This window comes from Deinococcus peraridilitoris DSM 19664, assembly GCF_000317835.1.
GTDB classification, from domain to species: Bacteria; Deinococcota; Deinococci; order Deinococcales; family Deinococcaceae; genus Deinococcus_A; species Deinococcus_A peraridilitoris.
This window is the reverse complement of record NC_019793.1, coordinates 865,001-1,093,617: the sequence shown is the minus strand read 5'-3', so window position 1 is coordinate 1,093,617 and position 228,617 is coordinate 865,001. Positions and strand designations below refer to the sequence as shown.

Genomic DNA, 228,617 nt, shown 5'->3' with positions numbered 1-228,617 from the left:
ATCAGCGCGAACGGCACGATGTTGAGCGCGGTGGGAATGAGCAGCGTGGCGACCACGATGCCGAACAGAAACTCCCGGCCCTTGAAGTCGTACATCGCAAACGCAAAACCGGCCAGCGAGCAGAAGAAGAGGGTGGTTCCGGTGGACATCACCGCGAGGTACAAACTGTTCCACAAGGCGCCCCAGAAGGGAACGCGTTCGAGCAGGTTGTTGTAGTTGGTCTCGAGGTTGCTGCCGAACCACAACGGCGGTGAGGCCGAGAAGATGGCAGAGCGGTCGTGCGTGGCGAACACGAACATGAAGTAGAAAGGAGCGAGGGTCAGCAGGGCTCCCAGTGCCAGCAGGAAGTACGCTCCGGCGCGCGAAAGGGGCCGGGATGAGCCGCGCGCGCGCGCAGTGCGCGTCTTGGGTGCGGTAAGGGCCATTCAGTCTCTCCCTGCCAGGCCGCTGCGGCCGAAAATGCGGTTGTTGATGAGCGTCAGGACCAGAATCACCACGAACAGCAGCCAGGCCATGGCGGCGGCCAGTCCGGCCTCGTTGTACTGCTGGTAGGTGCGCAGCATGTACATCACGGCCGTGGTGCCCATCTGGCCAGGGCCACCCGAGCCGTTGGTGAGGATAAAAGGCTCTTCGAAAAGTTGCAGGTTGCCGATCAAGGTGAGGGTGACGGCGAGGAAGATGGTGGGACGCAGGAGCGGCAGGGTGATATGCCAGAACTGTCTCAATTTGGTAGCGCCATCAACGGCAGCGGCTTCGTACAGGTCCTTGGGGATGGCCTGCAGACCGGCCAGGTACAGCACCACGTTCCAGCCCGTGAAACGCCACACGACGACCATGGCGATGGCCGGCTGAATGAACGCCCGTTCGCCGAGCCAGTTGATCTTCTCGGCCGGAAAAAGTCCGCCGATCAGGGGAAGGGTGTGCAGGGAGCTCAGCGCAGCGTTGACGGCGCCGTACTGCCAGCTGAACAGCGTGAAAAACGTCACCGAGATCGCCACGACCGAGGTGATGTACGGCAGAAAGTACACCGCGGTGAGGGGTCCCTTGATACGGCTCAGGCCGGTGTTGATGGCAAACGCCAGCGGAATGGCGATCAGGTGCTGTGGTATCCCCGACATCAGCGCCATCGACAAGGTGTGTTTGAGCGAACTCCAGAACGCCGGGTCAGTGAGGTTATCCGTGTAATTCTCAAGCCCGACGTATTCCATAGTGCCCAGCCCGGCCGAAGGCTGCCAGTACTGGAACGACAGGTAGAACATGAACACAATCGGGAACAGCCCGAAAATCAGAAACAGAATGAAAAATGGGCTGATGAAGATGTATGGCGCGTATTTTCGCTGAAAGTTGTTCCAGCGTGCGGCCGTGGACAGACGTTCACGAGGACGGGGCGCGTGAGCTTGCACGAGAACTCCTGAAACGCCCGAGGGGATTTCCCCTCGGGCGCAGTCGCTAAGGGTTAGCGGCGAGCGCGGCGCTCGATGAGGGTCTTGGCTTCGTTGAGGGCGCTGGCGCAGTCCTTGCTGCCGTCGAGCACCGAGCCCAGGGCAGTCAGCACGATCTCGTCGGCGACGGGATCGAGCTTGTTGACTTCCAGGGCCTTGATGTTGTTGGCCGCGGTGCGCCACAGGGTGCGGGCTTTCTGGTTGGCGAGGTACGGCACGCCTTCATTGAAGAGGGGAGCAGTGTTGGCGGCCTTGAGTGCTGGGAAGGCGCCGGTGGTCTTGAACGCCAGGATCTGCTGGTCCTTGTTGGTGGTGAGGTACTTGATGAACTCCCAGGCCATCTGCTTGTTCTTGCTCTGGGTGGGAATGGCGTAGAAGGAGCCGCCCCACGAGGCGAAGGTGTTGCCGGGCAGCTGCTGGACGTTCCATTTGCCGGCGAAGTCCTTGGCCAGCCAGTTCTGCATGTGGCCGGTCAGCCAGGCGCCGCTGAATTCGGTGGCGAGGTTGCCTTTCTGGAAGGCGGTGGTCCACTCGGGGCTGAAGGCACCCCCGGCGCGGGCGTCGAGCTTCGCGTCACGTACGCGCTTGGCATTGACGCACGCGTTCATGAAGCGGGGATTGTCGGAACCGACGAGCACCTTGCCGTCGGCGGCGAAGAAGAGGCCCTGACCGGCAGGAATGTTGGTGCGCATCATGATCTGCGCGACTTCGGTGGCGTCGGGAATCAGGAAGCTGCCGGGGTTGGCGGCGACGACCTTCTTGCCGTTTTCGATGTAGGCGTCCCAGCTCTTGTTCAGGTCAGTGGGCTTCACGCCGGCTTTCTGGAGCATGTCGGTGCGGAAGTACATGGTGCCGGGGCCGATGTCGGTGGGAATGGCCACGAGCTTGCCTTCGTGGGTGGCCTGCGGAAAGGTGAAAGCCTGAAACTGGCTCTTGAGGCTGTTGCCGTTGTAGGGAGCCTTGGCGAGGTCTTCGAGACCGCCGCCTTCCGCGAAGCGGGCCACGTAGCCGAAGTCGACTGCCACGACATCCTGCGCGCCACTGCCGGTCGCAAGAGCGGTCGTCAGCGCGGTGTGGTGGTCGGCGTACTGCAGCGCGGTGATCTTGATGTCAACGTTGGGGAACTTTTTCTGAAAACCGGGAATGGCGGCTTTCACCACGCTGTCAAGATCGGGGAAGGCGCCCACCGTGATGGTGGTGCGCTGCGCGAACGCGCTGGAGGCGAGGGCGAGGGTGGTCAGAACGAGGATTCCTTTTTTCATGGCTTTCTCCTTGGGAGACAGAAGTGGTTTGAAGTTGACAACGCTTTCAAAAAACAGGGCTCAGAGCGAACTCGGCGGTTGATGACCTCCCAGGCTAAGGCAATCCGGGCCGCAGCAACGCGGTGGATTCACGAAGGACGAGTTGAAGTTCGATGTGGGGTAAGCGGGGACGTTCACCGGCAAGCATACGAAGTACACTGCCCGCCACGGCTATACCCAGGTCGTAGGTAGGCTGTCGAACGGTGGTCAGCGGGGGGGTGCAGAACGTAGAGCTTGGAAGATCGTCGAAACCCACGAGGGAAATGTCATCTGGAACGCGCACGCCTTTGCGGTGAAGCGCCAGGCGTGCGCCGTAGGCCATCTGGTCGTTGGCGGCGAAAATGGCGCTGAAGACTTCGCGGCCCTCGAAAAGGCGGGTAGCAGCCATGAATCCCGACGACTCCAGAAAGTCGCCTTCCAGAATCAGTTCGGGAATGACGTTCAACCCGGCGTCGGTGAGGGCGGCCCTGTATCCGGCAAGCCGGTCGCACGCGTCACGGTGGGCGCTGGGCCCGGCGATGTGCGCGATTCGCCGATGACCGAATTCGATGAGGTGTTTGGTCAGCAGGTACGCGCCCCGCTCGTTGTTCAGCCGCAGACATTGCTCGGCGATCTCGGGAATCTGGCGCCCGAAGACCAGGAGGGGCAAAGTCGCCGAAACTTCCAGCAGCCGTTCGTCGGCGACCGCGCCGCCCAGTACGATCAGCGCGTCGACTTTGCGCCCCAGCAGCACGTCGATGGCCGCATTCTCCTCTTCGGGATGCCAGTGCCCGTCGGCAAAGATGGGCAGGTAGCCGCTGCCGGACAGGCCGTGTTCGATGCCTCGCAGCATGTCGCCATAAAAGGGGCTGGAAACGTCCTGTGTCACGACGCCGATGCTCATGGTGCGCCCACGCGCCAAGCCGCGGGCAAGCACGTTGGGCTTGTAATCCAGCTGCGCGACAGCCTGCTCCACCGCCGCCCGCTTGTTGGGGCTGACGTTGGCGCTGCCGTTCAGGATTCGAGACACGGTGCTGACCGAGACTCCCGAGGCAAGCGCCACCTGTTCGAGGGTGACGGTCGCTTTCATAATTGAATGCCTCATTTTACCTTGAATTTGAAAGCGCTGTCAAATGCGCCTGTGCCCAGTTTAAAAGAGGCACTGTTCAGGCGGTGCTGAGGCACGAAATGGAGGATGCGACTCATGAAAGCGATTCCAGCGTCCCGCCAGGTTGGGGAAGCCTTTATTCGTCGCTGTGGTAGGGTCACTACAGCGTACTTCGGGCAGTTTTCACAAAGATGAAAAAAGTAACGTTTGCAGGGACGAACACGTCATTCGTCCCTGGAGGTAAATCAGGATGGGTCGGGGCTACGGCATGGCCGCACGCACGCCTGCGGGAAACTCCTGAGCCACCCGTTCGAGCGTCTTGCGCGCGGTTGCCTGAAACATTTTTTCAAAGGCCGCGCCACCCCATTTTTCAGCCTGAGGCATCGAAATGTGCACGCGGAAACTCAGATGGTAATCCAGTTGCCCGCTTTGAACCTCGCCCAGCCCGCCCACTTCAGCCCAGGCCCGCCCTGACAACGGGCGGGGGGTCAGCAGCGCCCCTTGCGCGGTAGAAGTGACCTCGCTCTCGAAAGGAAGGACCAGATCCCCGAACATCGGGATGTTCACGGCCAGTTCTGAGCGCACGATCCCGCCGTCAAAGCGCAGGGCGCGCAGGAACGATACGGCACGCAGGCTGCGGCCCGGGTCACGCAGAAAGGACCGCGCCTCATCCTCGCTTCCCGGATACGGCAGCACGAAATGCTCTTGAGCCTCGAAAATCACGAAGGCTCCGGGGCGCCGCAGGGAACAGCCGAAACCCTCGCGGCGCCTTTTGTGAGCGGTGCCAGGCAAAAGGGTCGGTTGACCCTCGTTACCCGGGACGCATCGAGCAACAGCATTCGCGCCACTCAGTCGACCCACTCGATCATGATCGCTCCACGCTCCAGGGCGTCCTGAAGTTCACTGTCGCTGGCACTGCGCAGACGGGGAAGGTGCGCGAAGCGGGGCGTCGACGAGGCGTATCCCAGCCGGACCACCACGTCGTCACTGGCCTCGTGCTTGCCGACACGCCACACCAGATGCCCTCCCAGCTGTTCGAGCTGATCGCTCAGCGCGTGTTCGGGTACCCCGGAAAGTCCGGCAGCATCATCTGCCGCGGCGATCGACGGGTCCGGCAAGAGGGGCGAGAAGTCGTCCGTCATGCCTTTATTGTAAGCTGCGCGGCTTGCCGTGAACCAGCTGGCGGTGGTGAGGGCGACAGGCCCGACCGAAAAGGTGTTCCAGTTGCAAAGCTCTACCCCAGGCGCTGCACAAGGGCGAACTTGAGGTAGCGCGTCTCGGCCACGCCGAGCAGTTCCGGATGGTCCATGGCCTGGCCTCTCCTGGCGAGCACCCGCACCCGGACGCCCGCGTCGGCCGCCGCGTCCTGCAGCATGCCGTAGAATTCGCTCTCCGAGACATGAAACGAGCACGAGGTGGTACCCAGCACGCCGCCCACGTCGAGCAGGCGCAAAGCGCGCAAATTCAGCTCTTTGTAGGCGCGGTACGCGTTCGGCAGATCTTTTTTCAGCTTGGCCAGCGCGGGGGGATCAAGGCTGATCGCGCCGTAGACGCCGCCTTCGCGCTTCAGCTCGCGCAGACGGTCAAAGGCGTTGGCTTCGGAATACGTCACGTTCCCAAACCCGTTGAGCTCCATATTTTCACGCGCCCGCGCCAGGGCCGGCGCCGACGCGTCGATGAGCTCTACATGCTCGGCTTGTCCGGCAAGGTGCAGACCGAACGAGCCGTGATACGAAAAGACATCCAGGGCCTGTCCCCACGCGTACTGACCGAGCAGCAGGCGGTTTTCGCGCTGATCGAGAAACGCACCGGTCTTCTGCCCCCGGTACGGATCGACAAGATACTTCACCTCGCCCCGCGCCGACGGTTCATGCACCGTGAGTTTATCGGGCACCTCACCGTAGAGCGTGTACGTGCCGCTTTCCAGGCCTTCGAGCGTCCGCACGCGTCCCTCGTGACGTGCCAGGACGCCGCGAGGCTGCAGCCGACGGACCAGCGCGTCCACAATGACACCCAGATACGGCTCCAGCGCCGCCGTGCCGTTCTGTACGACCAGCACATCCCCATAGCGGTCCACCACCAGCCCCGGCAGGCCGTCGGCCTCGGCGTGCACCAGGCGATGGGCGTCTGCACTGAGCTTGAGGGAGCTGCGGTAGGCCAGCGCCGCGTCGAGACGCGCAGTGATCAGCTGTTCATCGGCACTTTCCTCACCCCGGGTGAGCAGCCGCACGCTGATCTCGCTTGCCGCGTTCACCAGCGCCCAGCCGAGTGTCCGCTCACGCACGTCAAGAACCGGATACAGGCCTGGCCGCTCGGGCAGCTCGACCGTGTCCGAGCGGTAGACCCAGACCTTACCTTCTCGCAGACGCTGCGCTCCACGCGACGAGACGACAGCGACCGGGCTGTTGCGGGTAGTCATGGTTTCAGGATAGAGGCCAGTGGTGTAACACGACTGTTATCGGCGGATGTTACGATTATCACACAGCACGATTACCGAAAGGAGGCTACATGCCACAGCGCGGCATTGAGTCATGACGGCATTATCTGCCCGAGGGCTGATCAAGGAATTTCGCGGCTTCCGCGCGACCAATCAAGTTGACCTGGACGTTCAGGAAGGTGAAATTCACGCCATCATCGGCCCGAACGGCGCCGGAAAAACCACCCTCTTCAACCTGCTCTCCGGACACCTGCATCCCAACGCGGGTGAGGTGCAGCTGTACGGTGAACGGATCTCGCAGCTTCCCCCCGAGGCCATCGTGCGCAAAGGGCTTTCGCGCTCATTTCAGATTTCCAGCGTGTTCGGCAGCCTTAGCGTTCTTGACAACCTGCTGGTCGCGCTGCAGTCACGTTCGAATCTGCCCGGGCAATTCTGGCGCTCGGACGAGGCTTTGCGTCAGTACGAAGGTCGCGCGCGCGAGCTGATCGACCTGGTGGACCTGACACCGCTGACCGACCGTCCGGCGGCCGACCTGTCACACGGCGAGAAACGCCACCTGGAAATTGCCCTGACCCTCACTCAGGATCCGCGGGTGCTCCTGCTTGACGAGCCCACCTCGGGAATGGGTTCTGAGGGCGTGGCGCGCGTGATCCGCTTGGTGCGGCAGGTCGCGCAGGGCCGCACGGTCGTGCTGGTCGAGCACAACATGAGCGTGGTCGCCGAACTGGCGCACCGCATCACCGTACTGCAGTACGGCAGCGTCCTCGCCAGCGGCAGCTACGATGAAGTCAGACGCAACCCCAAGGTCATCGAGGCCTACCTCGGCGAGGAGGTCGCGTGAGCGTCCCCCAGCAGGCGCCGGGTGCCGCCCCGCCGCGACCCGACCTGGGTGGCGAGATTCTCAGCGTCCGCAACCTCAACGCGTATTACGGCCAGAGTCACGTGCTGCACGATGTCAGCCTGAATGTCCGCGCAGGCGAGGTGGTGAGCCTGATCGGCCGCAACGGGGCCGGCAAGACCACCACCCTCAAGAGCATCATGGGCGTGCTGCGCTCACGCACCGGCAGTATCAGCTTCAATGGTCGCGAGTTGTCGCGCCTGCCCTCGCACCACATCGCGCGCCTGGGCATGGCCTGGGTGCCCGAGGAGCGTGCGATTCTGGCGACCCTCAGCGTGCGCGAGAACCTCGAACTTCCCCCGGCCCGCGCGGGCGGCTGGAGTATCGACAAGATCTACCAGCACTTTCCGATCCTGCGCGAGCGCGGTCATCACGCCGGCAGCAAGCTCTCGGGCGGCGAGCAGCAGATGCTGGCCATCGCGCGGGTGTTGCGCAGTGGCCCCAAACTGCTGCTGCTCGACGAGCCCTCGGAGGGGCTGGCGCCCGTGATCGTGCAGCAGATCGGGCGGATGCTCGAAACCCTCAAGGCTGAGGGAATGAGCATCGTCCTGGTCGAACAGAACCTGCGCTTTGCCACCCGCTTGGCCGACCGGCATTACGTGATCGTCAACGGCAGTGTCGTCGACGAGGTGGCCCGCCATGAAGTGGCAGCGCGTGAACAGGAGCTGCTGCACTACCTCAGTGTCTGATCGGCACCCTGATCGGTCTTCCGTCCTGTCATCTCGCCCCGTCCCCTTGTCCCGTTTCCTGGAGGAATACATGAAAAACAGCATCCTGACCCTGACCCTGGCCCTCGCTTCCGTAGCAGGCGCGCAACAACTCAGTGACGGCGCCATCCGTATCGGCGTCCTCAACGACCTTTCGGGCGTCTACTCCGAACTCTCCGGGCAAGGCTCGGTGCGCGCTGCCCAGATGGCCGCCGAGGACTTCATGAAGGCCAACCCGGCCTATGCGGGCAAGGTCACCGTGGTCGGCGTCGATCACCAGAACAAGGCCGACATTGCCAGCAACAAGGCTGCCGAGATGATCGACCGCCAGAAAGTCGATCTGCTGGTGGACCTGCCGACCTCCTCGGCCGCGCTGGCCGCCTCGGAAATTGCCCGGCAGAAAAAAGTCGTCACCATGGTCGTGACGGGCGCCACCACCGCGCTCACCAACGACAAGTGCAACAAGTACACCTTCCACTACGCCTACGACAACTACATGCTCGCCAACGGCACCGGCACCGCCGTCACCAAGCGCGGTGGGAACAGCTGGTACATGATCTACCCCAACTACGCCTTCGGACAGGATCTCAACAACCAGATGAGCGCGGCCGTGCAGGCCTCGGGTGGCAGGCTGGTCGCACCGAGCGACGCCACGCCCTTCCCGAACACCGACTTCTCGACCTATCTGCTCAAAGCGCAGAGCCTGAAGCCCAAGGTATTCGGCACCATGCAGGCCGGCGCTGACCTCGTGAACGTCGTCAAGCAGTACAACGAGTTCGGGCTGCGCCAGCAGGGCATCGGCCTGGGCATCGGTCTGCTCTTCGAAACCGACGTGGCCGCCCTCGGTCAGGATGCCTTCGCGGGCGCCATCGCCACGGTGCCGTGGTTCTGGAACCTCGACCAGCGCTCGCGCGACTGGGCGGCGAAGTTCGAGAAAGCCTTCAACAACAAGAAGCCCACCTGGGCCCAGGCAGGCGTGTACAGCGCCACCTCGCAGTACCTGAACGCCGTGGCGCGCGCCAAGACCGACAACAGCGACGCCGTGGTGAAGGCCCTCGAAAACTACCGCTTCAGCGACTTCTTCGCGCGCAGCGCGCATATTCGCCCGCAGGATCACCGGGTGGTGCTGGACGTCTATACGGTCGAGGTCAAGCCGAAGAGTGACAGCAAGGAAAACGGTGACCTGTTCAAGCTGGTATCGCGCATTCCCGCGGGCAAGGCCTTCATGCCCCTGAGCGAGTCCAAGTGCCAGATGAAGTAAATGTCAGGTGGAAAGGAAACGCGCAAAGCGCGCGTTTCCTTTCCAGGGGGCCCTCTTGAACACCCAGCTGCTCTTGATCCAGGTTTTCAACGGCCTCGTCAACGGGGCGTTCTTTGCGTTGCTGTCCCTCGGTCTGGCCGTGATCTTCGGGATGCTGCGCATCGTGAACTTCGCGCACGGCGCCCTGTACATGCTGGGGGCCTTTGTGGCCTTTGCGCTGGGGCAGGCCGCGGGCATCGGCTTCTGGTGGGCACTCCTGCTGGCGCCCCTGATCGTGGGCGCGATTGGCGTGGCGCTTGAACGGGGGCTGCTGCGGCGCCTGTACGGTCTTGACCACAGTTACAACCTGCTGCTCACCTTCGGCCTGACACTGCTGATCCAGGACGCCGTCAAGCAGATCATGCTGACACGCTACTCGGTGTCGAGCGCGCCCTACACCATTCCCGAGCAACTCGTGGGCGCGACCAACCTGGGCTTCGTGTTCTTTCCGACCTATCGCCTCTTTGTGATCGCGTTCGCGATCGTCATCTGTGCGCTGACCTGGTATGTCATCGAGCGCACCCGCGTTGGCGCGGTCATCCGCGCGGCCACTGAAAATCCCACTGTCACGCAGGCTTTCGGGATCGACGTGAGCAAATGGGTCACCATCGTGTTCGGTTTCGGCGTGGCACTCGCCGCGATTGCCGGAGTGCTGGCCGCGCCCATCTACAGCGTCGAGCCGTACATGGGTTCGGAGCTGATCATCGTGACCTTCGCAGTGGTGGTGATTGGCGGGATGGGCAGCATCGCGGGCTCGGTCATCACCGGCTTCGCGGTGGGCGTGCTGGTCGCGCTGGGCTCGGCCATCTATCCGCCGATCGCCAACACGCTGGTCTTCGTGCTGATGGCGCTGGTCTTGCTGGTGCGTCCCAACGGCCTCTTTGGCCTGCCGGAGGCGAGATGAGAACCTTGACGCTGCCGGGCGCGCGAACGCGCAACGGACAGGCCGCCTGGCTGCTGGGGCTGGGTGCGCTGCTGCTGGCATTGCCGCACCTGATGTACCCGGTGCTGGCCCTCGACATCCTGGCGTTCGGTCTCTTCGCGGTGGCCTTCGATCTGCTCTTCGGCTTCAGCGGCATGCTGTCTTTCGGCCACGCGGCCTTCTGGGGTGTGAGCGCGTATACCACCGGGTACCTGCTGGGCCACGGTCAGACGGTGCCAGTCGCGATGCTGGGCGGCACGCTGGCCGCGCTCCTGATTGCCGTGCCAATCGGATTTCTGTCTGTGCGCTCGATTGGCATCTATTTCTCGATGATCACGCTGGCCTTCGCGCAGATGATCTCCTTCCTGGCCCTGCAGTGGACCGACGTCACGGGTGGTGAGAACGGCCAGCAGGGCCTGGCACGCCCTGACCTGCTGGGGCTGGATTTCACCAACAGCGTGCACCGCTATTACTTCGCGCTGGCCATCTTCGTGATCGGCATGCTGATCGCGTACCGGACCGTACGCTCGCCTTTTGGGAAAACCCTGACAGCCGTACGGGACAACGAAACCCGCGCGCGCAGCGTCGGGTATTCGCCCGCGCGCTTCAAGTTCACCGCCTTCCTGATTTCGGCCGGGCTGTCCGGCCTGGCGGGCGCGATGTTCGTGTTCGGCCACGGGGTCGTCAGCCTGGAAGTCGTGAACTGGCGCACTTCCGGTGAGGTCGTCATCATGACGCTGCTGGGTGGTACGGGCACGCTGTTCGGCCCGGTGGTAGGAGCGGCCATCGTGCTGCTGCTGCGAGACGTACTGACCACGGCCAACGTGCCGGTGGGCATCGTGACGGGTCTGGTCTTCGTGATCGTGGTGCTGTTCTTCCGCCGTGGCGTGGTGGGCACACTGCAGCAGTGGTGGGCTCGCAGACGCGCGTAAACGGACGTCAAAAAACGAGCGGGAAGGTGACGCCTTCCCGCTCGTTTTCCTGGTTGCGGCCCATTCGGGAAATTCCGCTTGCTGGGCACCAGGCCTTCCCGAGCAAGCCTTCCCGGGCTGAGCACACGTCAGACCACCACGGCCGATTGCGTCGTTCTGCTTATCCTGAGGGCATGCGTTACGTTACCGAAGCCGAGGTCGCGCGTACCCTGACCCCTGCGCGGGCATTGGACGCGGCCCGTGAGGCCATGCTTGCCCTGGCGCACGGCACCGTCGAGATGCCCGAACGGCACGCCCTCGGCGCTGACGGCGGCGCTTACCTCGTGATGCCGGCCTCCTCGGCGGAAGCGGGCCTGGGCACCAAACTCGTGACCGTTCATGCCGGCAACGCCGCCCGTGGTCTGCCCACCATTCACTCGCTGTACGTGCTGCAAAGTGCCCAGACCGGCGAGACGCTCGCGGTGATCGAAGCCAGGACCCTCACCGAGCGCCGCACGGCAGCCACCTCCGCGCTGGCTGCCCGTCTGCTCGCGCCGCCGGATGCGCGGGTGCTGGGCGTTCTGGGCGCGGGCCCGCAGGCGTACGCGCAGGCCGAAGCGCACCTGCACGTGCATCCATACCGGCAGGTGCTCATCTGGAACCGCACTCCCGAGGGCGCGCGGACATTCGTCCGTACCTTGCGTGAAGCCGGCCACGATGCGCAGATGGTCCGGTCACCCACCGAGCTTGCTCACCGGGCCGACGTGCTGAGCGCTGCCACGCGCGCAGCCGAGCCCCTGATTCAGGGTGCCCGGCTGCGTGGCGCTCAGCACCTTGACCTGGTGGGCGCCTTTCGTCCCGACATGCGCGAGGCCGATGTTGCAGCGGTTCGCCGCGCCCTGGTGGTCGTCGATCAGGAGCGCGCGGCCCGCGCGGGCGCCGGTGACCTGCTGCAGGCCGAGTGTGAAGGCTGGCCGTGGCAGGTCGTGGAACTGCCACGGCTCGTGGCGGGAACGGCGAGTGTGGCCCGAAGCGGGGTCACGTTGTTCAAGTCGGTGGGGCTCGGCGCGCTTGATCTGTTCGCAGCCCGCGCAGTGCTGCGCGCGCTTGACCTGTGACGCCATGACTCTTCACAACTCTTCGCTGTCCTTGAGCCCGCGAATCTCCTCGATAAAGCGCTCCAGGCTGTCGAACTCGCGGTACACGCTGGCAAAGCGGATGTAGGCCACCTCGTCGAGCGGACGCAGGAAGTTCATGGCCCGCTTGCCGATGTCCTCGCTGGTGATCTCGGCCTTGCCGAAATCATCCTCGAAGCCGTACGCGAAGGCGCGCAGGGTGTCTTCACGCACCGGACGTTTCTCGGACGCGAGCAGCAGGCCGCGCAGCAGCTTGTCGGGATTGAAGGCTTCGCGCCGCGCGTCCCGTTTGAGGACCATCAGGGGTTCGAGCTGCGCGCGCTCGTAGGTCGTGAAGCGCCGGTTGCAGGCCAGGCATTCGCGTCGGCGGCGAATGGCGCTGCCCTCATCACTGGCGCGCGAATTGACGACCTTGCTGTCCGGTGCAGAGCAGTAAGGACACTTCATCGGTTGAGAAAATCCGCCGGACGGTCCTTCGGGACAGAGGGCATGGGTACGTCGATGACCGTGCCGCGAATGTGCTGCAGTTCGCGCGAAGCCAGGGCGATCACCGCTTCGGACAGCGGGCGATCGTGCTCTTCTCCGCCGGAAGCGCGCGAGGGGAGCAGGACGTTCAGGCGCAGATCTTCACGGTGGGCATGTTCGACGAGGCCGCGAATGGCACCGCGCTGTGGATGGGCGTGCAGACCGTTTTCGTCGAGGTGCGGGCCGATCAATGTGAGCCACGTCCCCGGCAGGCGTCGGCGCAGCACCTGCGTGATGCCCACGCTGGATTTCACGTTGCAGTTGAAGAGGTCCATCCATTCGCCCTCGCTGATCATCGGAAAGGCGCTGTGGGCGCGCTTGTCGGCGAGGTGAACCACGCCGTGCAGCGCCCCGAAGATTTCCAGCACGCGATCCTGGGCGCTCAACCAGTCCAGCGGTACGCCGACGTCCGCCTTGATGGGAATGGCAGTGCCGCCCTCGTATTCGATGTGCGAGGCGAGCTGCGCGAGGGTCTCGACATTCCCGCCGATCAGCACGACGCTGGCACCTGCGCGGGCAAGTGCCTGAGCCAAGGTGCGCCCGTACCCCTGGTCGGCCGAGGTCACGGCGATCACTTGAGCGTCGAGAGAAGAACTCACGTGCCCAGCATAGCGCAGCGTGTGAAGGGCGTTTCGGGCTGCCCGTTCAGATGGCGGTCTGCAGTGGTCTCAAGGCCTGCACTGGCAGGTCGCCCGCACGGTGGCCACGCTCGCAGCGCTGGCACCAGTAGGCCTGATCGCCGTCTCGCATTTCGTGCAGTTGCAGCAGGTCGCCGCAGTGCGGACAGACGTGCTCATAGCCGCGACCGCTGGCCGGAAAATCCTCACTAAATCGCGACTTCATATTCTGATGATAGCAGAACACCTCTTGCGTTGCACGTGCCACACGAAAACGCAGAACGTCCGCTCACGTTCTGCGTGGTCGCACGGTAATTTCAGGTCATCTTGGTGGGTATCCGAAGTTCAGGAAGACGTCACACCTTCGGACGCCGCGACCCGGCGGCGCTGACGCAACATGGCCGGTTCCTTGTCGAGGTCGAATACGAAATGCCGTGCCCGACGCTCCTTGAGCCACGCTTCAAGCGAAAGCAGCCGCGGACGGAAACGCACGTACTCGCGCAACTCCCGTATCGGAACGAAACGCGCTTCCTGAACTTCCTTGTCCGGGTCCTGCGGGCCGAGTTCACCCCCTGTTTCGCGGGCATGAAAAAAGAACTGCAGGTGATGTCCCCAGGTCTGTGCGTGAAATTCGAGTGTAAAGGCCAGCTCGCGAATCTCGACTTCCAGCCCGGTTTCTTCCAGCGCCTCGCGCCTCGCGCCCTCGGCAACCAGTTCGTGCGGATCGAGACCACCCTTGGGAAGGCTCCAGCGGCCCCGCTCGCGCACCAGCAGTACCGTATCGCCGCGCAGCACCACCACGCCGACGCCGATGCGCAAGGTGGGGGAGGCGACCTTGGGAACCTTGGGTGCCGCCTGTAGCGCGGTGCCTGTTCCCGACTTGTTGCCGCCACGCCGACGCCGGCGCCGGCGCTGCGGCGCGGCAATGGTGTCTGCGCTCATTACACGCCCTCCGGCGCGAGGTCGTTGAAGCGCACGTGCGCGCTGTGAAACTGCAGCTTGACGGTGCCGACCGGCCCGTTGCGCTGCTTGCCGATGATGATTTCGGCAATGCCCTGCTGGTCAGTTTCCTTGTTGTAGTACTCGTCGCGGTAAATGAACATCACAATGTCGGCGTCCTGTTCGATGGCGCCCGATTCACGCAGGTCCGACAGCATCGGTCGGTGGTTGGGGCGCTGCTCGACGGCACGTGACAGCTGCGAGAGCACGATGATCGGCACTTCGAGTTCGCGCGCCAGACCCTTGAGGCCACGCGAAATGGTACTGATTTCCTGCTGGCGGTTCTCGCCCCCGCCGCCCCCCTTGCTGCCACTCATCAGCTGCAGGTAGTCGATCACCACCAGGCCCAGGTTGCCGTGCTGTGCCTTGATGCGCCGGCACTTGCTGCGCAGGTCGTTGAGGGTCAGCTCGGGCTCATCGTCGATCACCATCGGCGCTTCGGCGAGGCGGCCCGCCGCCATCGCCAGACGCTCGAAGTCACGCTCGTTGAGCTGCCCCGAGCGGATGCGGTTCATGTCCACCTTGGCTTCGCTGCACAGCATGCGCAAGGCGAGCTGCACGGCGGGCATTTCGAGGCTGAAGACCACCACGGCCTTGTCCTTGCGCAGCGCGACGTTCTGGGCAATCGAGAGCGCAAAGGCCGTTTTTCCCATCGAAGGCCGGGCAGCCAGCACGTTGAGGCTGCCCTTCTGCAAACCGCTGATCTGTTCGTCGAGGTCGCGAAAGCCGCTGGCCACACCGTCGGGGATGCCCTTGTTGTTGTGCAGCAGCGTGATGTACTCGAAGGTTTCGTGGACGACGCTGCTCATTTCCTGAAAGTCGCCGGACTGCTTCTGCTCGGCCACATCGAAAATCAGCTTCTCGGACTTGTCGAGCAGGTCCTCCAGGGGAAGGCTGCCCTCGTAGGCCATCTGCATCACTTTGCCGCTGGCGCTGATGAGCTGGCGCAGGGTGTGCTTTTCCTGCACGATGCGGGCGTACGTCTCGACGTAGGCGCTGGTCGGCACGTGCTCGGACAGGCCGATCAGATAGCTCATGCCGCCGACCTCGTCGAGCTGCCCCTTGACGCGCAGCTCCTCGGTGAGGGTCACGAGATCGACCGGCTCGCCGCGCTCCTGCAAACTGCGCATGGCGGTGAAGATTTTGCGGTGCCCTTCACGGTAGAACATGTCGGCGCTGACCGTGTCACCAAGCTGCACGAAGGCGTCATTGTCGAGCAGAATCGAGCCGAGTACCGACACTTCGGCGTCATTGGAATTGGGTGGAACGCGGGTAACGACTTCCATACGAGGGCGCTAGATCCTCACGCCGCAGCATCCACTCAGGGCGAAAAGGCCAAAGACGTCGGCTGCGTGCGGGCGAAGGTCGAACCTCGCCGAAGCGCGAGGCCATTGAATGCCAGTTGGTCGTGCGAATTGCATCAGGAAACCTCGTGACGACCGCCTACAGGCGGTCGCCGGCATAACTTGCCGGGCAGGGCCCGGCCACAGGTCGGCGTCTTGATCAGGTGGCCGATCGCGTCATGCCATCATAAGACCGGCGGCCTTCCGGCGTCAAAGAGGCAGGCTGCCATGATGAGCGATGGGCTGCCTGGCCTGCACGTGCAGTCAACAGACCGGATCGAAGCGGGGCACGGTGGTTTTGCTCACCTCACCGAAGCGGGCATTCAGGAGAGGGCATTCAGGCTCCCGGCAAGGTGAAGAGAAAGGTGCTGCCCTTTCCCGGGCTGCTTTCGACCCACAGCCGTCCATCGTGGCGCGCCACGATCTTCTGGCACACGGCCAGCCCGACACCGGTTCCTTCGAACTGGCCACGTCCATGCAGACGCTGAAACATCTGAAAGATCCGCTCGAAGTACTGGTGCTCGATCCCGATGCCGTTGTCTCGCAGCGCAAAGCGCCACGCCATTCCATCCCGGCGTGCGGTCAGCCTGACCACGGGCGCCACGCCTTCGCGGCGGTACTTGAGGGCGTTCGAGACGAGGTTTTGCAGCAACTGGTCGAGCTGCTGCGCATCGGCCAGCACGGTGGGCAGATCCTCCCGGGTGACCTGTGCGCCGAGGGCTTCGGTCTCGGGGGCAAGCCTGCTCACCACCGCGTCGAAAATGAGGTTGGCGTTCACCTGCACGAAGGGCCGCTGCTCGCTGGTCACGCGCGAGTAGGTCAGCAGGTCGTCGAGCAGCCGCTTCATGTGCTCACCGTTCTCGGCGATCTGGCGCAGGTACATCTGGCCGCGCTCATCGACCTGAGCGCCGTAGCGGCGGGCAAGCACATCCGCAAAGCTCGTCACCGCACGAATGGGCGCCTGCAGGTCGTGCGAAGCGATATGCGCGAACTGTTCGAGCTCCGCGTTGCTGCGGCGCAGGGCCGCGAGGGTCTGCCGGCGCTCCGTGACGTCCTTGACCAGGCCGACCAGGCGCGTGACCTGTTCCTGATCGTCTCGCATGAAATAGCCTTCGTCCTCCACATCGCGAACGCTGCCGTCCTTGCGCACCAACCGAAACTCCAGCCGAAAAGCGTCTCCGGTCTCGACCACACGGGCGACCTCGCGTAAAAACGCCGCCCGGTCCTCAGGGTGAACGAGCCGCTCGGTCCAGTCTTGCAGATTTCCCGCGAGTTCTTCGGTGGTGTACCCGGTGATGCTCTCGGCGGCACCGCCGTACACGATCACATCGGTGGCCGGGTCCCAGTCGTACAGCAGGTGACCGGAGCCTCGCACGGCCACCTCATAACGCTGACGCCAGCGCTCCACCTCGCGGGTACGCTCGAGAAGCTGTTCGGCGCCCTTCACGCCTTCGGCGGCAATTCCCAGGTTGCGAACGACGGTTTCCAGCACCGCCCGGTCGATTGGCGCCCAGCGCCGCGTGTCGAACAGGGCCACCGCGAACACGCCCACGGGCACGCCACCGACCAGTACGGGCAAGGTGGCCGTGGTACCGACGTGCGCGACCAGGTCCTCCAGGTTGTCGGTCTTCGTGTCGTACTCGTCCTGGTAGAAGGCCTGCCGGGTGGTCCAGGGCGTGATCAGATTGCCTGCCGAAGCGTACGGCAGGCCGGCGTCCACGGCGGCCTGCAGCGCCGGATTGCGCAGGTCGCCGCTCTGCACGGTGAGGCGCCAGGTGTCGCCATGCAGCTCGAAGAACACCGCGTAGCCTTCGGGCAGCATCGACAGCACCACGTCCTGTGCAATGCGGACCAGCGTTTGCAGGTTGTTGGCCTGGCTCAAATCGCGCGTCAGCGAAGCGAACGCTTCCAGCGCACGGGTGCGCGCTTCGAGTTCGGCGTTCTGGGCGACGAGCCGCTCCGAGGTCGCCGCGCGTTCCAGGGCCAGGGTCAGGCTCTTGCCGACCGCCCGCAGCACTGCCTTGTCGCGCTGAGACCAGCGGCGCGAGAACTTCAGCCCGGCGGACAGCAAAGCGCGCACCTCACCGCTCACGATCAACGGATACAGTGCGGTCGCACCGTACACCTCGGAATGTTCGACCCCTCCCTGCTCGGGTTTCCAGCCGTCAATGAACGAAGGCTCGCGTGTTCGCAGCACCTCGGCGATCACGGGCAGGTCAGAAGGAAGCCCGGCCGTGACGATGGCCAGCAGTTCGGCGGGAATGTTGTCCGAGTATACCTTGGCCTTCCACAGGCCATTCTCGAGTTCGTAGTACGCCACGCTCGCGTCATGAAAGCGTGTGTCAAGCACGTTGATTGCCTCGCGGGCGAGCTCGAAGGGACCCGTGGAGCTGCCGACAACTTCCGTAAAGCGCACAAAGGCGTCCAGCGCGGCGACCTGCTGGTTCAGCCGGATGTCAGTGCTTTCCACGGAGTCGGGCATGACGACAGAATAACGTGCACTCGTTGAAACCGGGTCCCAAACAGTGGAAGTGCCAACCTCAGCCTCGCCTGCCGTCAGCAAGCCAACAGGAAGACTTTCGCCGCCTCAGGTAGGCGTCACGCCGGTCAGGTCACTGGTGCTGCTCTACCGGACGAGGACCGCCCGAACCTCCCGGGCGCTCTTCGAAGGTACGCACGAAGCGCTCATAGTGCCGCTCGATGGCGTCCCGGTCATACGGCGCCCAGGTGTTCTCCAGCGCTTCATCCCGCGCAAGCGTCGCGTGCAGGCGAAGAACGTCGCGCCGCGTCGGGTCCGTCAGACAGGCGCATGCCTGCGTGAGCACGTCGATCATGCGGATCATCACGGCCGGGTGGGTCTTGCCATACTGCCGGATCAGGTCGAACATCGTTCCCACCAGGCCCTGAAAGTCCGGTACGGGGATGAACAGTCTGACTTGACCGTCGCACTCATGTCGCCCGCCGGAAAGACCGCGGTCACGCAAAAAGCACAAGGCGTCCCCCAAATGATCGAGGACGGCCATGGCGGTGTACGGGTCGTTCAGCCCTGGAGAGAGCGCGCGGGAAGCGACCTCGACGAGCTTGCGAACGGCGTACTCGACGTCCTGGTTGGTGGTGCGGGCCCGCCCGATGGTCATTGCCGCCGTGATTTCCTTGGGTGGCCCCGCCGTGGCCAGGGCAACGGGCACGCCTTTTCGCACAAAATCGCCTGGCCGGACAAGCAAGCGAATCACGGTGTCGTGACGCTGTGCCAGGCGGACGAGCTGGCGCACGTCGGCACTCTGAAGGTACCCGCTGTGCGGCGCGACGATCCCCTCCGCGTTCACCAGGGGCGGCGGCTCGGCAGGCAGCTGGTCCTGGCATTCGCCTGGGATCGTTTGCTGCTCGAGGGTGCGGATCAGGTCGTCATGCACCAGACGAATGACATATCCCACGTTGATGCTGGTGGCAACGTGATGAATGAAGAAAATCAGCACACCGAGACTGATGAAGGTCAGCAGAAGTGCGAGCGTCACGCCGAGATGCGGAACGAAACCGGCCACTCCGGGAGCACTCTGCTCCTGAACGTAGCGCAGGATGATGAAGGTGTACCCGACGGTGGCAAGCAGCGCGCCCAGCGAGGCACTGTTGCGCCAGTCACGCGTGAAGCTCTCCATCAGACGTGGACCCATCTGGTTGGACGCGACGCTCAGGGCGGCGATGGTAATGCTGAAAACCGTGCTGGCCACCCCGAAGATCGACGCAGCAATGCCCCCGAGCAGCGCGCGAGCACTCTCGACGCTGCCCCGAAACAGCAAAAGCCAGTCGACGGTTCGGTATCCGAGGCGTTCATCGAGCGTGATGACACCTTCGGCAAGCAGGGCACTGAGCAGCACCATCAGGCTGGGCAGGAACCAGAAGCTGTGGAGCATGTCAATCAGGCGAGTACCAAGCCGGGAATACACCGTGACCTCCGTGAGCGCCCAAGGCGCGGCGCTCTGACGCTTCACCGCCGGGATGCCGCCTTACTCTTTCAGGCTTGTTGCTCTTCTTCAAGGCGCAGACGATCACGGCTCCTTCGGCAACGAGGGACTTGGCCGGATGGTTGGCCAGGGAGCCCGCCACGGGTGAGTGGCCGCGCTGCGGGGCACCGTGCGTGAGAACAGTCGGTTCGCGCAAACCCAGCGCGTGATTTGCCGTCGTCTCGAAAGCGATCACAAGGCACGTGAATGTGAAGGGCAACGCCGTGGGATTCAGCAGGCCACAAGGAAGTGACCCTCGATTCCGAGGGCCCTTCAACGGGATGTGGGCACGACCCTCTGGAGTGCCGGGCGGAAACGGCTGGCCTGCGAGAGCTGACGGTCATTGGCAAAAACGAAACGAAATGTCGCTCTTGCTGAAGAACTTGAAACCACCGCAGAGGGTGTAGCACCCGTGGGAAAAGTCGATGTGCAAACCTCGTTTAGGGATGGGCGAGGTTGTGGGCCAGGACGGCCAGCACGACCTTGAGGCGGAGTGAGGCCATCGTTTTGAGCTGGCCAACACGCAGATGCGCCTCGACCAGTTGCGAAAAGACCGTCTCGACACGTTTGCGCATCGGGCCGTGAATCTCGGGACGCCAGCCCGTGTCGTAGGTCGTGTTCTTCTTGGGTGGAAACACGAAGCCCAAGCAGCAATAGCCTTTGTCTCCAATGATCTTGGGCGTGCCAAAATCACCCCAACGCCGATTGAGTTCAAAGGCCACCGTGGTGTCGTGCAGGTTGGCGGGACGCAGCGCGTATTGCACGATCTGCCCGCTTGGCGTGATCCAAACGTGCAGCTTGAAGCCGTAAAACTCGCCTTGGGTCGCGTAACCCCAACGTGCCTCTGGAAAAGTGCAACGCGCCATGCGTTTTGGGCGGCACACCGGAAGCGGCGCCGAGTCAATCACGACTTGCTGTAAGCGCTGGTTGGGCGTGGCTACCGCCACCAGAGTGTCCAGCACTTTCTGCATCCGGGTGAAGGCTTGCGTACCGAAGGTCGGGCTACGCCCGGCCTGTCGGTAGCTGGGCAACCACGGACGCGTTTCACGCAACAACCCCCACCAAATTGAAGGATAAGCGTGCTTGTAGACGAGGCGGCTCAGGTGGAGCGCGACCAAGAGGGCGTCGCTGACCTTTTGATGCGGACGGTACTTGGTGTCGCCGAAGTGCTTCTTGGCCCAACGGTGCAGGCGCCGAATGACTTCCCGCTGGCCTAAACTGCGATGGGGTCGGTATCTGCACATACCGACCCCATTCTTGCTCTCCTGCATGCCCTCGGCACAAACCCATCCCTAAACGGGGTGTGCAAGTTGATTTGCTTATCCTGCAAGTGTTGAATTACTTGCCAAACGGCTGAATGCGACTCAGCACGTTGTGAAATTCGGGGACGTGTCCCACTTTCGGGGTGGTGGAAGACATGGCAAACATGTTGCCGCTGCTGTCGCTCCAACTGGTCGCGTGGTTCGCGCTGTTTGTCAGGTTGAAAGTCATGCTTGCTGCTGAGGGCGTGGCAGTAACATTCATTTTCATGTCGATGAGGTTCCAGCCAGTCGTGACGTTGACGTTCATGCCCATCTTGACCGTGGTGGCCATACCCTCGTATGTTCCTGTGCACGTGATGGAGCCTCCCAGGTAATTAGGGCGGTCCATGTAAAGCCACATGCTGCCTGTACCGTCCGCGACAAAGCGCGTGCTGGTGTTCTCCTTGATGGTTGCCGAGACCGAAACCACGTCTTTCACGTAGGTGCCGTTGTGGTACACCGCGAGTTGGGAGAAGCTATACCCCTGGGCGCTTTGGTCCTTGGAGGTGAAACCACCTGTGCAACCGCTTTCATTGATGACCGAGCTTTGTGAGGGAGCAAGATAGGGCGTGACGGCACTGCTGGACGGCAGTGCCATGGAGAACTGACCAGATGTCTCCATGGTGGCGGTGGCGCTGGGGCCACGAGTACGAACCGCTCCACCGCTTCGGTTCCAGTTCTGTACGGAACCGTCGATACTGCTGACGCTGACTGCTGGAGGCGTGGAGGGTCCTGAGGTTCCACCGCACGCTGAGAGGGTGAGAGCTACGGGGGCAAGCAACAGCACAGCAGCTTTTATTTTCATCGCTCACTCACCTTATTCGATTTTGTGACGGCGCGGAGCTTAAAGTAGCCGGATGCAGGAATGCTGCGAAACGGAAGGATTACGCGGTAAGTACGGGGCCCGATGACCACTACAGTCCCGTGTTGCATAAGGCTGTGCGAGGTCAGACCTTCTCAACCTCATGTCAAGCCGACGTCCGCTCGCCAGCTCACCCGTAATCACGCGAGTGGAAGACGCCTGCGCAGATGATGGGCATGATGTCCTCACCACGAGCCTGCGCTGCCGGCCTGATCTTCGATGACTCGAAAAGGGTGCTGCTCGTCCGGCAGGCTTATGGTTACCGCTTATGGGGCCTGCCGGGAGGGCCGTCGACGTCGGGGAGACACCCATTGTGGCGGCCGAACGGGAGGCACGCGAGGAGGTCGGTCTTGACGTCCAGGTGGAGGCGCTCGTCGGGATGTACCTCCTGAGGGGCGGTGGATGGCCGGACGTGCTCGTCCATGTGTTCCTCGTTCGCAGCGAACAGGGGACGCCGAGCGTGGTGAACTCCAACGAGGTTGAACGCGTCGAGTGGCGAACCCTGACGGAGCTCCCGTCGCCACTTCTGCCCGACGCTCGGGTGGCGCTGGAGGACTGGTCGTGTAGTAAGCGCGGCGTGGTGCGGACGGTGACGCGTCAGGTGGACTTTCCCGCCTGGGAAGCAGGCTGAGGTTCGGCGAGCTTCAAAAGTTCAGTGTGATTATCGAACGCTTTGACGTTAACGCCTCAGACGTCCGACAAGCCCAGCCCGATGTGGTGCTCGGTGACGTCCCTTGGTGATGCAGACTGGGTGCAGCATGACCGAACTCCACGACGCTCCAACGCCCGTCAGTCACCTGCGTGACCTGCGCTGCCTGGTGGGGTCACGGCCACTGTTCAGCGTGGGAGCCTGCGTGTGCCTGCTCGATCAGGCTGGACGATTGCTGCTGCAACGCCGCACTGACAACGGCCGCTGGGGCTTGATCGGCGGCAGCAGCGAGCTCGGTGAGACCGCCGTGGAGACGGCCGTGCGCGAAACCCACGAGGAAGTCGGCCTGTTGCTCTCGCAGGAAGCGTTTGAACTCCTGCACGTCCTGAGCGGCCCGGCCTTGTACCACCGTTACCCCAACGGGGATGAGGTGTACAACGTCGGCTCGGTGTTCCTGGCACATCTGCCCACCCCGGAGACCGTGCTTCATCCCGACCACGAAAGCGTGGAACTGCGCTTCTTCGCGCTGCACGACCTGCCGGAGGACCTGAGTGGCCCGGTGGAACTCGAAGCGCTCCGGGTGTTGCGCGCACACTTCGGTCTGCCTCCCTCGCCTGCACCGCAGGTTGCGCGGGCCGTTCCACCCGTAGGCCGCGGGTACCTGCTGGAACTGCGCCAGCTGGTGGGAACCCGGCCGCTCTTCTCGGTGGGCGCGGCCGTCGTCGCACGCGATGAACTCGGCCGGGTGCTGCTGCATCGCCGCAGCGACACCGGACGGTGGGGTTTGCCGGGGGTTCGAGCGAACTGGGTGAGACGTTCGAGCAGACCGCGCGGCGTGAACTGCTCGAAGAAACGGGTGCCCACGCGGATGAAGTGCAGTTCGTGAAGCTGCTAATGGGTCCTGAGTACCACTACCGCTACCCGCATGGCGACGAGATCTACCTGGTGTCGGCCTTGTGCGTCGCGCGCGTGCGTTCGGATGCGCCTTTCGCGCCGCTGGAGGGTGATGCGGGTCAGGGGGAGACGCTGGAGGTGCGCTTCTTCCCAGCGAGTGATGCACTGGAGCTGCTGTCTGATCGGGGGTTGGGGCGGGACGTGCGGAAGCTGCTGCAAGGGTGACCGTGCTGAAGAAGCGGACGTCGGCAGGAACGGCCAACGTCCACGCGGCGGGCGTTGCGGCAAGGTCGAAGTTGATTCACGGCACGCCGCGAAGGCGAGTCGGAACGTTCAGGTGGGCGTGACGGCCCGTCTGGTGACATCAGACCCGTCCATCCCCTTTACTAACGCATCAACGGTTCGGTAATGGTAAGCGGTCCATCCCGCCTGACGGGCCGCTTCGACATTCTCGGCGCGGTCATCCCAGAACACCACGTCATGCGCGTTCATGCCCAGCGTTCTCGTGACTCGCTCGAAGTACGCCGCGTCGGGTTTGCGCACACCGATTGTGGCACTGGAGAACTCTCCGTCCACGAAGGCCTCGAACTTCATGTCGTGCAGCAGGTACGCCACACGGTACCGCTCTTGGTTCGTGGCAAGGTACACCTGCCAGCCTCGCTCTCGCAGGGCCGCGACATGCTGTACGAGGTCGTGGTCGGTGTGACGCTCGTACTCGAACCACGCGCGCAGGAAGTCGTCCACGCCATTCGGAAAGCGCCACAGCAGGAAGGGAGGCAGGACGCGGCGCAGGTCCGCCTTGCCGACCAGGCAACGCGGGAAGACGACCCGGAAGAAGAAGTTCAACGACCACACCGGCACGCGGTAAGTTCGTGCGAGGTCCTGGGAGAACAGGCCGGATGGGTGGACGAGGACACCATCGACATCGAGGAGCAGGACCTTCATCGAGTCAGGCTACTTTGCGAGAAGGTCGCATCAAACGGCGACGAGGGAACGAGTGACGAGTGAGGTGGAAAATTCGCCTGACTCAGCAACTGGAGTGTGCCACGGTTTGTTTGCCGGACCAAGAGGGCTACTGCGCGCCTTGCAGAGAGGAAGGCTATTGCAATTCCGAGAAGAAGACCCTAGCGGGCAAGCTTGAGGAGCTTGACGAGGTCGGCAGGAGCATCGCCACGCGCCTGGCACATTTCGACGTAGGTTTCGAGGATGACGTCACCGGTACCGTCGAGGGCGCTTTTCGCGCTGGCGAGCTGGGTCATGATGTCCACGCAGTTCTTGTCGTCCTCGACCATCTTCTGGAGGCCACGGATCTGCCCTTCGAGGCGGCGCAGACGGTTGATGATCTTGGTCTTCTCGGCTTCTCGGTCAGTGATGGGGACAGGTGCGGTCATGCCCTAATATACCCCCTCCCCCTACTTGACGTATAGGGGGAGGGGGTATAGGGTTGAGGCATGTTCTTCAAACGCCTCTACGACCCCGACCTGGCTCAAGCGTCCTACATGATCGGCTGCCAGCAGAACGGCACCGCCATAGTCGTCGACCCTGTCCGCGACATCACGCGCTACCTGGACCTCGCCAAACAGGAGGGCCTCAAGGTCGTTGCCGTTACGGAAACACACATCCACGCCGACTACCTCAGCGGCAGTCGCGAACTCGCGACTCACACCGGCGCCAAGCTGTACCTCAGCGACGAAGGGGGCGGTGACTGGTCCTACGCCTTTGAGCACGAAAGCCTGCGTGACGGCAGCGAGATTCGCCTGGGCAACATCACCCTCAAAGCCGTTCATACGCCCGGCCACACGCCCGAGCACCTCAGCTTTCTCGTCACCGACGGTGCCCGCACCAGCGAACCCGTGATCTTTCTCACCGGTGACTTTGTGTTCGTCGGCGACCTCGGCCGCCCCGACCTGCTCGACGAAGCCGCCGGCGGCGTGGGCACCCGTTTCACCGGCGCGCAGCAGCTCTTCGACAGCCTCAAGACGAAATTCCTGACCCTGCCCGACTACGTGCAAGTCTGGCCCGGGCACGGCAGCGGCAGCGCCTGCGGAAAAGCCCTCGGCGCCGTGGAAAGCACCACCGTCGGCTACGAAAAGAACTTCGCCTGGTGGGCTGACCTCCTCGAAGAACATGACCTCGAAGGCTTCACCACTGCCCTGCTGGAAGGCCAGCCCGACGCGCCCCTCTACTACGGCCGCATGAAGCGCCAGAACCAAGCCGGCCCCGCGCTCCTGGGGAAAATGCGGTCGCTGGAGCCTCTCGGTGGTGAGCAACTCCAGCACGCCCTCGAACGCGGCGCGCGCCTGATCGACACCCGCCCGCGCAACGAGTACCAGGACGCCGCGGTGCCCGGCAGCATCCACCTGCCCGCCGGAAAGACGTTCGGGACCTGGGCTGGCTGGCTGCTCAATCCCGAGAAAGAGTACGTGCTGTTTGCACGGAACGCCGAGCAGGCCGAGCAACTCCGCCACGGCCTCTGGATGACCGGCATCGACAACGTCAGCGGTTTCATCAGCAGCTTCGAAGGACTGCTCCTCGAACCGCAAAGCGCCACGCCCGTGGGCGAACTCGGCGACCTTGGCGATACCTTCGTCCTCGACGTGCGCGCCAAGAGCGAGTACGCCGCGGGCCACATCGAAGGCGCCACCCAACTCCACGCCGGCCGCCTCACCCATGACCTTGACCGCATTCCCCGTGACCGTCCCGTGATCGTGCACTGTCAGGGTGGCGCCCGCAGCGCTGCCGCCGTGAGCGTCCTGCGCGCCGAGGGATTTCAGAACATCCTCGACCTCGAAGGTGGGTACGCGGCGTACGCGCAGCTGAACCAGGCCCGCTTGTGATGCTCGCGTGGTTCGGCGCGATCGCCATCGGTCTCAGCCTCGGCCTCCTCGGGTCAGGCGGCAGCATCCTCACCGTGCCCGTTCTGGTGTACCTCGTCGGTGAAGACAAGAAACTGGCGATTGCCGAGAGCCTCGCGATTGTCGGCTTGATTGCCGCGAGCGGCGCGGTTCCCTACGCCCTCAGGAAACTCGTGGACTGGCGCAGTGTCCTGGTGTTCGGAATTCCCGGGATGGTGGGCACGTTCATGGGTGCGTTCATCGGGGGCTTTATTCCCAGCGTCGTGCAGCTGCTGGTGTTCGCCGCGGTGATGCTGATCGCTTCGTGGATGATGTTCCGTCCCCCCAGGCTGGAAGAGGGGGACCACAAGCCGCGCAAGCTCTGGAAGATCGCCCTCGACGGCGTGGCCGTTGGCGTCCTCACCGGCCTCGTCGGGGTCGGCGGTGGCTTCCTGATCATTCCCGCACTGGTCTTGCTGGGTGGGCTGAGCATGCACCTCGCCGTCGGCACCAGCCTGCTGATCATCGCGATGAAGTCCACCGTGGGCTTCCTGGAGTACTGGCGCGGCCTCAGCGAGCAGGGAGTCAGCATGAACTGGGACATCATCGTGCTGTTCGGCGTGATCGGCATTCTCGGGAGTTTCCTTGGCGCTTTCGTCTCCAGGTTCTTCTCACAGCAGCTGCTGCGGCGATCTTTCGCGTCCTTTCTCGTCGTGATCGGCGCGTACATCCTGTACACCAACGTGCCCGGCGCCATCGGTGGGTCGCAGCAGGCGCACTCCAGCCAGGCGGGCCACGCTACCAACCGCCCCTGAGCCCCTCCTCAACAGACCGCCACCCGAGGGTGGACTTGTTATCAAGGAACCTGCCATGGAACAGATACAGATCCTCGAACTTCTCCGCAACCCCTGGCCGTGGTACGTGGCCGGGCCCCTCATCGGCCTGACCGTTCCGCTGCTGTTCCTGATCGGCAACAAAGGCTTGGGAATCAGCGCCAACCTCCGTCACGCCTGCGCGATCCTGCTGCCCGACCAAGCCAAGCCCGGTTTCTTCCGCTACAACTGGCACGCGGAAAAGTGGAATCTCGTGTTTGCCTTCGGACTGCTCCTCGGTGGCTTTCTCGCCGGCGTCGTATTCGCCGACCCTGAGCCGACGGAACTCTCGAACGCCGCCCTTCGCACCTTTCAGAGTCTCGGGGTTGACGTGCAGCCCGGCTTGGTGCCCCCCATGCTCGAACGCGTGACCGACCTGAGAACCTTCACGCTGCTCGCCATCAGCGGCCTGCTGGTGGGTTTCGGAACCCGTTACGGCGGTGGCTGCACTTCCGGGCACGCGATCACTGGCCTGTCCACCTTGCAGTTCCCTTCCCTCGTCGCCACCGTCAGCTTTTTCATCGGTGGAATTATCAGCGCGAATTTGCTGCTGCCCCTCTTCCTGAAATGATGCAGAACGCCCCTTCCATTTCCCAGCATCGCTCCTCGTCGTCTTTCGCCCTTGGTCTGCTCGCGTACCTGCTCGTCGGAGTCGCGTTCGGCTTCATCCTCGTGAAATCAGAAGCCGCCTCCTGGTACCGGATCCAGGAAATGTTCCGCTTCCAGTCGTTTCACATGTACGGCCTGATCGGCTCGGCCGTCGTGACCGGCATCGTCAGCACCTTTCTGCTGCGCCGCCTGCGCCGCACCTCCCTGGACGGTCAGGAAATCAAGATCACTCCGAAAGAGCGCAGCTACCCCCGCTACGTGCTGGGCGGCGTGACTTTCGGGGTTGGCTGGGGTCTCGCGGGCGTCTGCCCGGGGCCGGTCCTTGCACTGCTGGGGAGTGGTGTTTTCAGCATGCTGGTCGTACTGGTGTTCGCGCTGATCGGCACATGGCTTTACGGGGTGCTGCAAGCGCGCCTTCCGCACTGAGTTCCGGACCACTGCTGAAGCGGACGTTTAAAGCGGTTGCCAGCAGGACTGGTGGATTTTTGCCAATCCTCCCACCCTAAAGCGGTGGTCATGGACATTGAAGGATTTTTGTCAATGTCCATGACCTAGCGAAGCGAGCAACCGCTCTAAAACGCGCTGTCCAGTGCCCGCAGCGCGGCCTGCGCATCCTGAATGCCGGCCTGGGCCATGTCCGGGCGTCCGCCTCCCTTGCCTCCTCCTGCCTGCGCCAGCTTGCCGATCAGCTGGCCGGCGTGTGCGCCACGCTCCACGGCACTTTTGGTGGCCTTCACGACGAGGCCCTTGTCCGAGGCCACCACCACGAGGTCGGCCTTGCTCTGGTCGAGCAGGCTGTCCGCTGCCACGCGCAGTTCGTTGCCTTCCACGCCGCTCAGACGCAAACTGCTGACCTTGAAGCCACCCAGTTCGCGCACCTCCTGGGCGCTGCCCCCCTCCATCTGCGCCTGAGCGAGCTGCCGCTTGAGCGTGGTGACCTGGCTTTGCAACTCTTTGAGCTGCCCCTGCAGACCGTTGAGGCGCTCGGGAAGCTGCTGCGGGCTGGTATTCAGTCCGGCCGCCAGCGAACTGAGCGTCCTGAGCTGCTCGCGCACGTAGTCACTCGCCGCTTCGCCTGCCAGGGCCTCGATGCGCCGCACCCCTGCCGCGACGTTCTCGTCGCTGACCAGCACGAAGCTGCCGATTTCGCCCGTGCGTGTCACGTGCGCTCCGCCGCACAGTTCCTTGCTGGTCACCAGGGTGTCCGCAAAGGGCACCCCACCCTCGACGCTCACCACCCGCACGACGTCGCCGTACTTTTCGCCAAAGAGTGCCATGGCGCCCGCCGCGCGTGCCTGATCGATGGCCATGGAAGCGTAGGTGACCGGAAAATCGGCCTGAATCCAGCGGTTCACCAGGCGTTCTACCTCACGCAGCTCCTCAGCCGTGAGGGCCGCACCGTGGGAGAAGTCGAAGCGCAGACGGTCGGGCGCGACAAGTGACCCGGCCTGACGTACACCCGAGCCCAGCACCGCGCGCAGCGCAGCGTGCAGCAGGTGCGTGGCGGTGTGGTGGCGCTCGGTAGCCTGCCGGTCCGGAGCGACCACTCCGCGCACCCGTGCGCCCACGTGCAGCTCGCCTTCTTCCACGATCACGTCGTGCAGATGGAGTCCTTGTGGGGTCTTGCGGGTGTCGCGCACAAAGGCGCGTCCTGCCGAATTACCTTCTCCTTGCCACTCCAGCCAGCCCTGATCCCCGACCTCGCCACCACCCTCGGCGTAAAAGGGGGTGCGCGAGAGCACGACCTGCGCCTCGCTGCCGCCCGGAAGTTTCGAAAGGCTCTCGCCTCCCTGCACGACGGCCAGCACCTCTCCTTCGGTGACCAGCTCCTCGTAGCCTACGAACTCGGTCGCGCCGTGTTCACGCACCACGTTTTCCAGCACATCCTGCACCTCACCGAACAATTCGCTCTTGCCGTACCTGCTGGCGGCGCGGGCGCGTTCCTGCTGCTCTTCGAGGGCCTTGTCGAAACCGGCTTCGTCCACGCTGACGCCGTATTCCTCGGCGATTTCCCTGGTGAGGTCGAGGGGAAAGCCGTAAGTATCGGACATCATGAAGGCCTCGGCGCCGTTCAGGGTCTGGCCTTTTTCCAGCTTGCCGAGCATCGCGTCGAGGCGTTGCGTGCCGCTTTCGAGCGTTGCCAGGAAGCGCGCTTCCTCGGCTTTGATGGCACCCTGAACCTGCGCCTCGTTCTGCTTGAGTTCGGGATACGCTTCTCCCATCGCCGCGACGACAAGCGCAACCAGCGAGTGCAGGACCGGTTCACGAAACCCCAACAGGTAGGCGTGACGGCTGGCGCGGCGCAGCACCTTGCGCACCACGTAACCGCGGCCTGTATTGCTGAGGGTCACGCCATCGGCCAGACACATGCTGACCGAGCGCAGGTGTTCGGCAATCACGCGGTGTGACACGCTCGTCTCGCCCTGGTATGCCTGGCCCGAGAGCTCCGCGACCCGCTCGATGATCGGGCGGAAGGTGTCGGTGCCGTAAAAGTCCGGCACGTCCTGCAAAATGCTGGCGATACGCTCCAGGCCCATGCCGGTGTCGATGTTCTTGAAGGGCAGGTCGGCCAGCACCGGAGTGCCGTCGGGGCGCGGCTCCTGGCGGTCGTACTGGGGAAACACCAGGTTCCAGATTTCCAGAAAGCGCGCCGACTCGCGCGTCTGGGCGTAGTCTTCCCAGGAATCGCTGCCGAAGTCCGGTCCGCGGTCGTAGTAAATCTCGGAGCAGGGACCGCAGGGACCGTTGGGTCCCTTGAGGGGCGCGTCAGCAGGCCAGAAGTTCTCGTCGGCGTCAAAGCGCAGGATGCGCTCCTCGGGCAGCCCGACTTCCTGCGTCCACAGTTCGAAGGCTTCCTGGTCGTCCTTGTAGATGGTGACGTGCAGCTTGGTTTTGTCGAGGGCAAAGTACTGGGGCGCGGTGAGCAGCTCCCACGCCCAGGTGATCGCTTCGCGCTTGAAGTAATCTCCGAACGAGAAGTTCCCGAGCATTTCGAACAGGCTCAGGTGACGCCGGGTGCGTCCCACGTTCTCGATGTCCGTGACACGCAGGCTTTTCTGCGCGGTGGTGACGCGCTTGTGCTCGCCTTCATAACCGGGAAAGCGGGCGGCGGCGCCCAGGAACTGCGGTTTGAAGGGCTGCATGCCCGCCACCGTGAACAGGGTGGAGGGGTCGGGCGACAGGGTGCTGTGCGAAGGCAGGCGCAAGTGGCCCTTGCTTTCGAAGAACTGCAGGAACTTCTCGCGGATTTCCGCGGTGGAGGGAGTCGGGCGCGTCATTTCGAAAGTATACCGAGCGGGCGCAGGCCCGTTTGGCCAGCCTCACCGGGATGACGCGCCCGGCGCTCAGCTTCGGACGCTGTCCACCTGTACACCGTAGCGCAGCATGATGGTTTTGAGCCGCTGGGTGGCGTTCACTGCCTGGGTTCGGTCCTGTTGATCAAACGCGATGGTCACCCGCCCCGGCGCTTCGCCTTTGGGAGCCTGGGCCAGCACCTGCAGCGGTTTGGCGAACAGGGGGTCCTGCACGACGTCTCGCAACACCTTGAAAAAGGTGAGTTCGTCGACACCGTCAATTGCAAAGCGAATCCCCTGCTTGTCCATGCCCTCAGGCTAGCAACCGGGTGTGGGGCGCCGCCTTGACCGGGATTTCATCGCTTCTTGCCTCACCGTACACGAACGGGTCCGGTGGCCCGTCTCGAAGGCCGGTGGAGGTCTAGAGCCGCCCTTGCGTTTCGGCGTCATCCGACGCGTTCTCCCCGTAAGCTGGGGCATGCTCGTTTCCTCGCGGGTACAGGCCCTGCTGACGCGTGAGCGCCTGCTTCTTTCGGAACTGCTGGCCTTTCTTGAGACTCAGGGTGCGCCGCCCGAGGCACTCACGCACGTCCGCCAGACCATCACCAACCTCGATGAGAGTTTTCTGCTGGTGGTGGTCGGCGAATTCAACGCCGGCAAGTCCAGCTTTCTGAACGCCCTGCTGGGCAGCGCCGTGCTGCCCGAAGGGGTCACGCCCACCACCGACCGCATCTACGTGCTGACCCACGGTGAGCGCGGCGAGCCGGAAACGACGTCTGACCCCTTTGTGGTGCGCCTGCGCGTGCCGCTCGAGGCGCTGGAAGGCGTGGCCCTAGTGGATACGCCGGGCACCAACGCCATCATCCGCCAGCATCAGACCCTGACCGAGGGTTTTTTGCCGCGTGCCGACCTGGTGTTGTTTCTGACCTCGGCCGACCGGCCCTTCACGGAGTCCGAACGCCAGTTCCTGGACCTGGCGCGCCGTTGGGGACGCAGCGTCATCATGGTGGTGAACAAGGCCGACCTGCTCGAAACTCCTGAAACGCGCGAGCAGGTACGCCATTTTGTCGAGGCGGGCGCTCGTGGCGTGCTGGGCCTGGCGCCTCCGGTGTTTCTGGTGAGCGCGCGTGGTGAGCAGCGTGGCGGGGACGAGGGCTTCCGCGCTTTTCGTGCCGCCCTCAGCGCCCGCCTCAGCGAAACCGAGCGTACCCGCCTGAAGTTGGAAAGCCCACTGGCCGCGGCCCGCGAAATTCTGGGCGGTGAGGAGCGGCGTGCCCACGCGGCCCGCGAGACCCTGCGTCAGGACCTCGAAACGCTGCGTGACCTCGAACGCCAGCGTGAACGGCACCGTGAAACCATGCTGGGTGAGCTCGACGGACAGCTCAACCGTGTCACGCGTATTCTGAGCGAATTCGAGGCGCGCGCTGACAAGTTCATCGACGACCATCTGCGTATCTCGCGCTTTCGCGAGCTCATGAACACCCGCAAACTCGAAGAGCGTTTTCGTGAGGAGGCGGTGCGTGATCTGCCTGAAGCCATCGAGCGGCAGTTCGCCACCATGATCGACCGCTTTGTGGAAGCCAACCTGCACTTCTGGGAAGACGTGCAGTCCTTCCTGATTCGCCGCGCGCCCCAGCAGGAGGTGGCGCGCACGCGCTTCAGCTACGACCGTGCCGCCCTGCTCGAAGGCATCGCGGGCAGTGCCCAGCGCCACCTGGAAGACGTGACGCAGCAGCAGCTCGCGCGGGAACTCTCGCAGGGTGCCGAGGACGCCATGCGCGGCGTCCTCGGTGCGGGCGGCCTGGGTATCGGCATCGGGGCGGTCACCATGGCAGTGGCCAGCACGGCGTTCGTGGACTTCACAGGGGTGCTGGCCGGACTGGCCATCGGGGGCATCGGTCTGTTCGTGCTGCCCGCCAAACGGTTGCAGGCGCTGCGGCAACTGCGGACGCGCGTCGCGCAGATGCGCGAGGCACTCGAAGAAATCGTGCGCCGTGAATACGCCCGCGAGCAGGAGCGCGCCGACGCACGTCTCGCAGACGCCATGCGACCGTACACCCGTTTCACCGAGCTGGAAACGGCCCGGCTCGCCGGGGCCGAGGAGCGTTCCGTGGGTCTGCGCGCGCAGATCGAAGCGCTGAGCGGCGAAGTCAAGGCCCTGAGTGCGTGATCCTCGCCGTGTGGGAGATCGACCAAGACGGGTTGCGTGTCCCGTCACCCGTTCGGGAACAGGACGTGATGGAGTGCAGGTATGTCGCGCGCTTTTGTCAAAGATGCCAACGACGAACGCTGGCAGCCGCCAGAGCAGGCCGCCGAGTTCGCCGTGTATGTAGAAGAGGACCGGGGCCGCTTCACGCCGTCTCCCGTGCGCCGTGGAGACGACCTGATCGAGTTGCTGCGCTGGGCGTCGGCGCAGCCGCGTGGCTCGTATCAGGTCCGTGACCGCCTCGGTCGGCCCCTCGCCGATGTCTGAAGCGCGGCGTCTTGCAGTTCGGTGGCCCTGAGGAAACTCACGGACAGAATTCGAACACAGGACGGCCGGTCAGGAGCGCTCTGCCTTTTCCGGCAGCTTGCCGGTCATCCAGAAAGGAAAGACGCTGCCCGGCAAATCGGATTCGCACGGCCGCGCCGGTCTGCGCGTCGTGCGGGCACTCAGATCGCGCGTGCATGCCTCCGACATGGGCAGGGCGGCGGTCACGGTCCACGCGTAGCACTCCCGGTCCGGATAGGCGTCCAGCGCGAGGCGTAGTTCGCTCTCGTCGGCGGCCTCGAGCAAGCCGGCCAGCTCACCCGTGGCCGGCAGCTGCATCATGCAGCCCAGCCCGGCGTGCTGCTCGTGCCAGTCGTGCGTGCGCCGCAGCGAAATCAGCGGCAGCATCGGAACCTGCCTTGGCGTGGCCCTCACCAGAAATTTCATGCGGACCTCCTGAAAACTGCGATGCACGTGTGGCATGCAGAAAGCGGATGGTGCGGAGAAACGCGGCCCGTCTAGGAGACTGTGTCCGTCTAGGAGACTGTGCCTTGATTATGAATTTTCTTACACGGCGTGATTGTCAACTGGGCACGAAAAGCGCCCGCTTCCTGCGGGCGTTTTCCCTGAGAACTCTGGCGCGGAAGGTCAGCGGGCGACGGCTTCGACGTGTTCCAGCGCCCGCTCGAGGTCCTCGATCAAATCGGCGGGGTCCTCGATGCCGACTGACAGGCGGGCCAGGCCGGGCGTGACGCCTTGTCGGGCCAGGGTTTCTGCGCCCAGCAACTGATGGGTGGTGCTGGCCGGATGGCACGACAGACTTTCCACGTCGCCCAGCGAGACCGCCTGCACGAAGAGCTGCAAATGGTCGAGAAAGATCTTGGCCGAGTCATAGCCACCGCGCAGGTCGAAGCTGACCATGCCGCCGAACTGCGCCATCTGTCGCGCGGCGACTTCATGACCTTCATGGTCGGGGAGGCCAGGGTAGAACACGCGCCGGATGGCCGGATGCTGCGCGAAGTGCCGGGCGACCTGCAAAGCCCCTTCACAGTGGGCGTCCATGCGCAGCGGCAGGGTTTTCATGCCGCGCAGGAACAGGTAGGCTTCCTGCGGTCCGAGGCTGGCGCCAACGTGCCGCAGGCCCGTCACGCGAATTTCGGCCATCAGGTCGGCGTGTCCGGTGACGACGCCGCCAATGGCGTCGCCGTGACCGCCCAGGTACTTGGTGGCCGAGTGCAGGACCATATCCACCCCGTGCTCGGCGGGACGGGTCAGGTAAGGCGTCGAGAAGGTGTTGTCGGCGACTGCCAGGGCGCCGACCCTGTGGGCGAGGCGCGCCACCTCGCGCAGATCGCTGATGCGCAGGGTCGGATTGGTGGGCGTCTCGACATAGACCATCCTGACGCGCGGGGTCAAGCGGGCCTGCAGGTCCTGCAGGTTCTCCGCTTCCCAGACCGTCACCCCGAACTTGGCGAGGATGTGCCGAAAGAAGCCTTCGCTGCCGCCGTACAGTGGCCCCAGAAACGCGACCTCGTTGCCGGGCTCCAGCAGGGTGAGCGACAGCGCACTGAGGGCACCCATGCCGCTGGCAAAAGCGACCGCGTCCTCGGTTCCTTCCAGGCTGGCCAGCTTTTCCTCGAAGGCGCGGACGGTGGGGTTGCCGAGGCGGCTGTAGAAATACCCCTGCTCCTTGCCGGCAAAGAGGCGCTCGCCACGGTCGGCGTCGCCATATCCGAAGGTGGAGGTCTGGTAGATCGGTACAGCGTGGGCGCCCGTGCCCGGGTCCACCTCGTGACCGGCGTGCACCGCGCGCGTGCGAAAACGCGAATTGTCCATATCAGCAGTCTATACGAACAAACGTTTGCCCCGGTCTCGCCCTGCGCGAGCCTCGACAAGGTGAGCCCGGCCAAGGGCAGACAGTGCGGCAACCCGGGCTGCATGGTTGGGAATTGCCCGGACAGAGCAGGTAAGAATTCTGAAATACTCCAGCCTTTACGGTAGAAGCCGCTCTTGTCGACCAGCTGTGCGCCTCGGTGAGGATCTGGCAGACAACCGGCGGACCGAAAGGACCCTGACTTGACTTTTGACGCCACCCTGCAGGCCGAGGCCGACCGACGGGCCGAAGCCGCCGACCTCGTGCTGGGCCTCACCCGGCACGCCTTGACTGCTCCCGACCTGCCCTCGGCCGTGCAGCCGATCCTGCGCACCTTGCTGGCCCACACCGCCGCCGTCGGCGCCGCGTACTTTCAGCTGAGCGACACGACACTCAACTTTCACGCGCGGGTCGCCGACGGCGAGATGCCCGACAGCGAGATGATGCGGGCCGTCGCCGTACACGGTCTGCCGGACAAGACGCCACTTTTGCAGGCATTGCGCCACCAGCAGGCCCCGCTGTTCTTCGACGACACGACCCGTGCGCCTGAGGCAGCCGGATTCTTCGAGCTGGGTGTACTCAGTGTGGCCGCCGCTCCCGTGTGTGACGCACAGGGACGGCTGCTGGGTACCTTTCTGATGCACACTTTCGACCGGCACGAGTGGCGCGCTGCCGAAGCTGAGCTGTTTGCCACCATCGCCGGCACACTCGCCATCCTGACGGCGCGCCTCGCCGCCGAAGAGCAGCTGCAGGCTGCCCACGAAGCGGCGCTGCGGGCGCTCGGCCTGGCGCTCGAAACCCGCGACGGCGAGACTTACGGCCACATCGACCGGGTGACCGCGCTCGCGCTGCGTCTCGGAAACTCGATGGGTCTGTCGGCGGGCGAGCTGCAGTCGCTGCGCTGGGGCGCCTACCTGCATGACATCGGCAAGCTGGCCGTGCCCGACGCTGTGCTGCTCAAGCCCGGCAAGCTCGATGCGCAGGAATGGCAGGTAATGCGCTCGCACGTCGAGGAAGGCGAGCGCTTCGCGCGAACCCTGGGCTTCCTGCCGCAAGCTGCTCTCGGCGTCATTACCGCCCACCACGAACGCTGGGACGGTGGCGGGTATCCACACGGGCTGAGCGGCGAGAGCATCTCGCTTCCGGCACGCATCTTCGCGGTATGCGATGTGTACGACGCGCTCACCAGCAAACGACCCTACAAAGTGGCCTGGTCGCAGTCCGAAGCGCTGGCGGAAATCCGCGCGCAGGCGGGCCGGCAGTTCGAGCCCCAGGTCGTGCAGCACTTGCTGAGCATTCTGGAAGAGGAGACCCCGCTCACACCCTCGGCCTGACGGCGGTGTAATTGCGGAACGGTCGCCCGGGCGCGGCGGCGATAAACTGCCGGGCATGAAAGATGGCCGGGGGTGGAAAAGCAGCGAACGCCCACCCGCACCCCCAGCCTCGCCGGGCATGCGTGCACGTGACCTGCAGGAAACACTCCGGCTGGTCTGGCGTGCCAGCCCGCGGCACAGCTTCACCTTTGCGGCCACCAGCCTGCTCGCCTCCGGGTTACCGGCGGCCAACCTGTACATCAGCAAACTCCTCATCGACGAAGTCGCGCGGGCCGCCTCGGGCCGCGTGACCTTCGACTCCCTGCTGTCGCTGCTTGCGCTGCAGGTGGCCCTGGGCATCCTGGGAAGCGTGCTGTCCACGGTCCAGAATGCGGCGCGTGAGTTGCTGGGTGACGCTTTGCAGCACAACATCAGCCGCCGCATTCTCGATAAGGCTTCCGGGTTGAGTGTCGACCTTTTCGAGAACGCCGAAACCTACGACAAATTGCAGCAGGCCTACCGTGAGGTCGGCTCGCGGCCCCTGGGCGTCGCTACGCAGCTCGTGGGGCTGGCAGGCGCGGCCGTGACACTCACCTCGGTGGGCGCCCTGATGGCGCAGCTTGGGGCCTTCGTGTTGCCGCTGGTGCTGTTGGCGAGCCTGCCGGCCGTGTGGGTCTCGAGCCGTTTCGGCGTGGAAAATTACCGCATGCTGCGCTGGCAGACGCACGACGCGCGAGTGCAGAACTACCTGGGCAGCGTCCTGACCTCGGACACCCTGGTCAAGGAGGTGCGACTTTTTGGCTTCGAGCCCTACCTGCTGGGCCGCTGGCGTGACTACTACCTCGGGTTTCGCCGTCAGCTGGAGGACATCATTCGCCGGCGTTCGTTGTGGGGTTTCCTTGCTTCGTTCGTTTCTGCCCTGCTGATCGGCGTGGCAAGCGCGCTGATTCTCTGGCGCGCTTCGCGGGGACAGATCAGCGTGGGCGACTTCAGCCTGTTCGTGCTGGGCATCACGCAGGTGCAGGGACAGGTCGGCAACCTGTTGAGCGGAGTGACCGGGGTGTACCAGAACCTGCTCTACATGCGCAACCTCTATGAGTTTCTCGAATTGCCTGCCCGCGATCTGGACGCCGGGGAATCCTGGCAGGAGAAGGTGCACACCGTCGAATTCCAGGACGTGGGGTTTCGCTACCCGCTGACCGAGCGTGATGTGCTGACGGGTGTCAGCTTCACGGTGCGTCGTGGTGAGGCCCTTGCCCTGGTCGGTGAGAACGGCGCCGGCAAGACCACCATCGTCAAATTGCTGACGGGCCTGTTTCAGCCTACCTCGGGGCGAATTCTGCTCAACGGTCAGGACGCCGCGCGCTTCAGCCCGCGCAGCATCGAGCGTGAGATGAGCATCATCTTTCAGGATTTCGGGCAGTACCAGATGAGCGCACGCGAAAACGTGGCCCTGGCCGAAGTGGCGCGCCTGAACGACGCGCCGGGCGTGGAGCGCGCCGTGGAACGCGCGGGCGCCGCCTTCGTCGACACCTTGCCCAAAGGACTGGAGACCCCGCTGGGACGCCTGTTTCAGGGGGGGCGCCAGCTGTCGGGCGGGCAGTGGCAGCGCCTCGCCCTGGCGCGGCTGTATTTTCGTGACGCGAGCGTGCTGGTCTTCGACGAACCGACTGCGGCACTCGACGCCAAGGCCGAGTTCGAGACCATCGAGGCCCTGCGGGCCCAGACGCGTGACCGCATCACGCTGCTGATCTCGCACCGCTTCTCGACGGTGCGGCTGGCCGATCAGATCATCGTGCTGGACGGCGGGCGGATCGTGGAGGCCGGCAGTCACACGCAGCTGCTGGCCTTGGATGGCAAGTATGCGGACCTGTACCGGTTGCAGGCCCGTGGATATGCCGAGGAAGGCCGGTAACGTCAGCGGGGTCTGCGCGTCTTTCATGGCCTTTCGCTAGATTGTCCGCATGCTCTCTTACCGCATCGGATACGGCGAGGACGCGCACCGCCTGGAAATCGGCCGCCCCCTCATCCTGGGGGGTATCAACGTGCCGCAGGCGCCGCGCGGCGCGGCGGCGCACAGTGACGGGGACGCCCTGTTGCACGCGCTGGCCGACGCCCTGCTCTCCGGACTGGCTCTGGGAGACATCGGACAGTACTTTCCCGACACCGATCCGGCGTTTCAGGGTCTCGATAGCGCGCTGATCCTGCAGCGCGCGCTGGAACTGGTGCGCGCGCGCGGTTACGTTCCCGCCAATGTGGCCCTGGTGGTTACGCTCGACCGCCCCAAGTTGGGCGAACTGCGCGGTGAGATTGCCGGCAACGTGGCACGGTTGCTGCACCTGGCGCCAGGCGAGGTCGGCGTGTCCTTCAAGACCTCCGAGGATTTGGCCAGTGACCACGTTCAGGCGCGCGTGACGGTGCTGCTGCAGCGCCTATGAGCGAGAACCGTTCCCCACAGAGGCCGACGGCGCCGCTGCACGTGGTGCTGTTCGAACCCGAAAACGGCGGTAATGTCGGCAATGTCGCCCGAACTTGCGCCGTGCTGGGCGCGCAGCTCCACCTGATCCGCCCGTTTGGTTTCCGGCTGCACGATCCGCAGTTCCGCCGGGCAGGCATGGATTATCTGCGCAGCGTGGAGCTGCTGGAGTACGCCAGCTGGACCGTCTTTCAGGCTTCGCTGCCACCGGGCGCACGCCTGTTCGGTTTCTCGGCGCGCACCGAGCAGCGCTACACCGACGTGCACTACCAGCCGGGTGATTATCTGGTGTTCGGACCCGAATCTCGCGGTTTGCCTGACTGGCTGCGTGAAATGCTGCAGCTGGTCACCTTGCCGATGCCAGGAGCGGGCCGCAGCCTCAACCTGGCGGTCGCGGCAGGGATCGGGGCGTACGAAGCGATGCGTCACATCGAAGGATGGTGAGGCACGCGCAGCAAGCGTCCGTGAGCATTCCTTGATTTTGTGAGGAAAACTCAACGCTTTGGACACGCTTCACATGTAACGGTCGCGCTGCAGTCCTACTGTCGAAGCATGACCTTCCAGGGCGTGCCCCTCCAGGCTTATCCCACGCTCGAGCAGCTTGAGGCCCTCGAGCGTGCGCTGTGTTCCTTCGAGCGCCGTCACCGTGTGCGCGTTACGTTCTCGACCGTTAGCTCGCCTGTCCGTGAGGGTCAAGCCCGTGGGTTTCGCCTCGACGTCAGCGGCTGGTCCCTGGCACCCGACCACCGCTCGCTGGAAGAGCTGACCGACCTGCTGGAAGAGCACGGTGTAGCGACACTGGATCAAGCCCGCCGGGAGCCCGCCGGACGCGCCCGGGAAACTGCCCAAACGCATTCTGCCGCCACAGGCCGCGCCCGCTGGAAACTGTCACTGCCCCGCTTGTGGCGCGTGGGCGCGACAACCTGAAGGACCCTGCGCGACCAACCATAACGGTCACAGAACTTCGTCGAAGTCGGGCCGCCGGAGACGCTAGAACGTTTGTCCGTTCCATTGATGGAGAACAACACTCCATCAACTCCACTTCCATCCGCTCCAGCACAGGGTCTACTCGCTCCGCTCGGTCGCAGACATTGATAGGTTTTTAATCAATGTCTGCGACAACCGCTTTAAGCTGCTCTCTTATGCCTGCTGCTGTCACTGAGCCCTTGCGCGTAAAGCTCATGCTGGTCCGTCATGGTGAAGCCCACGCCGTGACGCTCGGCAGCTGGGCTCCGGAGAATCAGGAATTCACCCCCGCTGCACTTCGGCGTCAGGTGCTGCACCTGACGGGGATAGACACCATCTTGTTGCACGATGGCGGCCTGAGCCTTGGCATTCACGCGGGGCCGGTCGTAATGGAAAGTCTGGGTGCGTGGCCGTCCCTGCCCGGCTGGCAGCTGGACGAAGTGTGTGCGGTACCGAACGCCCGGCCCTGGCAGCGCGCTGGCTGGTTCGCCGAGGTTCGCGCATGGATGGACGCGGTACTGGCCCAGCACAACGAGACGCGGCTGGGCGAAGTGGAGCAGGTCAGCACCTACGACTTTGCGTGCGTGCTGCGTGCCGCAACAAGCGGCGGGGTGGTGTACTTCAAAGCCGTTTACCGGGGACGCGAGGCCGCAGTGACCCGTGAGGTGTTGCTCCGGTGGCCCGCCGGTCTGCCCGAGATTCTCGCGACGGATCCCGCCCGTGGCTGGCTGCTTTCCCGTGACGGCGGGCGACGCCTGCACGAGGAAGCCAACTTCGAGATATGGGTCGAGGCTGCCGAAGGGCTCGCGCGGGCGCACCGCATCCTTGACGCGCCCGCACTAGGCTGCCCGGTCGTTGCGTTGCAGGAGCTGCCTGTTCAAGCCGACGCCCTGTTCCGTGACGCCGAAGGGCTGCGTGACGCCGGCCTGAGTGCGGAGCAGGTGACACAACTCGTGCGCTTGCTTCCGCGCCTTGAGCAGGCGAGGCGGCGGCTGGCCGTTCTGAAGCTGGAACTGACCGCCTGCCATGGAGACGCGCATCCCATGAACGCCCTGTACGGCCCTCGGGGTGCGGTGTGGTTCGACTGGAACGAGGCCCACGTCGGTCACCCGCTGCTCGATGCGGGCTGGTTTCTGGCGTGGCTGATGCACCCCGCAAGACATACCTTGCCGGTCCGTCAGGCTTATCCGGACAGCGGACTTGCGTTGTGGCGGGCCTTTCTGCAGGCCAGCAGGATTCGTGGGGCCGAGTACCTGCTGGGTGACGCCGTGCTGCTGGCAGTGCTGATGCGCGCCTTGCGCTTTCATGAGCACGCCCGGGTCTTTGCCGGGACTGTGCCCGGCTGGCGCCCACAGGGCGTGTCCTACTTTCTTCGGTGGCTGCTGCGCGAAGCGTCCTGATTCCAGTCCGTGCTCCGACAAAAAACCCTGCCCGAAGGCAGGGTTTTTTGTTGCGTAGCGCTCAGCGCACGCGGCTGAGGTTGACGGTCAGGTTGCCGGCGTTGCGTACCTGCACGGTCTGCACGCTGGCACGGTGACCCGGAGCGATCACGGTGATCTCGTAGTCACCGCGTTCGAGGTTGACGGTCAGGTCGCGGTCACGGATGGTGCCGGCTTCGCGGCCGTCCACGAAGATCCGCGCGTTCTCGACGTTGCTCACGATGCGCAGTGGCACTTTTTCGGCCTGCAGGGCGGCGCTGACGTTGAGCGTGGCACCTGCGCGGACGGTGACGGTGGTGGTGTAGTCGGCGTAGCCGGGAGCACTGACACGCACGCGGTAGGTGCCGGGCGTGATGTTTGCGAAGGTACTGCCGGTCTGGCCGACTTCGCGGTCATTGAGGAACACGGTGCCCTGTACGTTCGAGGCCACATTCACGCCACCACGGGCGGGAGCCTGAGCCTGACCGGTGACGGTGCTGTAGAGCGCCACGTCCGTGGTCCAGGCGTTTTGCGGCACAGGATTCACGACGATCGAGAGCGCCCGGGCGAAGTTGTCCTGGCCGCGCACGGTCACCGTGGCAAAGCCCTGGTTCTGCTGGTCGGCGCGAAACTGGCTGATCTGGTCGAGATTCAGCTGGGTCTTGCTGGCGAGCGCCAGCACCTTGTTCAGGCCCGCCTGACCGCTGATGTCGAAGGTGAAATTGTCGCCCTGAGCGGGGAACTGCTTGGTGGTGCCGCCGCGCAGGAAATTCTGGCCGCTCTGGTAGCGGTTGGGCAGAATCTGATCGATGCTGCCGTCAGGGTTGACGTTGAACAGGTAAACGTAGGCGTCCTGATTGACGGTGGTGAAGAGCGTGATCTTTTCGCCCACACGGTAATCGGGGGTCTGGTTGCCCGAGGTGTCCTTGTTGGTCCAGACACGGACCGACAGTTCGGTGGGGGTGGGGTTCACGATGATGCTCTGCGGGCTGATGCGGGGTTGCGCGATGGCGCCGCTGACGAGCGCGAGGGCGCTCAGGGTAAGCAGGTTCTTCATATCGTCCTCCGAATGCAATCGTAGCTGCGCCTACATGACGGGCCATGAGGCCCCCAACAGAATTCCTTAAATGGGGGTCAGGGCGACATCAGCTTGCTGAACAGCGCGTCAGGTTGCTTTCGGAACGTTGCAAGGACTCAGCAGTAATGACGGTGATCGGCCAGCATACAGCGGTTCTGCACCACCTGAATGCCCGCCTTGATGAGGGCGTCGGCCACCTCGCGGTTCTCGATGCCCTGCTGCATCCACACGGTCTTTGGCAGCGGGCGCATGCTGAGAATGTCGTTGAGGTGTTCGCTTACCTTGTCCGAGCGGCGAAAGACCTCCACGACATCCACGTGTTCATGAATGTCGGCCAGCGTCGCGACAGCCTTGCAACCGAAGAAACTTTCGCCGCGCGCCGCCAGGGTAGGATTGACCGGAATGACGCTGTAACCCTGGCGGGACAGGTACTCGGGAACGTAGTGCGCGGGCTTCATGGGATCGCGGTGAAAGCCCACCACGGCCACGACCTTGCTCTCCTCCAGGACCTGCACGATTTCGGGAATGGTGGTCAATTCTTTCATGCCGTCCTCGACAGGGCAAAGGCTGCGCGCGCCGCGCTGAGCGTCGATTCGAGCTCACGCTCGCCGTGCGCGCCACTCACGAAGATGCTTTCGAACTGGCTGGGTGCCCAGTACACGCCGCGTTCCAGCAGTCCCCGGAACCAGGCGGCGAACGCCGCAGTGTCCGCCTGCGCCGCGTGGGCGAAGCGCGAAACCTCACCATCGCCAAAAAAGGCGGTGAGCATCGAGCCGATCTGGTTGACCTGCAGGGGCACACCTGCCTCGCCTGCAGCTGCCCGCAGACCGTCTGCAAGAGCGCTGGTGTAGGTTTCGAGGCGCACATAAAGGCCCTCATCGCGTTCCAGCTCACGCAGGGTGGCGAGGCCTGCCGCCATGGCGAGCGGGTTGCCACTGAGGGTGCCCGCCTGGTAGACGGGACCCTGCGGACTGACGAAGTCCATCAGCTCGGCGCGTCCGCCGTAGGCGCCGACCGGCAGACCGCCACCGATGATCTTGCCCCAGCAGGTCAGGTCGCTCTGCAGACCCAGCAGCCCACAGGCGCCACGCAGCGACAGCCGGAAGCCGGTCATGACCTCGTCGGCGATCAGCAGGGCGCCGTGCGATTTGACGCGGTGCAGCGCCGCGCGAAACTCGGGCGTGGGAATCAGCACGCCCGCGTTGCCGACCACCGGTTCAAAGATCACGGCAGCAATCTCGTGGCCGCGAAGCTGCATCAGGGCGTCGAGGCCCTCGGGGTCGTTGTACTCCACCACGAGGGTCAGGGCCGCGTAAGCGGCGGGCACGCCTGCCGAGGATGGTGCCCCGGCACCGAGGTGCTCGGCGTTGGTCAGCAGACCGCTGCCGGCCTCAACCAGCAGGCCGTCGGCATGTCCGTGGTAATTGCCGCGAAACTTGACGATCAGGTCGCGCCCGGTCACCCCACGTGCGAGACGCAAGGCGCTCATGGTGGCCTCGGTGCCGCTGGAGACGAAACGCACTTTCTCGGTCTTCGTCAGGCGGGTGACGAGTTCGGCCAGCTCGACTTCGCGCTCGTTGGGCGCGCCGAAGCTGGTGCCACCTGCCAGCGCTTCACTGATGGCTTCGCGTACGGCAGGGTGGTTGTGGCCCAGGATCATCGGCCCCCACGAGCCGATGTAGTCGATCAGGGCGTGGCCGTCCTTGTCGATCAGGTAGGCGCCCTCGGCGCGCTCGATGAAGCGGGGAGAACCGCCCACTGCCCTGAAGGCCCGCACCGGGGAATTGACGCCGCCTGGTATGACTTTCTTGGCGCGCTCGAACAGCGTATCGGAAATGGAAGTTTGCGGTAAGGACGTCACAGTACCGATTACCTTAAAACGTTTTACAGGCTCCAACAGCAAAGCGCCTCACCGGAGAGCGAACGCTAAGGCTCGGTGAACGGCTTCGTTTCGCGGAACAACGCGCCGTCGCCCGCTTTTCCCCGCCCGGACAGCGGTGACGCTGGCCCCGAGAAACGCGACGCTCACCAGGGCATAATGCCGGGTATATGCTGCACGGCCAAGTCAAAGTCATCACAGCCAACGAACCCGAGCTGTTCGAACAACGTCTGAACGCCTTTCTGGACAGCCTCAACGCCAACTCGGCCATCGTGAACATCCAGTACGTGGAGACGGTGCGCAACAACGACTTGTACCGCACCGCCTACGTGCACCACAAAAAGCTCGAAAGCGAGTGGTGAAAAGCAGCTTCTGACAACCGAACCGTGCAAAAACGTCTCACGGAAGGGCTGAGCACGCCACCAAGCCCGGCCCAACAAATTTCGTCAGACCTCGGTCACCTCGGTTTCAGCTTCCTCGTTTTCGCCGGTCGCGTCACCGGCAGGGGTCTTGCTCCGCTTGAGCGCACCTGACTCCTTGATTCGTCCCGAGAACAGCCGGGTCGCTTCCTGAAAGAGGGGATGTGCGCGAACCTGCACGTTCGCTTCGCGCATCTGGGCGGCCTTGCCTTGTGGTGGGCGCTCGGGTGCAGAGTCGCTCGACGGGGCCAGACCCGTTGACACGGGTGCGGGGGGCCCGGAAGCAGCGGGTGCCTCCGAGCCCAACTCGTCCCAGGCGGTTTCCACGGGAGCGATTGAAGGCGCCGGTCGCGCGACTGATGGTGGAGCGTCGTCCCAGACGGGTTCCTGCAGGGTCGGTTCGGGGTCGTAAATCTCGGTGGTTCGCCGCCCCGCTTCGGTGGGTTCGCTGCCCGCTTCCCATGGTGCCGGAGAGCTGCCCGGCATCGGTGCGCTGCGCGCCGTGGTCACTGCCGAGGTCGGGCGCCCACGAACGGGGGAGAAGTCAGGTACTTCCAGGGGGGGAGTGGTAGGCGCCATCCGCGTCGGGGAACGCACGGGCACCTCTGCGGGCGCAGCAATGACAGCCTGTTGCGCGGCCACGTGAACGGCCTCCTGTGCGGCGGCCCCCAAGGGCACCCCGACGGAATTTTCGGCAAGGGGGACTGCGCTCACGCTGCCCACGCTCGCCGCCGTGTGGCCTGCGTCACCCCGCGCCAACTTTTTTTTACTGCCCTCGGGGGTGACGAGTTCCACGTCAATTGGGCCGAAGGTGCGCTGCACCAGTGCGGCCAGGTCATCGAACTTATCGATGACCTGCTTGGCGTGAAACTTGTGCTTGTCTTCGTACACGATGACCAGCCCGCCGCTCACCGGATTGGCGCGCGCTACCTTCAGGAGGGCGCGCATCTTGATATCGGCATGACGCAGCACGTCCTGCCAGCTGCCCTCCGGTCGGGGCGCCGGGGAAGCCGGCGAGGCGGCCGGGGGCCGCGCGGTCCGGGCGGAGGGATTGAAATCCTGAATGTCGGCTGCGCCTCCGGTCGGGGCGCCGGAAACCACGGCAACGGGAGCCGGGGAGCGCGCGCCACTGCCGCGCAACGCGGCCAGTTCACGTTCCAGCTTGGTGAGCCGTGCAGTCACCTCACCTGCCAGGCTGGCGGGCGCATTCGGCACGCCGGTCGTGACGGCGGCCTGACCATCACCGGCCAGGAGGGCGTGCGTGAGCGCCAGTTCGAGCGACAGCAGGTCGGCACTTCGTGCAAAGCGCGCTTCCTGCTCGTCGAGCGCTGCTTGCAGACGCAGCAGGCGGGGTACCTCCGCACCCTGCAGCCGCACACCTGCGCCCAGGCCCAGTTCGGCGTGCAGCGCCTCGCGCAGGGCGGTCTTGAGGCCCTCGACGACCGTGCGGGCCGCGTAACCCTCTCGGTAGAGCACGCCCGCACCCGCCAGCAGCGGCTGCGCGTCACCCAGCACCAGCGCGCGCGCCATCTCGGCGACCCGCTGGGAGGATGGCAGGCCGAGAGCGGCCTCCACGGCAGGGCGAGTGACCGCTTCACCGGCGGCCAACATGCGTTCTAGCAGACTCTCGCCGTCGCGCATGGCGCCATCGGCCAGACGTCCGATCAGCTGCAGGGCGTCAGCGTCAGCCTGCACGCCTTCCCGCGCGCAGATGCCCGCAAGCTTACCGGCGATCTCGCCGTCTGACAGTCGCCGGAAGCGGTAGTGCTGACAGCGCGACAGGATGGTCGGCAGGATCTTTTCGGGTTCAGTGGTGGCCAGCACGAAGATCACGTGACTGGGTGGCTCCTCGAGCGTCTTGAGCAGCGCGTTGAAGGCCGCGCGCGACATCATGTGCGCCTCGTCGAGGATGTAGATCTTCTTGCCGCCGCGCATGGCCGAAAGCGAGACTTTTTCGCGCAGCTCGCGCACGTCGTCGACGCTGTTGTTGCTGGCCGCATCGATTTCCAGTACGTCGGGGTGGCTGCCACTGCGGACCGCCAGGCACGAGGCGCACTCCCCGCACGGCTTGGGGCCCGGCGCTTCGCAGTTGGCGCTCATGGCGATCAGGCGCGCGGTGGTGGTCTTGCCGACCCCACGCGGACCGCTGAACAGGTAGGCGTGGCCCACCCGCCCACGTTCCAGCGCGGCGCGCAGCACGTCCTTGACGTGCTCCTGCCCCACCACCTCGTCCCAGCGGATGGGGCGGGCACGCTGATAGATGGCGCTCAAAGCGCAGCACTCTCCCCGGAAAAAGTCACCCCTTCAGTGTAGAGGACCCTGGGACAGCCAAAGGAGATTTGCCTTGCCTGGACCCGGCGCGGTCTCCAGCGTGACACGCCGCGAGGCCGGTCGACGCGCCCTGGCGACCACGGGCAGGTTCCTCACGTCCGTACTCCCACAACACCCGCGTCACCCACGAACCGCGCTGGCGCACTGTAATTACGCAGCCGGTAGCCGACCTGTGCGGGAGCGCCTGCAGGCGCTCGGGGCGCGCGAATGTGGGCGTCAGTTCAGCCATAAGACCATGTGCTCCTCGTCCACGTATTCCTGGCCTACTTTAAGGGCCCGTTGTTCCAGCCCGTACGGAGCAAAGCCCAGGGAGCGGTACAGCGCGCGTGCAGGCTGCTGGGTCACGGAAACGGCCAGCTGCAGCTGCTCCACACCCTCACAAGCGTGGGCCCGGTCGATCAGCTCACGCATCAGGATCTTGCCCAGGCCACGCCCGCGCGCCGTTTCGGTGACGTACACGGCGACCACGCCGGCTTTGTGTCGCTCCTTGAGGCCGGCAAAGCGCACGAAGCCGGCGGTGCCCACCAGCTCCTGATTCACAAAGGCCCCGAGGGTGAAGTGTGTGGGCGTAAGCTGTAGCCGTGAAGCGACGCTCTGGAGCGTCTCCTGACGGTATTCCTCAGCCGAGCGGCCAAAGGCGCGCGGTGAGTGCAGCAGTCCCTCCAGGCGCAGCGCGTAGTAGCTCTCGGCGTCGGATTCGTTCAAAAGCCGGACCTGCGAATGTTCTTGCTGTGCCACGCGGCCTCCTGAATGCAGGCTAGTGTCCACGGCGGCGTGCGACAATACGCCCGATGACGCACGACACTTCTTCGGCCATTTCAGGGTCGGCCGTTTCAGGCCGGGCTGCGAAACACCAGGTCGCCCTGATCGCACACGACAAAAAGAAGCTCGACCTGGCACTGTTCGTATTGCAGCACCGCGAGGTCCTGGCGCACTACCACCTGGTGGCCACCGGAACCACCGGCGGCATTCTGCAGGACAAAACCGGCCTGAAAGTCGAGCGCGTGCTGTCCGGCCCCCTGGGAGGTGACCAGCAGATCGGCGCGCGCATCGCCGAGGAACGCATCAAGGCCGTGTTCTTTTTTCGTGATCCCCTGACCGCGCAGCCGCACGAACCCGACGTGAGCGCCCTGGTGCGGCTGTGCGACGTTCACGACGTGCCGCTGGCCACCAATCCCTCCAGTGCGTCGGCCCTGATGGTGTGGCTGTCCCAGCCGGAAGAGCAGGTCCGCCTCTGAACTCCGGTTCTCTCTCCCTTCAGTCCGAGGCGGAGCCGGAGACCCCGAGCCTGTGGGCGCTCTCTGCACGCGAGCTGCTGTCGCGCACGGCCAGCCACGCACCCACCCCGGGCGGAGGTTCGGTGGCGGCCATATCGGGCGCGCTGGGATTGGGTCTCGTCATCATGGCGCTGGAAGTCAGCCTGCGGCGCAAAAATGCCGATGCCGCCCTGCCCCGGGTGCTGGACAACGCCCGTGAATTGCTGACGCTGCTGGCACGGGACGCCGACGAGGATGTGGCGGTATTCGAGCAGTTCATGGCCGCGCTCGCCCTGCCCAAAAGCAGCGAGGCCGAGCAGCACCGTCGCGCCGCCCTGCGTGAGGCGGCGCTGGCCGCTTCGCGCTCGCCCCTGGCGGCAGCGGGGCGCCTCGTTACCGCCCTGGAACTCGCCGAGCAGAGTGCTCCCCTGGTGGCCCGCAGCATCGTCAGTGACGTGGGCGCGGGTGCGGCCCTGCTCGGAGGCGCCCTGCGCGCGACCCTGCTGAGCGTCGACATCAACCTGGGGCAGGTGGACGAAGACCAGCGCCGCGCGCTCGCCGGCGCCCGAGAGGCGCTCGCGGTGCGGGCGCAGGCGCTGGAACAGGTGGTGGCGCAGCGGGTACAGTCCAGGCTGACCTGAGGCACGCCTTCAGCGGGGCCGTTTGATGGTCTCGATGTTCGCGTCGCTCGTCAGCACCGTCACATAGGTGTCCCACAGGCGCCGGGCCGCCGACTCGTCTGCGGGCAGCTGCGAAAAGCGCAGGTAAGCCGCCTGACCATCGGGAAGCACGAAGGTGGGCGTGCCGAAGACCCCCAGCTGGGCCGCGTCGTTCAGATCGCGCGCCAGCGACTCGCGCAGGCTTGCTTCATCGGCGAGGTCGGTTTCGAAGCGCCCCGTGTCCAGCCCGGCCTGATTCGCGGCTTCCCGCGCGGTCTGGGGATCGTTCAGGTCGCGTCTGCCGTCGTGACGCAGGCGCAAGAGCTGCAGGGTGAACTGCAGCTCGGCCTCGTTTCCCTGAAGCCGCGCGGCCTGCGCCGCCAGAAACGAGCGCAGGCTGGCCTGCTGGCTGTCGGGGCCTTCGGTCAGCGGCTGCGCCGCGAGCTTCCACACGGGGTTCTTGCGGTCGGGATTCTGCGCGTGGTTGCCCTGCACGAGGCTGAAGTGCTTCAGCTGAGGGCGCACACCCAGCTGCGACACCAGTTCCAGGCCGCGCCAGGCGTAAGGGCAGAGAAAATCGAAGTACACGGAGGAGGGCTGCACCCGGGAAACTTAACACGCGGGCGGGACCTCCCCCTGTGCCCCGGGCCTCATTCGCGTGGCAAGATCACCGCATGGCCTGGGACCTGCCCGACGTGACCCTCAACCTGCGGGTGCTCGACCTGATCGGCATCTTTGCCTTCAGCCTCTCCGGCGCGCTGCTGGCGGTGCGCAAGCGCTTTGACCTGCTGGGCGTGGTCGTGTTGGGCTGCGTCACGGCCGTGGGAGGGGGCTCGATTCGCGACACCCTCACCGGCACGGTGCCGCCCGTGTACCTGCGTGACGAGACTTATCTGTGGGTGGCGATTCTGGGCGCCATGTCGGGGTTCCTCTTCGGTCCGCGCCTGGAGCGCTTCGACCGGACCCTCAGCGTCTTCGACACCCTGGGGCTGGCGCTCTTCGCGGTCTCCGGCGCGCTGGGAGGCATCACCCTGGGCTTCGGTCCGCTGGGCGTGGTGTTTGTGGGCGCGCTTTCCGGAGTGGGCGGCGGCGTCATTCGTGATGTGCTGGCCGGCGAGGTGCCGCAGGTGCTTTACCGCCGCGACCAGTTGTACGCGACTGCCGCGGCCTGCGGCGCCCTCACGGTGTACCTGCTGCACGGTCAGGTCAGCGATCTGCTGGGGCAGCTCCTCGGCGCCCTTGTCGTGATCGGCCTGCGCTGGTTGTCCAGGCGTGGACGTGTTCGTCTGCCCGTGCGCCGCCTGGGCGACGAGGGCAGCTGAGCGACCTCAGGTCAGGCTGTAGACCCGTGGGTTGGTGTGGCTCGCCTGCTGCTGACTGTCGCGAGGCTGGGCACTGACGAGGTCCCGCGTCAGCAGCAGGCCCAGCACCTTCGAGATGTCATGCCCACGGACGCCCAGCTGCTCTGAGAGTTCCTTCGCGCTCAGGGGCGCGTTCGTACGCAGCGCCTCGAGGATCCGGTGTTCGAGTTCGACTTCGTTCATGACCGCTCCCTCGGCCTGTGGGGGTGAGGATAGGCGGCTGGCGTCATGTCTGCTGAGGTCATGTCTGCATTGTGCCTCGCGTGCCCGGCACCCCGACTTGGTACTTTAAGAGGCATGTCACTTCTCGGCCAGAATGCTCCCGACTTCGCCCTGCCCTCGACCGAAGGGCGGGAAATCAGGCTTTCGGATTTCAAAGGTCAGCAGCACGTCGTGCTGGTGTTCTACCCGCTGGACTTCAGTCCGGTGTGCAGCATGCAGCTGCCCGAGTACAGCGGGCGCCAGGAGGATTTTGCAGCGCTTGACACGACGGTGCTGGGCGTCAACCGCGACAGCGTCTATACCCACAAAGCGTGGGCTGCGGAATACGGCATCGAGATCCCCCTGCTGGCCGACCTGAACCTCAAGGTGGCGCGCGAGTACGGCGTTGCCATCGACGAGCGCGCCATCAGCAAGCGCGCGGTCTTCCTGATTGACAAGGACGGCGTGGTGCGCTTCGAGGGCGTGGAGCCTTCCACCGGCGATTACAGCGTGCGCCCGGAGCAGGTGCTGGAGCAGATCAGGACACTTTGAGCCCTTTGAGAGGTTCAGCTGTCCCCATCAGCCAAAGAGAGGACGGGGAGCGCATCTCCCGTGCTTGTCGGCGGCAGACCGCTGAAGGCTGATCGTCACGACAACTCTCCCTTCAGGTCAGCGGAAGTTCGAGGGAGCAGTCGGCAAAGGCAACGCCGGCGCGCAGCCCAGGTCCTTGAGGTGAGCCATCGACTGCGCGCCGTAAAACAGCGCGGGGAATAGTGAGGATGCGGCCAGCCCGAATCCAAAGGCACTGCGCTGTGGGTGTTTTTCCCAGGAGGTCAGTCCCAGCGCCAGGCCGCCCGGTCCCAGCAGCAGTGGGCCGAGCAGGGCAAAGACCGTGTGCCCACCGCAACCGCTGCCCAGCACCAGCGACTCGATCAGGCGGATCAGCAGGTACACGCCGACTCCTGCGGCGTACCCCAGCAGAAAAGAACGCCCGTTGGGCCGGGAAAGGATTTTCACACCCTGAATTTACGCTGCCTGTGGCGGGACAAATGGGCCGAGCGGGCCTCAGCGCTCTTCGGTGGCCAGCTCCACCAGACGGGTGACCAGGTCGGCGTAGCTCCAGCCGGCCGCTTCCCACAGCTTGGGATACATGCTGGTGGTGGTGAAGCCCGGCATGGTGTTGACCTCGTTGAGGTACAGCTCGCCGCTTTCCTCGACGTAAAAGAAATCCACCCGCGCCAGGCCCGCGCAGTCCAGTGCCTGAAACGCCGTGATGGCCAGTTCCCGCACGCGCGCCGCCACTTCACGTGGCACATCTGCCGGGATGTGCATGCTGGCCTCACCCTCGGTGTACTTGGTGTGGTAGTCGTAGAACTCGGCGTCAAAGCGCAGTTCCCCGACGGGGGACGCCAGCGGCGTGTCGTTGCCCAGCACGCCCACCTCCAGCTCGCGCGGCTTGCCGCGGGTCATGGCCTCGAGAATCACCCGGCGGTCGAGCGAGAAGGCCAGATCCAGCGCGGAGGAGAGGTCACCCGCCGCGCGGACCTTGCTGATGCCGACACTCGACCCCAGGTTGGCGGGTTTCACGAAAAGCGGGAAGCCCAGGGCGGTGGCCCGCTCGATGACCCGCTGGGGCTCTTCGCGCCACTCCGGGCGCGTGGCCAGCTGGTAAGCCACCTGCGGTACCCCACAACTGGCCAGCACCGCCTTGGCCATGATCTTGTCCATGCAGACAGCGCTGCCCAGCACACCACTGCCGACAAAGGGGATGCCCGCCAGCGTCAGCAGGCCCTGCACGGTGCCGTCTTCACCCATCGGCCCGTGCAGCAGCGGGAACACGACGTCGTAGCCTTCGGCGCGCGCCGCTTCGTGCAGCATCAGCTCGCCGCCTTCTTCGGCCGCGCCGCTTTCCAGCGCCTGCTGGCTGGCGGAAGCGGGCAACCAGCGTCCCTGCTTGCTGATGACCACCGGTGTGACGGAAAAGCGGTCCTGAGGCAGGGCGCCGAGGACACTGCGTGCGCTGGAGAGGCTGACTTCATGTTCACCGGATTGCCCGCCGGCAAGCAGCAGAATGCGCTTCTTCACGGCGCCCAGCCTAACGCATCTGGCCGAAAACAATTCTCCATGAGAGTTTTCTATGAGCGTGTTTGCATATTCAATCTTAAGGTTGCTAGACTCTCGCGAGATACCTATACATCGAACGCCCGCAGCCATGCGAGCGCTTCAGGAGGAATATGAAGAAACTGGCTTTTCTTGCCCCGATGCTGCTGATCAGCGCTGCCCTTGCGGCGACGCCCAAGGACACCCTGGTGTACCAGAACTCGGCGGACATTCCCACCCTCGACCCGACGATGGTGTATGACACCGCCTCCGGTTCGATCACCGAGAACATCTACGAAACCCTGCTGACCTACAAGGGTGCCAGCCTGACCGAACTCGAGCCCCTGCTGGCCACGGGTTGGAAAGAAAGCAACGCGGGCAAGACCTACACCTTCGACCTGCGCAAGAACGTCAAGTTCCACAGCGGCAACACCATGACCTGCGACGACGCGGCCTACTCGATCCGCCGCAACCTGGTCGTCAACAGCCCCGAAAGCGGCAACTGGTTTATCAGCGAAGCCCTGCTGGGCACCGGCAGCAACGCCAACGACGACAAGACCATCACCTGGGACCGCATCGCCAAGGCCGTCAGCTGCAACAACGCAGGCCAGCTGGTCTTCAACCTGCCCAAAGTTGACCCGGCGTTCCTCGCCAAGATGGCCTACACCGGCCAGAGCATCGTCGACAAGGCCCATGCCATCAAGCAGGGCGAGTGGGACGGCACGGAGCGCACCTGGAAAGAGTGGGTCGGCAAGGACCTCAACGACTCGGGCCTCAGCAAGAACCCCAGCGGCACCGGCGCCTACCAGATCGTGCGCCGTGACGCCAACACCCTGCTGGCGCGCGCCTTCCCCGGCTACTGGGGTCAAAAGCCCGCCATCCAGAACGTCATCATCCAGAAAGTGCCCGAGCAGGCCGCCCGCTACGAAGCCATCAAGCGCGGCGACGCTGACATCATCGAGACGGGACCGCGCTCCACGCTGTCCCAGCTGCAGGGCCCCGGGATCACGATTCTCGACGATCTGCCCAACACCACCGCCACGGCGTTCTTCATGAACCAGAACGTCAAGGACCCCGGTTTGCTCGGCAGCGGCAAGCTCGACGGCCGCGGTATTCCCGCCAACTTCTTCAGCGACGTCAACGTGCGCCGTGCGTTCAGCTACGCCTTCGACTACGAGCGTTACATCAAGGAAGTGCAGCTCGGCAAGGGCATCCAGCGCACCATGCTGCTGCCCGACAGCTTCCCCGGCTACGCCAAGGACGTCAAGACCTACAAGTACGACGCCAAGCAGGCCGAGTCCTACTTCAAGCGCGCTTTTGGTGGTGACGTCTGGAAGAACGGCTTCACGCTGCGCATGAACTACCGCGCGGGCGCCGCTGCCTCGCAGACGGCCGCCGAACTGCTGAAGCGCAACATCGAAGCGATCAACCCCAAGTTCAAGGTCGAGATCGGCGCCAAGCAGTGGTCGACCATGCTCAACGACTCCAAGGCCGGCAAGGAAGCCATGATCATCATCGGCTGGGCTCCTGACTACGCCGATCCGGACAACTTCGTGCACACCTTCTACCACAGTGAGGGCTACTACTCGCCCCGCAGCGGCTTCAGTGACCGGAGCATCGACGCCTGGGTCAACCAGGCCCGCAACACGACCAACACCGCCAAGCGCAACCAGCTCTACAAGCTGGTCGCCAACCGCTCCTTCGCGGTCGCGCCGTTCATCTACATCCCGGCAGGCGTCAACTTTACGGTGTACCGCAGTGAGCTGAAGGGTGTGAGCAAGAACACTTACAACCCCATGACCAGCTTCTCAGCGACGGGCACTTTCTGGAAGGACCTCAGCAAGTAAATCCCGCAAGGTGCGGGCGGGCAGACACTCTAGGCTGCCCGCCCGTTCCCCTTGACGGGAGTTTTTTGCGAAAGTATCGACATATCCTATGACGACATTTATCCTTCGACGCTTGTTGCAACTTCCCTTCGTGATCCTGGCTGTCACGATTCTGATCGTTGGGGTCCTGCAACTCCTCACTCCTCAGGAACGGGCCAGTGCCTACGTCACCAATGAGCAGCAGGCACGCAACATCGACCGCATCATCAAGGCACGGGGGCTCGATCAGCCTTTTCACATTCAGTACGGCAAATGGCTTTCCGGCACGCTGCAAGGGGACCTGGGTTTTTCCAAAGCCTCGGCCAAACCAGTCTGGGACACCCTTAAGGAGCGCTTTCCAGCGACCCTGGAACTGGCCTTGTTTGCCGCCATTCCCATCGTGATGTTCGGCATCTGGCTGGGGACCATGGCCGCCCTGCACAAGGACAAACTGGTAGACCAGACGGTGCGCGTCCTGGCCATTTTGGGGTACAGCCTGCCAACCTTTGTGCTGGGCATCGTGCTGCTGGTAGTGTTTTATGGCTTTCTTGGCTGGTTCCCGGGTTCGGGCAACGTGGGCATCGTGCAGCTTTTTGAAATCGCCGACCCCGAGTTCAAGCGCTATACCGGCCTGCTGACCGTGGACGCCGCGCTCAATGGCCGCTGGGCGCTGCTGCTGGACGCCCTGCACCATATCGTGCTGCCTGCCCTGACGCTGATCATTGTCATTTCGGCCAGCATCGTGATGGTCATGCGGGCCAACCTGCTCGAGGCGCTCAACAGCGACTACGTACGCACGGCGCGTGCCAAGGGTCTGCACAGCCGCACCGTGCACCTCAAGCACGCCCGCCGCAACGCGCTGCTGCCCGTCGTGACGCTTTCGGGCTTCACCTTTCTGGGCCTGCTGACCGGCGCCATCTTTACCGAAACCATTTTCGGCTATCCGGGCATCGGGCAGTGGGTGGCCACGGCCGCCCAGCAATTCGACATCGCGGGCGTGCTGGGTTTCGCGCTGTTCTCGGCGGTGCTGGTGGTCATCGTCAGCACGGTCACCGATATTCTGTACGGCGTGATCGATCCGCGCGTGAGGTTCGACTGATGGCTGTCTCCAGTGCTCCTGCCGCGCAGACGGTGGCCCGCGAGGGTGGCTTCTGGCATTCGCGCCCCATCCGAAAGATGCGGCGCAATCCGCTGGCCATCACGGGCTTTTCCCTGGTGGTGCTGTTCATTCTGACGGCCATCCTGGCACCGCTCATCGCCACCCCCCGCGAAAACTGCCTGCGCGACCTTAACCTGACATCGTCGTCGGCAGTGCGCAATCCGGCTCAGGGCGCCTTCTGGCAGGCCATTCTGGCCCCACCGGCGTCGTGTTACCAGATTCCGCGCATCAGCTTTGATGACACGCCCAACCCGCCCGGCGAGCGTGCCGTGTTCGGCACCAGCCGTGGCTACGATATTTTCTACGGTCTGGTGTGGGGTGCCCGGACCGCCCTGCGGTTCGCGGTGATCATCGTTTCGATCAATTTGCTGATCGGCATCACCATCGGCGCCATCAGCGGCTTTTACGGTGGCTGGATCGACACCATCATTCAGCGCTTCATCGACGTGATCTTTTCGATTCCGCCGCTCATCATGACCATTGTGCTGATTACCGTGCTGCGCCCCAGTGTGCCAACGCTTATCCTGGCGCTGACCATCACCGGTTGGGCTGGGTACGCCCGCATCGTGCGTGGAGACATCCTGCGCACCCGCGAGTTGGAGTACGTGGACGCCGCGCGCTCCCTGGGTGCGCTCGACTGGCGCTTGATCGCCAAGCACGTCGTACCGAACTCGCTTACGTCCATTGTCGCCGTGGCCGTGCTTGACCTGGGCACCGTCCCCCTGTCCATCGCGGGCCTGTCCTTTCTGGGCCTGGGGCTGCCCGTGGGGTACTCGGACTGGGGTCAGCTGATGGCCTTCGCGCGAACCTGGATTCAGGGACCGGCCGGTCAGCCTTTTGCCTACTGGTACGTGACCTTCTTCCCGGCGATCACCATCATCTTGTTCAGTTTGGGCTGGAACCTGCTGGGCAGCGCGGCGCGTGACGCGTTCGATCCACGCAGCAAGTAGTTTCCGGGCGCCGGCCAGCCGGCCAACAGAAACGCGCAGAGGAGGAGCCCGAAGGCTCCTCCTCTCTCATGAGGCGGACTGTGCCGCTTGCGTGCTTTACGCCGGTTGTCATGAGAGCTGCCATGAGGCTCTCTTTAAGCACACATCCACCCCCGCTGTCAAGAGTGCAGAATAATGAGACATGAATCGCCAGCTCATTGCGCTTGCCGCGGCCCTTTCGGTGTCTCTCGCGGGAGCTGCCTCTCCGGCCCAGACACTCTTCGACTCTGTTTCACAACTTCTCCAGAACCGCTACGGCGGTCTGAGTACTGTCAACCGCACCGAACTGACCCAGCAATTTCAGCAGAAGCTCAACGAGGCCTGCGCCAAGGAAGGCGAGGCCTGCGCCTACAACACCGCCTACCCGGTCATCGAGGAGCAGATTCGCGCGCTGGGAGACCATCACACTTTTTTCAACCGTCCTGAAGCTTTTCAGGAATTCAAGGCCCGCTCCACGGGCGGCTCGCGTCTGCAGTACGGCATCAAGCTGCGCGACCTGAGCGGAGGTGACCAGGTCGTGACCGAGGTCGTGCCGGGCAGCGCTGCCTTTGGCGTGGGCCTCAAGCGTGGCGACCGTCTGGTGGGCATCGACGGCCAGAAGTACTCTTACGACCTCCTGCGCGAAAGCCGCACCAAGGGCGCGCCCATCCGGCTCGACGTTCGCCGGGGCGACGAGGCGCTGTCGGTGTCGGTCGCGGCCTCGGTCAGCACCACGCGTGACCTGCCACGCGCCGAATACCTGGGTGACGTGGCGGTCATCCGCATTCCGACCTTTATCGCCGGGGGCGGCGTAGCGCAAGGTGTACACGACCTGGTGAACGAGGCCAAACGGCGTGGTGTGCGCGGCATCGTGGTTGATTTGCGCGACAACGGCGGCGGTGATCTGCGCGAGTGTGACATGAGCATCTCGGCTTTTGTGCCGTCCTTTACCCGGGTTGCCAAGACTGCGCGAGGTGACAGCGCCACCACCGTCGCAGGCGGCACCTACCGCGAAGGCTTCGGTTCGTATCAGGCGGTGCGCGACCCGGCCTTCTGGGAGGGCCCGATGGCAGTGCTAGTCAGTAAGAGTTCGGCGTCGTGCAGCGAGTTCTTCGCGCGCGAGGTGCAGTACGCGCGGCGCGGTCAGGTCGTCGGTGAAGCGACGGCGGGCGTGGGCAACACCGCTACCCAGGTGTTCGAGCTGCCCGGCGAAGCGGCCATTCAGTTGACGACCGTGCACTACGTGAAGCCCGACGGCACACCTTATGGTGAGCGCATCACCCCGGATGTGGCCGGCGCCGATGACTTCGAGCTGCTGGCGCGCGGTCAGGACGTGCTGCTGCAAAAGGGCCTCGAAATCCTCAAGGCGAGCGTCGCCGGTACGCCGGTCAACTGAACGGGTCAGCGACAAGGAAGCGGGCGGTGTATCACCGCCCGCTTCCTTGTTTGGGTTCTGTCTTGCTCGCTTACTTGGCGTACTCCACTGCGCGTTGCTCGCGCACCACGGTCACCTGCACCTGGCCCGGATATTCCATGTCCTGCTCGATGCGTCCGGCAATTTCACGCGCGAGCAGGGTGGCCTGCGCGTCCGTGACCTTCTCGGGTTGCACGATCACGCGCACCTCGCGCCCGGCCTGAATGGCGTAGGCCTGCGACACGCCCGGGAAGCTCGTGGCGATGACCTCCAGCTGCTCCAGGCGCTTGATGTACGACTCGAGTTCCTCGCGGCGTGCGCCGGGGCGCGCCGCGCTGATGGCGTCGGCAGCCGCGACCAGCACACTGTACAGCGTCTCGCCGTTTTCCGGGTCGTGGTGATGGGCGATGGCGTCGGTGACCTCGGGGCCCTCACCGAAACGCCGTGCCAGGCTCACGCCGATGTCCACGTGCGTTCCCTCGATTTCGCGGTCAATGCTCTTGCCCACGTCGTGCAGCAGACCCGCACGGCGCGCCATGCTGACGTCGAGACCGAGTTCGGCGCCCAGGATGCCCGTCAGGTGCGCAACCTGCACGCTGTGCTTCAGCACGTTCTGCCCGTAGCTGGTGCGAAAGTACATGCGGCCCAGCAACTGCAGCAGGCCCGGCTTGAGGCCCACCACGCCCGCCTCGATGGCCGCGTCCTCACCCTGGCTGTGAATAAAGGCCTTCATGTCGTCCTGGGCCTTGTGGACCATCTCCTCGATGCGCGTCGGGTGGATGCGTCCGTCGGCGACCAGACCTTCGAGCACGTGCTTGGCGACCTCGCGGCGAATGGGATTGAAGCTCGAGAGAATCACCGCTTCCGGGGTGTCGTCGATGATCAGGTCGACGCCGGTGAGGGCCTCGAAGGCGCGGATGTTGCGCCCCTCACGGCCGATGATGCGGCCTTTCATGGCGTCGGAGGGAATCGGCACCACCGACACGCTCATGGCCGCGCTCGTCTCCGAGGCGCTGCGTTGAATGGCCTGCGCGATGATGGCCTGCGCGCGCCGCTTGCCTTCGACGTTGGCGCGGTCGATTGCGGCCCGCACCCGCAGGGCTTTTTCCTCTTCGAGCTCGGCGTCGAGCTTCCCGAGAATGAGTTCACGGGCCTGCTCGGGTGAAAGGCTGGCCACCTCGAACAGGCGCATGTCAGCGGCGCGTGCCCTTTCGGCGACGCTGGCAAGCTCCTCTTCGATGCGGCGGTGGTCGCGCTCCAGCCTTTCCTCGAGGGCGTCGAGCTTGAGACCGCGTGCGTCGAGCTGCTCGGCGCGGCGGTTCAGGCGCTCGATTTCACGTTTGAGCTCCTCGCGGTCGCGCTTGGTCTCTGCGCGCTCTGCGCGCAGGCTTTCGCGCTCCCGGGCAGTTTCGGTCAGTACGGCGTCGCGTTCCTTGAGCGACTGTTTTTCGCGTAGTTCGGCTTCCTGATACAGTCGTGTGGCATCTTGGCGGACACGTTCGGCTTCGGCGCGCAAGCGGCCGGCGTCCTGCTGCGCGCTTTCGCGCACAACCTGGGCTTCGGCCTGGGCTTGCTGTTTCAGCGAGTCGTCCAGTTGTGCGCGCCGGCTGATGGCGCGCACATAAGCGATATAGCCTCCAATCGCCACACCGATCAGGAGCCCGATGATCGCGTACATCATGCTGGTCATGTGGCTCCTTTCGATGGTCAGTAGTGAATATGAGTACCGCAAACACGACGGCGGTCCACCTCACCGGACGCCATGGCCACAGGGCGTACCAGAGAGTGGGCTGCACCGCGTTCACACTCATGGCTCAGTTTAACACCGCCCTGACGAACAACTGATGCAAACGGCACCCGCCAGGGCTTTTATAGTCGTTTCGTTCGCGCTTCGGCCTGACGACCGACGGCGCTCAGGCTCCAGATGATGCACTGAGCCTCACAAACACCAGGCGGGGCAACGCAATGGAAACACGCAATGGAAACACGAGGAGCTGCACTCCTCGTGTTTCCATTGCTCTGTTTACGCAGATCGGGAGCAGGTCAGTAGCGCGGAATACCGGCCAGGCCGCCGTACTCCTTGACCAGCTTCTGCGCGTTGTCACCGTGCACGCGGCGGATGTCCACGCCGTAGAGGGTCACGAAGTCCGGCAGCACCTCGTCGAGGGCCACACGCTCCATCAGGCTGTCGTCAAGCGGGCTGTGGGCCACGTCTTTTTTGCTGGTAAAGTACGGCACGTCACGGTTATGGCTGCGCATGATGTGGATCTGCGAGCCGTCCTCGGGAATCACCAGCTTGTAGATTTGTGCCTGCTGAATCATCTGCAGCAGATTTTCCATCTCCATCACGCCATGCTCCTGAATCTCCTCCATCAAGCGGTCTTCTTCGAGACGCTTGAGGTCTTCGATCATGGGTTGCAGGCGCTCCAGAATGTGTTCCGGGTCTGCCCAGCCGACCCCGCTGCCTACGTTGGTCGTGCCGATGATCTCAAACGGCGCCTTGTCTGAGATTTCGGCCTTGAAATCCGCGATGCGCTGCACCGGACCGACCAGCACCAGGTGCTTCAGACCGTGCTGCTGCATCAGTTTGGTCAGCTGCTTGGAGAGGTCATTGTAAAAGCGCTGCTGATTTGCTGCTTCGCGCGCCTCAAAGAGGTCGTAGCCACTGTCGCTCCGGGGTCCGCTGCCGGGTTGGTTACGTCCCGCACCACCCGCGCCAGGCGCGCCCGGCACATGACGCGTGCCGGAAACCATGGTGTCCCAGCGGTCACCGTCGTCAAGACGGACGTTCTCCCGGCGGCGGATTTCCGAGAGCTCCCCCTGCTCCAGCACAAAGAAACGTGCCCACTCGCGGTCCACGGCGAGTACGCCAATGCTGGGCATGAATTCCAGCACGTTGGGCACCATCGATTTAAGAGGCCGCCCGTAGTGAAAGCGTTCGGGCAGGTCGACCTGAATGTCGTAGCGCTCGAACATGTCCTCGTTCACGACATAAAAGACACTTTTGCCAAATTCGCTGCGTGCCCGCTCAAGGTCGTCAAGGACGCGGTTCATCAGGGTGGGGGGAACGCCAGCGTCACTCATCATGCTTTTGGCCCGCACGGGCAGACCGGTGGCTTCGTTGTCCACGACGGCAGGGTTCACGTTCACGACCGCCATCAGCACCATGGAATCATCTGGAAGATTTTGAATTCGCTCGATATCGCTTTTGTTCAGCATGTGCGCCTCCTTCAGCAAGAATGGCTTCATTCTTCGCAGTTTCTCTGCGAACACCGCACCACTTTCGGTGAAGCTCAGTTAGGAAATCGGGTTTCACGCGCCAGCTTCGGACTCGGGTTCGAGGCTCCCATCTGCCAAAGGCACTCTGAGGGCGTCGTTCAGGCTCAAGAAGCCATGACCTCCGGGTGTGACGGTTGAGGTAGGCAGTGCCGTCCTGATCAGGCACCCTGAAGGCATGACGTCGCTGCGCCGCGTGACTGAGCCCCACGATCCCGTTATCCGCGCTTTCGGAACCCTTCAGTCGAGCGCCTACTTCGAGCCTGACATGCTGATCCCGGCGTCTTATATCGCGCGCCTGCTGGAATGGCAGACGCCCGAGCGCAAAAACTTTCTGCTGGTGGCCGAGGACGCCGCCTTGCTGCGCGGAGGTACGGTGTTTCACCTGTTCGCCGACCTGAACGTCGGTTTTTCGAGCTTTCTGGCCGTGGCACAGGAGGCTCGGGGGCAGGGGCTGGCCCGACGGCTGCACGACGCCCGCTTTCAGCTGCTCGACGAGGCCGCAGGTCAGCCTGTGCTGGGGGTATTCATCGATGTGGTCAATCCCGAGCGCCTGAGCCCGGCAGATTTCGAGGCCGAAGCGGCGGTGGGCTCGGACCCCTTCGAGCGCCGCCGGGTCTTTGGGCGCCTGGGCTTTGGACAGGTGGACATCCGCTATGAACAGCCTGTGGGAGGTCCAGGCGGGGGCCCAGTGACCAACATGGACCTGCTGTTCTGCCCACGTCAGCCCCTGACCAGCCTGCCGACCGATCTGGTGGCGGACACCATGCGCACCTACTGGACGCCGTGGCTGGGAGAAGAGCGGGCGCGCAGACACGCGCGCGAGCTGGCGGGCCGGGCCGGGAGCGCCCGCGAGCTTCGTTTGCTGCCTCCTGTATGAGTGGTGTACACACCTTACACATCGTTTTCACTTCGTGGTAAACTCTCCGAGCAGGAGGTGTGCGGCGTACACAATTCAGGGGAAGCGCAAGGCCCATCAGAGCAGGAGATGAAGTTGCTCCGCTCAGGGCAGCCGGCACAGCCCGGTTGACCGAGGCAGATGGGATACGAGGTGGAAGTCATCGAACGATCTGCGGATGCTTCCAGGGTGGCACCGAACCCTCCCCCCACGCACAGCGTGGAAGCAGAGCCATAAACGCGCGGCGGCAACGCCCCGACAAAGCTCGGCACGATGCAACTTCACGGACTCGCCTGTCCGGACAAACTGAACACGGCCAGTGCAGGCAGGCACTTTCTCAGGGTTGCCGCAGACTTTTGCACTGTGCCCAACGGCGCGGCAAACACGCCCGCGCGTTGCGCGCTCGGCAGACAGCGTGAGTCACGCTGGCCCGAACGCTCTCGTGAACGGCGGCCCATAGTGGGGCTGCCCTGGAGACTGTATGTGCGGAATTGTCGGATACGTAGGACACCGGAACGCCAAAGACGTGTTGATCGATGGCCTGGCCAAGCTGGAATACCGTGGTTATGACAGCGCGGGCGTCGCGGTCAAGACCGCTCAGGGGCTGGAGGTCCGCAAGCGGGCGGGCAAACTGGCCAACCTCGCCGGTGACCTCGAACTCACCCCGATCTCGGGCACCCTGGGCATCGGGCACACCCGCTGGGCGACCCACGGCCTGCCCAACGACACCAACGCCCATCCGCACGCCACCGAGGACGGGCGCATCGTGATCATTCACAACGGCATCATCGAGAATTACCTGGCGCTCAAGGAAGGCCTGCTGGGACGCGGACACGCCTTTCAGAGCGAGACTGACAGTGAAGTCCTGGCGCATCTGATCGAAGAAAAGTACCAGGGTGACCTCGAGGCGGCCGTCCGTGGCGCCCTCAGAGAAGTGCGCGGCGCCTACGGCATCGTGGTGACGCATGTCGATCACCGCGAAATCGTGGCGGCCCGCACCGTCAGTCCCCTCGTGATGGGCGTCGGGGAAGGGGAGATGTTCCTCGCGAGTGACGTGCCCGCGTTGCTGCCCTACACCCGCAGCATGATTTTCTTGCATGACGGCGACCTGGTGGTCCTGAGCGACGACGGCTACCGGATCACCAATCTGGCCGGTGAAACGCAGGCGCGCGACGTGACTCATATCGACTGGGACGCCGAAGCAGCCGAAAAAGGTGGTTACGACACCTACATGCTCAAGGAGATCTACGAGCAGCCCCAGGCCCTCACCAACACCCTGATCGGGCGCCTGCACGACGAGACCGGCGAGGTGAACCTCGACATCAGTCTCGATCCAGCCTCGTTCAAGCGCATCAGCATCGTGGCCTGCGGCACGGCCTACTACGCCAGCTTGGTCGGCGAGTACCTGATCGAGCAGCTGGCGCGCATTCCCGTCGAAGTGGACGTCGCGAGCGAGTACCGCTACCGTTCGCCGCTGGTCAACGAAAACACCCTGGTGATCGTGGTCAGCCAGTCGGGCGAGACCATCGATACTCTCGAGGCGCTCAAGGAAGCCAAGAAGTACGGCGCAAAGACCCTGGGGGTGATCAACGCCAAGGGGTCCTCCATGACGCGCGAGGTGGACGACGTGCTCTACATTCACGCCGGGCCCGAGATCGGTGTGGCGAGCACCAAGGCCTACACCTCGATGGTGAGCGCCATGCTGCTGCTGGCCCTGTGGCTCGGGCGCGCGCGGGGCAGCCTGAACGCCGAAAAGGGTGCCGAACTGCTCGCGGCGGTGCGCGAACTGCCCCGCCTGGTCGAGGAGGCCCTGGCCCCCGAGCGGGTGGAGAACATCACCCGTATCGCGGAGAAGTACCACCAGGCGCGCGATTACCTGTTCCTGGGACGCGGCGTGAACGCGCCGACTGCGTTCGAAGGTGCCTTGAAGCTCAAGGAGATCAGCTACATCCACGCTGAAGCCTACGCGTCGGGCGAGATGAAGCACGGCCCGATCGCCCTGATCGACGAGCACCTGCCGGTGGTGGTCGTGGCGACCGACAGTTTCCTCTTGGAAAAAACCATCAGCAATATTCAGGAAGTGCGGGCACGCAGTGGCAAAGTCATCGCCGTCGTGTCCGACGGAGACACCGAGGCGGCGCGGCACGCTGATGACGTGATCTTCGTGCCGCGTGCCGACGAAATGGTCAGCCCGGTCGTGAACGCCGTGGCGATGCAGCTGCTCGCCTACCACACCGCGACGGCACTGAACAGGGACGTCGACAAGCCCCGCAATCTCGCCAAAAGCGTCACCGTGGAATGACGGTCGGGCAACGGTTTGACCCGACCCCCTGAGGAGGCCCAACGAGCGGCACGCCCATGCGAGGTGTGCCGCTCGCTGTGGCAGCTGACAAGCAGCGGTGTGGCGCTTCGTGCTGCAGGCCTGCCACTCTCCACGTGCAATTCAGGATCAGGTCATGCTCCTGCCGCTCTCGTCAACTTGCGCGGCCCCGGCAACCCAGCATCGCCAGGCTCGGCAGCGCCTGAATTCTTCCCCGAAGGACCGCACCACGCCCGCGACGCGTTCGTGACGTGATGCCCACAGTGCAGCCGGAAAGGCGATCACCGATGCTACCCCAGGGCGGTGAAGACCAGGCGGACGTGCTGAACGGCCTCCTGTGCCAGACGCGCGGCTTCTGCGCGGCCTTCCTACCACACCGACCGGGCGCTCAGACCACCCAGCACAAACAGCAGTGCGAGCGGCAGCCACGCCCGGGCGAGCCAGGCGATGCGGCGCTGCCGCACACGAAGTTCGTACGCGCCACCCCACAAAGCCAGGGCAGCGTCAAGGCCCCACTGCCACACCCCGGAACTCGCGGAAGCGCGCAGTCGGGCGCTCGTCCAAGAGCGCCCGACTGGTGGTGGAAGCGAACAGCACGAAGGTGGCGAGCAGCACCACCCACACCACCCACGGCAGCAGGGCGCCGGCCAGCATGAACGCCGCGCCCCGCCGGGGTGCGGCGGTGCGGGACGTGAAGGGGGCGTCGGTGTTCAAAGGAGACTTTCGAACAGCAGTCGGGCGACAGGCTCACCCCTGAATGCCAGGATACGTCATTGGCGCCTGGGACACGGGAGGCGCCGCGCATTCGAGCGCCAGGAATGGCCGCTAGAATCCGGACATGCAGTTCTTTGCCCGGCTTCTCGCCATCTCTGGATGTGCCGCCCATATGGCGTTCGCACACGGAGAAGGAACGCCTCCCGATTTGCGGCAGGTGCAATTGTGCGTGGATTCCTCTTCGGTTCGGGTGGAGTTCGAAGGCATGACCACCGGCCTTCAGCGGTCGGCGCAGCCTCGTCTGGAGCGTCAGCTGCGCAGCGCGTTCATTCGGGAACTGCAGCGTGCCGGGGTAACGAGGATCGCGGCGGTCAGCTGCGCGGGTCGTGACGCGCGGGTGCAACTGCTGGCCAACGTCCGGTATCTCAATCCGAAGCAGTATCAGGGTTTCGGTGATCCGGCCTACTCGTACAGTGTTCACCTGACAGTTGCCCGTAAGCAGACTCCGGGCGGCAAGTCCACGCCGCGCTTTACAGCGATGACCTCGGACATTCACTCCGAAGCCCAGACCCGCCGGAAGTTCGAGATTGTGGTCGCGGAGTGGGGCGCGGAACTGGCCGGGGACCTGAGCGAAGCCTGGCAAAAGGCCAACCCGAAGCCGAAGGCACCCAGCGCTACCCCGAACAAGCCCTGAGGCGCCTTTTTCAGGAGTGGCCGGGTATGAAAAACCGTTCTGAAGCGCGCTGGACCTGCCGTTGGCCGCAGGACGCCGGAATTCAGCGGTTGAGACGGTAAAAGACGAGTGATACCGGCAGGTTTGAGCCGTTGGCCGGGACAAAGCTGAAGTTCAGCCGTTCGGTCTGGGTGCGCCACAGCAGCAGGGGAACGTCAGGCTTCGTCAGTACGCCCGAGCGGGGCACCCGCATCAGCGCGGACGCCGGACCGTCGAACAGTTGCAGGGCGCCTCGGTAGCCGCCTCCCCGAGGAGACAGGGCCATCACGGTATTCGCCGCTCCTGTCACCTCGACTTCGTACAGTACGCCGTAGTTGCCGGCCAGACGCATGGGCGTCCCGGTCAGGGCGTCCACGCCGGGTATGGCCTGATCGTGCTGGCCATCGCCGATGTTCAGGCGGGCCGGCAAGGCGCCCAGCGCCACCTGCAGCCTGCGGACCGCGCCGGGAAATGTACCGCGCTGGTGCACGCCATCAAGGGGCAGCGCCACCAGCGAAGCCAGCGCTTCCGGTGTGGACGCCACGCCTTCGGGCAGGATCACAAAGCTGACCTCGATGCGCCCGTCGGACTCGACGTCCTGCAGCAGGCTGACGCCCGACCCGGGCGTCAGCCTGGGCGACGCGTACAGTACGGCCAGCTGCCCTGCGGGCAGCAGTTGCGCGGCACCTTCCTGAGAAGTGAAAAAGTCCATCAAGGCGACCTGCCCCAGCGTACCCTCGACGCGTGAGGGGGCCGTTTCACCGAAGCGCAGCGTGCGCACCCGGACCGCGCGACCTTCCAGGTTCCGGATCACCACGTAGACCCGCGCGGCCGACGCAAGACCGTTCACATGGTAGGCCAGCAGCCGCGCGCGTCCGACGACGCTGTCGCGGTACAGCACGCCTGCGCTGGTCGGTTTCTCAGGAGAGTCGCTGAACAGCAGCGGAAAGTTCGCCTCCACCGTGCTCCGCGCGGTCAGGCTGGGGTAATTCAGCACCAACGGGTCGGCAAACGGTTCGCTCAGGGGGGTATGGCGCAGCGAGAACTCCAGCGGCGTCGCGACTGGCGCGCCCTGCACGCGCACCATTCGTGAGAAGGGCGCGCTGACCTTGCCTTGCGCGTTCGTGACCTGCAGCGAGACCAGGTATTCCCCGGGCGTAAAAAAGGCGTCCTGGCGACCCGTCCAGGTACGCTTGCTGATGGTCTGGCCGTCCGGATCGAAGCTGTAGTCGACCATATTGATCTTCTCGCCGGGAGCGTACACGGTCTTTTCGGGCGCGAAGCGGGCCTGGGGCGCGCCGGGATCGAGCGCCGGCGCCTGCGGCGTGCTGAGAGTGGCGTTTCGTCCGTCAGTGCTGAGCACCAAGGTCGAGCCGGTTTTGCTGGCCAGCCAGCGCACGTCGACGTGAAGCGCCCCGTTGAAGCTGGACGCGCGGGTTTCCTCCAGGGGCGCGTCGTGCACGGATACTGCGGGCAGGCCCGCCAGGGTCAGCGTCTCCACGAGGGGCACCAGCAGCCGCCCGCCTTGCAGACGCGGCGGACTGTTCAGAACGCGGGGCTGGCCGTTCACGGTGGCGTTGGGGTTGTCCGCGGCGAGTATCAGCTGCCGGGAAGCGCTGGCGAAACCGATGAAAAAGAGCAGCAAACTCAGGAAGAAGGAACGGGAACGCGCAGACATCGCGCTCAGGCTAACCGGGGAGTATTGACGTGAGGTGAGGGCGCTACGCCTGTGCGCGCCGGGTTAGGCGCAGGCGCCGGATGCGCAGCTGAAACTCGTACAACTGCCCCGTGTCGGTGCCCGGGCCGTACTTCAGGCGCTGATACTCGCTGACCAGCGCCCTCAGCTCGGCGGCGTCATCCGGGTAGAGCCGGGTGGCCCGCACCGTGTAAGCGCTGAGGGTCTCGCTGGGATGACGCGTCAGGCGCAACTTGGCGCAGAGCAGCTGGAACGCGCGTTCCAGCTGCGGCAGTGGCACCCGGCGCGCCCGGCGAGTCAGGAACGCGGCTGCCAGTCCCGCGCACGAGAGGCCCAGCAGCAACAGCAGGTAGCCGGCGCTGCCGGGTGCACCGATGCCCAACCGGGCCAGCAGCGCACGTTGCCGGACGCCGTCATAACCGATCACCCACTCGTTCCAGGCGTGATGAACGGCGTCAAGCTTTAAATTGAGCCGGCTCAGCCAGTGCGGTTGTGCCTGCAGAAGCGCGGGCAGCTGACGGGCCGGCAGCGCGGCGGCGAGTCCTCCCGTGAGGCGGGCCGGGGCGAGCGCCGCGGTGGGATCGATGCGCTGCCAGCCTTCACCGTCCAGCCACACCTCGGTCCAGGCGTGCGCGTTCGCTTGCCGCACGATCAGGTAATTGCCGTTGTTCTGCCCGCCCTGGTAGCCTGTCACGAGACGCGCCGGGACACCGCTCAGGCGCATCAGGTAGGCAAAGGCTCCCGCGTAGTGTTCGCAGAACCCGCGCCGGGTGCCAAACAGCAGGGCGTCCATCGGGTTTTGGGCGGGCAGCCCTGGAGGATCGAGGGTGTACTGGTAGCCTCCCGTGCGAAACAGTTCCAGCGCTGCCTGCACGCGTTTCGCGGGCGGCAGTGTCGCCCAGCGCCCGGCCAGCAGGCGCGTTTGGGGATTGCCGCCCTCCGGAACGTACAGGTTGCGCTCAAGCTGCTCGCTGGAAGCGTCCAGGCCGTAGCGGTACGCGGTCACGGCGTTCAGGCCGAGGCGGGTCCGGGTGGCCACGGGCGATTCGAGCGAGGCCTGCAGGTCGGCGTCGATGGCGCTGTGGGGCGGCAGGCTGGTCGGCACGTCCAGCGTGAACACCTGTGGCCTGCCGTTCGGTTCGAGCGTCAGGGAATACGCGATGGTGGGGCTCAGCGCATACACGGTCGGCCGTCCGCTTTGCGGACGCGAACGGCGCCAGCTGCGGCCATCGAAAGTCTCGTGTACGTAGGCACGCCAGTACAGCTCGCCTGGCGCGGGAGGCTGCGCAGCGAATTGGGCTCGAAAGGCCACCGCGTCATCCTGAGCGAGGCTCGACACGGACCCAGGCGTCACCTCGTCCGACAGCCCCGTCGTGGCCTGACGGCTGACCACTGGCATCTGCCACAGCGGACCGTCGGGCCGGGGAAACAGCACGAACAGCGCCAGCGTCAGCGGCGCGGCCTGCCCCAGCAGGCGGGCCGATTGCCGGGCGAGGCGTCTCAGTTGCGTGCCAGAGTGGCGCGCAGTGGGCACCTGCCACACCAGCAGGGCCAGCGTGAGCGCAAAGGTGGCGCTGAGGGCATGCAGGGCAGTCAGGGTATCCTGTGCAAAAAAGAAGTGCGAGGCTGTCACGAAGTATCCCAGCACCAGCACCACCCGGGCGTCGCGGCGCGTGCGGATTTCCAGCAGCTTGAAGGCCACCAGCGTGATCAGCACTGCCGTCCCGCCGTCCCGGCCGATCAGCGTGCCGTACTCGCGCGCTATACCCCAGGTGCTGACCACGACCAGCGCGAGCAGCAGCGGAGTCCACGGCACGTGCCAGCCCCAACGGGTGATGGCCAGACGCCAGCTCAACAGCAGGCCCAGCAGCAGCCCCTGCCAGAAAGGCACGCGCAGCAGCGTTGGCAGGGCGGTCAGCGCGAAGGCGGCCACCGTGACATACAGCGCCGTGACAGGCAGCGGGGCAGGAGGGACCGTCGCGCCTTTCATCACCCGATGTGCGCTGTAACCGGCGCCCGGTGTGCTTTTGCCTCGGGGTCATACAGCGCCAGCGCACTGAGGGCCCGAAGCGCGTGGGCCGGGCCTGCGCCCGGTGGCAGTGACTCGCCTGGAAGCTCCAGATCGAAAGCCTGCCCGAGGCGCTCGGCGTGCAGGACCCAGGCGGTCAGCCGGGACAGTCGCGCCTCCGGGTCACGCAGCGTGGCGGTGGCGTCCCAGGAAAGTCGCAGTGCGCGAACACCGGGGGCGTCGAAGAGTTTGGTGTGCAACCTGCCCGTGCGTGCGGCGTGGCGCCAGGCGATCCGTCCGGGCGCGTCGCCACGCACGTAAGACCGCAGCGCGTGAAAGTCTTCGTCACCCAGAGCGCGCTGCTGAAAGGACTCGGCGGTGCCTACGGCAAACTCGGGTGGTAGTGGAGCGTTCTCCTCGGGTGCGGGAAACACCAGGCTCAGACTGCGGGTATTCACGTGCTGCACGGCGCGCCACAGCCCCAGCGGGTCGGGTCGGCTGAGCCGCACGACCGGAAGAGTGAAGATTCCGCGGCGCGTGCTGGGCAGCGTCAGGGTTTCGCGCGCCACACCTTCTGCCCAGATTTCGATGGTCAGCGTGGTTCCCGCCGCCTTGACGGTGATGGGTAGCCCTTCGGAGTCCGCTGAGGTGGTCAGCGTGACCGGAAAATGGACGGGTTCACCCGCGAAGGTCCGCCCGCCGGGGCCGACCGCCAGCGAGACCGGCGTGCAGCTCAGCGCCCGTGAAGCGTGCACCGCACTGATCATCCACAGGGAGAGCAGCAGAAACGTCAGCGCGTATCCCAGGCTGAGCTGGTAATTGACGCAGCCGATCAGGGTCAGCACGGCCACGCCGCTGAACACCAGGCCAAACCGGGTAGGCAGAATCAGTATTCGCGTCGGGTGACGCCTCAACGTCGTGCGCTTCATGGAATACGGGTTGCGGCGAGCAAGGCGAGAACGGAAGGCCGGTCGGGGGCGCCGCTGGTGCGCAGCGGCAAGCGGTGAGCAGCGACGGCCGGAAACACTGCCTGCACGTCCTCGGGCAGCACCAGGTCACGACCGTCCAGCCAGGCCCAGCCTCGTGCGGCGGCCATCAGGCCGAGCGCCGCCCGTGGGCTCAGGCCGGTGCGGAACACCGGTGATTCCCGGGTGGCTTTCAGCAGCAGCTGCACGTAATCGAGCAGCGCTCCTGACACGTAGACCCGGGATACTTCGTCTTGCGCGGCCTGCAATGCCGACAGCGACAGCACGGCGGGCAGTGTCTTGCTCTGGTCGCGCCGACTGCCGCCTTGCAACAGGGCGCGCTCGGCCACGGCGTCGGGGTATCCCAGCGAGAGCACCATCAGAAACCGGTCGAGCTGGGATTCGGGCAGTTTGAAGGTCCCCAGCTGGTCGGCCGGGTTCTGCGTGCCGATTACAAAAAATGGCTCGGGCAGCGCGCGTGTCTCGCGCTCGATGCTGACCTGCCGCTCTTCCATGGCTTCGAGCAGCGCCGACTGGGTTTTGGGTGTGGCGCGGTTGATCTCGTCGGCCAGCAGCAGCTGCGTAAAGATCGGTCCGGGATGGAAATGGAAGCGCTGCGTGTCCTGCTCGAACACGCTCACGCCGATCAGGTCCGAAGGCAGCAGGTCACTCGTGAACTGGACCCGCGCGAACTCCAGACCCAGCGTTCCTGCGAGGGCGTGGGCCAGTGACGTCTTGCCCACACCGGGCAGATCCTCGATCAGGAGGTGCCCGCGTGCCAGCAGGCAGGTGAGTGCCAGACGCAATTGCCGAGGTTTTCCCAGAATGACGTTTTCCAGTTGCGACAACGCCTGCTGAGCGAGTGCCGCACTAGAAGAGGCGGTCGGGTTCGCCATGGATTCGCGGTGAGTTCAGGGAAGGACGAAAGGGCATTACCGGGATTTTATCGCCGCCGGTTATCCCTGCGGGTGTGGTTTTGTGCTCAGCCTGCCGAGCGCAGCAGCGCGAACAGCGCACAGGCAGCGAAAAACAGCACGCTCATGATCAGAACGGCGCGAATCATGTTGAGATAACGCATAAGACTCCTCGTGGCGCAGGGGCCCCTCGGACGGGTTGAAACTGCTCCATGTGAACGTGCGCCAGCGGAACGCGCAGCTTCAGCAGGGCTTCTTGCACCGCGCCCATCATGGGAGGTCCATCATGGGAGGCGGGCCGATCAAAATCACCAGCAACGGTGAAAGGGCCACGGCGACGTACAGCGCCATCCAGAGAATTCCCCGGGTCGGGCGGTTCAAGGCTTGCTCCGATATATGGGCCTCCTGAAGTTATTTGCCCGATTCTGAATGCTCTCCCACGACTTCCAGGGCTTCCTGCTCGCTGACCTGGCGCTGGCCCGCCAGGTAAAACTCCTCGTAGACCGCTTTGAGGATGATCATGAACGGTACTGTCAGAAAGGCGCCGATCACGCCGAACACGCTGCCGAAAATCAGTACGCCGACCGTGACCGAGACCGGGTGCATGTGGGCGGCCCCGCCCAGCACGAAGGGAGTCAGCACGTGGCTTTCGAGCTGCTGCACGACCAGGGCAAGCAGGGCCACCCACAGCGCCTTGTCTGGGTCTTCGGCCAGCGTGAACAGCACGGGTGGCAGCACGGCCAGGATCGGCCCGATGTTGGGAATCAGTTCACCCAGCGCGGCCAGCACGCCGTAGAGCAGCCAGTTCTCCACGCCGAGCAGATACAGCCCCAGCCCCATCACCACGCCCACGATCAGCATCACCAGCAGCACGCTGCGGCCCCAGGCGCCCAGCTGCTGCAAGACCCGCTCGGCGACGTTCTTGGTGCGCTGCCGGTAACCTTGGGGAATCGCGCCGAGCAGTCCCTGCACCAGCGGTCCTGGTCGGGCCAGTGTGAACAGGATCAGAATCAGCGCGATGACCGCAAATGCGAATGAGGTCAGCAGGGACGCCGTGACGCTCAAGGTCTGCGACAGGGCGCCACTGGCAATGCCCACTGCCTGCTCTCCGACCTGGGCCAGGATATCGTCCTCGATCAGTGGCTGCAGAAAGGGAAAGCGCTCCAGCCAGGTGTCGAAGCGGTCTTCCAGGAGGTCAAGGTCAAAAGACAGCCCCGTAAAGAAGTTCACCAGCTGTGAGATCAGCAGCGGCAGCACCAGCACGCTGGTTCCGATGATCACCGTGAGGGCCAGCAGGACCGTGAGCCCGGCAGCCAGCCCACGCGCGATGTTGAGCCTCTCTTCCAGCCAGATCACGATGGGATTGATGGCCGCGGCCAGCAGGGTGGCCAGCACGATCACCAGCAGCGGCCCGCGCACCAGTCCGAAAAAGTTGTAGAGGGCCAGCAGGCCGAGCACGGTCAGGGCGGCAGGAACGAGGTTGACGATGATGATCTGTGGACGCTGTTGACCAAAGGGACCGGGTTGGCTCATGCTGCTCCTTTCGAGATTGAAGCGCCGGAGCGGAAAGGCCCTCAGGGGGACCGGGATCCTGCTTTTTTCCGCCGGTCGTACACCACGTAACCCAGAAAGAGCGCGACGCTGATGACCGACACCCAGATCAGGCCGGTCTGCAGCCGCTCGATGTCCGCACCCAGATAAGCGATCAGGGCCGTGAGTGGCAGGGTGCCCACGGCGGTCGCCAGCATGAAGCGCAAAAATCCCATGCGTGCCAGGCCCGCCACAATGCTCACCGCGTCGGTGGACACCACCGGTGACACCCGCGCGACGATCACCGCCCACAGCCCGTAGTCACGCACGTACCCTTCCATCTTCTGCTCGGTGTCGTGGCCGATCAGTTTATCGACCGTGACGGGTCCGAGCGAGCGCCCCAGTCCGTAGGCCACAAAGGCCGCCAGCAGCAGACCGCCGTACGTCAGCACTCCACCCCACAATGAACCGTAGGCCAGGACCGCGACCACCATGATCAGTACCGAGGGAATCACTGGAATGACCGTCTGCGCCACCATGAAGGCCAGAACCGCCACCGGTCCCCAGGCGCCGAAGCTGCTTACCCACTGCTCGATTCGGCGCCGGTCTCCGCTGGTCAGGATGCCGTACGCCTCGTTCACGAAATTCCGGAAGCCCGGCAGCACGAAGTACAGCAGCACCAGCGACAGCACGATGGCCAGCGGAATCAGCCAGCTGAGTTTGCTCGCCTTCTGGGGAGAGTCGTTTTCCTGTTCGCCTTGTTGCTTTGCCTGCTTGTCGGTCATCGTGTCTCCGGGACGCCCATCACCCCCTGCGGGCGATCACCCGGTGTGGGCGGCTTATCAGGCTTATCAGGGCGCAGAAACGGTCGGGGCCCTGCCAGAAGGTCCCGGTGGTCTCTGCGCTTGCTTTTAGCACACCTGCCGCGCCGCGCACCTTCAACTCACGTTGGCTGTTGGACTGTTTCGTCGCTTTGGGGTGACTTGAAAGGGCGTGCATGCGCGAACTGTTCGACGGTCATGCTGAAGCCCCAGCACTGGCGGGCATTGAACACCACCGCCTCACGACAGAAGTCGGGGCTCGAGGTGCTGCAGGCGTCTTCGAGCAGCACGGCGTTGTAATCACGGAAATAGGCATCTTCCATGGTGGTCGTGACGCACTGGTCGATGTTCACCCCGGCGAAGAGCAGCGTGTTGATGCCCTGCGTGCGCAGCACCTGGTCGAGGTGCGTACCGTAAAAGCCACTCATGCGCACCTTCTCGATGTGAATGTCCTCCTCGCGCATCAGGGGCTTCAGGTCGTCGACGATCTCGGCGCCCCACGAGCCCTGGGTCAGGACCTGCCCGCGCGCCAGGTCCTGACCGATGCCCTGCTGTGACGGTTCGTGCTTGAACGAATAGAGGGTGGGTGCGCCCAGATTGCGCAGGTCGGGACGGTTGTGCCAGTACACCCAGACCACCCACAGTTCGCGTTCGCGCGCCACCGCGATGGCGCGCTGAATGCCTGGAATGGCTGTGCGGCACTTCTGGTACTCCAGACCCGAAGCGTCCGTCCAGCCGCCCGGCGAGCAGAAGTCGTTCTGCATGTCGATGATGACGAGCGCCTGCCGGTTCGGGCTGTCCACAAAGGGTTTGAGCTGTGCTTCATGACGCAGCAGGCCACCCCTCTGGTGGTGCGGGGCGAGATGCACGAAGTCCTCGTACAGGTGCCAGCGGTCGGCACTCGCGGCAAACTGTACGCCGCCGTCCGGAGTCCGGGCGTAGATTTCACGGAATTGCTCTTTGCTCATCTGATCTCCTTGTCTCGGTACCCCACGCTTCAGTACCCGGCGGCCGATCCGTCGCCGCGTGGATCGGCTCCACCTTCCAGAAAGCCGTGTCTGGTGCGGCGAATGGCCTGGGCGTGACCCATGTTGTCGTTCCAGTCGGTCAGCATTTTCACCGGCTGGCCGCGTCGCAGCAGCTCGCGCGCCACCTCGTCGCCGATGCGGCCCTCGAGGGACAGGTCCTGCGAGGCGGTGCCCCAGGTGCGGCCCATCAGCCAGCGGGGCGCCTCGATGGCCTGCTGCACGTCGTACCCGAAGTCGATCAGCCGGGTGAGCAGGGCCACGTGCGTCTGCGGCTGCCCTTCGCCGCCCATGGTGCCAAAGGCCATCTCGAAGTCACTACCGTCGAACATCATGGCGGGAATCAGCGTGTGAAAGGTCCGTTTGCCGCTTTCCAGGGTATTGGGGTGCTCCGGGTCAAGGGAAAAGAACGAACCGCGGTTCTGCAGCAGGATGCCGGTATCGCCCCCAACGGCCAGGCTGCCGAAATCGTGATAGATCGACTGGATCACCGAGACGGCCAGCCCGTCCTCGTCCACGGCGCAAAAGGCGCAGGTATCGCCCTCGGGCGAGCGTCGGCGCGCCGCGTGCGGACCGCGCTCGCCGGGCTCGGCGCTGGCCATGTCCCGGGCCTCCATGGAGGAGATCAAGGTGCGCCGCTCGTCCGCGTATGCCTTCGAGGTCAGCCGCTCAAGCGGAATGTCCAGAAATTTCGGGTCGGTCAGCCAGTGGTCCCGGTCGGCAAAGGCCAGCTTCACGGCCTCGGCAATGTGATGGTAGTAATCGGCGCTGCCGTCACCCCAGGCGCGCACATCGTAGCCTTCCAGCAGGTTCAGCAACTGCAATGCCACGAAGCCCTGGGTGTTGGGTGGAAACTCGTAGACCGTCTTGCCCCGGTACGTGGTGCTGACGGGCTGGGTCCACTCGGCCTGAAAGTTCGCGAAGTCCGCCGGACGCAGGGGAGAGCCCCCGGCTTCCACACCGGCGCACAGGCGCTCGGCCAGCTCCCCTTCATAAAAGGCCCCGCGCGCTCCCTCACGGGCCAGCAGCTCGAAGCTGCGCGCGAGGTCTTCCTGCACCAGTTTCTCTCCCGCGCGGGCGATCTGGCCGCCGGGCAGAAAGATGCGTCCGGCAGCCACATGTTCCCGCAGTAGGTCACGGTCCTGCACCAGCCAGTCGGCCAGCGAGCGCCCCACTGGCACCCCGCCGCGCGCCAGCAGGATGGCGTCCTCAAAGAGCTCAGCCCAGGGCAGGCGCCCATGACGCGCCTGCACCTGATGCCAGCCGTCCACCGCCCCGGGCACCGTCAGGGCCGCCAGCGGGCCGCGCGAGGGAATGCGGTCACGATGCCCGCGCTCGGCGTAGTACTCACGGGAAGCGAGCGCGGCCGCTCCACCGCTGGCATTCAGGGCCTGCACGCCGCCCTGCCGGGGATCGTGAATGAGCCAGAAGCCGTCGCCGCCCAGGCCGGCCATGTGCGGGTAAGCCACGCACAGCACCGCGTTCGCGGCAATCGCGGCGTCCACGGCGCTGCCGCCGCGCGACAGGGCGCGCAGCCCGGCACTGCTGGCCAGATGATGGGAGGTGGCGACCACGCCGCGGGGCGCATAGGTGGGCGGGCGCCCGGTTCGGGGGCCATTGGGCGAAGTCATGAATTCTCCTTGTCAGTGTTCTGTTGCGAATCGTCCTCTTTCCCGAGAAAGCGCAGCACCGGCGGAATCAGGCCGCCCAGCGTGAGCAGTCCCAGCGTTGCCCATACCAGGGCGGGCGAATTACCGGAGGTGCCATAGCTCGCCAGCGGGTAGGCGGCAAGCATCAAGAGCAGCGCCACGAGCATCACGGTGTTCTTGGTCATGCTCACTCTCCTCCCTGGCCGCGCAGCAGGATCGTCAGCGCGCCGGCCAGGAGGGCCACCACGCCGGTCCAGGGCAGCGTGCGCCGCAGGACGTCACCTTCCTTGCCCCCGGCGCCCGTGGTACTGGTGCCCAGCACGATGTTCGCGGGCGCCACCGCGTTCCCGGTGGCGCCCCCCACGCTCTGTCCGGCGATCACCGCAGACTGGCTGAGCCCCGGCTGTGCCTGCGCGACGGTGTCGTGCAGCGGTGAGAACAGGATGTTCGATGCCGTGTTGCTCGACGTCATGAAGGCCCCCACGATGCCGATCAGCACCGAGGCAAAGGCGTACACGGATGCGGGCGCCACCTCTGAGATGCCCAGCGCCAGCACCTGGGTCTGACCGGAATGCGCGAGCAGCTGGCTGGTCACCAGAAAGGCCACCACGCTCAGCGAAGCGGGCACGGCGTTCTGCAGCATCTCGCCCAGCAACCCGCGCTGCTCCTCACCCTGCTGCTGTTCGCGCTCGGCCCAGCGGGAGTAAAAACCCCGCGCCCGGTAGACCAGCCAGGCGATCAGGCTGGAAAGCAGCAGAAAGGTGCCCGGATGGGTCAAGGGCGAGATCGGCGAGTACGGCTCCTCGGCTTCGGTGGTCATGCCCAGCGCGGTGCGCGCCTCGGGAAAGGGCAGGCCGACTTCCAGACGCGACAGGGCCGACTGGATCGCCGGAATCACCAGTGCCACGACGGTCAGCACCGTCAAGGCCACGTAGGGCAGCAGCGACATCCAGAGTCCCATGATCGGTTCTTTCTGCTCGTCTTCTTTCTGGCGGCTCTCCTGCATGGCCGGGCGGTCCTGAATGTCGGCGTCCTCCGCGTAGCGCTTCCAGCGCGAGAGCGGGTAGAGGGCCGCCACAACCAGGGTCGCGGGAATGAAATTCGACAGCACCGGATTCCACTGCGACAGGGCCAGTTGCCCGCCGCCGTGCAGCAGGCTCACGATCAGCACGAGCGGCCAGGCGTGCTTGAACGCCGCGCCCTTGCCATACAGCCAGGCAATCGTGAAGCCTGCCAGCAGGTTGGGAATCCACAGCAGCAACGCCGTCTGAAAAGCCGTGGCGTCGGGATTCTGTAAATCCACGATGCGGCTCGTGGCCAGCCAGCTCACGCCCAGCGTCCCGAACATGTTGGCCCAGGCATGCCCGATCAGTGGAATGGCGACCGCGAAGACGGGCCTCACCCCGAAGGCCAGCAGCAGTGGCGCCACCACCGCGATGGGCGTACCGAAACCTGCAATGCCTTGCAGAAAGGAAGCGAAGATCCAGCCGAAGGCCAGCACCAGAAACAGCTCGTTCTTGGTGAAACGCGCGATGCCGCGCCGCAGGGCGTCAAACGCCCCGGCCCGCTTGGTGATCAGGTACAGCAGCAAGGCCGGCCAGATCACGTACAGAATGAAGATGGCGTCCCACACGCCTTTTCCTCCCGCCACGGCCAGGGTCTGCGTGGGGGTCTGGAAGGCAAACACTGCAATCAATGCCGCCACGAACATCCCGACTGCGCCCGCCTCAGCGGCCTTCCACTTCAGAAAAACCAGCAGGGCCAGCAAGGTCAGAATCGGCACCAGCGAGAGCAGCCAGCGGGCGAGGGTCACCTGAATCTCGGTATCATTCATGGCGAGCCCCCTGAAAGTGCCCAAGTGTGCCTTGGTCCAGGTGAAGCAAGACCGTGAACTGTGAATCGGATCATGCCGGAAACCTCCTGTGCGAAATCCTGTGCGAAAAGTCCGTCGACGCGTCGTGTGATTGGATGAACCTGCTCGGTCGAGCGGTCGGGAGTGGAAATCGTGGATCCTGCCACGCCCTGCGGTGCGGCCGGAGAGCCGAGGCTCCACGCAAATCCGAAGCTCCACGCAAATACAGAAAACGACATGGGCGGAGTCCAACCGACAGACTCCGCCCAGCCCGGCTTATGGAAGCCGGGATTCCCACCGCGCGTGCGGTGACCTTGTTTTTTTACCGTAACACGCGTTTTCCCTGCCTGCCCTTGGGCAAAGTGCTAGGGATCTCACCACGTCTCGCGAACGCCTTGAGCAAGTTTCAGCTTTTCGGTGTCGGTGTGAGAGGCCGCAAGGCGGCTCCACCCGGGCATCAGCCTGGCTTCAGGTAGTCAGCGCCGCGTTCAGCTCGTTCCGGAAGTTCCGGGCCGCCTCCATGCTGGCCCGCACGTCCAGCCCTTGAACGTACTGGATGCCGCGGCTGGCCGACACGACCGCGCCCACGCCGCCGGGCAGGAAGGCCGGAGCCAGATCACTGGCCCGTGCACCCTGCGCGCCCAGGCCCGGCAAGAGCAGCGTCGCCTTGGGCATCAGGGCGCGAAAGTGCTCCAGCTCTTCCGGGTGGGTCGCCCCGACGACGGCCCCGACGCACGACAGGTCACCGTCCTCTTCCTGACCCAGCTGTGCCACCTGCGCGGCGACCTTTTCGGCCACGCCGCTCTGCTGAAGATCGGCACTGCCGGGATTGGAGGTCCTGACGAGCACGAACACGCCGCCGCCGTGTGCGCGCGCCACTTCGACGAACGGCGTGAGGGTTTCCCAGCCCAGGTAGGCGTTGATTGTCAGGGCGCTGCCCGCGTGCGGGCCGCTCAGCCAGGCCTGCGCGTAAGCCTGCGCGGTGCTGCCAATGTCTCCGCGCTTGCCATCAAGCAGCACTGGAAGGCCAAGCGTGCGCGCCAGTGCGCAGACTTCCTGCAGCAGCGGGTATCCACTGGGACCCAGCACTTCATAAAAGGCCAGCTGGGGCTTGACGCACGCGACCAGCCCCGCGCAGGCTTCCAGCACATCCAGGGTGTGCTCACGCAAGTGTGCGACATCCCGGTAAGCGTCCAGCCGTGGATCGAGGCCGAGGCACAGGCGGGTGCCATACGTCAGTGTGCGCTGGCGCAGCTGCTCCTGAAACGGCAGCGGAGTGGCCGTCATGGAGAACGCTTTCTGGTGGCAGAACGCTCGGGCGAAGGAGAGCTAATCATCGCGCCGATTGTATCCAATGGCTCAGGCAGAAGGCAGCCTCATATGCCCTGCTAAGACGAAACCAAGACCACCTGTACGTTTAGGCAAGATCTTACGGGACGCTTCTACTCCTCCTTCCTCACAAAGAGACTACCCTGAGGCAACCCTGACCTCAGTGGTCAAGGAGCAGAGCAAGGCAGCGTGCAGCGTGGCGGCTTGGGAGCGCGAGTCCAGCTTCACCTTCGGGTGAGAAACAGTGGAGACACAACATGTGGCGAACGTGGGCACTTGGTGCGGCGCTCGCGCTGGGCGGCTTTGTCTCGGCCCAGTCGAACGGTTCCCCGGCAGTCGGTGAAGCAGTCTCGGAAATCATGGCCTTGCTGCCAAAAGTGGAGTGCGCTGAACCCGAGGTCTGGGAGGTGGAAGGAGACGCGCAAGGCGCGGCCCGCTTCCTGCTCAACACCCTGCGGCAGCGTGGCTGGTCGGTCATGGAACATGGCCCGACCCGGCGCAGTTACGCGCTGATCGTGGACCCCAATCCCAATGACCCGGTGGCCGTCGCCATCGCCGGCTATCTGGTCGATGAGCAGTCGAGGCAGAGTACCGCTTTCCTGGCCGAGTGCAAACTCACCTCAAGCGACGCCGGGGGAGACATGTACACCCGTCTTTCCCCGCTGGACGTCATCGCGCGTCGTTGAGCCGTGGCTCTTGCCCTTCTGCCGGGTACGTCAAGCCGAAGCCCGGCGCTCTGTCACCGGGCTTCAGCTTCCGATCAAGCGGGTTATCTGATTTCGGTTTTCGACCAGCGCTCGATCAGTTTCAGCGCGGCGGTGTGATCCTCGTCCGGGCCGATCTCGTTCACGGCGGCCCGGATCAGGCTTTCGGTCATGGCGATCACGGGAGCACTCGCCCGCGCGCCGCGCACCACGTCCATGGCGAGGCCCGCGTCCTTGGCGAGCAGCGCCAGCTTGAAGGTCGCCGGAAACGTGCGGGTCAGCACCCGCTGCGGAATCAGGTTCTCGGTGACGTTGCTGCGTCCTGAGGACGCGTTGATGACCTCCAGGGCCGCGCCCACATCCACGCCCAGGGCCGCGAGCGCCGCGAGGCCCTCGCCGGCCGCCCAAAGGTTCACGGCCAGCAGCGCGTTGTTGATGGCCTTGACGGCGTGCCCGCTGCCCACCTCGCCCACCCGCACGATCTTCGTGGCAAAGGCTTCCAGCGCGGGCCGAACTTCTTCCAGGGTACTCTCCGCGCCGCCGAACATCACGCTGAGCTTGCCGGCCTCCGCGCCCGCAGTGCCCCCCGAAAGGGGCGCGTCCACGAACTCGATGCCCTGACCGGCCAGCCGCACGGCGAGCTCGCGCGTCACCTCCGGGTCGCCGCTGGTGCAGTCGACCCATACCAGCCCGTTGCCGGCGCCGGAAATCACGTCCCCGGCGAGGGCGGCCACCTCAGCCGAGGTGGGCAGGCAGGTAAACAGGATATCCGCCTCGGCAGCGGCGGCCACGCTCGTCACGGCCCGTGAACCGTACTCGGCGGCGTGCTGCAGGGCTTTCTCGTGGGTGCGGTTCCACACCAGGGTCTCGAAGCGGCGCGACAGGTGCGCGGCCATCGGGTACCCCATGGCGCCCAGGCCCACAAAAGCAACGGTGACGTTCATGCTGACCAGCCTACCCGAAGCCAGCCGACCCAAAGAGATGAAAAAAGCCCCCTCCCGCTCGGGAGGGGGCTTTGAAAGGTTGCTCAGTCGTCGTAACCGGGCTGAATGCTGGTGGGTGTTTCAGGGCGCGGCGCGTCACGGCGCGGCAGGTCGCCGATCTCGGGACGGTAGCGCTCGATGGTGCGGTCGTCGGCCACCTGCGACTTGCGCACGAGGTCGAGGCCCGTTCCGGCCGGAATCAGCTTCCCGAGGATGACATTCTCCTTCAGGCCGATCAGGTCGTCCACCTGACCCTTGATGCTGGCTTCCGTCAGCACGTGGGTGGTGTGCTGGAAGGACGCCGCCGAGAGCCACGACTGGGTGCTGAGGCTCGACTTGGTGATGCCCAGCAGCACCGGCTTCCAGCTCGCCGGGGTCTTGCCGGCCTCCAGGGCGTCGTTGATGGCCTCAACATCCCAGCGCTCGACGGTCTGGCCTTCGAGCAGCGGGGTGTCGCCACCGTCGCTGATTTCCACGTACTTCAGCATCTGGCGCACGATGGTCTCGATGTGCTTGTCGTGCACCTTCACGCCCTGGCTGCGGTATACGCGCTGCACTTCTTCCACCAGGTAACGCTGGGTGGCCTCGATGTCGCGGTAGGTCAGCAGGTCGTGCGGGTTCACGGCGCCACGCGTCAGCGGATCGCCGGCATTCACGCGGTCCCCCTCACGCACGATCAGGCGCATGGCCTTGTTGACCTTGATGGCGGTCTTGGAGCTGTACTCGGCTTCGTCCGCCTCGATCTTGACGAGGTAACGCTCGTCGTCTTCCTCGAGGCGCACGGCGCCGTCACGGTCGGCGACCACGGCCTGGTTCTTGGGTTTGCGCGCCTCGAACAGTTCGATCACGCGGGGCAGACCCAGGGTGATGTCGCTGCCGCCTGCCACACCACCGGTGTGGAAGGTGCGCATGGTGAGCTGCGTGCCGGGCTCGCCGATCGACTCGGCGGCCACGACGCCCACCGCTTCGCCCATGCTGACCGGCTTGGCCTGCGAAAGGTCGTAGCCATAGCAGCGCTGGCAGACACCCGAGCGCACACGGCAGTTGAGCGGCGTACGCACGAACACCTCGCCGATGCTCTGGGCGTTCTTGGTGATCGCCTTGATGTCCTCGAGCGCCAGCATGTCCCCGGCGTAGATGGTGCGCTCACCGAGTTCGACGTCCATCGTGACCGTGCGGCCGTAGAGCGAAGTCTCGATCTCGCTGGCCTTGCGGCTGCGCCACTCACCGGTGCGCTCGTCGGTGTGACCGAGCGGCATGACGGTGTAGTCGGTGGTGCCGCAGTCCACGTCACGCACGACGATTTCGTGCGCCACGTCGACCAGTTTACGGGTCAGGTAGCCCGAGTCGGCGGTGCGCAGCGCGGTGTCCGCGCCACCCTTACGGGCGCCGTGCGTGCTGATGAAGTACTCCAGCACCGTGAGGCCTTCACGGAAGCTGGCGCGAATGGGCACCTCGATGGTGCTGCCGTCGGGCTTGGCCATCAGACCGCGCATGCCGGCCAGCTGACGGATCTGCTGGGGGTTACCACGCGCGCCCGACTGGCTCATGATCCACAGCGGGTTGAAGGGGTAGTTCTTGGAGAAGTTCTCGAACACCGCGTTCTTGACGCTGTCGGTGGTGTCGTTCCACAACTGCACGACCTGCTTGTAGCGCTCTTCTTCGGTCAGGAAGCCGAAGTCGAAGTTCTGCTCGATCTCGCTGAGCTTGCCGTCGGCCTCGGCCAGGATGCCCTGCTTGGCCGGCGGAATCACCACGTCGTCGATGCCGATGGTGATGCCCGAGGTGGTGGACAGGCGGAAGCCGCTGTCCTTCAGGGCGTCGAGCAGCTGCGCGGTCGCCTCGATCCCCAGGGTCTTGAAGCAGGCCAGGATCATGTCCTTGAGGCCGTCTTTTTCGTAGGCGGTGTTGAGGTCCACCAGGGCGTCGACCAGCTCGCTGCGGTGGTCGCCGAGGGCTTCCTGCACGAGGCGGCGGAACATCACGCGTCCGGCGCTGGTCTCGTAAGACTGGCCCTTGACGCGGATGCGCACGTGATCCTGATAATCGATCTCTCCGCGCTCGACGGCCAGGATCGCCTCGTCGGGGCTGGAGAAGTTGTACTTCAGGCGGCCCGGCGAGGTTTCCTTGCCGTTCACAACGATCTGCGAGTTCAGGCGCACTTCGCCCGCCTCGAAGGCTGCCAGCGCCTCCTGCGGACTGGCGAATTCACGGCCCTGGCCCTCGTTGTCCTTGCGCAGCTGGGTCAGGGTGAAGATGCCCAGGATGATGTCACGGCTGGGTTTGACGTTCGGCTCGCCGTTGGCCGGGGAGAGCAGGTTGTGCGCGCTGAGCATCTGAATGCGCGCCTCGGCCTGCGCCTGCGCGCTGAGGGGCACGTGAATGGCCATCTGGTCGCCGTCGAAGTCGGCGTTGAAGGCTTCACAGACCAAGGGGTGCAGCTGGATGGACTGCCCTTCCACCAGCACCGGCTCGAAGGCCTGAATGCCCAGGCGGTGCAGGGTCGGTGCGCGGTTGAGCAGCACGACCTTGTCCTCGATGACCTCTTCAAGGGCGTCCCAAACGCTGTCACGGGTGTCACGGTAGCGCTCGAGCATCTTGCGGGCCTGCTTGATGTTGGTGACTTCGCCCTTCTCCTCGAGCACCCGGAACAGGAAGGGCTTGAAGAGCTCGAGCGCCATGCGCTTGGGCACCCCGCACTGGTGAAGGCGCAGCTGCGGACCGACCACGATCACGCTGCGGCCCGAGTAGTCCACGCGCTTGCCGAGCAGGTTCTGACGGAAGCGTCCCTGCTTGCCGCCCAGCAGGTCGGTCAGCGAGCGCAGGCTGCGGTCGGAGCCGGGGTTGGTGACGGGGCTGCCACGGCGGCCGTTGTCGATCAATGCGTCGACGGCTTCCTGCAGCATGCGTTTTTCGTTTCGGATGATCATGTCCGGCGCGCCCTGCCCCATCAGTTTCTTGAGGCGGTTGTTGCGGTTGATCAGGCGGCGGTAGAGATCGTTGAGGTCCGAAGTCGCGAAGCGGCCCCCGTCCACCTGCACCATGGGGCGCAGATCGGGCGGCATGACCGGCACGGTCTCCAGGATCATCCACGAGGGGTGGTTGCCGCTCTTGACAAAGCTGCGCACGACTTCCAGGCGCTTGCGGGCCTTGGCCCGCTTGTGGCGGCTGTTGTCCTTCATCTGCTCGTTGAGCTCGGCTTCGAGCGTCACGAGGTCGATGTCGTCCAGCAGCTCCTTGACGGCCTCGGCGCCCATCTTGGCGGTGAAGTCGTAAGACTCGATCACACGGACCTGCTTGCGCACCAGGTCGATTTCGATGCGGCCCGAGATCTCGCTGCGCAGCGCGCCGCCGTCGGCGAGGTCATCGCCGGGATCGACGCGGTCGCCGTTCACGACCAGGGGCTCGTCCTGATAGGCGTACACCTTGGCCTTGCTGACGATGATGCTGGCCGGCGCGTGCAGCGTGATGACGCCGTCACGCTCGGCGGTGACCATCTGCTCTTCGTCGATGGCGCCGATGATGCGCTGGCCGGCACGCACTTCGCTGCCGTCGCCCACCAGAACGTGCATGGTGGGATTGATGGGGTAGCTCTCGGTGCGGTTCCAGTGCAGGGTGACGGTGGTGTCACCTTTTTTACCGGTCTTGAGGTTCTCCAGGCGGCTGGCACGGCTGACGCGCAGGCGCGCACCGGAGGTGGCGGTCGCCAGGGCCGTACCGGCTTCCAGGCGCTCACCCTGCGCGACGGTGACGTCCATGCCGTGCGGAACGTACACGCGCGCCAGGATTTCGTCCTCGTCACTCCTCACGTCGACCAGCACACTGTCCTCGCCGAGGTCGTGCAGGAAGGCGATGCCGTCCACCGGGGAGGTGATGGTGTAGCCTTCTTCGAGCTCGGCCAGGATCTCACCGGCGCGGAAGCTTTCCTGCGCCACCAGGGCGGTTTCGGGCAGCAGTACACGCGCCTGCGCTTCCTCGCGGTAGGCGATCTCCGCGCGGCGCGGAAAGCGGAACTGCGCGAGGCCGTCCATCTTGCTGACGACGTTGCCGCCGAGGCTCTGGCCACGCGTGACGTACTCGCCGTCACGAATGTTGGCCTCGACGCCCACGGGCAGACTGTAGGTTTCCTGACGGCCAAAGCGCAGCTCGCGGTACTCCTCGTCGCTGAGCAGTTCACCGCGCTTGAGCGGGCGCCCGTCCTTCTGGGCGTTCTGGGGATCGATCACCAGGAAGGAGCTGAAGTACAGCACTTTTTCCAGCTGCGCCGCCGAGAGGTCGAGCAGCGTGCCGATCTTGCTGGGGGTGTCCTTGACGTACCAGATGTGCGCGGCGGGCGTCGCGAGGTCGATGTGACCCATGCGGTAACGCCGGACCTTGCTGCTGGTGACTTCCACGCCGCAGCGCTCGCAGACCTTGCCTTCGTAGCGCTGGCGCTTGTACTTGCCGCAGGCGCACTCGTAGTCCTTTTGCGGTCCGAAGATGCGCTCGTCGAAGAGGCCTTCGCGCTCGGGCTTGAGGGTACGGTAGTTGATGGTTTCGGGTTTCTCGACCTCGCCATAGCTCCAGTCGCGAATGCGCTGGGGGCTGGCGATGGCGATGCGTACTTTGCTGAAATCTTTCAAAGCGGTGCTCCTGTTGGGTAGAGCGGCTTGTCGTCGGGGTTGAGGAATGCCGGGGCGAGGTTGGGTTCACCCCGGCAAAAGCACCTTAGCGGCGCGGCATCATCCCTTCGAAGATGTCCACCGGCTTGTCGCCGTCGTCGAGCACCTCGACGTCGAGACCCAGCGAGTGGAGTTCTTTCACGAGCACCTTGAAGGACTCGGGAATGGTGCTGGCGGCCACCTCGTCGCCCTTGACGATCGACTGGTACGCGGCGTCGCGCCCTTCGATGTCGTCGGACTTGATGGTGAGCATTTCCTGCAGGGTGTGCGCGGCGCCGTAGGCTTCGAGCGCCCAGACTTCCATCTCGCCGAAGCGCTGACCGCCGAACTGCGCCTTGCCGCCCAGCGGCTGCTGGGTGATCAGGCTGTAGGGGCCGGTGGAGCGGGCGTGCAGCTTGTCTTCCACCATGTGGTAGAGCTTCATGACGTACATGGTGCCGACCACCACGGGTCCGCTGATCGCTTCACCGCTGCGCCCGTCGTACAGCACGGTCTTGCCGGTGCGCGCGAGTTCGATCTGCGACTGGTCGTAGTCGCCGCTCGGTCGGTCGATCACGCCGAGCTTGCCGGCGCGCTCGAGCACTTCGGCTTCGCGCACGTCGGTCTCAAAGCCACCACGCTTGCGATCGTCGATGCGCTCGGCAGCGGCGACCTGCAGCATTTCCTTGATGGCGTCCTCGGTGGCCGAGTCGAACACCGGGGTCACGAACTTCTGGCCCGTGAGGCGCGCGACTTCACCGAGGTGCGTTTCGAGAATCTGCCCGAGGTTCATGCGGCTCGGCACGCCGAGTGGGTTGAACACCAGGTCGACGGGGGTGCCGTCGGGCAGGAAGGGCATGTCTTCGGGAGGCAGGATCTTGGAGACCACGCCCTTGTTGCCGTGGCGGTTGGCGACCTTGTCACCCACCTGCAGGCGGCGTTTCTGGGCGACGTATACCCGCACCATTTCACGCACGCCGGGCTTGAGGTCCACGCCCTCGTCGCCGCGGCGGAAGCGCACGGTCTTCACGACGATGCCGCCTTCACCGCTTCTCACGCGCAGCGAGGTGTCCTTCACCTCACGGGCCTTCTCACCGAAGATCGAGCGCAGCAGACGCTCTTCCGGGGTGGGCTCGCTTTCTCCCTTGAAGGAAGTCTTGCCGACCAGGATGTCGCCGGGCTTGACTTCCGCGCCGACGCGGACGATGCCGTCCTCGTCGAGGTCGCGCAGGGCGGCCTCACTGAGCCCCGGGATGTCGCGGGTGATCTTCTCGGGGCCGAGCTTGGTGTCGCGCGCCTCGACTTCGTCTTTCTCGATGTGCACCGAGGTGTAGAAGTCCTTGCGCACCAGGCCTTCGGAGATGCAGATGGCGTCTTCGAAGTTGAAGCCGTCAAAGGGCATGATGGCGATGGTGATGTTCTGTCCGAGGGCCAGGCGGCCGAGTTCGCTGGCCGGGCCGTCGGCGAGTACCTGGCCCGGGGCGACCACGTCACCGACCGACACGATCGGGCGCTGGTCGAGGTTGGTGCCCTGGTTGCTGCGGGTGAAGCGCACCAGGTCGTAGGTGCGGACGTTGTTCTTGAAGAGTGCCAGCCCCGGCTGGTCCTCGGTCAGGGTGACCTGAATGGCGCGGGCGTCCACATAGGACACGCGGCCCGTCACGTCGGCGACGACGCTGGTGCCCGAGTCGCGCACGACGCGCTCCTCGACGCCGGTGCCCACGGCGGGGCTCTCGGCGCGCACCAGCGGCACGGCCTGCGACTGCATGTTCGAACCCATCAGGGCGCGGTTGGCGTCGTCGTGCTCCAGGAAGGGAATCAGCGAGGTGGAGATCGAGACGATCTGCTTGGGCGACACGTCCATGTACTGGATCTCGGCCGGGTCCATCAGGAAGGGGTCACCACGGCGGCGGGCCAGCACGCGGTCGACCGCAAAGGAGCCGTCCGGCGCGAGCGGGGTGTTGGCCTGCGCGATGGCGTAGCGGTCCTCGATGTCGGCCGTCATGTACTCGACCTGGTCGGTGACCTTGCCGTCCACCACGCGGCGGTAGGGCGCTTCCATAAAGCCGAGGTCGTTGACCTTGGAAAACGACGCCAGCGAGGAGATCAGGCCGATGTTGGCGCCTTCGGGCGTCTCGATGGGGCAGACGCGGCCGTAGTGTGTGCGGTGCACGTCGCGTACGTCAAAGCCGGCGCGCTCACGCGTGAGGCCGCCCGGTCCGAGTGCCGAGATGCGGCGCTTGTGGCGCAACTCGGCCAGCGGGTTGGTCTGGTCCTTGAACTGCGAGAGCTGGCTGCGGCCGAAGAATTCACGCATGGCCGCCACGATGGGACGGTTGTTGACCAGCTTGGTGGGGGTGGCAGCGTCGGGGTTGCCGAGCAGCATGCGCTCGCGCACACCGCGCGCCATGCGCCCCAGGCCCACGCGCAGCTGGTCGGCGAGCAGTTCGCCCACCGTGCGCACGCGGCGGTTGCCGAGGTGGTCGATGTCGTCTTCCTCGACGGGCACGGTCTGGGCCACGCCGTCCTCGTCCGCGCCGACGGTGAGTTCTGCACGGCCGTAGGTCAGGGCGAGCAGGTAGCGGATGGTCTCGATCAGGCCGGCGTCCTGGAACTTGCCGTCCTCGAAGGTCAGCAGCGTGGCGTCGTCGCGCGTCGTGCCGAGCTTGCGGTTCATCTTGAAGCGCCCGGGCTTGCCCAGGTCGTAGCGCTTGGGATCGGCCAGCAGGCTGTAGAGGTAGGTGATCGCCTTGTCGCGCTTGGGTGGGTCACCGGGACGCAGGACCGTGAAGAGGCGCAGCAGGGCTTCGTCGGCGTTCATGCCGCTCGACTTGTCCTCGGGAAGCTCCACTCCCTCGTCAAATTCCGTGAACAGCGCCTTGATGCTGGTGTCGTCGTGCCCAAGCACGCGCAGCAGCATGCTGACCGGGAACTTGCGCTTGTTGACCTTCATTTCCAGCACGCCACCGTTGAACTCCAGTTCAATCCAGGGGCCGCGCTTGGGCATCGGGATGATGGCAGCCGTGTAGATCTTCTTGATGCCCTTGTAGGAGCTCGTGAAGTACACGCCGGGGCTGCGGTGAATCTGCGAGATGACCACGCGGTCGGCGCCGTTGATGACAAAGGAGCCGTCCTCGGTCATCAGGGGCAGGTCGCCCAGAAAGACCTGGTCTTCCTTGATCAGGCCGCTGTCCTTGTGAATCAGCTGCAGCTTGGCGTAGAGGGGCGCCTGGTAGGTCAGGTCTTTTTCGCGGCACTCTTCCGGGGTGTAGGGCGCGTCACCCAGCTTGTACTCCAGAAAATCGAGCACCAGGCCTGCGCTGCGATTGCGGTCGGATTCGTCGATGGGGAAGACTTCGCGAAAGGCGCTTTGCAGACCGGCGTTCTCGCGCTGGTCGGGAGCTTTGGTGTCCTGCAGGAAGTGCCGGAACGAGTTGACCTGGACCTCGGTCAGTTCAGGCAACGGGATGACTTCGGCAATTTCGCCGAAGCGCTCGATACGTTGTGTCATTCACACCTCAACGTTGTGAGAAGTCTTGAAGCCTCTCCCCGAACCTGCCAGCGCCGATCGTGGTCGTACTTCTGGAGTACATAGCAAGGTTGAGGGGAGGCGAAAGGAAATCCTTTCGCCTCCTGGATTTACGAAATCGTGCGGAGTGGCGCTCTTGTATAAACGTTGTTTCGCGAGTGCAAGAAGCTCCCCGGAGACCGATCATGGTCACCAAACTGTAGTTTAGCGGCCAAAAAGCCTTGCGTCAAGCAGCGGTGACGAAGGCATAACCCCGGAGAATGGGCCGAACACGTTTCTCACATGGTACACCACCGCAGGGCCATTCGCGCTGAGCTTAAAGACTCCCTCTGGCCTTCAAGGCGAAACCTGAAAAGCCACAAAGCCGGGAGACATGGCAGGGAAGTGCGCAGTGATGGCAGGGCCGCTTTGGTAAACTCGCTCCTATGGCGTTCCTGACGGGCTTTCTGTACCAGTATCCAGTGCTGTACTATCTGCATTTCGCGTTGCAGATCGCCTTCATCATTCACGCGCTCACCCACCGCCGTCAGATCTTCTGGGTGTTCCTGATCTTCTTTATTCCGGTGATCGGCGTGCTGGCTTACTTCTTTCTGGAAATTCTGCCGGGTCTGCGGGTGCGGCGCGTCAATTTTGAGCCCGTGATCGAGGGCCTGCGTTCGCAGGAATCACGCATCAAGACCCGCCGCGAAGCGCTCGCCGAGCTCGATACCCTGCAAAACCGGGTTGCCCTGGCCGGTGAACTGGCCCGTGCCCAGCGGTATGGCGAAGCCGAGGAGATCCTTGCCCCGGCGCGCGTCGGCATTTACAAGGATGACCCCAGCCTGCTCTATCAGCTGGCCGACCTCGCCTACCGCCAGGAAAAATACCAGGAGGCCCGCAGCCTGCTCGAACAGATCGACTCGATGCGCTCACAGGCCCTGCAAAGCAAGGCCAAGGTGCTGCTGGCCGACACCCTGGTCAGGCTGGGTGACCACGAGCGTGCCGAGCGCTATTACCAGGAAGCCATGAACACCGCCACCAGTGAGGAACCCCGCGTCAAGTACGCACAGTTCCTGCTGCAACGCGACCGCCGTGAAGAGGCGCAAGTCCTGCTCGCTCAGGTCGAAAAGACCCAGCGGCGCGCCAACAATCTGTACCGCACCCAGGAACGCGAATGGTTTCGTCTTGCCGAACAGCTGCGTCAAAACCTGAAATAAAGCGGCATGGAACGCGCAAATGCTGGCTTCACCGTTCAGGGCCCTCAGGCCGTATCGGTGTCGTTGGGTGTAAAGTCAGTCTGTAACGCTTCGCTGAAGGCCTTGGCCAACTCGGCGAGACGAGCAATGCGCTCGGGCGGTACCCGCGTGATGTCCAGTCCGATCACGGCTTTCTGAAACTGCACCAGCTGCAGATAATCCATTCTGGCCGGGGTGAGCGGCGTGACCCGTTCGCTCTTGCCGTGCGTGGCGTCAAGGCGCCACCCCGTCGAGGCCGAGTAGAGATGACCGCCGTTGACCTGCAGCAGGTCTCCCTGAATTGATTGGACGGTCGTAAGGCGCCAAGGGCGCCGCTTGCGTTCGATGACGACCACGTCACCGACAGAGAACGAGGAGTTGACGGCCATTCCGGATAACTTAGCGCATCTGGCTGAAGCGTCGCTGTGGCGTTTTCCCAAACTGGGTCTGTGACTTGGCCGCGTGGCCGCGGCCTCGGACAAACGAAAAACCCGAGTCCAGACGGACTCGGGTGCACTCCCGGTGGGGAAAATCTTACTTGAGTTCGACTTTGGCGCCGGCGCCTTCGAGTTGGGCGCGGAACTTCTCGGCGTCGTCCTTGCTGACGCCTTCCTTGATGGCGCCGCCTTTTTCCGAGAGGTCCTTGGCTTCTTTGAGGCCCAGGCCGGTGATGGCGCGGATTTCCTTAATGACGTTGATCTTGCTGCTGCCCGCGTCGATCAGCACGACATCGAACTCGGTCTTCTCTTCGACGGGAGCGGCGACGGCGGCGCCCGGTCCGGCCACGGCGACGGCGGCCGTGACGTTGAACTTCTCCTTGATCGCGTCGATCAGGTCGGCGAGTTCGAGGAGGGTGATGTTGCTGAGGTCATCCAGGAATTGCTCTTTGTTGTACGCCATGTTGGTGTCCTTCCCTTAAGCGGCTTCGCCGCTTTTTTGTTCTTGAAGTGCTTCGAGCAGGCCGACGAAGTTGCTGAGGTGCGCGCCCAGCACGCCGACGAGTTCGGCGTACAGCTGGTCTTTGCTGCCCAGGTTCGCAAGGCGCGTGATGACGGCCACGTCGATTTTGCGGCCCTCAAGGTATCCACCCTTGCTGGCCGGAATGCCCTTGTCATTGCCACGGCTGGCATCCGACAGGATCTTCGCGACGCCCGCGGGGTCGTCCTGGGCGATCACGATGGCACTGGGGCCGCTCAGGATATCGGAGAAGTCGCGCTCCTGGCCCTGCAGGGCCAGGTTGATCAGGGTGTTCTTGGCGACGATCATGCGCCCGCCCTTGGCCACCAGATCCTTGCGGAGGCGGCTGAGCTGCCCTGCGGTGAGGCCCTGGTAGTTGACGACGTAAAACGAGTCAACGCCCGAGAGGCTCTCCTGAAGCGCGGCGAGGTTGTTTTGGTTGCGTTGGTTCGCCACGGGTGCTCCTTGTGTCCAGTGCGTGAAAGCAACTGAGACATCTCGGCGGGATTTTTAAACCTGGCAAGGGTCCCCGCTGTCTTCGGTGCCTTTGAAAGGTGCTGACGCACCGGGGTGCTGAAGGGAAAATCAGGCCAGCGCGACTTGCACGGAAGGGCCCATCGTGGTCGTCATGTAGACGCTGCGGATGAACACGCCCTTGGCGGAAGCGGGTTTGGCGCCTTCCAGCGCGCCAACGAGGGCGCGCAGGTTTTCAGCGATGTTACCTGCCTCGAAGCTGGCCTTGCCGATCGGGGCGTGCACGACGCCGGTCTTGTCGTTGCGGAATTCGATACGACCGGCCTTGAGGCCGCGCACCATGCCCGCCACGTCGGGGCCGACGGTGCCGCTCTTGGGGTTAGGGAGCAGACCGCGCGGTCCGAGCAGACGGGCGAGCTTCTGACCCACCTGGGCCATCATGTCGGGGGTCGCCACCACGGCGTCAAACTCCATGAATCCCCCGGCGATACGGTCGATCAGCTCGGCGCCACCAAATACGTCAGCGCCCGCGCCTTCGGCTTCGGCGATCTTGTCACCCTGGGTAATGACCGCCACGCGCACCGTACGGCCGGTGCCGTGTGGCAGCGCGACAGTACCACGCACGTTCTGGTCGCTCTTACGGGGATCGATGCCAAGGCGGAAGTGCACTTCGACGGTTTCGTCGAATTTCGCGGTAGCGATCTCCTTGACCAGGCTGGTGGCTTCTTCGACGGTGTAGACCTTGTTGCGGTCCACTTTGCCCGCGAGGTTCTGGTAACGTTTGCCGCGCTTAGGCATTGGGGGCCCCTTCAATGGTGACGCCCATGCTGCGGGCGGTACCCGCGACGGTCTGCGCGGCCGCCTCGAGGCTGCCCGCGTTCAGGTCGGGCATTTTGGTTTTGGCAATGTCGAGCACCTGGTCCCAGGTCAGTTTGCCGACCTTGGCCTTGTTGGGGTTGCTCGAACCCTTGGCAACGCCGCTGGCCTTACGGATGAGGTAGCTCATCGGCGGCGTCTTGGTGATGAAGGTAAAGGAGCGGTCCGCGTAGATGGTGATCTCGACGGGAATGATCGCGTCGCCCTTGTCAGCGGTGGCCGCATTGAATTCCTTCACGAAGCCCATGATGTTCGCGCCATGCTGACCGAGCGCGGGACCCACGGGCGGGGCCGGAGTGGCTTTGCCGGCCGGCAGTTGCAGCTTGACAAAACCAGTGACTTTCTTCGCCATTTCAATTCCTCCTTAGCTCCCCCGCGCCTGGACTCAGGTCCTGACCGTCGGGGTGCTGACGCTAAGCGCCTGCGCACGTTTGGGGCGTTTGCAGGCAACCTGCACAGTTTAGCTCAAGAGGCCGGGCTTGCCCAGCCATCCCGAGCGTTTTCGCGCTGAGCGCGAAAAGACTTCAAGAAGAGCGTTCAGCCACGGGTGACCTGTGCAAAGTCAAGCTCGACCGGGGTTTCCCGACCGAAGATCGACACCAGCACCTTCACCTTGGCCTGGGTGGGGTTGACTTCGGACACCACACCGCTGAAGTCCGCAAACGGGCCAGCGGTGACGCGTACCATGTCACCTTCCTTGAAGTTGACCTTGATACGCGGAACGGCCACTGCTTCCTGCTTGGCGGTGACACCGACCGACTGCAGCAGCCGCTGCACTTCATCGTGCGAAAGGGGCACCGGATGGGTGGCCGTACCGACAAAGCCGGTCACTCCGGGCGTGCCCCGCACTGCTTCCCAGGATTCGCCCAGCTCACCGGGCGCCTCGTCGTCCTCGACGTCCATCTGCACGAAGATATAACCGGGGAACAGCTTGCGCTTGACGGTTTCTTTCTTGCCGCCTTCACGCAACTCCACGGCTTCCTCGCTGGGCTGCAGCACCTGAAAGATCTTGGTGTTGTACAGACCGAGCTTTTTGGCGCGCTCCATGAGGTTCGTCTCGACCCGGTCTTCCTGGCCGACGTAGGTATGTACGGCGTACCATTCGATGCTCACTGCGGAACCACCACCCGGATCAGGCCCGCCAGCACCGAGTCAAGCGCGAACAAGAAGAGCGTCAGCACGACGATGAAGACCAGCACGACCTGCGTGCCTTCGAGGACCTGGGCGCGGTTGGGCCACGTGACGCGCGACAGCTCGGCGCGCGCCTCTTGGAAGTACCGCAGCAGTCCATTCATGCTTAGATTTTCTTTTCTTTGAACGGAACGTGCTTTTTGGCGATGGGGTCGTACTTTTTCAGTTCGAGCTTGGCAGTGGTATTGCGGCGGTTCTTGGTGGTGGTGTAGTAGAACCCCGTGCCGGCCGTGCTCTCCATTTTCACTTTGATGCGAGGACCTTCCTTGGCCATGTCCTTGACTCCTTTCGTCCGTTTGGCTTGAACCGTGCGGACTCCCAGGCTTCCCGTCGGCAACGCGCGCTGTGCGGGCTTTCAGGGAAAGGCCGGAGGGAGAACCTCCGGCGCTTGCCTGGTGCAACGGGTAGTGTAGCGCGAGTGCCCCCCAAAAGAAAAGCCCAAAGCGCGCATGAAAAAGCGGAGTGGCATTTGCCACTCCGCTCGGAAGCCTTGAAACTTACTCGATCACCTTGGTGACGACGCCGGCGCCGACGGTACGGCCACCTTCGCGGATGGCGAAGCGCAGACCGTCTTCCATGGCGATGGGCTTGATGAGTTCGACGACAAAGGAGATGTTGTCACCGGGCATCACCATTTCGACACCTTCGGGCAGTTCCACCACGCCGGTCACGTCGGTGGTGCGGAAGTAGAACTGCGGACGGTAGCCACCGAAGAAGGCGCTGTGGCGTCCTCCTTCGTCCTTGGAGAGCACGTACACGCTGGCTTCGAACTTGGTGTGCGGCTTGATGCTGCCGGGTTTGGCCAGCACCTGACCACGTTCCACGTCATCACGCGCCACACCACGCAGCAGCACGCCGACGTTGTCACCGGCCATACCCTGGTCGAGCAGTTTGCGGTGCATTTCGATGCCGGTCACGATGGTCTTGCGGGTGTCGGTCAGACCGACGATTTCCACTTCGTCCTGCACTTTGACGATGCCACGCTCCACCCGTCCGGTGGCAACCGTGCCACGGCCAGTGATGGTGAAGACATCTTCGACGGGCATCAAAAAGGGCTTGTCGGTGGCGCGTTCGGGGGTAGGGATGTAGCTGTCCACCGCATCGAGCAGTTCCCAGATGCGGTCGACCCACTGGTTTTCACCACGCCCGGTCTTGGGGTTGCCTTGCAAAGCCTCCAGGGCCTGCAGGGCGCTGCCCTTGACCACTGGCAGGTCATCGCCGGGGAATTCGTAGCGCGACAGCAGTTCACGCACTTCCATCTCGACGAGTTCCAGCAGTTCTTCGTCGTCGACCATGTCGACCTTGTTCATGAACACCACGATGTAGGGCACGCCCACCTGACGGGCCAGCAGGATGTGCTCGCGCGTCTGGGGCATCGGGCCGTCGGCCGAGCTGACCACCAGGATGGCGCCGTCCATCTGCGCTGCGCCGGTGATCATGTTCTTGACGTAGTCGGCGTGTCCGGGGCAGTCCACGTGGCTGTAGTGGCGCGCCTGGGTGTTGTACTCGACGTGCGCGGTGTTGATGGTGATACCACGCGCTTTTTCTTCGGGGGCCTTGTCGATCTCATCGTAACGCTGGGTTTCGATGGTCGGGTCGACTGCGGCCGCCGTGAAGGTGATCGCCGCGGTCAGGGTGGTTTTGCCGTGGTCCACGTGTCCGATCGTTCCCACGTTCACGTGCGGCTTCGTGCGCTCAAACGTTCCTTTTGCCATGGCAGTTCCTCCTGAAGATGGGTGGTGTCAAATCTTTGGACTGAGGGCTTACGAGAATGCGGCCCGCAAAGTCGCGGGCCAGGCATCACGTCCGAATATGGAGCTCGTGGTCGGGATTGAACCGACGACCTCTCCCTTACCAAGGGAGTGCTCTACCACTGAGCTACACGAGCATGGACCGAACCATCTTACAAAGGTGACCCAAAACACGGGCCATTGGAGCGGGAAACGAGATTCGAACTCGCGACATTCAGCTTGGGAAGCTGACGCTCTACCAACTGAGCTATTCCCGCTTGCTTGGGATATTCTCCAGCACCAGGGGGAACCGGTGCGCCGACTTAGCCGACTTGAGCTCTTCCCGTGACTCGGTGGGCAAGACTTGGTGGGCAGGGGCGGATTCGAACCGCCGTACTCGTATGAGAACAGATTTACAGTCTGTCGCCTTTAACCACTCGGCCACCTACCCAAGTCGAAAGGTGGGGTGTTGCACCACAACCTTGGAGCCACTCAGGAGACTTGAACTCCTAACCTTCCGATTACAAGTCGGGTGCTCTACCAATTGAGCTAGAGTGGCACCGCTTGACCACGGAAGCGCTTGCTTCCCGAGCGCGAAAGCGGCACCTGCTCGCCGACTTCCGGATTGGGATACTAGCACCGTGCCCTATCCTTGTCAAGGCAGCTACAGGGCGCGGAACGGCCCTGCAGGCGCAGTCTTTCCAGCAGATTGGCCAACCGCCATCCGGGCAGTCGGCCAATCGGCGCATGGTGCGAACACCCTGTGGAGTCATAGACTGATGATTCTGGCAGAACCTGCCAAGCGATTTCGCCCAGTGAGTGACTCCCAAACCCTGAGGTAACTTTGAACAGCATCCGGACCCTCTGGCCTTATCTGCTTCTCCACCGACGCCAGTATCTGCTGGGCTTCCTGGCCGTGCTGCTCGCCAACTCGGCAGTGCTGCTGCCTGCCTATTTCCTGCGGCTTTCGATCGACGGCCTGACCAGAAGCGCCGACGGCAATCCGGGCACGACAGGAATCGCGCTCGGCACCCTGATGCTGTATGCCCTTGGCGTCGTGGCAGGCGCTGCGGTCTCGGGCCTCTTCATGTTTGTTATGCGTCGTCAGATCGTGGTGGCCAGTCGTCAGACCGAGTATGAAATTCGCCGCGACATCTTTTCGCACCTCACGACGCTGGACAAGGCCTATTATGACCGTGCGCGCACGGGTGACCTGATGAACCGCCTGACCGGCGACCTGTCGGCCGTGCGAGAACTGCTGGGCTTTGGCACCTGGCAGGTCGTGAACATCGTGACGGCGTTTGCCACCGCGCTCGTGGTGATGTTCAGCCTGTCATGGAAGCTCACGCTGCTGGTGCTTGCGGTGTTCCCGGTGATCGTGATCGTGCTGTACTCGCTGGCGCGGACCATCTCGGCGCGCTACGTGAAAGTGCAGGAGCAGAATTCGGCCATCAGCGCCAAGGCCCAGGAGAACTTCTCCGGTGCGCGCGTAGTCAAAGGGTACGCCGTCGAGGACCGCGAGATTGCGCAGTACAAGAGCATGAACGATGAACTGATTCGCCGCGCCATCAGCCTGGTCAAGGTCGAAGGGCCGCTGCAGGCCTTTATGAGCCTGCTGATGGGCATCGCCTACGTGCTGATCCTGATTTTCGGTGGGCGCATGATCCTGGGGCTCGTGCCGGGCGAAACCCTGACGCTCGGTCAATTCACGCAGTTCGCCTTGACCCTCGAGCGTCTGTCGTGGCCGATGCTGATGATCGGCTTCATCACCAACCTGTCCCAGCGCGGGCTCGCTTCCTGGTCGCGCCTGCAGGACATGTTCGACGCCCGCCCCGTGGTGCACGACAGCAAGCGTACTGACCCGACCATCCGCACCCTGCAGGGAGACATCCATTTCGAAGGCGTCACCTTGCGCTTTGACCGCACGGTGGTGCTGCGCGATCTGTCGCTGCACATTCCGGCCGGGCAGACGCTGGGCATCACCGGCCCGACGGGAAGTGGCAAGACCCTGCTGGCACAGCTGATCACGCGGCTGGTCGATCCCAGCGAGGGGCGGGTGCTGATCGATGGAGTCGATGTCCGGGTCATTCCGCTCAAGACGCTGCGTGCGAACATCGCCACCGTGCCGCAAGAACCGTTTCTCTTCAGCGACACCATCGCCACCAACATCGCTTTCGGGCTCGACAACGAGCACTATCCGCCCGTCGCGACGCGCGTACCTGCCTTTCAGGCCGCGCCGCCCGCCGGGCAGGACCCGCCGCCTGACATGGACCGGGTCCGGCGGGCCGCGCAGCTCGCCGGTCTGTCAAATGACATCGAGGATTTCCCCAACGGCTATGACACCCTGCTGGGCGAACGCGGTGTGACCCTGTCCGGCGGGCAGCGTCAGCGCACGGCCCTGGCCCGCGCGCTGGTGAGAGAGCCAAAAATCCTGATTCTCGACGACTCGACCAGCGCGGTTGACACCGAAACCGAATCGCGCATCCTGCAGGCTTTGCGCGACGTACAGCAGGGACGCACCGTGCTGCTGATCGGCCACCGTGTCTCCACGCTGCGGCACGCCGATCACATCATCGTGCTGCACGAAGGAAGGATCGTCGAACAGGGCGCACACGAGGTGTTGCTGGCCCAGGGCGGACATTACGCCGAACTGGAGCGCAAGCAGCGCCTCGCCAGCGAAATCGACGAGGACGCTTCCGGGCAGGACCAGCACGACATGAGCACCCAGGAGGCACGCGCGTGACCATTCAAGCTGACGAAGCCTTTCGCAAGGCCTTTGACCCCCAATTGACGCGGCGCATCCTGGGATACCTGAATCCGTATGTGCGGCTGGCCGCCACGGGCGTGCTGCTGGCCTTTCTGATCGCGCTGTCCCAGCCCACCTTCAACCTGCTGCAACGCTACGCCATCGACCATTACCTGCTGCCGACCACCGGCCGGGGGAATCTGGGGCCAGAGGCGCTCTTTCAGGGCCTGTTGCTGGTGGCTTTGGCGTATCTGCTGCTGAAGATCGTCGAGTTCGCTTTGCGCTACGGTTTCACGCTGGCCATCAGTTTCCTGGGACAGCGCGTGCTGTATGACATCCGGGCCGACCTGTTCACGAAGCTGCAGCGGCTGCACCTCGCGTACTTCGACCAGAACCCGGTGGGGCGGCTGATCACGCGTGTGACGAGCGATGTCGATGCCATCAACCAGTTCATCACCGCGGGTCTCGTGGCGCTGATTCAGTCCACCTTTCTGGTGATCGTGTACGTCGTGATCATGTTGAGCCTCAACTGGCAACTGGCGCTCGTGAGCTTTACCGTGCTGCCATTTCTGTTCTGGGCCGCCAACTTTTTTCGAATCAAAATTCGTGACGCCTTTCGAGAAACGCGTTTGCAGCAGGCGATCGTCAACAGCAAGCTCAACGAGAACATCACCGGGATGCTGACCGTGCAGCTTTTCTCGCGTGAGAACCGCAATGCCGTGGAGTTCGACCGCGCCAACCGGGGGCTGCTGGGCGCCAACCTGAACTCGATCCGCTGGTTTTCGATTTATATGCCGACTGTGGCCGTGCTCGCGCAGGTCGCCACCGCCCTCGTGCTGTGGTACGCCGGGCGTGACATTCTGTCCGGTGCGGGCGTGACGTTGGGAACGCTGGTGGCTTTCGTGGGTTTTATCACCGCGTTGTTTCAGCCGATTCAGGATCTGGCGGACGTCATGAACAATTTGCAGTCGGCCATGGCTTCAGGTGAGCGGATCTTTGGGGTGCTGGATACCGAGGAAAAGATTCAGGACAAACCCGGCGCGCGCCGCCTGGAGCGCTTTCGCGGTGAAGTGGAACTGCGCAGCGTCTGGTTCAGCTATGACAGCAGTGTCACCGCGGACACGCCTGACAGTGACGAGCGCTGGACCCTGCGTGGTATCGACCTGACCATCCGCCCCGGTGAAAGCGTCGCGCTCGTGGGGGCCACGGGTGCCGGGAAGACCAGCATCACCAGCCTGGTCTCGCGCTTTTACGATGTGCAGCGCGGCGCAGTTCTGGTGGACGGCCACGACGTGCGCGACCTGGCGCAGTATGACCTGCGCCGCCACATCGGCGTGGTGCTCCAGGATGTCTTTTTGTTCGCCGGCACCATGGAGAGCAACCTGACCCTGGGCGACCCGGCCATTCCTCACGAGCGGGTGGTGCAGGCCTGCAAGTACGTCGGCGTGCACGACTTCATCATGAATCTGCCCGACGGGTATCACAGTGAGGTGCGTGAACGTGGCGCCACACTGTCCACTGGACAGAAGCAACTGATCGCCTTTGCCCGCGCGCTGATTCAGAACCCCGACATCCTGCTGGTCCTCGACGAGGCCACGGCCAGCATCGACACCGAGACGGAGTTGCAGATTCAGGCGGCCCTGCAGAAGGTGATGGTCGGGCGCACCAGCATCATCATCGCGCATCGGCTGAGCACCATCGAGCACTGCGACCGCATCGTGGTGATGCGCCAGGGGCGTGTCGTCGAAGAAGGCTCGCACACCGAACTGCTCGCGCGTGGCGGGTATTACTCTCGCCTGTACCGCCTGCAGTACGAGGGAGGCGGCATGGCGGCGGACGATTGAGTGGTGTGTTAAGTGGGTGTTAAAAGGAGGGCGGGAAAGTCCCGCCCTCCTTTTTTGGTCGACTGGTTGAGGGAACGCGCCCGTGCAGTTCGGCTCAGCCGAACTGGCCTTGCAGCTCGGGCAGTGCCCGTTTGACCGCGTAGCGCAGGCGCCCCAGAATGGCCACGTCGTCGAAGCTGGCCAGCAGGGTGTGTGTTCCGAGCGGGACGAGCATCACGGGACCGTCCTCGAAATCGATGACGACATCGCGCCACTCACCGCCGCTGAGTGCGGAGGCCATGCCGCTCACGACCTCACGGCCCTGCAGCGCGACCGTCGAATCGATGCGGAACCCCACGTGGGACAGCACTTCGCCCCCCGCACCCAGCACAGCGGCCGATTTCACGCCGCGGACGGTCATCAGCTGATCGAGCATCAGCGCTCACCCAGGGCGGCCTGAGGTGCCAGTTCGAGCGCCACGCGGGCCAGTTCAAGCTGGGCAGCGCGCGTATCGCTGCCTCGCGTCAGGGCGACTCCGGTGATGAAATCGCCGACACTGACGGCGACCACCTCGAAGTGCTCGGTCGTGAAGGCAATTCGTGACAGCGCTCCCGAGCCCAGGCGGCGCGCGAGCCGCTCCAGGCTTTCGCGCAGCGAGGCGAGTTCGGCGGCCAGGTGTTCACCCTTATCGCCGTAGGCTTCCAGCGCCAATCCGTCGCGGCCGACAAGCGCCGCGCTGCGCACGCCGGGCGTACCCATCAAGGCGCGCAGCTTCACAGGATCTCTCCCAGCTTTTTGGCGGTTTCCAGGCCGTACAGCCGGGCCTGGCCGAGGTTGTTTTTCTGGCCGTCCATCACGATCATCAAAAAGAGTTCGGAACTGACGGGCAGGCTGAACGCGCTGAGGTGGTCTCCGCGCAGATAGAATTCGCGAAGCTGCCCACCCGACAGGGTGTTTTCATAAGCGCTGAAGGCGGCACGCAGCAGGCCGGCGTGTTCGGCCACGAGCAGGCTGAGGTCGGAGTTGCCGGCGCCGTATTCCTCGACGAGAAGACCGTCGAAGCCGCCGATGGCCGCGCCGGACGCACCGTCGACATCGGCCACGAGTTGAGAGAGATGCTGCTCTAGCACCCGTTCAGTATAGGCGAGCGGTGAGAAAAAGATGTAAAGCGGTCCAAGGATTCATGAGAGTGGCGCGGCGTATCTGCTATCGGGTCACCCGCTGCCGGCCAGCCAGGGCGCGCCCCAGGGTGACCTCGTCGGCGTATTCCAGGGCGCCCCCCACGGGCAGACCGTAGGCGATGCGTGACACCATGACGCCCAGCGGCTCGAGCAGACGCTGCAGGTACAGGCTGGTGGCTTCACCCTCCACCGTGGTGCTGGTGGCCAGGATGACCTCGTGGTCTTCGGGCTTCAGTTCGTTCTGCTGCAGTCGGGTCAGCAGAGGCTTGATGTAGAGCTTCTCGGGAGAAACGCCGTTCATGGGGCTGATCGCGCCGTGCAAGACGTGATAGAGGCCACGAAACTCACCACTGCGTTCGATGGCGATGACGTCACCGGGCTCCTCGACCACACAGATCTGCGCGCGATCGCGTCCCGTGTCGGTGCAGACGTCGCACAGTTCGCGGTCGGTCACGTTGAAGCACTGCTTGCACATCTGCAGCTCGCGTTTGGCTTCCAGCAAGGCGCCCGCGAGACGCTCGATGTCTTCGCGTGGCTGTTCGAACAGGTGAAAGGCCAGGCGCTGCGCTGATTTGGGACCGATGCCCGGCAAGCGCGACAGCTCCCGAATCAAGGCCACCAGGCTGGCCGGGTATTTCATGGTCGCCTGCTATCAATGGAGAGCATTGGCCTCAAAGCATGCCGCCCAAAAAGCCCAGGCTGCGCTGGGTCTCACGCTGCTGCAGATCGTCGGCCTTGCCAGCGGCGTCCTGAATGGCCACCAGCAGCAGGTCCTCGAGCGCCTCGACGTCGTCCGGGTCCACGGCCTGCGGATTGATCTTGATGGCGGTGACCTTGCCCTGTCCGTTCATGGTGACGCTGACCATTCCGCTGGCGCTGCCCTCGACCATCTGCTGCGCCAGGTCTTCCTGAATCTTCGCGGCGGCGGCCTGTGCCTGCTGCATCTGCTTCATCAGCTTCTTCATGTCCATAAGTGCATTTTACCCGAGGGCAAGCGGCGCGATGGTGCGTCAGGCGCCGAGGACCGTTCGTTACTCGACGCTGTCGGCGTAGGCATCGGCCAGTTCGGCCACCTGCGCGAAAACCGCTCCATAGCGGGTGATGCTCTTCTGCTCACGCCCATCGACGAGCAGGCGCACGCCATGCGGATGGGGCGCCTCCAGGCGCACGGCCAGACCCGTCACGTATGCCGCGGCCTCCAGTGCCAGGGCCAGGCTGCGTTCAGCGCCGCTCAGCCGCGCGCCCATTTTGGGACTCAGGAGCAGGGTGGCCTGCTCGCCGGACTCGTTTTGCAAGAGCAGCTGCGCTTCGAGCAGTTTGCCGTGCCGCATCGAGACCAGCAGCGTCCGCGGTGTCCAGCTCATGGAGACGCCAGCCGCCCTGCTGCGTTCATACGGTCGTCCGGCGCGCGGTCTTGCTGCGGCGGTACAGCTGTGCCGGACGGCCCACGCCGTTGCGCCGTTCGCCGGAGAGAATCAGCAGGCCCTGTGCCAGCAGGCGTTTGCGGAAATTGCGTTTGTCGAGTTTCTTGGCCAGGATCGCTTCGTGGACTTCTTGCAGTTCGGGCAGGGTGAAAGTCTCAGGCAGGAACTCCAGGGCCAGCTGTGCGTATTCCAGCCGGGTCTGCAGACGCCGCAGGGCCCGCTCCAGAATCTGGGCATGGTCAAAGGCCAGCGGAGGCGGCGTGTGCGCAGGAAACCAGCCGGCGGCCAGCGTGCCCGAACCCCCCGTGACCTGCACGGTGCCGTGCGGCAGGACGGCCAGGTGGGCGACCGAGACGATGCGGCCGCGCGGATCGCGCTCTGGAGCGCCAAAGGTATAAAACTGCTCCAGGTGCCGCGGTTCCAGGCTGATCGAGGTTTCCTCACGCAGTTCGCGCAACGCCGCTTCGTGCAGTTCCTCGTGCAGTTGCACAAAGCCGCCTGGGAGCGCCCAGACCTGAGCGTGCGGCAAGGTGCCGCGCTGCACCAGCAGCACCTGCAGTTCGCTCTCGTGCATGGCGAACGCCGCGACGTCCACCGCCAGGCCCACCTGCGCGGCCTGAGGCGGCAGAGTAAGTGTTTTCATGACACTTATTCTAGAAGCCCGCCTTGACACTGTCAACCAGAAAGTGTCACACGAAAGAGAGCGTCCGCTCGCGTCAGCGCGTGTCGCTCCTCCGGTTTGTGTTGCATCAAAGGCAAAGTCGAGTTCGATACAGCCTGACAGTCTTCAGGTCCCCCGCCCCGTAAGCTGAGGCGTGTCCCTGCTTGCCCACCTCGACCTCACTTTTCGCGAGGAACAGTTCCTCACCCTTGCCCGCCAGCTGGCCCGGGCCGCCCATCCTTTTATCGAGCAGGCCGAGCGGGAAGGCGAGCTGCCCACTGCCGTTATCCAGGCGATCAAGGCGAGTGGCTACGCCGCCCTGACCGTTTCTCAGGACGTGGGTGGTTCTGGCGCTTCCCTGCACGAATTCGCGCTGGCGCAGGAATGCCTGGGGCGCACCGACGCCTCACTCGCCCTGATCGTCGCCATGAACGGGCACGTGCTCGGCAGTGCCGCTGAAGGAGCCCTGTGGCCGGAAGCGCTTTACCGGAAAGTGGCACAGGCAACCGTGTCGCGCGGCGCGCTGATCAACTCGCTGGCCTCCGAACCCGAACTCGGTAGCCCCTCGCGGGGAGGGCTGCCGCGCACCCGGGCGCAGGCGGTGCCCGACGGGTGGCGCCTGCAGGGCCGCAAGACCTGGTCTACCGGCGCTCCCGCGCTCGATTTCCTGGTGGTGACCGCCTCGGTGGGGGAGGGAGACGCCGCCCGCACCGAGCGTTTTCTGGTGGCCGCCGACGCGCCCGGCGTAAAGATCGTGCGCACCTGGGGCGACGGGCTGGCGTTGCGTGGCAGTTCCTCGCACGACGTGGTGTTCGAGGACGTCTTTGTGCCCGGAGAACACCACATTCCTGCCGGGCCCGTCTCGCCTGGCAGCAGCGCATGGTTCTGGACCGCAGTCGCGGCGACCTACCTGGGTGTGGGAGAGGGCGCGCTCGACGCCCTGGTGCACCACGCACACCAGCGGGTCCCCACCGCGCTGGGGCGGCCCATCGCAACCCTGCCTGCCATCCGGAGCGCGGTCGGACAGATCGAGCTGGAACTGGCCGCCGCGCAGGCCCTGCTGTTTCGTGCCACGCGGGCCTGGTCCGGCGCACCATCGCGCCGCCCCGACCTGCTGCCCGCGCTGGCCGCTGCCAAGCACGCCGCGACGAACGCTGCGGTGCGGGCGGGGGACCTCGCGCTGCGCGCCGCGGGGGGTGCCGGCCTGGCAGCGTCGCTGCCGCTGGAGCGGTTTTTTCGTGATGCCCGGGCGGGTCTGATGCACCCACCCGCCGACGAGGCGGCGCTGCAACTGATCGGATCGGCCCGGCTGGATGAGGGTCACAAGCACTGAGGAGAGCATCAATGCGATGTGAACGAAGGCGCCCGGGCCGATCTGTAGTAAAATGAAAAGCGACTGACCCGTAAGGGCGGCCGGGAGGCCGGTGGCGTGCGGCGCAAGGCTGCATGCTCGGAACCGCGCCCCGTTTTTTGGAGAGGTGATAGCAATAGCGAAAGAGCACAAAATCAACGAGCAGATTCGGGTTCGCCAAGTTCGCCTGATCGACGACGAGGGCGGACAGGTCGGCATCATCGACACGCGCGAAGCGGTCGCCATGGCCCGTGAAAAGAACCTCGACCTCGTGATGGTGGGGCCGACGGCGGTGCCGCCCGTCTGCAAGCTGCTCGATTATGGCCGCTTTCGGTACGAGGAGCAGCAAAACGCCAAGGAAAACCGCAAGCGTGCTCGTGCAACCGAAGTCAAATCGATCAAGTTCCGCGTCAAGATCGATGCCAACGACTTCAACACCAAGACCAACCACGTGCGCCGCTTCCTCGAGGAAGGCCACAAGGTCAAGGTGACCATTATGTTCCGTGGTCGCGAACGCACCCACCCCGAGCTGGGTGAGCGCATCCTGCACCGCGTCGCGGAAACCCTCGCCGACATCGGCGCACCGGAAAGTGCGCCCAACATGATGGGCATGGACATGAACATGATCATGACGCCCAAGCCGGGCGGCGCGAAAAAGGTCGACCGGGGCAGTGACCAGGCCAGCCCTCCGGTGGCAGATGCAGATCCGGCCGCACCGCAGCCCGTGACCCCTACAGTCTGACTTTTGAAGCAAAAAGGCGGCCCGTTACAACGGGCCGCCTTTTTGCGCTGGTCTCGTGAGGGCGCGCCTTGTCAGAATTGACCCTCTGTCATAGAATCACAAGGCTGCCGTCCACGCTTTCGGGAGTGCGCCGGCAGACAAGCAGGGTCCAGGCATTCAACAGCGTTTGCGGCCTGGCCCTCAGGAAGCGGCCCCATCGGGCGCCCCTTTCTCACAAGGAGCAGCAATGCCGAAGCAGAAGACCAAGAAGAGCGCCACGCGCCGCATCAAGATCACCGCGACGGGCAAAGTCATGGCATTCAAGAGCGGAAAGCGCCACCAGAACACCGGCAAGTCCGGCGACGAGATTCGTGGCAAGGGCAAGGGCTTCGTGCTCGCCAAGAGCGAGTGGGCCCGCATGAAGGCCATGCTGCCGGGAGGGAAATAAACCATGCCACGCGCCAAGACCGGTATCATCCGCCGCCGTCGTCACAAGAAAGTACTCAAGCGCGCCAAGGGTTTCTGGGGTACACGCTCCAAGAACTACAAGAACGCCTTTCAGACCCTGCTGAACGCCGCGACGTACGAGTACCGCGACCGCCGCAACAAGAAGCGTGACTTCCGCCGTTTGTGGATTCAGCGTATCAACGCGGGTGCGCGTCTGCACGGCATGAACTACAGCACCTTTATCAACGGCCTGAAAGTGGCCGGTGTGGGCCTTGACCGCAAGATCCTGGCCGACATCGCCGCGCGTGAGCCTGAAGCGTTCGCTGCGCTGGTCGAAACGGCCAAAGGCGCACGGACGAACGTCCAGGCCTGAGCCAGACGAGCAAGAGAAGCAGCGGAAGGTCTACCTTCCGCTGCTTCTCTTGCTCGTCCGTTTCGTCTGGTCTTCAGGTCTTATAGGGGCTGCACCACGATCGGGGTGCTGGTGGGCTGCGGGCTGCCCCCGGGAGGCTCTACGGATACGGCGAATGCCGCACCCGGCGCGACCTGGGTCAGAATCTGCCGATCCTGGAACACGCCCAGCGAGACGGCCTTGCCGTCCGCGACTGCCCAGGCCTGATAGACCCGGCCGGCTTGAGGACGCTCGTTGATGACCACAAACGTTCGACCGTCCGCGAGGCGCACGAGGGTACCGAGCGCCTCGCCGCCCTGTGCCTGCAGCTGATGGGTCACGGCGCCCGCCTGATTCTGATAGGTGCGCAGTGCCTGCTGGGTCTGCCAGGATTGCAAGCTGGGCCAGGCCAGCACCGTGACAAGAGCGAGCGCAGCAGCAAACGCCAGGGGCCACCAGGTGCGTGTCACACGACGGGTGGTCGCTGCAGGGGAAGCGTCCTGACCCGCAGTGGACACACTGGACGGACCCAAGGGGGCGGCGTGTTGGGGTGGAAGGCTCAGCACCGCGGGCGGCCCGGGCACAACGGCTGCGGCCTTATCCTCGCTGCGCAGGCGTGCCAGCAGCCGCTCTTCGCTGCCGCTTGGCACTTCGCCGGGGGGCAGACTGAGGGCAAAGGCGGCCAGTGCTTCGTGATCGGCGCGCACTTGGGCTGCGACTTCCGGATGGTTACTCAGGTACGCTTCGACGGCCCGAAACTCTTCGCCCTCCAGTAAGCCCAGCGTGTAGGCCGTCAGCGTATCTTGATCAGGCGTCACGCTTGTCCTCCAGATGGGTACGAAGTTTGGACAGGGCGGCCCGCAGGCGGGTCTTGACGGTGCCGAGCGGCAAACCGGTCACCTCGGCCAGCTGTCCGTGGCTGTACCCGTCGTAAAAGGCCAGCTCGATCAGCTTTTGCTGTTCGCCGTCGAGCTGTGTGAGGGCGCCTTGCAGCATGATGCGGTCGAGCGGCTGGGTGGACTGGGTGGGGGCGTCCCATTCTTCGAGGGGCAGGGTAGAGTCGGGACGGTCGCGCAGGGCCTGCAGGAAACGGCGGTGTGCAATGGTCACGAGCCACGTCTTGGCGCTCGCGCGAGAAGGATCAAAGCGAGCCGCGTGCTTCCAGACGCTGACAAAAGCGTCCTGCACACAGGCTTCCACGTCGTCGGTCCCGCTGAGCATGCGGCGAGCCATTGAAAACAGGTACGGCGCGTAGCGGCGGTGGAGTTCGCGCAGGGCGTCCTCCTGACCGTGGCCCATCAAGGCTATCAGCTGTTCGTCCGTTGGATTCATGAGATGGGCCGTGCCCGTTGACGAGCCTACCACGCGCTGAGGGCCCACTGGGGTCCAGGCCACGCTCCAGAAAATCCTGGCCGATGGGAACATTACAGGTGTGGGCACGGTGTCCTCTCCTTCCAACCGCTGAACCGAGGAACGAAGGAGCGACCACGCCGCTGAGGCAACCAGATCGAAATTGTCAAATGTGCGCGGTGCTGCATGATCGTCCTTTGGGTAAGCGGGGAGGTGGACACTGCTGCGTCTCGGTAAGTGATACGCGTTTTACGCGCGTATGGATTGGGTTGAACCTTCACCCGACGCAGATCTGCAGCTTCCGCGCAGCGCAGTCGGCGTGACTTTCTTAAGAGAGCGGACCGAAGCCTGCTTTCTTTGGCAAGATTGCCCTATGTCCCAGATTCTCGGCATTGACATCGGCGGCAGCGGCATCAAGGGTGCGCCCGTCGATCTCACCTCCGGCACCCTGATCGCCGAGCGGCACCGTATTCCCACGCCGCAACCCTCCACGCCCCAGGCGGTCGCGCTTGTGGTGCGTGAGCTGTGTGAGCATTTCGGGTGGCGTGATGCGGTGGGCTGCACGTTCCCGGCAGTCATCCGTGGTGGTGTGGCGCTCAGTGCCGCCAACGTGGACAAAAGCTGGATTGGCACCAACGCCGAACGGGTGCTGAGCGAGGCAAGCGGGCTCACCGTGCGGGTGGTCAACGACGCCGACGCGGCCGGTCTGGCCGAAGCGCGCTTTGGTGCCGGACGCGGAGAAGACGGTGTGGTCATGCTGCTGACCCTGGGCACCGGTATCGGCAGCGCGCTGCTGCATGGCGGCCTGCTCGTGCCGAACACCGAGCTGGGGCACGTCGAGCTGAACGGCAAGGAACTCGAGCATTACGCCTCGGACAAGGTCCGCGAGGATCAGGACTTGTCATGGAAGAAGTGGGCCGAACGACTGAGCACCAGCTTGCAGTACCTCGAGCGGCTCTTCTCGCCCGACCTCTTCATTTTGGGCGGGGGGGTCAGCAAGAAAGGCGACAAATTCCTGCCGCTGCTGCAGGTCAAGACTCCCGTGAAGCTGGCCGAGCTGCGCAACCAGGCAGGCATTGTCGGCGCCGCCCTGTACGCGGCCGGGCGCGAGCGCTGAACACCGCCGGTTTGGCCCACGCTACTTGGTCAGCAGGTACATGCGCGGGTAATGCCCACCGTGATATACCCGCATGCTCTCGCGCAGGGTCCAGCGGCGTTCGTCTTGCAGCAGGCGCTCGAACAAAGTGACTTCGTGCGTCAGGACCACCAGACGCGCATTCTTGGAGCCCACGTGGGCCATGGCGCGCAGAAACGCCGGGTACAGCTCGGCGTTCGAGGCGTGCGAGCCCACCGCGTCACCCCAGGGCAGGTCGGCGACGATCAGGTCGAAGGCGCGTGCGGGCAATTCGGCCTCGACAACGTTCATCTGCCCGATTTCGATGTCTTGATGCTTGCTGACGGCGACATTCTGACGCGCGCACTCCAGGGCGCGCTCGTCCACGTCGGCGCCCACGAGCCGCTCTGAAGCGCCCAGCGCGGCACGCTCGATCAGCAGGGTGCCCGAGCCGCACATCGGGTTGAAGACCCGGTCTCCTGAGCGCACACCGCCCAGGCGCAGCATGGCGTGTGCCAGGGTGGCGTTGAGGCCGCCTGCCATGTTGCATACCCGCCAGGAACGCGCCGACAGGGGACGCGGCGTCAGGCGGGCGAGCACTTCCCAGCCCTCGCCGGCACGCACAAACCGCAGCAGCAGCTCGCCTTCCTTGGGGTCGTGCCTGAGGCCACAGGCGCGCTCGACTTCCTGGGCGAGGCGCGCGAACACCGCCGTTTCCCGCCCGGCGGCGCTGAAGCGGAAGCTCTTGAAGGTGTCCTGCTCCAGCACGTCCTCGACAAAGCGCAGCAGGCGCGTGAGATGCTGGTGGCCCAGCAGGGCTTTGGGACGCGGCACGTCGAAATACTCCACCTCGTAGGCGGCCACTGCCGAAAGCAGCCGCTTGACCGCACGCGTCGAGCCGTCGTAGGTAAAGCGCAGTTCGCCCAGCGAACGCGCGCCACGCAAGGCGGACAGCTCCTCACGCGCGAAGCGCTCCAGGCCACTCAAAACTTCCAGTTCGTACACGCGTTCCTGCATAGCGCTCCAGTATAGGACACACGCTGAAGTGTGAGACCACTCCGGATGCTGAAGCCTTCTGGCACCGTGAAAGCGCGGCCTGCTGGACTGACGCGCCCGATGCCTCATCATGAAAGCAGTCATGCTGCGCCGCCGCTTCTTCCGAAAACTGTCTCCCCCGCAGCTGATCGCCCTGTCGTTCGCCCTCATCAGCCTGCTGGGCGGCGTGCTGCTGAGCATGCCGGCCACGCACGCGCCCGGCGTGAGACTGACCTTTCTGCAGGCGCTGTTCATGGCGACGAGCGCCGTGTGCGTGACCGGACTGGTCGTGGTGCCCACCGGGGAGACCTTCAACCTGCTGGGGCAGATCATCCTGCTGCTGCTGATGCAGATCGGTGGGCTGGGCATCGTGACCTTCGGGACGCTGTTTGCCCTGCTGGCCGGACGTCGCATCGGTTTTGGCGACCGCGTCCGCCTGGCCGAGCAGACTGGCGCCTTCGACGTGGGCAGCGTGGCGCGCCTGATCCGCTTGATCGTGCTGTACACGCTGGCGTTCGAGGCCTTGGGAGCGCTCGTGCTCTACAGCCGTTTCGGTCCCCTGGAAGGCTGGGGCACGGGCGCGTATTACGCCATTTTTTATTCGGTCTCCGCCTTCAACAACGGCGGCTTCACGCTGTACTCTGACAGCCTGGAGCGCTTCGCCGGCGATCCGGTCATCAGCCTGACGGTCGCGACGCTGGTGATTCTCGGCGGCCTGGGCTTTCTGGTGGTTGTCAACCTGGCGGCCTGGCGGGCTTCGGGCCGCTCGAACGTGCTGCTGACCTACTCCAAGATCGTGCTGCTCATGACCGCCATCCTGCTTCCCCTGGGCATGCTGGGCTTTGCGGCGCTGGAATGGACCAACCCGCAGTCCCTGGGCACACTGCCGCTCTGGGAAAAGCTGATCGTGAGCTTTTTTGAAAGCACGACGCCGCGCTCATCGGGCTTCAACACCGTCGACTACAGCCTGCTGAGGCCCGCCACGCTGATGTTCACCATCATCCTGATGTTCATCGGCGCGAGTCCCGGTTCCACGGGCGGCGGCATCAAGGTCACCACGCTGTTCGTACTGATCCTGGCCTCATGGAGCATGATTCGCGGAAGGGGTGAGCCGCAGGCCTTTCAGCGGCGCATCGACACCGAGACCATTGTGCGGGCGCTGGTGGTCACGGTGCTGAGCCTGGCGCTGGTGAACGGCGCGCTGGTGCTGATGGTGCTGGCCAATCCGAAGCTGCCGTTTCTGAACCTGCTCTTCGAAACGGTCTCGGCGTTCGGCACGGTGGGGCTCAGCATGGGCACCACCGCGCAGCTGAGCGAGTGGGGCCAGGGCATCGTGATCGCGCTGATGTACCTCGGCCGTGTGGGACCGCTGACCTTTGCCGTGGCCTTCAGCACCCACGGTCGGCACCGGCTGGTGTCCTACCCGGCCGAGAAGAACATCCTGATCGGCTGAGCAGCGTCATGGCGTCGCCTGTCCTACGGTCTAGTCCTGCGGTCTACACTGAGACTCGATGAAGTCGAAACAATGCTTGGTGATCGGTCTGGGTCGGTTCGGTTCGGCCGTGGCCACCACGCTGTACGAACTGGGGCACGAGGTCGTGGCAGTAGATGTCGAGGAAGACAACGTGCAGCGGGTCATGAACCTCGTCACACACGCGGCCATTCTGGACGCCACCGATGAGCGCGCCTTGCGCTCGATCGGGGTAGGTGAGTTCGACGAGGTCGTGATTGCCATTGGCAGCGACATCAAATCCAATATTCTGGCCACCCTGGCTGCCAAGAATCTCGGCGCGCGCCATGTGGTGAGCAAGGCGACCGACGAGGTGGCGGCGCGGGTGCTGGAAAAAATCGGGGCCGACGAGGTGATCCGCCCCGAGCATGACATGGGCGTGCGCACTGCACAGCGCATCGGTGGTATCCGGCGCAAGGACACCCCCGACCTGGGACCCAACACCTCGATTGTGGAACTGGGTGTCAACGAGCGGTTGCGGGGCACGCTCAAGGAACTCAACCTGTCCAACCGCTTTGGGGTGCAGGTCATTGCCCTCAATCGGGGCGGGCGGGTCGAGGTGGCGCCGCGGGCCGACGAGGACTTGCGCCTGCACGACACGCTGGTGATCGTGGGCGACAATCACGCCATCGAAGAATTGCGCCGCTTTCGGGGTGAGGACTGACCAAACCTCAGCCTGATTCGACAGTTTCCTGTCCGAGCAGGCTCAGTACCCGCTGAGCGACGATCTCAACCGCCTGATCGGCCGCGTCGTCAAGGGACAGCGAGTGCAGCATCGGCACGTCCGTGCGCAAAGCGAGATCGTAGAGATACTGGTGCAAAACGCGAATCTCGCGAAAGTAGCGCAGGTAGCGGCTGAGCGGGCGGAAATGGCCGGGCTCCTGATCGCGCGATTCGAAGTGGCGGCGGTGTTCTTCCTCGTCGGGAACGGTGACCAGGATCGGTACCACCAGCGCGTCCTGAAAGATCTCGGACATCAGGTAGCCGGGCGCGGCATGCACGCCTTCCACGACCACCGAGGTGCCTTCCTCGATGCTGCGCTCGATCACGGCCTTGAGGCCGACGGACACCTGGGCCACCTGTTCCCGGAAACCGGCGATCAGCTGCTCCTCGCTGGGATGCTCAGGACACGCCTCGCCGGGATCGAGCATCGTTTCCCAGGCGTTGAAAGTGCTGGCGTGCAGCGTCGGCAGCAGGGCAGGGCTGACCGTCGCGCGCATGACCTGCCGCACCGAGTCGGTCGACACGATGCGGGCGATGCTGAGGCGGTAAGCGATTTCCGAGGCCAGGAAACTCTTGCCCGTTCCGCTGACGCCTCCGAGCAGCAGCACGATCGGTTTGGGTGGGCGGCGAATGGCGCGCAGCAGCCGGTAGCGGTTGGCCATCTGCTCGCCCATGTCACGGCGCAAAATGGTTTCGACGGTTTCGGCCACCGCCTCACGCGACACCGTGCGACGTTCGTCACCGCGCAGGCGCTGCTGGGTTTCGCGCGCCACCCGCCGGGCATACTCGCGTGATACTCCGGCGGCCAGCAGAGACTGACTCAGAATGCCTTTGCTGAAAGGAACCACCAGACCGGCTTCATCCATCACGCCCAGCTTTCCGCGGTTGTTGCGCAGGAAGCGGTAGGTCAGGCGCCACTCGTCGCCGTACAGTTCGGCCAGAATCTCCTCGGTGGCGCGTCCGACCTTGTTCGAGTCGACCCGTGTTTCGCCCGCTCGCCGGAGGCGACCGTCCACCCGGCTCGCCACCGTGTAGGCCGCGCGCGGCGAGAGGCCCACGTCCTCAAGCGAGCGCGCCAGAATGCCGCGTGAAAAGGGAAGCTCGCCGGCGTCACCCTTGACCACGATGTCGGCGAAGGCAGGCGTCTGTGCCTCGACCCGGCCCGCTTCGGTGTCCCCGACCTGCTCGCGCGTGATGCCCACGACGATGCTTTTGAGCTGCGTCGGGGTGACCACACGCAGCTCGTGGTCGAGCAGGTACTGCTCGACCGAACGGGCCACCGCCACACCGGCTGCCGCCGTGACGTCGGCGTTGAGCAGCGACTCGATGACCAGCCCCTTGGAGAACGGCCAGCGGTGCGAATCATTGGCAACGTAGATTTCGCGCATTTCCTCGACTTCAGTGTAGTGCGCGCGCCCGCTTCGCCGGTCAATTCCGAAGAAAGGGTGTACCCCCGGAGTGCTGGCCGACTCAGCTGGAACGGAAAATACCGCTCAGCGTGAACTGCAGGGTCAGCATCATTTCCTCGCGCAGCGGCCGGTCGGCAGTGTAGGCGCTCCAGCGCAGCGCAGTCATCAGGTACGTGTCGGCGATCAGGTTGGTCATGCGCTCCAGGGACAGGTCGCCTCGCAACTGCCCGGCGCTGTGCAGTGGCCTCAGAATGACCTCGATGACCTTGGAGAGCGGCAGGGCCTGGTAGGCGGTGCGGGCCCGTTCGGGGTCGGGATTGAGCAGCTCGTAAGCCAACGGCGGAATCAGGTCGCGCTCCCGGGCACTTTCATCGGCCAGGCGTTCCCACACTTCCTGCAAGATGATCAGCGGCGGGGCGTTTTCGCTCAGGCGCTGCTCGGCGTATTCGCGCAGTCCTTCGACAATTTCCGAGCCGTAATCGAGCAGCACAGCTTCCTTGTAAGGGTAATAGTTGAAGAAAGTGCCACGCGAAACGTTGGCGGCACGCGCGATGTCGGTGGCCGTGGTGTTCTGAAAGCCGCCGCGTTTGAAAAGCTCGATGGCCACGGTGTAGATACGTGCCCGTCGCCGCTCCTTCTGTCGCTCGCGCAGCGAGGTGGAGTCCATTGCGGCATTATACCGAGTGCAAGAAACAAGTGCCTTTTCCGGCAAGCCTGTCGAGAAAGGCTGGAGTGCGTTCACGGTTCGAAGCTGTCCTGAAATGCGTAGCGGTCGCCGCGCACCCAGTAGTTGACATAACTGATTCTTTGCATTCCACCAAACGTGGTGCGGCGCAGCAAGAAAGCCGCCGTGCCCAGGGGAACGCGCAAGAGATCGGCTTCTTCCTGACGCAGATTGACGGCTTCGAGGGTCTGTTCGACTCGCGTCAGCGCCAGGCCCAGCCGGCCCACCAGCACCTCGTGCACCGACTCGACGGCCAGATTGTGGTCGAGCAGCGTGGGCGCAAGCTGGGCGTTGATGTAGCGCTTTTCGATCACCAGCGGTTCGTCGCCGGCACTGCGCAGACGGTGGACGAAGGCGACCTTGTCGCCGCTTTGCACCTGCAGGACCGCCGCGATCTCGGGAGACGCCGCGACCTCGACTGCGCGCAGTACGACAGTGCGGTGCTCGGGGTGTCGCGCCCACTCCTTGAAGGGCCGCACCCGGAACATGCCCTGGCGAAACCGCTTGCCGGTCGGAAAGGTGCCCGCGCCCTGCACGCGGTAGACGTAGCCTTCACGCTCCAACTCGTCGATGGCGCGCCGTGCGGTCATGCGCGACACCTCGAACTCACGCGCGAGTTGCGGCTCGCTGGGCAGCGGTAGGCCTTCGACGTAATGACCTCCCAGCAGGCGCTCTTTGAGGGTTGTTTTGATCAGCGGATACTTCGCCATGGCACCTCCATTACGCCGGACCGGTCACAAAAGGCGGCCGGAAAAAAGTCACGCGGCTACAGGCCACAAGACGCTTCGAGCGCACCTTCATCCCTGTCTTTGCCTGACACGGCGTCCGGAGACGTCTGATCCATGTCTGCGCCGACCATATCGTGCGTCAAGGGGCATTCTAGCGTTTGCGTCACTTGAACGCTAATCGCGTCCTCATTCCGGCCTGTGAGTGTTACATGGAGAATGGCAGTTGCGCGCTTTGCGTGCTCCACACGGCACCGTAACAGACCTGAGGTGTCTGGGCAGCTTCGCCGGACCGCGAGCAGGCTCCCATCCGGGTGGGGTACACTTGGCGCAATTTCAAATCCAGGGCCAAGTCGGGTGGTCGATGGGCCGCCCAGAGGCAAAAGGGATGGGTGGAACGTGTCGGAAACCATTGAGAACTTTTTGCACGAAGAGCGTATATTCATGCCGCCCGCCGAGTTCGCAGCGCGTGCGCGGATCACGCGCGAAGAGTACGACGCGCGTTACCGCCGCTCGCTCGACGATCCGCAGGGTTTCTGGAGTGACGTGGCACGTGAACTGCACTGGTTCAGGCCCTGGTCGACGGTGCTCGACTGGCAGGAGCCGCACGCCCGGTGGTTTGTAGATGGACAGACCAACATTGCCTACAACGCCCTCGACCGCCACCTGAACGAGCGCGGCGACAAAACCGCCATTGTGTGGGAAGGCGAGGACGGTGAGGTGCGGCGACTGACGTACCGCGATCTGCACGCGCAAGTCTGTCAGCTGGCCAACGCCCTCACGTCCCTGGGGGTGCAGACGGGTGAGCGCGTCACGATCTACCTGCCGCTCGTGCCGGAAGCGTTGATCAGCATGCTCGCCTGCGCGCGCATCGGGGCGGTGCACAGCGTGGTGTTCGGCGGCTTCAGCGCGGCGGCCCTCAGCGAGCGCCTGAATGATGCAGGTTCCAAGGTGCTGATCACCGCCGACGGCGGTCTGCGTCGTGGCAGCGCGGTTCCACTCAAAGCCAATGCCGACGAGGCCTTGCAGCAGGCACCTGCCGTGCAGCACGTGGTGGTCCTGAAACGTACCGGTCAGGACGTTTCGATACAAGCCGGGCGTGACCGCTGGTGGCACGAATTGACAGGCAGCCAGAGCGCCCAACACGAAGCCCTGGCCCTGGACAGCGAGCACCCGCTTTTCATTCTGTACACCAGCGGGTCGACGGGGAAGCCCAAGGGCGTGCTGCATACCACCGGCGGCTACATGGTTGCCAACTACCTCTCGACCGGTACGGTCTTCGATCTGCGCGAGGACGACCTCTTCTGGTGCAGCGCCGACATCGGCTGGGTCACCGGGCACAGCTACGTGGCGTACGGTCCGCTGCTGAACGGGGCCAGTGTGTTCCTTTACGAAGGAGCGCCCAACTATCCTGATATGGGGCGCTTCTGGCAGATGATCGAGCGCCACAGGGTCAGCATTCTCTACACCGCGCCCACCGCGATTCGTGCCTTCATGCGCGCCGGCAACGATTGGCCCGCGCGCAGTGACCTGTCGAGCCTGCGGCTGCTGGGCAGCGTCGGCGAGCCGATCAATCCCGAAGCCTGGGTGTGGTACCACGACGTGATCGGCCAGGGGCGTTGCCCGGTCATCGATACCTGGTGGCAGACCGAAACGGGCAGCATCATGCTCACGACTTTTCCCGGCGCGCACCCCAGCAAGCCGGGCAGTGCCGGGCTGCCGATGTTCGGCGTGGAGGTCGCCATCGTAGATCAGGACGGACGTGAACTCGGGCCGAATGAAGGCGGCCTGCTGGTGCTCAAACGGCCCTGGCCCTCGATGCTGCGCACGGTGTACGGAGACGACGAACGCTACCGCAAGTCGTACTGGGGTGAGATTCCGCACGTGTACTTCGCCGGGGATGGCGCGCGGCGCGACGAGGACGGTTACGTCACCGTGGTAGGACGCATCGACGATGTGCTCAACGTTTCCGGGCACCGTCTGGGCACCATGGAAGTCGAAAGCGCGCTGGTGGCTCACCCTGCGGTGGCCGAAGCGGCCGTGGTGGGACGGCCTGACGCGCTGAAAGGGGAGGGCATCGTGGCCTTCGTGACCTTGCAGCAGGGCGCCGAGGTCAACACAGACGAGCTGCGCACCCACGTCGCCCGTGAGATCGGCGCCATTGCACGTCCTGACGAAATCCGGATCGCCGAGGCACTGCCCAAGACGCGCAGCGGCAAGATCATGCGCCGTCTGCTGCGCCAGATCGCCAGCGGGCAGGAAACCACCGGGGACACCAGTACCCTTGAAGATGCGGGTGTGCTCGAGCAACTGCGCCGTCTGTAATCCCGATGAACGCTGTCCCTCTGAACGCTGTGTGCTGTAGATAAAGCCCTGCCCCGGCGTCAAAAAGGCCCCTCTGTCGAGGGGCCACCATTTTGCGTTTCTTCAATGGTTCAGGCCTGAACGGTCCTGCGGGGCTTGAGCGCCGCGCCGCCGGTTTGCTGCACGGCCGAGGCGTATCCCACCTGGGCGCCAAACTGCCAGGCGAGTTTGATCATCAGGGTGATGGCTTCCTCGTCGCCGCGCGCCATCAGGTCCCGCAAATGCTCGGGCAGACCTTCCGGCAGCGGCATGGCGCTGAGCTGGTCACCATACTCGGCGCGCAGACGCTCGAACCATTCGGCATACGGATTGGACATGTCTCAATCTTAACATGACCAGACTCAAGCAATGTAATACCAGCAACGCAAATTGGGTTGTCTGAATCAGGCAAGCTCCACCGAGGACGCGTCGGACAAGGTAAAGGACAGCGTGCGCGGCACACGCTTCCCGCCGCGCACGCTCGCCCGCAGGCCGATCAGGCAGTCCTGCAGGCGCGTGTCGACGTGGTCGATCACGACCTCTTCCTCGATTACGCTGTGCTCGACCTCGGAATCACGGATGGTGCTGCCCGAGCCGATCGAGGTGAAGGGACCCACATAGGCATTTTCCAGCGTCACGTTGCGCCCGATCAGGGCCGGACCGACGATCACGCTGTTGGTGACCGTTGAGCCACTGCCGATCGCCACCCGTCCGGTGATGCGCGAATCGTGCACCTCACCATCGTTGCGTGGTTCGAGTTCTTCGAGCAGCAGCCGGTTGGCGTCGATCAGGTCGTACGGACGCCCGGTGTCCTTCCACCAGCCTTCCACCCGCCGACCCATCACCACGCCGCCCTGCTCGATGAGCTGCTGAATGGCGTCGGTGATTTCATACTCGCCGCGCGCACTGGGCTGCAGGGTTTCCAGAATGTCGAAGATCCTGTTCTGAAAGCAGTAGACGCCGGCCACCGCCAGATTACTGGGAGGCACTTTGGGCTTTTCGACCAGACGCATGATGCGGTCGCCGTTCATCTCCGCCACCCCGAACGAGCTGGGATCGGCGACCTCGACCAGCGCAATCAGCGCGTCGGGACGCTGAGCCTGGAACATTTCGATGTAATCGAGCACGCCCTTCTGAAACAGGTTGTCGCCCAGGTACACGCAGAAGTCGTCCCCGGCGATCCAGTCGCGCGCCATCTTGACGGCGTGCCCGAGGCCCAGCGTTTCGCGCTGGTCGATGTACTCGACGTTCACGCCCGAGAGACCGTCGATGGCCTGCATGATGTCCTGACGGGTCAGATCCGAAACCACGATGCCGATATCATGAATGCCCGCCGCGACCAGATTGTCGATGGCGTGCCGGATGATCGGCTTGCCCGCCACGCGCAGCACGGGCTTGGGGCGGGTGTAAGTCAGCGGGCGCAGACGCGTGCCCAGACCGGCGGCGGGAATGACGGCCTTCACTGGCCGCTCCCGAGGTGAATTGACTGCATGGTGTTCCCCCTTGAAGTGTGTAGATCGAAATGTGAATACGGCGATACAACATCCCAATCCAACTACGTTTTGCGCGTTTGTGCGCTGAGCTGAGATTAACCTTCCCAACCGTGAGCTGCTTGTGAGGCGTCCTCGATGGCCTCCAGCAGGGCCTGCAGGGGAGAGTTGCCCTCACCCCGGTGCGCGGCTTCCACGCGGTCGAGCCAGGCCTCGAAGCCCTCACCGCGCCGACGAACGCGCAAGTCGGCAAAGCCCAGCGTTTCGGCCCGCGCGAAGGCCTCGTCAAAAGACCGCACATGCGAAAAACCCTGACGGGCCAGGACGGCCTGCAAAGTGACGTCACGCGCTTCCATGGTGCCGCCAAGCGCGAAGTAACCGGCCAGGGTCTGCGCCCAGTCGCCCCGGGCAGTGATGGGCGCCATGTCCGCCAGCGCGCCCTCTATTTCGGCGCCCGTGGGCAGACGGTAGCGGTCCTCGTGAAGAATGAGCGACCGGGCCACACGCGGGCGGCTTTTGGGCGCCTCGTCGGGTACCCCGACCACCAGGCCCGCGAAAGGAAAGACCAGTTCGGGCAGGGCGAGCAACTCCATCACCTCGGGCAGCGCGCTCAGTACCCCGCCGATCCAGCAGCCGCGGTAGCCCAGCATCTCGGCGGCGATCAGCATGTTCTGGGCCGCCATGACCGCGTCCCCGATCGAGAAGTGCACGGCGGCTGCCGGCCACTTGCCGTACGGGTACCCACGGGCCTCCAGCACGCGCCGCAGGCGGTACACGTCCGCGCACACCACAAAGGCCACGCTGGCGGCCGCGAAGTGCGGATTGCCGGTCAGTTCACCGATGCGGGCACGCAACGCCGGGTCACGCAACTGCACGAAGCTGTACATCTGCGCCGTCGCGTCAGTCGGTGCGCGTTGCGCGGCGTGCAACAAAACGTCCAGATGCTCACGGGGAAGCTCGAACGTTTTGAACCTGCGCACCGTCCAGTGCGCGTCGAAAAATGCCTTCACGTCCTCGGGCGTCATGCGGTCAGTCTAGAGGAGCTGCCAGCGTTCGACTGAACGGCGCGGGCTGCGCGCGTCCAACGAACGGTCGGGACCTGATAGCTTCTTGCCATGAACGTTCTTGACCTCTACCGGGAAACAGGTGCCCTGCACGAAGGTCATTTTCTGCTGGCCTCGGGACGGCACTCGCCGATGTTCCTGCAGTCCACCACGGTGCTGCAATACCCTCACCACGCCGAGAAGATCGGGCGCGCCATGGCTGCACAGGTGCGCGCGGCGGGTCTCGCGCCCAGTTTCGTGATCGGTCCCGCCATGGGCGGCGTGACGCTGGCATATGAGGTGGCCCGCCACCTGGACGCCCGAGCACTGTTCGCGGAGAAGGAGTACAGCCCCGACGGCACGCGAGGCGCCATGACCGTCCGCGATGCCTTCGTGATTGCCCCAGGCGAAACCTTCATCGCGGTCGAGGACGTGGTGACCACGGGGGGAAGTGTCCTCAAGGCCGTTCGTGCCGCCGAGGAACGCGGCGGTCGCGCGCTGGCCATCGCCTGCATCGTCGACCGGCGCAGAGACGGCGGCCCACTGGGTGAGCACCCCCTGTTGGCCCTGGAGCGGCTGTACTTCGACACCTACCCGCCGAGCGAACTGCCCGACTGGCTGGCCGAGCGCCCGCTGCAAGAAATTTGATGCGCCCGCTGCTGATGGTGGCTACCCCAGGCGAAGCGCAGCACTTGCGTGGTCTGGGAGTCTCCGTGCGGGTCAGCGGGATCGGCGCGGTCAACGCGGCGCTCGCCACCGCCGACGCCGTGCGCGAGGAGCGTCCGGATCTGGTGGTGAGCGTGGGCATTGGCGGCGCTTATCCCTCTTCCGGCCTGACTTTCGGCGATGTGGCTTTTTCCAGCGAGATGATCTACGCGACGCTGGGGGCCATGGGAGGCGAGGGTGGTCAGGAGTTTCTGGATCTCGCCGCCCTGGGGTTCGAGCTCGTAGATGGATTACACAACCGCCTGCCCGCCTGGGACGGCGCACGGGAGTGGACGCGGCGTGCACAGGGCGTTTTGGGCGAAGTGAACGCCCGGGCCGTGCTTGGTCCGATTCTGACCGTCGATACGGTCACCGGCACCGCCTCTGGAGCGGACATCCTCGAGCGGCGTTTCCCGGGTGCCTTGGTGGAAGGTATGGAAGGCAGCGCCGTGGCTCACGCGGCACGTCGCCTGGGAGTGCCGGCGCTGGAAATCCGCAGTGTGTCCAATCCGGTCGGGCCTCGGGATCGTGCAGCCTGGCGTATTTCCGAAGCGCTCACGTCGCTGACGGTTGCTTTGCAGACCGTCCTGCGAAACTGATTTCATGTGAGAGAAGCGGTAACACTCATCGGATTTTCATGCGTTTGAAAAGCTTTTAAGATGAGGTAGAGCACGGAAAGCTCACTTTCCGTGGCCCAGGAGGCCCATGTCAGGACTCGCACCAGGACCGCAGCAGCCGTTCGATCTTGTATCTGCGGTGCCAGCGTTGAGATGAGCGGAAATCAGAATTCCCGGTGCCGTCGGCAGCGGTTCGCCCTGCCAGTACAACCTGCTGCAGGTCTTATGACGCACATTGACACGCTTGATCAGGGTCGGATGTCAGTTACTCCTTTCACCCACCTCGGCACCTTCGACAGCGCGGGGGCCAGCAGACCCAAACGAGGCAATTGATGCAAAAGACATTTTATCCGGTGATTCTGGCCGGCGGCAGCGGAGAACGCTTCTGGCCGCTGTCACGCCGTGCCAAACCCAAGCAGTTCCTGACCCTCGACGAAACCGGGCGCAGCCTGTTGCAGGCCACCGCCGACCGCCTCTCACAACTCAGCGGTCACGGCCACGACACCCTGTACGTCGTCACCAGCAGCGAATACCGCTCACAAGTGCTCGACCAGCTCGAAGACCTCCCCACCGAGAACCTGATCGTCGAGCCCGTGGCGCGTGATACCGCTCCCGCCGTGCTGTATGCCGCCCTCAGCATCAACGCCATCGACCCGGACGGCGTGATGGGCGTCTTTCCCTCTGACCACCGCATCGGGGATCCGCAGGCTTTCGGTCGGGTCCTCGACCGTGCCCGCAGCGCCGCCGAGAAATACGGTTCCCTGGTCACGCTGGGCATCACGCCCACCTTTCCGTCGACCGGCTACGGGTACATCGAACGGGGCCCCAGCGTCGAAGCCGAACTGGAAGACGCCGCACTGCCCCTCTTCGCCGTGTCCCGCTTTGCCGAGAAGCCCGACCGGGAAACCGCCGAAGGCTTTTTGCGCAGCGGACTGTACAGTTGGAACAGCGGGATGTTCATCTGGACCGTGCAGGCGATTCTGGACGCCTACCGAGCTTATGAACCCGAACTGTACGCGGCCCTCAGCAGCGCCATGACCGAACGCGGTCAGGCCCGGCGGGTCTTTCCGACCTTGCAGAAGATCAGCATCGATTACGCCATTCTGGAGCGCGCGCGCAACGTGCAGGTGATTCCGGCGGAGTTCGGCTGGGATGACCTGGGAGACTGGAACGCCCTGGAGCGGCTCTTGCGCGGTGAGGACGCCAACGTCTCGGTGGGTCGGCATGTGGGGCTGGACACGGGCGGCGCGATTCTGTACACCACCAACGGGGATGACCTGATTGCCACGATTGGTCTGGAGGACGTGGTGGTGGTGCGTACCCACGAAGTCACCCTCGTCGTGCGCAAGGACAGAACCCAGGACATCAAACAGGTCGTCAAGCAGCTCAAGGAACACCCGGAACTCGAACGCTTCGCTTGAGTGCACAGGCGTTCCCGGCGTCTGGGCGGATTCGCTGGGCGCCACGGAGTTGGACCCCATCACCATTTTTTGGATCTGGCGCTGGGGTCCAACTCCGTTTTGTGCCGCGTTCGTTTGGTAAGTTAGAAGGAGGCGGGAGGGAGCTGGCCTGCAGGGCATATTGCCGTTGCGGGAGATGCGGCTTCTTGGCCTGCTCAACCAACCTGCGTACCGCCATGAGCGAGTTCTCCGATGTTCGTCCTTCAGCCGCGCCAGCGTCACGCTCGCCTGCGGATTTTTCACGTACGCTGCAGGCCCTGCCGCAAGGCATCGTGTTCCTCGCCTGTGACGCCTTCAGCGCCCTGCTGACCTATCTGCTCGTCAACGCCTGGATGTCGTTCATCGATAATCCACCGCTGGCCCGTGACTACGCCGGTGTCTGGCTGGCGATCTGGCTGCTGCTGCGTGCCCATCAGGGCTTTTATCCCGGCTACGGGCACGCCCCGCACATCGAATTGCGTTTTCACACCATCAGCACCATTCAGGCCGCGTTCGCGCAGTTCGCCGTCACCTACGCCGTGCACGACTTCGACCGCAGCCGCATCGGGCTGGGGCTGCTGTGGCTGTTACTGTTCTTTTTGGCGCTTCCCGTGCGTTACCTCGCCCGGCACGTGATGATCCGCCTCGGTGTGTTCGGACGCCCGGTCAGCATTATCGGGGGTGGGCAGACGGGCGCGATGACCGTTCACCACCTGATCGAGCATCCCGCCTACGGCCTGCGTCCGGTTGCCGTGTACGACGACAATCCCGAGCTGATCGGTCAGACGCTGTACGGCGTACAGATTGTGGGCAACCTCGAACAGGCCATAACGCAGCCACGCGCCCTGCACGCCATCATCAGTATCCCCGGCGCGCGAGCGAGCGTGCAGCGTGACATCATCAACGCCGTGCGCGGCACCTACGCCATCACCTGGGCCACCCCCGATTTTTTCGGGGTGCCCAACCAGGCCCTGATTCCGCGGACCATCGGCACACACGCCAGCCTCGAGATCCGCAACAACCTGCGCAGTTTCCGCTCCCGCTTCGTCAAGCGTTTTATCGATATTCTCGCGGGTACGCTGATTCTGGTCGCCCTGACTCCCGCACTGCTGCTGATCGCACTGGCCATCCGCCTGGACAGCCCTGGCCCCATGGTCTACCGGGCCCGCCGTCTGGGCCGGGGTGGAATTATCTTCGACTGCTACAAGTTCCGCACGATGCACAGCGACGCCGACGACAAGCTGGGAGAGCTGCTGGCCGCCCGTCCGGAACTGCGCGACGAGTACGAAGCGACGCACAAACTGCGTGACGATCCACGCATCACGCGGGTCGGCGCGCTGCTGCGCCGCACCAGCCTCGACGAATTGCCGCAGCTCATCAACGTGATGCTGGGTGAGATGAGCCTGGTCGGTCCCCGCCCGATTGTGCAGGCCGAAGTTGCCCGTTACGGCGAGATCTACCAGCTGTTTACCCAGGTCCGTCCGGGCATGACCGGCTACTGGCAGGTCAACGGGCGCAGTGACACCACCTACGACGAACGCGTCGAGATGGACAACTTCTACATCACCAACTGGACGCCCTGGCTGGATTTCGTGATCCTGGTGCAGACGGTGCGCGTGGTGCTGCGAGGCAAGGGCGCGTACTGAAGCGCGCGCCCGCAGGGCCGACAGGAAGGATACTGGAAGCCTGATGCGCCTGCCGCCCCTTCCCGGAAGCCAGTTTCTCAGCAACCTCGCCGCCTTGTACGGAATTCAGCTGGCCACCTTGTTTCTTCCGTTGCTGTCCCTGCCGTACCTCACCCGGGTACTGCAGCCCGCGGCCTGGGGGCAGCTGGGGGCGATCACCTCGCTCAGCTTCGTGCTGCTGCTGCTGGTCGAGTACGGCTTTCAGCTTTCCGCCACGCGTGACGTCGCGCGTCACCGCGACGAACCTCGGCGCCTCGCGCGCATCGTCGCGGGCGTGCAGGGCGCCAAAGCGATCCTGCTGCTGCTGATGCTGGGCGCGGCACTCATTGTCTACGCGCTCATCCCGGTGGTGCGGGAAACGCCCGCCGTCTACTGGTGCGGAGTGGCCTTTGCCGCCGCACAAGGCTTCAGTCCCTTCTGGTACTTTCAGGGCGTCGAGCGTGTGCAGCGTGCGGCAGCGCTTGACATGGCAGCCAGAGGGCTGGCGGTCGCCGGGGTGTTCGTCTTCGTGCACGGTCCTCAGGATGCCTACCGGGTGCTGGCGCTGCAGGCGGTATGTTCGCTGCTGGCGGTGGCTTGGAACACAGGCCGGATGTACCGGGAGGTGCCTTTGCGCCTGCCACGCTGGCCGGAAGCGCTCGGCGCACTCCGGGCAGGCTGGACGCTGTTCGTGTTCCGTGGTGGCGTGGCACTTTACACCAGCGCCAATGCGTTTGTGCTGCGCCTGTTCCTGCCGGCGGCCAGCGTGGCCAACTTCGTGAATGCCGAACGACTGGCCAACGCGGGCAAAAGCCTGTTGCAACCCGTTTCGCAGCTGCTCTTTCCGCGGGTGACGCACCTGATTCAAAGCGACCGCCCGCGGGCACGGCACCTGACCGCCCGCAGCCTGATGTTGATGACAGCAGTCGGCTGCCTCGGTGCCGGCCTCGCGTTCATGCTGGCCCCGCTGATCGTTCCGGTGGTCTTCGGTCCAGGCTACGAGCGCAGCGTGAACGCGCTGCGCATTCTGAGCCTGTCGATTCCGTTCGTGGCGGTGAGCAACGTCCTCGGGTTGCAGTGGATGCTGCCGCTGGGGCTCGACCGGGTCTTCAACGGCATCATCATTTCGGCTGGGGTGCTCAACATCGCGCTGGCGGTGCTGCTCGTTCGTGCCTTCGGCCTGACCGGGATGTCCGGCGCCGTGGTGGTTTCGGAAGGTTTTGCCGCCGTGGCCATGCTGCTGTACCTGGCGCGTGCCGGCCTGCTGCCCCTGAGCAGGACCGGCAGATTCGGCTGAAGGCAAGGCCGTTGGTGACGTCTGGTTCGCGAAGCCGCTATAACGGTAGGGTGAACGTCGCGGCCGTCATGGTCACCTACAACCGCATCGAAACGCTCAAGCGGGCCCTGAGCGCACTGTCCTGTCAAAGTGTGCCGCTGGATCACATCGTGATCGTGAACAACGGCAGCTCGGACGGCACCACCGAGTTTCTGGACGCGGCCGCCAAAACCGATTCCCGTCTTCACATCATCAACACCGGTGCCAACCTGGGCGGTGCGGGAGGCTTCAAGGCTGGAGTGCTGTACGCCAGCGCACTGCCAGTCGAGTCTCTCTGGCTGATGGACGACGACATCATTGCGGCGCCCGACTGCCTCCAACACCTGCTGGACGTGGCGGCCACAGGCTACCTCGTGGTGCAGCCGGCTCGCATTCAACTCGACGGCACCGAATTTCCGACCGAGGAAGCCTTCAACTTCTCCAATCCGCTGCGACACCCGACCAGGCCACGTAGGGGTGTACGGAAGGGCGCTGTCCGCGAGATCATCACCATTCCCTTCGAGGGACCCTTGATTCGCAAAGAGGTCTTTTTGCGCACCGGCTTGCCCGACGAGAGTTTTTTTATCCTTTGTGACGATCTGAACTTCGCCATCCAATGTCATCTGTCGGGCATCAGAATTGCGTACGCTGCGGAGGCGCGAATGCAGCGTGCTTTTGACCACCAGGCCCAGGCCACGCTGACCTGGAAGAGCTACTACGAAATCAGAAACCTGATTGAAATCGATCAGCGGTATGCGCCGAAAAGCGTCACGGTCGCCCGGGCTTTCAAGCTGCTGGTGAAATTTACGGGTCTCTGCCTCAAAAATCAGGACTGGCCAGGCTTGCAGATCACCATGACTGCCGTCTGGCACGGCTTGCGGCGGCAGCGCGGCAAAACCGTCGAGCCCGGACCCTGGAAAGGCTGGAGCGTGCCTTCGCTTGTTGGAAAAGGCCGGGAAGGCCGGGCATGAAGGTGTCCCTGGTGGTGGCGACCCTTCACCGCACGGCCGAGGTGGAACGTCTGCTGCGCTCACTGACGATGCAGACCGTGGCCCCCCATGAAGTGATCTTGGTCGACCAGAACGCCGATGACCGAATCGACCGGCTGGTGGCGGGCTTCGCAGAGAATCTGAACATCCGGGTGGTGAAAAGCCCACCGTACGGCGTCAATTTCGCCCGCAACCTGGGTTTCCGGCAGGCAGGAGGCGATATCGTCGGCTTTCCGGATGACGACTGCCATTACCCGCCGGACGTCATTCACCGGGTGGTCACGAAGTTCAGTTCGGGCCGCGCCGGAGCGATCAGCGGCCTGATCGTCGACGAAACCGGCGAGCCCTCCGTGGGGCGCTGGGAAAGGAATTCCTGCCGGATTACGCGCGGCAACGTGTGGACCACCACCGTCGAGTCGGCTGCCTTTGTGCGGCGGAATCTGTTTGACAAGGTCGGCGGTTTTGACGAAGCGATCGGGCCGGGTGCACCGTCCATTTTTGGCGCGCACGAAATCGACGACCTGTTCCTGCGGCTGCTGAAACTCGACGCCGAACTGTACTTCGTTCGGGAGGTGCTGATTCTGCACGCCGCTTCGGTGCCCGCTTACAACGCGGACAGCCTCCGCCGGGCGTACCGCTATGGCGCGGGACTGGGTTACGTCCTGCGCAAGCACGGCTTTCCGGTGACGGTGCTGGCTCATTTCATCCTTCGCTCGCTGGGGGGCGCGGCGATCAGCGCCGTGAAACGTGATTTTTCACAGAGCTTCTTTTACCTCAGCGTCGCCCGGGGACGCCTGACGGGATGGCTCCGCTTTCCCGCACGTCAGGCGCACACGGCACCGAAAGCGCGTTCATGAGCAGTCCAGCGCCCAGCGTGCTCTTCGACAGCCGCTGGATCGGGCAGCACGGCATCGGGCGCTTCGCTTCCGAACTGCGGGTCCGTCTGAACACCGAGGACCTGGTGGGCCGTGATCCCCTCAGCCCAGGCGGCCTGCTCGACCTCGAACGCGCCTTGTGGCGCCGTCCCCGGCTTGCGTTTTTCTCGCCAGGGTTCAATGCTCCGCTGACACGGCGCAGGCACTTCTTCTTCACCATCCATGACCTGATTCATCTGCGGGTTCCCGCCGAGAGTACGCGCACGAAACGCCTTTACTACCAGCGTGTCGTTCGGCCGGCCGTGCGCATGGCCAGTCGGGTGTTTACCGTATCGGAGTTTTCGCGCCGTGAGATCATCACCTGGGCCGGCGTGCCAGAGCATCAGGTGGTCAACGTGCACAACGGCGTTTCGCGGGCACTGTCGCCTCACGGCGCCAAGCACCGGCAAGACCGTCCGTATGTCCTTTATGTCGGGAACCGCAAGCCGCACAAGAATATCCCACGGCTGCTCGAAGCCTTCGCCCACCGCTATGCCCGTGACGTGACCCTCGTCCTGACCGGTGACGCCGACGCCGAGACCGAGGCCCACCTCGCGCGCCTCAGACTGCGCGGTGACGTGCAGTTCGCCGGTTCCCTGTGTGACCAGGCCCTCGCGCGGTACTACCGGGGTGCACTCGCCCTTGTCATGCCCTCGCTGTATGAAGGCTTCGGCCTACCTCCCCTGGAGGCCATGGCGTGTGGAACGCCCGTCGTGACGAGTCACGCCACGTCCCTGCCGGAAGTGGTCGGCGATGCGGCGCTGACCTTCGATCCCCGGAATACCGACGACCTGACCCACGCCCTCGATCGGGTGCTCGGCGACGCCGCCCTGCGTGCCGCCCTGCGCGAGCGTGGCCTCAGACGCGCGCAGCACTTCAGTTGGGACCGCACGGCCAACATCGTGCAGCTGCACCTGATGCAGGCGCCCTGAGATCCGGCGCCGATGGAAAGGACCGATGAAAACTGCAATCGTTCATGACTGGCTGACCAACCATGCCGGCTCGGAAAAGGTAGTCGAGGGTCTGCTGCACCTGGTGCCCGACGCGCCGATCTATACCCTGGTGCATCAGCCGGAAAACTTCCGCGGCACGGCCTTTCACGGGCGTGACATTCGCACGTCCTTTGTTCAGCGCCTGCCGAGAGGGGCGCAGAAGTACCAGACGTACCTGCCCCTGATGCCCCTGGCGGTCGAGCAGTTCGATCTGAGCGAATACGACCTGATCCTGTCGAGCAGCCACGCCGTGGCCAAAGGCGTGCGCGTCGGCGCGGGCCAGCTCCACGTCAGCTACGTGCACACGCCCATTCGCTATGCCTGGGACCTCCAGGACCAGTACCTGCGTGAAGCTGGCCTTGACCGTGGGGTGAAAGGAGCCGCCGCCCGCGTGGCGCTGCACTACCTGCGCCTGTGGGACACCGTGAGTGCCAACCGGGTAGACGTATTCCTGGCCAATTCGCACTACGTCGCACGGCGCATCTGGCGCGCCTACCGCCGCCGGGCCCACGTGCTGTACCCTCCCGTCGATGTGGCCCGCTTCGATCCCACCCGGCGCCGTGAGGACTTCTACCTCACGATGTCGCGTCTGGTGCCTTACAAGAAAATCGACCTGATCGTGCGGACTTTCGGCAGGCTTGACCGGCCGCTCGTGGTGATCGGCGACGGTCCGGAGCGCGGCCGGCTGGAGGCGCTCGCCGGCCCGAATGTCACGTTCCTCGGTCGTCAGGAGGACCCGGTCGCGGCTGACCTGATGTCGCGCTGCAAGGCCTTCGTGTTCGCCGCCGACGAGGATTTTGGGATCACGCCGGTGGAAGCTCAGGCGGCAGGCGCACCGGTCATCGCCTACGGTCACGGCGGCTCGCTCGAGACGGTCCAGGCGAACCGGACCGGCCTGCATTTTTACGAGCAGACCGAGGACAGCTTGCTGCAGGCGGTGCAGGCGTTCGAAGCGCGCGCCCCCTTTGATCCGGCGGTCCTGCGGGCGCATGCCGAAACCTTTCGCCCGGAGCACTTTCATGTGGAGCTGCTCGCCATCATCGCCGCTGCCCGGCAGGCGTTCCGTGCGGGACACGATCCCGAGGAGGCAGTCATGCGGCTGGGGGAGACGCCTCGTTGAGCGCTGTGGCCTGACGTTCCGGCGTACGGGTCCAGCCGGCCTGCACGAACGCCATGCCGATCACCACCCAGAACAGCTCCGCAAAATGCGGACTGGGAATGGCCGTGACCACGTCGACCATGTTCATGGCCATAAAACCCCAGTAGATTGCCAGCAGCAAGCCGTCCCGCGACTGCCAGGTGGCCACCGCGCCCAGCGCGAGCAGCGTCAGCAGTCCGAGCGTTCCGACCACCCCGGTTTCGGCCAGGCTGTGCAGAATCACGTTGTGCGCGATCAGCCAGGCCCCCCGAAACCGCGCGAGCCAATCGGGACAACGAACTCCGGCGTTCTCCAGCGCCGGATTGAGCTGACAGCGGTCGGAATACAGGAAACCCAGGTAGGGACCAATCTGGTACGGCCCCTGCCCTCCGATCGGGGAAGCCCTGAACGCCTTCAGGGCTCCTTCCCATACCCGCTCGCGGCCGCTGAGCCCGGTGTCGGTGACGACGCGGTCGATCTGAACGTTCGTGCGCAAATTCGGAATGACGCCCAAAGCGACCACGCCCAGCAGGATCACCAGACCGAACGAACGCAGGAAACGCAGATTTCCCGCCAGCACTGCCGCGAGGGCGCCCACGATCAATGCCAGAATTGGGCCACGACTTCCCGTTGCAGCCAGGGTAGCGAGTGCCAAAGCGCCTGCTGGAAAGCGCCACCAGGGCGAGGCTCCTTTCCAGGACACGATGATCCAAAGGGAGACAGTAGCCACCAGGCCCAGCGAGACAAAGTAATACAGCGGATGACTGAGGCGACCGGCCGGTCCCAGGGACGTGCCTGCTGTCGCCAGCGTGAAGATCCAGGCGGTGGCGAATACCACCAGATGCCCCCAGACCAGGGGCCGCAGGCGGCGACTTTCACGAAGGTAGATTCCAGCCGCGATCATCGAGAGCACCAGCAACGAGCGGGCAGCAGCCAGCAGCAGAGACAGCAGGGGAGACGGCGTGAGGCACGCTGCAATAATTTGTGTTGCGACAAATCCGCCCAGCATCCAGCGCACTGACAAACTCAGTTCACGCAGCAACCCAACCACGGCCAGCGCTACGATATGCAGAATAGGAAAGACTGGTATGAGCGCAAGCAGCCATGCAACGCGGCGTGGCGGATGAGTCGGCACGGAGTGGGACACGACAGGCAGTATAAGGCGGCCTTTGGCACGCCGTTTTGCCGGAGACACGGACAGAGCGTCAAACCCCGTGCGTATTCATGGAAGTTGGCCTCATTTTTCGCCGAGGGACGCTAAGATAGAGCGTTATGATTAACATGGAACGCAGCATTGTCCTGGATATTGATGGTACTTTGTGCCCCATCCGAAGGCGGGACGAGACTTATGATGACCTGAAGCCGTACCCGGAAATCATAGAAAAGCTGGCTGAATACCGCAGTATGGGGTTTTACGTCATTCTATACACTGCACGAAACATGAAAACGCACCAGGGCAATATGGGCCTCATCATGGCCCGGACGGCCAAACAGCTGATTCACTGGCTGGACAAGCACGAGGTTCCGTACGACGAGTTGTTCTTCGGCAAGCCATGGCCCGGTAAAGGTGGCTTTTACGTGGATGACAAGGCGATCCGTCCAGACGAATTTCTCGGCAAGAGCTACGAAGAAATTCTAAAGATCGTTGGTAAGGACGAATAGTCTGTGACCAACCCGCTTCTCGTCATTCCTACTGCACAGGTCATTCCCATCGAGCTGCAGGCAGAGTTTGGCCGTTTGCCGTCTGCGATGATTCCGATCAACAACCGGCCTGCCCTATCGTACATTCTCGATGCCTATGGCAAGCTCGCAATGGACGTCCTGGTGATCGCAGGCGAGGAGTCGCAGAGCCTGTATGAGCTGGCGGCGCGAAGGCGTGATCCAAAACTCGCTGTGATCGAGGCGACTGGTTCTGCGAGCCTCGCCGAGACAGTATTGCGCGCGCTGGACCATACGGACGGCCTAGAAAAGCACCTGGTGCTGAACTTTGGTGACACGCTTGTTCAGCGAGAACTCGCCTGGTGCGACTGTGTCGTCTATGCCCGTAAGGAAGAGGTCTACCGCTGGACGACCTTTGATGTCGAGGACGGTCGCCTTGTCGGGCTGACTGAGAAACTGCATGAGAAGGAGGACGCCACCTCGCGAAACGTGTTCGTCGGTGTCTTTGAGATTGCCCGTTCTGGAGATTTTGCAATCCGGCTGCGTGACGCGGTCGCGCGCGCAGACGATGATATCGACCCGTTCTACTTGGCGTTGCAGTCCTACCTTGACGCACGATGTGACGAGGGCGTCGTCGTGAGATACGAGGAGGTTGCGACGTGGTACGACTTTGGTCACCTGGATACGTACTACGCGACCCGACGCGCTCTGTCGAGTGGAGCCCGTGAGTTCAATACGGTCACCATCGATGCGAAGCGTGGCACGCTGCTCAAGCGCAGCCGCCACAAGGCCAAGCTCCGCAACGAGATCGCCTGGTACATGCGTGTTCCGCAGAGCCTGCAGCATTACTCTCCCAGAATTTTCGACCATAGCCTCGACCCGGAAGAACCGTTTGTCGAGATGGAGTATTACGGCTATCCCACACTGAATGACGTGTATCTGCATGGCGCCTATTCGGTGGGCGAATGGGAACTCATCCTGAGCGCCGTCGGCCACTTCGTCGATGACGCGCACGAACACACGCTGGAACCAGACCATCCTGAGGCGTTGCTCGGCGCCCTGCATGAAATGTACGAGAACAAGACCCGCGATCGGCTCGCACCTGTTCTGCACGACGACCGCTTTGAATCGTTCTGTACTTCCTTCCAAGTGAACGGGGAAGATGTGATGGGACTCGACGCCTTCCTCAGGAGTTTCCCGCATGTTGCGCAGGCCTGCGGGCTGTATGTGTCACCGCGTTTCACCGTTCTTCACGGCGATCTTTGCCTCAGCAACATCCTGTTTGACCGACGTAATGGCACCATCAGGCTGATCGATCCTCGTGGTGATTTCGGCGGGTTCGACGTGTACGGCGACTTCCGCTACGACCTCGCCAAGCTTTCTCATAGCCTTCACGGCGATTACGACTTCCTCGTAAATGGGTTGTTCGACCTTGATGTCGCTGGCCGGGAGGTACGCCTGGAAATGCATTACGGGCCAAGACACCAGGCGATCAAGACGTTGTTTGACCGCTGGCTTGATCGCCGCTTTGCCACGGAGGTCACCCGGATTCGGCTGATTGAGAGCCTGCTGTTTCTGAGTATGGTCCCGCTTCACGCTGACCGCTTCCGTTCGCAGCAGGCCTTTTTGGTGCGTGGCCTTCAAATCTACTCGTCCATCGTGAAGTCGCTGCCAGCGTCACTGGAAGGGGAGCCGTCTCGTGTCTGAGACCAGCGGACCTGTGACCGTTGTCGTGACGATGGCGGGACGTGGAAGTCGGTTTCGCGAGGCCGGATTCGAGGAGCCAAAGTACGCCATTCGTGTCCACGAACGCACGCTCTTTGACTGGTCGATGACAAGCCTTCTCCAATTCGCACGCAGAGGAGAGCGTTTCGTGTTCATTGCGTTGAGCGAGCATAAGGTGGGTGGATTCGTCCGCAGCGCAGCCGCCCGGCTTGATCTTGGTGAGGTTGAGGTCGTCGAAATCGATGGTGTCACCGATGGTCAGGCAACCACGGTTCTTGCGGCTCGAGAGCACATCGGGCCCGACGACCGAATGCTCGTTTACAACATCGATACCTTCATTGATCCCGTTGCAGTGCGCCCGGAGGAATTTTCTCAGCCCGGCTGGATCCCCTGCTTTCCAGGTGAAGGCGACGGTTGGAGTTTTGCACGAACGGACGAGCACCTGCGCGTATTGGAAGTTCGCGAGAAGCAGCGGATCTCGCCGCACGCGAGCGTCGGCCTGTACGGTTTCTCCTCGTTTGGTCTCTACCAGGCGGCGTACGAAGCATACTATGCGGACCCGTCCCGGCTGGAGCGCGGTGAGAAGTACATCGCGCCGATGTACAACCAGCTGTTGGCCTGGAACGAGCCGGTATCGGTCAGTGTGATTCCGGCGCACGCCGTTTACCCGCTGGGAACTCCGCAAGAAGTAAACGCTTTTGCTGGTCGCCTGCCACCCCGGCTTGAACTGTGAGCCGACTTATACAGAAGCTGCAAAGCGATGGCATTGCGAGGTACTTCTCGGTGATGGCGCTGGGAACGCTCGCTTCGATGCTGCTGGGCTTCCTGGTGCAGGCGTACCTCGCGCGTCACGCCTCGGTGGCCGAGTACGGGCAGATCAACTACGCGCGTGTTCTGATCGGGTACTTTGCCCTTGTTCTTAACTTCGGATTTGACACCTACTTCCTGCGGCAGATCACGGCGGACAGATTTCCTGAAGGCCGGGCTGTGGCGATGCAGCTGACGGCGCGCCTTCCGCTGGCCCTAGTGTTCCTTGCCGGACTGCTGTGGTGGGCAGCTGCCGCGGGCTGGCCGACTGACCGCCTTGTCGTGGTGCTTTTCGGCGTGACCCTGCTGCACACCGCCTTCAACCTCGACTGGCTCCTGCAGGCACGGCAGAAGTTTTCCGTGCTCGCCGCTCTGAACATCAGTCGAAGCGCGGTGACGCTGGTCGCCACATATTTGCTCGTTGGTGGAAGTGGCAACCCTATGTACTACGTCGTCGCGCTGATCCTTTCTGAGACCACACGATTGGCCTTGCAGTGGAAGTTCGTTCGTCCGGTTATGGAAAAAACGTCCTCTGCTGCGCTGATCGCTACTCTTCGGCAAAGTGTGGCGATCAGCGCGTCCTTTTTCATGATTTCCATTTACTACAACGCGGACAGCCTCATGCTGAAGTACTACCTGGGCAGCGAAGCCGTGGGCATCTATTCGGCTGCCTACAACATTCTGGTGCTTGCCATCGTACCAACGACACTTCTATATCAGGTTTTCTCGCCGCGCCTGGCGCAGAACCCGTGGAGCACGGACGTTCTGAAGAAATATGCCGCTTCCACTATGGCTCTGGCCATAGTGGTCTTCGTTGGCGTGATCTCGCTGCACTCCATCGTGATTCACGTGGTGTACGGGAATCAGTTTGCCGAGGCGTCGCGTGTGTTGATGATTTTGTCGTTTAACATCCTGTCCTCATACCTTGCAGGAGCGCTGGCAAACCCGATCAATATGTGGGGAGCGCACGTGGTTTATCTGAGGATTGTCGCAGTTGGAGCCGTGCTCAACATTGCACTCAATTTGATTGCTATCCCTATGCTTGGCATCAACGGTGCAATTTTTGCGACCATAGCATCGGAGGTGGCTGTGGCAGGCGGAGCAGCGTTGACCTTGTGGAGACGATTCGGCACCTTCCCTTCTGGTATTGGAAGAAGGAGCTCTTGAAGAAAGGAGCCAGTGTGGAACGACCAATGCTAACCATCGCTATTCCTAACTACAACGGTGGCGAGAACCTGAAACGGGCACTTGATTCCTGCCGAAACATTGACTTGCTGCCAGAACAGTATGAGGTATTAGTTATCGACAATGCTTCAGGGGACGATTCTGTCGCTCTGGTTTTGGAGTATAAAGCGACGATGCCCATGCTCAGGATTGAAACCAACAACACGAACATTGGTCGTGTCGAGAACTGGAACCGTGCGCTTGAGCTTGGGCGCGGAAAGTACCTTCTGTTCATATTTGCCAATGACGCTATTGCTGACGACCCTCAACTGCATCGTAAACTGAAATATATGTCGGATTGGTCGGCTGGCATGATGACTACAGCCTACTGGCGGTCTGAAGGATCTCTGCCGAAGCTCTGGGGACAGCAAACCGATCAGCAGTGCGAGGTACTGGCGGCCTTACCGTATGTCAAATCGTGTTTGGATACTGCTAGTCTCCCGTTCGCTCCTATGCAAAAAATCATCTTTGACTTTGATATTATCCGCCTCCATCAGATTAAATTTGATCCCGGTCAGCAGATTTCCACGGATCAGCTATTCGCTTTCACCGTGGCTCTGCATTCTCGCGTGATCCTGCGCTCTGTATGTCCGCATCTTGTATGGTACTCGACGACACAAAGATTCCATAACTCAATCACCATTGGAGCCATTGTTCAGGCTGATATTGAAGTAATCGATCAGCTGCAGTTGAAGTTTCCTGTACGCTTGAACCGAGTAGGCTATTTGGCGGGTCTCCTCGATAGGGTCATTCGAAACCGTTTTGTTCCCTCCTCACCCTTTTCCACCACAGGCGACGCAGCAGCAGTCCGATTTATACTCCGCCGGGCAGGCGTTGAGGCACCGCTCGTCTTTTTTCGGCTTGTTGCCGGTATCATCAAGGCGTTTGGGCGTGTGCTGACGCGCAGGCTTCACATCAGGAACGACATATCCACAACCCGACAATGATCCTCGTAGCTGCGCAGGAGGATGACGGTAAGCGGTAGTTCTACCGAAAGGCACGGCCGACACTTAGAAGATAGGAATATCCGTACTGTCAAGTGGCTGCGGATTCACCTGGCTAACAGTATTATCAACTGCTGAGGTGACGCCGTCGAAGGACGTTCCCTGCGATTGCCCCGCGCCTATGCCAGGATGTGGCTGGAGTCGGCAGTCGGCGTGTGCCGAAAGGATGATGGATGAAGTTTGATGTGATGGTGATAGGCGCTCGCCGTATGGGTGTAATCACGGTGTGCGAGGTGGAGTCGTGACAGCCGATTGTGAGCGGGTTTGCGCAGTCGTCGTGACCTTCAATCGTAAAGATATGCTGCGAATGAATCTCGACGGTCTACGCTCGCAGGTCCGGTCTGTCGAGCAAATCCTCGTGGTAAATAATGCGTGTACGGACGGAACGGCGGCGATGATCCGCGATGAGTTTCCGGACGTTACGCTGCTGAATCTAAACGAGAATATCGGTGGTGCGGGTGGCTTCAATGCCGGGATGCTCTGGGCGTACGAGCACGGATATGACTGGGTGTGGTGCATGGATGACGATGCAATTCCTGCCGTGGGCTGCCTCCAAGAGCTCCTTGACCCCGCCCCGGCATTGGGTGATCGACCACTCATCCTGTGCCCCAAAATCGTGCATCACGATACCGGTGACCTCCAACTGTTCCATCACAAGCAGATCACTGCTGACCTTGTCGATCGTCCACTGGCACAAGAACTGATGCAGCATGCTGTCGTGAGGATTGACGCCAACGGATTTGTGGGTCCGCTGGTTAACCGGGCTGCTATTGAGATTTACGGTTTACCGATCAGAGAGTACTTTTATCAAGCCGATGATTTGGAGTACACCTACCGGCTTGGCGCGCACGGAGGCTGCTATCTGGTCACAGGCGCTGTGATCTTCCACAACGACAAGACTGGAGCAGTTTCGGAGCGAAAGTTGTACTACTGGAGGCGGAACTACACGCATTTTGTGCGACTGAACAGCCACAGGCGTCACTTCTCGCCCGTGCAGCGGTGGTGGGTTTTTGCTCGCGAGGCCTTGGTGTCGCTCTATTACTCGCTTGCACTGATTAAGAATTACGCGCAGGGATACAGGGGTGGTTTCCTTGGTCCTGTCCGTGGGTACGTTGATGCCTTCTTTATGCCTCTTGATCACCCTTCCAGCTCATTGCCAACATCTGCTGAGCGGCCCGGAGCGACCTGAGATGACTGAATTCCCGCCCTGGAAGTCATGGGGCATGCTTGCCCGCTATGGAGGGGCCAGCATGCTTTGCATGCTGGCCATTGTTCAAGCAATGGCGTTTGTGCCATCCATGGTTCATGAGAACGACGCAATCCACTCTTACGTTGTCGTTCTGCTCCTGCTGCTCCTGGGCATGCTGATTTTTGTCGTCTGTGTCCGTGAGCTGGTAAGATTCACGGTCTTGTCACACCCGCCCCTGCTGATCGCCCTGTGGTGCCTGGGAACCATGCTGTTGCCCGGACTTTTTGCCTTGAGCGATAACACCCTCCTCAGGCTTTACCTGCCGCTCTCGGCAATAGTCAACAATCATCAGGCAGTCGTGGGCGCTGCGATGCTGAGTTGTGGGCTGCTGCTCGTCATGTCGGTTTATCTGCTGGGCTTGCGGCGAAAGATGCTGCTCGCCCCACCTTTGACGCAAGGAACGCGGGTTCGGTGGGACCGCTTCTATGGTCTCTATGCTGCGACCTTCTTGATCGGTCTGGGTGCACTAGTCATGTTTGGCACCGAGTTTCAGGACGGTGGCGAAACCTCGGGCGGCGCACAGTTCGTACAGCAGCTCCTGATTGCGGTGTCAGCCTTACGTACACTTCTTTTTGTTATCGCAGTCATGATGTTTGTTGCGCGGAGGTGGTCAGCTGCTCCGTTGCTGGTCGTCGCCTTAGGAGAGATGTTTATCGTCCTGGCCGGAGGCTTCAAGGGGCCAATTCTGTCTCTCGGTCTGACAGCCCTTCTCACTGCCATGATCATCAACCAATTTTTGCGAATCCGTCGTCGCCTCAGCCGTAAGCTTCTGGCAAGTCTCGCGGGGCTTGCGCTTGTCATCACCGTGGTTATTCCGGTGTCCGAGAGGTTGCGCTCAGGGCTCGTGGAGGGGATTTACACACCAAGGGCACCGGCTTCATCGCTTATTGACGCTCTTCGTGCCACCTGGGGAACGGACATACAGGAGAGCCTCAAGACGGCGGCAAATAAGGTGGCCGCACGTCAGGCACCCATGGTATATGCGCCTGCGCTCATCTACGACCGGACGCCCTCACGCTACGAATTCCAGGGATATTCCAAACTCCTGCTAATCGGAGCGGTGTATGTACCGCGCGCAGTCTGGCCGTCCAAGCCGGTGCTGACGGAGGGACGGGACTTCAGCATCAGGTATTTCGACATGCCGAAGAACACGACAACATCTTCTGCCATGACTATCTTCGGCGAGGGCTACCTTATGGGGGGATGGTGGGGCGTCGGTGTGGTGTCGTTTCTTGTAGGCGCCGGTCTGGCCATTCTCTACAACCGGCTGATCAGTGGTGCTTCGGTCATCATACTGCTTGCGCTAATTCCTACAATCCTGAATATTGAAAGCCAAGCGATTCTTATGTTGATCAGTACGATTAATCAAATCATTGTTTTTGTTATATTTATGCCCATACTCATCAGAAATAGGAAGCAGAATCAATTCGACGAGGGCGGTCTGTCACTGAGAGGGGTTGTGTAGTGGAAAAGCGTGCTGGAAGAATTGCGCTTGTCGTCCCTGACTATTCTCAAGAGGGAGGGGTTAAAAATGTCGCGCGTTTCATCGAGACTGTTCTTGAGCAGTCTGAATTTGATTTTGATGTTATCTCCCTTGCAACCTCGGCGCGCGACCCCCTCAGCACGTCTTTGCTCGCTCCTGCTACATGGTGGCGCCGCCCAGGTCAGGCAAGAATGACTGATGGTCGCCGTAACTACATCCATGTCGGCTGCCGCCTTCGAGAGCTCGAATTCATGCGCTACCTTCCGCGGCCCGAGCTCACCGCTCTGCTTGATAAATACGATGTCGTACAGTGCGTTACCGGATCTCCCGCCTTTGGATACGCCGCGCGTGATACCAAGGCGCCAGTGCTGTTGCAAACGGCGACCCTCATTCGGAACGAGCGGAGAATGCTTCTTCAAGGACGGGGTCTTATACCACTGCTGCGGCGGGTGATGACCGAAATTACCGCCCGCATTGACATGCTGGCCCTGGCCCGCGCCGACGTGGTGCAGGTCGAGAACCGCTGGATGGATCGAGAGTTAAGACGACGCTTTCCGACAAAGGTCAGATTTGACCCTCCCGGGGTTGACGCTGACTTCTTTCACCCTATGTCTTTGTCGGAACGTGTGTTGAAAGATCCCTATATCTTGTCGGTGGGACGCTTCAACGATCCTCGCAAGAACGTCTCGTTACTGTTCCGTGCATATCGACAACTTCGTGACCAGCTTCATCAGGCTCCACGTCTCGTACTTGCTGGCAAGACAATGCCACGTCCGGTTGACCTTGCCCTGCTTGACGAACTACAGCTGCGGCCATATGTCGATCTGCGGCCCGATGTTGGTATGGACGAGTTAAGAATGCTTTATGCACAAGCGCAGGCGTTTGCGCTCTCCAGCGATGAGGAAGGCCTTGGGTTAGTCCTTCTAGAGGCGATGGCCAGCGGCTGTCCAGTGGTTTCGACCGCGAGCGGCGGGCCCGAGACCATGATCGCTCATGGGGGCACGGGGCTGCTCGTTGCTCTTAACGATCCAGAAGCGCTTGCAGGGGCCTTACAACAGCTTCTTCAGAACCCAAGCCTGCGGAATGAACTGTCATGTCGTGCCCGGAAACTCGTCGAGGAGCGGTTCTCGATTCAGTCGGCGCGCGAGCATTTCCTGAACGAATACCGTAGCAGCATTGCCCGGTCAGGAAAGGGCACCGCATGAACGCTGACGTCATATGTCATCAAGGCCCCAGGTGTCGGTTGCGCCCCTATACTCAGGTCGCAGAGAGAAAGAGGAACGCCCGTGCCGTCACCACATAGTGCCACAGCCACGCCACGACCAAAACGCGTGATCATTGTTGCTCCACGTTTTTTCCCAGGGCGCACTTATGGAGCGGAAACATATCTGTATTCTCTGCTCGCCGAGCTTGAGCAATTGGACAGCGACGTTGAGGTTGTCATCGTCGTCAACGAGGATGCGGCGGCACCGATCAGGGCGCGGTTTCCCCGACTTAAAGTCGTGACGGTAAAGGTGCCACGAGTGAACTTCGCCGTGTACCTCTGGGAACAGATGGTGCTGCCACGGCTACTGCGACAGCTCGGGCCGCACGTTCTGTTCTTTCCTTTCAACATCATGCCAAACGTCTCATGGCCCTCCGTCCTTATGGTTCACGACATGGTGAACGACTACTATTCGCGCGAGCATCCCAAATTCAAGCCACTCTTGTTCCGTTCGCGACGTCGCGCTATTCACGCCTCGATTGCTCGGGCAAGTATGATTGTCACCCCGACGGTGGCAGTGGCGGACGAGATCCGTATGCTCATGCCGAGGCTGAGCGTGCCCGTCGTTTCTATACATGAGGCGTCGTTCCCCGCAGTGGCAGATGAACGGCGTCCTGTTCAGCTGGCAGAGGGTGTGAAGTATTTCGTTTTGCAAAGCGGACATCATGCACCGCACAAAAATCTGGCACTAGGTATCCAGGCCATGGCCATCCTGAAAGCGAAGCAGACCGACGAGTACGAGAAGACTTACCTTGTGATGACGGCAGAACGCCACGACATAGGTGATCTTGAGGAACTGACCCGAAATCTGGGCGTCGAGGAACACGTCGTGTTCCTTGGTAGGGTCAGTTCAGAAGAACTGGAATGGCTTGTTCGCAACGCGTCTGCTCTGGGTTTCCCTTCTCAGTATGAAGGCTTCGGGTTGGGCGTCGCTGAGGGCATTGACCGTGGCAAGGTAGTGCTTGCCGCTGATACGCCCGTCTTTCGTGAGGTTTCGCACGGCCGGGCCTACCTGTTTAATCCTCGTGACGCGGAAGAATATGCGCGCCTGATCGCTGACGCGGCCATGCAGCGCCTACCGATCCTAAACATTCAAGCCGAGCGCCACAAAAACTGGACGTGGCGTGATCATGTTCACCAGCTGATGTTGGTTTTGGAAACCGTCGTACCTCAAGGAGACCTAAAATGAGTGCCAATCTCACCAACAAGACCGTCCTGATCACCGGAGGCACCGGCTCTTTTGGCAAAACCATGCTTGAGCGAGTGCTGCGAGAGGATGTTCGGGAAGTCCGCATCTTCAGCCGTGATGAGCTCAAGCAGGAGCACCTGCGCATTGAATTGCGCGATCCGCGCGTTCGTTTCTATCTCGGCGATGTGCGGGACCGGGCCAGCGTTGATGGTGCCATGCACGGTGTGAATCTCGTGTTCCACGCCGCCGCCCTTAAGCAAGTGCCGTCGTGTGAGTTTTTTCCGATGCAGGCCGTCATGACGAACGTCGTCGGAAGTCACAACGTGGTAGAGTCCGCAGTGGCGCACCGTGTACAGCACGTTGTCTGTCTGAGCACTGACAAGGCCGCCTATCCTGTCAATGCCATGGGCATGACCAAAGGATTGATGGAAAAGGTCGCCCAGTCTGTCGCGCGCCGCCTTGAACCGGACGACACGGTCGTGTCCAGCGTTCGCTACGGCAACGTCATGTACTCACGCGGCAGCGTCATTCCTCTATTCATTCAGCAGATCAAGGCAAATCAGCCCATCACGGTTACTGATGGACGCATGACACGCTTCATGATGTCTCTTGAGGACGCGATCGAACTGGTGCTGTTCTCCTTTGGGCATGCCCGTCAAGGTGACATGTTTGTCAAAAAGGCACCTGCTTGCACGGTTGAGGACCTCGCGCAGGCTCTGCAGAACCTGTTCGGCACGAGTGTCCCAGTTCGGACCATCGGAATGCGACACGGTGAGAAGCTCTTCGAGACTCTCGCAACAGTCGGTGAACTGGCGCATTCACAGGACATGGGCGACTATCTGCGGGTCGCTATGGATGACCGCGATCTCAACTACGAGAAGTACTTTACCGAAGGTGAGCCGGACGAGGCGGATCTCGACGATTACACGTCGCATAATACCCACCGTATGGCTGTCAAGGAGATCGAGCATTTGCTATTGACCCTGCCTGCTGTTCGGGCAGAACTCTCATCCTGGGAGACCGTTACATGATGAGGATAGGTGTGACCGGAGCTGGTGGACTTCTTGGTCGCCATCTGCGGGTTCATTTGCAGGGCCAGGGTGATATTGAAACCGTCATCGCTAGCCGGGAAACTTTTCACGATTCCGCCAGGCTTGACGCGTTCGTACGTTCCTGTGACGCTATCGCACACTTTGCGGGCATGAATCGCGGTGACGACCAAGAGGTGGCTGCGACGAACGTTCGCCTTGGCCATGACCTTACCACTGCCTGTGAACGAGCGGACGTTGCACCGCACCTGGTGTTTTCCTCCTCGATACACGCCCGGCGCGATACGCCCTACGGCGCGTCCAAGCGAGAGTGCGCGGCGATCTTTTCTGCCTGGGCAGAGCGGGTGGGCGCGAAGTTCTACAATCTTGTCCTGCCAAATGTCTTCGGCGAGGGTGGGCAGCCCTTCTATAACTCTGTCGTATCGACTTTCTGCCATCAGGTGGCACACGGCAACGAGCCCACCGTGCACAGCGATGCACTCACACATCAGGTGCATGCCCAGACGGTGGCACGTGAGGTGCTGTGCGTCCTTCGAGACGGTATTACCGGAGAAGGCGAACTGCCCGGGCGCCCCATCAGCGTCGCCGACCTGCTTGGCAAACTGCAGGAGTTCGACACATTATACGGTCAGCACATTTTCCCGGATGTACGTGACGAGTTTGAACGTGATCTGTTCAACACCTACCGCTCGTATCTCTACCCATGCCGGTACCCGGTTTCCCTGACGCTGCACAGCGACCCGCGCGGATCGCTGTTTGAAGCGGTCCGCACCCTCAATGGTGGTCAGACTTTCCTGTCTACCACACGGCCCGGGATCACGCGCGGCAACCATTACCACCTCCACAAGATCGAGCGCTTTCTGGTCGTAGCCGGCGAGGCCGAAATCCGTATTCGGCATGTCCTGGACACGGATGTTGAGGTGTTCCGCGTGAGTGGCGAGCGTCCTTCGTACGTTGACATTCCCACGCTGCACACCCATAACATCACCAACGTGGGTGATACCGAGGTCCTGACCTTGTTCTGGACGCATGAACTTTATGATTCCAAGGCACCCGACACCTATCCTCAAGAGGTGCAGCTGTGAAGCGCATAAAGGTCATGACGGTTGTCGGGACTCGGCCTGAGATCATCCGCTTGTCGCGTGTGATGGCCCGTCTTGACGAGCACGTCGATCACGTGCTCGTGCATACCGGTCAGAACTACGACTTCGAGCTCAACGAAGTGTTTTTCAATGATCTAGGGGTACGCCGTCCCGACCACTTCCTCAATGCTGCCGGTGAAACGGCGGCCGCGACGATCGGGCGGATTATCAGCGAGATCGACCCAATACTGGAGCAGGTCAGGCCGGAAGCGTTGCTGGTGCTGGGTGACACGAACAGCTGCCTCGTTGCCATTCCCGCGAAACGTCGGCGGATTCCTATCTTCCACATGGAGGCTGGTAATCGCTGCTTTGACGAGCGCGTACCTGAAGAGACCAACCGCCGCATCGTGGACCACACGTCCGATGTGAATCTTACGTACTCTTCCATTGCCCGTGAGTACTTGCTTCGTGAGGGACTTCCACCTGATCGCGTCGTCAAGACCGGCAGCCCCATGTTCGAGGTGCTCATGCACTACGCACCTCAAATCGAGACGTCGAACGTGCTCGCACGGCTCGGTCTGACGCGCGGTGAGTACTTTGTGGTCAGCGCCCACCGGGAAGAGAACGTGGACACCGAGCGTCAGATTCGCCGTCTCCACGAGATTCTCAACACGGTCGTCAGCAGATACGACCGCCGCATGATCGTCAGTACGCACCCTCGCACGCGAAAGCGTATTGAAATCCTGGGGTTGCAGTTCGACCCACGCGTCGAACTGCTCAAACCGCTCGGCTTCCACGACTACGTACATCTTCAAAAATACGCACGGGCGGTGCTCTCCGACAGCGGCACCATCACCGAGGAATCCTCCATTCTGAATTTCCCCGCACTCAACATCCGTGAGGCGCACGAGCGACCCGAAGGGATGGAAGAGGCCTCGGTCATCATGACGGGCCTTAGCGTGGACCGTGTGCTTCAGGGCCTTGCGATTTTGGAACACCAGCCGCGTGGCGAGGAGCGCATGCTGCGCCAGGTCGCTGACTACAGCATGACAAACGTATCCGACAAGGTTCTCCGTCTCATCCTGAGCTACACGGATTACGTCAACCGCGTGGTGTGGCGGGAATCCTGACCATGCGTATCCTGCTCGTCACACAGTACTTCTGGCCAGAAAACTTCAGGATCAACGACCTTGTTGAAGGACTCACCCAACGTGGTCATGAAATCATGGTCTTGACCGGACACCCGAATTACCCTGAGGGCACCTTCGCCGCCGGCTACGGGCGCGGAGTGAGACGTGAGACCTTCTGCGGCGCCCGGGTATCGCGGGTGCCCATGTTGGCTAGGGGTGCGGGCGGCGCGCGGAGCCTCGCGCTCAACTACCTTTCGTTTGCCTTGGCCGCCAGTTTGTTGGGCCCACTGCTGTGCCGTGGCCGGTTCGACATCATTTTCGTGTACGAGCCTTCCCCTATGACTGTCGGGTTTCCTGCCATCGTCCTGAGGTTTTTACGCCGGACGCCGCTGGTGTTCTGGGTACAGGACCTGTGGCCCGAGAGCCTGTCGGCCACTGGCTTTGTGACATCTCCTATCATCCTGGCTTCAGTGGAGCGTATGGTTCGCTGGATTTACCGCCACTGCGACCTGATTCTTGTCACATCAAGGGCTTTCATTCCGTCTGTGCAGCGGGTCGGAAGGCGGTATGACGGTGTTGCCTACTATCCCCAGAGCGCTGAGGTGCTTTACCGGCCTATGCGTGTCGAAGAAGCGCCCGATGTTGGCGCGGAACTTCCCAAGGGCTTTCGAGTCATGTTCGCAGGTAACCTGGGTACAGCCCAGGACCTACCGACTGTCCTTGCTGCCGCCGAACTGGTGCGTGACCTTCCTGATATTCGCTGGATTCTCATTGGTGATGGCAGCATGCGATCTTGGGTGGAAACCGAGATAGAACGGCGCGGGCTACAGGAACAGGTGCACCTCGTGGGCCGCCGCCCGGTAAGCGACATGCCGAAGTACTTCGCACACGCTGACGCCCTGCTGGTGACACTCAAGCGTGACCCGATCTTCGCTTTGACTGTTCCTGCCAAACTTCAGTCCTACCTTGCATGTGCACGTCCCATAATTGCGGCTCTGGAGGGGGAAGGCGCTTCAATCGTGCGGGAGGCGCGTGCTGGCTTGACTGTTTCTCCACAGGACCCGGTCTCACTGGCGCAGTCCGTGCGGAAGATGTACGCCATGGGTAAAAACGAACGCGAGCAGTATGGGGTGCGAGGACGAATCTACTTCCTGGAGCATTTCGAACGGGAACGGCTTCTTGACGAACTCGAACGGCACTTCGCCGCTGTGCAGAGACAGAAGCGGAGACAGCAGGGGGAACACGAATCATGACCGTCAAACCACTGGTGCTTGTTACGGGAGCAAACGGCTTTGTTGGGCGCGCGCTGTGCGAACATTTCGTGCGTGAAGGCCGCCACGTTCGCGCGGTGGTTCGGGAAAGTGCGGAGGTCACACCAGGAGCAGAGCCTTTTAGAGTGCATAATTTTGGGCTTGAAACAGACTGGTCGGAAGCGCTCTCCGGGGTATCGTGCGTGGTAAGTCTCGCCGCTCGGGTGCACGTGATGGATGACACCGCTGCCGATCCGCTGGAGGCTTTTCGTCGGGTCAATGTACACGGCACGTTGCGTCTCGCGCACGAAGCGGCGCGTTGCGGCGTGCGCCGTTTCGTTTTTGTGAGCAGCGTCAAGGTCAATGGGGAGGCCACGGATACTACACCCTTTACGGAACACGATGATCCGCGTCCGGTCGATCCGTATGGACTTTCAAAATGGGAGGCAGAGCAGGCCCTGCTCGATCTGGCTTTTGCTTCGGGAATGGAAGTTGTTATCGTGCGACCGCCACTCGTGTATGGACCGGGTGTGAAGGCCAATTTTGAACGTCTTATGCGGTGGGCAAGCCGGGATCTTCCGTTACCCCTTGGCGCTGTTCACAACCGTAGGAGCATGGTGGCACTCGACAATCTCGTGAGCTTTCTCTCGCGGGTCGTCGATCATCCGGCTGCGGCCGGGGAAACGTTCCTTGTGGCTGACCGCGAGGCGGTATCTACTGCAGACCTGTATCGACGCCTGGCCTGGCAGTATGGACGTTCCGGCCGACTGCTGCGGGTACCCGTCTGGGTGCTTCGCGCTTTGGGACGGGTATTACGCCGAACCGACGAGGTAGACCGGCTCGTTGGCTCATTGGAAGTTTCGACGGCCAAGGCAACGCGTGTCCTGGGTTGGTGCCCGCCGCTTGATCTGGACGAGGGTCTGTCCCGTGCGGTACGGGGTTCCATGGAAAGCACTTTGGTTAGCGCTACGGGATCATCTTCGCCGTCGACTCGGAGCAGAGGGCTGTACTATCCAGTAAAGCGTGCGCTTGACATCATGTTTGCCGTGTTTCTCGGTCTGGCCTTTTTGCCCATCTTGCTGCTGATCGCCTTACTCATACGGCTAGACAGTCCTGGTCCTGCGCTCTTCATACAATGGCGCGCGGGCCATGGTCACCACGCATTTCCCATTTACAAATTCCGGACGATGTACGTCGATACGCCGGACCTGTCGACCGAAGATATGCGCGTCTCAGGACTCAATCCGATCACACGCGTCGGGCATCTACTGCGCAAGACGAGTCTTGACGAGCTGCCTCAGCTGCTCAATGTGCTGCGTGGCGAGATGAGCTTCGTCGGACCACGCCCAGCACTGATGACGCAGAAACGCGTCTTGAGGATGCGTGAGGCGAATGGAGTGGACGAATTACGCCCGGGAATCACCGGTCTGGCCCAAGTGACGGGCCGTGATGATCTTGACGACGAAGAAAAAGTTGGTCGTGATGCCCTATACCTCTCCCGTATGAGTCTATGTACAGACCTACAAATCCTGTTGCTGACCATTCGCGCGGTGTTTGGTGGTCGAGGCACACATTAAAGGAATCTGGTCAAAATCAGCCTGACCTCAGCGAAACAGCAGTACACTGAGGGAGATTGCGAAGTTTCGGTGATGCCTGGGACTCATTAGTCGATTTCGAAGTGTCTTATCACCCAGGCCAGCTCATGGTGAGTTCATGCTGTTGCGAAAATATCTGATCGACCTGTCACTGTGGACTCTTGCGGCGCCCCTTGCCTTTGTTCTGAGGGCTGGCATGTCCATGCAAATGTACGGGACGCAGCTCGTCATTTATGTTTTGGCAGGCGTACTGCTCAAGATGGCATTGATCTCGCACTACCGGCTCAATCGTCAGGCGTGGGGGCGGTCTGGTACAAGAGACCTTTACGTTCTGGCACGGGCAGTTGGAGTTGGAACCCTGACATCGCTGGCCCTCTGTTTCCTGATAACGCCTGTCTTACACGTTCCGCGTAGTATCCCCATCATTGAGGGCATTCTTGCTGCGCTGATTCTAGGCGGAGTGCGGTTGGGAACACGAGCATTCAATGAGACTCAACAACGCCAGCGTATTGAAGGGGCCCAGAAGGTTTTAATCGTTGGAGCGGGTGAGGCGGGAATCATGATCGCTCGTGAGATGCTTCGCCACCCGGAAGCTGGCCTTGTGCCTGTTGCTTTTGTTGACGATCGTCTTGACAAGCAGCGGAGAACTTTTGTCGGTCTACCGGTGCTGGGAACGGTTGACATGCTGGCTGATGTAGTGCAGCGATGCAAGGCGGACGAGGTGCTGATTGCTGTACCCTCAGCTGCAGGACAGTTCGTGCGCCGGGTTGTAGATCTCGCGCGAACCGCAGGCGTGCGATACCGCATTATGCCGGGCATGTTCGAGATTTTAAGCGGGCAGGTGGACATCGCGCAGATCCGTAATGTGAATGTCGAGGACCTGCTGCGCCGAGATCCGGTCCAACTCGACACCGAGAGTATTGCCGGCTATTTGCGGGAACAAGTCGTGCTCGTGACCGGTGCCGGTGGCTCGATCGGCTCAGAGATCGTACGTCAAATTGCCCGATTTGTTCCCCGGAAGATCGTCTTGCTTGGCCGAGGAGAAAACAGTGTCTTCTCGATTCAGCAGGAGTTATTGCGCGACTGGCCAGAAGTCCAATGTGTTGCCCTGATTGGTGATGTCCGGGACGCCACACGTCTGCGAGCCATTTTCCAGGAACAGCGCCCGAGTGTTGTTTTCCATGCTGCAGCACATAAACATGTACCACTCATGGAAGATAGTCCATCGGAGGCAATTCTCAATAACATCGTAGGTACCCGAAATATCGCCGAACTATGTCTGGAATTCCAGGTTGCGCGGCTTGTCAATATTTCGACTGATAAGGCCGTCAACCCAACATCGGTCATGGGCGCGACCAAGCGCATCGCGGAGATGGTTATCTCGACCGCCGCACAACGCGCGAGGCCGGAACAGTCTTTCGTGTCAGTGCGCTTCGGCAACGTACTGGGAAGCCGTGGCAGTGTCATTCCAACCTTTCTTACGCAGATTCGCGCAGGCGGTCCTGTAACGGTCACACATCCGGAGATGCGGCGGTACTTTATGACCATCCCTGAGGCGGCGCGTCTGGTTCTTCAAGCGGGTGGACTGGCCCAGAACGGCAACGTGTACGTCCTTGACATGGGTGAGCCCGTAAAGATCGCTGATCTCGCTCAAGACGTAATCCGGCTTTCGGGCGCCCGCAACATTGAAGTAGTTTTCACGGGTGTGCGTCCTGGCGAGAAGCTCTACGAGGAATTGCTTACCACCGGTGAGAACGTCGGTGCCACCAGCCATCGGGACATCTTTGTCGCACAACTCGAGCGTCTCGATCCGAGTTATGTAACGGCGCGGGTTCGGGAACTTGAGGCCCTCGCCCGGGATGGACGGGCAAGTAGTGCTCGCGCAGCTCTGCACCAACTCATTCCCGAGAGCCAGCTTCAAGCGAGCCAAGAGGACAACTGAGTACGAAGCAGTCTCTTAGAAAGAAATCGACTGCGCAGCGAGTGCTTGATTGTGCAGCCCATCGTGTTCAGTTGACTGGGGCGACAGTAAAACGCTCAATGATGAGTTTGCGATTCGCAACCTCCCGGGCAAACCCGTTCGTAAGCGTAATCCGAACTATCCCACTATGCCGCACTGGCACGTCATACTGCCGAACACTGCTCGGCGCAACCTCCAGCAAAATTTGGTCCCCTTGAAGGACCCTAATCTGTGGTGCCACTCCTTCAGCGACAAGACCCTTGACGCCAAGTCTCAGCATCCCCGGTCCACAAAGGTGCACGAGATACTCTGAGCTGTCATACAGCGCCCCACCCCAGAGAGGGCTCCATGGAGGGGCCGAGCCGCGGCTCTGAATTGCTGGTTGCCCGCGGCCGCAGGTGGCGTGTGGCTGAGGCCAGATCCTGGTCAGCAGGACACCGCGCACTTCAGACCGGTAGCGATCATTTGGGAAGGAGATACGCACTGTCCCGGCATGTGGTACGACGAGGTCCATTGAGGTTCTTGAGCGCACTTCCTTTTCCAATAAAATGACGTCGTCAAGGGTAACTATCATCAACGGACCCCAACCGTCGACAACGGTGCCGTTGACAATCATGTGGATTTGCCCGGCTGTGCAGGTTTTGAAAACCAGCGAGGACGGACCGTCCAAAACTCCTGATGAGCCCGTCCATTCTCCGGCAGGTGTGGGAGTCCACGCAGTCAGCGATGGCGCGGTCATGGTGCAGGGCCGAACGTCAGAGGAGGATCGAAACAGGTTAGGATGTGGGATTTGAGCGACAAGCCCAAAAAGTGCTGTCGCCAACGCTACAATAAAGGCAATGCCAGGCAGTAGAAGCAGGGAGCAACGTAGGTTTTTCATGGACCATCCTTACCTAACGCCCAAGTTGCCCGGGCCAACGGCCGTAGCTGCCATGGAGTGGTCTTGGCGTCGAGAAGGCGCAGCTCCAACCTCTGTATTCTCGAAGGCAGGAAGCCTCCGATTGCCTGCTCTATTGTGCCGTTTTCAGCCGTGACAGGTAGAACACTCATTGTGCGGCATGTCGTGCTGCACGCCCTCAATTGAAGGCGGTATGCCCCGGCAGGCACCCTAAGACTGACCCAGACGAGGTACGGTTCGTCTGCTGCCCAGCGCGTCGGTGCAACAAGCGACCTCATGATGTAGGTGTTCGCATCAGTAGACTGGGTGGCGCTGACATAAACGGGGAAGCTGGTAACAGACAAAAGTGCTACGCCTGCCACGAGAGCACCTCGATGGTCGGTCTCTGACTTTTTGGCCAGAGCCATACCGCTGGCCAACCAGAAGAGTTCGGCAAAGAATGGGCTAGGTAGAAGTGTCACGTTGTCGGTGAGGTTTGCAAGCAGGAGGCCTGAGACAACGGCCAGCACCAGAGGATCTTTCGCCATGAGAGCGCCATGTACGATCCAGCCGAGCAGCAGGAACAGTCCGGCCGTTCCTATTAGTCCTGTTTCGCCCGCTTGTTGCAAAAAGCCATTATGCGCAATAATCCATGCGCCGTTGAGAGCTTCCAGCATAGTAGGACAGCCGAAACCGCGTTCTTCTAATGCTGTGAACCACGCGCATTGTTGTTCTGTGGGTGCAATGATGCCGCCCAGCAGGTAACTGCCCACTCCCCCTATTGGATGTGTGGCAATGACGCTGAGAGTATCGCTCCACACGATATCTCTACCAGTCGCGTCGAGGCTGGCAATCCGTGAGAAAACATTCTGCTGTGACTCCCCAATCAACGCGGTCGTTAAGCCCAGCGCAAGGACCATGGCAATTCCGATCAGCAAGCGCCGTGAGCTGGACGTAAGAGCCATAAGACTTCCTACTGCTGCGACGAGTATTGGGCCACGGCTGCCGCTGAGTAGGAGAACGACAATGGCCAGCACTCCTGACATAACGCGCCACCAACCGGGACCCTTGCGCGCACCAACAGCAATCCACAGCGCAAACGCGCCAGCGAGACCGAGCGAAATAGGCGTGTAGTATGGATGACTGAGCCTGAATGACAGTAAACGAGAGCCGGAAAACCCGAATGACGTAATGAGCGCTAAGCCAAAGACCACGAGCAGGCCGATGAGGAGCGGTTGCAGTGCGGCACCTCGCCTCAAACGAACGCCAAGGCCGATCAATCCAAACATCAGCAGTGTGCGAAGTGACGCAGTGCCGAGGGCTAGGAGCGGCTCGGGCGCGAAACATGCGGCAATAAGCTGCGATGTGGCATACACCGCAAGCACAACTTGTACCACAGGCGCTAATTGGTTAAGGCTGCGCAACCCCAAAATCGCGGCTACAGACAGGAAGGGAAAAACAGGCAGAAGAGCAAGCCAAGCCTGAAGCCAAGTAGACGGTCGTTCCTCGAGGGAGGCGAGTCGAGTCACGCCGGACAGTCTAGTGCGACAGGATCAAAAAAAGTAAACTGCCCGCCGAGCGGCGGGCAGTTTTTCTGGTGACCCCAACGGGATTCGAACCCGTATCGCTACCTTGAAAGGGTAGTGTCCTAACCGTTAGACGATGGGGCCTGGGTGGCCGCCATGCTGCAGATGTGCAGCTTTTCTGGGTCGGGCTCTTTCGAGCACGGGGGCAATAATAGCGGAGGATGAGCGGGCCGTCAACACCCCGAAGACACTGCCCCCGCGCCTTTGCGGCCTCCAGCAAAAAGGACCGCCATGCGGTCCTTTTTGCTGCTTGATCAGGCTGGGCTCCGGGTGGCTCCTTCAGGCGTGAATCGTGCGCTTCTCGACGCCGAGGGCGGCTTCCTTCACCACTTCCGACAGGGTCGGGTGCGCGTGGACGATGCGCGCCAGATCTTCGGATGAGCCCGCGAACTCCATCACCGCCACGGTCTCGCCGATCAGCTCGCTGACGTTGGGGCCGATCATGTGGACGCCGAGAATACGATCGGTCTTGGCGTCGGCCACGACCTTGACGAAGCCCCGGGTGTCGTTGTGTCCGGCGGCGCGTCCGTTGGCGCTGAAGGGGAACTGGCCGCTCTTGATGTCGTAGCCCTGCTCTTTGGCCTGCGCTTCGGTCAGGCCCGCCCAGGCGATCTCTGGGGAGGTGTAGATGACCCAGGGAATCACGTTGTAGTTGACGTGACCGGCCTGCCCGGCGAGCAGCTCGGCAACCGCGACGCCTTCTTCCTCGGCCTTGTGGGCGAGCATGGCGCCACCGATCACGTCGCCGATGGCGTACACATTGGGCAGGTTGGTGCGGTAGTGGCTGTCGGCCTTGATAAAGCCGCGCTCGTCAAGCTCCAGACCCACGTCCTGGGCACCCAGGCCCTGGGTGTTGGGGACCCGGCCGATGGCGACGATCAGCTTGTCGAACTGGGCGGTGACCTCCTGGTCACCCTCGGCATACGTGACACTCACACCCGCCTCGGTCTGTTCGATGCGGGCGATCTTGACGCCGAAGTGGAATTCCAGGCCCTGCTTCTGCAGCTGCTTGAGGGCTTCACGCGCCACGGCGGGGTCTGCGGCCTGCAAAAAGCCCGGCAGGGCCTCCAGGACTGTGACCTGGGCGCCCAGGCGGCGCCAGACGCTACCGAGCTCCACCCCGATCACACCCGCGCCAATGACGCCCAGCTTGCCGGGAACGCGGTCGAGGGCGAGTGCGCCCGCATTGTCCATCACGTGTCCACCAAAGGGTGCCAGGGGCAATTCCCGCGGGCTGCTGCCCGTAGCGATGATGACGTGCTTCGCTGCGAATTCCTGCTCGCCTACGCCGACGACCCAACCGCCCTGGTCCTGCCGCACAAGGCGCCCGAGACCATGCAGGCTGGTGACCTTGTTCTTCTTGAACAGGTAGGCGATTCCACCGCTCATCTTGTCGACGACGGCGTCCTTGCGCGCGAGCATCTTGCCGAGGTCGAGCGAAGCGCCCTCGACGAGGATGCCGTGATCGACCAGCTCGTGCTGCACCATCTCGAAGCGTTCGCTGGAGTCGAGCATCGCTTTGGAGGGAATGCAGCCGACGTTGAGGCAGGTGCCGCCCAGGCTGGCCTTGCCGCCACGCTCGAAAGCATCGACGCAGGCGGTCTTGAAACCGAGTTGCGCGGCGCGGATGGCGGCGACGTAGCCGGCCGGTCCACCGCCAATGACAATCACATCAAACGTATCCACGATCGAAATTCTAACGCGCGTTTGCCGCTCTCACTGCGCCGAAGGTCCGTTTGACGTGGACGCGCTCTGGTCAATCGACAAGATGGGGTGGTCATCAGGCAAAACCCAGAAGGTACGCCGATTCGGCGTACCTTCTGGGCGCCACGGAAATTACAGGTCGAGCAGCAGGCGGGCGGGGTCTTCGAGGATGTTCTTGATGGTCACCAGGAACAGCACCGCCTCACGGCCGTCGATGATGCGGTGATCGTAGCTGAGCGCCAGGTACATCATCGGGCGCGCCACGATCTGGCCGTTTTCGACAATGGGCCGCTCGATGATGTTGTGCATGCCCAGAATGGCGCTCTGCGGCTGGTTGAGGATGGGCGTGCTCATCATGGAACCGAAGGTGCCCCCATTGGTGATGCTGAAGGTGCCGCCCGTCATGTCCTCCAGGGTAAGCTTGCCGTTTCTCGCCTTGCCCGCGAAGTCGGCGATCTGTTTCTCGATGCCCGCAAGGCTCATGCTGTCGGTGTCGCGCAGGATGGGCACCACCAGACCGCGCTCGCTCGCGACCGCGATGCCGATGTCGTAGTAGCCGTGGTAGATAACATCCTTGCCTTCCAGGCTGGCGTTCACGACCGGGAACTGCTTGAGGGCCTCGGTGGCGGCGCGCACGAAGAGGCTCATGAAGCCGAGCTTGACGCCGTGCTTGGCGACAAAGGCGTCCTGGTACTTCTTGCGCAGGTCCATGGCCGGCTTCATGTTGACCTCGTTGAAGGTCGTCAGGATGGCGGCGGTGTTCTGGACTTCCTTGAGGCGCTCGGCGATGCGGGCGCGGATGCGGGTCATGGGCACGCGCTGCTCCCTGCGGGGTACTTCGTGCTCCCTGCGGGGTACTTCGTGCTCAGGTCGCGCGCCGCCCGGCAGGGGCGCGCTGACCGTCTGGGTGCCTGCCGCCGGGACGCTTTGCGCGGGCGCCGTCGCGCTCGGGCCAGCCTGACCGTGGGCCAGGACGTCGCCCTTGGTGATGCGGCCGTCCTTGCCGGTACCCTGCAACTGCGCGGGGTCGAGGCCGCCCTCGATCACGAGCTTGCGTACGGCGGGGGAGAGGTCGTCTGTGGCCACGGCCGGTTTCTCGGCGACCGCTGCAGCCGCACTGGGCGTCTGCACGTTCGCCTGCGGAGCGGGGGCACTGGCAGCCGGGCTGGACGCCGCTCCGCCCTCACCGATGGTGCCCAGAACTTCCTCGCTGAGGACTGTGTCTCCTTCGTTCCTGGCGACACTCTGTAGCACGCCGTCCTGCAGGGCCGTGACTTCCAGCACGACCTTGTCGGTTTCGATTTCGGCCACGACCTCGCCGCGCTTGACCGTGTCTCCGGGTTTCTTGTGCCAGCTCAGCAGGGTGCCTTCACTGATCGATTCGCTGAATACGGGTACCTTGATGTCCGCCATTACTGCTCCTTTATACCTGAGTGTCCTGCACCCGGGTCATCGCGCCCTGCTGCCCGGGCGTTCGCTTGCCGTCACGACAAGCGGAACCCCCGCGAATTGCGGGGGTTCCTGTCTTACACTTTGGCGACGCTGAGGTTCAGCGCCGCTTCGATGATGGCCTGCTGTTCCTGGTTGCTCTTGCTGGCGTAGCCCACGGCCGTGGAGGCAGTGCGCGGACGGCTCGAGACGCTGAGAGTCTGGCCTGGGGCGAGCACGCCACGCAGATCTTCCTGAATCATCAGCCAGGCGCCCTGGTTATAGGGTTCTTCCTGCGCCCAGACGACCTCCACTTTGCCGTACTTGGCCAGTTCGCTTCGCAGCGCTTCGGCGGGGAAAGGGTAGAGCTGCTCCAGGCGCACCAGCGCGACCTGCTTGTCGAGGCCGTTTTTCTCGCGGGCTTCTGCGAGTTCCCAGTGCAGCTTGCCGCTGGAGATGACCGCCCGGCGGGGCTTGTCGAGGTGGTCACCGATGACTTCCTGAAAGGTGCCGTGTGTCAGTTCGGACAGTTCGGAGGTCGCGAACTTGCTGCGCAGCAGCGATTTGGGGGTCATGACGATCAGGGGTTTGCGCAGCGGGCGCAGGATCTGGCGGCGCAGCATGTGGAAGACCTGCGCGGGCGAGCTGGGCACCACCACCTGCATGTTGTTCTGGGCACACAGCTGCAGGTAGCGCTCCAGGCGGGCGCTGGAGTGCTCGGGGCCCTGGCCTTCGTAGCCATGCGGCAGGAACATCGTGAGGCCGCTGAAGCGCTGCCATTTGCTTTCCCCGGCGCTGATGAACTGGTCGATCACCACTTGCGCGCCGTTGGCGAAGTCGCCGAACTGTGCTTCCCAGATGTCGAGGGTGCTGGGCTCGCTCGTCGAGTATCCGTATTCGAAGGCCAGCACGGCCTCTTCGGAGAGGGTAGAGTCGATGACTTCCAGGCGGCCCTGCTGAGGATTCAGGTGCGCGAGCGGGATGAATTCCTCGTTTGCCGGGTCCTGGGCGTTCTGGTCGTGCAGTACGGCGTGACGGTGCACGAAGGTGCCGCGTCCGGCGTCCTGACCGCACAGGCGCACGTTGTAGCCTTCGGCGAGCAGCGAGGCGTAACCGAGGGTTTCGCCCATGCCCCAGTCGAGCCGCTGACGCCCTTCGGCCATTTCGCGGCGGGCTTTCAGGACCCGCTCGACGCCACGGTGCACCCCGAAGCCTTCGGGAACCTCGGTGACCTTGCGCCCGAGTTCCTGCAGGGTTTCCAGGGACACGCCGGTGTCGATGCTGTCATGCCAGTGGTTGTCGCCGAACTTGCCCCAGTCGGCCGCGAGGGCGCTCTGTTCCTCGTTGTCGATTTCCTGCACCACCGTTTCGCCCTGATCGAGCAGGTCACGGTAGCGCTCGACGAGCTGCTCGGCTGCACCGCTGGGAATGACGCCCTCGGCTTCGAGCTTCTGGGCGTAGAGGGCGCGCGTGCCCGGATGGGCCTTGATCTCGCGGTACATCACCGGCTGCGTCATGGTGGGATCGTCGCCCTCGTTGTGCCCCAGCTTGCGGTAACACAGCAGGTCGATGAAGACGTCCTTGCCGTAGCGCTGACGGTAATCGAGCGCGAGCGCGCCGGCGAAGGCGACCGCCTCGGGGTCGTCGGCGTTGACGTGCATGACGGGCGCGTCGATCATCTTGGCAGTGTCGGTGGCGTAGCGCGAGGTGCGCGTGTCACGCGGATCGCTGGTGGTGAAGCCCACCTGGTTGTTCACCACGATGCGGATGGCGCCTCCGGTGGTGAAACTGCGCAACTGCGAGAAGTTCAGGGTTTCCATCACGACGCCCTGACCCGCGATGGCCGCGTCGCCGTGAATGGTGATGGGCAGCACCGAGCGGCGCGCCTCGGTGTCGCCCCGGCGGTCCTGACGGGCGCGGGCACTGCCGTGCACGACCGGTGAGACGATTTCCAGGTGCGAGGGGTTGAAGGCCAGCGACAGGTGAATCGGGCCGCCGGGCGTGCGGACGTTGCTCGAAAAGCCCATGTGGTACTTGACGTCCCCGGCCACATCCGGATCGTCCGAGAGCTTCTTCTTGCCCTCGAACTCGGCAAAGAGGTCGGCGGGGCGCTTGCCGAAGATGTTGACCAGCACGTTCAGACGGCCGCGGTGGGCCATGCCGATCACGGTTTCCTTGACGCCCGCGCCGCCGGCGCGCTGAATAATGATGTCGATCAACGGAATCAGGCTCTCGCCACCTTCCAGCGAGAAGCGCTTCTGTCCGACGTAAGTAACGTGCAGGTAGCGCTCCAGGCCTTCGGCGGCGTTGAGCTTGTCGAGCAGGCGCTTCTTCTGCTCGGGAGTGGCGCTGCCGTGTCCACGGCCCGCTTCGACGCGGGCCTGGAACCATTCGCGCTCCTCGCGGGGCAGATAGACGAACTCGTAGCCGACCGATCCGCAGTAGGTGGCGCGCAGCTCTTCGAGGACGCTGCGCAGGGTGCCATTGAAGGCGCCGTCGCTCACGGGTGAATTCAGGTCAGTGTCCGTCAGGCCGTACGACGCGGGATCAAGCTCGGGAACCGGGTCTTTGGCGCGAAAGCGCAGGGGATTTTCGTTGGCGGCGAGATGACCGTACAGCCGGTAGGCGTTGATCAGGGCGCTCACGCCCCGGTTGGGCGTTTCGGGCGCGCTGGCGGCTGCGGCAATACGCCGCCCGCCCTGACGGGCAAGTTGCAGGAACGCGGCTTGCACCACGCTATGTTGGGTTTCCTGCGCGCCGTCGCGCTGTGCTTCAAAAAAGGATCGCCACTGGGGCGAAACGGATGCCGGATCCTGGAGATAGTCCTCGTATAAACTTTCAACGAAGCCGGCGTTTCCTCCGTACATGACCGTGGAATCGTCCATCGCGTTCCTCAGCATACCGCTCCTGGGCTTTGGGAGTGTGGTGTGGCTCTTGGCTTTTCAAAGCTTTCCAGCATGACGGTCACAGGTCAGCTGCGGTGAGCGGCAGCAGAGCGGCGGAGGGACACCGTATCCCTCCGCCGCTCTGCTGCCGGGCTCAGTGGTTCTTACGGGGGCCTTTGGCGTGTCCTTTCCCCTTCTTGACCTTGATCTTGTTGTGCTGGCCCTGCATGACCGAGACCAGCGAGACGCGCTGTGGCCCTCCCACGACATAAATGGCTTCGGCGCGTACCTTGCCGTGCTTCGGAAGCTTCACGGCGACCGGATAGACTTCACGAACGACGATGCCGCTCGTTTCGCTGGTCACGACGCGCACGTTGACGGCCGTGCTGGCGTCGTGGTTTCCAACCGGCACGACGTAACCGCTGGGAGCGACGGTCGCGACGACCACGCCACCGGCATTCAGCAGCGCGACGGCCGAACCGGCGGCAATCAGTCCCACCGCGAGCTGCGCGCTGGGTTGCACGGCCGGGAAACTCAGGTTTACGTTCGTCGACACCGAAACGGATTGGGCGGACGCCAGTGGGGCCGGCCCGAGCGCCAATGTGGCGATCAGCAGTACTTTCTTGTGCATTGCTTTGTGCATCTCAAAACTCCTTGTGGCAGGCCAGCCGATGACCGGTGAATTTCACTCTGCTTCACCTTGCGTGCCGGGACTGACGGCCTTCTGAAGCCGTGAAGTTTTGAACAGGCCAGCGCAAGAGGAGGACGGCGTCCTCACTCAGGGCCGGGTCGGGGCGTTCTGGCGCGACAGGCTTGGCCCACGCAGCACGGGCAGGCCGTTTTTCCATTGCAGGAGGTCAAGACGCATCGAGCGTTGTCCGCCCGCTTCATAGCCGATCTGCCCTTCCGTCCAGGCGTGGTAATACAGCCAGGTGTTGCCCGCACCGTCCGAGATGATGCCCTGGCCGCCTGGCCCGGCCACCTCGCCGCGGGTGGCCAGCCACGGTTCGTCGCGGTTGAGCTTGCGGAAGGGTCCGGTAGGGCTGCTGCCCAAGGCCACGCCCACCGCGTAGGTATCGCTGGCATAATCGGCAGCCGAGTAAAACAGGTAGTACTTGCCTTCACGCCGCCACACGTTGGGCGCCTCGATCAGGTTGCCTTCCCAAAGCTGGGCATTGCTGATGAGGTCCTTGGGTTGTCCCAGCAGCTGTTTTCCGTCGGCGGACAGTTTCTGTACCCAGATGCTGGTGAGCTGGTTGCAGCAGTTCCCGTCGTTTTTCCAGTACAGGTAGCGCTGACCGTCCTTGTCGGTGAAGGGGCTGGCGTCGATGGAGCCGCCCAGGTCGAGCTGACACACCAGCGGTTGACGGGAGCGGTCTTGAAATGGGCCTTCGGGCTTGCTCGCCGTGGCGACGCCGATGCACTGGCGTCCGCTTTCGGTGTGGCGGGCGGTGTAGTAAAGGGTATAGCCGTCCTTTACCGCCATCACTTCGGGCGCCCAGGTAAAACCGCTGCTCGCCCAGGGAGCCAGGGTGGGCATGGCGTTTCCCACGAACTGCCAGGTCACCAGATCATTCGATTGGTGAACTGGCACGTCGATGCCGTTGGTATTGGTGGCGTAGGCATAGTACGTCCTGCCCACCCGCAATACGAAGGGATCAGGAAAGTCTTCGTCGATGACGGGATTGGTGTAGGTACGGGTGGCCGATGATTGCGCGGCAGGAGGGCTGGCCAGGGGCGCTCCGCCACCTGCCAGTGAGTCACCCAGCATGACGAAAGTCAGGCTGGCCAGCAGGGGGGCGGAGCCGAGCAGCGAGTAACGTCTTGTCATTCAGAACGACCTTTCCGAAACGGTGGCGCTTGGGCCGGGTTGTGCGTGTACATCGATTCTATTCCATGTTGAGCGCCCCGCTCTGGGGTGAGCGGGGCTTCAGGAAAAGACGATGAATTGTAGGGCGCGTCAGGCCAGGCTGAGGGCCGGCATTTCATTCTCGCTGGGAGGAGCAGGCAAGGGAAGAAACGCGCTGCTCTCCAGCACCGGGTGCCCCTGGTTCCACCACAGCGGCTCACAGCGCAGGCTACGGGCGCCGCCCGCTTCGTAGCCGACCTGCCCCTTCGTCCAGGCGTGGTAGTACATCCAGGTGTTGCCAGCCTCGTCACTGAGAATGCCCTGACCGCCCGGACCGGCCACTTCGCCGAAGGTGCTGAGCAGGGGCCCGTCCTGAACTTTCTGAAAGGGCCCCATGGGTGAAGAGCCGACCGCGTAGCCGACGCCGTAGGTTTCGTCACCGTAATGGGCAGCCGAGTAAAAGAGGAAGTACTGACCGTCGCGGGCGTGCACAAAGGGCGCTTCGATCAGGTTTCCCTCCCAGTGCTGGTCGTTGCCGATCAAGGCCACGCGCTCTCCGACGAGCTGCCGTCCGTCGTCCGAGAGACGCTGTACCCAGATGAAGGTGCGCAGGCCGCAGCTGTTGCCGTCGTTCTTCCAGTAGAGGTAACGCTGGCCGTCGCGGTCGATAAAGGCGTGCGCGTCGATCACGCCGCCGAGTTCATGCTGGGAGATGAAGGGCGTCTCGGAGGTGTCCAGGAAAGGACCCTCGGGCGACGTGGAAAACGCCGCGCCGATGACCTGCTGTTCGCTCGCGCGGTGGCGGGCCGTGTAGTACAGCATGAAGCCATCCTCGACGGCCATGATGTCGGGCGCCCACGTGAAGCCGCGCTCGGCCCAGACGGGCAGTGGGCCCATGGTGTCGCCAAGGTTCGTCCAGTTGAGCAGATCGTACGAACGGCGGGTGGGCAGCTCCTCGCCCCCAAAGGCCGTGGAATAAGCGTAGTACAGCAGGCCTTGGCGCAGAATGAAAGGATCGGCAAAGTCCTCGGCGATGACAGGGTTGGCGAAAGTCGAAAGCGGCACGTTCTCTGAGTAACTTGTGAGTGCGCTCTCAACAGGCATTGAGGTCATGCTCAGATTGTACGCAAAAAATCGTACTGTGAATAAGATGAAAATGAGCCCGGTGAACGTTTATCTCACGTTCACCGGGCAAATCGATGAGAACGAATTATTCCTTCATGCCCGTGGTCGCCAGTCCTGAAATCAGATAGCGCTGAGCGAAGAGATAAGCGATCAAGACCGGAACCGAGGCAATGGCCGTTGCGGCCATCAGCTTCCCGTATTCGGTGACATAGCGCTGCGAGAAAGTGGTCACACCCACGGGCAGCGTGAGCTTGTCGATGTCGGTCACGACATAAAGTGGCCAGATGAAGTTATTCCACGAACCCATGAAGGCAAAGATTCCCAGTGTCACCAGCGCGGGAATCGACAAGGGCAAAATGATGTGCCACAGCACCTGAAGGCTGTTGGCTCCATCAAGCCGGGCAGCCTCTTCCAGTTCCTTGGGCAGCGAGATAAAGAACTGACGCAGCAGGAACACCCCAAAGGCGCCGGCCAGCCCCGGCCAGATGAGCGCGTTGAAGCTGTCAATCCAGTCGAAGCGCAGCATCATCAGGTACGTCGGAATAAGGGTGACCACCCAGGGAATCATCATCGACCCCAGAATGATCCAGAAAAGGGTGTCTCGGCCTGGAAAACGCATGCGGGCCAGCGGATAAGCCGTGAGCGCGCACAACGCGACGTGCAGCAGCGTGAAGACGGTCGCCACGAAGAAGGAATTCCACATCCAGCGCAGGATGTTGCCATCAGGGGAGGTCAGCACCTCCTGGTAGTTTTCCAGGGTCGGCCGGACCGGGAACCACTGGGTCGGCGTGGAAATCACGTCCGTTTCCATCTTGAATGACGTGGCGATCATCCAGTACATCGGGGCCAGAAAAATCACGGCCAGCAGGCACAGCAGCAAAAATCTCGGAAGGTCACGGGGAGCACGTCTGCGCCGCGTCTCGGCTGTTTTGCCAATCGTCTGCGTGCGGGGAGCAGAAAGGGCCACGTCAGCCTCCTCGCGCGTCACGCGCCATGATGCGGAACTGCAGGTACGTAAAGATCAGCATGACCAGACCGAACATAAACGACATCGCCGTTGCAGAGGAGAACTGGTTGTTCGTGAACGCCTCTTCGGTGATGTACATGATGGCGCTCTGGGTAGAGCGGTTCGGTCCCCCGGCCGTGATCAGCAGTGACTGTCCGAACAGCTGAAACGAAGCCAGGACGGTTGTCACGAAGACAAACAGCGTCACGGGGCCCAGGAGCGGCCAGGTGATAAAGCGAAATTTCGCCCAGGGAGTCGCGCCGTCAATGTCGGCGGCCTCGTAATAACTGGTGGAGATGTTGCCCAGCGCCGCCAGATACAGCGTCATATTGAAGCCGATCGTCCACCACAGCGTCCCGACGATGATCGGCACCCAGGCCAGCTGCTCTACCGAGAGAAAGGCCAGGGGCTGCAGCCCGAAGACGTCACCCCGTACGGCGTTCACGAGGCCGATCTGGTTGTCGAACATCCAGCGCCACAAGATCCCCATCACCGATACGGTCAGGACGCCAGGCAGAAAAAACACCGCCCGGAAGAACGAGCGTCCGAAAATCGGCCGGTTGAGCAAAAGCGCCAGCCCCAGCGCTGTAGCGATCAGCAATGGCACGCTGACGACGGTGAAGAAGGTGGTGTTCCGCATGGACTGCCAGAAAAACTGTGCTTGCGGAGTATCGAAGTTAAACAAGGCGCGGTAGTACTCCAGACCGACGAACGGAGTGGTTTCCGAAAGCAGGTCAAAGCGGTGCAGGCTGACGTAGAATCCAAATCCTACCGGGTATACGACGAAGACCAGGAAAAACAGTGCGAACGGCAAGAGGTACAGGTAAGGCACGACAGGGTTGGCATCGTTGAATCCATGCCGTCTCGGCATTCGTGGAGCAGTGAGGCTCACGACGTACTCCTTTGAACGGTGCAGAGGCCAAAAGGTGTGCGCGAGAGCCGACTGGTCAGGCCCTCGCTGCGTATTTCCATGTGGTGAAGGTCCGCACAGGCGTGCGTTGTCATGCATCACTCCTCAGGAAAGGGCGGGAGCGCCAGAAGGCGCTCCCGCGTGGATTTACTGAAAATTCTTGCGTGCTTGCGCAATCTGCTGATTGGCTTCCTTCACACCGTCGTCCAGTGCCTGCTTGACGCTCTTCTTGCCAGAGAAGGCGTTCGCCCAGGCGTTGTCAAAGGGGCCCAGCACCTGTCCGCCCCATGGGAAACCCGACGTGGCGTAAATGCTGTCGAGTTTGCTGAAGACGCCGGAGATCGGACGGCCTTCGAACTTCTTGTCCTTCGCGACGGCTGCCATGATGGGCAGACTGCCCGCTTCGGTCCAGGCGAGGTTCTGCGCGGGCTGCGTCATCCAGTTGACGAACTCCAGGGCCGCAGCGCGTTTGTTCTTGTCGTAGCCCGCCTTCTGCTTGGGCAGTGTCAGGTGGCTTGAACCACCCCAGGCGGCGTCCTGCTTATCGCCAATGCGGGGCATGAACGCCACGCCGAAGTTCATCTTCTGCTGCTCGAAACGGTCGAGGTACCACTGACCCGAGGGGAAGAAGCAGACCTTGCCCTGGCTGAAGGCCGCCAGTTCGGCTTCCTCGGTGCTGTTGGGGCGCGCGACGTTGTGCCTCGTCACCAGATCGACCACCCGCTGCACACCTTCCACGGCCTGCGGAGAATTGAAGGCGGCGTTCAGGTCCTTGTCGACCAGGCTGCCACCGTTCTGCAGGATCGCGGCGTACGCGGCGCGCGCTCCGACCCAGTTGTTGTAGAGGCTGATGCCCCAGGTGTCGAGATTCTTGGCGTCGAAGCCTGCTTCGCCAGCTTTCTTGCCGCTCTTGTCAGTGGTGCAGGCCTGTGCGGCTTTGACCAGATCGGTGTAATTCTGCGGGGGCTTGTTGGGGTCAAGCCCGGCTTTTTTCATCAGGTCCTTGTTGTAGAACATCGTGTACGCCACCGCAGAAATGGGCAGCCCGTACGATGCGCCCTTGTAGTCGGCAGTCTTGAAGAGCGGGCCATAAAAGCGGTTCTTGTCGATGCCGGCTGATTTCAGTTCGGCGTCGGTCAGCGGGGACACGGCGCCACGCGCGATGAAGTTGGTGATCTGGTCTTCGTTGATGACGACCACATCGGCAGCGCGGCCCGAGGCGACCAGGGCCGGCAGCTGCTGCCAGGTGGTACCCCAGGGCTGAGCCTGCGCACGCACCTGAATGTTGGGGTGAGCAGCGTTGAACTGCTGCACCAGCTTTTCCATGACCGGTCGGTCAGCGCCGGTGAAGCCGTGCAGGTAAGTGATCTGCACTTTGGGTCCCTTGTAGGACTGCGCGTCCGACGTGCCCACGAGCAGCGCACCACACAGCAGCAACATTGCCTTTTTGATGTTCAACATGCGTTTCCTCCTGAAATAGGCCTCGTTGGCCGTACTGCCAGTTTTCGAAACTTTCGTTTGGCATGGCTTCAGCCCTGCTTCTCACGCAAGGTGCAGCACGCCATTTTTGAAGCTTCGATTAATAATAGCCTATCATCCTCACGTGCACGAACAACTGCATCCTTCGCTTTTTGCTCTTCAGGCTCTCTTTACCCTTGCGCTGGCCTCCTGCATTCTCGATTGCAAAGGGGCAAAATCCGGAGGATGAAAGGCACCTACACGAATCCGGTCACGTCCGGCTATTTTGCCGATCCGTTCGTTCTGCGCCATGAGGGCGTGTACTACGCGTATGGAACGGGTGCCGCACCCGAGGACGGGGGAGAAGGCGCGCAGCGCGGATACAAATTCGAAGTGCTGCGCTCTGAGGACCTGGTTGACTGGACCTCGCTGGGCGGCGCCCTCGAACCGTTAACCGACGAGAACGCCCAGGACTACTGGGCACCCGAGGTTGCTTTTCACGACGGCGCGTTCTACATGTACTACTCGGCGGGTATCGGCGACAAAGGCCACCAGATTCGTGTGGCCATCAGCGAGAAACCCGAAGGTCCTTTCCGGGATGCGGGCGCCATTCTGACTCCCGACGATCCCTTTACCATCGACGCCAGCCCGTTTCAGGACGACGATGGCACCTGGTATCTCTATTACGCCCGTGACTTTCTCGACGGTGAGCGGGTGGGCACGGCCCTGGTCGTCGACCGTCTGGAAAGCATGACCCGCCTTGCAGGCGAGCCGCGCACGGTACTGCGCGCCACGAGCGACTGGCAGATTTTCCGGAAGAACCGCGAGATGTACGGCAACGTTTACGACTGGTACACCCTCGAAGGACCGTTCGCAGTGAAGCACGACGGCCAGTACTACCTGTTCTACTCCGGGGGCGCCTGGGAAGAACCCAATTATGGTGTCTCGTACGCGGTCGCGCCGCATCCGCTGGGTCCCTGGGTCGAGCCGGCCTCGGACGGACCGACGATTCTGCAGTCCGTTCCCGGCGTGGTGGTCGGGCCCGGCCACAACTGCGTCGTCAAGGGACCCGACGGCCACGATTACATCGTCTACCACGCCTGGGACAAAGACAAAACAGCGCGCCGCATGTGCGTTGACCGCATTGACTGGACACCCGAAGGACCCAGAACGCACGGGCCCAGCTTCGAACCTCAAGCGATTCCTCAGGCGGACCACGCCTGAGCGCTCATGCAGGTCTGCTGTAGTTGGTGGGGCCTTTTACCCTGAGCACCGCATCTGCACAAAGGAGACGTCGTGAAGCACTCCAAACACCCCAATCCTCTGATCGAACGCGAAAACTGGCGTGATCTGTGCGGCACCTGGCGCTTTGCCTACGATGACGCAGGCCGCTGGAAAACCCCCGAAGATGTGCGGTTCGACCGCGAAATCCTGGTTCCTTACCCGCCGGAAAGCAAAAAGAGCGGCATTCACGACGAGAACTTTCATCCGGTCGTGTGGTACGGGCTAAGCGTACCCATCAGTGCCGAGGACCAGCAAGACCGGCTGTTGCTCAAGTTCGGTGCCGTCGATTACGCCGCGAAAGTCTGGGTAAATGGGCAACTCCTCGCTTCGCACGAGGGAGGCCACACGCCCTTCTGTGCTGACGTGACCGAGGCGGCGCGCGGCAGCGACACGCTGGAAATCGTGGTGCGCGCCGAGGACGATCCGCACGACCTGGCCAAGCCACGTGGCAAGCAGGACTGGCTTCCCGAAGCGCACTCCATCTGGTATCCGCGCACCACCGGCATCTGGCAGCCGGTGTGGCTGGAGCGCGTACCGGAAATCCGGATCGAGGAACTGCAGTGGACCTCGCACATGGAACGCTGGGAAATCGGGATGGACGTCCGGCTGCTCGGCACGGTACCGGAAAACCTGTCCTTGCGGGTGCGGCTCGCGCACGGCGATGACGTGATCGCCGACGACCTCTACCGCGTACGCTGGAACGAGGTGTCGCGCCGCATCGCCCTCGCTGACCCCGGCATCGACGATTTTCGCAACGAACTGCTCTGGAGCCCCAACCACCCGACCCTGATGGACGCCACGGTGGAGCTGTTGCAGGGAGACACGGTCATCGACCGCGTGCGGAGCTACACGGCCCTCCGCTCGGTGGACGTGCAGGGCAACCGCTTTTTGCTCAACGGCCGTCCGTACTACCTCAAGATGGTGCTCGATCAGGGATATTGGCCTGACTCGCTCATGGCCGCAACCGACGAGGAACTGCGCCGTGATGTGGAGCTCACCCGGCAACTCGGCTTCAACGCCGCACGCAAGCACCAGAAGATCGAAAATCCACGCTGGCTGTACTGGTGCGATGTGCTGGGCCTGCTGGTATGGGAGGAGATGCCCAGCCCGTACCGCTTCAACAACACGGCAGTGGAGCGGCTGACCCGGGAATGGACCGAGGCGATCAAACGCGACGCTTCACATCCCTGCATCGTGGCCTGGGTGCCGCTCAACGAATCATGGGGGGTGCCTGACCTGCCCACCAACGCCGCCCACCGTGATTACGTGCGCGCGCTTTACCACCTGACCAAGACCCTTGACCCCAGCCGTCCGGTGATCGGAAATGACGGCTGGGAGCATGTGGCGACCGACCTGATCACCGTCCACGACTACACCGACGATCCCGATGTGCTGCGCCTGCGTTACGGCACGCTGGAAAGCACCCGGCGCTCAATCGAGCAGCAGCGTCCCGGTGACCGTGTCATTACCGTGGCCGGCTTTCAGGTGGCCGAGCAGCCGGTGATCCTCTCGGAGTTCGGCGGGATTGCCTTTGTGCCGGGCGGCAATCCCGGCAAGGGTTTCGGGGTGTCCGAGTACGAGGCGGAAAGCGGATGGGGCTACAGCGTCTCGGACGACGAAGCCGACTTTCTGAACGACTACACCGGGCTGCTGGAAGCCACCCATGAATGCTTCGGTTTGTCGGGCTTCTGCTACACGCAGCTCACGGACACCTTTCAGGAGAAAAACGGGCTGCTCTACGAAGACCGCAGCCCCAAAACCGACATGCGCGCGCTGGCGCACGCCACGCAGGGCAGCCGCACGCCACGCGAGATGACGATCGACCCGGCCATGAATCCCTTTGGGTACGGCATGCGCTGGCGCAAACGCCTGACCGCTCCGACAGCCAGCGACGACTGAAGCTGAGGAAAACCCGCTGCACAGGAAGATGCTGTCCTGTGCGGCGGGTTTCTGCGTGCAGCCAGCGGGCCGAAATTCAGTCCGAGGAGACCAGCTCGCTTCTGAGCGCCGCGTCCAGTGCTCGCCGCAAGTCGGCCTGCAAATCCCCGGGGGCTTCAAGGCCCACCGACAGACGGATCAGGTCGGGCGTGACACCGGCCTGAATGCGCGCTGCCTCCCCCAGGCGACCGTGCGTGGTGGTCCACGGATGAATGGCCAGGGTGCGGGTGTCACCCAGGTTGGCTGCACGGCGAATCAGGGTCAGTGCGCTCAGAAAGCGTGAAGCGCCCTCCAGACCGCCCGCGACGTTGAAGGTCAGGACGGCGCCTGGCCCGCTGGGAAGGTAACGGTGCGCCAGCGTGTTCGAGGGGTGACTCTCCAGGCCCGGATACGCGACCTGGGTCACGCCGGGTTGGCTCTGCAGCCAGTGTGCCAGTGCCAGGGTTGTGGCGCACTCACGCTCGACGCGCAACTGCATGGTCTCCAGGCCCTGAAAGATGCTCTTGGCAAGCTGGGGCGACAGGACCATGCCCATTTGCGAAAGGCCCAGCTGCCGTGCCCGCCACAAAAAGGCCAGTTCACCGTGACGCTGCCAGAGCGAGACGCCTTCGCGGTCATGTTCGCTGAACAGCGGGTTTGCCGAACAGTCCAAGCCCGGGCGGCACAGCACCGCGCCTCCCAGCGCGGCACCATGACCTGCCGCCCACTTGGTCAGCGAATGGACGATGATGTCCGCGCCGTGCCGAAAAGGCTGGCACAATGCGCCCACCGCACCCCAGGTGTTGTCGACGATCAATGGAACGCCCGCCGTGCGCGTCACGCCGCTGATGGCCCCAAAGTCAGGAATGTCCAGCGCCGGATTGCCGATGGTCTCGACCAGAACCGCGCGGGTATTGGGCTGCAGGGCCGCCCGGATGGACTCGGCGTCATTGGCGACAAGGCTGGTGGTGATGCCGAAATTCGGCAGGACACTCGTGAGCAGCGCGACCGTACCACCGAACAGGCTGGCGGACGCCACGATGTGGTCACCCGCGCGCGCCAGGGTGATGAGGGAGAGCAGCGTCGCTGCCTGACCCGTTCCCGTCACCACCGCGCCCAGCGCGCCCTCCAGGGCACTGACACGCGCCTCCAGGGCGCTGAGGGTGGGGTTGCCGATGCGGCTGTACGACAGCCCGTCGTTCGTCGCGAAGATGTGCGCGGCGTGCTCCAGATCCTGAAACTCCCAGGCGACCGCGTCGTAGATCGGCAGGCCGACGCCCTCGCCCGGACCACGCTGCAGGCCGACATGCACCGCCTGGGTAGCGCTGTGCGCCTCATCGAGGGAATTTACAAAATTCTTGGATTGTTCTTTTGGGTGCGACACATGGTCCTCCGGGGTGGCCGGCTGCCGGCTGGGCGCCGGTGCGTGGGGCGAGGTAGGCAGGGGACCAAAAAATCCCCTCTCCGGAGAGAAGGGGACAGTATTGCGTGCCAAATTCCCTTCTCTTATCGTTCCCGCTGTTTCGCCATCGTCGGCGGAGAGCAGGCTGGAAAGCACCGTCGCCGTGATGAGGGCGGGTTGCTGCGCGTGTCTTCGGGCCAGTTCCCTCACGCGCTCTGGATAAGAGGGCCCACAGGGGTCAGCCCCAAGGTGGACAAACCAAGTCTAGAGTGCGGACCGTGCAGCGTCAATCAGAGGAGAAGCGCGCGTTCGGACTCACCGCCGGGGCTGCGCCATTTGCGTGAGTCTCTCTTCGCCATCTGCCCATTTCGCTCGCAGCAGCCTGCAGGCATGCTGTGAAGGATCCAGCACTCGGCGGGTTCACGGCGACCCGCCACGAAAGAAGCAGGCGAAGGAAGGTGAGCATGAACGGCAATGACATCACGGCACTCGGATTTACAGGCAAGGCGGTCGGCCTCGCGCTTCAGGCCGCGCGTTCCCGCGCCGGGGCAGGCGTACCTGACCACGACATCACCACCGAACTCGCGCACGTTCAGCACCACCCGGAGACCTTCACGGACGACCCGGACTACGCCGAGCTCGCCCGCGAGCTGCTTGCCCTGCAGGCCCGCGTACCCGATACCTTGCGCGACAAGCCCCTGCCGTACCGCCAGTGGGGCGAGGATCTGATCGAGGAAAGTGCGCGCGCCCAGATGGACACGGCCATGCGCCTGCCCGTCAGCGTGGCAGGGGCCCTCATGCCCGACGCGCACTTCGGCTACGGCTTGCCCATCGGAGGTGTGCTGGCCACCGACAACGCGGTCATTCCGTATGGCGTCGGCGTGGACATCGGCTGCTCCATGCGTCTCAGCGTGCTGCCCATCGAGCACCTGGAGCGCGACGAGGAAATGCGCCTGTTGCGCCGCAACACCCGCTTCGGAGCAGGCGGATCGTGGGAGCGCAAGGTGCGTCCTGACCATGAGGTTCTCGACGAGGACACCTGGAGAGAGTTCCCGCTGCTGCGCCAGTTGCGTGACAAAGCCGCCGAGCAGATCGGGACGAGCGGCTCGGGTAACCATTTCGTCGAGTTCGGCACCCTCAGCATCGAGAAGAGTGACCTCGGCCTGCAGCCCGGTCAGTACCTGGCGCTCCTGTCACACAGCGGCTCGCGCGGTTTTGGGGCGCAGGTGGCCGGGCACTACACCAAAGTTGCCCAGAATCTGCACCCCAAACTCGACCTCGAAGCGCGCAAGCTGGCGTGGCTCGACATGAGCCGCGAGGAAGGACAGGCGTATTGGGCCGCCATGGAGCTCGCCGGACGTTACGCGCTGGCGAACCACGAAGTCATTCACGAACGCGTCGCGCGGGCCCTCAAGGTCACGCCGCTGGTGGCCGTCAGCAACAGCCACAACCTGGCGTGGAGACAGCAGCTTCCCGATGGCCGTGAGGCGATCGTGCACCGCAAGGGGGCCACCCCGGCCGCGCAGGGCCAGTTGGGCATCATTCCCGGCAGCATGGCCGATCCAGGCTTCGTGGTGCGTGGAAAAGGCAATTCGCAGGCACTGGAAAGTGCCTCGCACGGCGCGGGCCGTCAGCTGGGCCGCAAGCAGGCAGAGCGAACGCTCGACCGCAAGGCGGTGGCGCGCCTGCTGGAGGAGCGCGGCGTCACCCTGCTGGGCGGCGGCATCGACGAAGCGCCGCAAGCCTACAAACGCATCGAGGAGGTGCTTGCCCGGCAGGCCGACCTGGTCGATGTGGTGGCAAAATTCACGCCGCGGGTCGTGCGAATGGACAGCGGCAAAGAAGACATTTGAGCTTGAGGCTGTTTCCAGCGCTTCTTGAGACAGGCTTGAAGCATGGCTGGTACGACGTTTGGCTTAATCGCAGTTAGGCGAACGGCAGATGTTCTCATGACACCCGCAAGCCATACTGGGTCCGGCACAGGGAAGACGCGAAGCGAGGACCCCGTGCCGGGTGCGAACGCGCGACCACGACGCGACGCGAGGGAGGCGCCCACCTCAGTTGAAAAACGGGCGCGCGAGCGGGCACGAGCTGAAGTCCGGTGCAACTCCGGGCACCCGCGCAAACAGGGGAGCCGGAACCTCGACGGTGAGGGCGCGGCTCCCCACTCCTGGTTTTATCGGCGGTATGCGCCCGTGTCCGCCGCGTTTTTGGTCAGGGTAGACTTGATCCGTGAAGACCAACGCTGAGCGTGTCCGCGAATTTCACGCTGCGGTGGGTGTACTGCTGCCCACCCGTCCCACCGTACCCGGCAGCGCACAGCTCGAACTGCGGCGCACCTTGCTGTGCGAAGAGTACGGGGAAGTCATGCAGGAGTTCGACCGATTGCAAGCAGCGGCTGCACCTGCCGTGGCTGACCTCGCACCGCTCGCGCAGGAACTGGTGGACCTGCTCTATGTCAGCTACGGTGCGCTGGAAGCGCTGGGCGTGGACGCCGACGCGGTCTTCGCTGAGGTGCACCGTGTCAACATGCACAAGACCACCGGACCCAAACGCGCCGACGGCAAGCAGCTGAAACCGGCAGGCTGGCAGCCCGCCGATGTGCGGGCCGTGATCGAGGCACTGGCAAGCGGTCAGCCTGCTGCCATCGGCCGCCAGCCCTGACGGCGCCCACCCGAAGACGGACAGCCCAAAACACACAAAACCCAAAACACACAAGAGCGGGCGTCGATACGCCCGCTCTTCTGTGAAACCCGCTTTACACGTTGAACAGCACGTTCATGATGTCGCCGTCCTGCATGACGTACTCCTTGCCTTCGGTGCGGACCCAGCCTTTGCTCTTGGCCGCGGCCCAGCTGCCGGCTTCGACCATCTTGTCCCAGGCGATGACCTCCGCGCGAATAAAACCACGCTCGAAGTCACTGTGAATGGTTCCGGCGGCCTGTGGAGCCTTGGTGCCGCGGATGATCGTCCAGGCGCGCACTTCCTTTTCGCCACTGGTGATGAAGGTAATCAGGCCGAGGGTCTTGTAACCCACATGAATCAGCTTGTTGAGCCCTGGCTCGTCAATGCCCAGGTCGGCCAGGAAAGCGGCGGCATCCTCCTGGGGCATCTCAGCAAGCTCCCCTTCGATCTGGGCGCTGATCTTCACGATTTCGGCGCCTTCCTGCGCGGCAAACTCGCGCACCGCGGTGACCAGTTCGTTGTCCTGGGCCAGTTCACTCTCGGCGACGTTGGCGACGTAGATGACCGGTTTGATGGTCAGCAGGCCGAAGTCACGCGGCAGCGGAGATTCGTAGCTTCCCGCCCGTGCCGGCTCGCCGCGCTCCAGCACTGCCAGCACTTCCTGGGCGAGGGCGAGCAGCTCCGCGTCGTCCTTGCTGCTTTTGGCGCTTTTCCTGAGGCGCTCCACGCGCCGCTCCATTGTGGTGAGGTCGGCCAGGATCAGCTCGGTGTTGATGGTTTCGATGTCGCTGAGCGGATCGACTGTCCCGGCGACGTGCACGATGTTGTCGTCGGCAAAGCAGCGCACGACGTGCGCGATGGCGTCCACTTCGCGGATGTTGGCCAGAAACTGGTTGCCGAGCCCCTCACCCTTGCTGGCGCCCTTGACGAGCCCGGCGATGTCGACGAACTCGACGCTGGTGGGAATGATGGGCGGCACGCGCTCGCCCTTGGTAAAGACCTTGGCCAGGGCGTCGAGGCGCTCGTCGGGCAGCGCGACCACGCCGACGTTCTTGTCGATGGTGGCAAAGGGAAAGTTGGCCGCCACCGCGCCTGCGCGGGTGATGGCGTTGAACAGGGTGGACTTGCCGACGTTGGGAAGTCCGACGATGCCGATTTGTAAGGTGCTCATGGGTGTACTCCTTGAATCTTCGTGATGCCGACGCTTTTGCCCGCGTGGCAGGGCAACCGGACGATTATACCGGAGGAGCCTTGCCGCACACTGGTGTTGAACCAGAAGCTGTGGCACGCGAAGACGGACCGGGCACACATCAGCGCAACAATCGGGCGCCGAAAGCGCCCGGCCTTGTGTTCCAGCGTTGCCTACTCGAACAGGGCTACGAAAGCATCGACGATCTCGGCGTCGAATTGTTTGCCGCGCTGCTCGTGCAGATAGGCCACCGCCTGACTGTAGGGTGTGGCGTTTCGGTAAGGCCGGTTCGAGGTCAGGGCGTCGAAGACATCGCAGACCGCGAGCATGCGTGCAAGCCGTGGGATGGCTTCACCCTCGAGACGCATCGGGTAACCCGTGCCGTCGAAGCGCTCGTGGTGGGTCAGCACGATTTCCAGCACCAGCTGGGGCAGAAAGGTGAAGTGCGAGAGTACACGCACGCCCCATTGGGGGTGGCGGCGAACGAGTTTTACTTCCTCCTCGCTCAGCGCTCCTTCTTTGGCCAGCACCTCGTGCGGTACCCGAAGCTTGCCTACATCGTGCAGCATGGCTCCCCAGCGCAACGCCAGGCGGTCGGCGGGCGCGAGGGCCAGGGCGTCTGCCAGACGCGTGGCGTACTCTTCAACGCGCGCGACATGTTGCTCGTCTTGTGAGGCCATGCGTCCAAACGCGCGCAGTACCTCTTCCAGTGATTCCTCGCGGGCAGCCAGCTGCATCTCCAGGTCGAAGGTCCGGCGGGCCAGCACTGCGTGCGGCTCCAGGCTGCCAGTCACCCGCCCGTTCTGCTCACGCCAGACGAGGCGGGCCAGGCGCGTTCCGGTCACGCCGGCCACCGGGACACGGTCAAGCGAGCCCTCGCCGCGCAGCTCCCGCCCGAACAGTTCTTTCACACCGCGGCCCCGAATGTCGGCAGGGTCGAGCGTGAACAGTTCCAGCCAGGCTCCGGCGGCGTGGGTGATTCGGTCCCGCTCGGCCACGAACAGAGCCTGCGGATGCCCCTCCCACGCCGAAGTCAGTTGAGCAGGTTGTGCCACCTCGGCGAACGGGGCGTCCTGGCGTTCGCGTGGGGTCACGGGCAGCTCACTCATTTCGGCAGGGTCACCTATCATGCCCCTAAGGTAGCAGGGCGCGTGTGAACTATCGATTTTGCGCTGCTGGAGGGATTGGAGGCCACGGAGGACAAGGTCGGTGCGAACTACCTCACACGCCTCACGTTGAGACTCTACAGGGCTGGCGCGCGGGTGGCCGTCCTGGCGCCGGCGTGGTCACATTCCTTTACTCACGGTGTGGGACAGCCTCTTTCTGTTCATTGTGATGTATACTACTAACGCAGAAAATCGACGGTATCAATGGGAAAAAATTGACGCGAAGGAAGTGGCGCAGACTACAGCTTAAGCTGCGCTTCAAGTTTACTCCTGATGGCTTAATCTTGACTTCAGAGTCAAGCCTGTGCGCGAGCGATAGGCTTCGTTCAGTGCCAGCACCGGTTGGGACTGTTGTATGGCCATTGGACGGAATGCCAGTCGAGGAACGAAGCCCGGTCCCGGCTGGTACTGCTTTGGATAGGAGATGATTGACTTGAACGCACACCACGATCTGTTGTGCATTTCGCACCTGCGCTGGAATTTCGTATATCAGCGTCCACAACACCTGATGACGCGTGCCGCCAAAAACCGGCGCGTCTTTTACGTGGAAGAGCCCATTCACTATCCTCCTGACCTGAGTGCCGATGAAGCCCAACCCCGACTCGACGTCAGCGAAGATCATGGTGTCACCGTGATCGTGCCGCGTCTCAGTGCCGAGCTGACCGGCGACTGCGCCGAGGAAGTCACCCGTGGACTGCTGCACGCTTACCTGAAAGAGCAGGGCGTGGAGCGACCGGTCGCCTGGGTGTACACGCCCATGCGGCTGCCGCTGCTCGACGGCCTGAGCACGGGCGGTGTGGTCTACGACTGCATGGACGAACTTGCCAATTTTCACCATGCCCCTCCGCAATTGCGCGAACGTGAGCGTCAGCTGTTCGATATGGCCGACGTGGTCTTCACGGGCGGTTACCGCTTGTGGGAATCCAAGCGCACCCAGCACGACAATGCCCATCCTTTTCCCTCCAGCGTCGACGTGGCGCACTTCGCACGGGCCCGCAGCGGCCTGCCCGATCCGCAGGACCAGCAAGGTATTCCTGGTCCGAGGCTGGGCTTCTTCGGCGTCATCGACGAGCGCTTCGACATCGAACTGATCGCCGAGGTCGCGCGTCGCCGTCCCGAGTGGCAGTTCGTGCTGCTGGGCCCGGTGGTCAAGATCGACGAAGCGGACCTGCCGCGCGGCGAAAACCTGCATTATCTGGGCATGAAGAAGTACGCCGAACTGCCCCAATACCTCGCACACTGGGACGTGGCCCTGTTGCCCTTCGCGCGCAACGAGGCCACCGAGTTCATCTCGCCCACCAAAACCCCCGAGTACCTTGCGGCTGGAGTGCCGGTGGTGAGCACCGACATCCGGGATGTCGTGCGCCCGTACGGCGAGAAAGACCTCGTGCGCATCGCGCGCGACACCGACGAATTCGAGGCGGCCATCGAAGCGTCCCTGCGCGAGGACAACAGTGAGCGCCAGCGCCGCGCCGATGCGCTGCTCGCGCAGATGTCCTGGGACCTGACGTGGAAGAACATGGATGGTCTGATGGCCCATGCCATGGCCGAGCACGATCCGATCATCAAGAGCGTGCGCAACGACGCCACCATCGCCGGAGTGGCTGATGACTGAGCCGGTGACCCAAAGCGGGTTTGATTACCTGATTGTCGGGGCCGGGTTTGCCGGCAGCGTGCTCGCCGAGCGCCTGGCGAGCACCCTGAACGCCCGCGTGCTGATCGTCGACAAGCGCCCGCACATCGGCGGAAACGCCTATGACTGTTATGACGACGCCGGAATCCTGATCCATCCGTACGGACCGCACATCTTCCATACCAACAGCAAGGACGTCTTCGATTACCTGTCGAAGTTCACCCGCTGGCGTCCTTACCAGCACCGGGTGCTGGCCAGCGTGGACGGGCAGGAATTGCCCATTCCCATCAACCTCGACACGGTCAACCGGCTGTACGGCCTGAACCTGACCTCGTTTCAGGTCGAGGAATTCTTCGCGTCCGTCGCCGAGAAGGTAGAGCAGGTCCGCACAAGCGAGGATGTGGTGGTCAGCAAAGTCGGACGTGACCTCTACAACAAGTTCTTCCGGGGCTACACCCGCAAGCAGTGGGGGCTTGACCCCAGCGAACTCGACGCTTCGGTGACAGCGCGCGTACCCACCCGCACCAACCGCGATGACCGCTACTTCGCCGACACCTACCAGGCAATGCCACTGCACGGCTACACCCGGATGTTCGAGAACATGCTGGCCCACCCGAACATCAAGGTGATGCTGGGCACCGACTACCGCGAGATCATGGACTTCATTCCCTACCGCCACATGATCTACACCGGGCCGGTGGACGCCTTTTTCGATTACAAGTACGGCAAGCTGCCGTACCGCAGCCTGGAGTTCGTGCACGAAACCCACCCGGTCGAGCAGTTTCAGGCGGTGGGCACCGTGAATTACCCCAACGACTACGCCTACACCCGGATCAGCGAGTTCAAGCACATCACCGGGCAAACACACCAGCACACCAGCGTGGTGTACGAGCTGCCGCAGGCCGAAGGCGACCCGTACTACCCGGTGCCGCGTCCCGAGAACGCCGAGCTGTACAAGCGGTACGAGGCGGAAGCCCAGGCGCTCACTGGGGTGACCTTCGTGGGCCGCCTCGCCACGTACCGGTACTACAACATGGACCAGGTGGTCGCGCAGGCGCTCACGACCTTCGGCAAGCTGCGCGCACGGCACGAAAGTGCGGCCACCGAGGCGACCCCGGGCGACTGAATTCCCCTGACCGGCGAAACTTCACTTTACGTGGCAGCGCACATCCTGTCTCGTCGGGTGAACCATGCCGACTTTGAGTTCTCAGGTTATCGAAGTGGAGGTTTCATGACATCGCTGGAGCTATGGGTCGGGGTCGAAGCGACCGTGAACCGCGTGGGCGAGATCTACCACGACCAGATGGAACGCAGCGGCTTCGAACGCCGCCTGGACGACCTCGACCGCATTGCAGAATTGGGTGCGAGAAGCATGCGTTTTCCGGTGCTGTGGGAAAAGGTGGCCCCTGAGCGTGAGGACAAGCTGGACTGGCAATGGCCGGACGCGCGCCTCGCGCGTCTGCGAGAACTGAACGTCAATCCCGTTGTGGGGCTGCTGCACCACGGCAGCGGACCGCGCTACACCGATCTCGTGGACCCCGAGTTTCCCCAAAAGCTCGCCCGTTACGCGCGGCGGGTGGCCGAGCGCTATCCATGGGTGCGGGACTATACTCCGGTCAACGAGCCCGTCACGACCGCGCGGTTCAGTGGACTCTACGGCCACTGGTATCCACATGGAAAAAGCGACGGGTGTTTCATCCGCACGTTGCTCAACGAGATTCACGGCACAGTCCTGGCGATGCGGGCGATTCGTGAAATCAATCCCGCCGCGCGTCTGGTGCAGACCGAAGACGTGGGCTTCACCCACAGTACCGAGATGCTGCGATACCAGGCCGACTTCGAGAACATACGGCGGTGGCTCAGCTTCGACCTGCTGACCGGCAAGGTCGACGAGCATCACCCGCTGTGGTACTACCTGCGCCACCATGGCGCTTCGGAAGAAGAACTGCTTTCACTGGTTGCCGAGCCTTACCCCCCGGACATTCTGGGCATCAACGTGTACGCCACGAGCGAGCGCTTTCTCGACGAACGTCTGGAGCGCTATCCGGTGCAGACGCACGGTGGCAACGAGCGGCACGCCTACGCCGACGTGGAAGCCGTGCGGGTGCTGGGTGAGGGCGTCGGTATCTTCGAAGCGCGCCTGCGTGACACCCATGAACGCTACGGTTTGCCCATCGCCGTCACCGAAGCGCACCTGGGCTGCACCCGCGAAGAACAGATGCGTTGGCTGCACGAAGCCTGGAACACCACGCAGGCCGCCCGTGACAATGGCGTGGACGTGCGTGCCCTCACGGTCTGGGCCGCCTTCGGGTCTTTTGACTGGAACACCCTGGTCACCCAGAGCACCGGTTTTTACGAGCCCAGCCTGTGGGACATCCGCAGCCCCACGCCACGCCCCACCGGCATCGCGAAGCTCGCGCGTCAATTGGCCCTGGGCGAAGGCCCACATCATCCGGTGGTCGAAACGCCCGGCTGGTGGCGCCGGGAGGACCGCTTCAACTGTCCGGTGGAAGGCGAACCGTGCTTTCTGCCCCTTGTCGGACGGCCCCTGCTGATCACCGGCGCGAGCGGCACGCTGGGCCGCGCCTTTGCGCGTCTGTGCGAAGTGCGCGGCTTGCCTTACCACCTGCTGAGCCGCGCCGAGATGGACATCACCGACCCCACCTCGATTGCTCGTGCGCTCGCACAATTCGGGCCGTGGGCAGTCGTGAACACCGCCGGTTACGTTCGTGTGGACGACGCCGAGCACGACGAACGCAACATGCAGCAGAACGCGTTCGGCGCGGCCAATCTCGCGGCGGCCTGTGCCGAGCGTGGTGTGCCGCTGCTGACCTTCTCCAGTGACCTGGTCTTTGATGGACGCAAGAACTCGCCGTACGTCGAGAGCGACCCGGTGCAGCCTCTCAACGCGTACGGACGCAGCAAGATGGAAGCCGAACGGGCGGTGCTGGCCGCCTCTCCCGAGTCACTCGTGATTCGCACTGCGGCGTTCTTCGGGCCCTGGGACGAGCACAACTTCGTCACCCAGGCCCTGCGTGCCGTCCGGCACGGCGAAATGTGGTGTGCCGCCGATGATCAGGTGGTCTCGCCCACCTTTGTGCCGCACCTCGTGAACCACAGCCTTGATCTGCTGATCGACGAAGAACGCGGCGTGTGGCACCTGGCGAACGCTGGGGCCGTCAGCTGGGCGGATTTTGCACGCATGGCCGTGGAGCGCGCGGGCCTCGACGTGCGCCTGGTACAGGGAGTGCCGGGCGCGGTGCTCGGTCAACTCGCGCGCCGTCCGGCTTACAGCGTTCTGGGCAGCGAGCGGGGATGGATCATGCCTTCCCTGGAACGCGCGCTCGACGCCTACTTCGGAGAGCGGCGGGAGACACAACGGGCACTGGTGGAAGCCGACTGAACTGAATCACAAAGAGGGCCGCACGGATGTATTTTCCAGGCGGCCCTCTCCGGCTTACTCAGAAAACACGCGCTCCCAGCGCACCCTGGCGTTGCAATTCCTCGGCGATCTGCACGGCGTTGAGAGCGGCCCCTTTCAGCAGCTGGTCGCCCGAGACAAACAAGTCGAGGCCACCGTCGAACACCAGACTCGCGCGCAGGCGTCCGACTTCCACGTCATATTTGCCGCTGGAAGTGAGCGGCATGGGATAGCGTCTGGCGTTCGGGTCATCCACCACCTCCACTCCTGGAGCTTGCCGGAGCAGTTCGCGGGCTTCGTCGGGCGTGGCGGGGCGCTCCAGTTCGAGGGTGATGGCCTCGCTGTGCGCGCGCAGGGTGGGAATACGCACGGCCGTGCATGAAATACGCAGTTCGGGCGCACCGAAGATCTTGCGGGTTTCCCAGACGACCTTCATTTCTTCCTTGGTGTAGCCGTTGTCCTGAAAAGCGTCGATGTGCGGAATCAAATTGAAGGGAATGGGGTGTGCGAAAGTCGAGGGCGTGACTTTACGCCCCTCCAGGAAGTCTTTGGTGCCGCTCAGCAACTCGTCCATGCCCTTGGCACCCGCGCCCGAAGTGGCCTGGTAGGTACTGAAAATCGCCCGGCGGATGCCGAAAGCTTGATGCAGCGGCCACAGCGCCACGGCGGCGATGGCGGTGGTGCAGTTGGGATTGGCGATGATGCCCTGGTGCGTGAGTGCTGCTTGTGGATTGATCTCCGGAATCACCAGCGGCACGCGCTCGTCCATGCGAAAGGCGCTGGAGTTGTCGATCACCACGGCGCCGTTCGCGGCCCAGACGGGTGCGAGTGCCTTCGAGACCGAGCCTCCTGCACTCGCCAGAATCACGTCGGCGTCGATGGCGCCTTCCGGGGTGACCTGCACGGTGATTTTGCGGTCCTGAAAGGACAGCGTGCTGCCCGCACTGCGCGGTGAGGCGTAAAGCAGCAGTTCGTCGAAGTGCAGGGTCGAGCGTTCCAGCACCGAGAGGAGTTCGTGACCGACTGCACCGGTGGCACCGACAATGGCTAAGCGCATATCTGGCTCCTTGTTGAACGAGGGCTTGCACAGGATCTGAACTGGCGACAAAAAAACCTGCTCTGGGGAGCAGGTGAAGGCGACGAAGAAGTCTTCGTCGCCTAGAAAATCGTCGTCAGGGTGGCGTACGCCATGCAGGCACCTTACCGTTTCCTCGCGGGGGCGTCAATGTGGCGCGCACTGTTGCTCTAGGCAAGAGGCTCAGCGTGAAGGACGCCGCTTGAAAAAGGAGAACAGGCCGCTTCGGGACTCGCTGCCCGGCTTTCGTCCGGTCAGGTCTTCCAGGGTGATCTCGGGAGCCGGATGCTCCGCAGGCACCCAGCCGGTCTCCAGCAGAATGAGCCCTCCAAAGCGGCCCGCTGCATACAGCGCGTGCTCGCGTTCATGGTCGGCGGTATGTACGGCGCGCGGATCGACCATGCTCTGCAACATGGCGGTCAGCGAGTCGTCGTCGCAGGTCCACGCGCCCTGATCGTAGATGGCTTCCTTGCCGTAAATGCGGATTCTGACGGGCATACAACTCCAGAAGAACGATCGAAACACACCCTGCCCGATCCGGGCAGCGCGAACATCACAAGCGGTTTCTTCAATCTACGACAGTTTGCTCTCGTGCGTGTCGGGAAGGCAGGCCCCAGCCGGCCTTACAGCGACTGCGGGGCGAGCAGCAGCGGTGACTCGCTTTCAAACGCCTCACAAAAACGCCGACCCGCAAAGGTTCCCCAGTACATCAGGCGCGCCTTGCGCCGCTCGATCACCTCGGGTGTGACGGTCTCGGACACCGCCCGGCCCGAGAACTGGCTGGCGTGCGCCCGAATGGCCGCTTCCCAGGTGATGAGGTCTTGCTCGATGTCGACGAGCACGTTCGGTTGAATCGGTGCGTTGCCCTGGTAAAGCAGCACCCGCGCGGCACGGTGAGAACTGCCGGGCACCTCGGCTTTGGCGAGCGCGGCCAGGTGCAGCGCACGTTTGGCCAGTTGATACGAGCCGACGTGGTCCGGGTGCCGGTCAGCGTAATGCGGCACGAACAGCAGTTGCGGCCGCACAAGACGCAGGACCGCGGCCAGGGCGTGCGCCGCCTCCGGAGTGTCACCAAGGTCGCCGTCGGGCAGACCCAGCTGACCGCGCCAGGAAAGCCCGAGGATTTCGCCCGCGCGGACGCATTCGAGTGCCCGGATTTCCGGTGTGCCCAGCGTGCCCTGTTCGCCGCGGGACAGCTCCAGAATCCCGACAGGCCGACCAAGCCTCGCCAGCTGCGCCAGCGTGCCCCCAGCGCCGATTTCGGCGTCGTCCGGGTGCGGCGCGAGGCACAGGGCGTGCAGCGGTTGGGGCGTGCCGAAGGTGGTGATCATGCGTGGCGTTACGCCTGAATTTTTTCGCCGAGGCGGCGCTCGCTGCCGGCCTGCAGGCGTTTCATGTTGTCGCGGTGCTGCCAGATCAGCAGGGCAGAGAGAAACAGAATCACGCCCAGCTCCCAGACGGGCGCTCCCACGACCAGGGCCAGTACGCTGGTGGCCACGGCCCCGACAATGCTGCCCGCCGAGACGAAGCGGGTCAGGGCGATACAGCTTCCGCCGATCACCAGCGCGCTCAGACCCACCAGCGGATTGATGGCGATCACGGTCCCAAGTGAAGTCGCTACGCCTTTGCCGCCGCGAAAGCGCAGAAACACGCTGAAGTTGTGTCCCAGCACGGCCAGCGCGCCACACACGGTCTCGATGATCGGGTCCTGAACGAATATGCGGGCCAGCAGCACGGCCAGCACTCCCTTGAGCGCGTCGAACGCGGCGACCGTCAGGCCGGCACCGGTTCCAACCGCCCGGGCGACATTGGTGGCGCCGGTGTTTCCACTGCCGACTTTGCGAATGTCCACGCCGCGCCCGTGCGCGACCCAGGCGCCGGCAGGAATGCTGCCGAGCAGGTACGCCAGAACCAGCGCAAGAAGCGTCACGGCCCGATTCTAGTGGTTTTTTTTGGGCATAGGGCGTTGTTGCACCCGGTTCAACCTGAAGGAGCCTTCCTCTTTCAGTCTAGCCCCGTGCGCTGTGAAGACTTAACAAATCGTTTAGGTCCAGGGCTAGACTAAGAGGGTGGAAGCTCCCCGGCCCTCGAACGAAGCGCAACGGCTCGAAGCGCTTCGGCGCTACAGCGTGCTCGATACCCTGCCGGAAGCTGCCTTCGACCGGATCGCTCAACTGGCGTCCGAGGTGTTCGACATGCCGCTCGCGGTCATTAACTTTGTGGACGAAGCGCGCCAGTAGGGCAAGGCCTGTGTAGGCATCAGCAGTACGGAGGCGCCCCGTGCAACCTCGCTGTGTGCCTGGGCCATTCTGTCCGACGAGGTGATGGTCGTACCGGACGCCACACGGGACGCTCGCTTCATGCACAACCCATGGTCACGGGAGAGCCACACATTCGCCTGTACGCGGGAGCGCCGCTGATCACCCCAGACGGTTACAGGCTCGGCACCTTGTGTGTGACGGATGTCGAGGCGAGGACGTTCGGCGCCAGGGAAAAGCGGATTCTTGAAAATCTCGCGGCGCTGGTCGTCGATGAGCTCGAACTGCGCCGCAAGGCCGAACTGCTGTCGCGCGAGTCCCGCATGAAAGAAGAGGCGCTTGCGAACCTGAAACAGGCCAAGGACTACGCCGAAACGCTGCTGGCCGTTTCTACGCTGATGGACCTCGGCCTTGATCCGGATCAACTTGTTCAGGAGGCCATAAAACTGGTGGCCCGCACTCTCGATGTGGACTGGGGTGGGCTGGTCGTGTACGGGATGGAAGAAGCGCAGCTGCATGAGGCCTGGTCAGGACCGCTGGACCTCGATCCCTTCCGCATGCTCCTGGCCCGGGGTCTGCCCCGCGGAGAAGGCGTTCTCTGGGAGCTGTTGGAAAAGCGCGAAGTGGTGTATGTCGACCACTACGCTGCCCATCCGACGGCGATGGCGCCGTTTGTGCAGGCAGCGTGTGCGCTGCTGCCTGGGGTTTTCTGGGCACAGTCGAGACGAATACGTACGCTTTTACGGCCCTGCGCTTGCACGGTGCCGGCGGCTGGACACCAGCCCAGCGTTCCCTGTTCGAGGCCGCAGTTCGACACGTCGGCGTTGCCTTGCAACGCTGCTCTCACCTGAAATATCCTACGCCGGTAAAGCTGACTTGCGTCAGAATCCCAATGGAAGCGCAGACGTGTGCGATGTTCCTTGTGTCTGACGCCAAGCCGTGTGACCCGCCGTCCTCCTACGCATTCACGTTGGCGTTGCTGTCGATCAACGACAGTGGAGAAGATTCGCCATGACGCGCCTAACGTGACGCTCCCGAATGTGCTCAGCTGCGGTGTTTGAATGTATTACGCTGGAGCAGTGAGCATGTCGCTGTGGCGCATGCAAGCGCAGAGGGACTGGACGCAAGGCATTTACACGCCGCCTGACACGAATGGTGAGCACTCGCCACGCCGCTGAAAGCCAACCCTGGCGCCCTGCCGCTCATTCAGGCGGCACGCGCTGTTGACCAGGAGGAATGATGTCCACGAGGTCTGAGGTGCAATCACCCGTTCGGTTCGTCCAGACGCTGTGGGCCACCCACCCGCCGCTGCTGCTTTCTGCGGTGCTCGCCGCTGGCCTGAGCGCCTTCTTCCTCGCGGGCATTTTTCTTGATCCACGCTACGTCATGGGCGCCCCCGTCTGGCTCAAGCCGTTAAAGTTTGCCGTTTCCATCAGCATGTACAACCTGACGCTGCTGTGGATGCTCGGGTTTGTGCAAGGCCGGGCCCGTCTGGTCAGCGTCCTGGCGTGGACGGTGCTCATCACCCTCGCGCTGGAACTCCTGGTGATTGCCACGCAGGCGTTCCGTGGGACCACCTCCCACTTCAATGTCTCGACACCCCTGGACGGGGCCCTGTGGGCATCGATGGGCGTGTCGATTGTCGGGCTGTGGCTCGCGCACCTGTGGACCGCGATCCTGGTGCTGCGTCAACCGTTCACGTCCCCGGTGCTGGCGTGGTCGTTGCGGCTGGGGTTGATGTTGACGTTGGTGGGCATGTCGGAAGGCGCCTTGATGACCTTGCCTACGGCGCAGCAACTTGCGGATTTTCAGGGGGTGGCCGGCGCTCATGGCGTGGGCGCGCCAGATGACAGCGCTGGGTTGATGCTGGTGGGCTGGAGCACGGTGGGTGGCGACCTGCGGATCGGCCATTTCGTGGGCCTCCATGCGCTGCAGGTGTTGCCGCTCATCGGTGCACTTCTGCTTCGCCTGCCGCGCCTGACGGACGCGCAGCGTCTGCACCTGCTCTGGACGGGTGCCGGGCTGTATCTGGGGTTGATGGCCCTGGTGACCTGGCAGGCACTACGAGCGCAGCCTCTGCTCGCGCCCGACGCCCTGACGTTTGGGGGGCTCAGCCTGCTGCTCATCACGTGCATGCTCCGCGCCCTGTTCATCGTCGTACCCCGGCTTGGCTGAACGGAACGCCATTTGAGTGGGCTCGATGGTACGAGCCACCATCGTTCCCGTAAGTGATCTCAAGCCTCAATTACCGACGTAGGAAATATCTGGAGACGGCGGCCCTCTCCGACGCGCTGACCGGCCTGGGAAACCGCCGGGCCTTTGACCTCGACCTTGACGCGATCCTGAGGCATGTCACGCGTCAGAATGCCGGATTCACTGTTACGGTGATCGACATCGACGGGCTCAAGGCAATCAACGACAGCGAGGGCCACGACAGCGGCGACGCCCTGCTGCTCAGTCACGACCGCACCGAGGACCTGCAGAAGGTGGTAGCGTCCATGAGTGCGCGGGTCAAGCGCACCACCGACATCCTTCGCGCAGACAGCTTTCCACGAGCGGGCGCCAGTTTCGGGCTGGCGCCCTTTCCGCAAGAGGGGCGAAGCGGCGCCGAACTGGTCCACCTGGCCGATGAGCGGATGTACAGCCGCAAGCGGCTCACGCGCGCAGAACAACCGGTCTGACGCCCGCTCCGGAAAGTGCCGGACTGCGGTGGAACCGTGGGTGGCTGCACTTCATCAACAGAACGCATTCAGCGGCGTGTACCCAGGTAACTCGCTGCCACCGCCTCATTCTGCGCGAGTTCGCCCGCCGGACCTTGCAGACTGACTTCCCCGGTTTCCAGCACGTAAGCGTAGTTGCTCACCTGCAGCGCCGCCCGGGCGTTCTGCTCGACCAGCAGCATCGTGACGCCCTCAGCGCGCAGGCTTTCGAGAATCTGAAAGATCTCCCGGACGATAATGGGCGCGAGCCCCAGGCTGGGCTCATCGAGCATCAGCAGTTTGGGTTTGGCCATCAGGGCGCGCCCGATGGCCAGCATCTGCTGCTCGCCGCCCGACAGGGTGCCCGCCAGCTGACGGCGCCGCTCGCGCAGGCGGGGAAAACGGTCGTAGACGCGATCAAGGTCGGCAGCAAAGCGCCGTTCACCGCGCCGGTAACGGGCATAGGCGCCCAGCGTCAGGTTGTCCTCGACGTTCATAGAGGAGAATAGTTCGCGCCGCTCGGGCACCAATACCATTCCCCGCCCGACGCGCGCTTCCAGGCTGATGGCGGCGAGGCTCTCACCGTGATACGCCACGTGGCCGCCGCGCAGCGGCAACACGCCCTGAATCGCGCTCAGCAGGGTCGTTTTGCCCGCCCCGTTCGGTCCGATGACCGTGACGATCTGCCCGGCCTCCACCTGCAGCGAAACGCCGTGCAGCGCCTCGACCTTGCCGTAGTTCACGTGCAGGTCGTGCACCTGCAGCACCGCCCCATGCTGCGGACCGGAGTGCTCGGCGCTCACGCGACACCGCCCAGGTACGCCTCACGAACGGCCGGATGCTGCTGAATGGCCTCGGGGGTACCTTCGGCCAGCTTCTCACCGTAGTTCATGACCACCAGACGGTCGGCGAGGTTCATGACGAGGTCCATGTCGTGCTCGACCAGCAGGATCGTGACGCCCTCGTCACGCAGGCGGCGCAGCAGGGCGGACAACTCCTGCTTTTCGTTGAAGCGCAGGCCCGCGGCGGGCTCGTCGAGCAATAGCAGCACCGGGTCGTGCACGAGGGCGCGCGCGATTTCCAGCAGCCGCTGCTTGCCCAGCGGCAGATTGCCTGCCTGCAGCCACGCCTGTTCCGAAAGGCCCACCCGCTCGAGCTGCCGCAAGGCCGCCGCCTGCAGGCTGTCCTCCTCGCGGCGTTCCAGGTGCAGCATGGAGGCCACCACACCCGCGCGTGCCCGGGCGTAACCACCCATCATGGTGTTTTCCACCAGGGTCATCTCCGGAAAGAGCCGGACATGCTGAAAGGTGCGCCCCAGACCGCGCCGCGCGATGGCGCGCGAAGGCAACCGGGTCACGTCCTGCCCGCGCAGCAATACCCGCCCGGAAGTCACGGGTGACACGCCCGACACCAGGTTGAACATGGTGCTCTTGCCCGCGCCGTTCGGGCCGATCAATCCCAGAATCTCACCGGCGTGCAGGGTGAAGCTCACGCCCGATACGGCGCGCAGCCCGCCGAACTGCTTGACGGCCTGCTCGACACGCAGCAGCTCTTCTCCGGCCTGAGGCTTGGGGTGACTGGGCAGCGGTTCGGGGGCGCTCGCGATTCGCGGCGCGCCTTTGGGAACCAGGCGGTCGATCAGGGGCCACAGGCCCTGCCGGGCGAATTGCAGCATCAGGATCACCAGCAGGCCGAACACGACCGTCACGAAGTCACCGCTCTGACCGAGCAGTGCGGGCAGGATGTCCTGCAGCTCGTCGCGCAGCAGCGTCAGCAGGGCCGCGCCCAGGATGGCTCCCCAGATGTGCCCGGCGCCGCCCACCACGGCCATGAACAGAAACTCGATGCCCTGCGCGAGGCCGAAGGGTGTGGGGTTCACGAAGCGCTGAAAGTGTGCGTACAGCCAGCCCGCCAGGCAGGCCAGCAGCGCGGCCAGCAAAAAAGTCTGGATGCGCAGGGCGAAGGTATTGGCGCCGAAACTCTCCGCCACGACCGCCCCGCCCCGCAGCGCCCGAATCGCCCGCCCGGTGCGCGAGGAAAGCAGGTTCTGCGCGCCCCAGGCAGCGAGTCCCACGCACAGCCAGATCAGGTAATAGTAGGCCCGGTTGTCCGTGAGCGCGTATCCGAACACGCTCAAAGCGGGAATCTCGCGCAGTCCCGTAAAGCCGCCCAGCGCCTCGGAGTTGCCGAACAGGTAGTACAGGCTAATGCCCCAGGCGATCGTCGCGAGCGGCAGGTAGTGCCCTTGCATGCGCAGGGTCACGGCGCCCAGGATGAGTGCCACCACGCTGGTCACGCCCAGGGCGATCAGCAGTGTCCACCACGGGGAAAATCCGTAGCGGGTGGTCAGCACGGCCGTGGTGTAGGCACCCACGCCCATGAAGGCCGCCTGCCCAAAACTGGTGGATCCCGCGACGCCTGTGAGCAGCACGAGTCCCATGGCGATCAGGCTGAACAGCCCGATGTAGCCCAGCAAGGTCACGCTGAACTGCGATAGCAGCAGGGGGGCCAGCAGCACCGCGATGACGCTGGCCAGCAGAATGAGAGGCCGCGGACTGCGGCGCGCCGAATGCCCGGCTGGCGCCAGAGAAGGCGGAATCGGCGCGCTCATTCCTCTTCCTCCACATGGTGGCTGGTGAGCGAGCGCCACAGCAGCACCGGAATGATCAGGCCGAACACAATGACTTCCTTGTAGGCGCTGAGCTGAAAGGACGCGTAACTCTCCAGCAGTCCCACCAGCAGCGCACCCAGGGCCGCCACCGGATAGCTCGCCAGCCCGCCGATAATGGCGCCGACGAAGCCTTTGAGCCCGATCAGAAAGCCGCTGTCGTAGGTGAGCGGCGTGGACGGCGCGATCAGAATCCCACTGAAAGCGCCGATCAGGGCCGCGAGCGTGAAGCACAGGTACCCGGCGCTGACCGTGCTGATGCCGCTCAGGCGGGCGCCCAGGCGGTTGATCGCCGTGGCGCGCAAAGCCTTGCCAGGAATGGTGCGCTCGAAAAACAGGTACAGCGCCAGCATCAGCAGGGCGCTGAAGGCCACCGTCCAGAGGCTCTGCCCGCTCAGGGTGACGCCCCCCCCGAGATCCAGCCGACCCTCGGTAAAGGGTGGTGTACGTGAACCTTCCGCACCGAAAAAGTACAGCGCCAGGCCCGTCAGGGCGAGGTGCAGCGCGACCGCGACGATCAGCAGCACCAGCGTGCTCGCTTCACGCAGCGGCTGGAAGACCACCCGGTACAGCAGCGGCCCGAGCGGCACGACCAGCAGCAGCGACAGCGCGATCTGCGCCGGCAGGGGCAGCTTGAGCGGCGCGATCCATGCTGTGATGCCCCATGCGACAAGCGCGGCCAGAACTGCTGCGCCCACGACCAGCATGGCCCGGCGCGATTCGCCACGCCGCGTGAGGCTTACGGCCTCGATCACCGCGCTGATGGACAGCAGACCCAGCAGCAGCCACAGCGTGCCGGGTGTGCGACCAAGTTGCAAACTCGCCAGGGTGAGGGCGCCAAAGGTGACGAATTCGCCTTGCGCCACGAAGATCACACGGGTCACGGCGAAGACCAGCACAAGGGCGAGGCTGAGCAGGGCATAGACCGCACCGTTGGTGATGCCGTCCGCTGCCAGGATGGAGGCGATCTGAAAATCCAAGAGAAGCTCCTTTGCTGTCCGTCGAGTTGACTGCCTCACAAAATAGCGAAGAGCAGAGGAGTGTCACCCTGCTCTTCGCGCGCGAATGCTCGTTACTTCAGCAGCTTCCAGGTGCCGTTCTCGATGGTGACCATCACGCGCGCGCGCGCGTTGAGGCCGAGGTGGTCGTCCTTGCCCATGTTGAAGATGCCGTGCGTGCCGATGACGTTGCGGGTGTTCTCCAGCGAGTCACGCAGCGCCGCGCGAAACTCGGCGGTCCCGGGCCGGGCGACCTTCAGGGCGCTCGGAACGGCTTTTTGCAGCAGCAGACCGGCGTCCCACATGTGACCGCCGAAGGTGTTGATGGTGCCCGCACCGTACTTGTCCTCGTAGAGCTTGATGTAGTTCAGCGAGGCTTTCTTGTTGGGGTTGGCGTCCGGCAGCTGCGAGGCGACCAGAATCGGTCCGGCAGGCAGGATGGCGCCCTCGACGTCCCGGCCACCCACCCGCAGGAAGTCGGGGTTGGCGACGCCGTGCGTCTGGTAGATCTGGCCGGTGAAGCCGCGGTCCTTGAGGGCTTTTTGCGGCACCACGCCGGGCACGCCCGACGCGCCGACCAGCACCGCGTCCGGACGCGCCGAGACGATCTTGAGCACCTGTCCGGTGACGCTGGTGTCGGTGCGGTTGAACTTCTCGGTGGCGACGACGCGGATGCCGCGCTGCTGTGCGTACTTCTGAATTTCTTTCAGCCAGCCTTCGCCGTAGGCGTCGTTGAAGCCGATGTACCCGATGGTCTTGACGTTGTTGGCCGCCATGTGCTGCGCGATGGCCGCCGCCATCAGGGCGTCGGTCTGCGGCGTCTTGAAGACCCAGAAGCGTTTGGGGTCCACGGGAGCGATGATGCTCTCGGAGGCGGCCAGCGAGATCATCGGCACCTTGGCCTCGGCGACCACGTCGATCATGGCGAGGCTGGCGGGCGTGGTGGTCGTCCCGATGATGATGTCGACCTTGTTTTCCTGAATCAGCTTGCGGGCGTTGGTGACGGCGGTGGTGGTGTCCGACGCATCATCCAGAATGATGTAGTTTACCTTCTGACCCGAAAGGGTCTGCGGCAGCAGCGCCACGGTGTTGCGCTCGGGAATGCCGAGGGACGCGGCGGGTCCGGTGGCCGAGACGATGACGCCCACGTTCAGGTCGGCAAGTGCCATCGAGGTGCCTGCCAGCAAGGCAGAGAGCAGCAGTCGTTTCATACGTCCTCCTGTGGGTCCGCGCCCGCAGGCGCTCGCCCGGCGACCTTCTGCAGCGAAGGCCGGATCGGTTGTGTGTACGACGTATAGTATCTCACCAACCTGAAAAAGAATGCGCGCTCCTCAGATCACGTTGACCGGAATGCCCTGCAGGCGTGCGGGCTGGGACCTCACCCAGCCGCCCTCGAAGGCTTCGAGCAGCGATCCCTCCTCGAACCAGCTGCGCGGCGTCCGGGCACCCCACAGGGTCTGTCGGCGCGGATCGTCGAGATGCCAGCGGATCGGCTGAAAGTCCGGATCGACCGTCAGGTAGTCGCTGGTGTAAAGCTCGATGCGGTGCCCGTCGGGGTCGCGGATATACACGAAAAAGGCGTTGGAGATGCCGTGCCGTCCCGGGCCACGCTCGATCAGTTCCGGTCTGCGCGCGCCGGCCAGAATGTCGCAGGCCCTGATGATGCTCATGGCGTCGGGCATCCAGTAGGCGAAGTGGTGCAGCCGGGGTCCGGCGCCGTTGGTGAGTGCCAGGTCGTGCACCCCTCCGCGCCGCTGAATCCAGGCGGCCCAGATGTTGGCGTCGTCGTCCTCGGTGAACTCGGAGAGCCGGAAGCCCAGCTCGTCCATGTACCAGCGCATGGTGCCCGCCACGTCCGGGCTCATGACGTTGACGTGGTCGACACGCTGCAGGCCTGGGCCACGGTGCTGGTGGTACTCCTGGAGCAGCCAGGGGTGCGTCTGGGCCTGCGCATAGAAGGCGACCGGCGTCCCAAAAGGGTCCTGCAGCCGCAGCAGGCGTGGCCGGTCGACTTCGCTTTCCCAGCGCCAGGGCAGATCCTGCGTGTCGGCCAGGGTAATCAGCGCCTCCAGGTCGGCGTCGCTGCGCACCCGGTAGGCGAGGTGCTTCACGCCCGCCTCGGGCGCGAGTTCCAGCTTGAGGGTCCATTCGCGGTCCTCGACGCCCCGCAGGTACAGGGCACCGTCGGTTTCGTGCAGGACGTTGAGGCCCAGCAGGTTCACGTAGAAGTCACGCGAGCGCGCCAGGTCGGTGACGTAAAAGATGGCGTGCGCGATGCGGATGATGTCGGGTCTGGCGTGTGAATCGTTGGCCATGACTGCCTTTCGGAGGATAAGGGGCTTGGCGGTGAGCGGTGAGGCTTGAGGGAGCTTGGCCGTCAGCGGTTAGCCTTGCGCCAAAACACCAAACAGCGCTGCTGAGCCCGGCTGACCGCTTTTTTCAATCGTCCGCCGCGACGCCCTGGGGCTCGCTGCGGCGTGCCAGAAACTGCTGCACGCGCTCGACGTAGGGTTCCTTGTTGTAGACCTCGTAGAGCGCCGAGGCCATACGCACCGGGTCGCCGAAGAAGTGCTTCTCGTAGAGGTTCTGGCGCGCGCCGAAGCTCGAGAGCGTCATGTCCCACGCCAGGCGGAAGAGTTTCAATCTCTCCTCGGCGCTGGCGTTGCCGGCCTGCAGGTATTTGGCGATTTGGGCGCCCAGGGGGCCTTCGCGGTCGGCCTTCGTGGGCATCATGATGATGCCCGAGGCGCCCAGCAGCTGGATCAGCTCGTTGAGCTTGGGGTACACCTGCGGATAGTAATTGCGCGCCGCGTCCAGGGGGCCGCGCGCCGGGGTCATCACACCGTACTCGTTGGGGGCCGCACCCTCCTCGGCCGCCACGCGCAGCGCCTTCATGATCTCGAGCGTCACGATGAACTCGCTGACCTTCTGCTGCACGTGTTGGAACTGTCCGCTGCCAATGGTGTTCACGATGCTCTGCGCGACGCCCAGCAGCGCCTCGGTCTTGGCGATTTTGCCGCAGACCACCTGGTGGGCCATGTGCAGCACCGCGCCCGTCCTGCCGTAAGCCTGATTGGCGAGCTTCACGTCGTAGAGCAAAAACACCCGCTCCCAGGGCACCAGCACGTCGTCAAAGATCACAAAGGCGTCCTGCTCGTCAAAGCGGCTCGCCAGCGGGTGGTCTTCCACATCACGGCCCTGGTCAAAGGGCTCGCGGCACTGAAAGTACACGCCGGGCGCGTTGGTGGGCACCGCGAAGGCCATGGCGTACTGGCTCTTGTCGGCGTTTTCCTTCAGAACCGTGGAGGGAAAGATCAGAATCTCGTCGGCGATCGGCAGCGTGGCCATCATGCGCGCGCCGCGCACGATCACGCCTTCCTCGGTCTCGCGCACCACGCCGAGAGCGATATACGGGTCGGGCATCTCGGAAGCCATCTTGGCGCGGTTCACCTGCGGATTGGTTAGGGCGTGGGTGAGGCACAGGTCGCCCTCGCGTACGAACTCGTAGTAGCGGCGCATGTTCTCGCCGAAATTGCGCCCCGAGCCTTCCTCGCCGCTGCCCTCGCACTGATTGAAGTAGTCGGTGGCCAGGGCCGCCGCCATCAGGTTGACGTTCAGGTAATCGGGCGTGCGGCCCATGAAGCCCAGGCTGTAATCGGCCCAGGCCTTGTGCATGTCACCCCGCCGCCGCAGATCGTCCTTGCTGCGCGGAACGAGAAAGCTGGTGCCGTAGCGCTCGCCGTTTTCTTCAAAGGTCAGCACGTCGCGCCACTGCGGATCGAACTGCAGGTCGTAGAGCCCGGCAATCGACCTCGCGATGTTGCGGGTCTTGGGATGGGTGGTGGCGTCCTCGACACGCTCGCCGTCGATATACAGGGTGGGCGGATTGCGCCGCAGGCCCTCCAGAAACTGTTGTCCGGTTCGTGCTCCCATGAGCTCCTCCTTGCTTGTGGATGCGGGCGGTTCGGACCGCCCTTCGCTGATCGGGTTGGTTCAAAATTGCGTCTGACGGTTTTCTTCGGGCTCTGTCACGTCCACTTCGTGGTACTTGAATACCTTGACGACGTAGCCGTCCGGGTCCTGCACGAAGAAGCCGTAAGGTCCGGTGGCACTGCGGTAGGTTTCACGCATGTCACGCCCCAGGACGGCGGAGCTACTTGCACAGCGTATGAAGGCTTGGTCTACAGCCTGAAAATCCGGAAGCTCAATTCCGATATAGACCACGGCACTCGGGTTCACGGCAGTTTCTGCTTTATCGAAGATCAGGCGACTTCCCCTGCTGAACCCAACGAACAAGCGCTGGGCTGCATTGTGCCAAGACACGTGTGCCCCGAGGTTGTGGTAAAACGCTTCGGTCTGTGGCAAGTTGACGGCTTTAAATGCCACGTGTTCGAGTTGGGGCATAGTAATCACTCCGCCAGTTTCCTGTCGGCTTCGTCGCGCGCGGGCTGAGGCTGCGAAACGCCCAGCCGGGCGGTCTTGTGGGTGCCGAGAGAGATGGCGATGTTCTTGGTTTCCATGTAGAAGTCGAAGCTGTAATCGCCGCCGTCGCGCCCGATCCCGCTGGCCTTCACGCCGCCAAAGGGCGTGGGCAGGTGGCGGACGTTTTCGCTGTTGACCCACACCATGCCCGCCTCGAGTTGTTGTGCGAAGGTGTGCGCGCGGGTCAGGTCGTTCGTCCACAGGTAGCCCGCCAGGCCGTACTTCACGCCGTTGGCGATCTCCAGCGCCTGCGCGTCGTTCTCGAAGGGAATGGCGGTCAGCACGGGCCCGAAGATCTCTTCCTGCGCGATGCGCATGCCGCTTGCCGCCTGGGTGAAGAGGGTCGGCTGCACGAAGTTCCCCTCGATGACCTGACCGCCCGCCGCGATGACCGCGCCTTCCTCGGCGGCCAGCGTGAAGTAGCTGCAGACCTTTTCGGTGTGCTTCGGGTGAATGAGCGGGCCGATTTCGGTGGCCGGGTCAAAAGGGTCACCCACCCTGATGTTGCGGGCGCGCTCGGCGACGCGCGCGGTGAACTCCTGGTAGATCTCCTGCTCGACCAGCACGCGCGAGTTGCTCGTGCAGCGCTCCCCGTTGAGGCTGTAGATCATGAACACCACCGCGTCGAGGGCCTTGTCGAGGTCAGCGTCCGCGAAGACCACCACCGGGTTCTTGCCGCCCAGTTCCAGGTGGTAGCGCTTGAGGGTGTCGGCGCCCTGTTTGGTGATCAGGCTGCCGGTGCTGCTTTCACCCACAAAAGCGATCGCCTTGATGTCCGGATGCTCGGTGAGGGCCTTGCCGGCGCTCTCCCCGTAGCCGTTTACGAGGTTCACCACGCCCTTGGGGACGCCCGCTTCATCCATGATCTCGGCGAGCAGCATGGCGGTGACCGGGCTCCACTCGGCGGGCTTGTGCACCACCGTGCAGCCGGCTGCCAGCGCCGGGGCGATCTTCCAGGTGGAAAGCATGAAGGGCGTGTTCCAGGGGGTGATGACGCCGACCGGACCGATGGGCTGGCGGATGGTGTAGTTCAGGAAACCCTGGGTGGGCAGGCTCAGGCCGTCCTGCGCGCTCTCCGCACGGTCCGCGAAGAAGCGGAAGTTCTCGGCGCCGCGCGCCGCCGCGCTTTTCATGAAGCGGATCGCCTGCCCGGTGTCGAGGGTCTCCAGGTGTGCGATCTCGTCGGCGCGCGCTTCGATCAGGTCGGCGACCTTGTTGAGAATGCGCCGCCGCTCCTTGCCGCTCAGGTCGCGCCACGCCGGAAAGGCCCGCGCCGCTGCCCGCGCGGCAAGGTCAATGTCCCGCGCGTCACCGCTGGCGACCGACGCGATGAAGCTTCCGTCGATGGGCGTGGCGGTTTCAAACGTCTCACCGGAGACCGAATCCGCCCAGGCGCCGTCGATGAAGTGCTTGACACCACGCTCCGAGATGCTGGTGCGCAGCGCCTGAATCTTTTGTTGTCGTTCGTCCAGGGTCTGGATCATGGGCTTACCTCCTGAGCCGGGCAGTGGTGGGTGTATCGAAAGGTGCCGCGTGGCGTCCGGGCGACGAGTTCGAAGGGTGCACACGGAGCGGGTCGGTTCACGGGAAACCAGCCCCGAGCTTCCGGAACGGTGATGAACATCCCCTCGGATGTGCCGACGGCAGTGAAGGTGTCGCTCTCGCCTTTGTACGGCTGCAGACCGTGCCGGGTGCTCAGGTGTTGCACGTACTGCGCGACATCAGGAACCACCAGCCCGATTTCGCTGACGTGCAGCAGGCTGCCGGCGCCGAACACTTCAGTGCTGGCGTTTGGCAGGTCATGCCGGGCGATCAGCTCGGCGATGTTGCCGTCGGCATCGTCGAAATACACGTTGTGGGTGTTGAACTGCGGGCTGTGGAAGAGCTCCTGATTTTGCCCGTCTGTCAGGAGTGTCACGCGTCGGCCCAACCACTCGCGGGCCTCGGCGATCTGGTTTTCGGGCACCGTGAAGGCGAAGTGGTAGAACCCGGCAAACTGCGGGTCGTGGACGAACTCCAGCAGGGTGGTCCCTACATGGACGTGCAGGCGGCTCTCACCGGTGCGCTCGGTGTCCAGCCCCAGGGTCCCGGCGTAAAATGCCTGCTGTCGGGCGAGGTCACGGCTGCGCAAGCTGAGGGTTTGAATGTCCACCGTTCACCGCCCGTCCCAGACGGGTTCTTTGTCCTCGCGCCCCTTGATGGGCTCGGCGTCCTCGGTCTCCATCACGACGTCGTTCTCCAGCGCCTCCAGCCCCTGAACTTCCAGGCGCATCACGTCGCCGGGATGCACGTGGCTGATGCCTTTGGGGGTGCCGGTGAGGATCACGTCGTCCTTTTGCAGGGTCATGAAGCGCGAGATGTGCTCGATCAATTCGGGAATCGAGAAGATCATGTCGCGGGTGCTGCCTTCCTGGCGCAGCTCCCCGTTCACGAACGCGCGCAGGGTGAGGTCGTGCGGATCGCTCACCTCGTCGGCGGTGACGTAGTAGGGCCCGAGCGGGCCGAAGGTGTCCCAGCCCTTGCCGCGCAGCGGTGGCCGGAAGGTGTTGGTGACGTAATCGCGCACCACCAGGTCGTTTCCGATGGTGTAGCCGCCGACGTAATCCATGGCGTCCTTCGCCTTCACGCGCCGGGCGTCGCGGCCGACGATGACGGCCAGCTCGACCTCGTAGTGCATGAACTCTGCGCCACGCGGATAGATGACGCTGCCACGGTGGGGCAGAAGGGTGGTGTTCGGCTTCCAGAAGAGGGCCGGCTCGGTGGGCTGCGTCAGGCCCAGCTCCCCGGCGTGGTCGTTGAAATTCAGCGCCAGCGCGATGACCTTGGGCGGGTCCACCGGCAGGCGGAAGGTGACCTGCGACGGATCATGCGCCTCGCCCGCATGGTCGATCAGCATTCCCCTTTGAAGCTGACCCGTCAAAAAACGTCCTCCGGAAATGAAGCGGGCGAACTTCATTGTTCTTCTCCTGTTTCGGCTTCGAGCGAAGGATTGCGGCCATAGCCGGGCCGCTCAGCCTGACGCAGGCTGGACCAGTCCTGGCCGCGGTAGTGTTCGAGGGTGAACTGCGTTTGGGCATCAAAGGCGCTCGGACTGTAGGAGAAGGTCAAAGGCATGTAGCTGACATCCCACCCAGAAAGGTGCGCGTTATTGAATAGCGCCTGCTGTTGTTCAGGTGTTTCGACGTAGAACACGACGGCGCCGCCCGGCTTGCCGATAAAGTGGTCGTGCCATAAAGCGAGTGGCAACGCGGTGTCACCACTTAACGCGTTGATGGCGTTGTTTGCGTCTCGGGCACTGACACCAACGGGTGCAAAGGCATGCACCATGTAGCACCGGGCTTTCTTGGTGGGTACACTGAGCGCTTTTTCATGTACGTTCTGCTTCACGCGAGCTCTCCTTGCAGCAGCCCGCAACTCTGGGCCATCTTGCGCAGCCGCGCCTCGATGTCGGGAGTGGTCGGTCCGAGGGGCTCACGCCACTCTTTCTCGCACAGGCCCATCCAGCTCAGGACCGTCTTGAGGGGAATGGGGTTGGTGTCCCAGAAGATCGCGTCGTTGGCTTCCAGCAGGCGGAAATGCACCTCCAGCGCTTCGCGGTACTTTCCGTCCAGGGTGAGCTGACACAGCTCGGCGGTTTCCCGGGGCAGCCAGTTGGCAGTGGCGGCGATGGTGCCCACCCCGCCCACGGCCATCATGGGAAAGGTCAGGGCCTCGAGACCGCAGAACACCTTGAAGTCCCGCCCAACCGCGCGCAGCAGGTCACTGACATACTCGACGTCCTTGCTGCTGTGCTTGAGACCCACGACGTTCGGGTGCGCCTCGCGGACTTTGGCCACGGTGTCGATTCTGATCTCGACGCCGCTGCGGCCCGGGATGTTGTAGAGCACCACCGGCAGCTCCGGCACGCTGGCGGCCACCTTGCCGAAGAAATCCACCAGGCCGGCCTGGTTGGGCTTGATGTAGTACGGCGTGATCACGAGCGCGCCTGCTACGCCCAGGTCGGCGGCGAAGCGGGTGATCTCCAGGGTCTCGTCGAGGCGCAGGGTGCCGGTGCCTGCCAGCAGGGGCACGCGGCCACTGACGATCCGGCTGGCCAGCGCGATCAGGTCCTTGCGTTCCTGCACGCTGAGGGTGCCGGGTTCGCCGGTGGTGCCGCCCACGCTGACCCCGTGGGAACCCGCCGAAATCTGTCGCTCGATCAGGCGTTCCAGGGCCGCTTCGTCGATACGGCCATTTTTGAAGGGGGTGACCAGCGGCGTGATAGAACCTTGCAACATGTGTCCTCCGTGGAGGCCCAATTCGGGCCGCGCTTTGTCGTTCTCTTCAGCCTAATGGCCGTGGAGCGAGGCGCCAAGGTTGGTTCTACAAAAAACTCCCGTTAAGCTGTGAAAGATCACAATGGACAGAATCACCGCGCCTTCAGGGCTGCCCGTACAAGCGCTGCTCGCAACCTTGCGCAGCGCCAAGCCCGAACGCGAGCTGGCCGCCCTGATGGCCGAACTGACCGGAGGAGAGGTGGCCATTGTCGCGCCCTGGGGCGAGGTGCTGGCCGGCAGTGCACCCAGGGCGCCCGTCAGGCACGAAGTGCGTGACGAAGGCAGCCTGCTGGGGACGTTCCTGCTAAGTCACCGGCCCGGCGACCTGACCCTGCTGAGCCTTGCGGGCGAGGTGTACACCCTGATCGTCTTGCAACGCGCCGCGCGCGTCGCCCGCGCGGCTGCGGCCGGTGAGGCGCTGCTGGCCGAGTTGCTGAGCGGTTCGCGTGCGCCCGATCTGGCCGAACGGCTTGGAGTGTACGGCCTGGAAGACGAGCCTTACGCGGTGGGCGTGGCCGAGTTGTGGGGCCGGCGGGCACGTTCCCGCTCTGCCCGTCAGAGCCTGACGAATGATCTGGAGGGGCTGCGCGTGGCCGGTGACGCGCTTTTTCACGCGCGCGCCCACCGCGCGCTCTCGGCCGTGCGAGGCGGGCGGGTGGTGTGGTGGTGGACCACGGGCGAGCCTCACGGTCAGGCTGACGCGCTCCTGAGCGCACTGCTGGCCTTTACGAACGAGGATGTGCGGCTGGGAATCAGCGAAGCGCACGCCGAGGTGGAGCGTGGCAACAGCGCCCTGACGCAGGCGCTGCTGGCGCTGGGCAGTACCCGCTCGGCCCGTTCCTGCGCGCTCTTCAGCACCCTCGATCCGCTGCACTGGGTGCTGAGTTCCCTGCCGGGGGGGCACCTGCGCCTGTGGCGTGACAGCCTGCTCGGCCCCCTGCGGAAAGCCGACGAGGACGGCCGCCTGCTCGACACCCTGCGCGCTTACCTGCACGATCCTGACCACAAAAGCGCCTTGGCCGAACGCCTCAACATTCACCCGAACACCCTGCGCTACCGGCTGGGGAAAATCGAAGAACTGCTCGGGCAGCCGCTGTCGCATCCGGCCACGCTCGCCCGGCTGTACCTCGCGCTTGGTCCGGAGGCCTGAACACCGGACATCCCCTTGCCTGTCCGCCGTTGCTTCCACGGAGCAAGCGAAGCGGCGGCCCGGCAGGCGTGTGCCCGGCCCCACGTCATTTGAGGCCCGCGCTCGACGCCAGCGACCTACAATGAGCTGACCGTGAAATCCGCTTAAACATCCGGTCATGATCGCGCCGGTTTCTCGGTCTTTCACATAGATCAGGAGTGTCCTTATGCAATCCCGTTTTCTGTTCGCTTCACTGGCCTGGGGCTTGTTGCTGGCCGGCTGTGGCTCGAGCACGCCCGATTCCAGCACGGCCCCGAGCACGTCGAGTCATGTCACGCTGCAGATGGCCTTTCCGGTGGACACCCACAGTCTGCGCACGCAGGGTGTCTCGGGACAGGTCACCTCGGCCAAGGTTCTGATTTTCGATGAAGATACCAACAAGACGGTCAGCAGCGTAACCCTTTCGCCACAGAACAGCGCCAGTACCATTGCCTTGGCCAATGACAAGACTTACCGTTTTGAGACGTCGGCACTGAGCGGTGCGACCGAGCTGGCCTGGGGAAAGCTCAGTCAGAAGATCACCGCAAACGTCACGCTCGACCTGCCAGTCAACAGCATTCTCCAGACGGCGAGCCTGATCGAAGGAACACAAAGCCAGGCGGGTGGAACGGTGCCGCTGTACCTGAATGTCAACGGCCCCCTGGGGAACGCGGTGCCGCAGGGTGATTACAGCGTGGTTTACAGCGCCCAGAACGCCACAGTGGTCAGTGAAAGCAAGCTTGGCGTGGTGGTGAAGCCTACCGGTTCCGGTGACGTGACGGTGCGGGCGAGCGTCCAGGGCCAGGACGCGAACCACACCACGGCGACCCTGAGTGCCTCTAAGGTCTTTCAGCCGGTCGTGCAGGCATCGACGCCCTGGTATGGCGCCGTGACCGGCAACTGGCCGACCAGGTACGACTTCTCCATGACGGTCATGGGTGAATTCTGGCTGAGCGGCAAAACGCAGCGTATTCCGATCGGGACCGTGCAAAACGGTGCCGTCAGCCTGAACCTGCCCGACATGCGCGGTCTCACGGGCGCGCTGATGATCGACGGACGCAACTGCACGGCTGACGAGACGGGTGGACAGTTTGGCGCCTTTGCGGTGAGCAGCTTTCCCCTTTTCGGTCAGGCCAACACGAGTGGCCGGGTCGGGGGCAGCTCGATTTATCTGTCTGGAAGCGACGGCTATTATTACTCCTCGGCGCGTCTGCTTTACGCCGACCGCGCCGTGCAGGGGCTTTATACCTACACCTGCAAGGAAAGCTACGGCTACACTTCGTCCATCACGCTCAATCTGGATCTGGCCGCAGGCTGGAATGTTCTTTACTCGGGCCCAAACGGCCAATGGCAAGCCACCAGGCTGACCGACACCCTGCCAGGTGGGCTGTCCTGGCGGCTTTCCGATTCGGTGCGTCTGACGGACTTTTCGCTGCAGGGCAATGTGGACGTGACCGCACCCTACCTGGGCTCCACGGTGACTTACACCATCAAAGTCACCAACGCCGGTCCGGACTCGGGCAGCTGGCTGTACGTGCGTGGGATTCTGCCCTCCGGAGTGAGCACGGTCAGCTACGCCAGCAGCCAGGGTTCATTTTCAGGCAGTGACAATGCGTGGTACCTCGGTGAACTGACGTCCGGGCAATCGGCGACCCTGAACGTGAGCGTCAAGGTCAACAGCGGGAACGGCACGGTGAGCAGCAGCCCATATATCGATTTGGCCGAAACCTCGTCCTCATTTGACAAGAACACGCTCAACAACCGTACCACCATCACCATGGACGTCCAGCCGCAGCCCGGTGCGTCCAACGCGGTGGGCGTAAAGATCGACACCACAGCACCGGTACTGACCATGAACGATACGGGCACCGCCACCGTTGGCACGGAAATCAAACTGAGCGGTACCGTTCGTGACGCCTACTCCTACTCCTACGACTCGACCCATTCATCAGGGGTACGCAGGGTCGAAGTGTACGAGGGCCCCAGGCTGATCGGAACCGTGCTGGCCGCGGACCTGAAGGCGGGCAGCGATCCGCAGCAGTTCGTCTGGTCGCAGGCCTGGACGCCCGGGCAGCGCGGCCCGGTGCGGCTGACGACCTTGGGCTACGACAACGCGGGAAACGTCTCGCGCAGCGAGCTGATCGTACAGGTGCAGTGAGCCGGGGCGCCCGTTGAGGCGCACATGAAACGGGCGCCTTCAGTGGGCGCCCGTTTTGCTGGAAGCGGCGCAGTTTCGTTCTCACGTCAGCTCCCGCTGCTCCTCGCTTCGCCTGTCGACGGCGTGTCCGGGCCGGCAGGCTCAACCCGCCTGAATCTGCATGGCCGCCGCCAGAAAACGGTCGTTTTCCTCGGGCAGGCCGACGCTGACGCGCAGACAGCCTTCCAGCAGGTAGCCCTTGTCCTGTCGGCGCGTCAGGACGCCGTGGTCGATCAAAGCCTGATAAGCGGCGCCCGCGTCGGGGGTGCGCACCAGAAAGAAGTTGGTGCTGGAGGGCAACGCCCGCCAGGTCGGGTGCGCGCGCAGGGCCTCGAGCATGCGCCCTCGCTCGGCGACCGTGGCCTGCGCTCGCTCGCGCACGTACTCGGGGTACTCCAGTGCCACCTCGATGGCTGCCTGGGTCATGACGTTGATGTTGAAGGCCGGCACCAGCTTTTGCAGTTCGCTCGCCAGCGCCGGAGAGGTCAGCGCGTACCCGAGCCGCAGGCCCGCCAGGCCCCAGGCCTTGGAGAAGGTCCGCACGATCAGGCGGTTCTCGTGTCCGCGCGCCAGGTTGCGGTAGTCGCTGCCGCTGTACTGGTGGTACGCCTCGTCGATCACGGTCGTCCAGCGCTCACCGGCCGCCTCGACCAGACGGGCGACGTCGCTCTCGGTGTCCAGGAAGCCGGTCGGCGCGTGCGGCTCGGTCACGTAGAAGACGCCGGGTCCGCCCTGCAGTTCCCGCTCCAGGCCTTGCAGCGGCAGCGAGAAGTCCTCGTTGAGCGGCACTTCCACGAGCTTCGCGCCCAGCATCAGGGCTTCGAGTTCGTACACCGCGAAGGTGGGTTTCACGGTCAGCACCGTCTGGCCGATGCCGCTCATCTCGGTGAGCAGCTTGATCAGTACGTTGCTGCCGGGCGTGACGATCACGCCTCGGGGATCCCAATCTTCGAACTGCGCGATTTTTTCGCGCAGGGTGTCGGCGTTCAGGTCGGGATAACGGTTCCAGGGCTTTTGTACGGCGCGCTCCAGCGCGAGCCGTTTGAGGTCCTCGGGAAAGTCGAGCGGACTTTCGTTCTGGTCGAGCTTGACCGGCGTGTCGATGGGCGTGAAGGGATAGGCGGGCGTGCGGCGCACGTCCGCGCGAACGCTCGCGAGAGAGTCCGGCAGAATCGGGTCCGAGGTGGTCATGCCTCATCCTAACCGCCTGGACGTGCCCGGCCGATAGCGTTCCTGCTACACTTTCCGTATGAGCGTTTGTTTGGTGGCGCCGGCGTCCCTGCTCGGTTGACCCTCACCTGCGCTCCGGAGGAACGATGACCCAGCCGAAGAACCGACGCGAGCAGATTTACGAAGTGGCGGGCGCGCTGTTCAGCGAACGCGGCTATCACGCGACCAGCATGCGTGACCTCGCGTCGCAGCTCGGCATGCAGGGCGGCAGCCTGTACGCGCACATCAGCGGGAAGGAGGAGCTGCTCGTCGAGCTGGTCAATCAAGCCGCCCAGCAGTTCGACGCGTCGCTGCTGCCCCTTCGCGCCGCCGACCTGACCCCTGAGGAAAAGCTGCGCGAAGCCATGCGCCGACACATCGAGGTGGTGGCGGGCAACCTGGAAAGCGCCACGGTGTTCTTTCACGAATGGAAGCACCTGTCTCCGGAAGCCTACGGCAAGGTGACAGCCTGGCGGGATACCATCGACGCCCTGTACCGCGATCTGATCCGCGAGGGCATCGACAAGGGGGTCTTCAAGGCAGACCTCGACATCAAGATGACCGCCTACCTGCTGCTGAGCGCCGTGAACTGGACGTACACCTGGTACCGGCCGGGCGGTCCGCTGAACGCCGCGCAGATTGCCGATCAGTTCGCCGTCATGCTGCTGGAGGGCCTGCGCCGGTAAGGTGAGCACGCCGGGCGCTGCCCGGCAAGCCGCTTTGCCCGCGTCTCATCATGGCCGCGCCGCCTACCGTGACCGTCAAAATCCGCGAAGCGCTTCGGTACGCCCTGCAGCGCGCCCAGAAGACCGGCCGGACGCAGCAGCTCGAACTCGATCAGGACCTGTTCGTGCGAATAGCTGGAACGGGCCGCCGCTTTCTGCTGTTTCAGCTTGAAGGCGAGCCGACCACCGAGCAGGCTCAGGCAGTCGCCGATGCGCTGGGATTCACCCTGCCCCGCTTCGGCTGGCATCAGGGCGAGACGCTCCGGTCGCTCACCGTGCACGACGCCTCCGGCGACACCGAATAAGGCGACTCGCCGCAGGGTGAGCGCCTCCAGGCGTCTCAGCGTCCTCCGGAGACGTCGAGAATCGTGCCGGTAACGTAAGACGCCTCGTCCGACAGCAGCCATACGATCGCTCGGGCGACCTCTTCGGGAGTGCCACCCCGCCCCAGCGGCACGCTCGGCGCCACGCGCGCCACGCGGCCCGGCTCGCCCCCGCTCGCGTGAATCGAGGTGTCGATGATGCCGGGGCGCACACTGTTGACGCGAATGCCTTCGCCCGCCACCTCGCGCGCCAGGCCCACGGTCAGGGTGTCGATGGCGCCTTTCGAAGCGGCGTAATCGACGTACTCGCCCGGTGAGCCCAGGACGGCCGCCCGCGAGGAGACATTCACGATCACGCCGCCCGATCCGCCGTGCCGGGTGGACATGCGGCGAACTGCCTCTCCCGCGCACAGAAAACTGCCGATCACGTTGGTACCCAGCACCCGGCGGAGCCGCGCGGCATCCAGTTCGTCGACCCGCGCCTGGCGCTCCAGCATGCCTGCATTGTTCACCAGCGCACTGACCGGACCGTATGTGGCCCCCACCAGCTCAAAAAGATGCGCTACGTTCCCCTCGTCACTCACGTCGCCCCGGACGGCGAGGGCCTGCCCACCCGTGCGCTCGATCTGAGCGACCACTTCGCGCGCCGCTGCCTCGTCGTTTCGGTAATTCACGCCAACGTGGTAACCGGCCATCGCGGCCAGCCGGGCGGTGGCGGCGCCGATGCCCCGACTGGCTCCTGTCACGATCAGCACCCTGTTCATCGCTCAACCATACGACGCGTGGAGTTTGCGCGTCGCCCCGGCTTTCTTGCAGGAGTCCGAGACGGAGAAACCCGCATCAGGACGCGAGTCCGCGCCAGAGTAGCTTTAGGTGCCGCGGGTGACCCTGTGTTGATCCGGCTAGACGAGTCGGGGTGGACAAATCACACATTACATGTAAACTGCTCATACACATCAACGCAAGCCGTCCGGACCGCTCTCGCCGCGTGGTCATGCACAAGAGGTCGCCATGGGTACGCTACAGCCTATCGAGCAGGAACGGGTCGTCGACACCGTGCGCACCACCCTCAGAAAAGCCATTCTGGAGGGAGACCTGCCCGCCGGTGCGCACCTGAGCGTGCCCGATCTGGCACGGCGCCTGAACGTGTCGCGCAGCCCGGTGCGTGAAGCGGTGCTGCAGCTTGTCGCAGAAGGGCTGGCCGTGGAGCATTCACGCCGTGGCGCGGAGGTCGCGCGGGTTGCCGGTGACGATCTGCGTGAAATCCAAGCGGTCCGAACAGTCCTCGAAGGACTCGCGGCGCGGCTGTGTGCCGCGCAGTTCACGGACTCCGACATGGTGGAGCTTACGGTGATTCTGGAGCGGCAGGCCGACGCGGTCCGGCATGATGACGGTGACCAATACCGCGAACTCGACACTGCGTTTCACACGCTGATCGTCGAGCGCTCTGGCAACAGGCGACTGGCCCGCATGGCCAAGCTGCTCGCCGCCGAAATGCGGGTCGCGTCGCGCGTGATGGCCGAGGTGCCCGGCCACGCACAGCGCGGGTACCACGAACACCGTGAGATCTGCGAAGCCATCGGGCAGCGTGACGTCGACGGCGCTGAGCGCGCCATGCGCCGTCACCTCGACCGGGTCGCCAGCGATACCCTGCAGCGCCTCTTGCAGCAGGACAAGCGACCGAACACCAAGATCTCCGCCGCGCGCGCCAACGACCCACCCGCACATTCCAGCGCTCCGGATGCCCCTCGACCCTCCACCCCTTAAGCCACACAGCTCTCGATCAAGGAGAATCATGAAGAAATTTGTTGTCATTACCACCCTCGCCCTGGCGTCCAGCGCGCTTGCACAGGACACCATCAAGATCGGCGCCATCACCTCGGTGACGGGCCGCTTCGCCGAATTCGGCAAGCAGCAGCTCGCCGGTTTCAAGGTCGGCGTGGACGAAGTCAACCGCAAAGGCGGCGTGAACGGCAAGAAGATCGAGCTGATCATCGAGGACAACGCCAGCGACGTCAACAAGGGCCTCGCCGCCGCCGAGCGGCTCGTGAACGCTGGTGTGCCAATTGTCATCAACGAGTACTCCTCGAGCCTCGTCAAGGCGCAGGCGCAGTACCTCGCCCGGCAGAAGGTGCCGGTGCTGGTCGTGACCTCCAGCGGTGACGACATCACCAAGCCCGGCAACGATTACATCTACCGCCTCAACCAGCCTGCGACCGAATACGCCCGCGCCATTTTCAACATCTTCCGCGACAACAAGATCAAGACCGTCGCGATGATCGCCGGAACCGGCGCCTTCGAGAAGTCGGTCGCGGAAGCCGCCGTGGAAATCGGCAAGGAATACGGCATCCAGCTCGTCGAGAACCAGAGCTACGACCGCGGCATCAACGACTTCCGCCCGGTCCTGAACCGCATCCGTGGCAAGAACCCCGACGCGGTCTTCATGGTCAGCTACGCCGAGGACTCGGTCGCCCTGATGCGTCAGGCGCGCGAGGTGGGCGTGAAACCCCGCATCTTCGCGGGCGGCGCGGCGGGCTTCGCCCTGCCTGACTTCATCAAGGGGGCCGGTGACGCCGCCGAGAGCGTCGTCACCGCGACGGCCTGGGTGCCCGAACTGCGCTACGCCGGGACGCAGAAACTCAACGTCGACCTGACCAAGGCCCTCAAGGGTGAACCAACCTACCACGCGGCGCAGGCCTACGCGGGCGTGATCGTGGCGGCCGAAGCCATCAAGCGCGCCGGTGGTACCGACCGCGAGAAGGTCAAGGCCGCGCTGGGCGGCATCAAGATGAACACCGCCTTCGGCCCGATCGAATTCAAGGACTTCGACGGCTTCAAGAACCAGAGCCCGCTCGAAATGGTCGCGCAGCAGGTGCAGAACGGTAAGTTCGTGCCCGTCTACCCCAAGAGTGCCTCGCCCAAGCCCATCAAGTTCGAGCGCTGAGCCCTGCTGCCCCAACCCGAGTCGGGTTGGGGTTTTTTTGCGCCTGAATCATGAGCATGACATGACCTCGACTGGCACAGTCCAGGCGTTCTCTTTTCTCCGGATGACAGGGAGCTTACAGAAAATGCTCGCAAGCAAAAACAACAAACACTTACAGCGGTTCCTGACCGTCGCTGCCGGAATCGTGATCCTGGCCGTGGTGGCTGCACAGCTCCTTTCCCGGTCCGGCGCCGAAGCCTCTTTCGACATCTCCGCGCAGACCATCATCCAGGGCCTCCTGGTGGGCGGTGTGTACGGCCTGATCGGTCTGGGCCTCTCGCTGATCTTCGGCGTGATGCGGGTCGTAAACTTCGCGCACGGCGACGCCCTCACCCTTGGCATGTTTCTGGCACTCTTTATGTTCAACCGCCTGGGCCTCGATCCGTACGTCACCATCCTGATTGCCCTGCCCGTCGGTTTCGCGCTCGGGTACGGCATCCAGCGTTTCGTGCTGGCCCGTCTGCCCGAAGGCGTCGGAAACTCCAGCCTGCTCGCCACGCTCGGGATCGGTTTGATCTTCTCCAACAGCATTTTCCTGGGCTTCGGCGCCCAGCCCCAGAGCGTCAACGTGCCGTACGCGATCTCCACCGTGAACATCGCGGGCGTGCAGCTCAGCATTCCCTTTCTGGTGGCGGGCCTGATCACGGCCATCTCCATCACCAGCCTGAACTTTCTGCTCTACCGAACCGAGATCGGGCGCGCCATCCGCGCGACTGCCCAGAATTCCCTCGGGGCTGAGTTGCAGGGCGTGAACACCCGCCAGATTCAGGCGATCGTATTCGGCATCGGCATCACCCTGGCCCTGGTTGCCGGCATCCTGCTGCTTCCCATCCTGGGCTCGGTCATTCCCACCATCGGCGAGAACTTCCTGCTCAAGGCCTTTGTCGTGACGGTCCTCGGTGGTCTCGGCAACCTCTCGGGCGCCATCATCGGCGGTCTGTTTCTGGGCGTGGTCGAAACCGTCGGCGCCAGCGGCCAGATTGGCAGCATCGGCCTGAACGCCTGGCGTGACGCCTTTGGCCTCACGATGTTCGTGCTGGTGCTGCTCTTCCGCCCGGAAGGCCTGTTCGGGAAGACGGTGAAACGGGTATGACCGCCCCTTCGAGCGGTGGGGCCGCCCCCGCCGGTCCGAGCGGAGCGAATAGAAGCCGCGCCCGCGGACGGAGTTCACAATGACCACCACTTCTGCCCATAGTCCCCGCGCCCTTCCGAAAATCAACTTCGGCAGTACCTGGCTTTCGCTGGCGCTGATTGCCCTGATGATCATTTACCCGTTCGTGTTCGGAAAGAACATGAACTGGGGCATCGCCACCCTGATCTTCGCGGGTCTGGCCCTGTCCTGGAACATCCTGGGCGGCTGGACCGGTCAGGAAAGCTTCGGGCACGCCGCCCTGGCCGGGGTAGGCGCCTACACCCTGACGCTGCTCGCCATTCACTACCAGATCGCACCCTGGTGGGGCGCCCTGATCGGCATGGCGCTCGCCACGCTGCTCTCGCTCGGCTGGGGCTGGCTGACCTTCCGTCTGCGGGGCGCGTACTTCACGCTGTCCTCCATCGCGATTGCGCTGCTGATCCGCATTTACGCCATCAACGACCCCAACAAGTTCACCGGTGGCAGCGAAGGTCTCTTCATGCCCGACCTGCCCACATTCTTCGGCCTGGATCTTTTCGACCGCCGGGTAGAGTACTGGCTGGCGTTCGCGTTTGTGCTGCTGGTGCTGCTTATCACGCACGTCATCCGCCGCTCGCGGCTTGGCTACGCGCTGCTCGCGGTGCGTGAAGACGAGGAAAGCGCGCGCGCCCTGGGCATCAACCCGCTGCGCATGAAGATGACCGCCTTCGCGATCAGCGCGGCCCTCACGGCCCTCGGCGGCTGCATCTACGCCATCTACCTGCAGGCCTTCGAGCCACACACGCTGCTCGAACTGCCCCTCAGCATCCAGATCGCCCTGATGGCCATCATCGGCGGACGCAGCAGCATCCAGGGTCCGATTCTCGGCGCCATCGTGATCCTGGGCCTGGGAGAACTCACCCGCAGTTTCCTCGGCGAAGCGAACCTGCTGATCTACGGCTTTTTGATCCTGATCGTGACGCTCTTTGCGCCGGGCGGCATCATGGGCCTTTTCAACAAGACCGGCGCGAAACTCGGGAAGGCACGATGACCACCACTGCACCGCACCCCATTCAGGACACCGCCACCGCGCCCCTGCTGCGCGCCGAAAATGTCCGCGTGCAGTTTGGCGGCTTGGTGGCCGTCAAGGATATCAGCCTCGCGGTCAAGTCCGGAGAGATCCTCGGCTTGATCGGTCCCAACGGCGCCGGGAAAACCACCCTTTTCAACGCGCTCTCCGGCTTCGTGAAACCCACGGCGGGCCTGGTCACCTTTCAGGGGCGCAATATCACCGGCGTGGAACCCGACCGCCTCGCGCGCCTCGGTATCGCGCGCACCTTTCAGGTGGAGCGTCCCTTCGAGGACCTCAGCGTCATCGAGAATGTGCTGGTCGCCTGCTTCCTGCACCACCGCGGGCGCAAGGCGCAGGAGCACGCTTTTGAGATGCTGGAGATCGTCGGTCTGGCCGACCGCGCCCTGCAGCCTGCCGCCGAGCTCAACCTGGCCCGCCGCCGCCGTCTGGAACTGGCCAAGGCGCTGGCGCTCGAACCCAAGCTGCTCTTTCTCGACGAGGTCATCGCGGGCCTCAACCCGCCCGCGCAGGCCGAGATGATCGGCCTGATCCGCTCGCTTGCCGACCGTGGCATCGGCATCGTCATGGTGGAGCACATCATGCAGGTGATCATGACGCTCTCGGACCACGTGATCTGCATGGCCTTCGGTGAAAAGATCAGCGAGGGCACACCCGCCCACGTCGCGAGCGATCCCAGCGTCATCAAGGCCTACCTGGGAGACGACGATGACTGAAACTGCCGTGAAACCTCAACTCAACTCCGGGCGTGAGCGTGTGCTCGACGTACAGAACCTCGACGTCGCCTACGGTGAGGCGCAGGTGGTGTTCGGCGTGAGCCTGCACGTCGACAAGGGCGAACTCGTTGGGCTCGTCGGCGGCAACGGCAGCGGCAAAAGCACCATCCTGCGCGTCGTGTCCGGCATGATCCGCGCACGGGGTGGCACCGCCACGTACCGCGGTAAAACCCTCAACGGCACCCCTGCCTACCAGATCACCGACATGGGTGTCGCGCACGTTCCGATGGGGCGGCAGCTGTTCGGGCAGATGAGCGTCGAGGAGAACCTGATCATGGGCGCCTACCTGCCACGCACCAAGGCGCACCGCGCGCAGAACTTGCAGAAGGTCTACGACTTCTTTCCGCGCCTGACTGAGAAGAAGAGCATGCCCGCCGCCGCGCTCTCGGGCGGTGAGCAGCAGATGGTCGCCATCGGCCGCGCCCTGATGAGCGAGCCCGAAGTGCTGCTGATGGACGAACCCAGCCTGGGTCTGGCGCCCCTGGTCGTCAAGGAAGTCATGCGGGTCATCGCCTCTCTGCGCGAACTCGGCCTGACCGTGCTGCTCGTCGAGCAGAACGTCCGGCAGGTGCTGAAGGTGACCGACCGCAGCTACGTGCTGGAGCAGGGAAGGCTGGTTATCGAAGGACCCAGCGCAGAGCTGCTGCACAATCCCGAAGTGCAGCGCGCCTATCTCGGCATCTGAAGCGAATACAGCAAGAAGAAGGCGGGCCGAGCCCGCCTTCTTCTTGCTGCCGTCAGCCCTCGGCGAGCTGTTCGAGGCGCTCGACCAGCCCCGCGAGCACCTCAAAGCCGCGCTCGATGGGGGCGCTGGTGGTCATGTCCACTCCGGCGATCTTCAGGGCGTCCAGTTGCGGCACGCTGCATCCCAGGCGCAGAAACTCCAGGTAGCGTTCGCGCGCGCCTTCCTCGCCCGCGAGCACGCCGCTGGCCAGGGCGTTTGCCGCACTGATGCCGGTGGCGTACTGAAAGACGTAAAAGGGCGCATACAGGTGTCCGAACTGCGCCCAGGTGACGCCGACCCGCTGACGGTCCTCTTCCGAGAGGGAAATTTCCGGTCCGTACCCCTGCATGAACAGCTCCGCCGTCCAGTCGGTGAGCTGGTCGGCACTGACGCCCTCGCCCGCTTCGATGGCGGCGTACAGCCGTTTTTCGAGCCGCGCCAGGGTGGGCATCACGAAAAAGTAGCGGTAGAAGTTCGCGAAGGCCTCGTCCATCATGCCGAGTTGAAAGGCGCGCCCACTTTCGCGCTCCAGCAGGTGCGCGCGCAGCATCGCCTGGTTGAAGTTGCTGGCGGTCTCCGCGACGAACATCCCGTAGTTGCCGTACACGCTGGGCTGGGTCTCCCAGGTGAGGTAGGAGTGCATCGAGTGGCCCAGCTCGTGGGCCAGCACGCTCATGTTGGGCAGGTCGTTTACGTAGTTCATCAGGATGAACGGTCGCGTGCCGTGACTGCCGTGTGAGAAGGCGTTGGACGCCTTGCCCCTGGTCGGGTACACGTCCACCCAGCGGTCCAGCGTGAGGCCGCGCCGAAGTGGCTCGGTGTATTCCAGACCCAGTGGACGCAATCCTTCCAGAATCCATTCCACCGCCTGCTCGTACGGCACCTCGATCACGCTGGAGCCCAGGGTGGCGTGCACGTCCCAGGGCCCCAGCCCCTCGACGCCCAGCAGCTGGCGCCGCGCGCGCCAGTAGCGGTGCCAGGTGCCGAGGTTCGCTTCGAAAGTGTCGATGACGGCGTCCATCGCGGCGGGCGGCACGTCCTGCGGCAGCAGGATCGCTTCGCGGGCACTGGCGTAGCCGTGCTCACGTGCCTGCAGCACCGTCTGGCGCACACTGGTGAGCAGCAGCTGCGCGAAGGTGTTGCGGTGTTGCGGTGCGAGAGAAAGCCGTCCGCGTACGCCCGAAAGGCTGCGCGGCGTACGTCCGCCCGAGGAGAGGAGAGCAGCACGTCGATGGTGCCGCCCGCCACCTCAGCGTCCTGACCATCCTCACCCGCAACAGGAGAGAACTTCAGGTCGGCATTCACGAGGCTTGACCAGGTGTTGTAAGGCCCGCTGAACACTTCCCCGAGCGCGCCGAAGAGCGCCTCGACTTCCGGGCTGCGCACGTGAGAGCGGCGCTCCTGCAAGCGGCGGAAGTACTGCCCGTAGACCTGCAGCCTCTCGTCCTGGGTCTGAAAGGCCTCCAGCGTTCCTTCGGGGAGTGCGAGCAATTCGGGTTCCACGAAGGCGAGCGCGCTCATCACCCGGGCGTAGAGTCCCTGGCTGCGCCCGTGCCGCGCGATGGCCGCCTGATCGTCCTGATCGGTTGCGACGTGCAGATCGCTGTACACGTACACGTGGCCCAGGCGGCGCTGCAGATCGAACATCACTTCCAGAAAGGCGCGCAGTGTGGAGGCACTTTCACCCAGCCGGCCCCGGTAGGCGCTCAGGCGGGGCAAATCCGCTTCGATCTGCCCGAACGCGGCTGCCCAGGCGTCCTCACCGGAAAAGACGCTTTCCAGGGCCCAGGTGTAACGCGCGTCGAGCTGCGCGCGGTCTTGCATGGAAGAAGTCATGCCGTGATTCAAGCACAAGACGTGCCGTGTTGCCTGACACATCCAGCTTAGATCCAGCAGGCCCTACAGGTTCTTCTTGAAGAACTCCACCGAGCGCTGCAGCGCGCTTCCCAGGTTGCGGCTCAGATTGTGGTTGTCACCCGGGTAGACGTAGAAGCTGTACGGCTGCCCGGCGCTTTTCAGGCCGTTGACGAGCGCCTGCGCGAAGCTCAGCGGTACGTCGCTGTCGGCGGTGCCGTGGTGAATCTGCAGGGGCCTTCCCGCAAGGTCTTTCAAGAAGAAGTTGGGTGAGATGGCCTGATAGAAGGTGGGGTTGCTGACGGGCTCACCATACTTCGCGAGAATTTCTGCGCGGCGGCTGCGCGAGACCGAAGGTGGCCGGCTGCGGCCTCGCCAGCCTTCGAGCATCACGTCGTACGGCGCCACCACACCCGCCCAGATGTTGCCGGCCTTGACCGCCGAATTCACGACCATGGCGCGCAGGGTGATGTGCCCGCCCATCGAGTGCCCCCACATGCCCACGCGCGCCGGATTGACGTTTCGGTGCTTTTGCAGCGACGAGAACGCGTTCAGCACGTCGGTCGTGTAATCAGGCGACCAGTACGCGCCGGTAGGCTCACCCTGCGACGAACCGTGCCCACGGTAATCGGGTTTGAGCACCACGAACCCTGCGCGCGCGAAGGCGTCGAGGTAAGCCACGTAACGCTCGGTCGTGCGGTACTGCTCGGGCGGAATGTAGCCGTGATTGAACACGATCGCGGGCCAGCCACCCTTGGGAGGTGTGCCGTTCGGAAGGGTCAGCAGGGCGTTGATGCGCAGGCCATCGGACTGATAGGACACCACCGAGCGCGAGTAGTTGGATCCGGCGCGCAGCACTTCCCGGGTGGTGATGGCGCTGCCCGGGTAAGTCCGGGCGCGCATGGCTTCGATGGCCAGTGGGTAGACGCTGGGTTTGAAGGGAACAACGCGCGCTTGGGCAGGAACGGCTGCCAGAAGGGAAAGGGAAAAGGCGCTGACGAGAAGGGCAGTTCGGAGAAGTGAAGGCAAGCGAGTCCTTTCGCACGGCATTTCTGTGGCGTCAGCATGGCATGCACGCACGGCGGTGTCTGCATCCGCGAACACTTGCGCACGGCAGCCGGGAATGATGAACTGAACCGGTGACCGCTCGCGCACGAGAGCTACTGCTGGGCGCCTTTCAGGCCGCCGTCAGGGCGGCCGATGCGCGAGAAGCCCTCGCGTCCTTTCTGCCCGAAGTGCCCTCGGGCAGAACCGTGGCCGTCGGAGCAGGAAAGGCGGCGGCGCGGATGGCCCTCGCCCTTGAGGAGGCGTGGCCCGGCCCGCTGTCCGGAATGGTAGTTGTGCCCGATGGACACGCACCGCTTCAACCTCGACAGATTCAGTTGCGGGCAGCGGCTCACCCTGTACCGGACGAACGTGGGATTCGCGCGGCCGACGAAATTCTGGAAACACTGCGCGAATTGCGTCCCGAGGATCTGGTGCTGTGCCTGCTGTCGGGGGGCGCGTCCGCCTTGCTGTCCGCGCCCTGGGGAGTCACGCTGCAGCAGAAAGCCGACCTGACCCGTGAGCTGCTGCGCAGCGGCGCGAGCATCAGGGAGATCAACGCGGTGCGCAAGCACCTTTCACGCGTGAAGGGCGGGCAGCTTGCGCGGGCGTGCGCTCCCGCGCGGGTGGTGTCCTTGATCGTGTCAGACGTGGTGGGCGACGACCTGAGCGTGATCGGGTCCGGCCCCACCGCACCGGACCCGACGACGTTCACGGAGGCGCTCTTGATCCTGGAACGCTACAGGGTGGCCGCGCCCGAAGCGCGGCGCCACCTGCAGCGTGGCGCGCTGGGAGAGTTGCCCGAAACGCCAAAGCCGGGTGACGCCGTGTTCTCCCGGGTGGAGAATCAGCTGATCGTGACGAACGCGCGCGCACTTGACGCGGCACGGCATTTCCTGACCGGTGCGGGGGTGAAGGCGCGGGTGCTGAGTGACAGCATCGAAGGTCCGGCGCGCGAGGCGGCCTGGGCGCACGCCCGCGCGTCCGGTGAACTCGCGCCGGGACAGGCGCTGCTGTCCGGCGGGGAAACCACGACGGTCGTGCAGGGTACAGGGCGAGGCGGGCGAAACCTGGAGTTTCTGCTGGCGCTGGCGACCGAATTGAGCGGCCGCGAAGGAATCTACGCCCTGGCCGCCGACACGGACGGCATCGACGGTTCAAGCCACGCGGCGGGCGCCGTGATCACTCCTGACACGCTGGCGCGCGCGGCGCAGATAGGCCTGGACGCATGGACCTTTCTGGAGGCCAGCGACGCGCATTCCTTTTTCGAGCAGCTGGGCGATCTGGTCGTTACGGGACCGACCGGAACCAACGTGAACGATTTCCGGCTCCTCATGCGACTGTGATCTCCTGCTGTCCTGGGATCTCCCGGTTAAGTTTCAGGTGTTCCTAAAGCTCGACCCGACCAGAGGGAGCAGGGACGGCGTGTCTCCCGCTGAAGTTGGAGATCTGGAGCGAAGCGTAAGATCGGAAATGCAAGCGGGGAGAGCTGAGGGAGAAGCCATGTTTGAACAATTCAGAACCGAACGCATCAAAACGAGTGGCGCGACGATTCACACACGCATCGGGGGAGAGGGCCCGCCGCTGCTGCTGCTGCACGGGTATCCGCAGACGCACTTCATCTGGCACGAAATCGCGCCCCACCTGACCGACGACTTCACGGTCGTCGTGCCGGACCTGCGCGGATACGGTGACAGCTCCAAGCCGCCCAGCACCCCCGACCACGCGCCTTATACCAAGCGCGCCATGGCGCTCGACCTGGTCGAGGTGATGGAGGCGCTGGGCTTCGGGCGTTTTTCGGTGGCCGGACACGACCGGGGTGGACGGATCACGCACCGCATGGCCGTCGATCATCCGCAGCGCCTGGAAAAGGCGGCGGTGCTGGATATCTCGCCGACCCTCACGATGTACGAACGCACGACCATGGCGCTCGCGCAGAAGTACTGGCACTGGTTTTTCCTGATTCAGGAAGAGGGCGTGCCGGAAACCATGATCGGCGCCAATCCGGAGTTCTTCCTCCGACAGCACATGGGGCGCGGTTCGGCAGGCCTGTCGGCCTTCAAGCCACCGGCCTGGGCAGAGTATGTCCGCTGCTTCACGCCCGAGGCCATTCACGCGACCTGCGAGGATTACCGCGCCGCGGCCACGACCGACCTCGTGCACGACCGCGAGAGCCGTGAGCGCGGCGAGCGCATCCAGTGTCCACTGCTGGTGCTGTGGGGTGAGCACGGCGTGATCGAGGAGCTGTTCACGCCCCTGGACGACTGGCGGGCTGTGGCCACCGACGTGCGCGGCCACGCGCTGCCCTGCGGCCACTACCTGCCCGAAGAGCAGCCCGAGCTGGTGCTGCAGGCCTTTCGGGAATTTTTTCGAAATGCACGAGGAGCGATATGAACGGATACCGGATCGCCCTGATTCCGGGAGACGGCATCGGCGTGGAGGTCATGCAGAGTGCCCGCGAGGTGCTGGGTGCCGTCGCCCGGACCTTTGACCTGCGCTTCGACTTCACGGAGTTTCCATGGAGTTGCCAGCACTACGTCGATACCGGGCGCATGATGCCCGAGGATGGCATCGGGCAGCTGCGTTCCTTCGACGCCATTCTGCTGGGCGCGGTGGGCTACCCGACTGTTCCCGATCACGTCAGTTTGTGGGGACTCTTGATTCCCATCCGGCGCGAATTTCAGCAGTACGCCTGCGTGCGTCCCGTGAAACTCCTGCCCGGCGTACAGAGCCCGCTCGCCTTGCCCAAAGGCACGGATATCGACTATCTGGTGGTGCGGGAGAACAACGAAGGTGAGTACTCGACGGTGGGTGGGCGCAGCTACGCTGGAACTCCGCATGAAGTCGTGACTCAGGTGAGCCTCTTCACCCGGCGCGGCACCGAGCGCATCATCCGCTACGCTTTCGAGCTGGCCCGCGCGCGTGGCAAGCAGCGGGTTACCTCGGCTACCAAGAGCAACGGCATCATTCACAGCATGCCTTTCTGGGACGAGGTGTTCGCCGATGTGGCAGCAGGGTATCCGGACATCGAAAGCGAGCAGATGCACGTGGACGCTCTCGCCGCCAAGTTCGTGCTGACCCCGCAGTGCTTCGGGGTGGTGGTGGGCAGCAATCTGTTCGGCGACATCCTGACCGACCTGAGCGCCGCGACGGTCGGCTCGATCGGGATCGGGGCCAGCGCCAACCTCAATCCGGAGCGCGAGTTTCCCTCCTGCTTCGAGCCGGTGCACGGCAGCGCGCCCGACATTGTGGGTCAGGGCATTGCCAACCCGCTGGGACAGGTGTGGAGTGCCGCTTTGATGCTGGAGCATCTGGGTGAACCAGAGGCGGCGCGGGCGGTCGAGGACGCCATGCAGCGCACGCTGGAAGCCGGGATCAAGACCGGCGACCTCGGCGGAAGTGCCAATACGGCCGAGGTGACCGCGGCTTTGGTGCGGGAGCTGTCCAGCGTCGCCCGCTGAGCGGATGTGATCTTGGCATCGTGACCGGTGCGTCGGAGACCCGCCTGGGACTTCAGGGGTTTCGAGCGTCGTTCACTGCTCACGATGTTCGGTCTCAAAAACGATTAAGCTCACGGCCTATGGCTCGCATCACCCAATCCAGCCGCGTCATCAACGCTTCTCCTGTGTATTACGGCTGGGTGGTGGTGGCCGCCGGAACGCTCGGCGTCATCATGACCACGCCCGGCCAGACGGTCGGGGTGTCGGCTTTTCTCGACAGCATCATCGCCGATCTGGGCCTGTCGCGCTCCAGTGTCTCACTCACCTACATGATTGGCACGTTGTTGGGCGCGTTCAGCATGCCCTTTTTCGGTCGGGCCATCGACCGCTTCGGCCCGCGCACCATGGTCACGGTCATCGCCGCGCTGCTGGCGCTGGCCTGCGTGGGCATGGCCTTTGTCACGAACGCCGTGACGCTGCTGCTCGGTTTCACCGCGCTGCGCGCGCTGGGGCAAGGCGCGCTGGGGCTTGTCAGCGTGCACGTCATCAACTTGTGGTTCGTGCGCCGCCGTGGTCTGGCGCTGGGCATCTCGGGTGTGGGCGCGGCCCTCGCCAACGCGGTTTTCCCCAGCCTGATCGCCTTTCTGATCGCCGTGGTCGGTTGGCGCGCCGGGTACGCCTGGCTGGGCGCGCTGGTGGCGTTCACCATCCTGCCGGTGGGCGCGTGGCTCTACCGCGACCAGCCTGAACGCTTCGGGATGGTGCCAGACGGGCACGCGGGCAAGGACGAAACGCAAACGGTGGTAGAAGAAAACTTCACGCTGGCCCAGGCACGCCGCACGGCGATGTTCTGGCTCATCATGGGCAGCAACGTCGTGATCGCGGCGCTGGGAACCGGGCTGATCTTCCACCACTTCTCGATTCTGGCGCAGGGCGGCATCGGACGCGAAACGGCGGCGCTGGTGTTCGTGCCCATCGCCGTGGTGTTCGCCCTCACGAACCTGGCCGGGGGCCTCTTCATCGACCGTTTCTCGCCGCGCGCCCTGATTCCGGTGAGCCTGCTCTGCCTGACGCTCGCCCTGCTCTCGCCGCTGGTGGTCGCCAGCGCGGTCACGGCTTTCATCTACGGCGCGCTTCTGGGCGTGATGCAGGGGACACAGTCGGCGGTGGCGAGTTCGTCGTGGGCCTACTACTTTGGCCGCACTCACCTGGGCAGCATTCGCGGTTTCGCCTTTACCGCCTCGGTGGCGGGCACCGCCCTGGGACCCCTGCTGTTTGCCCTGGGCAAGGACTACAGCGGAACCTACACCGGCGTGCTGGTGGCCAGCGCCGTGGTGCCGCTGGCCCTGGCGGGCCTGGCCCTGTTCGTGCGTCCTCCGAAAACAATTGACCAGACGGCTTGATCAAGCGGCTCCATTCACGCCTGAGGCCCATTCCCGGGGTTCGCCCGGAGTATACTGAAGGCATGTTGTGCGCCCGGATGTTCACGCTGGCTGACCCGCATCACGCGGGCGCACGTTTCGCCGCTTTCCACCACTGAATTTCGCAAGCCGCGCTTCCCTGGGCAGTTGGAAGCGCGGCTGAGCGCGCCTGCCCCCGGCAGGCTTTTTCGTGCCCGGCAAGCCCCCTGTTTGTCACCCCAGTTGGAGACTCCATGACCCAGAGTGATCTGTCCCACGAAATCAACCGGCGCCGCACCTTCGCGATTATCAGCCACCCCGACGCCGGCAAGACCACCATCACCGAGAAACTGCTGCTGTACGGAGGCGCCATTCACGAGGCGGGCAGCGTCACCGCGCGTGAAGGCTCCTCGCACACCAAGTCCGACTGGATGAGCATGGAGCAGCAGCGCGGAATCTCCATTACCTCCTCGGCGCTTTCGTTCGAGTTCGACGGGCATCATGTCAATCTGCTCGATACCCCGGGGCACCAGGATTTCAGTGAGGATACCTACCGCACCCTCACCGCCGCTGACAGTGCCCTGATGGTCCTCGACGCGGCGCGTGGCGTGCAGGCCCAGACCGAGAAGCTCTTTGCGGTGTGCCGCAACCGGGGTATTCCCATCCTGACCTTTGTAAACAAGATGGACCGCCCGGCTCAGGACCCTTTCGAACTGCTCGAACAGGTTGAGAAGAGCCTGGCCATTCGCGCGGTGCCGCTGACGTGGCCCATCGGGGACGGCCCGGATTTCCGGGGCGTGTACGACCTCGAAGGCAAGCGCGTCCTGCTGTTCGAGCGCGTCGTGCGGGGCCGCACCCGCGCGCCCGTGAGCGTGGCGAGCGTGGACGATCCGGCGCTCACCGAGCTGGTCGGAGCCGAGCAGCACGCCAAGCTGCGCCAGGACGTGGAACTGATCGAGGGCGCCATCGAGCCGTTTGACCCCGAGGCGTTTCTGGCAGGGGAGGTCACGCCGGTGTTTTTCGGCAGTGCCATCACCAACTTCGGTGTGGAGCACTTCCTGTCGCGCTTCGTGAAGCTGGCGCCCTGCCCGGCACCGCTGCACACCACCAAGGGAGAACTCAGCCCCGAGGCGCCCTTCACCGGTTTCGTGTTCAAACTGCAGGCCAACATGAGCAAGCACCACCGCGACCGCACGGCCTTTCTGCGGATCGCCAGCGGGCGCTTCGAGCGCGGCATGGAAGTCGTGCACACCCGCACGGGCCGGGAGCTGCGCCTCTCACGCGCGCACACGCTGTTCGCGCAGGATCGCGAAAGCATCGACGTCGCCTATCCCGGCGACATCGTGGGTCTGGTGAATCCCGGCGTGTTTCGCATCGGGGATGTCGTGAGCGTCAGCAAGGACGTGCACCTCGAAGGTTTTCCGCGCTTCACGCCCGAGCACTTCAACGCCGTGACACCACGCGATGTGAGCAAACGCAAGGCCTTTCGCAAGGGCCTTGAGCAACTTGCCGAGGAAGGCGTGGTGCAGATCTTTTACCCGACCGACGGTGCGCGTGACCCGATCATCGGCGCAGTGGGGCAGCTGCAATTCGAGGTCTTCGAGCACCGCATGAACGAGGAGTACGGGGTCGACCTCATCATGAGCTCCACCAATTACAAGGTCGTGCGTTGGCTGGCCGGGGAGCCTGACAACCTTGCACGTTTCGCCAAGCATGTCGAGGATGACGCCGGACGGCCCGTGATGCTCTTCACCAGCAGCTGGGACCTTGATTACACGGCCAAACAGCACCCCGAGCTGGAATTTCTGCCTCAACCGCGCGACCTGACAGTGGTCACGCGCTGAGCCCCGCGGGTGTGGACTGCTGCCGACAGTCGGGCAGAACAGTTCAGGAAGGTGCCGACATGGCGCCTTCCTTTTGTTTGCTGTTTCACGAGCCTGTGAGAGTTCTGTAAGCCGAAGCCCGGTACAGTTCAGGCACAGTACCGTCCGGCAATCGAGATTCTCGTGTGGAGCCCATGACCCCTGACCAGCCTCAAAAAAGCGTTGCCATCATCATCGACTATCTGTACACGTATCAACTCACCCTCCTGAGTGGTATCCGCAAGGCACTGGACGAGGCTGGCTTGCCGTCGATGGTCTACTCGGGACGGGAACTCGACACGGCGCTACCGGAATTTCGCAAAGCCAACGATCTGTACGCACTGATTTCACCCGAGTTGCACCGTGGGGTCATCGTGCTGTCCTCGAACTTCGGATACCGCGTTTCGGACGAAGTATTCTTGTCTTTTCTGAAACGTTTCGTGCCCCTGCCCATTGTCAGTGTGGGCCGTTCGCTGCCCGGGATTCCCAGCGTGCTCGTGAACGGCAAGGCGGGAATGCAGCAGATGATGGATCATCTGCTGCATTCCCGCCGCTTCAGGCGCTTCGCTCTCGTGCGCGGCATTCCCGGCAATGCGGACTCCGACCAGCGCGAGCAGGTGTTTCGTGATGCCCTGCACGCGCAGGGCCTGACCGCCGATCCGGAACTGCTGCTGACCGGACGGTTCGTTTCGGCACACGCACATCAGGAAATTTTGCGGCTCGCCCGTCACCGCCGGGACTTTGACGTGGTCGTGTCCGTCAATGACGAGATGACCGACGGAATTGTGCAGGGTTTGCGTGACGCGGGTTTGCGCGTTCCCGAGGATGTCGCCGTGGTGGGTTTCGACGACAGCGACCCGTTTCGGCATGCGCTGCCGCCCCTCACGACGGTTCGCCAGCCATTACACGAGCAGGGCGCCATGGCCGCGCAGCTGTTGCTGGATCTCGAGCGGGGTGCGAATCCGCACGACGTACTGATTGATCCCCAGCTGATCGTGCGTGAGTCCTGCGGCATGCCCCAAGACGCAACATCGGTAGCCCAGAGCCAGGTGCCGCTTTCCGCTGAAGAAGAACAGCTCGCCCAGGCTTTTCAAAAAGTCGTGCTCAGTCCAGAGCAGCGCACCGGGTTTTTGCTGAACTGGCGTGAAGGGCTGCTGCGTACCCTGTCGGAGGACGAAGATTTCCGGCGCTGGCGCAGTGCTTTACAGCGGATCTCTGCAACGGTGCAGCGCGCGCTTCCCGCGGACTCTCACGGTGCGCTTCAGGCGCTGACCGTGTCGGCGTACGAGTTGCTGTACGACGCCCTGCAGACCTCGTACGTCCGCCGAAGGATCTGCGAACTGGCGCACACGGCGATGACGGCGCAGATGTATCTGGCGTCAGACGAGCGGCGTTTTCGCGAAGAAGTGGGTCGGTACCTGTCGCACCTGAACGTCGGCCGCTGCATTCTGGTCCTCTACGATTCCTACGGACCGGACATTGCTCCCCGGGCCCGCGTCGTGCTGGCCGAGCAGACGCAAGTGCCTGTGGATGAACAGCTGTTTCCCACATCGCGGCTGCTGCCGGACAGCATGATCGGTGAACTCGGTCGTGGGCACCTGCTGATGTCGCCACTGTTCGTGAAGGAAGTGCATTACGGCTACCTGCTGTACGACCAGCCCAGCAAAGCCTACTTTGACGAGGAAACACCGAGACATACCGTCAGCCGGGCCATCTGGCAGCTGGAGCAGGTTCGGGCGTTGCGTGAACATTCCGATCACCTGGAACAGCAGGTACGCGCCCGCACCCGGCAGCTCGAGGATCAGATTTTGGAACGCACCAAAGCCGAGCACGCTTTGCGTGAGGCGCACGAAGAACTTCAGCGGACGGCCGTGCTGGACGGTCTCACGCAGTTGTACAACCGGGCGGCTTTCGATCAATACCTGCAGCACATCTGGGAGGAATGCCGAATTCTGCAGCGTCCTGTCAGCGTTCTGCTGTGCGATGTGGACTATTTCAAGCGGTACAACGACCACTACGGTCACCTGCAGGGAGACCAATGCCTGCGAGAAGTCGCGGCGGCGCTTTCCCGGTCGGTGCGCGACCGCAGTGACTTTGCCGCCCGTTACGGTGGTGAGGAGTTCGTGGTGCTGCTGCCCGGAACGGACGCGCCCGGAGCCCGCCGCGTCGCTGAACGCGTGAACGACGAACTGGCGTTGTGTGCCATTGCGCACGCCCGTTCCGACGTGAGTGCCTTCGTGACGATCAGTGTTGGTGTGGCGACATTGACCCCCGACGGTGAGAACACGGCGCAAGACGTACTGGCGCAGGCTGACGCCCTGCTCTACCAGGCGAAGCAGTCCGGACGTCGGCAGATCATGACCACCACCGAGAAATAGCTTGGCTTCAGGGCAGGGACTGGTGTTGATGCCACTCCCCAGGCACCAACACCAGGCGCAATCAGGCCGGACTGGGCGTGTCAGTACGCCAGAACCTGTTTGATGGCCCTCGCCACCCGCGTCGGGTTGGGCCGGTATGTGTCTTCGACGCTCGTGAAGGGTGGGTAAGGCGCGTCGAATCCCGTGACGCGCACGACGGGCGCGAGCAGGCTGTCAAGCGCTTCCTCGGCCAGCAGCGCCGCGATTTCACTGTGAAACCCCCCGGTGCGCGGCGCTTCCGTCACGATCACGGCCCGGCCGGTTTTCCGCACGCTGGCGAGCACCGTTTCCCGGTCGAGCGGAACGAGCGTGCGCAGGTCCACGACCTCCACGCCAATGCCGTGTGCGCGCGCAGCGTCGGCTGCCTTGGTGCAGACCTCCACCATGCCGCCGTAGCAGATCACCGTCACGTCGTCGCCCTCGCGGGCCAGGCGAGCCTGACCGAGTGGAACAGTGTAATGCCCTTCCGGCACTTCTTCTTTGACCGAGCGGTAGAGTTTGATGGCCTCGAAGAAGAACACCGGATCAGGATCTTCGATCGCGGCAAGCAGCAACCCCTTGGCGTCTTTCGGCGTCGAGGGAATGACCACCTTGACGCCGGGAACGTGCGCGAGGACCGCTTCGGGTGAGTCGGCGTGCTGCTCGGGCGTGTGCACCCCTCCGCCGTACGGGGCACGCACGACCATCGGCAGACTGAAGCGACCCCGCGTGCGATGACGGTAGCGTCCCAGGTGCGACATGATCTGGTCGAGCGCCGGGTAGAGAAAACCCGCGAACTGCATCTCGGCCACTGGGCGCATGCCCGCCAGGCCCATGCCGATGCCCATGCCCACGATGCCCGCCTCGGCCAGCGGGGTGTCGAACACCCGCGTTTTCCCGAATCTGGCCTGCAGGCCGTCAGTCGCACGAAAAACGCCGCCCATCACGCCGACGTCCTCGCCGAACACACACACCTTGGCGTCCCGCTCCAGGGCGATGCTCAGGGCGTCGTTGACGGCGGCCACCATGGTCATGGTCCGGGTCGAGGTCACGGGTCTGTTTTCGGTGAGGGTCATCGGTCACCCTTTCTTACGCTGAACGGACCGTGGACGGCGTCTTGGGCAGAGCAGGCTCCACAGCGGTTCGGAACCTTGCCCGCCGCGGTCCATAACCGCTCAACGCTGGCGCTACGCGCCTGGAATGTTGTCATGCTCCGTACTCCTCCAGCAATTGCTGGCGCTGCTCGCGCAGCTGCGGGGTGGGCTCGGCGAAGACGTGGTCGACGATCTCCGAGGGTGTGGGTTCGGGGTAACCGTCCGCTTCGGTCACGGCCGCTTCGAACTCGTCGCCGATTTCTTTTCGCAACGTGTCTTCGAGTTCGTCGCTCCACAGTCCCTGATTGCTCAGGTAAGTGCGCAGGCGCGCCACCGGATCACGCGTCAGCCACTCGCGAGTGAGGTCCTCGGTGCGGTAACGTGCGGGATCGTCCGAAACGGTGTGGGGTTTGACGCGGTAGGTGACCGTCTCGATCAGAGTCGGGCCACCCCCGGCGCGGGCGCGCTCGACCGCTTCGCGCGTGACGTGGTACACCGCCACGATGTCGTTGCCGTCCACCCGCACGCCGGGAATGCCGTAGCCCTCGGCGCGCCGCGAAAGGTTCACGGCCTTCGTCTGGGTTGCGGTGGGCACGCTAATGGCCCAGCCATTGTTCTGCAGCACGAACACGCAGGGGGCCTCCAGCGCGCCCGCGAAATTGAGGGCCTCGTGAAAGTCTCCTTCGCTGCTTCCGCCATCCCCGATGTACGCCAGCGCCACGTTGCGCGTCCCCTGCATCTTCTCGGCCAGGGCGCAGCCCACCGCGTGAGGGTACTGGGTGGCGATCGGAATGTAGAACGGCAGCACCTTGAGCCCCTCGGGCATGGCCCAGCCGTGCGGGCTGGTGCGCCAGTACAAAATCGTCTGCGCAATGGGCAGACCGTAGGTGAGGGCCGCGCCCGAGTCACGGTAGGTCGGCAGCAGCCAGTCGGCGTGCGTGAGGGCGAGCGCGGTACCCGCCTGCGAGGCTTCCATTCCCCCAAAGGGCGGATAGACGCCCATGCGGCCCTGGCGGTGCAGCACCACGGCGCGTTCGTCGAAAAAGCGGATGCGCCGCATGGCGCGGTACAGCCTGACCAGGGTGTCTGAGTCGGGCAGGAGGTCGCTCTGAACGACCTCCCCCTGCTCGTTGATGATCTGCAGCATGTCGTGCTCGGGCATGGAAACTCCTTGAAGAGCGGGCAGCACCTCGCTGCCTGGGTTGGCGGTCGGCAAGTGGCGACAGCGCCCTTGCTAAGGTGCGCGCCGCTGGTTCAGCAACCGCTTGCTCCGGTCTCCCTTGTTTCCTGGCTGCATGCTGCGTGTGCTCCTGTGCTGTTCCTCGTGTGTTGCGACTGAAGCTGAACGCCTACTTCGTGTTGATCCAGACGCTCTTGGTTTCAGTGTAAAGGTCCAGGGCCTGCTCGCCCATCTCGCGGCCCCAGCCGCTCTGCTTGTAACCGCCAAAAGGAGACGCGGCGTCAAAGGCGTTGTAGGTGTTGACCCACACTGTCCCTGTGCGCACCCCTGACGCGACGCGGTGTGCCCGCCCCAGGTTTTCGGTCCACACGCCGCCCGCGAGGCCGTACTCGGAGTCGTTGGCCATCTCGATGGCCTGCTCCTCGCTGTCAAAGGGCATCAGCACTGCCACGGGTCCGAAGATTTCCTCGCGCACAACCACGTTGCTGGCGTCCTCGGTGGACAGGATGCCGGGCTGGAAGAAGTAGCCGGGGCCGTCCATCACCTCACCGCCCGCCAGCACCTGCGCGCCCGCCTCACGGCCCTGCTGCACCAGGCCAGCCACCCGGCTGCGCTGCTCGTCGCTGACCAGGGGGCCCATCATGGTTTCTGCGTCGCGTCCGTCGCCCAGCTTGATTTTGCTGACCTCGGCCGCGAGCAGTTCGCCGAACTGCTCGTACACGCTGCGCTCGACCAGCACCCGGCTGCCCGCGATGCAGATCTGTCCCTGGTTGTAGAACACGCCCATGGTGACGCCGCGCAGGGCGCGCTTGAGGTTGGCGTCGGCAAAGACGATGTTGGCGCTCTTGCCGCCCAGCTCCAGCGAGACGCGCTTGAGGTTGGTGACGCTGCCTGCCACGATCTTCTTGCCAACCTCGGTCGAGCCGGTGAAGCTGACCTTGTCGATGCCGCGGTGCGCCACCAGGACGCGCCCGGTGCGTCCGTCGCCGGTGACGACGTTCAGAACGCCTTCGGGCAGCCCGGCCTCGCGGGCGAGTTCCGCGAGACGCAGGGCCGTGAGGGGCGTCTGCTCGGCGGGCTTGAGAATCACGCTGTTGCCCATCGCAAGTGCGGGGGCGAGCTTCCAGGTGGCTATCAGGAGCGGGAAATTCCAGGGCACGATGGCCGCTACGACCCCGACGGGTTCGCGCAGGGTGTAGTTGAGCATGCCAGGAATGCTGACCGGGTTGGTCTGCCCTCCGAACTTGGTGGCCCAGCCCGCGTAGTAGCGGTAATGCTCGGCGGCCAGGGGCACATCACCCTTGGTGCTCTCGCGCAGCGGCTTGCCGTTGTCGAGCGTTTCGAGCAGGCCCAGTTCCTCGCGGTGCTTCACGATCAGGTCGGCGAGCGTGTTCAGCACCCGGGCCCGCGCGGCGGGCGTCATGCCCGACCAGACTTTCTGTCCACTGCGCGCGGCCTCGACTGCCTGATCGACCAGGCCCTCGTCTGCCTGCACGACCTCGGTGAGGACTTCACCGGTCGCGGGATTGCGGGTCTCGAACTTTTCGCTCCCCGCGATCCAGTCGCCCCCGATAAATACGCCGTGTTCGCGCTCCAGAAAGGCCGTCACATTGTCCATGAGGTGTAGTTTACATCAAACGTTTGTTTTGCTCTGGTGCCTGAACTGGCTGTCCGGGCTTGGGCAAGTTCGCCCGGAGATCAGGACGCCCCGTCTTACACTGACGGGGATGTCCCGCCTTTTCCTTTTCCTGACGGCGCTGGCCCTGAGCGGCCTCACCGGTGCCCACGCCGATCACCTCAACGCCAACCTGCGAGACCTGAGCCCGCAGGACGTCTGCGCGCCCGAAGCGCACGTCAGTCTCGAAGATGAAGCTGACGACGACCTCACCGAGCTGGTGCAACACGCACTCGACCGCTTCGTTGCTGCCAACAACGTCCAGTGGGGCGATCGCAAGACCTGCCGGGTCGAACAGCACCTGATCATTGCGGCCTATGAGGACAGCCACGGTTTCGTGTACTCGCTGGAGTACCTGCTGGAATTCCGCGGTGACGTGAACATCGAGCACGATGGCAAACGCTTTGCCGTCAAGGCGCCGCGCATCTGGTCGACGTCGTACTACGGGACTTACGGCACCGGACTCGAGGACATCGCGACGCGCGAGGCCCGTGACGCCTTTATGAAATTCGTCGGCGCCTGGCGCTCGGCCCACCGTCGCTGACGCGCAGGTCAGCGCGGCGCCAAGCGGGCAGCGGTAGTTGGACCGGCTGTCTTCCTTACCCCTGTACGATCTCCAGGGGCGCCTGCGCCAGCACCAGGCGCTTTTGCCCCACGCCGGGGAAATACACCAGCAGCTCCCGGCGCTCGCCAGAGCCGCTGCCGCCCAGCAAGGCTCCCTCACCAAACTTGGCGTGCCGTATCCGGAGCGGGCCGCTGCCCGAAAGCAGGGCAGCCAGATCGCGCGACGGCACGCCCAGCTGCGCGCTGACCTCGGTCAGGCTGAGACCGCGAAGTTCCAGCAGCTCGCGTGCCTGCGCACGCCAGTCTTCGCGCCGGGCACGTTCGGGCGGGCGTGCAGGGGGCGTCTCGGGCTGCACGCCCAGCAACTCCGCCAGAAAGGTCCGCGTGGCCTGCTTGTCGGTGGGACGGCGCTCGCCGCTGGCAAGAAAGGGTGCGCTGCAGCGCAGGGCGGCGGTGCATTGATAGCAGCCGTCCTCGCAGCACTCCCGGGCGCACAGGTCCAGCGCGCGCGACAAGAGTGCGTCCATCTGCTCGAAGGCACGCCTCGAGACGCCAAGTCCACCCAGCCAGTCGTCGTACAGAAAGAAGTAGTTGTCCTTGCCGGTCCGGAAGGCGCCCGCCAGGTCGTTGTCGTCACACGAGACCCGCTCGGGAATCAGCTTGTGCAGCAGGTGTTTGAGGGTATGGGCCACGCTGGGCGATGCGTTCACACCGACTTCCAGTGCGCTCGTGCGAAAAGGGGGCAACTCGACTATCTCGTCGAAGTCGTGCTCGGCCAGCTTCTGGTCCTGCATGCGGTCCTGAATGCGCCCTCCGCACTGTTTGCAGGTACGCTCGGTCAGGGCGGGCTCGCGGTCGCACTTGACGCACGCCCGGCCGAAGACCTGGCGCATCAGCGCGTAGCCGGTGTAGCGCCGCGTGACGCTCACTCCTCCCTGGCGGTAGGCGAGCGGGCCGCGCCGCATCCACGGTCCGCTGTCCTGAGGCCGCACCTCGATCGTAAAGAGTCCGCGGGTGAACAGGTGCGGAGCGTCGTGACGCTCGACCAGAATGGCCGTGCCAGTCGCGTGATTCTCCCAGCGAACCACCCGGTAGCCCTGGCCTTCCAGTGTAAAAATGGCGCCCAGGTGCTTTTCTGTCAGGGCGTAATGCTGGCTTGGCTGCTCCAGCGCGCCTGCCAGAGACGCTACCCCGCGCACTTCCCAATCCCTCAGTTCCACCACGGCAAAAGGAGAGGAGCCCTCGCCTCGCAAGTTCCAGTAGCGGCTGCGCAGCGAGGATGCGCGCAAACCGGCACTGGCCTGTTCCTCCAGCGCCCGCGCGGCGTGTTTGGGCGCCAGATAAGGATTGTCGTGCTCGATGACGGCCTTCTCGATCGGTCCGGTCAGCAGGTCACGGAAGTTGCCGGCATTGCTGTAAAACGCGTCGACCGGATGGGGAAGACCGCGCTCGTCGAGGGCGGGCATATAGAGCACCAGGCCTGGCGCAATACGTCCGGCGCGTCCGGCCATCTGCCGGAAGGCCATGCGCGAGCCTGGATAGCCGTCGAGGATCACCACTTCAAGATCACCGATGTCGACCCCCGCCTCGAGCGCGTTGGTGGCGAACATCACGCCGTGGCGCGCCTTGCGAAATTCACTCAGCCGCCCTTCGCGGTCGCTTGTTCCCGCCATGTAGAGGTGCGCGGCGGGAGCGTAGAGCGGGTGGGCCCGGTAGGTGCCGTACAGTCGGGCGGCGCGCGAGCGGCCCCGAAAGAACGCCAGGGTCTTGAGCTGGTGATGCACACTCGCCGACATCACCGCGTCCCAGAACCGGCGCGGCTGTCCGGCGTGGTCGGCCAGATAAAAGCGCTTGCCGTGACGGGCAGCTCCCGACTCGCTCACCTCGCGCGGGGTCACGCCGCATAATTCCTGAGCGAACTCGGCCGGATTGCCGATGGTGGCCGTGGACAGCACGACCTGAGGATTCGCACCC

Annotated in this window: 209 protein-coding genes, 5 tRNA genes, 1 pseudogene and 1 riboswitch (2 of these 216 running past the window's edge); of the genes and pseudogenes, 97 read left to right on the top strand and 118 right to left on the bottom strand. The window is 63.6% G+C overall.

The genetic code is table 11. The features are described from left to right. The 7 genes from DEIPE_RS05250 to DEIPE_RS05220 form a co-directional block, all read right to left on the bottom strand. Window positions 1–425 carry the 5' end (the start) of a carbohydrate ABC transporter permease gene (locus DEIPE_RS05250; RefSeq protein WP_015234945.1) on the bottom strand. Its footprint begins 445 nt before the window's first position, so 425 of the gene's 870 nt are visible here — the first part of the coding sequence; it begins with the start codon at window positions 423–425; its stop codon lies beyond the left edge, outside the window. Then, window positions 426–1,403, bottom strand: a complete 978-nt coding sequence (locus tag DEIPE_RS05245; protein WP_015234944.1) for a carbohydrate ABC transporter permease — start codon at window positions 1,401–1,403, stop codon at window positions 426–428. A 53-nt stretch (window positions 1,404–1,456) separates the two neighbouring features. Beyond that, window positions 1,457–2,704: an ABC transporter substrate-binding protein gene (locus tag DEIPE_RS05240; protein WP_015234943.1), complete on the bottom strand. Its 1,248-nt coding sequence runs from the start codon at window positions 2,702–2,704 to the stop codon at window positions 1,457–1,459. A gap of 94 nt (window positions 2,705–2,798) precedes the next feature. Continuing rightward, the gene (locus DEIPE_RS05235) at window positions 2,799–3,812 is read right to left on the bottom strand and encodes a LacI family DNA-binding transcriptional regulator (protein ID WP_015234942.1); all 1,014 of its coding nucleotides are present in this window, start codon (window positions 3,810–3,812) and stop codon (window positions 2,799–2,801) included. Window positions 3,813–4,091: 279 nt separating this feature from the next. Then, the gene (locus tag DEIPE_RS05230) at window positions 4,092–4,553 is read right to left on the bottom strand and encodes a DUF3809 domain-containing protein (protein WP_015234940.1); all 462 of its coding nucleotides are present in this window, start codon (window positions 4,551–4,553) and stop codon (window positions 4,092–4,094) included. A 125-nt stretch (window positions 4,554–4,678) separates the two neighbouring features. Further along, the gene (locus DEIPE_RS05225; protein ID WP_015234939.1) at window positions 4,679–4,972 is read right to left on the bottom strand and encodes a DUF3248 domain-containing protein; all 294 of its coding nucleotides are present in this window, start codon (window positions 4,970–4,972) and stop codon (window positions 4,679–4,681) included. A 92-nt stretch (window positions 4,973–5,064) separates the two neighbouring features. Further along, window positions 5,065–6,249, bottom strand: a complete 1,185-nt coding sequence (locus DEIPE_RS05220; protein ID WP_015234938.1) for a class I SAM-dependent rRNA methyltransferase — start codon at window positions 6,247–6,249, stop codon at window positions 5,065–5,067. Between the two features lie 112 nt (window positions 6,250–6,361). Between DEIPE_RS05220 and DEIPE_RS05215 the strand changes: the two genes are divergently transcribed. The 6 genes from DEIPE_RS05215 to DEIPE_RS05190 all read left to right on the top strand — a co-directional run bounded on the left by DEIPE_RS05215 (window position 6,362) and on the right by DEIPE_RS05190 (window position 12,123). Further along, a complete protein-coding gene (locus tag DEIPE_RS05215; protein WP_015234937.1) occupies window positions 6,362–7,108 on the top strand; it encodes an ABC transporter ATP-binding protein in 747 nt (248 codons plus the stop codon). Beyond that, on the top strand, window positions 7,105–7,854 hold the full coding sequence (locus DEIPE_RS05210) for an ABC transporter ATP-binding protein (protein ID WP_015234936.1): 750 nt from the start codon (window positions 7,105–7,107) through the stop codon (window positions 7,852–7,854). The genes DEIPE_RS05215 and DEIPE_RS05210 overlap by 4 nt, the downstream gene beginning before the upstream one ends. 70 nt (window positions 7,855–7,924) lie before the next feature. Then, window positions 7,925–9,133, top strand: a complete 1,209-nt coding sequence (locus DEIPE_RS05205) for an ABC transporter substrate-binding protein (protein ID WP_015234935.1) — start codon at window positions 7,925–7,927, stop codon at window positions 9,131–9,133. Between the two features lie 55 nt (window positions 9,134–9,188). Beyond that, window positions 9,189–10,076, top strand: coding sequence for a branched-chain amino acid ABC transporter permease (locus DEIPE_RS05200; RefSeq protein WP_015234934.1), 888 nt, complete (start codon window positions 9,189–9,191; stop codon window positions 10,074–10,076). Then, the gene (locus DEIPE_RS05195; protein WP_015234933.1) at window positions 10,073–11,026 is read left to right on the top strand and encodes a branched-chain amino acid ABC transporter permease; all 954 of its coding nucleotides are present in this window, start codon (window positions 10,073–10,075) and stop codon (window positions 11,024–11,026) included. The genes DEIPE_RS05200 and DEIPE_RS05195 overlap by 4 nt, the downstream gene beginning before the upstream one ends. 173 nt (window positions 11,027–11,199) lie before the next feature. Further along, window positions 11,200–12,123: an ornithine cyclodeaminase family protein gene (locus tag DEIPE_RS05190; protein WP_015234932.1), complete on the top strand. Its 924-nt coding sequence runs from the start codon at window positions 11,200–11,202 to the stop codon at window positions 12,121–12,123. Window positions 12,124–12,135: 12 nt separating this feature from the next. Here the strand turns inward: DEIPE_RS05190 and nrdR are convergent, their stop codons facing one another. From nrdR to DEIPE_RS05145, 9 genes are all read right to left on the bottom strand, one after another. Continuing rightward, window positions 12,136–12,588 carry a transcriptional regulator NrdR gene (gene nrdR / locus DEIPE_RS05185; RefSeq protein WP_015234931.1) on the bottom strand — a complete coding sequence of 151 codons (453 nt, stop codon included), beginning with the start codon at window positions 12,586–12,588 and terminating at the stop codon, window positions 12,136–12,138. Further along, window positions 12,585–13,265: an SDR family NAD(P)-dependent oxidoreductase gene (locus DEIPE_RS05180; RefSeq protein ID WP_015234930.1), complete on the bottom strand. Its 681-nt coding sequence runs from the start codon at window positions 13,263–13,265 to the stop codon at window positions 12,585–12,587. The genes nrdR and DEIPE_RS05180 overlap by 4 nt, the downstream gene beginning before the upstream one ends. 46 nt (window positions 13,266–13,311) lie before the next feature. Beyond that, window positions 13,312–13,509 (bottom strand): hypothetical protein, encoded by a 198-nt coding sequence (locus DEIPE_RS05175; protein WP_015234929.1) that lies wholly within the window; start codon window positions 13,507–13,509, stop codon window positions 13,312–13,314. A gap of 119 nt (window positions 13,510–13,628) precedes the next feature. Continuing rightward, complete coding sequence (locus DEIPE_RS05170; RefSeq protein WP_015234928.1) at window positions 13,629–14,225, bottom strand: NUDIX domain-containing protein; 597 nt, start codon at window positions 14,223–14,225, stop codon at window positions 13,629–13,631. After that, window positions 14,225–15,568, bottom strand: a complete 1,344-nt coding sequence (dnaB, locus tag DEIPE_RS05165; protein ID WP_015234927.1) for a replicative DNA helicase — start codon at window positions 15,566–15,568, stop codon at window positions 14,225–14,227. The genes DEIPE_RS05170 and dnaB overlap by 1 nt, the downstream gene beginning before the upstream one ends. Window positions 15,569–15,962: 394 nt before the next feature. Further along, window positions 15,963–18,107, bottom strand: a complete 2,145-nt coding sequence (locus tag DEIPE_RS05160) for a sensor histidine kinase (RefSeq protein ID WP_015234925.1) — start codon at window positions 18,105–18,107, stop codon at window positions 15,963–15,965. A 130-nt stretch (window positions 18,108–18,237) separates the two neighbouring features. Next, complete coding sequence (locus tag DEIPE_RS05155) at window positions 18,238–19,536, bottom strand: DUF2254 domain-containing protein (RefSeq protein ID WP_083865862.1); 1,299 nt, start codon at window positions 19,534–19,536, stop codon at window positions 18,238–18,240. Between the two features lie 530 nt (window positions 19,537–20,066). Then, on the bottom strand, window positions 20,067–20,870 hold the full coding sequence (locus DEIPE_RS05150) for an IS982 family transposase (protein WP_041230707.1): 804 nt from the start codon (window positions 20,868–20,870) through the stop codon (window positions 20,067–20,069). 94 nt (window positions 20,871–20,964) lie between these two features. Next, entirely contained in the window at window positions 20,965–21,732 is a 768-nt protein-coding gene (locus DEIPE_RS05145) for a hypothetical protein (RefSeq protein WP_157448768.1), read from the bottom strand. Window positions 21,733–22,057: 325 nt separating this feature from the next. Between DEIPE_RS05145 and DEIPE_RS05140 the strand changes: the two genes are divergently transcribed. The 3 genes from DEIPE_RS05140 (at window position 22,058) to DEIPE_RS22010 (ending at window position 23,557) form a co-directional block, all read left to right on the top strand. Then, a complete protein-coding gene (locus DEIPE_RS05140; RefSeq protein ID WP_015234921.1) occupies window positions 22,058–22,420 on the top strand; it encodes an NUDIX hydrolase in 363 nt (120 codons plus the stop codon). A gap of 127 nt (window positions 22,421–22,547) precedes the next feature. Further along, entirely contained in the window at window positions 22,548–23,324 is a 777-nt protein-coding gene (locus DEIPE_RS24650) for an NUDIX domain-containing protein (protein ID WP_015234920.1), read from the top strand. Beyond that, window positions 23,216–23,557 carry an NUDIX domain-containing protein gene (locus tag DEIPE_RS22010; RefSeq protein ID WP_083865732.1) on the top strand — a complete coding sequence of 114 codons (342 nt, stop codon included), beginning with the start codon at window positions 23,216–23,218 and terminating at the stop codon, window positions 23,555–23,557. The genes DEIPE_RS24650 and DEIPE_RS22010 overlap by 109 nt, the downstream gene beginning before the upstream one ends. A gap of 108 nt (window positions 23,558–23,665) precedes the next feature. Here DEIPE_RS22010 and DEIPE_RS22005 read toward each other — a convergent pair whose 3' ends face one another. Continuing rightward, entirely contained in the window at window positions 23,666–24,277 is a 612-nt protein-coding gene (locus DEIPE_RS22005; RefSeq protein ID WP_015234919.1) for an HAD-IA family hydrolase, read from the bottom strand. A 179-nt stretch (window positions 24,278–24,456) separates the two neighbouring features. Beyond that, the gene (locus tag DEIPE_RS05120) at window positions 24,457–24,723 is read right to left on the bottom strand and encodes a metal-sensitive transcriptional regulator (protein WP_015234918.1); all 267 of its coding nucleotides are present in this window, start codon (window positions 24,721–24,723) and stop codon (window positions 24,457–24,459) included. Window positions 24,724–24,783: 60 nt separating this feature from the next. Between DEIPE_RS05120 and DEIPE_RS05115 the strand changes: the two genes are divergently transcribed. The 4 genes from DEIPE_RS05115 to DEIPE_RS05100 are packed head-to-tail and all read left to right on the top strand — an operon-like array spanning window position 24,784 to window position 28,073. After that, a complete protein-coding gene (locus DEIPE_RS05115) occupies window positions 24,784–26,169 on the top strand; it encodes an MBL fold metallo-hydrolase (protein WP_015234917.1) in 1,386 nt (461 codons plus the stop codon). Beyond that, the gene (locus DEIPE_RS05110) at window positions 26,169–26,981 is read left to right on the top strand and encodes a sulfite exporter TauE/SafE family protein (protein ID WP_015234916.1); all 813 of its coding nucleotides are present in this window, start codon (window positions 26,169–26,171) and stop codon (window positions 26,979–26,981) included. The genes DEIPE_RS05115 and DEIPE_RS05110 overlap by 1 nt, the downstream gene beginning before the upstream one ends. Window positions 26,982–27,036: 55 nt before the next feature. Further along, window positions 27,037–27,609 (top strand): YeeE/YedE family protein, encoded by a 573-nt coding sequence (locus DEIPE_RS05105; RefSeq protein ID WP_015234915.1) that lies wholly within the window; start codon window positions 27,037–27,039, stop codon window positions 27,607–27,609. Next, window positions 27,606–28,073 (top strand): DUF6691 family protein, encoded by a 468-nt coding sequence (locus DEIPE_RS05100; protein ID WP_015234914.1) that lies wholly within the window; start codon window positions 27,606–27,608, stop codon window positions 28,071–28,073. The genes DEIPE_RS05105 and DEIPE_RS05100 overlap by 4 nt, the downstream gene beginning before the upstream one ends. 146 nt (window positions 28,074–28,219) lie before the next feature. On the opposite strand, the gene alaS is transcribed toward DEIPE_RS05100, so the two are convergent. Both alaS and DEIPE_RS05090 read right to left on the bottom strand, forming a co-directional pair. Continuing rightward, complete coding sequence (gene alaS / locus DEIPE_RS05095) at window positions 28,220–30,925, bottom strand: alanine--tRNA ligase (protein WP_015234913.1); 2,706 nt, start codon at window positions 30,923–30,925, stop codon at window positions 28,220–28,222. Between the two features lie 66 nt (window positions 30,926–30,991). Continuing rightward, window positions 30,992–31,249 carry a hypothetical protein gene (locus DEIPE_RS05090; RefSeq protein WP_015234912.1) on the bottom strand — a complete coding sequence of 86 codons (258 nt, stop codon included), beginning with the start codon at window positions 31,247–31,249 and terminating at the stop codon, window positions 30,992–30,994. A gap of 169 nt (window positions 31,250–31,418) precedes the next feature. Between DEIPE_RS05090 and DEIPE_RS05085 the strand changes: the two genes are divergently transcribed. Both DEIPE_RS05085 and DEIPE_RS05080 read left to right on the top strand, forming a co-directional pair. Next, complete coding sequence (locus DEIPE_RS05085; RefSeq protein WP_015234911.1) at window positions 31,419–33,110, top strand: dynamin family protein; 1,692 nt, start codon at window positions 31,419–31,421, stop codon at window positions 33,108–33,110. An 81-nt stretch (window positions 33,111–33,191) separates the two neighbouring features. Further along, complete coding sequence (locus DEIPE_RS05080) at window positions 33,192–33,413, top strand: hypothetical protein (protein ID WP_015234910.1); 222 nt, start codon at window positions 33,192–33,194, stop codon at window positions 33,411–33,413. Between the two features lie 69 nt (window positions 33,414–33,482). Here the strand turns inward: DEIPE_RS05080 and DEIPE_RS05075 are convergent, their stop codons facing one another. Then, the gene (locus DEIPE_RS05075) at window positions 33,483–33,857 is read right to left on the bottom strand and encodes a hypothetical protein (RefSeq protein ID WP_015234909.1); all 375 of its coding nucleotides are present in this window, start codon (window positions 33,855–33,857) and stop codon (window positions 33,483–33,485) included. Between the two features lie 201 nt (window positions 33,858–34,058). Beyond that, complete coding sequence (locus DEIPE_RS05070) at window positions 34,059–35,246, bottom strand: trans-sulfuration enzyme family protein (protein WP_015234908.1); 1,188 nt, start codon at window positions 35,244–35,246, stop codon at window positions 34,059–34,061. 240 nt (window positions 35,247–35,486) lie between these two features. On the opposite strand from DEIPE_RS05070, the gene DEIPE_RS05065 reads away from it, so the two are divergent. The 6 genes from DEIPE_RS05065 to DEIPE_RS05040 all read left to right on the top strand — a co-directional run bounded on the left by DEIPE_RS05065 (window position 35,487) and on the right by DEIPE_RS05040 (window position 41,438). After that, window positions 35,487–36,617 carry an HD domain-containing phosphohydrolase gene (locus DEIPE_RS05065; RefSeq protein ID WP_015234907.1) on the top strand — a complete coding sequence of 377 codons (1,131 nt, stop codon included), beginning with the start codon at window positions 35,487–35,489 and terminating at the stop codon, window positions 36,615–36,617. A gap of 55 nt (window positions 36,618–36,672) precedes the next feature. Next, window positions 36,673–38,511 carry an ABC transporter ATP-binding protein gene (locus DEIPE_RS05060; protein ID WP_157448767.1) on the top strand — a complete coding sequence of 613 codons (1,839 nt, stop codon included), beginning with the start codon at window positions 36,673–36,675 and terminating at the stop codon, window positions 38,509–38,511. Window positions 38,512–38,560: 49 nt separating this feature from the next. Further along, entirely contained in the window at window positions 38,561–39,034 is a 474-nt protein-coding gene (gene ispF / locus DEIPE_RS05055; RefSeq protein ID WP_015234905.1) for a 2-C-methyl-D-erythritol 2,4-cyclodiphosphate synthase, read from the top strand. Next, window positions 39,031–39,516: a tRNA (cytidine(34)-2'-O)-methyltransferase gene (locus tag DEIPE_RS05050; protein ID WP_015234904.1), complete on the top strand. Its 486-nt coding sequence runs from the start codon at window positions 39,031–39,033 to the stop codon at window positions 39,514–39,516. Before ispF ends, DEIPE_RS05050 begins: the two co-directional genes overlap by 4 nt. Window positions 39,517–39,624: 108 nt before the next feature. Continuing rightward, window positions 39,625–39,999 (top strand): hypothetical protein, encoded by a 375-nt coding sequence (locus DEIPE_RS05045; RefSeq protein ID WP_015234903.1) that lies wholly within the window; start codon window positions 39,625–39,627, stop codon window positions 39,997–39,999. Window positions 40,000–40,238: 239 nt separating this feature from the next. Next, window positions 40,239–41,438 carry a phosphotransferase gene (locus DEIPE_RS05040; RefSeq protein WP_157448766.1) on the top strand — a complete coding sequence of 400 codons (1,200 nt, stop codon included), beginning with the start codon at window positions 40,239–40,241 and terminating at the stop codon, window positions 41,436–41,438. 61 nt (window positions 41,439–41,499) lie between these two features. On the opposite strand, the gene DEIPE_RS05035 is transcribed toward DEIPE_RS05040, so the two are convergent. The 3 genes from DEIPE_RS05035 to hemL form a co-directional block, all read right to left on the bottom strand. Continuing rightward, window positions 41,500–42,513, bottom strand: coding sequence for a DUF4384 domain-containing protein (locus DEIPE_RS05035; protein WP_015234901.1), 1,014 nt, complete (start codon window positions 42,511–42,513; stop codon window positions 41,500–41,502). Window positions 42,514–42,650: 137 nt separating this feature from the next. Beyond that, the gene (locus tag DEIPE_RS05030; protein ID WP_015234900.1) at window positions 42,651–43,079 is read right to left on the bottom strand and encodes a CoA-binding protein; all 429 of its coding nucleotides are present in this window, start codon (window positions 43,077–43,079) and stop codon (window positions 42,651–42,653) included. Continuing rightward, the gene (gene hemL / locus DEIPE_RS05025) at window positions 43,076–44,395 is read right to left on the bottom strand and encodes a glutamate-1-semialdehyde 2,1-aminomutase (protein WP_052326634.1); all 1,320 of its coding nucleotides are present in this window, start codon (window positions 44,393–44,395) and stop codon (window positions 43,076–43,078) included. Before hemL ends, DEIPE_RS05030 begins: the two co-directional genes overlap by 4 nt. 188 nt (window positions 44,396–44,583) lie before the next feature. On the opposite strand from hemL, the gene DEIPE_RS05020 reads away from it, so the two are divergent. Continuing rightward, complete coding sequence (locus DEIPE_RS05020; RefSeq protein WP_015234898.1) at window positions 44,584–44,775, top strand: hypothetical protein; 192 nt, start codon at window positions 44,584–44,586, stop codon at window positions 44,773–44,775. 84 nt (window positions 44,776–44,859) lie between these two features. On the opposite strand, the gene dnaX is transcribed toward DEIPE_RS05020, so the two are convergent. Then, window positions 44,860–47,103: a DNA polymerase III subunit gamma/tau gene (gene dnaX, locus DEIPE_RS05015; protein ID WP_015234897.1), complete on the bottom strand. Its 2,244-nt coding sequence runs from the start codon at window positions 47,101–47,103 to the stop codon at window positions 44,860–44,862. Window positions 47,104–47,379: 276 nt separating this feature from the next. Continuing rightward, a complete protein-coding gene (locus DEIPE_RS05010) occupies window positions 47,380–47,901 on the bottom strand; it encodes a GNAT family N-acetyltransferase (protein WP_015234896.1) in 522 nt (173 codons plus the stop codon). A gap of 53 nt (window positions 47,902–47,954) precedes the next feature. Between DEIPE_RS05010 and DEIPE_RS05005 the strand changes: the two genes are divergently transcribed. Together DEIPE_RS05005 and DEIPE_RS05000 are read left to right on the top strand one after the other, a co-directional pair. Further along, a complete protein-coding gene (locus tag DEIPE_RS05005; protein WP_015234895.1) occupies window positions 47,955–48,401 on the top strand; it encodes a methylglyoxal synthase in 447 nt (148 codons plus the stop codon). A gap of 122 nt (window positions 48,402–48,523) precedes the next feature. Then, window positions 48,524–49,060: a cyclodeaminase/cyclohydrolase family protein gene (locus tag DEIPE_RS05000; RefSeq protein WP_052326633.1), complete on the top strand. Its 537-nt coding sequence runs from the start codon at window positions 48,524–48,526 to the stop codon at window positions 49,058–49,060. 9 nt (window positions 49,061–49,069) lie between these two features. On the opposite strand, the gene DEIPE_RS04995 is transcribed toward DEIPE_RS05000, so the two are convergent. Further along, window positions 49,070–49,681 (bottom strand): DsbA family protein, encoded by a 612-nt coding sequence (locus DEIPE_RS04995; RefSeq protein WP_041230704.1) that lies wholly within the window; start codon window positions 49,679–49,681, stop codon window positions 49,070–49,072. 71 nt (window positions 49,682–49,752) lie between these two features. Between DEIPE_RS04995 and DEIPE_RS04990 the strand changes: the two genes are divergently transcribed. Continuing rightward, window positions 49,753–50,400 (top strand): trimeric intracellular cation channel family protein, encoded by a 648-nt coding sequence (locus DEIPE_RS04990; RefSeq protein WP_015234892.1) that lies wholly within the window; start codon window positions 49,753–49,755, stop codon window positions 50,398–50,400. Window positions 50,401–50,406: 6 nt separating this feature from the next. On the opposite strand, the gene DEIPE_RS04985 is transcribed toward DEIPE_RS04990, so the two are convergent. Next, window positions 50,407–50,622, bottom strand: coding sequence for a MarR family transcriptional regulator (locus tag DEIPE_RS04985; RefSeq protein WP_015234891.1), 216 nt, complete (start codon window positions 50,620–50,622; stop codon window positions 50,407–50,409). A 114-nt stretch (window positions 50,623–50,736) separates the two neighbouring features. On the opposite strand from DEIPE_RS04985, the gene DEIPE_RS04980 reads away from it, so the two are divergent. Further along, window positions 50,737–51,192 (top strand): redoxin domain-containing protein, encoded by a 456-nt coding sequence (locus tag DEIPE_RS04980; RefSeq protein ID WP_015234890.1) that lies wholly within the window; start codon window positions 50,737–50,739, stop codon window positions 51,190–51,192. A 117-nt stretch (window positions 51,193–51,309) separates the two neighbouring features. Here the strand turns inward: DEIPE_RS04980 and DEIPE_RS04975 are convergent, their stop codons facing one another. Further along, complete coding sequence (locus DEIPE_RS04975) at window positions 51,310–51,657, bottom strand: hypothetical protein (protein WP_052326632.1); 348 nt, start codon at window positions 51,655–51,657, stop codon at window positions 51,310–51,312. 48 nt (window positions 51,658–51,705) lie between these two features. Continuing rightward, window positions 51,706–52,725: a D-alanine--D-alanine ligase family protein gene (locus DEIPE_RS04970; RefSeq protein ID WP_041230703.1), complete on the bottom strand. Its 1,020-nt coding sequence runs from the start codon at window positions 52,723–52,725 to the stop codon at window positions 51,706–51,708. A gap of 149 nt (window positions 52,726–52,874) precedes the next feature. Here DEIPE_RS04970 and DEIPE_RS04965 point away from each other — a divergent pair, with 149 nt between their 5' ends. The 4 genes from DEIPE_RS04965 to DEIPE_RS04950 all read left to right on the top strand — a co-directional run bounded on the left by DEIPE_RS04965 (window position 52,875) and on the right by DEIPE_RS04950 (window position 58,128). Beyond that, window positions 52,875–54,587, top strand: a complete 1,713-nt coding sequence (locus DEIPE_RS04965) for an ABC transporter substrate-binding protein (protein ID WP_015234887.1) — start codon at window positions 52,875–52,877, stop codon at window positions 54,585–54,587. An 88-nt stretch (window positions 54,588–54,675) separates the two neighbouring features. Continuing rightward, window positions 54,676–55,704 carry an ABC transporter permease gene (locus DEIPE_RS04960; protein WP_015234886.1) on the top strand — a complete coding sequence of 343 codons (1,029 nt, stop codon included), beginning with the start codon at window positions 54,676–54,678 and terminating at the stop codon, window positions 55,702–55,704. Next, a complete protein-coding gene (locus DEIPE_RS04955; protein WP_015234885.1) occupies window positions 55,704–56,714 on the top strand; it encodes an ABC transporter permease in 1,011 nt (336 codons plus the stop codon). Before DEIPE_RS04960 ends, DEIPE_RS04955 begins: the two co-directional genes overlap by 1 nt. Before the next feature lie 181 nt (window positions 56,715–56,895). After that, window positions 56,896–58,128: a S41 family peptidase gene (locus tag DEIPE_RS04950; protein WP_015234884.1), complete on the top strand. Its 1,233-nt coding sequence runs from the start codon at window positions 56,896–56,898 to the stop codon at window positions 58,126–58,128. A gap of 70 nt (window positions 58,129–58,198) precedes the next feature. On the opposite strand, the gene rny is transcribed toward DEIPE_RS04950, so the two are convergent. Then, on the bottom strand, window positions 58,199–59,836 hold the full coding sequence (gene rny, locus DEIPE_RS04945) for a ribonuclease Y (protein WP_015234883.1): 1,638 nt from the start codon (window positions 59,834–59,836) through the stop codon (window positions 58,199–58,201). A 353-nt stretch (window positions 59,837–60,189) separates the two neighbouring features. Then, window positions 60,190–61,365 (bottom strand): VLRF1 family aeRF1-type release factor, encoded by a 1,176-nt coding sequence (locus DEIPE_RS04940; RefSeq protein WP_015234882.1) that lies wholly within the window; start codon window positions 61,363–61,365, stop codon window positions 60,190–60,192. A gap of 235 nt (window positions 61,366–61,600) precedes the next feature. Here DEIPE_RS04940 and DEIPE_RS04935 point away from each other — a divergent pair, with 235 nt between their 5' ends. Beyond that, entirely contained in the window at window positions 61,601–62,302 is a 702-nt protein-coding gene (locus DEIPE_RS04935; protein ID WP_015234881.1) for a GNAT family N-acetyltransferase, read from the top strand. Window positions 62,303–62,801: 499 nt separating this feature from the next. After that, window positions 62,802–64,622 carry a glutamine--fructose-6-phosphate transaminase (isomerizing) gene (gene glmS, locus DEIPE_RS04930; RefSeq protein ID WP_015234880.1) on the top strand — a complete coding sequence of 607 codons (1,821 nt, stop codon included), beginning with the start codon at window positions 62,802–62,804 and terminating at the stop codon, window positions 64,620–64,622. Between the two features lie 386 nt (window positions 64,623–65,008). Here glmS and DEIPE_RS23775 read toward each other — a convergent pair whose 3' ends face one another. Together DEIPE_RS23775 and DEIPE_RS04925 are read right to left on the bottom strand one after the other, a co-directional pair. Then, window positions 65,009–65,164, bottom strand: a complete 156-nt coding sequence (locus DEIPE_RS23775) for a hypothetical protein (RefSeq protein ID WP_015234879.1) — start codon at window positions 65,162–65,164, stop codon at window positions 65,009–65,011. Then, entirely contained in the window at window positions 65,145–65,354 is a 210-nt protein-coding gene (locus DEIPE_RS04925; protein WP_041230702.1) for a hypothetical protein, read from the bottom strand. Before DEIPE_RS04925 ends, DEIPE_RS23775 begins: the two co-directional genes overlap by 20 nt. 124 nt (window positions 65,355–65,478) lie before the next feature. On the opposite strand from DEIPE_RS04925, the gene DEIPE_RS04920 reads away from it, so the two are divergent. Continuing rightward, window positions 65,479–66,048 (top strand): hypothetical protein, encoded by a 570-nt coding sequence (locus tag DEIPE_RS04920; protein ID WP_015234877.1) that lies wholly within the window; start codon window positions 65,479–65,481, stop codon window positions 66,046–66,048. 82 nt (window positions 66,049–66,130) lie between these two features. Here DEIPE_RS04920 and DEIPE_RS04915 read toward each other — a convergent pair whose 3' ends face one another. The 11 genes from DEIPE_RS04915 to pyrF all read right to left on the bottom strand — a co-directional run bounded on the left by DEIPE_RS04915 (window position 66,131) and on the right by pyrF (window position 79,813). Next, the gene (locus tag DEIPE_RS04915; RefSeq protein WP_015234876.1) at window positions 66,131–67,744 is read right to left on the bottom strand and encodes a stalk domain-containing protein; all 1,614 of its coding nucleotides are present in this window, start codon (window positions 67,742–67,744) and stop codon (window positions 66,131–66,133) included. 43 nt (window positions 67,745–67,787) lie between these two features. Continuing rightward, window positions 67,788–69,752 (bottom strand): transglutaminase TgpA family protein, encoded by a 1,965-nt coding sequence (locus DEIPE_RS04910; protein ID WP_015234875.1) that lies wholly within the window; start codon window positions 69,750–69,752, stop codon window positions 67,788–67,790. Further along, entirely contained in the window at window positions 69,752–70,699 is a 948-nt protein-coding gene (locus DEIPE_RS04905; RefSeq protein WP_015234874.1) for a DUF58 domain-containing protein, read from the bottom strand. Before DEIPE_RS04905 ends, DEIPE_RS04910 begins: the two co-directional genes overlap by 1 nt. Further along, window positions 70,696–71,631, bottom strand: coding sequence for an AAA family ATPase (locus DEIPE_RS04900; protein WP_015234873.1), 936 nt, complete (start codon window positions 71,629–71,631; stop codon window positions 70,696–70,698). The genes DEIPE_RS04905 and DEIPE_RS04900 overlap by 4 nt, the downstream gene beginning before the upstream one ends. Before the next feature lie 429 nt (window positions 71,632–72,060). After that, on the bottom strand, window positions 72,061–73,182 hold the full coding sequence (locus DEIPE_RS04890) for an AI-2E family transporter (RefSeq protein ID WP_015234870.1): 1,122 nt from the start codon (window positions 73,180–73,182) through the stop codon (window positions 72,061–72,063). A gap of 41 nt (window positions 73,183–73,223) precedes the next feature. Then, window positions 73,224–73,964, bottom strand: a complete 741-nt coding sequence (locus DEIPE_RS04885; protein WP_015234869.1) for a TVP38/TMEM64 family protein — start codon at window positions 73,962–73,964, stop codon at window positions 73,224–73,226. Window positions 73,965–74,122: 158 nt separating this feature from the next. Beyond that, a complete protein-coding gene (locus tag DEIPE_RS04880; RefSeq protein ID WP_015234867.1) occupies window positions 74,123–74,968 on the bottom strand; it encodes a cysteine hydrolase family protein in 846 nt (281 codons plus the stop codon). 29 nt (window positions 74,969–74,997) lie between these two features. Next, on the bottom strand, window positions 74,998–76,656 hold the full coding sequence (gene ggt / locus DEIPE_RS04875) for a gamma-glutamyltransferase (RefSeq protein WP_015234866.1): 1,659 nt from the start codon (window positions 76,654–76,656) through the stop codon (window positions 74,998–75,000). Further along, complete coding sequence (locus tag DEIPE_RS04870; protein ID WP_015234865.1) at window positions 76,653–76,859, bottom strand: hypothetical protein; 207 nt, start codon at window positions 76,857–76,859, stop codon at window positions 76,653–76,655. The genes ggt and DEIPE_RS04870 overlap by 4 nt, the downstream gene beginning before the upstream one ends. 2 nt (window positions 76,860–76,861) lie before the next feature. After that, a complete protein-coding gene (locus DEIPE_RS04865; RefSeq protein ID WP_015234864.1) occupies window positions 76,862–78,508 on the bottom strand; it encodes an L-lactate permease in 1,647 nt (548 codons plus the stop codon). A gap of 486 nt (window positions 78,509–78,994) precedes the next feature. After that, window positions 78,995–79,813 carry an orotidine-5'-phosphate decarboxylase gene (gene pyrF, locus DEIPE_RS04855; RefSeq protein ID WP_015234862.1) on the bottom strand — a complete coding sequence of 273 codons (819 nt, stop codon included), beginning with the start codon at window positions 79,811–79,813 and terminating at the stop codon, window positions 78,995–78,997. A 299-nt stretch (window positions 79,814–80,112) separates the two neighbouring features. On the opposite strand from pyrF, the gene DEIPE_RS04850 reads away from it, so the two are divergent. Beyond that, window positions 80,113–80,541: a hypothetical protein gene (locus tag DEIPE_RS04850; protein ID WP_015234861.1), complete on the top strand. Its 429-nt coding sequence runs from the start codon at window positions 80,113–80,115 to the stop codon at window positions 80,539–80,541. 83 nt (window positions 80,542–80,624) lie between these two features. On the opposite strand, the gene DEIPE_RS04845 is transcribed toward DEIPE_RS04850, so the two are convergent. The 3 genes from DEIPE_RS04845 to rpoB all read right to left on the bottom strand — a co-directional run bounded on the left by DEIPE_RS04845 (window position 80,625) and on the right by rpoB (window position 89,693). Next, window positions 80,625–81,503 carry an NAD(P)-dependent oxidoreductase gene (locus DEIPE_RS04845; RefSeq protein ID WP_015234860.1) on the bottom strand — a complete coding sequence of 293 codons (879 nt, stop codon included), beginning with the start codon at window positions 81,501–81,503 and terminating at the stop codon, window positions 80,625–80,627. 83 nt (window positions 81,504–81,586) lie between these two features. Beyond that, on the bottom strand, window positions 81,587–86,164 hold the full coding sequence (gene rpoC, locus DEIPE_RS04840) for a DNA-directed RNA polymerase subunit beta' (RefSeq protein WP_015234859.1): 4,578 nt from the start codon (window positions 86,162–86,164) through the stop codon (window positions 81,587–81,589). A gap of 85 nt (window positions 86,165–86,249) precedes the next feature. Then, window positions 86,250–89,693 (bottom strand): DNA-directed RNA polymerase subunit beta, encoded by a 3,444-nt coding sequence (gene rpoB, locus DEIPE_RS04835; RefSeq protein ID WP_015234858.1) that lies wholly within the window; start codon window positions 89,691–89,693, stop codon window positions 86,250–86,252. Between the two features lie 443 nt (window positions 89,694–90,136). On the opposite strand from rpoB, the gene DEIPE_RS04830 reads away from it, so the two are divergent. Further along, window positions 90,137–90,907, top strand: coding sequence for a PLDc N-terminal domain-containing protein (locus DEIPE_RS04830; protein WP_015234857.1), 771 nt, complete (start codon window positions 90,137–90,139; stop codon window positions 90,905–90,907). A 44-nt stretch (window positions 90,908–90,951) separates the two neighbouring features. Here DEIPE_RS04830 and DEIPE_RS04825 read toward each other — a convergent pair whose 3' ends face one another. The 13 genes from DEIPE_RS04825 to DEIPE_RS04765 form a co-directional block, all read right to left on the bottom strand. Next, on the bottom strand, window positions 90,952–91,314 hold the full coding sequence (locus DEIPE_RS04825) for a hypothetical protein (protein WP_015234856.1): 363 nt from the start codon (window positions 91,312–91,314) through the stop codon (window positions 90,952–90,954). Window positions 91,315–91,459: 145 nt separating this feature from the next. Further along, complete coding sequence (gene rplL / locus DEIPE_RS04820) at window positions 91,460–91,825, bottom strand: 50S ribosomal protein L7/L12 (protein ID WP_015234855.1); 366 nt, start codon at window positions 91,823–91,825, stop codon at window positions 91,460–91,462. Window positions 91,826–91,840: 15 nt separating this feature from the next. Then, on the bottom strand, window positions 91,841–92,338 hold the full coding sequence (gene rplJ, locus DEIPE_RS04815) for a 50S ribosomal protein L10 (protein ID WP_015234854.1): 498 nt from the start codon (window positions 92,336–92,338) through the stop codon (window positions 91,841–91,843). A 129-nt stretch (window positions 92,339–92,467) separates the two neighbouring features. Further along, window positions 92,468–93,154 carry a 50S ribosomal protein L1 gene (rplA, locus tag DEIPE_RS04810; protein ID WP_015234853.1) on the bottom strand — a complete coding sequence of 229 codons (687 nt, stop codon included), beginning with the start codon at window positions 93,152–93,154 and terminating at the stop codon, window positions 92,468–92,470. Next, a complete protein-coding gene (gene rplK / locus DEIPE_RS04805; RefSeq protein ID WP_015234852.1) occupies window positions 93,147–93,584 on the bottom strand; it encodes a 50S ribosomal protein L11 in 438 nt (145 codons plus the stop codon). Before rplK ends, rplA begins: the two co-directional genes overlap by 8 nt. Window positions 93,585–93,769: 185 nt before the next feature. After that, on the bottom strand, window positions 93,770–94,345 hold the full coding sequence (gene nusG, locus DEIPE_RS04800) for a transcription termination/antitermination protein NusG (protein ID WP_015234851.1): 576 nt from the start codon (window positions 94,343–94,345) through the stop codon (window positions 93,770–93,772). After that, entirely contained in the window at window positions 94,342–94,527 is a 186-nt protein-coding gene (gene secE / locus DEIPE_RS04795) for a preprotein translocase subunit SecE (protein ID WP_015234850.1), read from the bottom strand. Before secE ends, nusG begins: the two co-directional genes overlap by 4 nt. 2 nt (window positions 94,528–94,529) lie before the next feature. Further along, window positions 94,530–94,697, bottom strand: a complete 168-nt coding sequence (rpmG, locus tag DEIPE_RS04790; RefSeq protein ID WP_015234849.1) for a 50S ribosomal protein L33 — start codon at window positions 94,695–94,697, stop codon at window positions 94,530–94,532. 223 nt (window positions 94,698–94,920) lie between these two features. Further along, entirely contained in the window at window positions 94,921–96,138 is a 1,218-nt protein-coding gene (gene tuf, locus DEIPE_RS04785) for an elongation factor Tu (RefSeq protein WP_015234848.1), read from the bottom strand. A gap of 98 nt (window positions 96,139–96,236) precedes the next feature. Then, window positions 96,237–96,311 (bottom strand) — tRNA-Thr (locus DEIPE_RS04780). A gap of 44 nt (window positions 96,312–96,355) precedes the next feature. Beyond that, window positions 96,356–96,431 (bottom strand) — tRNA-Gly (locus DEIPE_RS04775). Between the two features lie 87 nt (window positions 96,432–96,518). Beyond that, a tRNA-Tyr gene (locus DEIPE_RS04770) sits at window positions 96,519–96,604 on the bottom strand. Window positions 96,605–96,636: 32 nt separating this feature from the next. Continuing rightward, window positions 96,637–96,712, bottom strand: a tRNA-Thr gene (locus DEIPE_RS04765). A 285-nt stretch (window positions 96,713–96,997) separates the two neighbouring features. Here DEIPE_RS04765 and DEIPE_RS04760 point away from each other — a divergent pair. Then, on the top strand, window positions 96,998–98,896 hold the full coding sequence (locus DEIPE_RS04760) for an ABC transporter ATP-binding protein (RefSeq protein ID WP_015234847.1): 1,899 nt from the start codon (window positions 96,998–97,000) through the stop codon (window positions 98,894–98,896). Then, window positions 98,893–100,743, top strand: a complete 1,851-nt coding sequence (locus DEIPE_RS04755) for an ABC transporter ATP-binding protein (RefSeq protein WP_015234846.1) — start codon at window positions 98,893–98,895, stop codon at window positions 100,741–100,743. The genes DEIPE_RS04760 and DEIPE_RS04755 overlap by 4 nt, the downstream gene beginning before the upstream one ends. Window positions 100,744–100,837: 94 nt before the next feature. Here DEIPE_RS04755 and DEIPE_RS04750 read toward each other — a convergent pair whose 3' ends face one another. From DEIPE_RS04750 to DEIPE_RS04720, 7 genes are all read right to left on the bottom strand, one after another. Then, on the bottom strand, window positions 100,838–101,158 hold the full coding sequence (locus DEIPE_RS04750) for a roadblock/LC7 domain-containing protein (RefSeq protein ID WP_015234845.1): 321 nt from the start codon (window positions 101,156–101,158) through the stop codon (window positions 100,838–100,840). Further along, a complete protein-coding gene (locus tag DEIPE_RS04745) occupies window positions 101,158–101,499 on the bottom strand; it encodes a roadblock/LC7 domain-containing protein (RefSeq protein WP_015234844.1) in 342 nt (113 codons plus the stop codon). Before DEIPE_RS04745 ends, DEIPE_RS04750 begins: the two co-directional genes overlap by 1 nt. Next, window positions 101,496–101,852 carry a roadblock/LC7 domain-containing protein gene (locus tag DEIPE_RS04740; protein WP_015234843.1) on the bottom strand — a complete coding sequence of 119 codons (357 nt, stop codon included), beginning with the start codon at window positions 101,850–101,852 and terminating at the stop codon, window positions 101,496–101,498. The genes DEIPE_RS04745 and DEIPE_RS04740 overlap by 4 nt, the downstream gene beginning before the upstream one ends. Before the next feature lie 76 nt (window positions 101,853–101,928). Next, the gene (gene recR / locus DEIPE_RS04735) at window positions 101,929–102,543 is read right to left on the bottom strand and encodes a recombination mediator RecR (protein ID WP_015234842.1); all 615 of its coding nucleotides are present in this window, start codon (window positions 102,541–102,543) and stop codon (window positions 101,929–101,931) included. 31 nt (window positions 102,544–102,574) lie between these two features. Beyond that, on the bottom strand, window positions 102,575–102,874 hold the full coding sequence (locus tag DEIPE_RS04730; protein WP_015234841.1) for a YbaB/EbfC family nucleoid-associated protein: 300 nt from the start codon (window positions 102,872–102,874) through the stop codon (window positions 102,575–102,577). Window positions 102,875–102,934: 60 nt separating this feature from the next. After that, the gene (locus DEIPE_RS04725) at window positions 102,935–103,267 is read right to left on the bottom strand and encodes a hypothetical protein (RefSeq protein WP_015234840.1); all 333 of its coding nucleotides are present in this window, start codon (window positions 103,265–103,267) and stop codon (window positions 102,935–102,937) included. Between the two features lie 25 nt (window positions 103,268–103,292). Continuing rightward, window positions 103,293–103,970 (bottom strand): NUDIX hydrolase, encoded by a 678-nt coding sequence (locus DEIPE_RS04720; protein ID WP_015234839.1) that lies wholly within the window; start codon window positions 103,968–103,970, stop codon window positions 103,293–103,295. Window positions 103,971–104,142: 172 nt separating this feature from the next. Here DEIPE_RS04720 and DEIPE_RS04715 point away from each other — a divergent pair, with 172 nt between their 5' ends. The 4 genes from DEIPE_RS04715 to rplT all read left to right on the top strand — a co-directional run bounded on the left by DEIPE_RS04715 (window position 104,143) and on the right by rplT (window position 106,880). Continuing rightward, a complete protein-coding gene (locus tag DEIPE_RS04715) occupies window positions 104,143–105,321 on the top strand; it encodes an acyl-CoA dehydrogenase family protein (RefSeq protein WP_015234838.1) in 1,179 nt (392 codons plus the stop codon). 145 nt (window positions 105,322–105,466) lie between these two features. Next, window positions 105,467–106,081 (top strand): translation initiation factor IF-3, encoded by a 615-nt coding sequence (infC, locus tag DEIPE_RS04710; RefSeq protein WP_041231181.1) that lies wholly within the window; start codon window positions 105,467–105,469, stop codon window positions 106,079–106,081. A gap of 226 nt (window positions 106,082–106,307) precedes the next feature. Then, window positions 106,308–106,508, top strand: coding sequence for a 50S ribosomal protein L35 (rpmI, locus tag DEIPE_RS04705; RefSeq protein WP_015234836.1), 201 nt, complete (start codon window positions 106,308–106,310; stop codon window positions 106,506–106,508). A 3-nt stretch (window positions 106,509–106,511) separates the two neighbouring features. Beyond that, window positions 106,512–106,880 (top strand): 50S ribosomal protein L20, encoded by a 369-nt coding sequence (gene rplT / locus DEIPE_RS04700; RefSeq protein ID WP_015234835.1) that lies wholly within the window; start codon window positions 106,512–106,514, stop codon window positions 106,878–106,880. Window positions 106,881–106,960: 80 nt separating this feature from the next. On the opposite strand, the gene DEIPE_RS04695 is transcribed toward rplT, so the two are convergent. Together DEIPE_RS04695 and DEIPE_RS04690 are read right to left on the bottom strand one after the other, a co-directional pair. Then, complete coding sequence (locus tag DEIPE_RS04695) at window positions 106,961–107,716, bottom strand: anti-sigma factor (RefSeq protein WP_015234834.1); 756 nt, start codon at window positions 107,714–107,716, stop codon at window positions 106,961–106,963. Continuing rightward, on the bottom strand, window positions 107,706–108,230 hold the full coding sequence (locus DEIPE_RS04690) for a sigma-70 family RNA polymerase sigma factor (RefSeq protein ID WP_041230699.1): 525 nt from the start codon (window positions 108,228–108,230) through the stop codon (window positions 107,706–107,708). Before DEIPE_RS04690 ends, DEIPE_RS04695 begins: the two co-directional genes overlap by 11 nt. Before the next feature lie 391 nt (window positions 108,231–108,621). On the opposite strand from DEIPE_RS04690, the gene ppgK reads away from it, so the two are divergent. Further along, the gene (gene ppgK, locus DEIPE_RS04685; RefSeq protein ID WP_015234832.1) at window positions 108,622–109,365 is read left to right on the top strand and encodes a polyphosphate--glucose phosphotransferase; all 744 of its coding nucleotides are present in this window, start codon (window positions 108,622–108,624) and stop codon (window positions 109,363–109,365) included. 21 nt (window positions 109,366–109,386) lie between these two features. On the opposite strand, the gene DEIPE_RS04680 is transcribed toward ppgK, so the two are convergent. Beyond that, entirely contained in the window at window positions 109,387–110,379 is a 993-nt protein-coding gene (locus DEIPE_RS04680) for a methyltransferase domain-containing protein (RefSeq protein ID WP_015234831.1), read from the bottom strand. Window positions 110,380–110,488: 109 nt separating this feature from the next. Here DEIPE_RS04680 and DEIPE_RS04675 point away from each other — a divergent pair, with 109 nt between their 5' ends. Together DEIPE_RS04675 and DEIPE_RS04670 are read left to right on the top strand one after the other, a co-directional pair. Next, complete coding sequence (locus DEIPE_RS04675; RefSeq protein WP_015234830.1) at window positions 110,489–111,850, top strand: TrkH family potassium uptake protein; 1,362 nt, start codon at window positions 110,489–110,491, stop codon at window positions 111,848–111,850. Window positions 111,851–111,908: 58 nt separating this feature from the next. After that, a complete protein-coding gene (locus tag DEIPE_RS04670; protein WP_015234829.1) occupies window positions 111,909–112,571 on the top strand; it encodes a potassium channel family protein in 663 nt (220 codons plus the stop codon). Window positions 112,572–112,578: 7 nt separating this feature from the next. Here the strand turns inward: DEIPE_RS04670 and DEIPE_RS04665 are convergent, their stop codons facing one another. From DEIPE_RS04665 to DEIPE_RS04655, 3 genes are all read right to left on the bottom strand, one after another. Then, window positions 112,579–114,018 (bottom strand): ATP cone domain-containing protein, encoded by a 1,440-nt coding sequence (locus DEIPE_RS04665; protein ID WP_015234828.1) that lies wholly within the window; start codon window positions 114,016–114,018, stop codon window positions 112,579–112,581. Between the two features lie 82 nt (window positions 114,019–114,100). Continuing rightward, window positions 114,101–114,706 carry a TetR/AcrR family transcriptional regulator gene (locus DEIPE_RS04660; protein WP_015234827.1) on the bottom strand — a complete coding sequence of 202 codons (606 nt, stop codon included), beginning with the start codon at window positions 114,704–114,706 and terminating at the stop codon, window positions 114,101–114,103. A 71-nt stretch (window positions 114,707–114,777) separates the two neighbouring features. Continuing rightward, entirely contained in the window at window positions 114,778–115,473 is a 696-nt protein-coding gene (locus tag DEIPE_RS04655) for a GntR family transcriptional regulator (protein ID WP_015234826.1), read from the bottom strand. Between the two features lie 459 nt (window positions 115,474–115,932). Between DEIPE_RS04655 and acs the strand changes: the two genes are divergently transcribed. Beyond that, window positions 115,933–117,813: an acetate--CoA ligase gene (acs, locus tag DEIPE_RS04650; protein ID WP_052326766.1), complete on the top strand. Its 1,881-nt coding sequence runs from the start codon at window positions 115,933–115,935 to the stop codon at window positions 117,811–117,813. A gap of 110 nt (window positions 117,814–117,923) precedes the next feature. Here acs and DEIPE_RS04645 read toward each other — a convergent pair whose 3' ends face one another. The 3 genes from DEIPE_RS04645 to DEIPE_RS04635 all read right to left on the bottom strand — a co-directional run bounded on the left by DEIPE_RS04645 (window position 117,924) and on the right by DEIPE_RS04635 (window position 120,346). Continuing rightward, the gene (locus tag DEIPE_RS04645; RefSeq protein ID WP_015234824.1) at window positions 117,924–118,169 is read right to left on the bottom strand and encodes a hypothetical protein; all 246 of its coding nucleotides are present in this window, start codon (window positions 118,167–118,169) and stop codon (window positions 117,924–117,926) included. 66 nt (window positions 118,170–118,235) lie between these two features. After that, window positions 118,236–119,294, bottom strand: coding sequence for a glucose-1-phosphate thymidylyltransferase (locus DEIPE_RS04640; RefSeq protein WP_015234823.1), 1,059 nt, complete (start codon window positions 119,292–119,294; stop codon window positions 118,236–118,238). A 125-nt stretch (window positions 119,295–119,419) separates the two neighbouring features. Next, on the bottom strand, window positions 119,420–120,346 hold the full coding sequence (locus DEIPE_RS04635; RefSeq protein ID WP_015234822.1) for a nitroreductase family protein: 927 nt from the start codon (window positions 120,344–120,346) through the stop codon (window positions 119,420–119,422). A gap of 90 nt (window positions 120,347–120,436) precedes the next feature. Between DEIPE_RS04635 and pyrE the strand changes: the two genes are divergently transcribed. The 9 genes from pyrE (at window position 120,437) to DEIPE_RS04590 (ending at window position 130,119) form a co-directional block, all read left to right on the top strand. Continuing rightward, window positions 120,437–121,012 (top strand): orotate phosphoribosyltransferase, encoded by a 576-nt coding sequence (pyrE, locus tag DEIPE_RS04630; RefSeq protein WP_015234821.1) that lies wholly within the window; start codon window positions 120,437–120,439, stop codon window positions 121,010–121,012. Further along, window positions 121,012–121,668 carry a futalosine hydrolase gene (gene mqnB, locus DEIPE_RS04625; RefSeq protein WP_015234820.1) on the top strand — a complete coding sequence of 219 codons (657 nt, stop codon included), beginning with the start codon at window positions 121,012–121,014 and terminating at the stop codon, window positions 121,666–121,668. The genes pyrE and mqnB overlap by 1 nt, the downstream gene beginning before the upstream one ends. Before the next feature lie 350 nt (window positions 121,669–122,018). Then, window positions 122,019–123,107, top strand: coding sequence for a mannose-1-phosphate guanylyltransferase (locus DEIPE_RS04620; protein ID WP_015234819.1), 1,089 nt, complete (start codon window positions 122,019–122,021; stop codon window positions 123,105–123,107). Window positions 123,108–123,322: 215 nt separating this feature from the next. After that, window positions 123,323–124,771, top strand: coding sequence for an undecaprenyl-phosphate galactose phosphotransferase WbaP (wbaP, locus tag DEIPE_RS04615; protein WP_157448764.1), 1,449 nt, complete (start codon window positions 123,323–123,325; stop codon window positions 124,769–124,771). Window positions 124,772–124,814: 43 nt separating this feature from the next. Further along, on the top strand, window positions 124,815–126,086 hold the full coding sequence (locus DEIPE_RS04610) for an oligosaccharide flippase family protein (RefSeq protein ID WP_015234817.1): 1,272 nt from the start codon (window positions 124,815–124,817) through the stop codon (window positions 126,084–126,086). A gap of 50 nt (window positions 126,087–126,136) precedes the next feature. Next, a complete protein-coding gene (locus DEIPE_RS04605) occupies window positions 126,137–127,075 on the top strand; it encodes a glycosyltransferase (RefSeq protein ID WP_015234816.1) in 939 nt (312 codons plus the stop codon). Then, on the top strand, window positions 127,072–127,950 hold the full coding sequence (locus DEIPE_RS04600) for a glycosyltransferase family 2 protein (RefSeq protein ID WP_015234815.1): 879 nt from the start codon (window positions 127,072–127,074) through the stop codon (window positions 127,948–127,950). Before DEIPE_RS04605 ends, DEIPE_RS04600 begins: the two co-directional genes overlap by 4 nt. Further along, complete coding sequence (locus tag DEIPE_RS04595) at window positions 127,947–128,939, top strand: glycosyltransferase family 4 protein (protein WP_015234814.1); 993 nt, start codon at window positions 127,947–127,949, stop codon at window positions 128,937–128,939. Before DEIPE_RS04600 ends, DEIPE_RS04595 begins: the two co-directional genes overlap by 4 nt. A 25-nt stretch (window positions 128,940–128,964) precedes the next feature. Next, a complete protein-coding gene (locus DEIPE_RS04590) occupies window positions 128,965–130,119 on the top strand; it encodes a glycosyltransferase (protein ID WP_015234813.1) in 1,155 nt (384 codons plus the stop codon). On the opposite strand, the gene DEIPE_RS04585 is transcribed toward DEIPE_RS04590, so the two are convergent. Further along, window positions 130,091–131,284 (bottom strand): O-antigen ligase family protein, encoded by a 1,194-nt coding sequence (locus tag DEIPE_RS04585; protein ID WP_245557593.1) that lies wholly within the window; start codon window positions 131,282–131,284, stop codon window positions 130,091–130,093. The genes DEIPE_RS04590 and DEIPE_RS04585 overlap by 29 nt on opposite strands. Window positions 131,285–131,418: 134 nt before the next feature. Between DEIPE_RS04585 and DEIPE_RS04580 the strand changes: the two genes are divergently transcribed. The 15 genes from DEIPE_RS04580 to DEIPE_RS04510 all read left to right on the top strand — a co-directional run bounded on the left by DEIPE_RS04580 (window position 131,419) and on the right by DEIPE_RS04510 (window position 149,789). Continuing rightward, entirely contained in the window at window positions 131,419–131,799 is a 381-nt protein-coding gene (locus DEIPE_RS04580; protein ID WP_217218462.1) for an HAD family hydrolase, read from the top strand. Between the two features lie 3 nt (window positions 131,800–131,802). Then, complete coding sequence (locus DEIPE_RS04575) at window positions 131,803–133,503, top strand: phosphotransferase (protein ID WP_015234810.1); 1,701 nt, start codon at window positions 131,803–131,805, stop codon at window positions 133,501–133,503. Beyond that, entirely contained in the window at window positions 133,496–134,254 is a 759-nt protein-coding gene (locus tag DEIPE_RS04570; protein ID WP_015234809.1) for a glycosyltransferase family protein, read from the top strand. Before DEIPE_RS04575 ends, DEIPE_RS04570 begins: the two co-directional genes overlap by 8 nt. Beyond that, window positions 134,251–135,495 (top strand): oligosaccharide flippase family protein, encoded by a 1,245-nt coding sequence (locus DEIPE_RS04565; protein WP_041230698.1) that lies wholly within the window; start codon window positions 134,251–134,253, stop codon window positions 135,493–135,495. Before DEIPE_RS04570 ends, DEIPE_RS04565 begins: the two co-directional genes overlap by 4 nt. A gap of 14 nt (window positions 135,496–135,509) precedes the next feature. Beyond that, window positions 135,510–136,499 carry a glycosyltransferase family 2 protein gene (locus DEIPE_RS04560; protein ID WP_015234807.1) on the top strand — a complete coding sequence of 330 codons (990 nt, stop codon included), beginning with the start codon at window positions 135,510–135,512 and terminating at the stop codon, window positions 136,497–136,499. Between the two features lie 334 nt (window positions 136,500–136,833). Then, window positions 136,834–137,745 (top strand): glycosyltransferase, encoded by a 912-nt coding sequence (locus tag DEIPE_RS22000; RefSeq protein ID WP_157448763.1) that lies wholly within the window; start codon window positions 136,834–136,836, stop codon window positions 137,743–137,745. A 1-nt stretch (window position 137,746) separates the two neighbouring features. Then, window positions 137,747–139,270, top strand: a complete 1,524-nt coding sequence (locus DEIPE_RS04550; protein WP_015234805.1) for a hypothetical protein — start codon at window positions 137,747–137,749, stop codon at window positions 139,268–139,270. Continuing rightward, window positions 139,270–140,493 carry a glycosyltransferase family 4 protein gene (locus tag DEIPE_RS21995; protein WP_157448762.1) on the top strand — a complete coding sequence of 408 codons (1,224 nt, stop codon included), beginning with the start codon at window positions 139,270–139,272 and terminating at the stop codon, window positions 140,491–140,493. The genes DEIPE_RS04550 and DEIPE_RS21995 overlap by 1 nt, the downstream gene beginning before the upstream one ends. 126 nt (window positions 140,494–140,619) lie before the next feature. Then, entirely contained in the window at window positions 140,620–141,741 is a 1,122-nt protein-coding gene (locus tag DEIPE_RS04540; RefSeq protein WP_157448761.1) for a glycosyltransferase family 4 protein, read from the top strand. Further along, a complete protein-coding gene (locus DEIPE_RS04535; protein ID WP_015234802.1) occupies window positions 141,738–142,772 on the top strand; it encodes a polysaccharide biosynthesis protein in 1,035 nt (344 codons plus the stop codon). The genes DEIPE_RS04540 and DEIPE_RS04535 overlap by 4 nt, the downstream gene beginning before the upstream one ends. Continuing rightward, the gene (locus DEIPE_RS04530; protein ID WP_015234801.1) at window positions 142,769–143,875 is read left to right on the top strand and encodes a polysaccharide biosynthesis C-terminal domain-containing protein; all 1,107 of its coding nucleotides are present in this window, start codon (window positions 142,769–142,771) and stop codon (window positions 143,873–143,875) included. The genes DEIPE_RS04535 and DEIPE_RS04530 overlap by 4 nt, the downstream gene beginning before the upstream one ends. Before the next feature lie 14 nt (window positions 143,876–143,889). Next, window positions 143,890–145,002 (top strand): non-hydrolyzing UDP-N-acetylglucosamine 2-epimerase, encoded by a 1,113-nt coding sequence (gene wecB, locus DEIPE_RS04525; protein ID WP_245557626.1) that lies wholly within the window; start codon window positions 143,890–143,892, stop codon window positions 145,000–145,002. Between the two features lie 2 nt (window positions 145,003–145,004). Continuing rightward, window positions 145,005–146,255, top strand: a complete 1,251-nt coding sequence (locus DEIPE_RS04520; protein WP_015234799.1) for a glycosyltransferase family 4 protein — start codon at window positions 145,005–145,007, stop codon at window positions 146,253–146,255. Further along, window positions 146,252–147,829 (top strand): hybrid nucleoside-diphosphate sugar epimerase/sugar transferase, encoded by a 1,578-nt coding sequence (locus DEIPE_RS22930; protein WP_015234798.1) that lies wholly within the window; start codon window positions 146,252–146,254, stop codon window positions 147,827–147,829. Before DEIPE_RS04520 ends, DEIPE_RS22930 begins: the two co-directional genes overlap by 4 nt. 136 nt (window positions 147,830–147,965) lie before the next feature. Beyond that, entirely contained in the window at window positions 147,966–149,789 is a 1,824-nt protein-coding gene (locus DEIPE_RS04510) for a polysaccharide biosynthesis protein (RefSeq protein WP_015234797.1), read from the top strand. An 894-nt stretch (window positions 149,790–150,683) separates the two neighbouring features. On the opposite strand, the gene DEIPE_RS21990 is transcribed toward DEIPE_RS04510, so the two are convergent. The 11 genes from DEIPE_RS21990 to DEIPE_RS04450 all read right to left on the bottom strand — a co-directional run bounded on the left by DEIPE_RS21990 (window position 150,684) and on the right by DEIPE_RS04450 (window position 164,638). Beyond that, a complete protein-coding gene (locus tag DEIPE_RS21990) occupies window positions 150,684–152,213 on the bottom strand; it encodes an O-antigen ligase family protein (protein WP_015234795.1) in 1,530 nt (509 codons plus the stop codon). Between the two features lie 66 nt (window positions 152,214–152,279). Then, window positions 152,280–152,354, bottom strand: a tRNA-Glu gene (locus DEIPE_RS04495). Between the two features lie 195 nt (window positions 152,355–152,549). After that, the gene (gene lpdA / locus DEIPE_RS04490) at window positions 152,550–153,956 is read right to left on the bottom strand and encodes a dihydrolipoyl dehydrogenase (protein ID WP_041230692.1); all 1,407 of its coding nucleotides are present in this window, start codon (window positions 153,954–153,956) and stop codon (window positions 152,550–152,552) included. Between the two features lie 150 nt (window positions 153,957–154,106). Continuing rightward, complete coding sequence (gene odhB / locus DEIPE_RS04485; RefSeq protein ID WP_015234793.1) at window positions 154,107–155,387, bottom strand: 2-oxoglutarate dehydrogenase complex dihydrolipoyllysine-residue succinyltransferase; 1,281 nt, start codon at window positions 155,385–155,387, stop codon at window positions 154,107–154,109. A 113-nt stretch (window positions 155,388–155,500) separates the two neighbouring features. Continuing rightward, window positions 155,501–158,287: a 2-oxoglutarate dehydrogenase E1 component gene (locus tag DEIPE_RS04480; protein WP_245557592.1), complete on the bottom strand. Its 2,787-nt coding sequence runs from the start codon at window positions 158,285–158,287 to the stop codon at window positions 155,501–155,503. Between the two features lie 154 nt (window positions 158,288–158,441). Further along, complete coding sequence (locus DEIPE_RS04475) at window positions 158,442–158,930, bottom strand: hypothetical protein (RefSeq protein WP_015234791.1); 489 nt, start codon at window positions 158,928–158,930, stop codon at window positions 158,442–158,444. A gap of 135 nt (window positions 158,931–159,065) precedes the next feature. After that, complete coding sequence (locus DEIPE_RS04470; RefSeq protein WP_015234790.1) at window positions 159,066–160,118, bottom strand: glycoside hydrolase family 43 protein; 1,053 nt, start codon at window positions 160,116–160,118, stop codon at window positions 159,066–159,068. A gap of 129 nt (window positions 160,119–160,247) precedes the next feature. Then, window positions 160,248–161,249: a glycoside hydrolase family 43 protein gene (locus DEIPE_RS04465; RefSeq protein WP_157448760.1), complete on the bottom strand. Its 1,002-nt coding sequence runs from the start codon at window positions 161,247–161,249 to the stop codon at window positions 160,248–160,250. A 97-nt stretch (window positions 161,250–161,346) separates the two neighbouring features. Next, window positions 161,347–162,228, bottom strand: coding sequence for a carbohydrate ABC transporter permease (locus DEIPE_RS04460; RefSeq protein WP_015234788.1), 882 nt, complete (start codon window positions 162,226–162,228; stop codon window positions 161,347–161,349). 1 nt (window position 162,229) lies between these two features. Continuing rightward, window positions 162,230–163,159 carry a carbohydrate ABC transporter permease gene (locus tag DEIPE_RS04455; RefSeq protein WP_015234787.1) on the bottom strand — a complete coding sequence of 310 codons (930 nt, stop codon included), beginning with the start codon at window positions 163,157–163,159 and terminating at the stop codon, window positions 162,230–162,232. A gap of 165 nt (window positions 163,160–163,324) precedes the next feature. Beyond that, window positions 163,325–164,638 (bottom strand): ABC transporter substrate-binding protein, encoded by a 1,314-nt coding sequence (locus DEIPE_RS04450; protein ID WP_015234786.1) that lies wholly within the window; start codon window positions 164,636–164,638, stop codon window positions 163,325–163,327. Window positions 164,639–164,881: 243 nt separating this feature from the next. Between DEIPE_RS04450 and DEIPE_RS04445 the strand changes: the two genes are divergently transcribed. Both DEIPE_RS04445 and DEIPE_RS04440 read left to right on the top strand, forming a co-directional pair. After that, window positions 164,882–165,859 (top strand): glycoside hydrolase family 43 protein, encoded by a 978-nt coding sequence (locus DEIPE_RS04445; protein WP_015234785.1) that lies wholly within the window; start codon window positions 164,882–164,884, stop codon window positions 165,857–165,859. A gap of 72 nt (window positions 165,860–165,931) precedes the next feature. Next, entirely contained in the window at window positions 165,932–167,818 is a 1,887-nt protein-coding gene (locus DEIPE_RS04440; protein WP_015234784.1) for a glycoside hydrolase family 2 TIM barrel-domain containing protein, read from the top strand. Window positions 167,819–167,894: 76 nt separating this feature from the next. Here DEIPE_RS04440 and DEIPE_RS04435 read toward each other — a convergent pair whose 3' ends face one another. Further along, window positions 167,895–169,220, bottom strand: coding sequence for an O-acetylhomoserine aminocarboxypropyltransferase/cysteine synthase family protein (locus tag DEIPE_RS04435; RefSeq protein ID WP_015234783.1), 1,326 nt, complete (start codon window positions 169,218–169,220; stop codon window positions 167,895–167,897). Between the two features lie 119 nt (window positions 169,221–169,339). Then, window positions 169,340–169,464: riboswitch (SAM riboswitch) on the bottom strand. Window positions 169,465–169,702: 238 nt separating this feature from the next. Here DEIPE_RS04435 and DEIPE_RS04430 point away from each other — a divergent pair. Next, a complete protein-coding gene (locus DEIPE_RS04430; protein ID WP_015234782.1) occupies window positions 169,703–171,091 on the top strand; it encodes an RtcB family protein in 1,389 nt (462 codons plus the stop codon). Window positions 171,092–171,470: 379 nt separating this feature from the next. Next, window positions 171,471–171,902, top strand: a complete 432-nt coding sequence (locus DEIPE_RS04425; protein ID WP_015234781.1) for a pyrophosphohydrolase domain-containing protein — start codon at window positions 171,471–171,473, stop codon at window positions 171,900–171,902. 94 nt (window positions 171,903–171,996) lie between these two features. Here DEIPE_RS04425 and ychF read toward each other — a convergent pair whose 3' ends face one another. Together ychF and DEIPE_RS04415 are read right to left on the bottom strand one after the other, a co-directional pair. Further along, the gene (ychF, locus tag DEIPE_RS04420) at window positions 171,997–173,094 is read right to left on the bottom strand and encodes a redox-regulated ATPase YchF (protein WP_015234780.1); all 1,098 of its coding nucleotides are present in this window, start codon (window positions 173,092–173,094) and stop codon (window positions 171,997–171,999) included. Window positions 173,095–173,285: 191 nt separating this feature from the next. Continuing rightward, window positions 173,286–174,221 carry an HD-GYP domain-containing protein gene (locus DEIPE_RS04415; RefSeq protein ID WP_052326627.1) on the bottom strand — a complete coding sequence of 312 codons (936 nt, stop codon included), beginning with the start codon at window positions 174,219–174,221 and terminating at the stop codon, window positions 173,286–173,288. A 481-nt stretch (window positions 174,222–174,702) separates the two neighbouring features. Here DEIPE_RS04415 and DEIPE_RS04410 point away from each other — a divergent pair, with 481 nt between their 5' ends. The 3 genes from DEIPE_RS04410 (at window position 174,703) to DEIPE_RS04400 (ending at window position 179,314) form a co-directional block, all read left to right on the top strand. Next, a complete protein-coding gene (locus DEIPE_RS04410) occupies window positions 174,703–175,893 on the top strand; it encodes a glycosyltransferase family 1 protein (protein ID WP_041230691.1) in 1,191 nt (396 codons plus the stop codon). Further along, on the top strand, window positions 175,886–177,037 hold the full coding sequence (gene glf / locus DEIPE_RS04405; protein WP_015234777.1) for a UDP-galactopyranose mutase: 1,152 nt from the start codon (window positions 175,886–175,888) through the stop codon (window positions 177,035–177,037). The genes DEIPE_RS04410 and glf overlap by 8 nt, the downstream gene beginning before the upstream one ends. 105 nt (window positions 177,038–177,142) lie before the next feature. Next, on the top strand, window positions 177,143–179,314 hold the full coding sequence (locus DEIPE_RS04400) for a family 1 glycosylhydrolase (protein WP_015234776.1): 2,172 nt from the start codon (window positions 177,143–177,145) through the stop codon (window positions 179,312–179,314). A gap of 58 nt (window positions 179,315–179,372) precedes the next feature. On the opposite strand, the gene DEIPE_RS04395 is transcribed toward DEIPE_RS04400, so the two are convergent. From DEIPE_RS04395 to plsY, 4 genes are all read right to left on the bottom strand, one after another. Then, window positions 179,373–180,389, bottom strand: a complete 1,017-nt coding sequence (locus tag DEIPE_RS04395; RefSeq protein ID WP_015234775.1) for an aspartate-semialdehyde dehydrogenase — start codon at window positions 180,387–180,389, stop codon at window positions 179,373–179,375. 201 nt (window positions 180,390–180,590) lie between these two features. Beyond that, window positions 180,591–180,905 carry a hypothetical protein gene (locus tag DEIPE_RS04390; RefSeq protein WP_015234774.1) on the bottom strand — a complete coding sequence of 105 codons (315 nt, stop codon included), beginning with the start codon at window positions 180,903–180,905 and terminating at the stop codon, window positions 180,591–180,593. A gap of 125 nt (window positions 180,906–181,030) precedes the next feature. Then, window positions 181,031–181,738 (bottom strand): PIG-L family deacetylase, encoded by a 708-nt coding sequence (locus DEIPE_RS04385; RefSeq protein ID WP_015234773.1) that lies wholly within the window; start codon window positions 181,736–181,738, stop codon window positions 181,031–181,033. Window positions 181,739–181,746: 8 nt separating this feature from the next. Then, on the bottom strand, window positions 181,747–182,337 hold the full coding sequence (gene plsY, locus DEIPE_RS04380) for a glycerol-3-phosphate 1-O-acyltransferase PlsY (RefSeq protein ID WP_015234772.1): 591 nt from the start codon (window positions 182,335–182,337) through the stop codon (window positions 181,747–181,749). A 139-nt stretch (window positions 182,338–182,476) separates the two neighbouring features. Between plsY and DEIPE_RS23770 the strand changes: the two genes are divergently transcribed. From DEIPE_RS23770 to DEIPE_RS04365, 4 genes are all read left to right on the top strand, one after another. Further along, window positions 182,477–182,647, top strand: a complete 171-nt coding sequence (locus tag DEIPE_RS23770; RefSeq protein ID WP_157448759.1) for a hypothetical protein — start codon at window positions 182,477–182,479, stop codon at window positions 182,645–182,647. Window positions 182,648–182,700: 53 nt separating this feature from the next. After that, the gene (locus DEIPE_RS21985; RefSeq protein ID WP_342663284.1) at window positions 182,701–183,516 is read left to right on the top strand and encodes a GAF domain-containing protein; all 816 of its coding nucleotides are present in this window, start codon (window positions 182,701–182,703) and stop codon (window positions 183,514–183,516) included. Window positions 183,517–183,904: 388 nt separating this feature from the next. Continuing rightward, a complete protein-coding gene (locus DEIPE_RS04370) occupies window positions 183,905–184,840 on the top strand; it encodes a hypothetical protein (RefSeq protein WP_015234771.1) in 936 nt (311 codons plus the stop codon). Window positions 184,841–184,893: 53 nt separating this feature from the next. Continuing rightward, window positions 184,894–185,346: a GGDEF domain-containing protein gene (locus DEIPE_RS04365; RefSeq protein ID WP_041230690.1), complete on the top strand. Its 453-nt coding sequence runs from the start codon at window positions 184,894–184,896 to the stop codon at window positions 185,344–185,346. 68 nt (window positions 185,347–185,414) lie between these two features. Here the strand turns inward: DEIPE_RS04365 and DEIPE_RS04360 are convergent, their stop codons facing one another. From DEIPE_RS04360 to hpaI, 12 genes are all read right to left on the bottom strand, one after another. Then, window positions 185,415–186,167: an ABC transporter ATP-binding protein gene (locus DEIPE_RS04360; protein ID WP_015234770.1), complete on the bottom strand. Its 753-nt coding sequence runs from the start codon at window positions 186,165–186,167 to the stop codon at window positions 185,415–185,417. Then, on the bottom strand, window positions 186,164–187,975 hold the full coding sequence (locus tag DEIPE_RS04355; protein ID WP_015234769.1) for a branched-chain amino acid ABC transporter ATP-binding protein/permease: 1,812 nt from the start codon (window positions 187,973–187,975) through the stop codon (window positions 186,164–186,166). Before DEIPE_RS04355 ends, DEIPE_RS04360 begins: the two co-directional genes overlap by 4 nt. Then, window positions 187,972–189,012, bottom strand: coding sequence for a branched-chain amino acid ABC transporter permease (locus DEIPE_RS04350; RefSeq protein WP_015234768.1), 1,041 nt, complete (start codon window positions 189,010–189,012; stop codon window positions 187,972–187,974). The genes DEIPE_RS04355 and DEIPE_RS04350 overlap by 4 nt, the downstream gene beginning before the upstream one ends. Window positions 189,013–189,104: 92 nt before the next feature. Further along, window positions 189,105–190,241, bottom strand: a complete 1,137-nt coding sequence (locus tag DEIPE_RS04345; protein ID WP_015234767.1) for an ABC transporter substrate-binding protein — start codon at window positions 190,239–190,241, stop codon at window positions 189,105–189,107. 120 nt (window positions 190,242–190,361) lie between these two features. Beyond that, on the bottom strand, window positions 190,362–191,345 hold the full coding sequence (hpaD, locus tag DEIPE_RS04340) for a 3,4-dihydroxyphenylacetate 2,3-dioxygenase (protein ID WP_015234766.1): 984 nt from the start codon (window positions 191,343–191,345) through the stop codon (window positions 190,362–190,364). A 124-nt stretch (window positions 191,346–191,469) separates the two neighbouring features. Continuing rightward, window positions 191,470–192,963, bottom strand: a complete 1,494-nt coding sequence (gene hpaB / locus DEIPE_RS04335; protein WP_015234765.1) for a 4-hydroxyphenylacetate 3-monooxygenase, oxygenase component — start codon at window positions 192,961–192,963, stop codon at window positions 191,470–191,472. Window positions 192,964–193,023: 60 nt separating this feature from the next. Then, window positions 193,024–193,434, bottom strand: coding sequence for a VOC family protein (locus tag DEIPE_RS04330; RefSeq protein WP_015234764.1), 411 nt, complete (start codon window positions 193,432–193,434; stop codon window positions 193,024–193,026). 5 nt (window positions 193,435–193,439) lie between these two features. Beyond that, complete coding sequence (hpaE, locus tag DEIPE_RS04325) at window positions 193,440–194,996, bottom strand: 5-carboxymethyl-2-hydroxymuconate semialdehyde dehydrogenase (RefSeq protein WP_015234763.1); 1,557 nt, start codon at window positions 194,994–194,996, stop codon at window positions 193,440–193,442. Then, complete coding sequence (locus tag DEIPE_RS04320) at window positions 194,993–195,664, bottom strand: VOC family protein (protein WP_015234762.1); 672 nt, start codon at window positions 195,662–195,664, stop codon at window positions 194,993–194,995. Before DEIPE_RS04320 ends, hpaE begins: the two co-directional genes overlap by 4 nt. A gap of 3 nt (window positions 195,665–195,667) precedes the next feature. Beyond that, window positions 195,668–196,468, bottom strand: a complete 801-nt coding sequence (locus DEIPE_RS04315) for a fumarylacetoacetate hydrolase family protein (RefSeq protein WP_015234761.1) — start codon at window positions 196,466–196,468, stop codon at window positions 195,668–195,670. Further along, window positions 196,465–196,899 (bottom strand): hypothetical protein, encoded by a 435-nt coding sequence (locus tag DEIPE_RS04310; protein ID WP_015234760.1) that lies wholly within the window; start codon window positions 196,897–196,899, stop codon window positions 196,465–196,467. Before DEIPE_RS04310 ends, DEIPE_RS04315 begins: the two co-directional genes overlap by 4 nt. Then, window positions 196,896–197,789, bottom strand: a complete 894-nt coding sequence (hpaI, locus tag DEIPE_RS04305) for a 2,4-dihydroxyhept-2-ene-1,7-dioic acid aldolase (protein WP_015234759.1) — start codon at window positions 197,787–197,789, stop codon at window positions 196,896–196,898. The genes DEIPE_RS04310 and hpaI overlap by 4 nt, the downstream gene beginning before the upstream one ends. A gap of 121 nt (window positions 197,790–197,910) precedes the next feature. Between hpaI and DEIPE_RS04300 the strand changes: the two genes are divergently transcribed. Next, the gene (locus DEIPE_RS04300) at window positions 197,911–198,978 is read left to right on the top strand and encodes a PucR family transcriptional regulator (RefSeq protein ID WP_015234758.1); all 1,068 of its coding nucleotides are present in this window, start codon (window positions 197,911–197,913) and stop codon (window positions 198,976–198,978) included. Window positions 198,979–199,183: 205 nt separating this feature from the next. Next, window positions 199,184–201,154 (top strand): DUF11 domain-containing protein, encoded by a 1,971-nt coding sequence (locus tag DEIPE_RS04295; RefSeq protein ID WP_015234757.1) that lies wholly within the window; start codon window positions 199,184–199,186, stop codon window positions 201,152–201,154. A 141-nt stretch (window positions 201,155–201,295) separates the two neighbouring features. Here the strand turns inward: DEIPE_RS04295 and DEIPE_RS04290 are convergent, their stop codons facing one another. Beyond that, window positions 201,296–202,384 (bottom strand): pyridoxal phosphate-dependent aminotransferase, encoded by a 1,089-nt coding sequence (locus tag DEIPE_RS04290; RefSeq protein WP_015234756.1) that lies wholly within the window; start codon window positions 202,382–202,384, stop codon window positions 201,296–201,298. A 125-nt stretch (window positions 202,385–202,509) separates the two neighbouring features. On the opposite strand from DEIPE_RS04290, the gene DEIPE_RS04285 reads away from it, so the two are divergent. Together DEIPE_RS04285 and DEIPE_RS04280 are read left to right on the top strand one after the other, a co-directional pair. Next, the gene (locus DEIPE_RS04285; RefSeq protein WP_015234755.1) at window positions 202,510–203,088 is read left to right on the top strand and encodes a TetR/AcrR family transcriptional regulator; all 579 of its coding nucleotides are present in this window, start codon (window positions 202,510–202,512) and stop codon (window positions 203,086–203,088) included. Between the two features lie 50 nt (window positions 203,089–203,138). After that, window positions 203,139–203,432, top strand: coding sequence for a helix-turn-helix domain-containing protein (locus DEIPE_RS04280; protein ID WP_015234754.1), 294 nt, complete (start codon window positions 203,139–203,141; stop codon window positions 203,430–203,432). A gap of 35 nt (window positions 203,433–203,467) precedes the next feature. Here DEIPE_RS04280 and DEIPE_RS04275 read toward each other — a convergent pair whose 3' ends face one another. Continuing rightward, window positions 203,468–204,214, bottom strand: a complete 747-nt coding sequence (locus DEIPE_RS04275; protein WP_015234753.1) for an SDR family oxidoreductase — start codon at window positions 204,212–204,214, stop codon at window positions 203,468–203,470. A gap of 247 nt (window positions 204,215–204,461) precedes the next feature. On the opposite strand from DEIPE_RS04275, the gene DEIPE_RS04270 reads away from it, so the two are divergent. From DEIPE_RS04270 to DEIPE_RS04245, 6 genes are all read left to right on the top strand, one after another. Beyond that, a complete protein-coding gene (locus DEIPE_RS04270) occupies window positions 204,462–205,217 on the top strand; it encodes a GntR family transcriptional regulator (RefSeq protein WP_015234752.1) in 756 nt (251 codons plus the stop codon). A gap of 28 nt (window positions 205,218–205,245) precedes the next feature. Beyond that, window positions 205,246–206,394, top strand: coding sequence for an ABC transporter substrate-binding protein (locus tag DEIPE_RS04265; RefSeq protein ID WP_015234751.1), 1,149 nt, complete (start codon window positions 205,246–205,248; stop codon window positions 206,392–206,394). A 124-nt stretch (window positions 206,395–206,518) separates the two neighbouring features. Continuing rightward, window positions 206,519–207,526, top strand: coding sequence for a branched-chain amino acid ABC transporter permease (locus DEIPE_RS04260; RefSeq protein WP_015234750.1), 1,008 nt, complete (start codon window positions 206,519–206,521; stop codon window positions 207,524–207,526). Between the two features lie 79 nt (window positions 207,527–207,605). Then, window positions 207,606–208,595 carry a branched-chain amino acid ABC transporter permease gene (locus DEIPE_RS04255; RefSeq protein ID WP_015234749.1) on the top strand — a complete coding sequence of 330 codons (990 nt, stop codon included), beginning with the start codon at window positions 207,606–207,608 and terminating at the stop codon, window positions 208,593–208,595. Then, a complete protein-coding gene (locus DEIPE_RS04250) occupies window positions 208,592–209,350 on the top strand; it encodes an ABC transporter ATP-binding protein (protein WP_015234748.1) in 759 nt (252 codons plus the stop codon). Before DEIPE_RS04255 ends, DEIPE_RS04250 begins: the two co-directional genes overlap by 4 nt. Beyond that, the gene (locus tag DEIPE_RS04245) at window positions 209,343–210,095 is read left to right on the top strand and encodes an ABC transporter ATP-binding protein (protein WP_015234747.1); all 753 of its coding nucleotides are present in this window, start codon (window positions 209,343–209,345) and stop codon (window positions 210,093–210,095) included. Before DEIPE_RS04250 ends, DEIPE_RS04245 begins: the two co-directional genes overlap by 8 nt. A gap of 52 nt (window positions 210,096–210,147) precedes the next feature. Here DEIPE_RS04245 and DEIPE_RS21980 read toward each other — a convergent pair whose 3' ends face one another. From DEIPE_RS21980 to DEIPE_RS04235, 3 genes and pseudogenes are all read right to left on the bottom strand, one after another. Beyond that, a complete protein-coding gene (locus DEIPE_RS21980; protein WP_245557591.1) occupies window positions 210,148–211,245 on the bottom strand; it encodes a M3 family metallopeptidase in 1,098 nt (365 codons plus the stop codon). Window positions 211,246–211,478: 233 nt separating this feature from the next. Continuing rightward, window positions 211,479–211,655: pseudogene (locus tag DEIPE_RS24825) on the bottom strand (hypothetical protein); the annotation flags it as partial. A gap of 378 nt (window positions 211,656–212,033) precedes the next feature. Continuing rightward, on the bottom strand, window positions 212,034–213,017 hold the full coding sequence (locus tag DEIPE_RS04235; RefSeq protein WP_245557590.1) for an alpha/beta hydrolase family protein: 984 nt from the start codon (window positions 213,015–213,017) through the stop codon (window positions 212,034–212,036). Window positions 213,018–213,127: 110 nt separating this feature from the next. On the opposite strand from DEIPE_RS04235, the gene DEIPE_RS04230 reads away from it, so the two are divergent. The 6 genes from DEIPE_RS04230 to DEIPE_RS21975 all read left to right on the top strand — a co-directional run bounded on the left by DEIPE_RS04230 (window position 213,128) and on the right by DEIPE_RS21975 (window position 222,112). Then, window positions 213,128–214,378: a glycerate kinase type-2 family protein gene (locus DEIPE_RS04230; RefSeq protein WP_015234746.1), complete on the top strand. Its 1,251-nt coding sequence runs from the start codon at window positions 213,128–213,130 to the stop codon at window positions 214,376–214,378. Between the two features lie 157 nt (window positions 214,379–214,535). Then, window positions 214,536–215,426: an alpha/beta fold hydrolase gene (locus DEIPE_RS04225; RefSeq protein ID WP_015234745.1), complete on the top strand. Its 891-nt coding sequence runs from the start codon at window positions 214,536–214,538 to the stop codon at window positions 215,424–215,426. Continuing rightward, window positions 215,423–216,493, top strand: coding sequence for a tartrate dehydrogenase (locus DEIPE_RS04220; protein WP_015234744.1), 1,071 nt, complete (start codon window positions 215,423–215,425; stop codon window positions 216,491–216,493). The genes DEIPE_RS04225 and DEIPE_RS04220 overlap by 4 nt, the downstream gene beginning before the upstream one ends. Before the next feature lie 119 nt (window positions 216,494–216,612). Beyond that, a complete protein-coding gene (locus tag DEIPE_RS04215; RefSeq protein WP_015234743.1) occupies window positions 216,613–217,875 on the top strand; it encodes an MFS transporter in 1,263 nt (420 codons plus the stop codon). Between the two features lie 251 nt (window positions 217,876–218,126). Continuing rightward, on the top strand, window positions 218,127–219,716 hold the full coding sequence (locus tag DEIPE_RS04210) for a peptide chain release factor 3 (RefSeq protein WP_015234742.1): 1,590 nt from the start codon (window positions 218,127–218,129) through the stop codon (window positions 219,714–219,716). Between the two features lie 173 nt (window positions 219,717–219,889). After that, window positions 219,890–222,112 carry a diguanylate cyclase domain-containing protein gene (locus DEIPE_RS21975; protein WP_015234741.1) on the top strand — a complete coding sequence of 741 codons (2,223 nt, stop codon included), beginning with the start codon at window positions 219,890–219,892 and terminating at the stop codon, window positions 222,110–222,112. An 80-nt stretch (window positions 222,113–222,192) separates the two neighbouring features. On the opposite strand, the gene DEIPE_RS04200 is transcribed toward DEIPE_RS21975, so the two are convergent. The 3 genes from DEIPE_RS04200 to DEIPE_RS04190 form a co-directional block, all read right to left on the bottom strand. Beyond that, on the bottom strand, window positions 222,193–223,206 hold the full coding sequence (locus tag DEIPE_RS04200) for an alpha-ketoacid dehydrogenase subunit beta (protein WP_015234740.1): 1,014 nt from the start codon (window positions 223,204–223,206) through the stop codon (window positions 222,193–222,195). 130 nt (window positions 223,207–223,336) lie between these two features. Continuing rightward, entirely contained in the window at window positions 223,337–224,386 is a 1,050-nt protein-coding gene (gene pdhA / locus DEIPE_RS04195) for a pyruvate dehydrogenase (acetyl-transferring) E1 component subunit alpha (RefSeq protein WP_015234738.1), read from the bottom strand. Between the two features lie 187 nt (window positions 224,387–224,573). Beyond that, a complete protein-coding gene (locus DEIPE_RS04190; RefSeq protein WP_015234737.1) occupies window positions 224,574–226,022 on the bottom strand; it encodes an aldehyde dehydrogenase family protein in 1,449 nt (482 codons plus the stop codon). Between the two features lie 109 nt (window positions 226,023–226,131). On the opposite strand from DEIPE_RS04190, the gene DEIPE_RS04185 reads away from it, so the two are divergent. Next, window positions 226,132–226,623, top strand: coding sequence for a hypothetical protein (locus DEIPE_RS04185; protein ID WP_015234736.1), 492 nt, complete (start codon window positions 226,132–226,134; stop codon window positions 226,621–226,623). A gap of 55 nt (window positions 226,624–226,678) precedes the next feature. Here the strand turns inward: DEIPE_RS04185 and DEIPE_RS04180 are convergent, their stop codons facing one another. Continuing rightward, on the bottom strand, window positions 226,679–228,617 hold the 3' portion of the coding sequence (locus DEIPE_RS04180; protein ID WP_015234735.1) for a DEAD/DEAH box helicase. The gene runs 623 nt beyond the window's last position; the window shows 1,939 of its 2,562 coding nt (coding positions 624–2,562); its start codon lies beyond the right edge, outside the window; the stop codon is at window positions 226,679–226,681.

Bases quoted from the DNA above. Each gene is read 5' to 3' on its own strand.
- pyrE (WP_015234821.1), top strand. From the start codon at position 120,437: ATGAACGTTCTTGACCTCTACCGGGAAACAGGTGCCCTGCACGAAGGT.
- DEIPE_RS04680 (WP_015234831.1), bottom strand. From the start codon at position 110,379: ATGCAGGAACGCGTGTACGAACTGGAAGTTTTGAGTGGCCTGGAGCGC.
- rny (WP_015234883.1), bottom strand. From the start codon at position 59,836: ATGACCAGCATGATGTACGCGATCATCGGGCTCCTGATCGGTGTGGCG.
- DEIPE_RS04950 (WP_015234884.1), top strand. From the start codon at position 56,896: ATGAATCGCCAGCTCATTGCGCTTGCCGCGGCCCTTTCGGTGTCTCTC.
- DEIPE_RS05005 (WP_015234895.1), top strand. From the start codon at position 47,955: ATGACGCACGACACTTCTTCGGCCATTTCAGGGTCGGCCGTTTCAGGC.
- DEIPE_RS04690 (WP_041230699.1), bottom strand. From the start codon at position 108,230: ATGAATCCAACGGACGAACAGCTGATAGCCTTGATGGGCCACGGTCAG.
- dnaB (WP_015234927.1), bottom strand. From the start codon at position 15,568: ATGGAAGTCGTTACCCGCGTTCCACCCAATTCCAATGACGCCGAAGTG.
- DEIPE_RS04220 (WP_015234744.1), top strand. From the start codon at position 215,423: ATGAACGGATACCGGATCGCCCTGATTCCGGGAGACGGCATCGGCGTG.
- DEIPE_RS05105 (WP_015234915.1), top strand. From the start codon at position 27,037: ATGGAACAGATACAGATCCTCGAACTTCTCCGCAACCCCTGGCCGTGG.
- DEIPE_RS04355 (WP_015234769.1), bottom strand. From the start codon at position 187,975: ATGAGCGCGCCGATTCCGCCTTCTCTGGCGCCAGCCGGGCATTCGGCG.
- DEIPE_RS04190 (WP_015234737.1), bottom strand. From the start codon at position 226,022: ATGGACAATGTGACGGCCTTTCTGGAGCGCGAACACGGCGTATTTATC.
- DEIPE_RS24650 (WP_015234920.1), top strand. From the start codon at position 22,548: ATGACCGAACTCCACGACGCTCCAACGCCCGTCAGTCACCTGCGTGAC.
- DEIPE_RS04385 (WP_015234773.1), bottom strand. From the start codon at position 181,738: ATGATCACCACCTTCGGCACGCCCCAACCGCTGCACGCCCTGTGCCTC.
- DEIPE_RS04620 (WP_015234819.1), top strand. From the start codon at position 122,019: ATGCAAAAGACATTTTATCCGGTGATTCTGGCCGGCGGCAGCGGAGAA.
- DEIPE_RS05220 (WP_015234938.1), bottom strand. From the start codon at position 6,249: ATGACTACCCGCAACAGCCCGGTCGCTGTCGTCTCGTCGCGTGGAGCG.
- DEIPE_RS04430 (WP_015234782.1), top strand. From the start codon at position 169,703: ATGAACGGCAATGACATCACGGCACTCGGATTTACAGGCAAGGCGGTC.
- DEIPE_RS05160 (WP_015234925.1), bottom strand. From the start codon at position 18,107: ATGCCCGACTCCGTGGAAAGCACTGACATCCGGCTGAACCAGCAGGTC.
- DEIPE_RS04730 (WP_015234841.1), bottom strand. From the start codon at position 102,874: ATGGACATGAAGAAGCTGATGAAGCAGATGCAGCAGGCACAGGCCGCC.
- DEIPE_RS05205 (WP_015234935.1), top strand. From the start codon at position 7,925: ATGAAAAACAGCATCCTGACCCTGACCCTGGCCCTCGCTTCCGTAGCA.
- pdhA (WP_015234738.1), bottom strand. From the start codon at position 224,386: ATGCCCGAGCACGACATGCTGCAGATCATCAACGAGCAGGGGGAGGTC.
- DEIPE_RS04300 (WP_015234758.1), top strand. From the start codon at position 197,911: ATGGACAGAATCACCGCGCCTTCAGGGCTGCCCGTACAAGCGCTGCTC.
- odhB (WP_015234793.1), bottom strand. From the start codon at position 155,387: ATGGCGGACATCAAGGTACCCGTATTCAGCGAATCGATCAGTGAAGGC.
- DEIPE_RS04965 (WP_015234887.1), top strand. From the start codon at position 52,875: ATGAAGAAACTGGCTTTTCTTGCCCCGATGCTGCTGATCAGCGCTGCC.
- rpmI (WP_015234836.1), top strand. From the start codon at position 106,308: ATGCCGAAGCAGAAGACCAAGAAGAGCGCCACGCGCCGCATCAAGATC.
- DEIPE_RS05035 (WP_015234901.1), bottom strand. From the start codon at position 42,513: ATGAAGAACCTGCTTACCCTGAGCGCCCTCGCGCTCGTCAGCGGCGCC.
- rpoB (WP_015234858.1), bottom strand. From the start codon at position 89,693: ATGACACAACGTATCGAGCGCTTCGGCGAAATTGCCGAAGTCATCCCG.
- DEIPE_RS04275 (WP_015234753.1), bottom strand. From the start codon at position 204,214: ATGAACAGGGTGCTGATCGTGACAGGAGCCAGTCGGGGCATCGGCGCC.
- DEIPE_RS04920 (WP_015234877.1), top strand. From the start codon at position 65,479: ATGCAGTTCTTTGCCCGGCTTCTCGCCATCTCTGGATGTGCCGCCCAT.
- DEIPE_RS05085 (WP_015234911.1), top strand. From the start codon at position 31,419: ATGCTCGTTTCCTCGCGGGTACAGGCCCTGCTGACGCGTGAGCGCCTG.
- DEIPE_RS04395 (WP_015234775.1), bottom strand. From the start codon at position 180,389: ATGCGCTTAGCCATTGTCGGTGCCACCGGTGCAGTCGGTCACGAACTC.
- DEIPE_RS04450 (WP_015234786.1), bottom strand. From the start codon at position 164,638: ATGTTGAACATCAAAAAGGCAATGTTGCTGCTGTGTGGTGCGCTGCTC.
- glmS (WP_015234880.1), top strand. From the start codon at position 62,802: ATGTGCGGAATTGTCGGATACGTAGGACACCGGAACGCCAAAGACGTG.
- DEIPE_RS04315 (WP_015234761.1), bottom strand. From the start codon at position 196,468: ATGAAGTTCGCCCGCTTCATTTCCGGAGGACGTTTTTTGACGGGTCAG.
- rpmG (WP_015234849.1), bottom strand. From the start codon at position 94,697: ATGGCCAAGGAAGGTCCTCGCATCAAAGTGAAAATGGAGAGCACGGCC.
- DEIPE_RS04725 (WP_015234840.1), bottom strand. From the start codon at position 103,267: ATGAGCTGGACACCGCGGACGCTGCTGGTCTCGATGCGGCACGGCAAA.
- wbaP (WP_157448764.1), top strand. From the start codon at position 123,323: ATGAGCGAGTTCTCCGATGTTCGTCCTTCAGCCGCGCCAGCGTCACGC.
- DEIPE_RS04900 (WP_015234873.1), bottom strand. From the start codon at position 71,631: ATGGCGAACCCGACCGCCTCTTCTAGTGCGGCACTCGCTCAGCAGGCG.
- DEIPE_RS05175 (WP_015234929.1), bottom strand. From the start codon at position 13,509: ATGAAGTCGCGATTTAGTGAGGATTTTCCGGCCAGCGGTCGCGGCTAT.
- ychF (WP_015234780.1), bottom strand. From the start codon at position 173,094: ATGAGCACCTTACAAATCGGCATCGTCGGACTTCCCAACGTCGGCAAG.
- DEIPE_RS04850 (WP_015234861.1), top strand. From the start codon at position 80,113: ATGTGGCGAACGTGGGCACTTGGTGCGGCGCTCGCGCTGGGCGGCTTT.
- DEIPE_RS04265 (WP_015234751.1), top strand. From the start codon at position 205,246: ATGAAGAAATTTGTTGTCATTACCACCCTCGCCCTGGCGTCCAGCGCG.
- DEIPE_RS05030 (WP_015234900.1), bottom strand. From the start codon at position 43,079: ATGAAAGAATTGACCACCATTCCCGAAATCGTGCAGGTCCTGGAGGAG.
- DEIPE_RS04200 (WP_015234740.1), bottom strand. From the start codon at position 223,206: ATGACCCTCACCGAAAACAGACCCGTGACCTCGACCCGGACCATGACC.
- DEIPE_RS04260 (WP_015234750.1), top strand. From the start codon at position 206,519: ATGCTCGCAAGCAAAAACAACAAACACTTACAGCGGTTCCTGACCGTC.
- DEIPE_RS04390 (WP_015234774.1), bottom strand. From the start codon at position 180,905: ATGCCCGTCAGAATCCGCATTTACGGCAAGGAAGCCATCTACGATCAG.
- DEIPE_RS04255 (WP_015234749.1), top strand. From the start codon at position 207,606: ATGACCACCACTTCTGCCCATAGTCCCCGCGCCCTTCCGAAAATCAAC.
- wecB (WP_245557626.1), top strand. From the start codon at position 143,890: ATGACGGTTGTCGGGACTCGGCCTGAGATCATCCGCTTGTCGCGTGTG.
- DEIPE_RS04830 (WP_015234857.1), top strand. From the start codon at position 90,137: ATGGCGTTCCTGACGGGCTTTCTGTACCAGTATCCAGTGCTGTACTAT.
- DEIPE_RS04915 (WP_015234876.1), bottom strand. From the start codon at position 67,744: ATGTCTGCGCGTTCCCGTTCCTTCTTCCTGAGTTTGCTGCTCTTTTTC.
- DEIPE_RS21975 (WP_015234741.1), top strand. From the start codon at position 219,890: ATGACCCCTGACCAGCCTCAAAAAAGCGTTGCCATCATCATCGACTAT.
- DEIPE_RS05070 (WP_015234908.1), bottom strand. From the start codon at position 35,246: ATGGACAATTCGCGTTTTCGCACGCGCGCGGTGCACGCCGGTCACGAG.
- DEIPE_RS04465 (WP_157448760.1), bottom strand. From the start codon at position 161,249: ATGACCTCAATGCCTGTTGAGAGCGCACTCACAAGTTACTCAGAGAAC.
- DEIPE_RS04535 (WP_015234802.1), top strand. From the start codon at position 141,738: ATGAGTGCCAATCTCACCAACAAGACCGTCCTGATCACCGGAGGCACC.
- DEIPE_RS04905 (WP_015234874.1), bottom strand. From the start codon at position 70,699: ATGAAGCGCACGACGTTGAGGCGTCACCCGACGCGAATACTGATTCTG.
- DEIPE_RS04330 (WP_015234764.1), bottom strand. From the start codon at position 193,434: ATGCCCCAACTCGAACACGTGGCATTTAAAGCCGTCAACTTGCCACAG.
- DEIPE_RS05145 (WP_157448768.1), bottom strand. From the start codon at position 21,732: ATGAAAATAAAAGCTGCTGTGCTGTTGCTTGCCCCCGTAGCTCTCACC.
- DEIPE_RS04580 (WP_217218462.1), top strand. From the start codon at position 131,419: ATGGAACGCAGCATTGTCCTGGATATTGATGGTACTTTGTGCCCCATC.
- tuf (WP_015234848.1), bottom strand. From the start codon at position 96,138: ATGGCAAAAGGAACGTTTGAGCGCACGAAGCCGCACGTGAACGTGGGA.
- DEIPE_RS04670 (WP_015234829.1), top strand. From the start codon at position 111,909: ATGAAGTCGAAACAATGCTTGGTGATCGGTCTGGGTCGGTTCGGTTCG.
- DEIPE_RS22005 (WP_015234919.1), bottom strand. From the start codon at position 24,277: ATGAAGGTCCTGCTCCTCGATGTCGATGGTGTCCTCGTCCACCCATCC.
- DEIPE_RS04445 (WP_015234785.1), top strand. From the start codon at position 164,882: ATGAAAGGCACCTACACGAATCCGGTCACGTCCGGCTATTTTGCCGAT.
- DEIPE_RS04890 (WP_015234870.1), bottom strand. From the start codon at position 73,182: ATGAGCCAACCCGGTCCCTTTGGTCAACAGCGTCCACAGATCATCATC.
- DEIPE_RS04475 (WP_015234791.1), bottom strand. From the start codon at position 158,930: ATGCACAAAGCAATGCACAAGAAAGTACTGCTGATCGCCACATTGGCG.
- DEIPE_RS04935 (WP_015234881.1), top strand. From the start codon at position 61,601: ATGACGTCGCTGCGCCGCGTGACTGAGCCCCACGATCCCGTTATCCGC.
- DEIPE_RS04520 (WP_015234799.1), top strand. From the start codon at position 145,005: ATGCGTATCCTGCTCGTCACACAGTACTTCTGGCCAGAAAACTTCAGG.
- DEIPE_RS04245 (WP_015234747.1), top strand. From the start codon at position 209,343: ATGACTGAAACTGCCGTGAAACCTCAACTCAACTCCGGGCGTGAGCGT.
- DEIPE_RS05060 (WP_157448767.1), top strand. From the start codon at position 36,673: ATGAAAGATGGCCGGGGGTGGAAAAGCAGCGAACGCCCACCCGCACCC.
- DEIPE_RS05110 (WP_015234916.1), top strand. From the start codon at position 26,169: ATGCTCGCGTGGTTCGGCGCGATCGCCATCGGTCTCAGCCTCGGCCTC.
- hpaB (WP_015234765.1), bottom strand. From the start codon at position 192,963: ATGGGAGCACGAACCGGACAACAGTTTCTGGAGGGCCTGCGGCGCAAT.
- DEIPE_RS04870 (WP_015234865.1), bottom strand. From the start codon at position 76,859: ATGACCAAGAACACCGTGATGCTCGTGGCGCTGCTCTTGATGCTTGCC.
- DEIPE_RS04675 (WP_015234830.1), top strand. From the start codon at position 110,489: ATGAAAGCAGTCATGCTGCGCCGCCGCTTCTTCCGAAAACTGTCTCCC.
- glf (WP_015234777.1), top strand. From the start codon at position 175,886: ATGACTGAGCCGGTGACCCAAAGCGGGTTTGATTACCTGATTGTCGGG.
- DEIPE_RS05115 (WP_015234917.1), top strand. From the start codon at position 24,784: ATGTTCTTCAAACGCCTCTACGACCCCGACCTGGCTCAAGCGTCCTAC.
- DEIPE_RS04940 (WP_015234882.1), bottom strand. From the start codon at position 61,365: ATGCTGAACAAAAGCGATATCGAGCGAATTCAAAATCTTCCAGATGAT.
- DEIPE_RS04865 (WP_015234864.1), bottom strand. From the start codon at position 78,508: ATGAATGATACCGAGATTCAGGTGACCCTCGCCCGCTGGCTGCTCTCG.
- DEIPE_RS05150 (WP_041230707.1), bottom strand. From the start codon at position 20,870: ATGTGCAGATACCGACCCCATCGCAGTTTAGGCCAGCGGGAAGTCATT.
- DEIPE_RS04990 (WP_015234892.1), top strand. From the start codon at position 49,753: ATGGCCTGGGACCTGCCCGACGTGACCCTCAACCTGCGGGTGCTCGAC.
- DEIPE_RS04370 (WP_015234771.1), top strand. From the start codon at position 183,905: ATGTCCACGAGGTCTGAGGTGCAATCACCCGTTCGGTTCGTCCAGACG.
- DEIPE_RS04955 (WP_015234885.1), top strand. From the start codon at position 55,704: ATGGCTGTCTCCAGTGCTCCTGCCGCGCAGACGGTGGCCCGCGAGGGT.
- ispF (WP_015234905.1), top strand. From the start codon at position 38,561: ATGCTCTCTTACCGCATCGGATACGGCGAGGACGCGCACCGCCTGGAA.
- DEIPE_RS04750 (WP_015234845.1), bottom strand. From the start codon at position 101,158: ATGCTCGATCAGCTGATGACCGTCCGCGGCGTGAAATCGGCCGCTGTG.
- DEIPE_RS04410 (WP_041230691.1), top strand. From the start codon at position 174,703: ATGATTGACTTGAACGCACACCACGATCTGTTGTGCATTTCGCACCTG.
- DEIPE_RS04595 (WP_015234814.1), top strand. From the start codon at position 127,947: ATGAGCAGTCCAGCGCCCAGCGTGCTCTTCGACAGCCGCTGGATCGGG.
- mqnB (WP_015234820.1), top strand. From the start codon at position 121,012: ATGCGCCCGCTGCTGATGGTGGCTACCCCAGGCGAAGCGCAGCACTTG.
- DEIPE_RS04720 (WP_015234839.1), bottom strand. From the start codon at position 103,970: ATGAAAACACTTACTCTGCCGCCTCAGGCCGCGCAGGTGGGCCTGGCG.
- DEIPE_RS05050 (WP_015234904.1), top strand. From the start codon at position 39,031: ATGAGCGAGAACCGTTCCCCACAGAGGCCGACGGCGCCGCTGCACGTG.
- DEIPE_RS04470 (WP_015234790.1), bottom strand. From the start codon at position 160,118: ATGACAAGACGTTACTCGCTGCTCGGCTCCGCCCCCCTGCTGGCCAGC.
- DEIPE_RS04210 (WP_015234742.1), top strand. From the start codon at position 218,127: ATGACCCAGAGTGATCTGTCCCACGAAATCAACCGGCGCCGCACCTTC.
- DEIPE_RS04985 (WP_015234891.1), bottom strand. From the start codon at position 50,622: ATGAACGAAGTCGAACTCGAACACCGGATCCTCGAGGCGCTGCGTACG.
- DEIPE_RS05090 (WP_015234912.1), bottom strand. From the start codon at position 31,249: ATGGACAAGCAGGGGATTCGCTTTGCAATTGACGGTGTCGACGAACTC.
- DEIPE_RS04345 (WP_015234767.1), bottom strand. From the start codon at position 190,241: ATGAAACGACTGCTGCTCTCTGCCTTGCTGGCAGGCACCTCGATGGCA.
- DEIPE_RS04400 (WP_015234776.1), top strand. From the start codon at position 177,143: ATGACATCGCTGGAGCTATGGGTCGGGGTCGAAGCGACCGTGAACCGC.
- DEIPE_RS04665 (WP_015234828.1), bottom strand. From the start codon at position 114,018: ATGCGCGAAATCTACGTTGCCAATGATTCGCACCGCTGGCCGTTCTCC.
- hpaI (WP_015234759.1), bottom strand. From the start codon at position 197,789: ATGTTGCAAGGTTCTATCACGCCGCTGGTCACCCCCTTCAAAAATGGC.
- alaS (WP_015234913.1), bottom strand. From the start codon at position 30,925: ATGACGCGCCCGACTCCCTCCACCGCGGAAATCCGCGAGAAGTTCCTG.
- DEIPE_RS05075 (WP_015234909.1), bottom strand. From the start codon at position 33,857: ATGAAATTTCTGGTGAGGGCCACGCCAAGGCAGGTTCCGATGCTGCCG.
- DEIPE_RS04910 (WP_015234875.1), bottom strand. From the start codon at position 69,752: ATGAAAGGCGCGACGGTCCCTCCTGCCCCGCTGCCTGTCACGGCGCTG.
- DEIPE_RS04415 (WP_052326627.1), bottom strand. From the start codon at position 174,221: ATGAGTGAGCTGCCCGTGACCCCACGCGAACGCCAGGACGCCCCGTTC.
- hpaE (WP_015234763.1), bottom strand. From the start codon at position 194,996: ATGATCCAGACCCTGGACGAACGACAACAAAAGATTCAGGCGCTGCGC.
- rplK (WP_015234852.1), bottom strand. From the start codon at position 93,584: ATGGCGAAGAAAGTCACTGGTTTTGTCAAGCTGCAACTGCCGGCCGGC.
- DEIPE_RS04590 (WP_015234813.1), top strand. From the start codon at position 128,965: ATGAAAACTGCAATCGTTCATGACTGGCTGACCAACCATGCCGGCTCG.
- DEIPE_RS04270 (WP_015234752.1), top strand. From the start codon at position 204,462: ATGGGTACGCTACAGCCTATCGAGCAGGAACGGGTCGTCGACACCGTG.
- DEIPE_RS04225 (WP_015234745.1), top strand. From the start codon at position 214,536: ATGTTTGAACAATTCAGAACCGAACGCATCAAAACGAGTGGCGCGACG.
- DEIPE_RS04980 (WP_015234890.1), top strand. From the start codon at position 50,737: ATGTCACTTCTCGGCCAGAATGCTCCCGACTTCGCCCTGCCCTCGACC.
- DEIPE_RS05195 (WP_015234933.1), top strand. From the start codon at position 10,073: ATGAGAACCTTGACGCTGCCGGGCGCGCGAACGCGCAACGGACAGGCC.
- DEIPE_RS05235 (WP_015234942.1), bottom strand. From the start codon at position 3,812: ATGAAAGCGACCGTCACCCTCGAACAGGTGGCGCTTGCCTCGGGAGTC.
- DEIPE_RS04845 (WP_015234860.1), bottom strand. From the start codon at position 81,503: ATGAACGTCACCGTTGCTTTTGTGGGCCTGGGCGCCATGGGGTACCCG.
- DEIPE_RS04295 (WP_015234757.1), top strand. From the start codon at position 199,184: ATGCAATCCCGTTTTCTGTTCGCTTCACTGGCCTGGGGCTTGTTGCTG.
- DEIPE_RS04280 (WP_015234754.1), top strand. From the start codon at position 203,139: ATGGCCGCGCCGCCTACCGTGACCGTCAAAATCCGCGAAGCGCTTCGG.
- ppgK (WP_015234832.1), top strand. From the start codon at position 108,622: ATGTCCCAGATTCTCGGCATTGACATCGGCGGCAGCGGCATCAAGGGT.
- DEIPE_RS04610 (WP_015234817.1), top strand. From the start codon at position 124,815: ATGCGCCTGCCGCCCCTTCCCGGAAGCCAGTTTCTCAGCAACCTCGCC.
- pyrF (WP_015234862.1), bottom strand. From the start codon at position 79,813: ATGACGGCCACTCCGCTGCCGTTTCAGGAGCAGCTGCGCCAGCGCACA.
- DEIPE_RS04880 (WP_015234867.1), bottom strand. From the start codon at position 74,968: ATGAGCAAAGAGCAATTCCGTGAAATCTACGCCCGGACTCCGGACGGC.
- DEIPE_RS04215 (WP_015234743.1), top strand. From the start codon at position 216,613: ATGGCTCGCATCACCCAATCCAGCCGCGTCATCAACGCTTCTCCTGTG.
- ggt (WP_015234866.1), bottom strand. From the start codon at position 76,656: ATGACTTCGCCCAATGGCCCCCGAACCGGGCGCCCGCCCACCTATGCG.
- DEIPE_RS04285 (WP_015234755.1), top strand. From the start codon at position 202,510: ATGACCCAGCCGAAGAACCGACGCGAGCAGATTTACGAAGTGGCGGGC.
- DEIPE_RS04645 (WP_015234824.1), bottom strand. From the start codon at position 118,169: ATGTCCAATCCGTATGCCGAATGGTTCGAGCGTCTGCGCGCCGAGTAT.
- DEIPE_RS05045 (WP_015234903.1), top strand. From the start codon at position 39,625: ATGACCTTCCAGGGCGTGCCCCTCCAGGCTTATCCCACGCTCGAGCAG.
- DEIPE_RS04660 (WP_015234827.1), bottom strand. From the start codon at position 114,706: ATGGACTCCACCTCGCTGCGCGAGCGACAGAAGGAGCGGCGACGGGCA.
- DEIPE_RS05020 (WP_015234898.1), top strand. From the start codon at position 44,584: ATGCTGCACGGCCAAGTCAAAGTCATCACAGCCAACGAACCCGAGCTG.
- DEIPE_RS05140 (WP_015234921.1), top strand. From the start codon at position 22,058: ATGGGGCCTGCCGGGAGGGCCGTCGACGTCGGGGAGACACCCATTGTG.
- DEIPE_RS04530 (WP_015234801.1), top strand. From the start codon at position 142,769: ATGATGAGGATAGGTGTGACCGGAGCTGGTGGACTTCTTGGTCGCCAT.
- DEIPE_RS05080 (WP_015234910.1), top strand. From the start codon at position 33,192: ATGTCGCGCGCTTTTGTCAAAGATGCCAACGACGAACGCTGGCAGCCG.
- rplL (WP_015234855.1), bottom strand. From the start codon at position 91,825: ATGGCGTACAACAAAGAGCAATTCCTGGATGACCTCAGCAACATCACC.
- DEIPE_RS04885 (WP_015234869.1), bottom strand. From the start codon at position 73,964: ATGACCGACAAGCAGGCAAAGCAACAAGGCGAACAGGAAAACGACTCT.
- DEIPE_RS22930 (WP_015234798.1), top strand. From the start codon at position 146,252: ATGACCGTCAAACCACTGGTGCTTGTTACGGGAGCAAACGGCTTTGTT.
- DEIPE_RS05190 (WP_015234932.1), top strand. From the start codon at position 11,200: ATGCGTTACGTTACCGAAGCCGAGGTCGCGCGTACCCTGACCCCTGCG.
- DEIPE_RS04825 (WP_015234856.1), bottom strand. From the start codon at position 91,314: ATGGCCGTCAACTCCTCGTTCTCTGTCGGTGACGTGGTCGTCATCGAA.
- DEIPE_RS05215 (WP_015234937.1), top strand. From the start codon at position 6,362: ATGACGGCATTATCTGCCCGAGGGCTGATCAAGGAATTTCGCGGCTTC.
- rplT (WP_015234835.1), top strand. From the start codon at position 106,512: ATGCCACGCGCCAAGACCGGTATCATCCGCCGCCGTCGTCACAAGAAA.
- DEIPE_RS04960 (WP_015234886.1), top strand. From the start codon at position 54,676: ATGACGACATTTATCCTTCGACGCTTGTTGCAACTTCCCTTCGTGATC.
- DEIPE_RS04510 (WP_015234797.1), top strand. From the start codon at position 147,966: ATGCTGTTGCGAAAATATCTGATCGACCTGTCACTGTGGACTCTTGCG.
- DEIPE_RS05100 (WP_015234914.1), top strand. From the start codon at position 27,606: ATGATGCAGAACGCCCCTTCCATTTCCCAGCATCGCTCCTCGTCGTCT.
- acs (WP_052326766.1), top strand. From the start codon at position 115,933: ATGCCGCCCGCCGAGTTCGCAGCGCGTGCGCGGATCACGCGCGAAGAG.
- DEIPE_RS05170 (WP_015234928.1), bottom strand. From the start codon at position 14,225: ATGAGCGCAGACACCATTGCCGCGCCGCAGCGCCGGCGCCGGCGTCGG.
- DEIPE_RS04250 (WP_015234748.1), top strand. From the start codon at position 208,592: ATGACCACCACTGCACCGCACCCCATTCAGGACACCGCCACCGCGCCC.
- DEIPE_RS05225 (WP_015234939.1), bottom strand. From the start codon at position 4,972: ATGACGGACGACTTCTCGCCCCTCTTGCCGGACCCGTCGATCGCCGCG.
- hpaD (WP_015234766.1), bottom strand. From the start codon at position 191,345: ATGGCCAACGATTCACACGCCAGACCCGACATCATCCGCATCGCGCAC.
- DEIPE_RS04655 (WP_015234826.1), bottom strand. From the start codon at position 115,473: ATGGCGAAGTATCCGCTGATCAAAACAACCCTCAAAGAGCGCCTGCTG.
- DEIPE_RS04480 (WP_245557592.1), bottom strand. From the start codon at position 158,287: ATGGACGATTCCACGGTCATGTACGGAGGAAACGCCGGCTTCGTTGAA.
- DEIPE_RS04635 (WP_015234822.1), bottom strand. From the start codon at position 120,346: ATGACGCCCGAGGACGTGAAGGCATTTTTCGACGCGCACTGGACGGTG.
- nrdR (WP_015234931.1), bottom strand. From the start codon at position 12,588: ATGAAGTGTCCTTACTGCTCTGCACCGGACAGCAAGGTCGTCAATTCG.
- DEIPE_RS04290 (WP_015234756.1), bottom strand. From the start codon at position 202,384: ATGACCACCTCGGACCCGATTCTGCCGGACTCTCTCGCGAGCGTTCGC.
- DEIPE_RS04600 (WP_015234815.1), top strand. From the start codon at position 127,072: ATGAAGGTGTCCCTGGTGGTGGCGACCCTTCACCGCACGGCCGAGGTG.
- recR (WP_015234842.1), bottom strand. From the start codon at position 102,543: ATGAAATACCCGGCCAGCCTGGTGGCCTTGATTCGGGAGCTGTCGCGC.
- secE (WP_015234850.1), bottom strand. From the start codon at position 94,527: ATGAATGGACTGCTGCGGTACTTCCAAGAGGCGCGCGCCGAGCTGTCG.
- DEIPE_RS05120 (WP_015234918.1), bottom strand. From the start codon at position 24,723: ATGACCGCACCTGTCCCCATCACTGACCGAGAAGCCGAGAAGACCAAG.
- DEIPE_RS05240 (WP_015234943.1), bottom strand. From the start codon at position 2,704: ATGAAAAAAGGAATCCTCGTTCTGACCACCCTCGCCCTCGCCTCCAGC.
- rplA (WP_015234853.1), bottom strand. From the start codon at position 93,154: ATGCCTAAGCGCGGCAAACGTTACCAGAACCTCGCGGGCAAAGTGGAC.
- DEIPE_RS04185 (WP_015234736.1), top strand. From the start codon at position 226,132: ATGTCCCGCCTTTTCCTTTTCCTGACGGCGCTGGCCCTGAGCGGCCTC.
- DEIPE_RS04550 (WP_015234805.1), top strand. From the start codon at position 137,747: ATGACTGAATTCCCGCCCTGGAAGTCATGGGGCATGCTTGCCCGCTAT.
- DEIPE_RS05155 (WP_083865862.1), bottom strand. From the start codon at position 19,536: ATGCTCCACAGCTTCTGGTTCCTGCCCAGCCTGATGGTGCTGCTCAGT.